Below are 219,103 nucleotides of genomic sequence, written 5' to 3' on the forward strand. Positions count from 1 at the left end.
GTGTTGATCGATGCTGCCCCAGCACCCGGCAGATCCGGCGTTCCGACACTTTCATCTCGCTGCGTATCAGCTCGATGCAGGCGCGCCGTCGGGCGGGGCTCAGAAGTTTCCCCGGGCCGCCTCCTTCAGGATGAGCTTGTCCAAGGTCAGGTCCGAAACGGCTTTTCGCAGCCGTTCGTTCTCCTTCTGAAGCCGTTTGAGTTCTTTCAGTTGGTCGGTTCCCATCCCGCCATACTGCTTGCGCCAGCGGTAGTAAGTCTGCTCAGTGATGCGCACTTCGCGGATCGCATCCACGCGCTGCATCCCCTGGCCGACAAGCACATCAACCTGCCGCAGCTTCTGAACTATTTCCTCAGGCTTGTGTCGCTTGTTCGCCATTCTCAGTCCTCCGTTTCCTAAACATAACGGTGGGCCAATTCAGATGGGGCACTCCACCTGACGGATCGGGCCGCCCCCGGCCCCGGTGAGTTCCCGGCGGTTGGTGTAGCTGCCGCCCATCTCCTTCGCCGCCTGCTCCAGCAGATCCTTGGCCAGCATCATGTTCCCCATGGTCTCGGCCCGATCCGCCATGCGCTGGAGAGTACGCAGACGCACGGCCCGGTGGCTGATCCCGATCTGGCTGGTATCCTCCAGGAAGGCCTTGCGGGTCTCTTCGAAAATGGCCCGCCACTTGTCCGCGAGTTTGCGCCCTGCCCGTTTGTTCGGGTCGTAGCCCTCGACTGCCTGCGGGGTGATTTCCACCCCGAACTCTACCCTGAGAGCCTTTGCGACGGTGCCCGGGCTGTCGAAACAGGCCAACGCCTGCACGGCATAGGTTTTCTGCTCATTGGTGAGGCTGCCTTTGGCCATGTTCCTATCAGGCTCCCATCAGGTAATTCGGGCCCGGGGGCCTCAGGCACAGTTGCCGCAGGCATGGGCGATCTCGGCAGCCGCGATTTCCGGGCCAGCATTGGCAGCGTCCACCAGCTCTTGCACCCGGGTTGCTTCTGCCCCGTAGCGGCGAACCACACCCACGAATTCCTCAACGTCGTGACCGCGCATCACATAGACAGGCAGCCCGGTGGACCTGCTGAACTTCGGCGCGCCGAAAGCGTCCTTGTCCTGGGTACAGTGATAAAGCTCGTGCTCGATCAGGGCGCAGCGCTCTGCATCTCCTGCCTGCAGCCACCATTCCGCATGGATCGTGATGATGAAGTCCGGCACCTGACCGAACCACTCGACCACTTGCAGCTCGGCTCGGGCCTTGGACCATTTGCCCATGGCGCCTTGCGGCTGGCCTTTCTCTGCGGTCCCGATGATCATGCGGCCCTTCTTGGTGTTCGCGACATTGGTCCAGAGATAGCCGATCTTGGCAAAACGCAGGTGGGCGTGATCCGGGTTCTCCAGCTCTCCACCCTCAACGAGGAACGTCTCATGCGCCCAAATGGCCAGATCCAGCGAGGGGCCGAACCAGTCGGACAGCCCCAGCGCATTTTCTTCATTGGGCCGTGGAATATTCACCGGCGCGCCGCCTTGCGTGCAGCGTAGCTCGGCTTGGCGATCTGCATGGCGCGCGGGTCATTTCTCCAACCCGCAGGCTGCTTGCCGCCGAAGTGCTCGATGTTCGCCGGATTGCATTCGATCATGCTGACCACTGCGAAAGCTCCTGTGTTGGTTTTACCCGTCGCCCACGGATGACGTGCTGCGAAATATGCGAGGCCTGAGCGCCCAATAAGTTATGAACTGAGCGCCCTCCGCCCAATTCCGTTGCACACACGCAACAAAAGCCGCGACTGCAACACTCCTTACGCGGTAGCAAGAAAGAAAAATATGGTGCAAAAACAACAGGCTTAAAAAAGTGCCCGAATTTTGGGCAAAGAGCATTACCACCTTTGAACGCAAGGCAAAAAAACCACCTATCGCCTTTATGCCCCCAGACATATCCACAACTTCAGTGGAAGCAATCTCTGTTGATCTGAAGCTCCCAGCGTGTAGAGGCTTTGATTCTGCGGCAGGCCGTCGCATTTGGAACCTGGACGCGGCTTTCAGAAAACGGCTAACGGGGATTCTCCAGTTTGTTACCCCCTGCCCACTTAGGCCAAAATCGGGATGCAATCCCGAAGTGCACTGAGGATGCAAGGAGAGCGTCAGTGGCAAAGCCCTTTAGCTCCGCCTGTTCCTGAGTATCCCGTCAGGTACGCCACGTGGCCGGCCCGAAGCCATGCGAAACACGCGCAATTCGGTAGTCGCGCAAACCATATCACATTTTACAGCTGTATCAAGCAGTTGTGGTCGGTGCAGTTCATGGCATCTATCACTGCCAGATTAGGGCAGGAACTCTGGTCGGCGCCAGCATCCTGCTTAGCATTCCGACTGAGCCCTTCCTGAAGAAAAAACCATGTTCTGCCTCCCAAAAGAAGGGAATCCTTGTCCTGCCCGCTCGCCATGCGGGCTCGACTTCCAACTTTTAAAAGGAGACAAAAATGGAGCGTGAGAACATTCATACACATATGGAGGCTATTGAAGAGCGTTTTAATGCTGAAGGCCTTACTCTTTACGTGTGTGAAAACCCGGAGGAACTGCCAACCCTTCTGCAGGAAGTGGGAAAGAAGAAAGTGCATCCCATGTCCGAGATCAGCGAAGATGAACTGACGTCAGGACGTGCGCTATGGCTTTTCTTAAAGAGGGAAGGCAGATGCATATTCTGCATTTCAGCCAAGCTCGTTGACCTAGGAGAGAAGGACTTCGGAAACTATTTCCGGAACCTCGCGTCGTCCAAGTATGCAGGCAGAGACGACGTCGTTACGAGTGTGTCACAGCCCCTGGTAGATGAATTAAGAGGCCGGCTGATCTACTTCGGCGGAATTGAGGTGGCGCCGGACGAACGTGGAGGCATACGGCGGCTAGGGGATTTCGCTCAATACGTGAAGCTGCTTGCCGCTATGCGCTGGGACTTCGATTGGATGTACACGATCATCGCCTACAAACACCGGCGCCTCGCAGACGACTATGGTTTCAACGGCAAGTACCGGAACGCGATCAGTTGGGCGGAACCAGTCCCAGAGGGTTTGGCAAACGACCAGATGATCTTAGGCCTCAACGCTGTCCATTTTTCTCACATCGTCAGCAGTGTCGAGCCAGGTAACCTTTGAGAAAACCGCTGTGACCGGCTCTCCTCGAGTGTCGGTCACTCGCATCGTCACCTTTCGATAGCCGCCTCTTATCCTTTGCCCCTTTACGACGACGTCAAGCTGTTCATCTGTCACGATGTAGGGAACTTTCTCGAGCATTCTGTGTGAGTGCATGGCTCGCTCAAGGATCCTATCCTCAAAACTGCCAACGATCCGATAAAAGTCGCGGTTTCCGGCCAGCATTAAGCGCTCTGCAGTCGCACTGCGTTTCCCGATCTGAATCGGATGCATTATCCTGTCTGTGGGTTCAATAGGTTCGTAGAGGTCGACTTGATCTTCGAACCACTCCCAGTTTTTCAGTTGCCCACCTTCCTGGTGAAACCAGTCCAAAATGTGGTCTGTGCTAACATTGAACCCGGCCCTGGAGCAGGCCGCATGTTCTGCGTTCGCCGTCTCCGCCGCCCGCCACCTGTTCAAGCTCACTGCGTTAGTGTGTGCTCCAGCAGGCAACTCGAAGAAAAATTGAATGGGTATACGCAAACCGACAGAAAGAAGAGCCAACGTGGAAGCAGGGATCTCGCGGTTGTTTCTCATCTGGCTTCTGAGAGTAGCGTAGTTCACCCCAGAAATCGTACAGGCTCTTTTCAACCGAACACCAGCGATCTGACAGGCGGCATCAATCCGATCTGCTATCATGAAAGCTCCAAAAAATTAACATATGTGACTTTCCACTCCAATTGATTGACATAAGCAACGCAAGTCAACAACAATCACATGAATTACTTAATTTGATAACAATCAGTACGTGCACCGAGTGTTGTGCAGAGAGTGAGTTCCAGTTGAAACAGACAGACACAAATCCACTTCATACCTTAGAGGAAAAAGGCGAACCGGACCTTCACGGCGCCGAGCTGGAACTTCTAAATACAGCTAGCAAGGCGTCCGGAAGAAGTCTCGCTTTTTGGGCGCGCTTAACAGAAGGACTTGATGAAAAGGCGCTTGCTCTGCTGGCTTCCAGGGCTCGCATGGTTTCACCCGAATTACCCGCTTCGGGCGACGGTCTACAGCAGGACCAAAAGGAAACAGTTGCCTTGCTGTCTCTAGTTGGCCAGCGCGACCGTCAAGTCTTTTTAAGGGCACTGCGAAGCCTAGTTGATCTGCGCACCGGGCAGCAAAACTAATATCGGAATCTGCCCATGGCGGATGCTGCTTGCAGCCTGTGCTGCGCGTGCACCCAAGGCGCACGAGACCCCGCATTAGTACGGTCATGCCACCCCTTTCACGTCCAGTGGGTCGATCTTCACTTTCACCGACGGCCCGAACATCTGTGCCCTAGCCTCGATCATGGGATGCAGATCGTGGGCAGCCCGGACCATGCGGGTGAAGCTCACCATGCGGTCAGCAAACGGCCCTGCAAGGACCTCCAGCGCGGTACCTGGCTCGAACTGGCACATGGCAGCCTTGTCCCGGCTCTCGATGATCCTCTGCGCCTCTGCGTTCTCTTCCACAACTTTCGCCAAGAAGGGCTGGACGTGCTTTCGAACCTCCTGACCGCTGACCATCATTAACGATGGGTTCAGGCCGCGGCACTGGATGGCTGCCGCATAAATTTCGGCCGGGATCTCCACGAAGATGTAGCCCGGCAGATAGGCGCTGGTGACCGGCTCGGCGTGGCGCTTCTTGCCCTGGCGTTTGAACTCGATCTTGCGCGGGGCGAAGGCCTGCAGGCCGAGGGCGCGCAGCTGACGCTCGACCGCGAACTCGCCGCGCTCCTGGGTGACGGTTTCTCTCTTTTCGCCCGCGTCCACCTCGAAATGCAGATGCCGCGGCAGGGTGACTTTCTTCGTGGTGGTGATGCCAAGATACCAGGTCATACGTGGTTCCTTTTCTGCCCGGTTGTTCGCTTGCGCCGAAGCGGGTGCCCTGCCCTAACCCGCGAAATCGCATTGGCCAGCTCATCGCGTGTCTTGGTCGCGTAGCGCTGGCGCTGCATGATGACCTCCAGGATGTACTCGGCGTCCCGTTCGTCCTGTGTTTCGATGGCGAAGCGGTCGGCTTCGTACTTGCTGTCGATCTTGCTCATTCCGCTGCACTCCTCTGCTGGGCGCCAGGCATCCGCTTGTGGAGCTGACCGCCGGCGGTTGGGTCAAAGCCCACTTCGCGCATGATGTTCTGGGCCTGCTCCGCCGTTACGCGCGGTTCGCTGGGCCTTTCCGGCTCGGGCTGGACCAGCTGCGGCTTTGGTCGCTTTCGCAGGATGATCGACCGGATTGCGCCGGCATCTGGTTTCGCCAAGCGGCCGCGGGCGGTTCGGTTGGCCGGGTCGGTCTGGTAATCGCGCCAGGCGTCGCGGATTTCGCTGTGGCTGCAGTTCTCCAGAACGTCCATCCAGCCCTCCAGCTCGATAGCTTGTACCGCATCGGGGGTTTCAGCGTCGTGCCAGAACTGGCCGAGAATGGCCTGAGCCCTAACCCCAATCTTGGCCCGATGTGCCTGCTGCTGCTGCGGTGACAACGCGCTGAAGCCGGTCGGGCTGGCGGGGAGATTTTGCATGTTGGCCTCCGGGGATGATCTTGGGAGTTTGGGAATTGCGCATCCAGTTGCGCCATGTGGCGAGCCAGTCGAGCTTGACGCCCTTCTGCCCGGCCACGCTGTGCCAGTAGTCTCGAAATTTGTCGGCCTCGGCCCGGATGACGGGTTCCGGCCAATGCTGAGAAAGCGCCCATTCGCCCCATTCCCGAGGCAGCTGCCAATCTTCGGGCAGGCGAGTGCCGCGCTTGTTTTTGGAAGAAGCTTTAGCTTCTTCTTTTAACTCTGGTTCTGGTTCTGGTTGGCATTCCCGCGGCACTGCCACGGCATCATACCCACCATTGTTTTTATTGGGTTTTTCCGTCTTTTTAGACCAACGCGCGGAAGCGTTTTCAGATTGTTTTTCGGATTTTTTCCGCGAAAATTCAGTTTCTGCAAGTGCGCGGGAGTTCTCTATCGCCCCACTTTCAATGCTGATCTTGCCCAAGTCAGCAAGTGCAGCGATCACCTTTTTAGCCTTCCCGGGAGTGCATCCGAAACGCCGCGCAAGCCGCGGGTAGTCGAGTGCCGGCGGCTGGCCGGTGGCAGCGATCAGGGCGACAATCGTCACCAGCGCTCCGCGTTCCTCCAGGCTCATTGCCTGAGTGCCGGACAGCCAGTCATCGCCAAAGAACCGGATGTAGGGAACGCCAGTCATGAGATTTCACCTCGGATCTCGACATAGACCGCCCCGCCCTTCTCAACCGGGCCGAACTCAAACGGCCAGAGGCAGCGAAATCCGTGGTCATCCACGCCCATTGCATCGGCGATGCCGTCAATCAGCGGCTTCATTTGGCTGGGCATGTTCTGGAGGTCGCGCCGCATCCTGTTCGGCGGGCAAAAGGTGAACTCCAGCACCGCGCCAGTGTCAGGCTTCACACCCGCCAGCTTGGCATGCCAGGTGCTGGTCTGCCGGTAGGCCTTGGTTGCAGCCGCCTTAGGGCGCCAGTGGCCCTTGGCGTGCGGCTGCAGGCCTTTGGGTGGCCAGGGGAACTTGATCACCGCACCCATCAGGCGGCCCTTCCGATAAATTCGATCGGGCCGGTGCCCCGCTGGTCAAACAGATACCAGGCGCAGTTGTCTTTGCCCGTCTGGTTGGTGCCCTCGATCCAGATCAGCCGCCCAACGGACACGATCTTGCGGAGGTGCGGCAAGTAGGGTGCCGCCTGCCTGGTGTGCATCCAGTCGGCGTCGAACAGCAGCCAGGTTGGGCGCATGGCAGAGAAATGCATGATCATGGCATGCAGCAGCGCGCGGGACCAAACCGGGTTGGTGATGATATCTGTGACGCCCGTGGCGTCCACGTCGGCGGCAGTCGCCGCCAAGGCGTCGAGCCGGTAGACGCCCTCGCACTCCGGGCTGATATCGGTCGCAACGACGCATTCGGCGCCGAAGGACTGAAGCCCGCGCACCAGATCCGCAGCGCCGGCACACGGCTCCCAGAACCGGCAGCCCCAACGAAGATGAGGGGCGAGCGCAGCTGCAGCCCGCATGTCGAACGTGCGGTATTTGTCCTGCGGCCTGCGCTTGAAGTTGCTGCGCTTTCCCATCAGTTTTTACCCGACGCCCGGCGCATCCGGCGGATGCAGCATTTCATGATTTTCTTCCGCTCGTTCACGTCCTCGGAGAGGATCAGCTTGCGGCGCTCGATCCGCACATGCAGCTTGGCCAGGCGCTCAACCTCTTCCGCGTTGGCGAACTGGAACCAAGGGGCGTCTATCCCGAATGGCTCGACCAGCGGCGGGCCGCCATTGTCGCCGATCATGGCTGCGAGACGTTCGGCCTCCCGGTCCTTGGCTGCCTCCTCGGCCCGCTGCTGCCGCTGAAGGAGGTCATGCAGAGCCATCAGAGGATCGCCGACAGCGGCGTCGTGTACACCTACAGTAGGTGCACAGAGGGCCGCCGGATCAGACGCCTGAAAGGATGTGGAACGGATCAAGGCAGTCATTTCCGCAGCCACCCCATCTGAGAGGCGCCGGCAAAGAAAGCGCCGTCTACTCGGTCCTTCGCCTGCTTGAATGCGCCGGCGTCGTCCGAGCGCGCCGGAGCCGACCGCTTCAGCAGACGCTCAAACAGCTCATAGCCCGCCCGATCCATCTGGAAGGTAAGCAGGCCGCTTTCGGCGCTGGGGATGGCTTTCAGATGTTCGCTGGCCATCAGTGCTTGCTCGCAAACTGGCCGCAGGCCCAGGCTGCGACCCCGTCGAACAACTTGCCCTTCTTCTTAGTGTGGACCTGCACCAAAGCGCAGAAACCGAAGCCCTGGTTCTTGCCCTTGGTCACCTCGCCATCGCAATAGTGAGCACAGGCGGTGCAGCGCTTGTTCAGATCCGGCCGCGCCCATGTGCACTGGCCCGCCTTCGTTGCGGCAATGCGCGCAGTAAGGTCACCACCATCAAGATTTTGGTGAGTTGGATCTTTCATAGGCATAGGCATTCCTCCTGTGCTTAAGGACAGTTTCACTCGTTGATGAGGTCTGGCGCCGCGCGCCGATCTGGCGAATGTCTCGCCGTCTTCAGTTCAAATTCAGGGGGTCAATCTGGGCCGGATACAATTCACGCCCGGCTCATTAACTACTGCTCGACTGACCACTGCCTCTGTTGGGGGTTCAGGGGTGCTGGAAGGGATCAGGGAGGGAAAAGATGCGCAACCGGGGCTTTACTACCGCCCCAGCTGCGCGCACCTTTCGCGGTATTCCACAACGCAACGAAAGGAAAAACTTTGCCTTTAGAAACAAACCTGGCAGACGACCCAAGTGCGGTTTTCGCGGAGATTGTCGGCCTCACGAACTCAAAATTGACGACCATGGTCATCAAAGACCTGATCGCGGCAGGAGTACTTCCAGACACAGTATTCGCGAAATATGCTGAAGAGTTCAGGGCAATGGCGGCAACCATTTCAGAAACCCCTCCCGACCTTCTTGAGGTCGCGATCAACAACCTCGCTACCCAGCTCGAGCGCGAAACTTACAGTTGAACTGCTTAACTCCCCGCCTTCAAACGCGGGGACGCCACCCAGAGCTCGGACCTCTTCCCGAAGCTTCTCGGCAGCCTCGCGCTGGTTGCGGAGTTCACGAATGATCCGTTCGGCATTCAAGCACTTGCAGCTCATACCCGGCCCTCCGCTTTGGGCTTGGCGCGCATTGCCGCCTTGAACGCCAGCAAGTGGCGAACAGCATCGTCAATCTCCCGATCAGCCGCATCGCAGTTGCCTGCGCAGGCATGTTCTGCCGCCCGAACCATAGCTGCCTGCGCTTCGCCGCATTCGATGATGGTCTTGCTGGCCTGCTGAAACAGGTTCGTGACGCCGGGCTGCGCTACCGGTTGAAACACCCCGTCGGCCAAACCTGCGAAATGCGCTGCAATTGGCTCAGCCGCGCCAGGCGTGATGCGCCCAAGGCGATGCAGGTGATTAACGCCCAGTCCGCCGGGACGGTCCTCATCATTGGAGGATGCACGGGAAAGGTTCGAGGCTGACATGCCGAGATCGTTGCCAGCCGCCTCAAGGCCACCGGCCGCTTTGATCGACGCCTGAACAGCCGCCTGAATGGAGCCGGGCTTTACTTGCCTCATGGCAAAATCCTCCAGTTGATTTGCCGTGCATTCGCACCCGCGAAGAACGAACCTGCCAACAGGTTCAGAAGCGGAGCGACAGGAGTTTGGATTGAACGGGAGGCCGGAAGCAGCGCAGAAACGAAAGCCGGGGCGCAGGTCATTGGCGGACCGCCTTTGGCTGCCGAAGTCGCGCCATCACTTTCCGCACTTTGATTACTGTGCTTACCCGGCACTCCGCGCCTTCGCGAAGCCGGAACACGAAACCTGGGTCATTGAGAGCCTTCCGGCCAAAGCCCGAAGGCTTCATCCCGGTTTCAGCGAGGAAGCTCTCTACCTCTTCTTTGAATTCAGCCATCATCATGCTCACAAATATGTAGGATTTATCCCTCACTGCAAAGAGGATTTATCCCATTTGCAGTGCGCTGTTGCCTGTAGGATATTCCCTACATGGATACCGGGCAGATGATTGCAGACACGATAGAGCGCCTAGTGGCAGAGCGTGGCACCAACCCGCGAGCCGTCGCACTAGCTGCGGGCATGAGTCCCACTGGCGTTCGAGACATTATCACGCGCAAAACTAAGAACCCGACATTTGCCAACTTGCAAAAAATAGCCGAGGTTCTTGGCGTTGAAGTTACCGAAATAATCGGAGGAACGTCGGCCGAGCGTCCACCCATCGCGATTGCAGGCAAGGTCGGCGCAGGCGCACAGGTTCCGGTGTTCGACGCATATGAGAAAGGCGACGGCCCGCAGGTGGAGTGTCCGCCCGGCATACCGCCGCATGGTGTGGTGGCGGTCGAGGTCGAGGGCGACAGCATGGAACCCGTCTATTCCGCCGGGGATCTGTTGTTCTACACCCGAAATGGGCACGACAGCGTACCATCCGACGTGATCGGCCACCGCTGCGTATGTGAAGACGCTGACGGCATGGGGTGGGTCAAGCAGGTCAAGGCAGGCGACGAGCCAGGGCTGTTCCACCTGATTTCCCTGAACCCCGGCGCCAACACCATGTGGAATGTGAAGCTCAACTGGGCGGCGCGGGTCAGGCTGCATTGGCCGGCGGATCTGGCGAGGAAAAAATGACCGCAGAAGAACGCATTGCAGAGCTGGAGCAGCAGCTCACAGAAGCCCGCCGAGCTGCTGTGGCTATCATTCTCGGGATAACTGACGCCATCGCGACCACTCCGGAGGGCCGAGAAGAACTCGCCCAGGGCTTTGACGAAGCTGCCGGGCAAGGCTCAAAGGAGATGCGGGCGCTGTCCAGGCTCGTGGCTACTGCGCTGAGGGATAAGGTCTGAGGTCAGGCGCCAGAGCAGAGCCGGAGCCGAAACCGTGAAGCCACCGCGATGCGGGTGCTAGATGTTGTAGAAACGTGTATGGTGTGGCTTCCTACCCTGAGATATTTGCACCAGTTTCAATCAATTTTAACACGATCACCCTATTCGATTACCAACGCTGCGCTGCCATGCTATCATTCTCCTCAGGCACCAGCCCAAATTGCAAGAATTCAGTTCTCCAAGATGTCCCCACCAGGCGGAAAAGACCTTACTTTCAAGATATTTGGCCTCGACGACATGGGTGGCGAGGTGCCCGTCGAGGTGTTCGCCAAGAAGATCTCGGAAATTTCCAAGACTCTAAAGAAGGTGGACAAGGTCAAGAACGGCGGCAAGTGCTTTGAGTACGTCGTAGCAGGGCTAAAGTACGGCTCTGCTAGAATCGACTTCCGCGAGAAAACCATGACTGACAAAACTATCCGCACATCTCCCGTGCGGAAGTTTATGTCAATTGGAACGGCTGTAGCCAGCGGACGCCTCATCAAGCCTGAAGATCAAGCCGACGAAATCATCATCGACCTTTACGACTCTCTCTCCAAAGATGCATCAAAAGGCTTTAGCTACGCCACACTTAGAAGCCCGCATGATGAACTGGTTCGAGTGGATGAATATCTAAACTCACAAGTAGCAAGAGTGCTGGCAGCCGCCGAACAAGCTGCTCAAGACGCTCCCCCTAAATTTTATGTTGGTGACGCAATCGGCTCCTTCACCGGCGTTATCCAGGCTGTCGACCTAAAGGGGGATGCTCCAGAAGTTCGCCTAGTACTGTCAGCGGGCGGAAAATCTATCAACTGCGTTCTATTTGGGATGGACCTTGATGAAGTCCGAGCTGCGCTAGGGAACAAAGTGTCAGTGACAGGAAGGGCGATATACGAAGGGCGGACCGGTCTGCCCTCTCGCATTGAAATCCGCCGAATTCAGCGTTTCTCAAAAAACTCCATTCTGGGGCTTTCAGGCTCCATCAAACCATTTCAAGTTCGTGATTGGGACGGCCTAACTTGACCGAGAAAAAGAGCGTGCTCTGGGACACCTGTGTTCTTTATAGGTGGCTAACTAGATCCCCGGCCGACTACGTAGACCATATCGAAGCCCATATTGCCGACGCTGAAGCGGGGAAAGCAGAGATTTTCATCTCCTCCATCTCGCTTGCTGAACTAAGACCTAGCCGAGTTGCAGATTCATCAGAAACACCGGCGGGACTGCTAACCAAGTTGGGCGCGTTCATTTCGGTGGTCGATACCATCCCGGACATTATGTCTATTGCTGGCTGTCTTCGAGATAACAGGTACGTGTGTTCGACAGACGGCCCGAAGGTAGCGGAGCGCAAACGTGAACTGACACTCGGTGACGCTATCCAGCTAGCAACTGCCATTTGGATGCGGGAATACGCCGGGGTTCAGGACTTGGAGCTCCATACATTTGACAATGGGAAAAGCAAGAACTCCGGGGAAAGTGGAGGGAAACGTGCGGTTCCAATGCTTGATTTTCACAACTGGTGCAAAGGGCTGGATGATGTTGAAGTTGTTCAGTTAGCCAGGGAAATCAAACGCAAGAAGCCTGACCATCCATTGCACCCAATTCCATAGCGCAAGGCTCAACTAGCCCCCTCTGCGCCCCTTCACAATTGCCCCGCTCCGGCGGGGTTTTTCTTTGCCCCGCCCCACAACCGCCACAGAACCGGCAGAATGTTCCCCTAGCCTCGGACTCGTCTTGTGGTGAGGATTAAGGGAAACTGCCGCCCTACTGCCGCCTTGCCGCAGAAAGACTGTGAAGCCCCGTGCTGCCATTCCAGCGCGGGGTTTTTCTTTACCCCCCCTGCAAGCCTTGCCTTTACGCCCCCGCGAAGCCTCGCGTTGCCGTTCCGACACGGGTTTTCCCATTGCAGGCATCTCCCTAGACGTGAATCTTAATTTCCGATTAACCTATTCCTCCAGCCTCCAGGGCCTTGAGGGGGAACCCTGTTGAGGCGGGCCGGGGGAAGAGGGTGTTCCAACCTCATGCCCCCGGCCATCTCACGCCCCTTTTCTTCACATTTTCTTGAATGTGTGCTATATTCGCCCCCCTTCCAAACAGTTGCGGGGTCGCCCCAGGCAGTCTCCCCAGATTCCGGGCGCCTCCGTCGGCCCCGCCAGCCCCCTCCTCACCACTGCTGGCGGGGCTTGCCTTTTGCCATCAAGGCTGACGCTACAAAGCCGCCACACCTTCCTCAAGCCAAGTTGCTTTGACAGCACCGTTTGGAAAACTTGGGCGTTCAGGTGACTTTGGCTCCTCAGTTTGCCCGGACCGTTCTTTTTTGGTCTGCGTTCCTGATGTTCATTCGGTACGCGCTAGGGTCAGGATTCATAACCAATAGATGACGATGGCTGCGAGAGCGATGGCCGAGAGGAATACCTTGGGACAGCGGTCATAGCGTGTTGCGACGCGCCTCCAGTCCTTGAGCCTGCCGAACATAATCTCGATCCGGTTTCGCCGCTTGTACCGGCGCTTGTCATATTTGACCGGGGTTTTGCGCTGCTTCCGACCGGGGATGCAGGCGCGTATCCCTTTGTCTTGCAACGCTTCTCGGAACCAGTCAGCGTCGTAGCCGCGATCCCCGAGCAGCCATTTGACGTTTGGCAGGCCGCAAAGCAACGCCCGCGCGCCGATGTAGTCGCTCACCTGACCGGCGGTAACGAACAGGTCGAGCGGGCGCCCCTGGCTGTCGCAGATGGCGTGCAGTTTGGTGTTCATGCCGCCCTTGGTTCGACCGATCAGGCGGCCGCCCCCCCTTTTTCGCGGCCATGCTGATCGCTGTGCGGTGGGCTTTGAGATAGGTAGCGTCAATCATCACGGTCTGTTCTTCGCCGTGCCCGGCGGCCAGACCCGCCATCATCCGCGCGAAGATGCCTTTCTCGCTCCAGCGCTTCCAGCGGCTGTAGAGAGTCTTGTGCGGGCCATAGGCTGCAGGGGCATCGCGCCACCTTCCGGACCGTTGCAGCAACCTCCATCGCGGAGTTCGACCCCGTACACGTTAACATCATCCGGGACGTGCTGGGGCACGCGACACTCGATATGGCCGAGAAGCACTACAACCGTGCCACCGGCATCTCCGCCTGCAACGAGTTGCAATCCCACTTGGAACACATTCGCAAATCGCGGCGATGATCGCAAAGGCCTGCCGGGTGTACCGGCGGGCCTCGCTGGCTACATCCCAAAGTTACGTCGCCTCAGAGCGGACGTTCAACGACCGCGCAGAGGTTGGCCGTTTCGAGCCCAAGTTTGCCATTTCTCGTGACACGCTTTGTCAAGTTCTCTGTTCGAGCCCAACGGTCAGGAAGCTTTCGAGTTCGCTCTGAAAAGTGCGGGATTGCTCAGTAATCCAACTGATGAAGTTTTCCCTGAATTCAGCCTCGGAACGCGACGATGTCCAGACAAGGCGATAAGCATATCGGGTTCCATGTCTGAGCGCGCCTCCAAAAGGCAGGACCAGTCTTCCATCACGTAGGGAGCCAAATGCCTCGACGATCCCACAAAGCGCCAAGCCTTGACCTGCTGCTGCGGCCTGAAGCCCCGAACCGGTCCGCGTAAACCTGATCCCGTGGCTCAAATGTTTCGGATCAAACCCAAATGCCTTGCCCCAACTTTCGAAGCCAACCCAGCCGGGGTCTTTCGTCCTGTGGGTGACATGGAGCAGAGGAATACCCGCCAACGACCTCAAACTCGGCTCTATCGAGTATCGGCGTGCAAACTTCGGTGAGCAAACGGGAACAATGAAGTCGCCGAACAGGACGCGTTCTTCAAACTGGCTTTCGCTGGCAGGGCCATAGCGGATCGCCAGATCAAAATCCTCCACCAGCAAGTCCAAATCCCGGTTGGTCGCACCAAGGTGCAGTTCCACCTCTGGATACTGGAGTTGGAAATGTGACAGCACAGGTGCCAACCAGTTCTCGGCAAATGATTCAGGCAAGGTGACACGAAGACTGTTCCGGGACTGACCAGAGGAAAGCTTCTCCAGCGCCAGGGCAATCTGTGAAAAACCAGAGGTCAGGAGCGACCCGATGCCTTGGGCCATGTCCGTCGGCTCGACGCCTGTGCTGGTTCGGGTGAACAATTCCCGTCCCAGGTATTCCTCGAGCGACCTCACCCTTTGGCCGACCGCCGCTGGAGTTATTCCAAGTTCATCAGCGGCCTCGGAGAAACTTCCGTGGCGCAACGTGGCTTCCAGAGCCCGAAGAGCGTTCAGATGAGAGAGCTTCATAGCGCAAGGCTAAAGGTTTGCTTTAGCGCCTCCAAACGAAAACAGGCGTGCAAGGCGTAACGCCTTGCCGATAACTAAAGAAGATGACGCCCAGGGCGGCTTGAACTGAATTGAACGGCGGAGGAGGCTCAAAATGCTCACACTGTACTGGGAATACCTCGCAGGCTCGATTGTTGTGCAGGCCATGCTTGAAGAGTTGGGCGCTCCGTATCAACTGCACTATGTAGATATGGCGTCAGGCGAACACCGCAGCCCCGAATTCCTGCGGCGAAATCCCACTGGGCGGGTTCCAGCCATGAGACTTGATGGTGGTCAAGCCATCGGGGAAACCGCCGCGATTGCCGTGTTGCTAGCAGAGATGTTTCCCAACAACAGCCTAGTCCCGGCCGCTGGTGACAAAGATCGGGCCATGTTTCTGTTCTGGCTGAACGTCATGGCCACTTGTGGCTACATGACGGCTGCACGCGTCGGGCATCCCGAGCGTTATGCACAAAGCTCGGATGCAGTCGCGCAAGTAGGGCAATTTGCCAGCGCTGACTATGACGAATTTTTCGACACGATGGAGAGGGCGATTACCGGGTCCCCCTACTTTCTGTCAAACGGGCTGACTGCTCTTGATTTCTACCTCACGATGTTGACCGAATGGCATACGGACAAAAAGGCGTTGTTTGCGTCCCGCCCCGCACTCGCGAAGCTGTGCCAGGCTGTGAACGAAACCACATCCTACAGAACGACCATGCTTACCCATGCACTACCGTCGACCTGACCACCTGGAGCAAACCCTCTCTGCGTTGCAGGGCGGCTTTGTCCGCTGAGCCGACCTTCGTGCCGGTTCCAGGTCGTCAATGCCTGATCAAAACCATCGGATGAAGGCTATGAGCCCAAATTGGCCAATGCTACATTGCAATCCTTTTGTCAGTAAGGTGCCAAAACCGGCCTTTGGCCTCACTCCAACTGGCAGCAAGTCGAGAGTTTTACACTTTTTCGTGCCGCTAGTTAGGTGTTTGATCCCAGGGTTTGATGGTGCGATCCATTCGATGGAATGGAAGGATGCTTTATGGGACAGATACGTCACGGCTGCGCCACGACAACGCACGCCATCCGAGCAACAATACAGCGATCGCAAGCTTCGAACGCGGAGCTGAGCCGCGAGCTTGGCATCAACGTCAAGACCGTAGCCAAGTGGCGAAAGCGTCAAACGGTCGAGGACAGAAAGACAGGCCCAAAGGAGCCGAACTCGACTGTTCTAAGCAAAGATGAAGAGGCAACGATCGTTGCCTTCCGGCGGCATACTTTGCTGCCGCTTGATGATTGCCTCTATGCTTTGCAGCCCTCTATTCCTCATCTGACACGATCTTCGTTGCACCGCTGCTTGCAGCGGCACGGCATTTCACGCCTGCCGGACATGGATGGGGACAAGCCGAAACGGCAGAAGTTCAAGCGGTATCCAATCGGCTATTTTCATATCGACATCGCCGAACTCCGGACTGCCGAAGGCAAGCTCTTTCTCTTCGTAGCCATTGACCGAACCAGCAAGTTCGCCGTGGCCCAACTGGTAGACAAGGCAAGCAGGAAAACCGCCTGGGAGTTTTTGGAGCACCTGCTTGAAGCGGTGCCCTACCGTATCCACACAATCTTGACTGACAACGGTATCCAGTTTGCCGAACAACCCCGGAACCGGAACACCATCTATTCCCGACCAATGCGGTTCGACATGATTTGCGAGGCCAACGGGATTGAGCACCGTCTCACCAAGCCGAACCATCCTTGGACCAACGGCCAGGTCGAGCGCATGAACCGCACCATCAAGGATGCGACCGTCAAGCGTTACCACTACGACAGCCACGATCAACTCCGCGCCCACTTGGCCGACTTCCTCGATGCCTACAATTACGCGCGTCGCCTGAAGACCCTCAGCGGCCTCACTCCTTACGAATACATCTGTAAAATCTGGACTTCAGAGCCAGACAGATTCATGGTGGACCCGATCCACCAGATGCCGGGACTGAACACCTAAGCAGCACTGCGACCCGGCGGTAGCCATAGCTGCCGTATTGCCTGGCCAGTTCAATCATGTCCGCCACGAGCCGGTCTTCATCTTCCCGGCCTCGCGGTTGATACCTTTGTGTTGATCGATGCTGCCCCAGCACCCGGCAGATCCGGCGTTCCGACACTTTCATCTCGCTGCGTATCAGCTCGATGCAGGCGCGCCGACGGGCGGGGCTCAGAAGTTTCCCCGGGCCGCCTCCTTCAGGATGAGTTTGTCCAAGGTCAGGTCCGAAACGGCTTTTCGCAGCCGTTCGTTCTCCTTCTGAAGCCGTTTGAGTTCTTTCAGTTGGTCGGTTCCCATCCCGCCATACTGCTTGCGCCAGCGGTAGTAAGTCTGCTCAGTGATGCGCACTTCGCGGATCGCATCCACGCGCTGCATCCCCTGGCCGACAAGCACATCAACCTGCCGCAGCTTCTGAACTATTTCCTCAGGCTTGCGTCGCTTGTTCGCCATTCTCAGTCCTCCGTTACCTAAACATAACGGTGGGCCAATTCAGATGGGGCACTCCAATCACGAGAGCCTCGGCAATCTGGCACCGGCCGATGTCTACTTCGGTCGCAGCGACGGCATTCTGAAGGAGAGGAGAACCATCAAGGAAAGAACACTGAAACAGCGACGCTTGCTCAATCTCGGGCGCGCCGCTTAAGATCAAAATCGATGAGCCAGGCCGTCCTAAACGCCGTCAGTTCAATCGGACCACTTCATTTGATGACGGACAATCTGCCGGATTCGTGTATGATACAGGCGAGCCGGACGCTCAATCAGTTTCGTTTAACGAGTAACATTGGAGAAGAAGAATGCAACATTTGCACCGCAAAACCCGCGCCACTCTTGTTGCCTTTCTCGGTACGGTGTGTTTGGCCGTACCTGCAGTTGCAACCGCGGCGAGTTTTCCAACAAACTGCAATCAAAAAGCCAGCCAAACCTTCAACGAAGGGCTGAGCTTGTTGCATAACATGATGTACATTCAAGCGGAGGCGGCCTTCAACCAGGCAGCTGAAGCCGATCCGTCTTGTGCCATGGCTCAATGGGGCATTGCCATGTCGAACTTCCATCCGCTTTGGCCCGGCACCCCAAGCGAGGCAGAAACGGAAAGGGGCTCGGCAGCGGCCAAGAAGCTCGCTTCAATGACGCAGCACAGCGCACTTGAGGAAGCGTTTGCCGCAGCGGCGGCGGCATTCTATGCATCCGATGTCGACGGTTACCGTGCTCAGATCAACGCCTGGGCTGACGCGCAGGTTACGGCAGCCGAACAGAATCCCGGCAACATCGATGCCGCCGCGCTTGCTGCACTGGCTCGTCTGGCAACCGCCCCGCGCGGGCCAGAAGGCATTGAGGTTAAGGCGCGGGTCGGGGATACGCTGGATGCCCTGCATCAGTCTGAACCAGACCATCCCGGTGTAATTCACTACGCCATTCACGCCTACGACAACCCACCACTCAAAGAGCGCGGAAGGCCTTATGCCGAGATTTATGACAAAACAGCTCCAAACGCGCCGCACGCGCTTCACATGCCAGCTCATATCTTTACACGCACTGGCGACTGGGAAAAGTTCTCTGATTGCGGCTATGTCAACGGAAGTTCGCATTGTCACTGTGGGGCATAGTTCTCTCCGAGGTCGATTGTCGATTGTTATCGCCTCACAATGGCTTCCGGGGGCTGACCGTCTCCATATGTCGAATGCGGGGTTCCTTGCTCCCCATGTTTTCGAACGAGATCGATCTGCCTTCCGTCCCACAGGGACTTTGCTTCCTACCGGCTCCGGCGGGATTTTAGCTCAAGTAGCGGCCTCCTTTGTCCAATGGAATTCTTCGCCAGTCTTCCAAAGTGTCAGCATGAGTACAGCCAGTTTGCGGGCTGTCGCGACAGCGGCCTTTTTGAAGCCTCGCCTCGCCGCTAGGCGGACAGCCCAAGACTTCAACGGTGAATATCGCTTCACACGATTGATCAATGTACTGGCCGCTTCGTACAGCAGGCGACGCATGGCGGCATCGCCTCTTTTGGATATTCGGCCAGAGTAGTCGACCTCACCGGACTGATATCGTCTCGGCGTTAGGCCCACGAACGCTCCGACATTTGCAGTCCTTGGAAACCGCTCGGTGTTCTCGATGAGTGCCAGAAAGCTCAACGCAACAACCGGTCCGATCCCAGGGATCGTCATCAAACGACGAGACAGATCATGGCGTTTGGCGATAGCAGTAATCTCAACCTCGAGCGCAGCCGCCGCTGCGCATATGGCTTCATGCGAGGGAAGAACATGATCAATGATTACGGCTAGCGCCGGGTCGGACTGCCGCGCAATTGATAGCTGATCTCTGAAGCGCTGTCTTTGCCGCCCATTTCCGATTGCTGTCAGGCGAATGCCGAATGTCTTAAGGATCCCCCGCGCATGCGCCTCAAGCTCCATTCTGAGACGCACAAAACGATCGCGGGCACCAATGATTGTCCGGAGGCGGTCAGCGTCTTCGCTGCGGACGTGAACGGCAGTAAACCAGCCGATCCGGGCCAATTGCGCCAATCCTTCCGCGTCGGAACGATCAGACTTGTTAAGCTTTGCTGATAGCACCTTGTGGGCCGACCGCGCATCGATACAGATGGCGGGTAGCCCCAAGTCTTCAAGTTGCCGCTGAAGCCAGATCGATATCTGGCCGCTTTCATGCACGATCCTCTCAGGCATCAACTTCTGCTCTTCCAAAGCATCCCGTACGGCTAGCGGACAAAAGGGCAAGCTCTTCCGAAAGACAACGCTGCCATCGTCATCGACAACACACATGGAAATCTCTTTCAAAGAAACATCCAAACCTGCAAAATACTTCATGGTCGTTCTCCTCACGGCTTATATCCATGAGGCCAGACTACTGGACCTCGCTCGCCACCGGAGAGCGGCCGCCGCAATCACATCATGTCGATTGATCTCAATCGCCGCTCAGCCGAGGCGGCACTCGAACAGTCCGGAGATTTTATCCAGACCCATTATGTCCACGCCATAGACTACATGGTCTATGGGCATCTGCAGCTCGGTGAGTTTAACGAGGCGGCACGGCTTATTGATGAGATGAATGCGATAAACAATCATCAGATCAGCTTTGGCAGTGCTTATGCGCTGGCGGCCGCGCCGGTGCGGTTATTGCTTGAAAGAGACAAATGGGCCGAAGCCGCAGCGTTGCCGCCCGACATGCATCCTGCCATTCCGTGGGAGAAATTTCCGCAGACGGTTGTCATGCGCTGGTTCGCAAAAGGGCTGGGGGTCGCGCGAAGTGGCGACGTAGCTGCCGCACGGGCCGCGGTTGCGGAGCTTGACGCTCTTCATGCTGCCATGGAGGGGCGCGGGCAAGGCTATTGGGCAAAGCTGACAGAAGGCCAGATACTGACCGTTGAAGCGTGGATTGAACTGGCAGAAGGCAACGAAGAACTTGCGCTTACCCGCCAACGCGCGGCGGCTGATCTTGAAGACGATATTGGCAAGAGCCCGGTGACGCCCGGCCACGTTTTACCGGCTCGCGAACTCTTGGGCGATATGCTTGCGCAATTAGGCCGGCATGATGAGGCGGCGGATGCATATCGGGCTACATTGCGTCTTTCTCCGAACCGCGCCCGAAGCGCAGCCGCGCTCGATTAATTGGAGAGTGTCCGGTCTTCTGTGTATGACTGATCCGGTCCATGCTTCACCGAAAGGAAGCATGAATGAGCATCTCGAAAGAAATCCTGGACGAATTGCTGAAGGGCGTGGAGCGCCCTGAAGACCTGCTCGGCGATGCCGGGCTGATGAAAGAGCTGAAGATCAAGCTCATGGAGCGGATGCAAATATCTGTTTTGTATGGGTATTTTTGGTTGCGGGAGCACGCAACCAGCGTTGCAGAATAGAATTACGGTGTCGCCTTACGCCTTAAAAACCCAGCGAATTGACGACGGCGGCCCTTAGAGCGCTCTAAAAGTTTTGAACCGAGCGATCATTGGCCCGACCCGTTGCAAGCGCGCAACAAATGCTGCAGTTGCAACACTCCTTACGCGGTAACCAGTAAGAAAAAAATGCTTCTAAAACAAGATGCTATAAAGCTGCCTATTTATTAGGCAAACGACACTACCACCTTTGTTTATAGGGCAAAAAACCGCCTATCTCCTTTTTAGCCCCAGACTTATCCACAACTTCAGTGGAAGCAATCTCTATTGATCTAAAGCCTCTGACATGTCGGGAATTGATTCCACGGAAGGCGGTCGCATTTGGCGCCTAGCAATGCCGAGATACAGAAGGCTCAGGACTTCGGTAAACCGGACCTGCAGCATCACCGCAAGGCGGATGATTTCAGGACTCGTCTTGAAGTACTTGAAGGGCGATCCTTTGGCCCTGATCAGACGCTGGGGCAGTTCCCTCCCCCCCTTCAACCCAAGTTCCTTTGACAGTACCGGATCAGTTGATCCGACGCGCAATTACAACACCAGATGGCTTGGCTGTCAGAGAGTGCCAGGGATGGGCCAAAGTGAGTGACGCTACCCTGGTTCCGGATCCTTTGAACTGCCTTCAACATGTACTGAAACAGTTTGCGCTTTCGATTTGAGCCATTCTACAAAGGTTTTGGCTTCAGGCCGTTGGTGGCCCGGGGGGGTCTTAATACAGTACAGGCCGAAAAGCTGATCCGAAAACAACTCGATGACCTTTCCGCTTTCCAGATCTTCTTGAAAGAACGCTCTTGCAGTGTAGGTAATTCCGTCACCTCTCCGGACTGCAGCCATGATCAGGTTTCCCGGCATGTGGTTCACTGCCAAAGGATTCTTTGGGATGAGACCATGATATGTGAACCAGTCCGCCGCTTCATTGGTCCCCAATTCCTGTAGCCAGGGCAGCTCAGCTAAAGATGCTGGATCGTTCAGGTCTCTGCCGCCGACGAGGGAAGGTGCACCAACAACAATCATATCTGAGACCAACACGGTTTCTTCACCTTTCCTCGGCTGGCGGCGGTCGTGATAGCGAATGGCAACGTCAATGCCGCCAGACCGTAGCTCCATCACTTCAGAAGTGGGGTTGAGCATCAGTGTTATCTCCGGATGTTCCCTTTGAAACTCGGCAATCCTCGGCAACAGCCATTCTACTGCAAAGGCGGGCGACATAGTGACTTGTACAGGGCGCCGGGCTGCGTCTTCAGACATCCGCTCGACGCCCCTGCCAATGATCTCGAAGCCAATTCCCAATTCGCGGGCCAGGCGGGCGCCCCCATCGGTCAACTCGATGCCCCTTCCAACTCTTGCAACTAGAGCGACACCGAGGTGCTTTTCGAGCGCCTTCACCTGCTGACTGACAGCAGCCTGCGTCACGTTCAACCGTGACGCTGCCAAGGTGTAGCTTCCTGCTTCGGCCACCGCCGAAAAGGCACGAAGACTATTCAGAGGGGGAAGCTTCATCCAATCCATAGGATAGAATTTCTAATGCGGCACTAGAATTAATGAGTCGCATGATTCGCACTGTATGACAATGATGGTGGGGTGATTGCCAATCAATGTGATGCAAACATCGCCTAAGGTGCAAAGGGGTTGTCCGGCACTGAGTGAATTGGAGATTTGAATGTGATGGAAAAATTTAATGGTGGTTGCTACTGCGGTGCGGTCCGGTATCAGATCACTGGAGCGCCCCTATGGTCCGGGCACTGCCATTGCCGTTCCTGCCAAAAGGCTCTCGGAGGCGCCTTTGTCACATGGGCCAAAGTGGCGAAAGAAGATTTCGCAGTGACCAAGGGTGGGATTAAGACGATTGAAAAATCGCCGGGAATTGTCCGCGGTTTCTGCGGGGATTGCGGCACCACTCTAACTTATGCTGCGATGAGCGAAGTCGATGGCCAAGATTGGAGTGCGGATGCATGGTTCTCAGCAACCACGCTTGACGACCCGTCCATCGCCCGGCCCAAAGCGCATGTCTTTGTTTCCCACCGGCAACCTTGGATCAAGCTGAACGACGGGCTTCCAGAATTTCAAGAGTTTTGAGCCGTTTCAGTCCGAAAACAGCAAAGGAGCGCACCATGAGTACCGCATATTCTTACGCCTGCAAGGATTGTGAAGGCATGGAGGCCTGCCCGGGCAAGGTTGTAGCTGCAACGGAGGACGAAGTTTGGAAGCTCATGGAACTGCATGCAGTTATCGCTCATGGCGAAAACCCCAGTTCATGGGACAACGAAACACGGGAGTACCTGAAAACGCTGATCAGATCGGAATAGCGCCCGGGGGGGCTGCCGATTTTGCCCAGCGATAGTGTCCTTGGCGGGGCGGTTACGAAACAGCGCCAGGAATTGTCGGCTTGAGGAAGCCGTTGGCCAGAGTTTCGAGGTACCAGTCATGTTTAAACCGGACCTTATCCGTAAGCTGCATGAAGGACGGCAGAGCAGGACTTAGTGACCACTTGAACTATCTGCCCTGTAGCAGCGACTGCTCACTTGACCAGAGGTTCCTTACCTAGGCTACCCCAAATTGCTGGCATCGAGTCTTGACCGTATTTGATGCCGAAAATGCGCTATCCCAGTTCTGCGGTCAGCCGCGCAGAGAGAAGCAGCTGCCGAAGAAAGGTGCAGCGGAACAAGCAAACTATGTAATGCAGCGAGGGCGTTCTCTATGAAGTGTCCGAACTCTATAACGGAAAGAATGCGGCCAATCCTGGGAACATGGCTGCGTGTCACTGTGCTCGCCTTCTTGGGTATTTGCGTTTCCCTGGTCATTTTTGTTTACGCGCACAACGCGGAACGGCAACGTTTAGTCGCTAAGTTTGAAGTGGCTGCGAACCAGCCGATTTTGCAAGTCAACAACCTGATACAGACAAATCTGGCAACGGTTCAGTCGCTTGCCGCCTTTTATGAAAGCTCTGAGTTTGTGACGAGGCAGGAGTTCAAAGTCTTCTCGTCGTCAATTCTGTCATGGCACAAAGGCGTGCAGGCCTTGGAGTGGCTTCCGAGGGTAGAAGACAAAGAACGCAGTATATTTGAGCTGGCAGGCCGCCAGGACGGCCAACCTAATTTTCAAATAACCGAGAAAAGAGGGGATGGAAAAATGGTGCCCGCGGCCTCCCGCTCAGAGTACTTTCCTGTCTACTACGTAGAGCCTCTTAGGGGTAATGAAGCTGCACTTGGCTTTGATGTGATGTCGGAAGAAACAAGGTCGCTCGCTTTAGCGCGTGCCCGGCAAGCTGGCCAGATGGCGGTTTCCGAACCTATCATTCTCGTGCAAAGCTCAAGCAATGAGTATGGGGTTCTGGTTGCAGCACCCGTTGTTCGGCATAGCCGGTACCCCTGGGTATCAGAATGGTCAGAAGACCGCCTTGAAGGATTTGTTCTTGCGGTTCTGCAGATCCCCAAACTGATCGGCGCCGCCATCCACCCGTGGATGGAGAGCTCTGAGTTCGGGGGGATCTATGTCTACGCAAATTTAGCAGGCAAAGGCAAACAACTCATATTTGCGCATCAGCCCTCTCACGAGTCTCCTCCCGTTTCTACCGACAAAGTATCCACATCATTCGTGTCTGAAATGATTCAGGTAGCGGACCAGCAATGGGAAGTAGTCATCATGGCTCCGCCAGGATGGCCCACCGCCTCTGATCTCTGGCTGCCAAGAGTCCTGCTGTTTTTTCTGCTCAGCTTGACTGCCGTTGCGTCCGTAGTCGACCGGATGCGCCTGCTCGGCAAACATGAACTGGAGCGGCTGGCGGGCTCTCTGAGGGCGAAAAACAGAAAACTGGAACTGGTTTCAAAGACGCTGGCAAGGTATCTACCCCGCCAGGTTTGGGATGCCGTTATGTCTGGGCACAACCGGCGCTCAATTGGCGCGAGGCGAAAACCGCTAACGATTTTCTTTGGAGACATCGTCGATTTCACTCGATTATCCAATGAAATGCATCCGGATGAACTTACCTTCATCCTCAACGATTTTTTTTCAGAAATGTCTGCCATTGGGCAGCGCTACGGCGCGACACTGGACAAGTATGTGGGCGACGCAGTCATTATGTTCTTCGGCGATCCAATAAGCAAAGGCGTGCGTCAGGACGCGGTTTCCTGTGTGCTGATGGCAATCGAGATGCAGCAGCGAATGAGTAGTCTGCGGAAAAAGTGGCGGAACATGGGGCATCCGCAGCCATTACACATGCGCATGGGCATCCACTCCGGCACGTGCAATGTCGGGAACTTCGGTTCCAAGGAGCGTATGGCCTACACAATCGTCGGTCTTGATGTGAATATAACTGCCTTTGTCGAGAAATTTGGTAAGCCGGACGAGGTGACAATAACGGGCGAAACGCACGCACTTGTGAAAGGTCGGTTTGAATGCACTGCCTTTGAACAGGTTCACGTAAAGGGCATAACGCGTGATGTTCAGCTGTTTTCAGTTAACGTTGAGTAGATGTACCAACTAGATCGGCGCCCCCAAACTGGTTTCTTCGATTTCACCTTGGCACATCGATGCCGTTGGGGGCGGTTACATCATCAGAGTTCAATATCCGCACATATTGACCTGGCAAAACCCGACACCGCGAAACACTTGGCTGGTTCTTACCCGAATGGCCTATCTTAGCCGGAAATTTCTCAAACAAACCGGTACAGTTTTCAGGGGCAGAACCATCTGCCTAGGGTCTGGACTTCGGTAACGAGGCCGTCCCAGTCAAGCGGTTTTAGGCAGGCAAATTGATCCGCCAAAGCGGTTCCGTCGGTTCTATTCTAGCCCTTCCTGCTTTTTGCTGCGGCTTTCGGTTGAGGTCTTTCGGGTACATGCTTCGGTCCGTGGTCAGCGCGCTGGCTGCCAACATGATGCTGGTTCGATGCAATTCCGATGTACCCATCTCATTGGCGTGCTTAACATGTGTCAGCGACAGTCCAGACCACGGCATCATCGGAACCACGTCCCTGCGGGACCTCGAAGGCCTGCGATCAAGCAGGCAGAGAGTGGAGGAGCATTCGGTCAGGCCATGTTCGGCGCGGTATCCGGCTGGAATTCTGTGCCATCGACCCAGATCCGATGGAGTATCACCGCAATACGGCGAGCCAAGGCAACCATCGCGCACTTGCGTCCACGGCGTTGTGCGAGCTGGGCTCCCCATGTTCTCAGCCATGTCGATCTGCCCCTGTTCATCATGACCGTTGCGGCCTGGCACAGCGCTCGCCTGAGATTGGCATCCCCCGCCTTGGTGATGCCGCCCGATACATCACGTTCGCCGGATTGGTTGCGCGAAGGAGTCAGACCGGCCCATGGACCAACTCTCTTCGAAGAGGAGAAGCGCGCCGGATCGTCCACTGCGGAGCAGAAGGTGAGCGCCACGACAGCCCCAATCCCAGGCATCGTCATCAGGCGGTGGCAGACAGGATCATCCTGGGCGAGCTGGCGAACTTGCTTTTCGAGGGTGGCGAGCTCCCTGCGCAGGGACGCTCTGGCGCGCAGCATCGGCCCTGCCGCGGTTTCCAGCATGGGGTTGCCGTCTGCCAGTTCCCGAACGCGGCTTTCAAACCTGCCGCGAGAAATTGCGCCGACCTTAAGGCCAAAGTTCCTCAGCAGCCCGCGCAACGACATTTCCAAGGCGATCATGCCATGTTGAATGGCTTTCCGGGCGCCGAGAACAGCGCGGACCTCCTGTGCCGAAACTGATTTGCAGTGGACCGGACGAAACCAGCCGAGGTGAAGCAGGCGCGCAATCCCCTCGGCATCCCGGCGGTCCGTCTTGATCGGCATGGCCGTCAGCGCGCCTTTCACCTGGCGCGTTTCCATGAGCACAGCGTCGAGGCCAGCGTCGGTAAGCCCTCGGTGCAGCCATTGCGACAGTGGCCCAGCCTCCAGGCCAATCGCAGCAATGCTGCCGTCCAGATCGTCCAGCCAGCGCGTCAGAACCTCGGGTTCGCTCTCAGCTTCTGCCTCTTTGATGATCTTGCCATGCTCGCTGATCACGCAGATTGCGGTCTTGGCCAATGACACGTCCAGTCCGACAAACAGTCTCATCCCGTAGTCCTCCATGTGGATCCTATACGGGAGCGTCGGCAGCTGACCTGTCAGCATGCAAGCGGTAACGGGCAGTGTGGAACGCAGGCCCCGTTACAGCATCTCATAACCAGTAGATGACAAGAGCGGCGAGAGCTACGGCTGAGAGGAAGACCTTTGGGCACCTGTCGTATCGAGTGGCGACACGTCGCCAATCCTTCAGCCTGCCAAACATGATCTCGATGCGGTTTCGGCGTTTGTAGCGCCGCTTGTCGTATCGCACGGTTATCTTGCGCTGCTTCCGGCCAGGGATACAGGCGCGTATCCCTTTGTCTTTCAACGCCTCTCTGAACCAGTCAGCGTCGTAGCCGCGGTCCCCGAGAAGCCACTCGACATCCGGAAGGGTGCTGAGCAGAGCCCGCGCGCCTATGTAGTCGCTGACCTGCCCGGCAGTGACGAACAAGCTGAGTGGTCGGCCATGGCTGTCGCAGATCGCGTGCAGCTTCGTGTTCATGCCACCCTTAGTCCGGCCAATCAGGCGACCGCGCCCCCCTTTTTCACGCCCATGCTGGTCGCTGTCCGGTGCGCCTTGAGGTAGGTCGCGTCGATCATCACGGTCTTCTCTTCGCCATGCCCGGCAGCCAATCCAGCCATCATCTGTGCGAAGATGCCTTTGTCGCTCCACCGCTTCCACCGATTATACAACGTCTTGTGGGGGCCGTATTCAGCAGGAGCGTCGCGCCATCGCAACCCATTACGATTGATGAAGATAATCCCACTCAACACGCGGCGGTCATCGACACGCGGCTTGCCGTGGGATTTCGGGAAATAGGGCTCTAAGCGCGCCATCTGCGCGTCCGTAAGCCAGAAGAGATCAGACATGCTCACCGCTCGTTTTTCGAACCCTGAATCACGCTGACAGAAGGAAATCAATGGGTCCTGAGCCTAGTGTTTCCTTGATTAGCTTCCGGTATCTCCGCATGATCCATTCATGACAATCGAGATAGACAAATGGTTGAACGATCTCGGGCTCGGTCAGTACGCTGATGCTTTCGCTGATAATGATATCGATGCGCGTGTCCTGCCGTTATTGACCAATGACGACCTCCAAGAGCTTGGGGTCAGCCTTGGCCATCGCAGAATAATTCTGACAGCCGTGCAGAAGCTGGCCAGAGAACAGCCTTTCTCTCGATCCGTCCAGACGACGGGTCAGCCGACCGATGAAAACGGTCGAGGGCCTGCCACCGAAGTTCCGCAAAGTGAGCTGCCAGCAACAAGAAGAACTGTCCCGGCGGGAATTGCTGAGCGGCGCCACTTAACAGTTTTGTTCGCTGATCTGGTCGGCTCAACAGAACTGACCAATCGACTTGATCCTGAAGATATGCGGGGGCTTCTGCAAGATTACCAGGATGCCGTCGCAGGGGCCGTGAGCAGGTATGGTGGATACGTTGCGAAGTACCTTGGCGATGGCCTCCTCGTATTTTTCGGCTGGCCGACCGCATATGAGGATCACGCGATCCGAGCTGTAAAAGCCGGCCTTGAATCTATCCGGCGTGTCAAGGAACTTAAAACCTCTGACGGTGAGCGTCTATCGGCAAGGTTGGGCATCGCGAGTGGTGACGTTGTGGTCGGTGACACGATTGGTAAAAACACCTACGAAGAGGGGGCCATGACTGGCCCGATCGTCAATCTTGCGGCCCGGATCCAAGAGCACGCCAAGCCCGGCACGGTTGTTTTGACAGCTGAAGAAACCGAAGCAGCTTTGCATCGGATATTTGAGTTTGCACCTCTTGGAAGAGTCAGCTTGAAAGGATTCGAAGACCCGCGAACCTTGCTTCAGGCGGTATCCGAACGCAGTGCCGAAAGCCGGTTTCGTGCGTCTCATGGAGACGGCAGCGGTAGTGCCATGATTGGCCGGGATTTCGAAAAGGGGATCCTGCTGCACTCATGGCAAAGAGCTCAGCAAGGCCATGGAGAGGTTGTTCTGCTGGCCGGTGAGGCGGGAATCGGAAAGTCGCGGCTAACCGAAGAATTTCTCGCCGAAACAACCGCATCAGGCCAAGCCGACGTCATAAGACTGAACTGCTCCCCGTATCTTTCCAGCAGCCCGTTCCATCCGGTCACCCACAGAATTTCTCAGGACGCGGGCGTAGAGCCCGGCTTTGATGATGACCAAATCCTGGAACACGTGAGGAAGATGCTGGAAGGCCGCAAAGGGCTGGATTGGGAACAGGTTCTGCCAGTTTTTGCAGCGCTGGTTGCGCCACGAAGCGCCCTCGCCCGGAAGGTGCTCGACATGTCGCCGCAGGAGCAGCGCGACATCACGATTCAAACTTTGATCCACACTGTGCAGGTGCGGTCAAGTGTGCGCCCGGTCATTCTGTGTGTCGAGGACGCGCATTGGATCGACCCTTCCACGCAAGCGCTTTTGGACCGCTTCAAAGCTATTTGCGCCGATCTGCCCTTGATGGTCTTGATCACCCACAGACCCGGCTGGGAACTGGCACGCGACGATGGCGATGCGCATGTTCAAACTCTGCAGCTGCGCCGCTTTGATTCCACCCATGTTTCAAACCTGGTTCGCAATATCACCGGGAAGACGCCCGACGGCGGGCTGATCGCCACGATCATTGAGAAGACGGACGGTATTCCTTTGTTCGTGGAGGAGCTTACGCGGGCGATTGTTGAGGCCGGTGAGCAAGGGCAAGTCCATATACCGTCTTCGTTGAAGGGGACGTTGATGGCGCGCCTTGACGCGGTTTCGGCTGACGCCAAACAGGTCGCGCTGACTGCTTCTGTCATCGGCCGTGAATTCGAGCCGAATGTACTTTGTGCGGCAATGGGCATTGCCAATGCCGACCTTCAGGCTCATTTGGAAGAGTTGTCCCGAACAGGGTTGATTTTTGAAAGCGGGCATAACCGCGGGCACTTTGTCTTCCGCCATGCTCTCATTCGCGATACGGCCTACCAGTCCATGCTGGGCTCTACCCGCAGACAACAGCATGCGGACGTGGCGCGTGCCCTGATGCAATTGCGGTCTGCGGAGATTGAACGCCGGCCTGAGCTGGCCGCCCGTCACCTGTCAGAAGCTGAAGACTGGCGGGCAGCGTTCGAGAAATGGCAGTCTGCGACTGAAATGGCGCTGGCCCGATCAGCAAGCCAGGAGGCAATGGCCAACGCCGGGGAAACGCTTAAAGCCGCAGAAAAACTTGGATCCGAGACCGGCATTGAGAAGATCAAGGGCAAGATCCTGGTGGGACGAAGCCACGATAGCCTGGGCCAGTTGCCAAAGGGGATCGCGATCCTGAAAGAAGCCTCCGACGCAGCCCGGGGTATCTGCAATGTGGAACTCGCTGCCGATGCAGCACATCACTTTGCGGACTCTTGCATGATGTCGGGCGAGCGGCACGGCGTGGCAATCGAGCTTTGCCGTGAAGCGCTGAAGGATCTGCCGCAAAAAGACGAAGTTCGCCGGTGCAGATTGATGAGCCAGCTTGCACGCGCGCACATGTTCGTCGGCCAGTTTGCTGAAGGCTCACGGTACGGCCGGCAGGCAATGGAACTGGCCGCCAAACTGGGTGACTACAAATCTCAGTTTTCCGTCATGATGATGCATTTCGGAGCCCCATTTGTCGCCAGAAAAGAAAGCGAGGCGCGCAATTGGCGTGAAAACCTGGATGCGATGCACCGGGTCGCAGAGAAGCTTGGCAGCATTGATCAGGGGCGGGACCGGACGCTCAGCTTGTTTGTCGGGGCTGAAATGGCAGACCGTCAATTGATGGATCACTCTCTCGACCTGCTGACCGAGATTTCAAAGAAAGACAACCATCTGCAACTGTATTGGGTCCAGAAACACGCGCGCGCCATGGTCGCGATTATGGATGGGGAATTCGAACAGGCTGAACAGCATGCCACCGAAGCGGTGAAAGTCGGCCGAAAGACCCATGGGCGGCATGTGGAGGGTGTCTTTGGCGTTCAGATGTTCACGATCCGGCGCGAGCAAAACCGTCTGCATGAGGTCGCCCCCGTGATCAAGGGGCTGATGACCGAAAGCCCCGAAGACGTGGCCTGGAAACCGGGGTTCGGCCTTATTGCTGCAGAGTTGGGATACAAGGAAGCGGCCGAGCGTATCCTGAATGAAGTCGCGGAAAACGGTTTCGATCTCCCGCCGGACGCAATGTACACAACGACATTGTCCTACCTTGCCGAAATCTGCGTCGCGGTTGAGCACCTGGAGCACGCCCGGTCACTCTACAACTTGCTCGCGCCTTACGAGGACCTGACGATTACCGCCGGAGCAACCACGGTTTGCGCAGGTGCGGCCGCACGGCGCCTTGGCAGTCTGGCAGCATTGCTGAGGGATTGGGACAAGGCCGAGAAGATGTTCCAAAAGTCCATTGATATCGATAGGCGCATGAAATCTCCGCCGTGGATTGCGCACAGCAAGGCCGCTTATGCATCCGCACTGAGGCGCAAGGGCGGCCCAAGCAGTGCCGAGCTGGCGTTTCAACTGGAAGCGGAAGCGTTGGCAACGGCACAGAACTTGAGTATGGTTTCCCTCAAGTCAAAGCTCGAAGGATTAACCAGTTAAAGTCTAAAAAGTGCTTAGGGGGAGCTTATGCCAAGGTACATTATCGAAAGAAATTTTGCCGAACAGCTGAATGTCAGCGACGATGACAGAATTCACATAAAAGAGATAAACGATGAAATCGGTATCGAGTGGATTTTTTCATTCCTCAGCGCAGATAAGCGCAAGACATACTGCCTGTACGAAGCCCCCGACGAGGAAAGCCTGCGAAGGGCGGCGGAGCGCCTGAACATTCCTGCCGATGTGATAACCCCCGTGGACCGGATCGATCCGGGAATATTTGCCTGACGACTGCATGGCCTATTGCTAGGGCAAAAGTCGGGTGAGGCCGGCGTCACCTGTGCGGCCGGGGCCAGGATGTTTCCCCCTGCGGATCTTGCTGGCCGTGATGCCACGGCACCATTCACACTCGCGCGCGTCCTTTCCCAGTGCCGGCTGCTTCGAGCTCCCGCGGCCTCGGACCATCTGAAGGCACAGGCCCCAATGAAGAGCGTCAATGGCTTTCAGTGAACGGGCGTAATTCGTCATTTGCCACGCCTGTGCTATCATTCAAGCTGATCAGAGAATCTTGAGCCGACCGGTGCTTTGGCTGCCTGCTGCTCATTTTCTTAGCCTGTGATGCCGCTGGTCGCCTCCGAAACTAGCCTGCGAACCCAAAACGCAGGTCATTCAGGGAGGGAACTATGTCTGCGAAAACTCCAAGCGAACTCGGTGACCTGATCCGCGGAGACGTGATCGTCGAAAGCGACGCCGACTATGAAGAGGCGCGCAAGGTTCACAACGGTATGATCGACAAGAGGCCCGCCGTTATCGTGCGGGCGATGAATGCCGGCGACGTTATGACGACCGTCAATTTCGCCCGCGACAACGGTCACGCCCTGTCGGTTCGCGGCGGTGGCCATAGCGGACCCGGTTTCGGCACAAATGATGGCGGAGTCGTTTTGGATCTGTCGAAGATGCGCGGTGTTCGCGTCGACCCTAACGCCAGGACCGCCAGGGCTGAGGGCGGCACGACCTGGGGCGATTTCAATACGGCTACACATGCCTTCGGCCTCGCGACCACTGGCGGTGTGATCTCCACCACCGGGATCGCCGGGCTGACGCTTGGCGGTGGCATCGGCTATCTGTCACGCGGGCACGGTCTGTCGCTCGACAACCTGATTTCAGCAGATATCGTGACCGCCGATGGCAACATGCTCATTGCGAACGAAAGCGAGAATGCCGATGTTTTCTGGGCGATCCGAGGGGGCGGCGGGAACTTCGGTGTCGTCACCTCGTTCGAGTATCAGCTTCAGCCAGTGGATACGGTTTACTGGGGCCCGATGTTCTACGAGATCGAAGAAACCGAAACGATCTTCAAATTCTACCGCGACTACATCAAGGACGCCCCCCGCGAGATGGGCGCCTTCCCGGCCTTTCAGATCGCGCCGCCGTTGCCCTTCATCCCCGAAGACCGGCACGGAGATATGTTCTGCGCTATCGTTGCCTGTTGGTCCGGTGACCCCGCCCAGGGCGAGCGGCAGTTCAAGGCTTTCCACGATGTCGCTGAGGTAAAGGCCGAGATGGTCGGACCCGTTCCTTACCCCGCCATCAACGCGGCCTTTGACGGGCTGTTCCCGCTGGGCATCCGGCAATACTGGAAGGGGAATTTCGTGAAGGAACTGACCGACGAGGCGATTGCCGCCCACGTTCAGCACGGCCCGAATGCGCCGACCGTCAGCTCGACGATGCATCTCTATCCGATCAACGGGGCCTGCCAGGAGGTCGATGCCGGCGCTACGGCTTTCGGACACCGGGATGCGAACTTCTCGATGGTTATTCTGGCAGCGTCGGAGGATCCGGCGCACGACGCGGCACATAAGAAGTGGGTGCGCGATTACTCCGACGAGGTGGCGCAATACTCGGAACCGGGCGGATACATCAACTTCATGGACAATGACGACAGCGACCGCGTGCGGGAAAACTTAGGCTGCAACTACGAACGCCTGCTGGAGATCAAACGCCGCTACGACCCGGACAACCTGTTCCGCAACAACCAGAACATTGCGCCGTAGAGGCGCGGCTGTTGGAGCGGGCAAGCGCCGCGGCCGGTGCCGGCAGACAAATGCGAACCCGTCTCACCAAGGGCAGGATGGCTGCCCCTTATTCGGCGCAGAGACCGCGCCACTCAGCGAGAGCAGCGGCGCGATTTTGCTTAAAGTTGGCCCGGGAAGTGAGGCTGCGCTCCGAATTGAAATGGTTGTAGATCGAGGCGTGGACGGCGGCGAATTTTTGCAAACTTCGCATCCTCCGGAAACGAAGCATCGCCCGTTCTCGTCGTCGGAAAGGAAGGTGCGAATTCTCAGCGCGGTTGTTCAACCAGCGGCCAGTTTCCTGACGATGGCCAGCACCGATTTCCTTTAGCGCGGCGCCGTAGGATCTGAGCCGGTCCGTCACGATTACTTCGGGACGACCGTGCTTCCTCATTGCTTTCCTTAAGAATTTCAAAGCCGCCTTCTTGTCTCTGGTCTTGGTGACAAAGCTCTCCAAGACCTCACCTTCGTGATCAATGGCCCGCCACAGATAGTGACGTTCCCCGTTGATCTTCACGAACATCTCGTCGAGATGCCAGCGCCACTGGCTCGACTTCATCCCCGCCACGCGCCGTTTTCGGATTTCAGACGCAAACGTTGCGCCGAACCGATGCCACCAAAATCGAACGGTTTCGTGGCTAACATCGATGCCGCGCTCGTTGAGAAGATCCTCGACGTTCCGCAACGAAAGCGGAAACCGGATTTACAACATCACCGCCAGGCGGATGATCTCTGGGCTGGTTTTGAAGTAGCGAAATAGCGATCGTTTTGTCATGGGCTGACGCTACAAAACCGCCATCCCCTCCTCAAGCCGGATTACTTTGACAGCACCACAGCGAGGCTCTGGAGATCTGTCTCTATGTCGAGCGATGGTGCCAGCAGGCCGAAAACTCTTGGGACAGCTCCTCTGCCATGCATTGGAAGAGCCCAAAACTTCAAGACTGCATTTCGCGCATCGCTAAGCTCGAAGCAAAATCCATTTAAGGAGCGAGCGGCCCGCGAGATGTGCGCTCAGATGGGGTGGGCGCTGCGGGCCGCTCTGTCCCGCCCTGGAAAGTTTGGGATGCGGAGGCATTAGCTCAATAAACGGAGCAGTCCAAGTAGGGAGATGAGCAACCCGCTGAACCCAACAAATGACACTGGTTAACCACGGGTTGCTCGCCCTGCATGAGGAAACGGCAGGGTGACCTACTGTAAGAAGAAAAACCCGAACGGCAGACTGCAGTATTCACGACTTGGAAAGTACAACCGATAGGCTAACATGCGCCCTGGGAAAATCTCTCAAAGAGGTAGGGATGTTTCAGTTTCTAGGCAGTGGCAGTGGGGCTTGGGCTAATTTCAATCCGCCCTACCGTGTGACGATCAATTTGTCGCGTTCAACCACCCTCTCTTTGCAGTCTGACAGAATGTGCTCAGTTGCCCATCCGCCACAGCGCGTTTTACGTCCTGCTGCTTCCACAGTGCTTCCAGTGCCGGTGGTAGAAACGCAAAAAGCCTCGCAAGAGCGAGGCGTAACATACTGATATTACGTTTATTTTTTGGTTGCGGGAGCAGGATTTGAACCTGCGACCTTCAGGTTATGAGCCTGATGCATACCCCCTACCGCCGCCTCTGCCGAACCCGGCTCCGTTCCCGGCGTTCCTGGTTGATCGGGTGCTCCCGTCCCAAAGTTCGATAGAAGCCATTGCCGGTCGACCAGTTCAAGAATTGGCTGAAGCTGTCGACCTGGTCGTCGTTGCGGCCACGTGGAAAGCCCTGCAACTCGCGCTTGAAAGCCGGGAGCCAGGAGGCCTCGCGAGGCAGAAGAACCTTGCGGGCCTCGACCGGAGAGCAAGCGGCGTTGAAGCGGATTTCCTTGTCCTTGTCCGGCTTGATGGACCGGTAGCGGCCGCGGTCGTCATTGTTCAGTGTCTGCAGGAGGGGTTTGCCACTTGCGGCATCTTCGATCAGGACACGTTCCGGATCCCACTTCTGGACAAGGCCCTTGGCCTTTGCTTCGAGATCAGGAAAGTCGAGCTGGCCGCGGTAGACATCCAACAAGTGCCATTTGTTGCCGTAAAAACCCCAGGTGGTGCACACCGAGAAGTCAGACCGCGGATCGGCCGACATACCGGTGTCCCAGCTCTGAACGATCATCTGGTAGGAGGTGCGCGGCAATACCTCATCATAGGTACCGAACCATTCCCAACGTAATACTGACCCATCCGGGGCAATCGGGTTCTGCTGGTACTGGCAGTTGAACGTGGCCGCACCCATCTCCTTGCGCATCCGGTCCAGGGTTTCCCGGTCAACATTCTCTGGAAACAGGACATCGCCTGTCCGGCGGTTATGAACCCGTCCCTGGCCGATTGGGATCCGGGCTTCCTCCTCGGCGATGGCAGGCAGGTTCAGATGGCGATAGGTGCCCTTGTCGAGCAGGTAGCCTGCAGGATCCACCTCATGCAAACGCTGGGCAATCATCACCACCCGGCCCTCGGACGGGTTGTCAAACCGGGACAAGAGGGAACCTTCGATAAACTCCTGCGCCCGTGTCAACTCGGCCTCGGAGTTGGCGTCCGCCGCCTTCATCAGGTCATCGATGATGATGTAGTCAGCCCCATGCCCGGTCACGGCACCACCGATGGAAACGGCCTTGCGGCCGCCCCCTTCGGTGGTCTTAATCTCGTCCTGGGTGTTGCCTTTCTTTGCCAGACGCGTTCGGGGAAACAGTCTCTGGTACCAGGCGGAGGTCATCACCTTGCGGGTTGCCTCGGAATGCAAGCGGGCGAGGTCCAGGCCATAGCTGGCCACGATGATCTTGGCGTTCGGGTAATGACCCAACAGATAGGCCACAAACGCCACCGCCACCGTGACCGACTTGAGATGGCGGGGCGGCACGTTGATGATCAGGCGCGTGTTCTCGCCGGAACGGATATTGTCCAGCTCGTGACACATCGCTTCGACATGCCAGGCGGGCACAAATGTACACTCCTTACCCGGATGCAGGGTGCCAAAGGTTTTCCAGACAAACGCAAAGAAGTTGGTGCGATAGAGGGCAGAAGTCGTCCGCAGCGCCAGTTGAGGATCGTGCAGGGTCATGGATCTACCTCCTCGTCACCGACGTGGCCCGGTTCGCTCTCGCCACCGGGATCAAAACCGCCTTCGCGGATTTGCATAGCAAAATGCGCCAGCACATCCTCGTCGGTCTGGTCAGGGGCAGTGACCTGCGCGGCCTGATCCGCCTCCTTCTCCACCTTTGCCTGCAGGTCCGCATCGAACTGCATCAGTGTTTTCAACGCTCCCATGTCGCCATTCAGGGCTTTGGCGAGAAAGCGCTTAGCGGCCGCCTCCGCCTTGGAGACCTTCACTTCGCGACCGCCCTCCCGGATGGTCACCTCTCTTTCCATTTCCCGTTTCAAGCTGGCGTTGAAGCCCTTGGCTCCCTTGGGGCGCCCTTTCGGATTGCCCGACTGGCCCTTTTTGAACTGCGTGCGTTTCGGCGGTTTGCCGTAGCCGACCTCGTATTCGCTCTCCAAATCAGACATGCTCCGCCTCCTTCTCCTCGGCAGCGGCCAAGGCCGCCGCTCGCTTGTCGAAGGCTTCTTCGGAAGCCGCATGCACCGCCTTCAGGCCGGTCATCTCTTGCCAGCGGCGGATGGAAACATCGACATAAAGGGGGTCCAATTCGATCAGACGCGCCTTGCGGCCGGTTTTCTCGGCGGCCAGCAAGGTGGCCCCGGAGCCGCCAAAGGCATCAAGCACGGTATCGCCGCGGTGAGTGATGTCCATGATGGCGTCTGCCACCAGAGCCGTCGGCTTGACGGTCGGGTGATCCGCGAGATCCGCATCACGGGTTTTACCGAAGCTGTTCACACCGGCATAGTCCCAGACATTGGTGCGGTTGCGGCCGTGCTTGCCCAGCTCGACATTGTTGATGTGCGCCGCACCGGGCTTCTTGAAGATGCAGATCAATTCGTGCTTGGAGCGGTAGAGGCTGCCCATCCCGCCATTGGTCTTGTTCCAGACGCAGAGGTTGTTAAGCTCGAGCCCGCAGGCCTTACCAACCGCGATCAACGCATCGATGTGGCGCCAGTCCATGCAGATCATGGCAATGCCGCCCATGGACAGGTTTGCCACAAGATGCGTCAGGGTCTTATCCAGAAAGGCCCGGAATTCAGCATCCGACATCTCGCCCGAGGCCATGGCGAACTCGCGGTGATCACCGCCGTTGCCGGAACGCACGTGGCCCTGCACCCGGACATTGTAGGGCGGATCGGTGAACACCATGCGCGCGGCCTCGCCGCCCAGCACTCGGGTGTAGCTGTCTGCGTCGAGGGAATTGCCACAAAGAATGCGGTGGTCTCCGAGGATCCAGAGATCACCGGACTGTGTCACAGGCAGCTTCGCCGGATCGGGGGACACGACGGTTTCCGGCGGGGCGGACTCGGACGCCCCTGCCCCGTCAATGATGATGTCGATCTCCGGCACCTCGAAACCGGTGATGTCGAGGCCGAACTCCAGCGCGCCATCGAGGCTCAAGTCCATCAGCTCAGCAAACTCAATCTGCAGGGCCGCTTCGTTCCACTCCGACAGTTCCGCCAGCTTGTTGTCGGCAATGCGCAGCGCCCGCAACTCGGCCTCGGACAGATGGTCGGCCACCACTGCAGGCACCGTTTTGAGGCCAAGCGACTTTGCCGCCTCATGGCGGCCATGGCCCGCAATGATGACACCCTGACCATCCACGAGAATCGGAGTGACAAAGCCGAACTGGGCGACAGAGGCTTTCAGCTTGCCAATGTTCTTGGCGGTATGTGTCCGGTTGTTGTTGGCGTAAGGCTTCAGATCAGCAACGGGCGTCTGGACTACCTTGTTGGCCATCCAGAGCGGTTTGCGCGACGCAGGCGCATCGGGCTTCAGCCCGCCGTCATCAAGCACCCTGGCTTTCACGATGGTTTTGGATTGTTCACCCATCTCGGTCTCCTAACTTTAAAGGCGTTTCAGCCTGCTGTGTTAAAGATCGGGAGAGTGGCGGAGCATCCAGCAACCACCGGATCTCCTGATCCAGCTCGTTGCCCTAGATGCTCGACTTGTTTAACGCCCAATGGCGCGAGACTTCAGGGTATGTCGTGACCGCCGTCGCCAGCGATCGCACCTTAGATACGTGAGCCATCGCGAAGTATCAAGAGATGATGTGGAAAAACACATTTAAAACAGATCGTTATCGACGAAGAATCGGTAACCTGGTACGCGATGAGACGCTGCAGAAAGAGCTGGACTGCTGTCCCGAATAGAGCGTCACTGGTCCTGCGCCCGCAATCGCCGGGCTCTCCTCGGTACCGGGGCTGGCATCCCGCCGGCCTGTAAGATCGAGGAGAAGATCCATGCCCAAACCGAAACAGACCAAGACAGAGAAGGTGCGCGCAATGCTTGCCCGCCCGCAAGGTGCGAGCGTCGAGGCGATCTGCAAGGCCACCGGCTGGCAGCCTCATTCGACCCGGTCGGCCCTGAGCGGATTGCGGAAGGCCGGTCATACAGTCGAGCGGCAGGCGGCCGCCGGGAACGGCGGCCAGTCCTTGTATCGGATCACTGCCGAACCCGAGGCGGCCGAATGATCCGGATCGCAGATCTCGAGACCATGGACCGGGCCGCGTTGATCGCGGCCTGGACCGGGATATTCTGCACGCCGGTTCCGAAAGGGCTGAGCCAGTCCTTCCTGCGCCGGTTCCTGGCCACCGAGATCCAGACCCGCAGCTCCGGTGGTCTGCCTGCCCGGGTCCGGAAGGTGCTGACGCAGGATGACGGCCGAGGACAACGGTCCAGGACAGCCGCCCTCGAGCCGGGCAGCCGCCTGCTGCGCGAGTGGAACGGCGTCACTCACGCGGTCGAAGTCAGAGAGAACGGGCTCCTCTGGAACGGCCGGACCTGGCGCTCTCTTTCGGCGATCGCCCGGGAGATCACCGGTGCCCATTGGTCGGGGCCGCGGTTCTTCGGCCTGACCGGAAAGGCAAGATCATGAGCAAGCCCCGGATCCGCTGCGCGATCTACACCCGCAAGTCCTCAGAAGAAGGGCTTGACCAGGACTTCAACTCGCTCGACGCCCAGCACGAGGCCTGTGCCGCCTATATCGCCAGCCAGCGCCACGAGGGCTGGAAAATGTCGCCCGGCCGCTACGATGACGGCGGCATCTCCGGCGGAACCCTCGATCGCCCTGGCTTGCAACAGCTTCTCGCAGACATTGATGCCAGCCGGGTCGATATGGTCGTGGTCTACAAGATCGACCGTCTGACCCGCTCGCTCGCCGACTTCGCCAAACTCGTCGAGCGGCTTGAAGCGAAAGACTGCTCCTTCGTCTCGGTCACCCAGGCGTTCAACACATCCTCATCCATGGGCAGACTTACCCTGAACGTGCTTCTGTCTTTTGCCCAGTTCGAGCGCGAGGTCACCGCAGAACGGATCCGTGACAAGATCGCCGCGTCGAAGAAGAAGGGGCTATGGATGGGCGGTGTCACGCCACTCGGCTATGACCCGCATCCCGACCCGGCGCGGCGGGAACTGGTCATGAACACGACAGAGGCCGACGTCGTCCGCCAGTTGTTCGGCCTTTATGCCGCCCATCGTTGCCTCAATGCCGTCACCCGCGAGGCCGAGACCCTCGGCCTGCGCTCGAAATTCCATGTCTTCTCGACCGGCAGGGAGCAGGGTGGCAACAGGCTGAGCCGGGGCCAGATCCACAAGATCCTCACCAACCCAATCTATCTCGGGCTGATCCGGCACAAAGAGAAGAGCTTTCCCGGCAAGCATCCAGCCATCATTGACCAGGCCCTGTGGGACGAGGTTCAGGATATGCTGCAAGCCGCCAGCGCGCGGCGGCGGGGCGCGGCGGCCGGCGCACCGATCACCGATGCTGCACCGCTGAAAGGCAGGTTCCGGGAAGAAACCGGGGACTTGCTCACTCCCACCCACACCCGGAAAAACGGCAAACGGCTGCGCTACTATATCTCCAACCGCCTGATCTCCGGCGGTGCCGATCCGACCGGCTGGCGCTTGCCTGCTCCGGCCTTCGAGGCCACCGTTGCGTCCCTCGTGGCCGATCACTTCGCGGAACATGCCGGCCGCCACACCGTTCTCAGCAGCAATGACGCTCTCCAGTCCGCCGGTGCATCGGAAACCGTGAGCATGCTCACCAGCCAGATACGGGCTGGCGGTGTCCGCAGTGCTGCAACACTGATCACCGGCGGAGTTCTTGGAAACGGCCGCATTGCGATCGACCTCGATGCCGGTGCCATTGCCCTTGCCACAAGCCTGCCTGCAGACGAACTGAACCCCTGCATTCTGAAGATCAACCGGCCGTTCACCTGCCGCCGCCGCGGTGCTGGGATGAAGATCGTTGCCGGCAGCTATGCCCCGGCGCCGGACGCCGCGATGATCCGGGCGCTGCGCAACGCCCACCGCTGGTCGGACGCCCTGAGATCCGGCACGCCTCTGAAACGGCTCGCCACCGACGTGAACGTTTCAGAACGCTACGCCGCCCGCATCATTGCACTCGCAGGCCTCTCGCCGAAAATCCAGACCGCAATCATAGACGGTTCCCAGCCAGTGCATCTGACCTTGAAGCGTCTCCTGCGCAGCGCCTTGCCATTGGAATGGCACGCTCAGGAACGGGCCCTCGGTTTCTGCTCCTGACCTGTTCCCTGCTCGCGCGGATGGCTTCCCTGTTCCGCACACGGGCATTCCCTGTTCTCCTCTGAAAGCTCCCTGTTCCGCCACCCAGGGAAATCGCCCCCAACTCACTGTTATTGCGCGCATAAACAGCCGGCGCGACGGACGAAATCGCTGCAAATGCTAAAAACACCCTGTAAATCGGGCCTGAACAGGGAAAACCACCTGAAAGCGGACCCGCGTTTCTGGCGAACTGAGACACCTGTGTTTTAGCTTGGGAAACCGTGGAGAACGGTACGTCTCTGCGGTCAGATACGCCGCATAACCGGCGGGAAGCACGCCGTAATTCGGCAGGAAATGGACATGGAAAAATGAGACGATTGTGGGTGGCGGAGAGACAGGGATTCGAACCCTGGAGACGGTTTCCCGCCTACACACTTTCCAGGCGTGCGCCTTCGACCACTCGGCCACCTCTCCGTTGAGGGGGCTTTTGAAGGATCAGCCGGGGAATTGCAAGGGCTGAAACTGCAAAAACTTCACTTACCCCCAAAACTTTTTCAGGCCTCCAGATGCAGGTAGACGCGGCGGTTCTGCTTGCCCTTTTTCTCAACCTTTCCAAGGCGGATGCGGCCGATTTCACCGGTGCGTTTCACATGGGTGCCACCGCAGGGCTGCAGGTCCACCTGCTCGTCTGCGGTGCCGATCCGAACCAGCCGCACCTGCCCTGCCCCGCGCGGCGGCGAGACAGACATTGTCTTCACCAGCTGCGGGTTGGCATCCAGTTCGGCGTCGGTGATCCAGTCCTCCGTCACCTCCAGGTCGCGGTCGATGAGCGCCTGAAGCTGGTCCTGCAGCGCCTGCTTGTCTTCCGGGGCCTCCGGCATGTTGAAATCAAGCCGCCCCTTGTCGGCGCCGATCGAGCCGCCGGTCACTTCCAGCGGAATCACCACGGACAGGAGATGCAGCGCCGTGTGGACGCGCATGTGGCCATAGCGGCGGTCCCAGTCGAGCGTCTGGGTCACTGTGGTGCCCACGGCAGGCAGCACCTCATCTTCATGCGGGACCAGGATGATCGCGCCATCCTCGCCCTTGACCGTGGTTGCGATGGAGCATTGGCCGCCCGCCCACAGGAGCTGGCCGCTGTCGCCGGGCTGGCCGCCGCCGGTGGCATAGAACAAGGTCCGGTCCAAAACGACCCCGCCCTGATCGGAATGGGCCAGCACCTTGGCATCAGTCATCCGCGCATAGGCGTCTTTGCGGAACAGCGGTTCACTTGTCGGCATCAGCGTCTCCATCGGAGTCAGCATCATCTCCTGCGTCTTGCTGCAGATCGTCCAGATCCGGCTTAGGCGGAGCGGAAGCGGAGGCCGCGGCAGGCTGAGCCGCAGCGGACGGCTTGGACGGCGTCAGCACCTCCGGATTGCGGATCCAGATGTCGCGCTGCATGAAGGGAATCTCGATTCCCTCCTCCTGGAACCGTTTGGCGATTTCATAGTTCATGTCGGATTTCACCGACAGCACCCAGTTCACATCGCGCAGGATCGCCCGGATCTCAAAGTCCAGGCTGTCGGCGCCAAAGCCCTGGAACACCACATAAGGCGCCGGGTTCAGCAGCACCATCGGATGCGCCTTGGCGATCTCGGTCAGGATGGCTTCGACCTTGCGCGGGTCGGTGCCATAGGCGACGCCCACCGGCACGATCACCCGGCCCACGGTGTTGCCTCGCGTGTAGTTGGTGACGGTGCCGCTGATCAGGTCGGAGTTCGGAACAATCACGTCGGTGCGGTCGAAGGTCTCGATCCGGGTCGAGCGCACTGAAATGTCCCGCACATAGCCCATCAGCCCGCCGACCTCGATCCAATCGCCCTTAGAGACCGGTCGTTCGATCAGCAGGATGATACCGGAGACGAAGTTCGACACGATGTTCTGCAGGCCAAAGCCGATACCGACCGACAGCGCACCGGCCACGATGGCGAGCGAGGACAAGTCGAGCCCCGCCATGGAAATGGCGATCACCGCTGACAGGAAGATGCCGACATACCCAAGACCCGAGGTGATGGCGTTCTGGCCGCCCGGGTCGATCTTGGTCTTGGGCAGGAGCGAGTTGCGCAAGGACCCCTGCACCAACCGGGTCAGCGCATAGCCTGCGGCAAAGACCACAGCAAAGGTCAGGAAGGCGGTTGGCGAAATCCGGGTATCGCCGATCTGGAAGCCTCCGAGGAAGCGCGACCACAGTTCGGTCATATCCGCCACCCGCGCGCCCCAGATCAGTGCCAGGAGCGGCAGCGCAAGGGCCGCCAGCAGGAAGCCGATCATCACCGCAAACAGCGAGTCGCGGGCGGCTGAGCCCTTGCCCGACAGCCAGCCGTAAACGTCGCCCAGGAAGCGCTGCACAACCAGCAGCGCAGCCAGCAGGGCAAGGGTCGAAACCGCCGGGTAGATCAGCGCCTCCGCCGCGTTGACATAGCCGAGCGCAGCCAGCAGCGGCGAAATGAAGCCCAGGAGATAGGAGGCGCGCCGCACAAGTGTTAAGACACGGTTGGCCCCGGCGGCGATGGCGCCATCATCCTCGGCGTCCGCGGTCTGCTTCTGGCGCCGTTTGGCGCCGATCCGGTGCAGCCGCAGCATCACCAGCGCCGCCGCGGTGATCAGCGGGAAACTGGCGACAGCATGAACGGAGGACGGGATGGTTTCGATGTTTTCCAGCTTTACCAGCGCGTCCTGCATCACCAGGATCACCGCCAGGATATCGACCATCAGCCGGGTTTCATTCAGCCGCCCTTCCTGTACCGGCACCAGATCGTTGTCGAGCCTGTTGGAGAACAGCTGGTTGCCAAGCCAGTGGAACGACAGGATCACCAGCGCCCATCCCGGCACATAGTCCAGCAAAAGCGAACCGCGGCTGCCCAGTATGCCCGACAGCTCCACCGCGGCGGCCAGGCAGATAATGCCGATAAAGGGCAGGATGACTTCGAGCAGGGAAACGACAAAGCCCCAGACGCCGCGGCCGCTGCTGCCGAACTGGCGCAGGTAGTCGCCCGCCGCATGGGCCCAAGGCCGCCCCCGCAACAGCAGAAACGCTGCGAACCCCAGGAGCAGAAGAAGCGCAGGAAGGCTGTTGCTCACCCGCTCGGCGGTAGTCGCGCTGCCGATCCTGGCGGCGGTTTCATTCCAGATGGAACTGACCGACCGCCCCAGCGTCCGCAGCGTACCGGGCCAATGTTCCGGGTTCAGCGGCGATGGTCCGCGCTCCAGCAGGGTGCGGGTGCGGCGCTCCCGGATGATCTTGTCGATTTCGGAAATCAGGCCGTTTGCACGGCTGTAGGCCTCTTCCGAGACGATGCGCGGCACCTTCAGGTCCCGCAGCTGCTCTTCCAGCGAGGCACGCAGCCGGGCGATGTCCTCGGGTTCGCTTTCGCCCTCCTCCGGCGCCTTGCCCAGGGCGCTGATCTGGCCTTCTAGTGTCTTGATACGGTCGCCGTTTTCCGTTCGCGCCTCCAGGAACCGCTGGCGGTAGCTGGTCAGCTCCTTGCGCAGGGTTTCCAATGCGGCGTTGGAAGCGCGGCTGGCGTCGATCACGTCTTCCGCGCGGTCTGCGGTCTTGAGCCAGTCCTGATAATAAGCGCGGGCTTCAGCAGAAAACTGAGCCAGCGCAGGCGCTGCGAGGCCGGTCACAAGGACCAGCCCCAGCAGCAGGTTCCGCAAAGCGGTTATAAAAGGTGTCATACGTCCTCAAAAACACCGGGGATCGAGGCCGGCGTATGGGTCATCCACTCCGGCACCGGCAGGTTCTTTTCACGCAGGAAGTCCGGGTTGAACAGCTTGGACTGGTAGCGGGTGCCGTAATCGCACAGCACGGTGACAATGGTCTTGCCCGGGCCCATGTCCTTGGCCAGGCGCACCGCGCCGGCAATGTTGATCGCGGTGGAGCCGCCCAGCACCAGGCCCTCGTTGTGCAAGAGGTTAAAGACGTAAGGCACCGCTTCTGCATCAGAAATCTGATAGCTGTAATCCGGGGTGAAGCCTTCGAGGTTTTTGGTGATGCGGCCCTGGCCGATGCCCTCGGTGATCGAGCTGCCCTCGGACGCCAGTTCGCCGGTGGTGTAATAGGAATAAAGCGCCGCCCCCATCGGATCGGCCAATGCGATCTTCACGCCCTTGGGCTGCAGCGCCTCGGCCACGCCCGCCAGGGTGCCGCCGGATCCGACGGCGCTGACGAAACCGTCCACCTTGCCGCCGGTCTGCTCCCAGATTTCCGGGCCGGTGGTTTCCACATGGGCCTGGCGGTTCGCCACGTTGTCGAACTGGTTGGCCCAGATCGCGCCGTTGGGTTCGGTCTTGGCCAGTTTCTCGGCCAGGCGCTGGGAATAGCGCACGTAGTTATTGGGGTTCTTGTAGGGCGCCGCAGGCACCTGGACCAGCTGGGCACCCGCCAGGCGCAGCATGTCCTTCTTTTCCTCGGACTGGGTTTCCGGGATCACGATCACCGTCTTGAAACCCATCGAGGCGCCGACCAGCGCCAGGCCGATGCCGGTGTTGCCGGCGGTGCCTTCAACAATTGTGCCGCCCGACTTCAGCTCGCCGCGGGCGATGGCATCACGGATGATGTAGAGCGCCGCGCGGTCCTTGACCGACTGGCCCGGGTTCATGAACTCCGCCTTGCCCAGGATCTCGCAGCCGGTCTCTTCGCTGACGCGGTTCAGGCGGATAAGAGGTGTGTGGCCGACGGCATCAGCCAGATCGCGTGCAATGCGCATAGTATCCCTTTCGATCGTTCCCCCAAGGTGTATCCAAGCGGTCCGGCGACCACAAGGCGGGAAGCGGGTCAGGAATGCTCTGCGCGCAGCCGCTCACGGTGCCGTGACAGCCACAGCGCGGCCGTTACCAGCGGCATGTCCTGATAGGTTTGCGCATCGATGCCTTCCATCATTTCCTCGTAGCTGAGGGTGCGGCTGCGGATATCCTCGCCCTCGCCAGCCACGCCGCCGCCGCCCGACACATCAGAAAGGTCGGCTATGCCAATGAAAATATGTATGAATTCCGCCAGCGCTCCGCTCGACGGGTAGCCCCGCGCCACGGGTTCCAGATGCAGGACCGTGACGCCGGCCTCCTCGACAGCTTCACGGCGGGCGGTTTCCTCGGCGGTTTCACCGGGGTCGATCACACCGGCAACCGGCTCCCACATCCAGGGGTGCGCGTCGCCCATCATGAACGGCGGTGCGCGAAATTGTTCCACCAGCAGCACCTGGTCGCGCACCGGATCGTACGGCAGCACCACCGCCGCATGGCCTGCCATGGAACAAGCCCGGTTCATCACCGGGCTCATGCTGCCGTCGTAGCGGCGGAATTGCAGGTCCATCTCCTCCATCGCGAAGAAATTCAGATAGGCGCGGTTGTGGTTGTGCACGATCACGTCGCGGGAGAGATCATGCACACCGTCTCCGGGCCGGGCCTGCCCGGCCAGCCAGGCGGCAGCGCGGCGGCGGATAGAGGGGAAACTGCGGGCGACCTCCTCCGCGCTCATCCGGCCGTGATAGGCCATCACCTCTTCTGCCGCGCGCAAGGACAGCGCGCCCCATTCATCCACCCAGGCCGCCAGGTCCCAGGGTTCCTCCGTCTGCCACAGGCCGGGTTCCGGGAAGTAGACCTCAGCCCCGGCAGAACCGCCGTCCGCCAATTGCACGGTGACAGGTTTCAAAGCATAGCCAAAGCCGCCCTCGTAGAAGTTCAGGGCGTCCAGGTCGGCCGGCGACAGGTCCTGCACCAGAACCCCCTCCGCCGTGGCCCCCTGGCGTTCCTCGATTGCCGGAAAGGGCTGGCCCGCAACCTGATACACACCGTGGCCGGGCAGTTTGGCGGATAGCGCATTCAGCGCATCCCCGCTTCGGCCCAGTACCAGTTCAAGCAAAGGGGTATGGCGCAGCGTGCCAAAGAAAAAGAGATCAGCCACGAGTGATAACCTGTTGTTAAAAGATGTTTTCAGCGCCAACGGCGGGAAGCATTCTCAGTTGCCAGCCCGGCAAGAACACCACCGATCACCAGCGGTATCAGCACCGACGGCACAGCGATAACAAAGAAATATTCCAGTGCAATGACAAAGATCTGCGACAGCGCTTCAAACGGGCCGCCGTAACGGTGCCTCATGGCAAGACGAAACATTTCCCAGGTGCCCTGGATGAACAGCGCCCACAGTACCATCACCGCCATGCCAGTGAGGCCGTTGTTGATGGCGGGCACCAGGCCGCCGCCTGCCCGCCGCCCCATGAAGACCCAGCCGCAGAGCAGCCCCAGCACCACATTCACATGCACAAAATATCCGAAATCAGTGCCCTCTGGCATCTGCGGCATCACCAGGAAAGACACGAGAAACGCCAGTAAAGCCAAGGACAATGCGGCAGTCAGGCGGGCTCCGGTGGGCATGTGGGGTCAGGTTCCGTGGCACGAGATCAGTCAGCGATGAGCAACTGTAATCTGCGTCACATCGCAATTTCCAGTCTTAAAGGCAGCGGCACAGGAAGTGAGGTAAAAGTTCCACATCTTGTGAAAGCGCTCATCGAACCCCAGGCCAGCGATCTGCTCCCAGCGGTTGTTGAAGGTTTCGTGCCAGCGTTTGAGTGTTTGTTCGTAGCTGCCGCCGAATTCGATCGACCTCACCACCCCTAGCCCCGCTTTTTCAACCTGATCACGCAGCACAGCCGGTGACGGCAGCATACCGCCCGGGAAGATGTGCTTCTGAATGAAATCGATGCCCTTGCGGTAAATCTCCCAGCGCCGGTCGGCGACGGTGATGATCTGCAGCGTCGCCTTGCCGCCGGGTTTCAGCCGGTCGTGGATGGCACCGAAGTAGGCGGGCCAGTACTTCTCGCCCACCGCCTCGAACATCTCGATGGAGGCGATGCCGTCGAACTGGCCCCGGCAGTCGCGGTAGTCCTGCAGGCGCAGCTCCACCCGGTCCGAGAGGCCCGCGTTTTCAATGCGCTGGCGGGCAAACCTTAACTGCTCCTTACTGATCGTCAGGCCGGTCACTTTCAGCCCGCGCTCCTTGGCGGCGTATTCGGCAAAGCCGCCCCAGCCGCAGCCGACCTCCAGCACATGATCGCCGGGCTGCACCCCCATCTGGTCCACCAAAGAGGCATACTTTGCGGTCTGCGCCGCCTCCAGGCTGTCCTGGCCGCTGCGGAACAGAGCGCTGGAATAGGTCATCGTGTCGTCCAGCCACAGCCGGTAGAAATCGTTGCCCAGGTCATAGTGATGGGCGATGTTCTTCTTTGCCTGCTTGCGATGGTTGCGGTGCAGCCAGAAGCGGAAGCGCTCATAGGCCCGTGCCAGCCCCTGGCCCGGGAACCCGTCATAGACGGTGTTTGCGCCCATATGCACCAGATCCATGAAAGCCTGCAGGTCGGAAGTGCTCCACCATCCCTCCAGATAGGCATCGGAGAAGCCCAAGTCGCCTTCCCGGATCAGCCGGGCAAAGCAATCGGGGTGGTGGATGATCAGATCGGCGGCAGGCCCCGGATTGCGCCCCTTGGCTGTGAAAATGCGCCCGTCCGGCAGCTGGATATCCAACTGGCCGACCTCCATGGCCTTCACCTTGGCAAACACTGCCGGGAAATAGCGCGGCAGATTTTTCTGGCCTTCAACGGACGTGAGCTTCATTCGCTTCCCCCATGCGAGATACGGACGTGCTGCAAAGAAAAAGCTAGGCCGCAGAGGGCTTTCTGGCAAGAAAACTGTGCGTTAGCCGGTTTCACGGCTTTCGTGATACGCCGTGAGCGCACGGTCCCGGCCCGCCTGCAGGCTGATGATGGGCTCTGCCCGGGCCATGTCTGGGGCGAGGTTCCACGACCGCGGTGCGGCATCGAAGAAGTCAAGCGCAGTCCGCGGCGGGCTGCCCTGGCCTTCGGCGATCCAGCGGTGTGTGTAGGCGCCTGATGGATCAAACTTTTCCAGCTGGCCCGACGGGTTGAAAACACGGAAGAACGGCGCCGCGTCGGGGCCGGAGCCTGCCACCCATTGCCAGCCCATCGCATTGGAGGCCGGGTCCCAGTCCACCAGCGTGTCCGCAAACCAGTTCATCCCGGTTTTCCAGTGCGTTATCAGATGCTTAGTGAGAAAACTTGCCACGATCATCCGGGCCCGGTTGTGCATCTTGCCGGACACATAGAGCTCGCGCATTGCGGCATCGACAAAGCCGTATCCGGTTTGCCCGCGCCGCCAGGCCTGCACCTGCGGAGTGATGTCCTGCGCCCAGGGGAAACCCTGCCATTCCTGGCGCCAGCTATCGGTCAGGATGTGCGGCGAGTGGTACATCAGATGATAGGCGAACTCGCGCCACACCACCTCCTTCAGAAAAGTCTCGCCGCCCTGACTGGCCTGTTCCATTGCGGCACGCCCCCGGTGCCACAGCCGTTGCGGGCTGATTTCACCCCAAGCGAGGTTTTCCGACAGGCCGGAGGTGGCGTCCTCTCCCGGGAAATCGCGGCGGTCCTTATAGGCGGCCACCTTGTCTTCCAGGAATTCCTCCAGCCGGTCTTGCGCTGCCGTCTCGCCCACACAGCAATACCGGGCCACCACATCCGCGCCGCGGCGCATGGCGGCGCCCATGTTCCAATCTTCCAGGTCCTCGCTGGAGGGCCATGTGTCCGGTGCGGGCAGTCTTGCGGGCGCAGGCAGCAGGCTGTCCACGTCCCGTACCCGCACGGACTTCCAGAACGGCGTGAAAACCTTGTACATGCCGCCGGTTTTGGTCTCGATGGTCCAGGGTTCGAACAGCAGCCGCCCGCCGTGGGATCTGGCCTCGACACCCTGCTCCTTGAGCTGCGTCTTGACGTCCGTATCGCGGGCAATCGCCTGCGGGTCATAGAGGCGGGACCAATGCACGGCCCCAGCCCCGGTTTCTCCGATCAGATCCTGCAGCACCTCCAGCGCTTTGCCGCGGCGCAGGAGCAGGCGTGACCCGGCACTCTCCAGCACCTTGGCAAAATGCTCCAGCCCCAGGCCGAGGCGGAACTTGGGCGCCGCGCCCAGCGTCTCCTCCTGATCATCCAGGATACAGACAGGCAGAACAGGGGCGCCGCTGTTCACGGCAGCCGTCAGCGCCGGATTGTCAGCCAGGCGGAGGTCCCGCCTGATCCACCAGATAACCGGGGCTTGACTGCTCATGTCTTTTCCTTGCGCGGTTCTTGTTACAGCACCCGGTCCAAGGCCTCGATCAGCTTGGCGACTTCCGCTTCGGACGTGTAGTGGGTGAAGCTGATACGCAGCACGCCCTCGGCTGGATCAATGCCCATCGCCTCCAGCGCGCGGACGGCATAGAAATCGCCGCCGCTGGTCATGATGCCAAATTCTGCCAGCTGCGCCGCCACCGGTTCCGCAGCACGGTTCAGGGCCAGGGCAACCGTCGGCGCGCGGGTCTCGGCCTGCGCCGGCCCCAGCAGGCGCACATCATTGCGGTCCTTCACCGCGTCCAGCAGCGGCTGCAGCAGCTTCACCTCATGCGCGCGCATCAGGTCATGGACAAAGGCGCCGGTTTCCGCGGCGGTGCCTGAATGGCCGTGGTGGGCCGCCAGCGCCTCGAAGTAGTCCGCCATGCCGGCCGAGGCAGCCACCTGGGCATGGTCGGGCCCGGCCGGGGTAAAGCGTTTGTAGAGGTCGCCTGCGTTGAAGTAATGCGCCTGGTTCGGCAGCAGCCCGCCCAGCGCCCGGCGGATCACCATGACGCCCTGATGCGGCCCGTAGGTCTTGTAGGAGGAGAACAAGTAGATGTCGGCGCCCAGTTCATCCACGTTGGGCAGGCCGTGCGGTGCATAAGAGACACCATCGACACAGACAAAGGCGCCTGCGGCATGGGCCATCGCGGTGATCTCAGCCACCGGGTTGATCTCTCCCACCACGTTGGAGCAATGCGGGAAGCAGACCAGCCGGACCTTTTCATCCAGAAGAGTTTCCAGATGCGCCACGTCCAGGTGGCCGGTCTGCGGGTCGAGCTGCCATTCGCGGATCTCGATCCCCTCCTCCGCCAGACGCCGCCAGGGGCCGGTGTTGGCCTCATGGTCCTGGTTGGTGACGACGATCGCCTCGCCCGGTTTCATGAACTTGCGGAAGGCCTGGGCCAGTACATAGGTGTTCTGGGTGGTCGAGGGGCCAAAGCTCAGCTCGTCTGTGGCAACCCCCATCAGCGCGGCCAAGCGGGCGCGGGCCTCATCCATCTCCTCTCCGCCCAGGCGCGAGGCCTCATAGGGCGCATACGGTTGCACCTTGCGCTGGGTGTAGAAGCGGGTCAGCCGGTCAATCACATGGCGGCAGGTGTAGGACCCGCCCGCGTTCTCGAAGAACGCCTGCCCTTCCAGGCTGGGTTCTGCAAAGGCGGGGAACTGTGCCCGGACGAAATCAATATCCAATACGCTCATCGCGTGTCTCCTCAATCGCTGCGGTTCAGGGGGCGACCGGCACATGCCAGGGATCACCCCGAACATGGCAGGTCTTCCAGCCGAGCCGCGCTCCCGCACAAGGATTGAGGGATCGCAGGCAGCCCTGCAAGGCGGAAAAGGCCAAGCAGGACGCCAAGGTGGTAGCGTACCGGCAGCGGTGCGGTCAAGCGGCAAGCCTGATGCCGGAAACTGTCAGGAGCGCATGGCAGTCTGCCTCCATCACATCAAGGAGAACAAGACATGGCTTTCACACCAAAGGATTTCCTGGTCTGGGGCGAACTTCCCGTCAGCGACCTGGACGCGGCAGTCACCTTTTACAGCAAGGTGACCGGTGCCGATCTGAGCATCGACGACAGAGGCCCGAACCCGATTGCGATGTTCAAGCCAGCCGATGAGGCGACTGGTGTTGCCCTGCATCTCTATCCCGGCAAGCCCGCTGGCGATGGCCGCGGCCCGACCCTGCATCTGACCGCCGAGGGTGAGCTGGAGGACGTGATGGAGCGCATCATCGACGCCGGCGGCAAGGTGATATCCGAGACCATCGAAATCCCGCCCGGGCGGTTCTTCTATGCCACCGATCCGGATGGCAACTCGCTTGGGTTCTTCAAATACAACAGCTGACAAGGAAAACGCCCCGGCCTCATAGCCGGGGCGTTTCTCCGTTTGCGGAAATTACCTCAGCGCGCCTCTGTCAGCAGCCCGCGGAAGATGGCCCAGCACATCAGCAGCAGCACCACGGTGAACGGCAGACCGGTGGAGATCACCATCGCCTGCAGTGCACCCAGGCCGCCGCCGAGCAGCAGCACGATGGCAACGGCGCCTTCGAAGATGCACCAGAACACCCGTTGCGGAACCGGTGCGTCGACCTTGCCGCCCGCGGTGATGGTGTCGATCACCAGCGAGCCGGAGTCCGATGAGGTCACGAAGAACACAACCACCAGCACGATCCCAACAAAGGACGTGATCCCGGCCAGCGGCAGCTCTCCCAGCATCTTGAACAGTTTGAGCTCAAGCGCCGCGTCCTGCGCGCCGGTGAAGCCGTCAGAAAGCACCTGATGAATGGCGGTGCCGCCAAACACGCTCATCCACAGCACGCAGACCAGGCTTGGGATCAGCAGCACGCAGATCACGAACTCGCGCACGGTGCGGCCGCGGCTGACGCGGGCGATGAACATGCCCACAAACGGCGACCAGCTGATCCACCACGCCCAGTAGAAGGCGGTCCAGCCCTGGCTGAAGTTCACATCCTCGCGCCCTACCGGGTTCGACAGGGCAGGCAGGTATTCGATGTAGGCCATCAGGCTGGAGGCAAAACCTGACAGGATTACTGCGGTCGGGCCTGCAATCAGCACGAAGATCAGCAGCAGGAAGGCCAGGCCCATATTGATTTCCGACAGCACCTTCACGCCGCCATCCAAGCCGCGCATCACCGAGATCAGCGCGATAACGGTAATGACGGAAATCAGGATAACCTCGGTTGTGGCGCCTGTCGGCACGCCGAACAGCTCATGCAGGCCGGCATTGGCCTGGGTGGCGCCAAAGCCCAGCGAAGTCGCAAGGCCGAACAGCGTGGCATAGACCGCCAAAATGTCGATGATATGGCCGACCCAGCCCCAGACACGCTCGCCGAAGATCGGGTAGAAGGCGGAGCGGATGGTGAGCGGCAGCCCCTTGTTATAAGTGAACAAGGCCAGCGCCAGCGCGACGATGGCATAGATCGCCCAAGGGTGGAGCCCCCAGTGGAAGATCGTTGCCGCCATGCCCAGACGCACCGCTTCGGCCTGATCGCCCGCGGCCGCGCCCAGCGGTGCCCAGTCGGTGCGGGCGCCTCCGCCCTCGGGCACGGCGGTGCCGCCGAAGGACGAGGAGAAGTGGCTCATCGGCTCGCTCACGCCGTAGAACATCAGGCCGATGCCCATGCCCGCCGCGAACAGCATCGCGAACCACCCGATGTAGCTGTAATCCGGAGTTGCCTCATTGCCGCCCAGGCGCACCTTGCCCCAGGGGGAAACGATCAGAAACAGGCAGAACAGCACAAACAGATCCGCGGCGCCGAAGAAGAACCAGTCAAAGGTGCTGGTCACTGCCGGACGCAGCCAGTTGAAGAATGTTGCTGCCTGGTCAGGCAGCGCCAGAGCGTAGAACACGAAGGCCACGATCACAAAGCCGGACACCGGGAACACCGGGTTGTGAATGTCGACCCCGATCGGGCCGATCTGTGTTTCGATATTGTCCTGGCCGATCTCATAATCTGTGTCGATGATATCCGCTTCGCCTTCCGGGGCGGGGATACCCTGATTTGTGGATTCGTCAGCCATTGCGGCCTCCTTCCAAGTACACTTCTCCTCTGCAAGCCGGTGCTCGCGTTTTCAGATGCGCCTCTGGTCAGGTCTCACGCACGACCAGCACCGAAACCGGCGCCTTTTCAGCCACCCGCCCGCCGTGGGCGTGGAACAGGTAGTCCCTGACACTGGGTACATGGCTGGCCATCACAATCAGCCCCGCCCCTATGTTGTTGCAGGCTTCAATCAGTGTTGCTTCCAGGTCCACCGCTGGGTCGTGGCTGACAACGGCATGGCCCGAAGCTGTAATCCGGCGCTTGTCCGCCTGTTCCGTTGCAAAACTGTCAAGTTTGGCTGCGAACTCCTGCGGATTATGCGCCACAGAGCTGGGCTGGGACGTGGTGACACCCACGAAGACCACTTCGGCCTGATAAAGATGCGCGAGATCCGATGCCATTTGCAGCGCCTTGTCCAGGCGGGCGGCGTGGGCCAGATCGACGGGCACCATGATTTTTGAAAACACGGTCTCCCTCCTTTGCTTCAAGTGTCGTGCGCCTCCAGCACAGGGGCATGGAGAACGCCGGGCGAGGCACCGATCCAGGCCGCACAATCGCGGCAACGCTCCCACCCTGGGACCGCGGAAGAGCCGCGGCGCGAATGAAAAACGCGCGGACATCGCCGCGCGTTCATCCGGTAGATGTAAGCTATTATAGGGATTTAGGCGTTGACGTCCACCACGACGCGGCCCTTGACCTGCCCCTTGAGGATATCCGCACCCAGCTGCGGCAAATCGCTGAGATTGGCGGGCTGGATCATCGCGTCCAGCTTGTCCATCGGCAGGCCCTTGGCAATCCGCTGCCAGGCCCGGACCCGGTTGTCATAGGGCTGCATCACCGAATCGATGCCCAGGAGGTTCACACCGCGCAGCAGGAACGGGATGACGGTGGCCGGAAGCCCGGCGCCGCCCGCCAGTCCGACAGCAGCGACCGAGGCGCCGTATTTCATCTGACCCAGCACCCGCGCCAGCATGGCGCCGCCAACGGCATCCACACAACCTGACCAGGTTTCGCTTTCCAGCGGCCGTTTGGTTGTCTCGTTGATTTCCTCCCGCGCCACGATCTGGGTAGCACCGAGTGACATGAGGTAGTCCGCGGTTTCCGGGCGGCCGGTCACACCGGCAACCTCATAGCCCAGATTGGCCAATATTGCGGTCGCCACCGACCCGACGCCGCCCGCGGCACCTGTCACCAGAACCGGCCCGTGGCCCGGTTCCAGCCCGTGGTCCTCCAGTGCCATCACCGCCAGCATAGCGGTGAAGCCCGCGGTGCCCACCGCCATCGCGTGGCGGGTGTCCAGCCCGTCGGGCAGCGGCACCAGCCAGTCGGCGCGCACGTTGGCCTTCTGGCTGTAGCCGCCCCAATGGGCCTCGCCCACGCGCCAGCCGGTCAGCACCACCTTGTCGCCGGGCTTGTATCGGCCGTCCGAGGACGCCTCGACTGTGCCGGCAAAGTCGATCCCAGGCACATGCGGATACTTGCGCACCAGCCCGCCGCCCGGCCCGATGCACAGCCCGTCCTTGTAGTTCACGGTGGAGTACTCCACCGCCACGGTCACCTCGCCCGCTGGCAGCTGATCCAAGCTGATCTGCTCCACCGCAGCAGAGGTCTTACCGCTGTCTTCGTCCTTGTTCACCACCAGTGCATTGAACATGCCGTCTCTCCCTTAGATCCAGAATTTCGACTTCACGACCGCCGGGCGCATCCCCAGAGGCGTTTCAACCTCCAGTGCGGAGCCTGCATCCCAATGCGACCGGTCGACCATGGCAATGGACACATTGACACCGAAATCCGGCGACCGGGTTGCAGTGGTCACCTGCCCCACCTTGCGGCCGTCAGCCAGCAGCGGCCAAGGCGCCGTGATTGGCGGAATTTCACCGCCGATCTCCACCGGTCGGATCTGCTGGACGGGTTCCGCCCGGGCCAGCAGCCCCGCCTTGCCGATGTAGTCGCGCGGCGAATTGACGAATTTGCCCAGCCCGCATTCAAACGGGGTGTTTTCGCGGGTCATATCATTGCCGTAGCTCAGCAGACCGCCTTCGACGCGCTCCTTGGTGGAGGGGCAGCCTGCCCGCACCTCGAGGTCTTCCCCCGCCTTCATCAGAGTGTCCCAGAGCGGCATGCCATATCCGCTGCCTTCGACATAGATCTCGAAACCGCCCTGCTTGGAATACCCGGAGCGCGCCACCACAAAAGTGGTATCCTGGAACGCAAGCCGCTTGTACCGGAAGAAGCGGATTTCCCGCGCTTCGTCGCCGAACACCCGCGCCATCAGGTCATCCGCTTTCGGGCCTTGAATGGCCAGCGGGCTCACATCCGGCTCCCAAACGCGCACATCCAGCGCCAGAGCATCGGCAATGCCCAGGACATAGTGCAGATAGTCACTGTCCGCGACCGAGATCCAGTAGTGATCCTCTGCAAGTTTCACCAGCACCGGGTCATTCAGCATCCCTCCGTCGCGGTCGATGGCCGGCATGTAGTAGCACTGGTCCGGCGCCATACGGTCCAGATCGCGCGGGCTGATCATGTCGAGCAAACGCCGCGCATCGGGACCCCGCACGGCAACCTGGCGCTCGCAAGACACATCCCAGACCTGCACATGGGATTTCAAGTGGCGGTAATCTTCGTCCTCGCTGGCGAACACGGAGGGCAGGATCATCCGGTTGTAAACGGTGCACACCGACATGCCTGCTGCATCAACCCCCGCAGAAAACGGCGTGCGCCGCACCCGGCGCGATGGAAAAATGGTTGCCATGCTCAGATCTCCAATTGAGCGTTACGTAGTTTGTTTTCACACAGCAGCACCAAGGACGCCCCGTTTGTTCGCTTGCTGACTTCTTTCGTGGCCGGGCACCCGGACAGCTTCGGCCTCCGCCTGGCAGCATGGCGCCCTAGCTGCAAAGCACTTCTCAGCGACAATCCCGCCATTGCCCTCTCCCGACTCACGTCTTACATTTTAAATGTCAGACTTTTAAATGTCAGACAAATGAAATCTTGCCGGATGGTCTTCCGGCGCAGCACAACGCCGAGGGCCATTGGCATGAAAATTGATCCCAACAGTTCCGCCGATCTTTCGGTTCAGATAGCCCAGGCAATCAAGGATGCCATCATCTCGGGCGAATTGATCGTGGATGAGCGGCTGCCGTCCGAGGCCGAGCTGTCGGATCATTTCCAGGTCTCCCGCCCGACGGTGCGCGAGGCGCTGAAGCGGCTGGCGGCGCAATCACTGATCCGAACCCAGCGCGGCGCCTCCGGCGGGGCCTTTGTAAACCGCTTGAGTTTTGAGGATGCCTATTCCCAGCAGGTCACCACCTCGACCCTGCTGCTCAGCATGAATGAAGTGAGCTTCGATACCGCATGCGAGGCCCGCTATGCGCTGGAGCGCGCCTGCGCGCCGCTGTCGGCGGAGCGGCGCAGCGCCGACCACCTGGCAACGATGCGGGCGGAGATTTTCCGGCAGGGGCAGCCGGGTCTGACCGATGTGGCTTTCTGCGACTCGGACGTGGCGTTTCACCGGGCGCTGGTGGACGGGGCCTGTAACCCGGTGCTGTCCTACCAACTGGCGGGCGCAGTGGAGGCGATGCAGCCCTTGATGAACATGATCACCTTCACCGCCCGCGACCGTGCGGTGATCACCGGCCTCCATACCCGGATTGCCGATGCCATCGAGGCTGGCGACCGCAGTGCCGCGGTCTGCGGACTGCAGGATCTGGAAAACGAGACCCGCAAACTGGCCGCCGATGTCTTTGCCGCCAGGGCAAAACGGTAAGAGCTGCTCAACGATGAACCGGGACTCTTCCGGCTTGGCCAACCCCGGCTCCGCTCGGCGCCCTGAAAACAGGCCGGAAACCTCACAGGATTCCGGTTCTCCCCTTTGCAACCGCGAAGAAGCCAATTATATGACTCCTGTTCCCTTGTGGAACTATGGACATAAACGCGCTCGAAATAAGCGGATCGGACCCGGGGGCGGTACCCGGCGGCTCCACCAAAATCCTTCGTTTGGGGATCATGGGGCCGAAACAGGATCGACGGACGTCTAAAGGGGTTTGCTTTGTCTCGGCGGGGTGCCACCGTACCGGCCCAAACAGTACAATTGCAAACGACAATCGTGCTCCGGTTGCTCTGGCTGCGTAAGCAGTTCGAGGAATCGAAATCTAAGTCCTTGCGCCTAGCCGCGTAAGGCGGGGTTCGCAGGTACCTGGCAACAGAAACCTGCACTTTACCTTTCCCCGGATATTATGATTGTTTGACGCAACCGGATGCAGCCGCGATTTTGGCCGGATACCGGCTCCCTAAGGGTGAACATGACCAAAACCGCCAGCACACTCCACGTTTCGCCGCGCCGGGCATCCCCGGCGGACGGCCCGGCTCAGCCTTCTGCAGAGGGATACCCGAACATGGCGGCACCGTTCGACCCGGATGGCTGCACAGACATGCCGCTGACAAGTCTTCTGCATTTCTGGTTTCAGGAAGTCTGGTGCAAGGGAAACCTGGATGCCGTGGACGAAGTGATGACCTCGGAAACGCTGATTTCCGGAGCCGTCTCGGCCCTTGCCGAACCGGAATGCGAGTATAGCGAGGTGGTCGCCACCCTGCGTAACCTGTTGGGCCCCATTTATGTGACCTTCAGCCATGCGATGGAAACCCGGGACTGGGTGTCGGTCCGGCTGCAGGTTGATACCAGCGATCCCAAAGACGGACACGGCTTTCAGATTACCGGGCAAGTGATGGCACGCGTGGAAGACGGCAAGATCGCCGAGCTGCATTCCAACATGGATTATTTCAAGATGTTCGAGCAGCTTGGCCAGCTCCCGCCTGAGGCAATGGCCATATGCATGACCGGGGAACGGCTGCGGTAGCCTCCGCCTGCACATACTTGACAATAAGGGGGCAAACGCGCTTGTAAGGGCTTATGGGGAGAGACGCGAACGCCCCGTGAGGCGACAGCCCAAGGTTCGCATGTTAACCTTGCTCGCGAGGAGACATGCTCATGGCTGCCCCGAATGAAATCACCCCCGCCCAGCTGTTGCGCCTGATTGGCACACCGAACGCGCCGGTTCTTGTGGACCTCTGCACCGATGAAGACTTTGCCGCGGATCCCTATTTGATCCCCGGCTCCTTCCGGCACCCGCATACCGCAATCGAAACCCTCAAGGCGCGCCTCGGCGGGCGGCGCTGCGTTGTGATCTGCCAGAAGGGCCTGAAGCTGTCGCAAGGCGCAGCCGCCTGGCTGCGCAGTGACGGGATCGAAGCGGAGTATCTGCAAGGCGGCATGTACGGCTGGCGCGATCTGCAAGGCGCGCCCCGGATCCCGGCCGGCGCCCTGCCTGCGCCTGTTGACGGCAGCACCCTGTGGGTGACCCGCCACCGCCCCAAAATCGATCGTATTGCCTGCCCCTGGCTGATCCGCCGCTTCGTGGACGCCCAGGCGCGCTTCCTGTTCGTGTCGCCATCCGAAGTTGCTGGGGTCGCCGAGCGTTTCGGCGCCACGCCCTTTGATGTCGAGGGGATGTTCTGGTCGCACCGCGGAGCGCTTTGCACCTTTGATACAATGCTGGATGAGTTCGGCCTCAGAACCCCGGCGCTTGACATCCTGGCCCGGGTTGTGAGAGGCGCCGACACCAACCGGCATGATCTGGCGCCCGAGGCAGCAGGGCTATTGGCCCTCTCGGTTGGTCTATCGCGCCAGTACAAGGACGACCATCAGCAGCTTGAGGCGGGCATGACACTATATGATGCGCTTTACCGCTGGGCCCGCGACGGGCGAGGCGAAGGCCACGACTGGCCCGCGGACCGCAAAGCATGATCCAGCCTTCCTGGACGGAGATGTTCCGTGTCTTCGGGCGCATCGGCGTGCTGAGCTTCGGCGGCCCCGCGGCGCAGATCGCCGTGATGCACAAGGAACTGGTGGAAGACCGTCCCTGGCTGAGCGAGGAGAGCTTTCTTCGCGGGCTCAGTTTCTGCATGCTGCTGCCGGGACCTGAGGCGATGCAGCTGGCGACCTATACAGGCTGGCGGATGCGGGGCACCGCAGGCGGGTTGCTGGCGGGCCTCTTGTTTGTGCTGCCGGGGGCGGCAGTGATTGCGGCGCTGGTCTGGCTCTATGCGCAATTCGGCACCCTGCCCGCGGTCCAGTCTGCCTTCCTTGGAGTGAAGGCAGCGGTGGTTGTCATCATCGTTCAGGCTTTGCGCCGGCTATCCGGCAAAGCGCTGAAACATCCGCTGGACTGGGGGCTGGCGGGGTTTGGCTTTGCCGCCCTGTTCCTGCTCAACCTGCCATTCCCGCTTGTGGTGCTGGCCGCCGCCTGCATCGGACTGATGCGCAAGGATGGGAGCATGACTGCAGCGGTCCACACCCCGCCTGCCCGAAATGGCAGCACCCTTCGAACCATCCTTGTCTGGGGCGCCTTGTGGCTGATGCCGCTGATCGCTTTGTCTCTGGCTGGGGCGGCGTTCCTAGCCGATATCGGCTGGTTCTTCTCAAAACTGGCGGTGGTGACTTTTGGCGGCGCCTATGCGGTGCTGGCCTACATCAGCCAGACCGTGGTCTCCCAATTCGGCTGGATCAGCGCGGGCCAGATGATCGACGCGCTGGGGCTGGCGGAAACCACCCCCGGCCCGCTGATCCTGGTCACCCAGTTTGTTGCCATGCTGTCGGGCCTGCAGGAGGGCGGTTTCGGGTTGTTCCTGGCGGCCGGGGCGGTGGCGCTTTGGGCCACCTTCATGCCCTGCTTCCTGTGGATCTTTGCCGCGGCGCCTTACGTGGAGCGCATCGCCGCGCACCCTCGCCTGGGGATGGCGCTGAAGGCGGTGACTGCCACAGTTGCCGGTGTCATTCTGAACCTGTCGGTGTGGTTCCTGATGCATGTGGCGTTTGCCGAAACCCGGGTCATTGAGACCGGTATCCTGCACGTTCCCGCACCCGTCTGGAGCAGCATGAACACCCCGGCAGTGCTGCTGGTTCTGCTTGCCCCGCTAGCGGCCTTGGCAGTGCGCGGCAATATGCTGCTCTTGCTGGCGGCGATGGCAGCAGCAGGTCTGGCCGTTGCCGAATTCCCGTTTGCAATCAGCTGACTGCGGCCTTTTGCCAACTTTCCCCTGCGGCAAAAATAATTGAGCAGCCCACAAGGCTACTCTTTTGTTTCCGGCAGAATCTCCTATGCTTAACGGCAAATGAACAAAGGGTGACTGCATGTCCCGTGAAATCGACTATGGCAACCTGATGCACTCTGCCATGCGCGGCCTGATCCGGACCGTGCTGCAGGACGTCTCTGAAAACGGATTGCCCGGCAACCATCACTTTTTCATCACCTTCGATACCGCCCATCCGGACGTCGAACTGGCGGACTGGCTGTCCGACCGCTACCCCGGCGAAATGACCGTGGTCATGCAGCATTGGTTCGACAATCTGACCGTCGACGAAGATGGTTTTGCGGTCACGCTGAACTTCGGCGACTCGCCTGAGCCGCTCTACATCCCCTATGACGCCATCCGCACTTTTGTGGACCCGTCGGTGGAGTTCGGGCTGCGGTTCGAAAGCGCTGATGAAGACGCAGAAGGGTATTCAGCAGAGCCGGACACAGAGGAGGAAACTCTCAGCGCCGAAGCCCAGCCGGAGCCCAAGAAAAAGGACGCGGACGTCGTGTCGCTCGACAGCTTCCGCAAATAGGCCGCCCCTGCCGGCCACCGGACGAGGCAGCCTGTCGGGCTGCCTTCTTTGTTGGGGAGGCCAGGATCAGGCTGCTAGTGCCGGGCTAGGAATGTTTCCAGCTGCCGCTGCGGCTCACCGTTCCGGCGCGAAGTAAAGACCAAACTTAAACCGCCCTCCGTGAGGGTACGGTCATACTGCTGCATCTCGTAGTCACCGTTCGGGTGAATGAACAGAGAGAAGACGGTCAGCGTGTCACCGGTGATACGCCCCCAGACAAAGGGCTCGCCTTCCATTGGATCCAGCGGCACCGAATGGCCAAAGACATTGCGCGTCATGGCAGCGGAGTAGACACCATTGCGCCCAGTCTTTTGAAATTCGATCTCGTAAGTCTTGGACTTCCTGCGGCCGTCGTCCTTTTCCGTGGTCGAAGTCCATTTGATGGTGAACCCTTTTTTCATCTCACGGATCACCACGCTCATGTCGCGCGGATCGGTGTCACCATCAGCCTTGACGATTTCGACACTGCCGGAATACTCGCCAACAAACTGGGAAATTCCAGCGGCAAGCCCCTGCCCGGCTGCAAGCAAAAGAAAACCGCAGGCGGCAATCAGCCCGGCAAATGCTTTCAGTGACAGTTCAGGACACAAGCGGATCAGCACATTCATTTCCTTTCCGGATACAGCATAACCTGTTCCCCGCACCTTAAGAATAGCATGATAACACGCATTGACACATGCGGGGTTGCGCCAATTCACCACTATACCTTGCGGCCCTTTTGGCTATGCTGCGCGCAACTGGCCAATTGCACCGCAGTCCGGCACAGGCTAAACGGCATACAATCGCATACTCAACGGAGAGACAGACGGATGTCCGCAACCCGCACCGAAACCGACAGCTTTGGCCCGCTTGAAGTCCCGGCAGAGAAGTACTGGGGCGCGCAGACCCAACGCTCGATCATGAATTTCCCGATCGGCTGGGAAAAGCAGCCGGTGGCCATCGTGCGCGCGCTTGGCGTGATCAAGAAAGCCTGCGCCATGGCCAACAAGGCCTCGGGCAAACTGGACGCGAAAATCGCCGATGCGGTTATCCAGGCAGCAGGCGAGGTGATTGAGGGCAAGTTCGACGACAACTTCCCGCTGGTGGTCTGGCAGACCGGCTCCGGCACCCAGTCCAACATGAACTCCAATGAGGTGATCGCCAACCGCGCGATCGAGATCCTGGGCGGCACCATCGGCTCCAAGGACCCGGTGCACCCGAACGATCACTGCAACATGGGCCAGTCCTCCAACGACACCTTCCCCACTGCCATGCATATCGCCACCGCGATGTCCGTGCGCGACGTGCTGCTGCCGGGCCTGACCAAGCTGGCCGAGGGACTGGAGAATAAGTCGGAAGAGTTCAAGGACATCATCAAGATCGGCCGCACCCATACCCAGGACGCGACCCCGCTGACCCTGGGCCAGGAATTCGGCGGCTACGCGCACCAGATCCGTCAGGGCTTGGCCCGGGTCGAAGCGGCAATGCCCGGTATTTATGAGCTGGCACAAGGCGGCACCGCCGTCGGCACCGGCCTCAACACCCAAAAAGGCTGGGGCGAGACCGTGGCCGCCAACATGGCGGAAATCACCGGCCTGCCCTTTGTCACCGCCCCGAACAAGTTCGAGGCGCTGGCTGCGCATGACGCCATGGTGTTCCTGTCCGGCGCCCTCGCGACCATTGCCGGCAGCTGCTACAAGATCGCCAACGACATCCGCTTCCTCGGCTCCGGCCCGCGCTCCGGCCTGGGGGAGCTGATCCTGCCGGAAAACGAGCCAGGTTCCTCGATCATGCCGGGCAAGGTGAACCCGACCCAGGCCGAGGCGCTCACCCAGGTGGCCGCCCATGTGATGGGCAACGACGCAGCGATCAAGTTCGCCGGCTCGCAAGGGCATTTTGAACTGAATGTCTACAACCCGATGATGTCCTACAACCTGCTGCAGTCGATCCAGCTCTTGGGCGACGCCGCGGACAGCTTCACCGAGCGGATGCTGAACGGCATCAAGGCCAATGAGCCGCGCATCGACAAGCTGATGAAGGAGTCGCTGATGCTGGTCACTGCGCTGGCGCCCACCATCGGTTATGACAACGCCACAAAGGTCGCCAAGACCGCCCACAAGAACGGAACCACACTGAAGGAAGAAGCGATTGCGCTTGGCTTTGTCGATGAGGCCACCTTTGACGCCGTGGTTCGGCCGGAGCAGATGATCGGGCCCAAGGACTGATGGGCAAGCCGGTCAATCTGAACCGGTACCGGAAAGAAAAAGCGCGGGCCGAGAAAAAGGCCCGCGCTGACCGGAACGCCGTGACCTTCGGGCGGACCAAGGCAGAGAAAGACCTGGACAAGGCGCGCAACACGCAAGACGCCCGCCGCCTGGACGATCACAAGCGCGACGAATGAACTCCCGCCCCAAGAAGCATTCCCTGACCTTGCGCGGGCACCGGACTTCGGTGTCTCTTGAGGATGACTTCTGGAACGCATTCCGCGAGATCGCAGCCCGGGAAGACAGGGCAATCAATGACTTGGCAGCAGAAATTGACGAGACCCGCGGCGAGGACTGCGGGCTGGCATCCGCCATCCGGCTGTTTGTGCTGCGTCGGTTAAGGGCGCGTTAACCACGATCCCGGAGACTTGCGGGATGGCAAATGTGTTTCGCACTGTCTCACCCGAATTGTGGATGCAGCAGATTTTCGATGTGAAGTCTGCCCGCCAAGGTGGTGTCGTCCGCCGCAAGCTGCGGGATGTTGAACGCAATGCCGGCCTGGCCCGGCTGCAAAACGAAGTGCGGCGGCGCGGATATCATGCGGTCTTGAACGGTGGCAGGTTGTCATCTTCTGCAATAATCAACCTGTTCGCTTGCTGTGCTGACGCCAAAGTTTTCTGAAAACTTTGGCCAGAACTTTTCAGAAAAGTTTTGGCTGCCGGGGCGATAGCCGCAGCCAGATGCCGTTCTTCGACCGCACCGTCAGATGCGCCACGGGAACCGGCATCCTGCCTGCAACCGGCTCTATCCGGAACCGGCGCAGGATCATCGACAGGATCAGCGGCCCCTCCACCATGGCAAAGCCCGCCCCGGTGCAGACCCGGGCGCCTGCCGAAAACGGGACATAGGCCTCCCGCTGGCATTGCTTGCCGTTCTCCGTCCCCCAGCGCGCGGGGTCGAACCCGTCCGGGTTCTCCCACAGCCGCTCGTGCCGGTGCAGGTGCCAGGGGCTCAGCACCATCTGCGCGCCCTTCGGCACCTCACGGTTCCGGAAGCGCTCCGGACAGGTGGCCTCGCGCACCATCATCGGCACCGGCGGGTACAGCCGCAGGGTTTCGCGGAACGCGTCGCGGCTGATCTTCAGCTTTGACACCGCGGCAAAACTGTCGTCCTCCAGCGCTGCCGCCTCTTCCGCCACTTTCTCCTGCCAGTCCGGGTATAGCGCCATCAGATACAGCGCCCAGGCTAGGGCTGAGGCGCTGGTTTCATGGCCGGCCAGAAAGAAGATCGCCACCTGGTCCACCATCTCGTCCGCATCAAAGGTGCTGCCGGTTTCCGGGTCACGGGTCGTCATAATCTTGGTCGCCAGATCATCCGGCGCTGAGCCTGCCTCGATTGCCGCCATGCGCTCGGACGTCAGCTGTGCAATCAGCGCCCGGATCTCAGCCGCGTTCTGCCGGGTCCCGCGCCGGAAGAACCGCGGCATCCAGCGCGGCAGCGGCACGAAGGCAGCCAGGTTCAGCAAAGGCTGGCTGCGCTGGTAATCGCGGAATCGGGTGAAGACTTTGCCTGCCACCTCATGCTCAATCGGGATGGAGAACAGGGTGCGGAAAATCACATCCGCTGCTACGTGTGAGGTCTCCTGCTCGATCTCCACCGGCCCCTGCCTGCCCTCCAGCCGCTTGACTGCCGCCTCTGCCGCGGCGCGCATCGCCGGGTAGGTATCCTTCAGCCGCCCGCCCTCAAAAGCCGGATCAATGATCCGGCGCTGCCGCTTCCAGGCTTCGCCATTGGTCAGGAACACGGAATTGCCCAGCAAGGGCTTCAGCCCCTCGGCAATACGGTCCGACTTGGGGAAATCGTCCGGCCGTTCCTTCAGCAACAGCTTCACAAGATCCGGTTGGTTGACCAGGAAGGAGCGGAAGAACGGCGTGCGGAACTCGGCCATCCAGGCGCGGTAGAGGCGCGCTGGCTGGGCTGACAGGATGTCCTGTCGGAACAGTTTTGCATAGTGCCACAGCGACACCCGGTCGGGGCGCGCCGGCGGTTTCGGCGGCATCACCTGCGTCATTCAGCGGCCACCGACGTGAATTTCGACACCGGCACGTCAATCCGCGACTGCGAGGGTTTGCGGTCTCTATAGCGCTGCGCCAACGTCAGCGGCCCCGCCGTAATGCGGAAATAATCATAGTCGCCCGGCCGGTCGAAGGCGCAGAGATACTGGAAATGCAGCCGGAAGAACCGCCAGCGCAGCTGCTGCCAGCGTTCCTGGCTGAGGGTCTGGGTAAAAGCGGCGGAGAACACCAGCGGCCAGCGCTTGCCCTCTGGCGCGACGCCGCTGACCACGACCGGGTCACACAGCGCAAAGGCGCAGCCATCGCCCGGGGCAGTGACATCCACCCAAGTCAGCTCTTCCCGCTGAGACAGGTATTTCAGGTCCGACCGCAGCCGTTTGGCCCGCGGCAGGAAGGAGACCATGGGCACCACCTGCCCCAGTGTGAGGAACCCCAGCCCAGGGCCGGTTTCCGGTACGCCCTCCCGGATCAGGTCCGCCAGCACCGACACACCCACATGCGCGCCGGAGGAGTGGCCGACGACCAGCACCTCATCCAGGCTTTGGTCCTGCAAGGCCTCGGCAATCGCAGCGCGGAATTCCCTCATCCGCACGTCCATCTCCGGCGCGATTGCACCGCGGGAGGCGGCCGAATGCGCGTAGTCATGCATCAGGTAATAAGCGAAGAACTTGCCGTCCCGTTTCTTGAACCAGCGCAGCAGCGCATAGCCGGCGCCAAAGCCCAAGGCCCAGCCGGGCAGCCAGGCAAATGTGCCGTTCATACCCACAGCGTCGGCGGCGAGACCAAAGGCATGGGCAACTCCCCATGCCAGCAGCAGTGCCAGCAGCGCCTGCAAGAGCAGCATCCCAACAGGGTAGAGCGCCGCAATTACCGGCCCCTTACGCAGCCGCATCAGCCGCCTGAGCGCACCGGTGGAGATGTAGATCCAGGCGGTGCGCAACATCTGCCAGTAGGTACCGGGGATCGTCGCCTCCATGCTGCCCCGAACGATGTCGGACCAGACCAGCACTTCGATATCGGCTTCTGTCCGCTGCCCGTCCATCTCCGCCACCGCATGCCAGCCGTAGGGGCCTTTGGTCCGCTTGGGGGACAGCGTCAGGCTGTAGCCTGAAATCTGCGCCTGCGCGGCCCCTTCCTTGCGGTAGAGCTCCCGGTAGCGGCGCGGGTGAATCGGGTCATAGCCGGGGATGTAGAACACCCGGCGTTTGCGCACCAGCTGGGGGTTGGAACCGATGTGAGCCACTCTGTCCTGCTTTGACCTTTCAAGGGCAGACTAGCAGCGCAATCCGGCAAGAGTAAGGCCTGGAAGGCGCAAGAAAAAGGGGCCCGAAGGCCCCTCGCATTCCACAGTCTCAGCCCAGTGCAGCCAGCGCCGGGAAGGTCTCCAGCAGCCACCAGGAGAAGGTGGTGAACAGGCCGGTGACCAGCATGATGCCGACAAACAGCAACAGGCCGCCCATCACCTTTTCGATCAGCCCCATGTGGCGCTTCATCTTATTCATCAGCGTCATCGAGCGGTTGAGGAACATCGCCGCCAGCAGGAACGGCACGCCCAGGCCCGCGGCATAAACGCCCAGCAGGATAGTGCCGCGGCTGACTGAGGCCTCGGACGCCGCCAGCGACAGGATCGCGCCCAGCTGCGGACCGATGCAGGGCGTCCAGCCAAAGGCGAAGGCCAGGCCCAGCACATAAGCGCCGAGCGCTGAACCGCCCGACTCGCCCGCCTCCATCCGCGCCTCGCGGTCAAGCAGCGGAATGCGGAACACCGACAGAAAGTGCAGGCCGAAGACGATCACCACAACCCCTGAGACTTGCGCGAAAAGCTCCTGATTTTTCAGCACAAAGGCACCGAAGGCTGAAGCCGTGAAGCCAAGCAGCAGAAACACCGTCGACAGCCCCAGCACAAAGAACAGCGCCGCAATGATGGCCTTGCGCCGTGCGGCAACCGTGCCCTGCATCTCGCCGATGGTGACGCCGCTCATATAGGCCAGATAAGGCGGCACAATCGGCAGCACGCAGGGCGACAGGAAACTGATCACGCCGCCCAGCAGCGCCACCAGCATGGCAGGGAGCAGCCCTGCGTCGATGATCTCGATTCCAAACATGTCCAACACTTATGTCAGCGGTGGACCAACGTCACGGGGACGGCTGGTCACATCCTTGTGGACAGCATGAAACATCCCGCTTATCTGCACACCATGACCGAGATCAAAGAGACAGTAGACGCAATCGGGCTGCTCTGCCCCCTGCCCGTCCTGAAAGCCCGCAAGCGGCTGAAATCGCTGCGGCCCGGCCAGGTTCTGGAACTGCTGGCGGATGATCCGGCGGCCGTAATTGACGTGCCGCATTTCTGCAATGAGGCAGGCCATGAATTTCTGGGCCACAGCACCAGTGCGGGCCATCAGATTTATTTGATCCGCAAGGGCAGCTAACTCCTGACAGTGCCCGTGCTTTGCCGCGAGGCAACCGGAATTCGGCGCGAATTCCGGCTCGGGTAATCCGTGCTTGCCGCGCCAGGACACGGATGCAGCCCGGCCACCGGCTGAGAAGATACTGGCGGCACGCAAAAAAGAAAGGCAGGCGAACCAGCCTGCCTTCCCTTCCATCATCTTTTCAGCCTCAGCTGCCCATCGACCACCAGCCACGGCGCTTAGGCTTGGACGGGGCCGCAGGTTCGGACTCAGCCTCAGCTCCGGCCATGGCAGGCTCCGGCTGCTTTTCCTCAGCCGCAGGTGCAGGCTCCTCGGCTACTTCGGTCTCTTCCTCAGCAACCGCTTCTGCAGCAGGCTCTTCAGCGGCGGGCTCCGCCTCCGCCTCTGCAACAGCAGTTTCTTCTGCAGCTTCCTCAGCGATCTCGGCGGGGGCAGCTTCAGCTTCCGCAACATCCTTTTGCGCTGGGGCCTCGTCGGCCTCTGCCGGAGCGTCCTCGGACTCTGCAGCATTTTCTGCCACCGGCTCCGCAGCCTCTGCCACCGGCGCTTCTGCTTCTGCCTCCTGCACGGGGGCTTCAGCCGCATCGGCAGTTTCCACAGCCTCGGCTGCTTCCTCAGCAGCTTCGGCAGTAGCCGTCTCTTCGGCTACAGCTTCTTCACCAGCAGCAGCCTCGGCCTCAGCCGGCTTGGCCTTCGGCTTGCGCGAACGGGTCCGGGTGCGGGTGCGTTTCTTTTCCTTCACCTCTTCCGCCGGGGCTTCCTCGCCTTCGGCAGCGGGTTCAGCCGCTTCAACGGCCTCTTCCTTGGGCTGCTCCTCAGCGTCGGACGCCTCGTCGCCGTTTTCGCCGCCCTCACCGTTCTGAGACTGCTCGCCACTGCCAGACTTGCGGCGGCGGCGGCGGCGGCGCTTGCGCTTGGGTTTATCCTCCTGCGACGCCTCATCCGCGGTCTCGGGCGCGGTCGGAACCTCATCCTCGTCCTGTTTGGCTTCGTCAGCGTCCACCTGATCCATGATCGAGGTATCCACGGACACCACCGGGGAGGTGGCCGCGGGCACGTTGCGCGACGCGGTCTTGAACTTTTCAAGCACAAAGTCCGGGCTGACCAGATGCGCGTCGCCTTCGATGCGCACGGACAGGCCATACCGCGCCTCGATCTGGGCGATGTGCTCGCGCTTCTGGTTCATCAGGAAGTTGGCAATAGACACCGGGCAGCGCACCAGCACCTCGCGGGACCGGCGGCGGGTGCCCTCTTCCTCGATCTGGCGCAGGATCGACAGCGCCATCGAATCGTCGGAGCGGATCAGGCCGGTGCCGTGGCAATGCGGGCACGGCGCAGTGGTCGCCTCGATCATGCCGGGGCGCAGGCGCTGGCGCGACATTTCCATCAGGCCGAAGCCGGAGATCCGGCCCACCTGGATGCGGGCGCGGTCGGTCTTCAGCTTGTCCTTCATGCGCTTTTCGACGGCGGCGTTGTTCTTGCGCTCGTCCATGTCGATGAAGTCGATGACGATCAGACCGGCAAGGTCGCGCAGACGCAGCTGGCGCGCCACCTCTTCAGCGGCCTCCAGGTTGGTCTTGAGCGCGGTCTCCTCGATCGAGCCTTCCTTGGTGGCACGGCCGGAGTTCACGTCGATCGCCACCAGCGCCTCAGTGACGCCGATCACGATATAGCCGCCGGATTTCAGCTGCACCGTCGGGTTGAACATGCCCGCCAGGTAGCTTTCCACCTGGAAGCGCGCAAACAGCGGCAGGCCGTCCTGGTAATGCTTCACGTTCTTGGCGTGGGACGGCATGATCATCTTCATGAAGTCCTTGGCGATGCGGTAGCCGCGGTCGCCTTCCACCAGAACCTCGTCGATCTCGCGGCTGTAAAGGTCACGAATCGAGCGTTTGATCAGGTCGCCCTCTTCATAGATCTTGGCCGGCGCGATGGATTTCAGCGTCAGCTCGCGGATCTGCTCCCACAGGCGCTGCAGGTATTCATAGTCGCGTTTGATCTCGGACTTGGTGCGCTTGGCACCGGCGGTGCGCACGATCAGGCCCGCGCCTGAGGGCACGTCCAGTTCGGTTGCGATGTCTTTCAGTTTCTTGCGGTCGGCTGCGTTGGTGATCTTGCGGGAGATGCCGCCGCCGCGGGCGGTGTTGGGCATCAGCACGCAGTAGCGGCCTGCCAGAGACAGGTAAGTGGTCAGCGCCGCACCCTTGTTGCCACGCTCTTCCTTGACGACCTGCACCAGCAGAACCTGGCGGACCTTGATCACTTCCTGGATCTTGTAGCGGCGCGGACGCGGCTTGCGCGGCGGACGGATGTCCTCGCTGTCGTCCTCGTCGGCAACCGACTCGATGCTCTCATCCTTGGTCGCGGCATCAGCGCGGCCCGGCTTGCCTTCGTCGTCGCCTTCGTCGTCGCTGTCTTCAGCGTCATCTTCGGCTTTTGATTCTTCAGCAGCAATCTCGGTTTCCGCCGAAGCGGTCTCCGCCTCTGCCTCGGCTTCACCTTCGCCGGATGTTTCCGCCACGGCTTCCTCAGCCGGAGCCTCTTCAGCCTCCGGGACCTCTGCAACGGCAGTCGTCTCTTCCGTCTCCGGTGCAGCTTCCGAAGCGTTGCCCTCTTCCGGCTCTTCCACCGGGGTCTCGGCGACACGTTCCATCGGCGAGGAGCCTTCCGGCACCTCGGCCAGCTCAGCCGGAACATCCGCAGCTTCAGAGCTGTCGGTCAGGTCGATCGTTTCCATACCGGCAATTTCGCCGGTGGCCGCGTCAGAGGCTTCGATCTCCTTGGTTTCCACGGCATCCTTTGACGATGCCTTGGCCGCCTTGGCAGACGACTTGGAGCGGCGCGAGCGCTTGGGCTTGGCCGGTTTCTCTTCCTCGTCCTCATCACGGGCGCGCATTGCCTCGGCATAGGCGCGCTCTTCCTCCATCAGGGCCTCACGGTCCGCAACGGGGATCTGGTAGTAATCCGGGTGGATTTCCGAAAACGCCAGGAATCCATGGCGGTTTCCGCCATAGTCCACAAATGCCGCCTGCAGGGACGGTTCGACGCGTGTTACTTTTGCGAGGTATATGTTGCCAGCAAGCTGGCGTTTGTTTTCGGATTCAAAGTCGAACTCCTCAACCTTGTTTCCATCGACCACCACAACGCGGGTCTCTTCCGCGTGGGTGGCGTCAATAAGCATCTTCTTTGCCATGGGTCCTTGGTGCACCTGCCCTGTGCGCCCGCAAGCCTTCTGCTTCCAGGCGGCCGCGCGCGTTTCGGGTGGTGTCTTGTCAGGGCGATCTTGGACGGCGCGGTGCAGCAGGTGGTCCCGGGTTCGATGCCCGGCCTTCCTGCCTCAGTGCTCTTCGCTCTCGCGCGCGTCATCGCGGTTCTTCTCCGGCAGACGGGGTGTGCCCGTGCCTGCCTTGTTATCCCTGCACCGGCTTGATTTCCGGCTTGGGCGCTAAACTGCCCCCTTGGTTCAAGAGGGCCAATCGGTCTGGCTGCAGCTTTCTCGGATCGTGCCGGACAAAAGCCGAAGCCAGCGAAACTCATCAGAACGGGCGGAACCATTTGCTGATCTCCAGCCCGTTGCGCCAGCATAAGGCCTGTGGATAGGTAATGACAATGGACATTCGTCACCACCGGGCCTGAAAATGCAAACGGCCTGCCCCTATCAGGCAAGCCGTTAATTTCAGGTTAGTTTTCCAATCCACTCCGGCTCCAGACGCGAACTCCGCCGCTGAAAGCCCTGTTTCCCGGGCGGCTTCCCGCCAAGGGTAAGGGCTTGGGCCAGACGTCAGGCGAGGTAGTCGGACCGTTGCAGGCCGTATTTCGCCATTTTCTCGTTCAACGTCCGGCGCGGCAGGCACAACTCGTCCATAACGCTGGCGATCGAACCCTTGTGGCGGCGCATTGTGTTGTCGATCAGCATCCGCTCAAACGCTTCCACGTATTCCTTCAGCGGCTTGCCTTCCGTCGTCATCACCGGCTGCATCTCCTCGTGATCGGACATCAGAAGCGACGCAATGGTGCCGGAACCGCGGCGCGACTGCAGCACCGCGCGTTCGGCAATGTTGATCAGCTGGCGCACGTTGCCCGGCCAGGGCGCCTGCAGCAGCTGTGCGGCCTCCTGGGCACTCACCTGCGGCGCGTCACAACCGTATTCCTCGGAGAACTGTTCGCTGAGGCGGGTAAACAGCGTCAGGATATCCTCGCCGCGCTGGCGCAGCGGCGGCACGGTGATGCGCAGCGCCGCCAGGCGGTAGAACAGGTCCGGGCGCAACGCATCTTCGCAGGTCTTGCCCGCTTCCTGCAGGTTCGAAATCGCGACAATCCGGGTTTCAGCCGGGGTGCCCTGCTCGTTGATCACGCTCAGCAGCTTGGCCTGCAGGGTCTCAGACAACGCGTCGATGTCTTCCAGCACCAGGGTGCCGCCGCGGGCTTCCTCAATCGCAGGCAGCATGCTGTCCTCCGGCAGCATCGGCCCGAACAAGCGCTTGGCCAGCGCTTCTTCTTCCAGAGCAGCACAGGAAATCAGCACGAACTTCTTGCCTGCCCGGCTGCCGACCGCGTGCAGCGCGTGCGCGACCAGCGTCTTGCCGGTGCCGGTCTCGCCGTCGATCAGCACATGGCCGTCTGCCTGGCCAAGGTCCAGGATATCCTCGCGCAGGCGCTCCATCACCGGGCTCTGGCCGATCAGCTTCTTCATGATCTGGCCACCGTCGGACAGTTCGCGGCGCAGCGCCCGGTTGTCCAGCGTCAGACGGCGGGCACCGGTGGCGCGCTTCGCCAGCTCCGACATGCGGTCCGGGTTGAAAGGTTTTTCCAGAAAGTCGAAAGCGCCCACGCGCATCGCCTCAACCGCCATCGGCACGTCGCCGTGGCCGGTAATCATGATCACCGGCAGCGCGCTGTCGCTGCCCATCAGCTTTTTCAGGAACTGCATCCCGTCCATGCCCGGCATCTTGATATCAGAGATCACGATACCCGGGTAATCCGGCCCCAGGACCTTCAGCGCCTCTTCCGCGCTGGAAAAGGTCTCCGTGTCATAGCCAGACAGCGCCAGCCACTGGCTGATCGACTGCCGCATATCCTGTTCGTCGTCCACGATCGCGATTTTCATAGCCTGGGCCATGCGCGTTCACTCCTAATCACTCCGGGCTGCCTATTCGGCAGCTTCGATGCCGTCCACCAGGACCGGCAATTGCATTTCAAAGACCGCACCGCCGTTCTGCCCGTTGCGGGCGGTCAGCCGTCCCCCGAGGTCGTTGACGATCCCCGAGGAGATGGCAAGCCCCAATCCGACCCCGTCACCGGGCTGCTTGGTGGTGTAAAAAGGCTCAAACAGGTTGTCGAAGTCCTTGATACCCATCCCATTGTCGCGCACCGACAGGGTTGCTGTCTCACCGGCCGCCAGCAGGATTTCCACCTCCGGGTCCGCCACCGATTTGGTGGCGTCCAGCGCGTTGCGCAAGAGGTTGACCATCACCTGCTCCAGCCGCATCCGGTCGCCCATCACCATAACAGGTTCTTCCGGCAGGATGCGGGTTATTTTCACATGCCGCTGGCGCAGCTGCGGCTCCATCATCGACAGGCTGGAAGCCAGTGCATCGCCCAAGTTTACAGGGCTGAACGCGTCGCCGCCCTTGCGCGCGTAGGACTTCAGCTGACGGGTGATCGCTCCCATCCGCTCGATCAGATCGTCGATGCGCCCGAAGGAGGCCAGCGCCTCATCCGGGCGGTTCCGGTTCAAGAGCAGCCGGGCGCCGGCAAGGTAAGTTTTCATCGCCGCCAGCGGCTGGTTCAGCTCATGGCTGACAGCCGCGGACATCTCGCCCAAGGCCGCCAGTTTGGAGCTTTGCGCCAGGCTCTGCTCGGCCACCGCCAGGGTCTTTTGCATGCGTTCACGCTCGGCGATTTCCCGCTGAAGGCGAGCATTCAATACGCGAAGCTCTGCCGACTCGCGCTGGAACAGCGCCATCCGCAGCGCCGTCTTGCGGCTGAGAAAGTAGAACGCCAGCGCCAGAAGGATGGCGAATCCCATGATCTCCAGCGCCAGCACCGCATTCACCCGCTCGCGGACCGAGGAATAGGTGGTGAATGTGGCCATCCGCCAGCCCTGGAACGGCACCCGGGTTTCCAGCCGCATCACCGCCTCGCCCTGCAGATAGGCGTCCGGCGGCAGCGCCGTCCAGTCGGTGGTGGCGCGAATCGCCCTCTGGATGGCGCCTTCGGGCGTTTGCAGCGTCATTGCATCGCCCTCCTTCAGCCCGCGCCAGCGTGCCTCGGTGGCCAGGATGATGGTGCCGGTGCTGTCGGTGACCAGCACCGCATCGGAAATCCCCGCCCAGGCGCGCTCGAACTTCTGGAGGTCGACCTCGACCACTATCGCACCCAGCACGCCGGTCGCATCAATGATGCGGCGCGAATAAGTAAAGCGGTAGCCGCCGACCTCGCGCGGGATCACCGAGAACACTGTCGACTTGGCCCGCACCGCATCAACGAAATAGGCGGCATTGCGGTGGCTCTCGCCCAGCCGGTTGCGGTCGGTCGCCGCCACCGTGCGCCCGTCCTGCGCCAGCAGCATGATCGACGCGGCGCCGATCTCATCCACAAAGGAGATCAGCCGCTGGGTGGACAGGGAAAAGTCGCTGGATTGCAACGCCGAGATCAGCGTCTGGTCGCGTGCCAGCAGCTGCGGCACGATGGCGTGCTGGCGCAGCTCGCTCAGCAGGTTGCCGGAATAAAGCGCCAGGCGCAGCTCGGCACGGTTGCGGGTGCTTTCGGTAAACCGGTGGGTCAGCGCCCGGTTGGTGGTCCAAACGGTGACCGCTGCCACCGCCATGAACAGCACCAGCGCCAGCCGCGCCCGCCAGGAAATCGTGCGGGAACGCGCCTTTGGCTCAGATTTGGTCAGATCGGTGCGCGGGGCGGTCATACAGATACACTATGGCCGCCGCCGCTTATCCTCAAGTCACGCAGCGGTGACCATACCCGCCAATGCGCGGAACACTGCCGCGCCGTCGGTGCCGCCGTGGCCCTCGTCCGCAGCCCGCTCCGGATGCGGCATCATCCCGAGAACGCGGCGGTTTTCCGAAAGGATGCCCGCGATGTCAGCCACCGAACCGTTGGGGTTTTCCTCGTATGTGAACGCCACCCGGTCCTGATCCTGCAGCGCCTTGATGGTCTCTGCATCGGCAAAGTAGTTGCCGTCGTGGTGGGCAATCGGCACCCCGATCACGTCACCTGAATTATAGCCCTGGGTAAAGACGCTTTCGGAAGTCGCGACTTTCAGGTTCACGGTGCGGCAGATGTACTTGAGGCCCGCATTGCGCAGCAGAGCGCCCGGCAGCACGCCGGTTTCGGTCAGGATCTGAAAGCCGTTGCAAACACCGATGGCGTAGCCGCCGCGGTCGGCATGCGCGACCACTGCCTTGCAGATCGGCGACTGGGCCGCGATGGCGCCGCAGCGCAGGTAATCGCCATAGGAAAATCCGCCCGGCACGCCAACGATGTCCACGCCTTCGGGCAGTGCGCTGTCCTTGTGCCAGACCATCGACACGTCGAAACCGGCCTGTTCAAACGCCACCGCCAGATCGCGGTCGCAGTTCGAACCCGGGAAAACAACAACCGCCGCCTTCATCAGGCCATCTCGATGCTGTAGGATTCGATCACGGTGTTGGCCAGCAGCTTCTCGCACATTGCGGTCACATCTGCCTCGGTTGCGCCTTCGGCCAGATCCAGGTCAATCACCTTGCCTTGCCGGACGCCTTCGACCTTGTCAAAGCCCAGAGCGCCGAGCGCGTGGCGCACAGCCTCGCCCTGCGGATCCAGAACCCCGTTCTTCAGCATCACATGCACCCGTGCCTTCATCGCATCATCCCTCAGGTTTTCGATGGCGAAGCCCTGCCGGGCTTCATCTTTCCAAAAATACTCAAGGACCCGCGGCGCGGCAGGCGCAGCGGGTCCCTATCTCAGTTCACCAGCGTCGGCTTGCCCGGCGCAGGCGGATTGTTCGGCATCACGCCCAGGCGGCGCGCCACTTCGCTGTAGGCGTCGGTCAGGCTGCCCAAGTCGCGGCGGAACACGTCCTTGTCCAGCTTCTGGCCGGTCTTGATATCCCACAGGCGGCAGCTGTCGGGGCTGATCTCATCAGCGATCACCAGGCGCTGGAAGTCGCCTTCGTAAATACGGCCGATCTCGATCTTGAAGTCGACCAAGCGGATGCCCACAGCCAGGAACACGCCGGAAAGGAAGTCATTCACGCGCAGGGCCAGGCTCAGGATATCATCCATGTCCTGCTGGCTGGCCCAGCCAAAGGCAGCGATGTGCTCTTCGGTGACCAGCGGATCACCCAGGGCGTCGTCCTTATAGCAGTATTCCACCACCGGGCGCGGCAGCTGGGTGCCCTCGTCGATGCCCAGGCGCTTGGAGATCGAGCCGGCCGCGTAGTTGCGCACGATAACTTCCAGCGGAATGATCTCGCAGCTGCGTACCAGCTGCTCGCGCATGTTCAGGCGCTTCAGGAAATGGGTCGGCACGCCGATCTGCGCCAGGCCCAGCATGAAAAACTCGCTCAGGATGTTGTTCAGAACCCCCTTGCCCTCGATCACGTCGTGTTTTTCGGCGTTGAAGGCGGTGGCGTCATCCTTGAAGTACTGCACGATGGTTCCGGGCTCGGGGCCCTCGTACAAAGTCTTGGCCTTGCCTTCGTAGATCTTCTTGCGACGCGCCATTGGGAACCTTTCGGGTCAATGCCGGGAATCCGGCCCTGCGATGTGCCGCTCTCATAGTGCAAGGGGGCCTCAGCCGCAAGCGTGCTGCATTGATCAGATGAACGCCGCTCCCGCCCTCAGCTGCAGCACCCTGCGCCTGCGGCCCGGACCAGATTCGCGCGCACCGCTTGCGCAGCAGCACAAGAGCCTTGCCGGGCACAGTTTTTTCTTGCCCTGAGCCGCTATCATGCTCCTATCATGTGAAGGGGCGCAATAGGTTAAATGAGGACGCGATATGACGACATTCGACGAGCGCGAACAGGCCTTTGAAGCGAAGTTCGCGCATGATGAGGAGATGCAGTTCAATGCGCAGGCGCGCTGCAACAAGCTTCTGGGCATGTGGGCTGCCAGCCTGCTGGGACTTGGCGGCAAGGACGCCGAGGCCTTTGCCGGAACGATTGTAACAGCTGATCTGGAAGAAGCAGGCCACGAGGACGTGGTGCGCAAGCTGGAAGGCGAGCTGCAGGGCAAGGCCTCTGCCGATGAGATCCGGGCGAAACGCGCGGAGCTGCTGCCGGAAGCCAAGGACCAGATACTGAGCGAAGCCGGCTGAAACCCTTTAGCCGTCTTCCACTAGCCGCATTAGCTTTTTGTTTGCCGGTATTGCCGGAAACTCCGCCGGTCGCGGCGGCAACCGCGCGGTATCATGACGCAATCCGCCGCATGCCGCCATCTTTGCGGCAGCCGCGCAGCGCTCTCATAATGAAGATGAAGAAAATGAAATTGCCCTTGCCAGCGTAGCGTGAGACAGGGGAGGCAGACCAATTTGCCGCCCTGCGCGCCGGGGCGGCCTGCTGACACGGAATCCAACTGATGACAAACACCTTCAAACAGCTGCTGGACACCAAGGACGTGCTGCTGGCGGATGGTGCGACCGGCACCAACCTGTTCGCCATGGGCCTGCAGTCCGGCGACGCGCCGGAGCTGTGGAACGTTGATGAGCCCAAGAAAATCCTGGCGCTGTACCAGGGGTCGGTCGATGCCGGCAGCGACCTGTTCCTGACCAACAGCTTTGGCGGCACCGCCGCGCGCCTGAAATTGCATGACGCGCAGGGCCGCGTGCGCGAGCTGAACCGCATCGCCGCCGAACTTGGCCGCGAGGTTGCCGACAAGGCAGAGCGCAAGATCGCCGTCGCCGGCTCCGTCGGCCCGACCGGCGAAATCTTTGAGCCGGTTGGAGAAATGTCCCATTCTCTGGCGGTGGAAATGTTCCATGAGCAGGCCGATGCCCTGAAGGAAGGCGGCGCCGACGTGCTGTGGCTGGAAACCATTTCCGCGCCGGAGGAATTCCGCGCCGCGGCCGAGGCCTTCAAGCTGGCAGACATGCCCTGGTGCGGCACCATGAGCTTTGACACCGCGGGCCGCACCATGATGGGCGTGACCTCCTCGGACCTGGCCCAGCTGGTGGAAGAGTTTGAAAACACGCCGCTGGCCTTTGGCGCCAACTGCGGCACCGGCGCCTCCGACATCCTGCGCACAGTGCTCGGCTTTGCGGCCCAAGGCACTGAGCGCCCGATTATCTCCAAGGGCAATGCCGGTATCCCGAAATATGTCGATGGCCACATCCACTACGACGGCACCCCGGAACTGATGGGCGAATATGCGGTGATGGCCCGCGATGCCGGCGCCAAGATCATCGGCGGCTGCTGCGGCACCATGCCCGATCACCTGCGCTCCATGCGCGATGCCCTGGACAGCCGACCGCGCGGCGATGCACCGGCGCTGGAGAAAATCGTTGAGGTGCTGGGCCCCTTCACCTCTGACAGCGACGGCACCGGCGAGGATGCCGGGGCTGGTGGCGAGCGCCGCGGCCGCCGCGGACGGCGCCGCGCCTGACCGCTGCAGCAGGCAGCGACAAAAAGAATGGCGCCGCGTCTTCACACGCGGCGCTTTTTTACTGTCGGCCCTGCCTATCCAGTGATGCTGAATCCGCTGATCCCCGGTTCGGGATCGGTTCTTTCCGTTAGCACGTCCTTCACCGAGGCCGCCCCGGGCCCGCGGCCCATTCTGCGCACCATATCCGCGACGCTGGCTGCAGGCCCTATCAGCAGGGCCCGGACCGAGCCGTCAGGTTCATTGCGGACCCAGCCCGACAGCCCGTGGCGCAGCGCTTCCGCCCGCGCCCAGGTGCGGAAGGCCACGCCTTGCACGCGTCCTGTGACACGCGCTTTCACAGCAACAGAAGCCATTGGACACCTTCCTTTCTGTCATGAAGGCCTCCAGCATAGCATAAAACGCGGCCCGGCTGGCCGGGAAACGTCAGAACAGTGCCAGCTGGTCGCCCGGCTGCGGCGGACGGGAAAACAGGTCGCAGCGCAGCGCCTCTGCCCGCTCCTGCAGGCCAAGCCTCTTGCAGGCCGCCTTGAACCGCTGCGCGATCATCTCAGCATAGCGACCCTCGCCTCGCATCCGGTGGCCCCAGCGCGGATCATAGTCACGCCCGCCATGCATCTCCCGCAGCCGCGCCATTACCTTGGCGGCGCGGCCAGGTTCATGTTCCGCCAGCCATTCCTGCCAGAGCTCCGACACCTCCCGCGGCAGCCGCAGCATGATCCAGCTGGCGGCATCCGCCCCGGCCTCCGCCCCGGCTGCCAGCAGCGCCTCCAGTTCGTGATCGGTCAGCCCAGGCACGATGGGCGATGTCATTACCCGCACCGACACGCCGGCCTCGGTCAGCCGCCGGACGGCGGCCAGCCGCCGCGCCGGCAACGGCGCCCGCGGCTCCATCCGGCGGGACAGGTCCGGGTCCAGCGTGGTGACGGAAATCCCCACCCTTACCAGCCCCTTGGCCGCCATCGGCGCCAGGATGTCCAGGTCCCGCTCCACCATGGCGCCCTTGGTCACGATTGCCACCGGGTGGTTGAAGTCGCGCAGCACCTCCAGGCAGGCGCGCGAAATGCGCAGATCCCGCTCGCACGGCTGATAGGGATCCGTGTTAGTGCCAAGCGCCAGAGCGGCCACCTTGTAGCGCGGCGCCGACAACTCCTTGCGCAGAACCTCGGCAGCATTTGGGCGTGCAATCAGCCGGGTTTCGAAATCCATCCCTGGCGACAGACCCAGGTAGGCATGGGTTGGCCGCGCAAAACAATAGATGCAGCCATGCTCGCAACCGCGGTAGGGATTGATCGACCGGTCGAACGGCAGATCGGGGGAGCGGTTGTAGGTGATCAGAGTGCGCGCCGTTTCCTGGCGCACCTCAGAGGGAATCACCGTCTCCGGCATCTCCTGGAACCAGCCGTCGTCCACGGCCTCCCGCGCCATGTCGAACCGGCCTGCCGCATTGCTGAGGCTGGCGCGTGTTTTGCGGCGCATGGTTTGTGGCGTGTTTTCCGGCGGCATGGACGCAAATTAGCCGCCGAAAGAGAACAAATAAAGAACAAATGGGCAAATTCGAAGATTTCCATGTGGAATCTTCATTATTCTTGCGCCGGAATTGTCTCTATACGTCGGTTAGAACAGCGGCGATGTCGCAAACAATGCAGTCCGCGGAGTGCATTCTGTCACAAAAGCTTCTGAAATAGGCCAACACCGGGGATTCCCCCGTCAGCAAGGATTAGGCGCATGTCGGACGAAGAAGACATCATCCTCTCGGAACTCGATGACGAGGAACTTGTTCAGCAGATGTTTGACGACCTCTATGATGGTCTCAAAGAGGAAATCGAAGAAGGCGTGAACATCCTTCTGGAGCGCGGCTGGGTTCCCTACGACATCCTGACCAAAGCGCTGGTTGGCGGCATGACCATCGTCGGCGCCGACTTCCGCGACGGCATCCTGTTCGTTCCGGAAGTGCTGCTGGCAGCAAATGCGATGAAGGGCGGCATGGCCATCCTGAAGCCGCTGCTGGCCGAAACCGGCGCACCGCGCGTGGGCTCCATGGTCATCGGCACCGTCAAGGGCGACATCCACGACATCGGCAAGAACCTGGTTTCCATGATGATGGAAGGCGCGGGCTTCGAAGTCGTCGACATCGGCATCAACAACCCGGTCGAGAACTACCTGGAATCGCTGGAAGAGCACAAGCCGGACATCCTCGGCATGTCCGCTCTGCTGACCACCACCATGCCCTACATGAAGGTGGTTATCGACACCATGGTCGAACAGGGCCTGCGCGACGACTACATCGTGCTGGTTGGCGGCGCGCCGCTGAACGAAGAGTTCGGCAAGGCAATCGGCGCCGACGGCTACTGCCGTGACGCAGCCGTGGCCGTGGAAATGGCCAAGGACTTCGTTGCGCGCAAGCACAACTCGATGAGCGCCTGATTTGGCACGCAAAGGACGCGCAGCCCGCTTGACAGAGCGGGCTGCCTTCCGCCCCCCGACCGGGCGGACGCTTGAGGAAAGTTCCCTCACCGAGCAGGGCCTGGCCGCGCCCGAAAAGAAGACCGGCCGCATCCTGTTGATCGCCTGCGGCGCGCTCGCGCGCGAAATCCTTGATATCAAGGAGAAAAACGGGCTGGATCACATCGACCTCACCTGCCTGCCCGCCAAGCTGCACCTGTATCCGGAGCAGATCACCGACGCCGTACACGGTGCCGTGGCCAAGCATTCAGCGGTCTATGACAAGATCTACGTGGTTTATGCCGACTGCGGCACCGGCGGCGCGCTGGAGCGCAAATGCACCGAGCTCGGCGTCGAGATGGTGGCGGGCCCGCATTGCTATTCCTTCTTCGAGGGCAATGACACCTTTGCCAAACATGCCGATGAGGGCGAAATCACAGCCTTCTACCTGACCGACTTCCTGGTCAAGCAGTTCGACGCCTTCGTCTGGCGGCCCATGGGGCTCGACAAGAACCCGGAGCTGCGGGACATGGTGTTCGGCAACTACACAAAGCTGGTCTACCAGTCGCAGATCAGCGATCCCAAGCTGGTGGAAAAAGCCCGCGAATGCGCAGACCGCATGGGGCTGGCGTTTGAGCACCGCCACACCGGCTACGGCGATCTGGAAACCGCCATTTCCGGCTGGGCCAAGTAAGCCCTTCATCTTTTCTAAAATACTCCGGGGAGCGCGAGGGGCCGGCCCCTCGCCCGCGCTGCTCAGGCCTGCGCCATTGCGGTTTCGCGGATCCGCTCGATCATCGCCCTCAGGCCGTTGGAGCGCTGCGAGGACAGGTGCTCATTCAGCTCCAGCCGCCCCAGCTCCGCCTTGGCGTCCACCGACGCAACCTGCTGCAGGGGCAGACCGTTGTACAGGCAGCGCAGCACCGCGATCAGCCCGCGCACGATCATCGCGTCGCTGTCGCCGTCGAACCGGAACACCCCGCCGTCGACCGTGGCGTGCAGCCAGACCTGGCTGGCGCAGCCGTCGACCTTGGTCGCAGGCACCTTCAGCGCCTCTTCCAGCGGCTCCATCGCCTTGCCCAGATCGATCACATGGCGGTAGCGGTCCTCCCAGTCCTCCATGAACTCGAAGTCCTCCACGATCTCTTCAAAGGCGGCTGTGGCCATCGTCCGTCTATCCTCAAAATCCGCATTCCGGGGCTGATCAGCACCTAAGCCCCTGCCCGCCCCTTTTCAACCGCTTTTCAAGCTGCAGCCAATCGGGTAATCCGTTGCAAAGACAATTTGAATGGGCGGGGACGGATGCAAAAACCATTGGCTCTTACATTGGCCTGCGCGCTTGTGCTTTCAGCGTGCGGCTGGCGGGATTCACGGCTGAACCCGAGCAACTGGTTTGGCAGCTCCGAACCGGCAGAGGTTGAGGTGGCCGCGAACGTCAACCCGCTGCTGCCGCAGGAGAGCAATGCGCGCGGCATCTTTGCCAAGAAACCGCCCGAAGACAAAAGCGTCCTGGTCAGCCGGATCGACGGCCTGGAAATCGAGCGGACCAGCACGGGAGCCATCATTCACGCAACCGGCATCGCTGCGCGCCAGGGTGCCTTCGACGTTGAGCTGCGCCGGGTCGAGGGCACTGAGGAGGGTGTTCTGACCTATGATTTCCGGATCGTGTACCCGGAGGAGCCGACGATCACCGGCAGCGAATTCAGCCGCACCCTGCACGCCGCCCGCACCCTGTCGAACCAGGACCTGCAGGAGGTGCGCCTCGTGCGGGTGAACGGCGAGACAAACGCCAGGGAAAGCCGCCGCCGTTAACTCAAACCTTCTAAAAAAGAAAGCGCCCGCGGATGCGGGCGTTTTTTGTGGTCACACGCTTAGGCAGGGCGATCAGAGTTCGACCACCATCACGTCCTGGCCTTTGGCAGCCAATCCGATCTTGCCCTCGCACAGCCGCAGCGCATCCGCTCCGAAGACTTCGCGGCGCCAGCCGCTGAGGGCCGGCACATCGCGCAGGCCGGCCGCAATTGCGTCCAGATCGGCGCTCGGTGCGATCAGCTTGGCAGCAACGCCTTCGGCTTCCGTCTTGGCCTTCAGCAGCACCCGCAGCAGGTCCGCCAGCGCCGGGTTCACCTGCAGCTTCTCCTTGCTGCGGTCCATCTTGGGATGCTTCTCAGCCGGGCAGGCAACGCCCTTGGCCACGGCCTCCAGGATCCCTTCGGCAATCGCCCCTTTGCGGGCCTCGCGCAGCAGCAGGCGGGAGCCGCCCAGATCCCCCGGATTGCGCGGCTTGGTTGAGGCAAGCTCGACCAGCGCATCATCCTTGAACACCCGGTTGCGCGGCACGTTGTTGCTCTGCGCATAGGTCTCGCGGAAGGCGGCCAGTTCGCGCACAACGGCAAGGAACTTACCGGAGTTGGTGCGGGTTTTCACCCGTTTCCAGGCGTCCTGGGGCTGAATGTCATAGGTCGCAGGATCGGTCAGTACCTGCAGCTCCTCGGTCACCCAATGGGCGCGGCCGCTTTTGTCCAATTCCGCAGCAAGGAATTCATAAATCTTGCGCAGATGGGTCACATCCGCCAGCGCATAGGTTTTCTGCGCCTCGCTTAAGGGACGGCGCGACCAGTCGGTAAAGCGCGAGGTCTTGTCCAGCCCCTGCTTGACGATCTTGCGCACCAGCGTCTCATAGCCCGCCTGCTCGCCGAAACCGCAGACCATCGCCGCAACCTGGGTGTCGAACAAGGGCTTCGGAAAGACCTGCGCGTCGACCCAGAAGATCTCCAGATCCTGCCGCGCGGCGTGGAACACCTTGACCACATTCTCATTGCGGAACAGTTCATACAGCGGCTCCAGCGAGATGCCATCGGCCAGCGGATCAACCAGAACCGCGTCATTCTCCCCATCCCCGGCATAGGCCAGCTGGATCAGGCAGAGCTTGGAATAATAGGTCCGTTCACGCAGAAACTCGGTATCCACCGTGACATAGGCGTGCTGCGCTGCAGCTTCACAGAAGGCCTGCAGTTCTTCGGTAGAGGTCAGAGTTTTCATCAATTACGGCTTTTTCATTATCAGTAAGACCGGGCCGTGATACGCGCTTGTCCCGGCCAATGCAAACAGGTGCGAGGCCGGGCAAAGATTTCTGCCAGCGGTGCTGTGGCCGCCAGCACACGGGCGCCACCAGAGTTCACATCTTGTGATGTGATCTGCTTCAAACATTCATTTTCATTATGAACGCCATGCTCCTAGATTGGGGATACACCCGTCACAGGAGGACAAACGATGACCATACTTGATCTTTCCCCCGCCAAAACCGGTGGTTTCACGCTGTCCCGAGGATTGATTCCGGTGCTTGCGGCAGCCTTGCTGCTGGTGCTGGTCGGCCTGCCCGCACTGATGGCGCCGGAACAGCAAGCCGAACAGTTGGACTGGCGCGGAAACAGCGCGGCCGTGCAGGAAACCCGTTAAGGCAGCCGCACCAGCGTCTTGTCGCCCGCGGCAAAGCGGCGCAGCACCGCCGGATAGAGCTTGTGCTCCTGCTCCAGCACCCGCGCAGCCAGAGCGTCCGGCGTGTCACCCGCCAGCACCGGCACCCGTGCCTGACCCAGAATAGGGCCATCATCCAGCAGCGGTGTTACCTCATGAACGGTGCAGCCATGCTCTGCGTCGCCCGCTTCCAGCGCGCGGGCGTGGGTGTGCAACCCCTTGTATTTCGGCAGCAAGGAGGGGTGGATGTTCAGCATCCGCCCCTCGAATTGCGAGACGAACCCGGCGGTCAGCACCCGCATGAAACCGGCCAGGCAGACGATGTCCGCACCGGCCTCAAAAATCGGCTTAACCAGCTCAGTCTCAAAGGCTTCCCGGTCGCCCTTAAACGGGCGGTGATCCACCACTGAGGTTGCGACACCAGCAGCAGCGGCCTTGACCAGCCCGCCGGCATCGGCGTTGTTGGACAGAACCAGGCAGGGCCGCGCCGGGTGATCGCCGGTCATGCTCTCCAGCAGCGACACCATGTTGGAGCCGCCGCCGGATATCAGGATCGCGACCTTCTTATGGCTCACAGCAGCTTGCCCGAATAGCGCATGCCGACGCCTGCGGTGACGGTGCCCAGGCGGGCGACGGTCTCGCCTTCCGCTTCCAGAACTTTAACCAGCTCGTCAGCGCGGTCCGCGGAAACGGACAGGATCATGCCAATGCCGCAGTTGAAGGTTTTCAGCATCTCCGCTTCGGCAATGCCGCCGGTTTCGGCCATCCATTTGAACACAGGCGGCAGGTCCCAGGCGTTCAGGTCGATATCGGCGCCCAGATTCTCGGGCAGCACCCGCGGCAGGTTCTCAGTCAACCCGCCGCCGGTGATATGGGCCAGCGCATGCACGCCCCCTGCCCGCACCGCGGCCAGGCACTGCTTGACGTAAAGGCGGGTCGGGGTCAGCAGCGCCTCGCCCAGGGCGCCGTCGCCGAACGGGCAGTCCGCGTCCCAGCCCAGGCCGGAAACTTCAACCAGCTTGCGCACCAGCGAATAGCCGTTGGAGTGCACGCCGTCGGACGCCAGCCCCAGCAGCACGTCGCCCTCAACCACGCCCTCAGGCAGCGCGGTGCCGCGCTCCATCGCGCCCACCGCAAAGCCCGCGAGGTCAAAATCTCCTTCCGGGTACATGCCCGGCATTTCCGCGGTCTCGCCACCGATCAGCGCGCAGCCGGAGCGCACGCAGCCCTCGGCGATGCCTTCGATGATGCGGGCAGCGACGTTGGTTTCCAGCTTGCCGGTTGCAAAATAGTCGAGGAAGAACAGCGGCTCAGCTCCCTGGCAGACCAGGTCATTGACGCACATCGCCACCAGGTCGATGCCAACGCCATCCACCACACCGGTGTCGATGGCGATCCGCAGCTTGGTGCCGACACCATCGGTCGCACCCACCAGGATCGGATCGCTGTAGCCCGCGGCTTTCAGATCGAACAGAGCGCCGAACCCGCCCAGCCCGCTGGCCACGCCGGGGCGGTTGGTGCGCTTGGCGGCCGGCTTGATCCGGTCAACCAGGGCGTTGCCCGCATCAATGTCCACACCTGCATCTGCATAGGTCAGGCCGTTCTTGCCGCTGGTCATCACATGGCTCCTTCAAATCGGTTGCGCAGCCTTTAGCGCAAGGCGCATCAGAAGGGAACTAGGGAATCTGCTGCGCCATCCCCGACAGCGCAGCAGAGCTGTTTTGACGGCAGGAATGCCGGTCTCAAATTCCGAATTGCCAGGGCGCCGCCTGATAAGCAAAGGCATCCCCCTGCCGCAGCACCCGGCCCAGCGCGGGGAAGTCCAGATGCGCGCCGGTAACCAGCAGATTGTCCGCCGCCGCCCGGTCCATCATCTTGCGCCGGGTCTGCGCAGTCTGCGCCGGATCGGTATCAAAGGCGATGGTCCAGTCCGGCAGCGCAAACTGCAACGCGGCGCTGTGGACCAGGTCGCCCCAGAACAGCAGCCCTTCGCCGCCCGTGTCCAGCATGAACCCGGTGTGGCCCGGCGTATGGCCCGGCAGCTCCAGCGCGGTGAAACCGGGCGCGGCCTCACCCTCTCCCTGAAGCAGTTGCAAACGGTCCGCATATGGCGCAACCGAGCTGCGGGCCATGTCGAAGAACCCGCGGCTGCTTTCCGGCACGCCTGCCAGGACGGCATCGTCGTGCCAGAAGTCCCATTCGCGCTGCGCCATAACCAGTTCGGCATTGGCAAAGGCCGCGGCGCCGTCCGCTGTGATCAGCCCGCCGGAATGGTCCGGATGGATATGCGTCAGAAGCACCCTATCGATGCTTTCCGGTGCAACGCCCGCCGCTGCCAGACCAGCGCCCAGCGCGCCAAGCCCCGGCCCCATCAGCTGCGCCGTGCCGGTGTCGATCAGCAGCTTCTGCCCGCCGCGCTCCACCAGGTAACCATTGACCGGAATTTGCAGCGCATCGTCCTGCAGCCGGTGCAGCCCCTGCGCCAGCACGGCTTCCGCCTTGGCCGGATCATAATCCTTGAACAGCTGCGTCCCCAGCGGCAGATGCCCGTCCAGCAGCACGGTGATCCTGGCATCTCCAAGGGTGAAGGAATGGATTACAGGAGAAGCCGCCGCAGCCCCCTCAGCCGCCCACGCCCAGCTGCCGCCTGCAAAACCGGTTGCCAGTGCCGCTGCCGGGGCCGCTGCCAGCCCGCCCAGAAATGCCCGGCGATTGATTGTCATAAGAAACTCCAATATCTGTTTCAGGAAATATTCCTGTGCACCGGACTTAAGGCTGCATTTTCCCGGCTCACAGCCCGGCAGCTCCGATAACAGTTATTAGCAATGCTTATAGGGATGCCATGGACAAGCTGACGCTACTGGAGACATTCACCATTGCCCTGGACGAGGGCAGCCTGAACCGGGCTGCCCAGCGTCGCGGCATCACCCAATCCGCCGTCAGCCAGCAGATCAAGCAGCTCGAGGCCGTGATGGGCCAGCAGTTGCTGCACCGCACCGCCAAGGGAATCCATGCCACCCGGGCGGGCGATCTGGTCTACAGCCACGCGCAGACGCTGCTGAGCAGCTACAACCGCATGACTGCCGAAGTGGACGCGCTGGAGGGCAGCGTCTCCGGCACCTTCCGCATCAGCGTGAACTCCTTTCTCGGGCGCAGTGTGATCGGGCCGATGCTTCTGGATCTGAACCGGGAGCACCCGGACCTGAACATCGTGATGCGGCTTGAGGACCGGCTGGTCGATGTGGTGCGCGAGGGATACGACCTGGCCATCCGCACAGGGCGGCTGGGGGACACTGACGGCTTCGGCCGCAAGATTTCCACCCTGGAAACGGTGCTGTTTGCCACCCCGGACTACCTGGACCGCGAAACCCGCCCGCAGACACCGGAGGAGTTGAAGCGGCTCAAGTTCATCCAGCACCACGAGGACCAGACCCGCGGGTTCTTCCCTTTGCGCCGTGGCGGCCAGGAATATCCGGCGCCCGTGCAGGTGGGGTTCACCGCCGATGATCCCGACCTGATCATGCACGCGGTCAGCAGCGGCTCCGGCTATACCCGCGCGCCCCGCTTCATGGTCGAGGACCAGCTGGCCAGCGGCGAATATGAGCAGGTGCTGCCCGGCTATGAGGCACCCTTGAAGGACGTGTTTGCCGTCTACCCGTCCCGCCGCACTCCGGACCGGCGCCGGGACCTGGCCATCGAGCACACGGTGGCCAGTCTGGAGGCCCTGCACCGGACCCGGACGGCGGAAACGCTTGCGGCTTCTGCAATCACCGCTTGACCTTGCCTGCCTCATTTCCTAACCACAAATCCATGGCGGGCCTGTAGCTCAACGGTTAGAGCAGAGCGCTCATAACGCTTTGGTTGCAGGTTCGAATCCTGCCGGGCCTACCAGAAACCCCGCCAGACTATTGATTTCAAACAGTAGAAATGCCCCAGAGCGGCGAAACCACCTCTAGTGAAATCAATAGCTTAGAATCTCGGTCACGCTGCGATTTCCTGAAATTCGGGCAAGTAAAGCCCCGGATTTCGAACCACACGCCACAACACAGGCCGAGGAACTCAGCTCTCTGACATCGCCTTGAACGCGCGCCATGCTGCCTCGAAATTACGGCTGAGCGGTGCGGTAAGCCTGGACTGCGCCGCGTAATAGGCGCCAGTGCGGCAGAGCTGCGCGGCAAACTGCGGATGCACGCCGGCATCATCGAACTTGCGCACCTTCTCCTGGGTCAGCCAGCCGCGGCTTTTCACTTCCTTCTGGATCAGCTCCAGCCGCTGCACGCAATGCAGGGCGGTATAAGCTGAGAGATACTCCAAGTATGCGCCAATCTCGTGGCCGCAGCCTGGATCGAAGGTCTCGATCATCACATCAGCCATCTTGTCCGGCGCAATTGGCCAGGTCTCGTCGCCGATCAGCCAGGCAAAATCCTCCGCCCCGTGGCGCAGGCCGGCATACTCAAAATCGAACCAGCGGACATAACCGTCGTCGCCGATCGCCGCGTTGCCTGAGCGGCAGTCCCACTTCAGGAACTGCACCCCGGGATGCTCCATGTATTCGGCAACCGCCGGGTAGTCGAACGCCTCGGGAATGCCCATGGAATAAGCTTCCAGCGCCTCAACCGAGCTGACGAAATTGCGGATCCAGCTGCGGTTGGCGCCCAGATGCGGCAGCACCGTGTGCAGCTCGGTTTTGCGGGCCGCCGCCTGGATGCGGAAGATCGCTGCACAGGCCTCAGCTGCCAGGTCGAGCTGGTCGGCTTCCTCGTGCTCAATGATCTCTTCACTCAGCCGCGTCTCGCCGGTATCGGACTGGAACAGCACGTCATTATGCATCCCCAGAACTTTTGGAATGTCATCGCAGTGGGGCGCCAGCTGTTCCAGTACGAAAGCTTCCAGATGGGTGCGGCGGAAATTGGCGCGCAGCGTGGCGATTGCGGTGCGGTCCTTGAAATGCAGCCGCAGTGAGGAGCGCGACTTTCCGCCCGGGGCGCTGATTTCCACCGGCTCTTCGCCGAGGACCTCCCAGGCCGCGCCCGCGATATAAGCGGTGCGATCGTCGAATCTTCCATCAGCCAAGACGTGCTCCCTTTCCCAACCCGCTGCGCACGACCGGCGCAGCGCACCCCAGACCCCTTAACCCTTTAGCGGCAAAAGAGGGCGGTTTTCGGGACAGATTGGGGCAATCCATCCCCCTCACGCGCTGATTCGAAGGCCCCTGGCAGAAGGCTGGCAATGCGATTGGATCAAGCCGGCGCACAATGCAGAGTCCGGCCTTCCGATTGTTTCCCTCATCCGCCGCACAATCTGGAATTTTGACTAAAAGGTGCCGAAAATTTGGCCGCTCCCGCCCGCTTTCCTACCCTCGTTCAATGTGCACTTACGGTCTGCCAAGGGCGCGCATCTGTGGTTCAGGATTTCTGTGGGGGGTAGATAATGGGTCGGGGACATCATTCATGGGGCTGGGGCGGCAAGCACGCTTGCGGTGGCAACAGCTATTACAACGGCGGGGTGCAGGGCGGTAATTTCAGCCGCTGGTATGACGGCCACCTGTCGGACCGCTATAGCTGGAAGGGTAAAGGCTACAAGGCCTGGCGAGAAGACAAAGTCGAAGAAGAGGACGGAACCGGAAGCACCAAGGGATCAGACGGCACCAAGGGATCCGGCGGCACCAAAGGATCCGGCGGCACCAAAGGATCCGGCGGCACAAAGGGCTGTGGAACCAAGGGGCATCACGGCAAGAAGCATTGGTGGTACCGCGAGGAAGATGACTGGAACGACGGCTCCGGCGGCGCCAGAGGTTCGGATGGCACCTGCGGCTCCGGTGGTTCTGGCGGCTCCGGTGGTTCTGGCGGCACCCACGGCTGCGGTTCGGGCACCAGGGGCTCGGGCGGCACCAAGGGATCCGGCAGTGGCGGCACCAAGGGGTCCGGTGGCACCAAAGGAAGCGGAGGCACCAAAGGAACCGGCGGCGGCAATGGCGGCGGCGACAAGACCTCGGTGTTCTTCGAGATCGGCGGCAACGGTGATCCGAGTGTCACTGTCGAGGTTCTGCAGACGCCGGAAAATCAGCTGTTCATCAAACTGGAACCCACTTCCTATGACGGCGAGGTCGCGGATATCGACGGCGTGTTCTTCAACCTCGCGGATGAGGCCAAGCTCGGCGGGCTGAACTTCTTCCCGGATAAGAACGCGCTGCCGGTGACAGGCCATGAGGCCAATGCCAACGCGGTCAGCCAGTTGGATGATGGCGCCGCCGTCCCGGAGAACTTCGACGCAATGGTGCAATTCGGCCAGGTGCCGGACAGCACCGATGGCACCGTCGCCACTGCCAACTTCACGCTGTGGTCCGACGCCGGGCTGTCGCTGGACGACATTGACCTCAGCAGCATGTCGCTGGTCATCAGCAACCCGGACGGCTCGCAAGAGGTGCTGGAAGGCGGCTATGATCCGGCAGCCGCGGCCAGCACCGGCAGCAGCTACGCCAACGGCGGAGTGACCAGAGACGGGCTCAGCAACTGGTATGACGCCCATATGGCGGGCCAGTACGGCGGCAGCTCTGAACCCGGCACCGGGGACATCCTGGCACTGATGAACCAGCCGGTGGGCGGCACCATGCCCGGCACCGGCGCCAGCGGCGGCACCGGCGGGGTCTACGACCTCGCCTGAACCCTTCCGGCTTTGCCAGGACATCTGAGAGGGCGCCTGCAAGCGCCCTCTTTTGTTCGTTGCGCAGCAGACCGGCGGTTGGCGAAAGCCCATGCTCTGCTCCTTGCTTGGATGGCCCATCCGCTCCACCCTCAAAAAAGTCCGGGCGCGCGGCAAAGGTTTCGATCAAATCAACGCACTTCGGACAGTGGATGGCTTGCAAGCCCAATCGCCTCTTGATCGCCTCCAGACTGCTTTAGTTGGCCTTTGCGCGCTCTCTTGCAGCTCCGCAAAGCTTCTTCCACTCCACTTCTCGCAGATGCAAACGGAGAAGGGCTGTTCCTTGCTGACCCCGCAGCCGCTTTTCCTTTAGGAAATCAATTTGGCAAACACAAAAGCCGGCCTTGGGTCTGATCAGCAGGAGTCCCGGCCGCGGTTCAAGCGCCCTCAGCGCGGCCTGGCGCGCCTATCCAATCCCCCAACCGTCCTTCAGATAGCTGACATTGCTGCCGGCCGCCCCTGCATCCAGGGTATCCGAATAGGCCAGCACCTCGCATACCGGCCCCCGCCACGCCCGGCTGGACCCGTTATTGCGCCCGCCGATTGCCGCCAGGGCAAAAGGCGTGGCGGATCTGATGTGGACCACCGACAACGGCATTGGCAGCAGTGTCGTGGTGGCGCCTCCGCCATTCAGGTGGATTGTCATCCCGGGCGGCAGCGAAGACGTGAAAACGCCTGCGTTACCCTCCTGGCCCATGACCCGGTTGACGCTGCTGGAATCAAGGCCCGCAAGGTCGGTGATCAGCGTGTTATAGGTGTCAAACGCCCCCCGCGCGCCATCAGCGTAGGCCATGACCGCAAACACCTCTCTGACAAGCGCATCCGCTGCGAGTGCCAAGCCGCTGGCATTGGCCGCATCCGGCCAGACCAGCGCCGGGCGCCCGCCTGCGAGCGGCTCCGACGCCGCATAGGCCGGCCCCCCGCCGGACAGCTTGCTGAGGCTGGCGCCGCCGGGAACCAGATTGGCGACAGCGGTGGCTTCCTCCCCTGCCCCGCGGGTGATGGTCCCTGTTGCCTTGGCACTGTACCATCCGATCAGGCCGGCGCCGGCAGGGCGGGATCCAGGCCCCTGCAGTGCCGCGCCGGTGGCGGAAAACCCCAGCCCCAGCATCAGTACCACCCTGCAACGGATGCGGTGGTGCCGGTTGCCTCGATGCCAACGGCCGAGAAGCCGATGGTTTCGCCAGCGGTGACCGCATAGGCAATCACGGTGCCCGCTTCATCACGCAGGGCCAGGTCGCCGGAGGCCAGCACCCGCAGGACCCTGGGCCGGACGGGCAGATCCACCCCGTCCTGCGGGGTAATGGCAATTTGGTGAGTGGCCGGGCTCTCGAGGCCGCGGCGGAAACTGGTGAACGGATCGATCTGAGGCATGTGAAAACTCCCAGGCAGGTTGCGCTACAGGACTGCTTCCCCTGAGCCTGAGTGATACCGGCAAAAGACGAAGATCCGGAAAACCGGGCGTGCGCTGTCCGGGCGCCCTGCGCAACACCCTGCGGTCGGCAGCCGCCCGCCCGAGCCGTGCCAGGCCAAAGCAGCGGCTGCACCGCATGCTGTGGCAACGCGCAAACGATGCGGTTCTCCCCTGCCGCCTTCATCCGGCCGTAAGCTTTTTGCTTTCATAATCCCCACCGTCCGGTAGGGTGGCCTCAGAACAGGGCAAATTACTTGTTCCGTAGCGATTTCGAGACTGTTTTCAGGCGCCGCCCCCGCCGCAAGATCACTTGAGAGGCACCAGATTTATGGCGACAGAAAAGCTCACCATCATCAAAGCTGACGTGAAAAACGAGGTCACCAAGAAGGTGAAACCGAAGTTCGTGCAGCTCGGCAACATGAACTTTGCGGCCACCGTCGAGGTGGACAAGAGCGCCGCCAAGGAGCTCGACACCGACGCGCGCTTTGTCGCCAAGCTCTATGACGATGCCACCAAGGAATACAAAAAACTGGTGAACGAGTGCAGCCTGCGGGTCAGCCAGGCCAATGATCTCGGCTCGGTGATGCCGCTCACCGACAAGGAATGCAAAGAGCTGGACGCCGACATCCAGAAGATCTTTGCCAAGTACCAGAAGTCGATCGAACAGGTGACGAACAAGCATTTCGACAAGTGGAAGCAGGCCAACAAGGACCGCAAGAAATACCGCATCAAGGTGGTGGGCGCGATTGTGCTCGGCAGCGCCTGCGCCATCGGCTCCACCGCTTCGCTGGCGGCCGGCGCGGTGACCGGCGGCGTGTCCATTGCTGCCAGCATTTATGGCATCGCGCAAAGCATCGTCTCGGTGGCGCGCGCCGTGCAGAAGGTGACATCCGACATCGTCAAGATCCACGGCGAGCTTGAGAAAGCGCTGAAGCAGCTGGTCTCGGCCTATGAAAAACAGTCCAGGGCCAAGGTGAAGGCGAAGGAGATCGGCAAGGAGTTCCTGGCGGACTTCCTGATGATTGAAACCGCCGGCTTCAACCGCGTCGACAAGCACCTGGAGACCTACAAGGCAAAGCTCAAGAATATCGATCTGGAAATCGCCGCCCTCGGCAAGGAGCTGAACAAGCTGCTGGACAAGCAGACCAAGCTCGACAAGGAAATCGAGAAGAAGCTGGGCAAGATGGCCAAGGACCGCGGCTACAAGAGCAAGAAGCTGGACGGCTTGTTTGCCGCCATGGAGGCGACCCGCAAGGAAACAGCCAAGCTGATCAAGAGCATCGAGGCCTATCACGTCAGCATCAAGCCGGCCGAGAAGTTCCGCGACAACTCGCAAAAAGCAGTCGACGCCCTGCGCCACAAGGATCCGGTCTGGGCCAAATGGGTGATCTGGGTCGGCAGCCTGGGCCTCAGCACCACGGTTACCAGCATTGCCTCTGGCGGCGAAAACCTGGTCAAGGCCGCTTCGGCCATCGAAACCGGCTTCAATACCCTGTCCAAAGAGTTTGCGTGACGGCCGGCTGGCCTGCAGGCGCAGATCATTGGAAATTCAAGCTGGCAGCCTCTGCAGGGCTGCCGGTTTGCTTTGGCCGGGGCGGTATCAGCGGGCGATGACAATATCCGCCTTCAGCCCGCCCAGATCAGCGCTTTCACCCAGCCGCAGGGTGCCGCCATGGGCGCGCGCGGTATCGGCCACAATTGCCAGCCCCAGCCCCACGCCAGAGCCCAGGTTCTGATTGCGGGCCGGGTCCAAGCGGGTGAAGGGGCGCACCGCGTCGCCGCGCTGCTCTGCCGGGATGCCCGGCCCGTCATCCTCGACCCGGATCCGCATGGACTTGTCGGTCACTGCAACCGAAACCCGCGCCCGGGTGCCATAACGCACTGCATTGGAAATCAGGTTCGACACCGCCCGTTGCATCGGCTGGCGGCGCAGCATCACCTCCCCCTCGCCGGTCATCTCGCCCATTGTCACCTGCTGCTCCTGGCGCTGCCAGTCGCTTATGATATCCCGGACCAGCTCCTGCGGGTCCACCGGCTCCGGCTCGCTGACCGCCGCGCCGCGGGAGAAATCCAGAAACGCGTCCAGCAGCGCCTGCATCTCGTCGACGTCGCGCAGCATCGGGGCCGCGTCCTCCTCGTCCAGCATTGCCAGTTCCAGCTTCATCCGCGTCAGCGGGGTGCGCAGATCGTGGCTCACCCCGGACAGCATCAGCGTGCGCTGCTCGATCTGCCGTTCGATCCGGGCGCGCATGTCCAGAAAGGCGCTGCCCGCGGCCCGCACCTCGGTTGCGCCGGATGGCGAATACGGCACCGCCCGCCCGCGCCCGAACGCCTCTGCCGCGTTGGCCAGCCGCTTGATCGGACGCAGCTGGTTGCGCATGTACAGGAAGGAGATCATCATCATGAAAAAGCCGAACAGCAGCATGGTGACGATCAGCTGATGCGGCGCCGCCGCAGTCAGCCTGCGGCGGTCAAAGCTCAACTCCAACAGCCCGTGCGCGGTGCCGAAATAGATCTGCACCACCCGGTTCGGCAGGAACCGCGCCGCCAGGAAGCCCGGGAAAGTCTTCTCCATCTCCTCCCGCACCACCCGCCCGGAAAACTCGATCAGGCTGAATTCATCCTCCGGCAGCGGTGCCCCCGGCGGCAGAAACCGCGCCTGCATCTGCAGCGGCTGCAGCACCGGCGCGATCTGCACCAGAGCCGCATCCTGGTCCGGCGCCGCATCCGCGATCTGGCGCAGCAGTTCCATCTCGCGCTGGATGGTCGCCGTCATCTGCACCGTCACATCCTCCAGGTCGCGCTTGATGAACACAACAGAGATCACGATCTGCAGCGCCACGATGGGCACCACCAGGATGAGGGCCGCCCGGGCATAAAGGCTGCGCGGCATATATCGTTTGAGCCATTGGAAGAACATGGGCTAAGCCTATAGGGCGCCGGGGAAAGAGGGAAGATTGCCCGGGCCAGGAAACAGCAATGGGGCAGGACAATGCAGGCACCGGATGACTTCAACCCGCAACCCGGACTGGCGGAGGAGCTGGAGCCGGGGCTGCGCCGTATCCTGGCGCCGAATCCTTCGCCGATGACCTACCGCGGCACCAATACCTATGTGCTGGGCACCGGCGGGCTGGCGGTGATTGACCCAGGGCCGGATTCGGACGCGCATCTGAAGGCAATCCTTGCCGCGGTGCAGCCCGGCCAGCAAATCACCCACATCATCGTCACCCACAGCCATCTGGACCATTCGCCGCTGGCCCGCGGCCTGAGCCAGGCCACCGGCGCACCTGTATATGCCTTTGGCGGGCCGCAAGCGGGGCGCAGCGAAGTGATGTCCGGCCTCGCCGCTGACGGGCTGGCCGGCGGCGGCGAGGGCATCGACAGAGAGTTCTCTCCCGATGTCACCGTTGCCGATGGCGAGGTCATCAGCGGGAACGGCTGGGAACTGGAGGTGATCCACACGCCCGGGCACCTGGGCAACCACATTGCACTGGCTTGGAAGGATGCCTGCTTCACCGCCGATCACGTTATGGGCTGGGCCAGCTCGCTGGTATCGCCGCCGGACGGAGACCTGACCGACTTCATGGCCTCCTGCCGCCGCCTGCGGCAACGCGATTGGCGGGTCTTTCACGCAGGCCACGGCGCGCCCATCTCCGACCCGGCCGGGCGGCTCGACTGGCTGATTGCGCACCGGGAATCCCGCGAGGCCGCGATTCTGGCGGCCTTGGCACAAGCCCCCGCCACCGCCCGCAGCCTGGCAGAGCAGATCTATACCGACACCCCGCCCGCTTTGCTGAAAGCCGCGGAACGCAATGTTTTTGCTCATCTCGTGGACCTCACAGGCCGCGGCCGGACAGCACCGCAAAGCCCCCTGTCAGCATCGTCGGTCTTTGCGCTGAGCAGCGGTTGAATTTTTCAAAAAATTGCCTGCTGCCCTCTGGACGCCCAATCCCGGGAACGCTATACGGCACGGACCGTTCCGGCGTAGCTCAGCGGTAGAGCAGTTGACTGTTAATCAATTGGTCGTAGGTTCGATCCCTACCGCCGGAGCCATGATAAGCCCTCAAGCCTCAGCCGCTTGAGGGCTTTTTTGCATTTACAGACTCCTGCTGCTGCCCTTCGGCGGTTGCACGCTTTCCAAGCTCATTATGTCTATATATATAAGCAATAAGAAAATTTATTGGAGGCAGCATGGCCGCACCCCGTGCAAACATGAGCTACCGTGATATCAAGCAGGTTGTGCTGGACCGGATTCACAACAAGATCTGGGCGCCGGACAGCCTGCTGCCCAGTGAAACCGACCTTGCGGAAGAATTTTCCAGCACCCGCACCACCGTCAACCGGGCGCTGCGGGAACTGGCGGAAGAAGGCTACCTGGAGCGGAAACGCAAAGCCGGCACCAGGGTTCTGAATGCGCCGGTCCGAAAGGCCCAGTTTTCGATTCCGCTGGTCCGCGATGAGATCTCGGAAACAGGGGCAGAATACCGGTATGCTCTTGTCGAGCGCGCGGTCATGCCCGCACCGGGCTGGCTGTCGGCCAGGATGAACATCCCGCAAGGCCGGGACGTGCTGCACCTGCGGTGCATGCATTACGCGGACAATGCGCCTTTTCAGTATGAGGTCCGCTGGATTGTTCCGGACAGCATTCCGGAGGTTCTGACGGCGGATTTTTCCCGCTCCGGCCCCAACGACTGGCTGGTGCAGAAGGTGCCGTTCACCAATCTGGAGCTGAGCTTTCTGGCGACTAAGGCGGACCAGGCCGTGGCCGAATTTCTGGACACCCAGGCGGGCGATCCGATCTTCACCGCCGAACGCATCACCTGGCTGCGCGGCCAGCCCGTAACGCTGGCCAAACTGTTCTTTGCACCTGGTTACAGGATGACAACCCACCTTTGATAAGGTTGCGACGAGGGGTCTCATCGCAGCCTTCCGGCCGCCGTCGGCACACCGTCATGCGCATCGAAAAAAATTCGCTTTGCGTGAGAATTTCCTCTGGACGCCGCAGGCCGGAAACCCTATACGACGCCACATGTTCCGGCGTAGCTCAGCGGTAGAGCAGTTGACTGTTAATCAATTGGTCGTAGGTTCGATCCCTACCGCCGGAGCCAAAAAATTCAGGGGCTTAGCGATCTCTCGCTAAGCCCTTTTCTTTTACGGCATTGGCCCGGTAAGGGCTGTTGAGGGCCGGTCTTACAGTTCGGGAACCCTCCTCAAATGCGCACCGCCAAACAGCCCTGTCCATGGCGGTGCGCCTTCCAGGCTCAGCTGTTGGGACGCACCCGGGCGGCGGTCTTGTTGGCAAAGGCCTCCAGCCGTTCCCGCGCCGCGGGCTGGGTGTTCACCACACCGGCCACAACCGCCTCCGCATAGGCGGCATCCATGCCGGACATGTTGTTCAGATGGCTGATTGCCGAACAGATCGCATAGTTGGTCAGCGGCAGGTTCTCGGCAATCTTGTCCGCCAGTTCCAGCGCCTTGTCGAAACTGGAGCCTTCGGTGATGTATTGCGCCAGACCCAGTTCAACCGCTTCCTGGCCCTGATAGACGCGGCCGGTCAGAATCATGTCGATCATCCGGTATTTCCCGATCATGTCAGAGACCCGGATGGTGGCGCCGCCGCCGGTGAAGATACCGCGCTGGCCTTCGGGAAGCGCAAAATAGGTGCTCTGGTCGATCACCCGGATATGGGCCGCACTGGCCAGTTCCAGCCCGCCGCCGACAACCGCGCCCTGCAGCGCTGCGATAACCGGAACGCCGCCGTATTCCATCTTGTTGAAGGCCTCATGCCAGCGCAGGCACACATGCATGAAATCGTCGGGGCTGCGGTCTGCCTTCCAATGCTCGACTAGGTCGAGCCCGGCGCAGAAGTGGTCGCCCTTCCCGGCCAGCACCACCGCCTTCACACCGTTGCGATGGGCGCTGCTGAAAAAGCTGACCAGTTCCTCGATGGTGGCGGTATCCAGCGCGTTGCGCTTGGTCGGCCGGTTCAGCCGGACGATGCTGACACCGTTGTCCCGCTGTTCGATTTCAAGGTTTTCATAAGTTTGCGCATTTGCCGCTTGGGTCATGGGTCCAACCCTTTCTTTGTTTTCCAGCACAGAGCCGTGCCACTGTTGTTCAATGTTCAGAGGTTAACCGCGGCATCGCCCAAGCTGGCGCTGCCTTCTGTGATACGCAGGCTTTCGGCGCCGCATTCCACAAGGATGTGCTGGGCGTAGAAGACTGCCGTGGCGATCTTCTGCGTCATGAAGGCCGTGTCTTCGCCCTGCTCCAGCTTGGCGCTGGCCGCCAGTACGGAACGGCCCAACTGCCAAGCCGCAGCGAGGTTGCCGGTCAGCATCAGGAACGGGACACTGCCGCCATAGGCCGCATTCGGGTCCGCCGCTGCATTGTCCAGCAGCCAGGCAAGGTTGGCCTCAAACATCCGGCGCGCTTCGCCCAGGCGTTTTGCCACGGCCTGCGCTTGTTCAGATCCCTGCTGCAGGGCCTGTTCGGTTTCCTGCACCAGCCCGGCAAACCGGCGTGCGGTTGCGCCGCCGTCCCGCAGCACCTTGCGGCCCAGCAGGTCGTTTGCCTGGATCGCAGTGGTGCCCTCATAGATCGGCAGAATCCGCGCATCGCGGTAGAACTGCGCGACACCGGTCTCCTCGATGAAGCCCATGCCGCCATGCACCTGCACCCCCAGCGAGGTGACTTCCAGCGACCGCTCGGTGCAGAAGGCCTTGACCAGCGGCACCAGGAATTCGGCCATATCCACTGCGTCAGAGGCGCCCTGCGTCTCAGCCTGCTTAGCCAAATCCAGCCAGCCCGCAGTGGCAATCGCCAGCGCCCGGCCGCCTTCGGTCAGCGCCCGCATCCGCAGCAGCATCCGCTGCACATCCGGGTGCCGGATGATCGGCGCCGCGTCTTTGGTGCTGCCATCCACCGGACGGCTTTGCACCCGCTCCTGTGCATACTGCAAAGCGTGCTGGCAGGCCCGCTCCGACACCGCCACGCCCTGCACGCCAACGGCAAAGCGCGCGGCGCGCATCATCACGAACATGTACTCCAGCCCGCGGTTCTCCTCTCCCACCAGGAAACCGGTCGCGCCATCGTATTCCAGCACCGCGGTCGGGCTGGCCCGGACGCCCAGCTTGTGCTCTAGGCTGACACAGGTCACCGCGTTGCGGCGGCCGAGCGTACCGTCCTCCTCCACCAGGTACTTGGGCACAATGAACAGGCTCAGCCCCTTGGGACCCGTCGACGCACCCGGGGTGCGGGCCAGCACCAGGTGGATGATGTTCTCCGTCAGCCCATGCTCGCCATAGGTGATGAAGATCTTGGTGCCGGAAACCGCATAGGTCCCGTCCGCTGCCGGTTCCGCCTTGCAGCGCACCCGCCCCAAGTCGCTGCCGGCCTGCGGTTCGGTCAGGTTCATGGTGCCGGACCACTGGCCGGAAATCATCGGCTCCAGGTACTTCTGTTTCTGGGCATCCGACCCGGTCAGCAGCAGCGCCTCCACCGCGCCGTCGGTCAGCAGCGGGCACAGGCCGAAACTCAGATCAGAGGCATTCAAAATCTCGGTCGCTGCCGCCGCTGCCGCCCGCGGGAGCCCCATGCCGCCGAACTCTTCCGGGTGCGGCAGACTTTGCCAGCCCATCTCGGCAAACTGCGCATATGCCTGCGCGTAAGGTTCGGGCAGTACAGCCTCTGCCCCCTCCAGCCGCGCGCCGGCCTCATCCCCCGTCCGGGACAGCGGCGCAATAACGTCCGAGCAGAAGCGCCCCAGCCCTTCCAGCGCTGCCTCGATATCCGACAGCTCAATCCCGCCGCCTGCTGCCGCCGTTTTGGCCGGCAGGTGTTCAATGTTGAACATGATATCGCGAATAGGCGCCTGATAGGTCATTTCCGTCGCTCCGGATTATTGTTCCTTCATGCCAGATACGCGTTGCAAGGAGGCTGTTCCACGTTCATTACAGACATTATCCTATCCAAAAGTGACAAACCGCCCTGACGCCCATGCAGTTCTCCACACCAGACTCTTCCAGCCTTGCAACGGTTTCGCCGCAGTTGGCCGGGGATTGGATACTGGCGTTGCGGCACTGCTGCACGGATGCCCAGCTGGCGTCCTTTCTGCAGCGGGCGGGATTGCACCTGTCAGAGGGGCAGCTGACCCACCGGGTCACCCTGGATCAGATCGTCCGCCTGTACCAGGTAGCCGCCGTCGAGACCCAGGACGAAATGACGGGTCTTTGGAGCCGGCCGGTCAGGCCAAGAGCCCTGCAGCACCTTTTGACCACGGTCCGCGAAGCCGGCACACTGCCCGCCGCCCTGCACCGGTTCTCCACTTTCTGGAACCTGCTGCTGGACGACTACAGGATCGATCTGACAGAGGACAGCACCAGTACCGGCCTGCAGCTGGTGCCGCAGGGCGGGCAGCCCGTGCAGCGGTTCGGCCACATGCTGATCCTGAAGCTGGCGCATGGGCTGCTCTCGTGGCTGGCAGGTTATGAGGTGCCGGTCCGGGCGGTGCACTTTGCCTTTGAACGGCCCGATTTTTCGCAGGATTACTCAGTCATTTTCCCAGCCCCGGTGAGTTTCAAGGCGCCCTGTTCGGCAATTGTCTTCGAGACCGGCAAGTTGGGCCTGCCCGGCCACCGCACCAATGCAGAGCTGAACGAGTTCCTGGCCCGTGCCCCCCGCGACTGGATCTTCACCGGGTTCCGCGAGCATACCCAGTCGCTGAAAGTTCGGGAATTCCTGTACCGGTCCAGCTGGGAGAACTGCCATCTGGCGGATGCGGCGCAGGCATTGAGCGTCACCCCGCGAACGCTGATGCGGCGGCTGGATGCGGAGGACACCTCGTTTCAAGCCATCAAGGACGGGCTGCGCCGTGACCTTGCAATCCGCGACCTGCAATCCGGCATGAAAAGTATCGAAGAAATATCGCAGGATACCGGGTTTTCTTCTGCGGCGAACTTTCACCGGGCGTTCCGCCGCTGGACCGGCGCACCGCCAAGCGCCTACAGATCACCCGGAGCCTGAACGCAGGCGCCGCGTCACCCCGGTTCCGCCGGCAAGGCCGCATAGCCGCGGAACCGGATCCGCCCGCCAGGCACCCGCCCGGGCAAAATGCGGTAGTCCGGGAACCGGCACAGCAGGCGCTCAATGGCAATCTTCCCCTCCAGCCGCGCCAGCGTCAGGCCGACACAGACATGCGGCCCGCCAGCAAAGGCCAAGTGCCGGTTCGGTGCACGAGTGATGTCAAATTCCCCGGGGTTCTCGAACACGTCCGGATCGCGGTTCGCCGCCCCGATCACCAGATGCAGGTTGGTTCCGGCGGGCGCCCGGATGCCGCCGATCTCCGCCTCTGCGGTGGTTTCGCGGTTGCCCAACTGGTTCGGGGAGCGGAACCGCAGCATCTCCTCCACCGCGGGCTTGATCAGCTCCGGCTCCTCCCGCAGTTTCTGCTTTTGGTCCGGATAGTCGTCAAGCAGCGCCAGCCCGTTGCCGATCAGGTTGGTGGTGGTCTCATGACCCGCATTCAGGATGAAGATGCAGTTCTGGATCAGCTCGATCTCGCTCAGGGTCCCGTCCGCGCCCTCGCCCCGGATCAGCCGGGTCAGCACGTCAGTCTCGATGTCGCCGGGTTTGGCCCGCCGCCGGGCGATCAGGTCCTGCAGATAGGCCTTGAACTCCTCCACCGCACGGTGTCCGGCCGCCAACTGCGCCTCGCTCAGCGCTGGTTCCAGCGCCCCTAGGATCGCCAGCGACCAGTCGCGCAAGGGCGCCCGTTCCTCCATCGGCACATCCAGCAGGTTGCCGATGATCTGGATCGGGATGGAGGCGGCAAAATCGCCGATCAGATCCACATTGTCCCGGCCCGTCATGGCGTCCAGCAGACAGTCGACAGTCTCAACCAGGCCCGGTTCCATTTTTGCAATTGCCCGCGGTGTCAGCGCCGACGTCATGATCTTGCGCACACGCGTGTGCAGAGGCGGGTCCGAGAACACCAGCGAGGTGGTGTGATGCTCAAACAGCGGCGACCCCTCGCCGTATTTGGGGGCAAAGGCGCGCTTCTTGTCCGAGGAAAACAACGTGGTGTCACGGTAGATCCGGTCCAGGTCCGCATGGCGGCAGACCAGCAAAGAGCCGTCCGGCTGCGGCAGAACCGGTGCCTCGCGCAGCAGGGCATCGTAGTAGGGAAAGGGATCCTCCACAAAGCCCTCAGGAGGATTTGCAAGATCAAATCCCTCAATATTCACAGCCACATGCGCCCCATCACTCATCCGTCGTCCTCCCCTCGGCCCTGGTGCCAGCGTTTCCGGCGCAAATGCGACTGTCAATCACCCAATCCGGTGCGGAACCCAGCGTCAGTGCACCGGAGCGCGATTTACGACGATACCGGATTTCCGCGTGACAACGGACCAAGGCAGGGATAGAAACAAACCATGAACACAGCCGTTTCCTCCATTCGAAACCTTGGCCCCGCCTATGAGGAAGCCTGCCACCGCGCCGGGATCACCTCAGCTGAGGAGCTGCGCGCGATCGGCGCCGATGCGGCCTATGCCAAGCTTCTGCAAACCGGCACCCGGCCGCATTTTATCGGCTATTACGTGCTGGTGATGGCGCTGCAGGGACGGCCCTGGAATGACTGCAAGGGCAAGGAGAAGGAAGAGCTGCGCAAACGCTTTGATGCGATTAAGGCAGAGACCCGCCCGCAGCACAGCACGAAGCTGCTGGCGGAACTGGACGCCATTGGTGTGCGGGCTACGCCCGCGGATTTGAAAGTCACCTAGGCATCCCGGCGCTGACGCTCTCACATGAGAAAAGAAAAGGCCGCCCCTGAACGGGACGGCCCAAAAACTTTCGGTAAGCCCTGAAGCTTAGCCGACCAGCTCGATGCCGGAGAAGAAGTAAGCGATTTCCACGGCAGCGGTTTCCGGCGCGTCGGAGCCGTGCACGGAGTTTTCGCCAACCGATTCAGCGAATTCGGCGCGGATGGTGCCGGCGGCTGCGTCTGCCGGGTTGGTGGCGCCCATCACTTCGCGGTTCTTGGCGATGGCGTTCTCGCCTTCCAGAACCTGCACAACCACCGGAGCGGAGGACATGAATTCGCACAGTTCGTCGTAGAACGGGCGCTCGGCGTGCACTTCGTAGAACTTGCCTGCCTGCTCTTTGGTCATGTGGATGCGCTTCTGCGCCACGATGCGCAGACCGGCTTCTTCAAACTTGGCGTTGATCTTGCCGGTCAGGTTGCGGCGGGTTGCATCGGGCTTGATGATCGAGAAAGTGCGTTCCAGTGCCATGGGGCAGACTCCTGTGCTGAAAAGCCGGACGTCATGCCCGGCCCGTTACGAATTGCCGCCCCGATAGCATGGCTCTGTGACAGGATAAAGAGGCGATTGCGCAGCTTTGACGCAGCTGCAGATTCGGGGTTGCAATTACTTGATTATTTCAGTCAGGTACCGCGGCGCGAACAGGGTTGAAACTTGAAACAAGGTTGAACAATGAAACCTGCATTTGCTCTGATCGCCTGCCTCGCAGCCGCACCTGCCTTTGCCGCTGAAACTGCAATGCCAATGGCCTACGGGTTGTTTGAAACAGCTGTTGCCCACGCCGATCTGGACAGCTGCCCGTCGGCACTCGCCAAAGAGGGCAGTTTCTGCCGTGCGACCCTGCGCCACGACGAAATCCACGTCTTTGCCTTCAGCCGCGAGGGTGACAATCCGCTGGTCGGCTTTGCTTCCTATTCCTTCGATGAATTCGCCGAACATTTGAACTAGCCGGGGCCGCCAGCCGCCGCCAGCGCCCTCCCCCATTGACAACACCGCAGCACTGCCGCAGTGCTCCGTCCATGTTACGCATTCAGGACATTACCTATTCGGTCGAAGGCCGCCCGCTGATCGAGGGCGCATCCGCCACCATTCCCACCGGCCACAAAGTCGGCCTTGTCGGGCGCAACGGCACCGGCAAGACGACGCTGTTCCGGCTGATCCGGGGCGAGCTGGCGCTGGAGACCGGCAGCATCTCCCTGCCCTCCAAGGCCCGCATCGGCGGTGTCGCGCAGGAGGTGCCCTCGTCAAATGTCTCTCTGACCGACACCGTGCTGGCTGCCGATACCGAACGCGCCGCTCTGCTGGCCGAGGCCGACAGCGCCACTGATCCTGCGCGGATTGCTGAGATCCAAACCCGGCTTTCCGACATTGACGCCTGGTCGGCTGAGGCACGTGCCGCCTCCATCCTCAAGGGTCTGGGTTTCGACGACGACGATCAGAAACGCCCCTGTTCCGATTTCTCCGGCGGCTGGCGCATGCGTGTGGCGCTGGCCGCTGTGCTGTTTGCCCAGCCGGATCTGCTGCTCTTGGACGAGCCAACCAACTATCTCGACCTCGAAGGCGCACTGTGGCTGGAGAGCTACCTGGCGAAATACCCGCACACCGTCGTGATCGTCAGCCACGACCGCGGCCTTCTGAACCGGGCGGTGGGGGCGATCCTGCATCTGGAAGACAAGAGGCTCACCCTCTACCAGGGCAACTACGACACCTTTGCCGAGACCCGCGCCGCCCGCATTCTGGCGGCCCAGTCCGAGGCCAAAAAGCAGGAGGCCCGCCGCGCCCATCTGCAAAGCTTCGTCGACCGCTTCCGCGCCAAGGCGACCAAGGCGAAACAGGCTCAGGCCCGCCTCAAGATGATCGCCAAGATGAAGCCGATCACCACCCCGCAAGAAGCCGCCCTGCGTGCCTTCACCTTCCCGGAGCCGGAGGAAATGTCGCCGCCGATCATCCATATCGAGGGCGGCATCACGGGCTATGGCGACACCGAGATCCTGAAACGGCTCAACCTGCGGATCGATCAGGACGACCGCATCGCGCTGTTGGGCAAGAACGGCCAGGGCAAGTCGACCCTGTCAAAATTGCTGGCCGACCGGCTGCCGCTGATGGCGGGCAAGATGACCCGGTCCTCCAAACTGCGCATCGGCTACTTCGCCCAGCATCAAGTGGATGAACTGTATGTCGATGAAACTCCGCTCGACCACCTGCGCCGCCTGCGCCCGGACGAGGCACCGGCAAAGTGGCGCGCGCGGCTGGCAGGCTTCGGCCTAGGCGCCGCACAGGCAGAAACCGAGGTCGGGCGGCTGTCCGGCGGCCAGAAGGCGCGTTTGTCGCTCCTGATCGCCACCATCGACGCGCCGCATATGCTGATCCTGGACGAGCCGACCAACCACCTCGACATCGAAAGCCGCGAGGCGCTGGTGGAAGCGCTCACCGCCTATTCCGGCGCGGTGATCCTGGTCAGCCACGACATGCATCTGCTGAGCCTGGTGGCGGACCGGCTGTGGCTGGTCTCGGACGGCATCGTCAAACCCTATGACGGCGATCTGGAAAGCTACCGCGCCCTGCTGCTGGCCCGTGAAAAACCCGCCGCCAAAGCCGACGCGCCCAAGCCCGCCAAGCCCAAGCGCGCCTCCCGCGATGTGCTGATCGCCCTGCGCTCCGAGGTCCGCAAGTCCGAGGCGCGGGTGGAGAAGCTCAGCGAAATGCGTGAAAAGCTTGACGAAAAGCTCGCCGACCCTAGCCTGTACGAACCGGGCAAGGCGGCGGATATGGCGGTCTGGCAGAAAAAGCACGCTGAGTGCATCGAGGCGCTGGAACGGGCCGAGGGCCTGTGGATCGACGCGCTGGAAAAACTGGAGCAGGCAGAGGCACAATGATCGACACCGCATTCCTGATCACCTCCTTTGTGACGCTGTTCGTGATCGTCGACCCGATCGGCCTGACGCCAGTTTTCATTGCCCTGACTCAGGGCATGCCCTCAGCCCGCCGCCGCTCCATCGCACTGCGGGCGACGATCACTGCCGCGGTCCTGCTGGCGATCTTCGCCGCCCTGGGTGAAGCGGTGCTGGGCTTCATCGGCATTTCCATGCCCGCTTTCCGGGTGGCCGGCGGCGCGCTGCTGTTCCTGACGGCGCTCGACATGCTGTTCGAACGCCGCAACAAACGGCGCGAAGACCGCAGCGAGGAAGATGACTTCGACGACCCCTCTGTCTTTCCGCTGGCAATCCCGCTGATGGCAGGCCCAGGCTCCATCGCGACCGTGATCCTGCTGACCGGCCAGCAGCCGGGGTTCGCAGGTTTTGCCATGGTCATGGGCGTGGTCATTGCGGTGCTGGCGATTCTCCTGGTGATGTGCCTGTTTTCCGGTCTGTTCGAGCGGATGCTGGGCAAGACCGGCATCACCGTTGTCACCCGGCTTCTGGGCATGCTGCTGGCAGCGCTTTCGGTGCAGTTCGTGCTGGACGGCCTGCGCGACTTCGGTTTCGCAGGCTAGTATAACGCCCCGGCCCGCCTACATCATAATCAGGAGGTGAGCGCATGGGCGAATATGAAATCGGGCGGTTTATCTATCTGATCATCCTGCTGGTTGCGGTCGGGTCCTGGGTCTTTGTCCAGAACCGCCAGAGCATCGGCAAGACGCTGCAGATGTTTGCGGTCTGGGGCTTCATCTTCCTTGGCGTCATCGCCTCATACGGGTTGTGGGAAGACATCCGCCAGACCGTCCGCCCGCAGCAAAGCGTCGCCATTGACGCAGGCCGGGTCGAGGTGCCGCGCGCACCGGACGGCCATTATTACCTGACACTGGACGTGAACGGCGCCCCGGTGGAGTTTCTGGTCGATACCGGCGCCAGCCAGGTTGTCCTGAATGAGCGCGACGCCCGAAGCGCGGGCATCGACACCGGCAGCCTCGCCTATCTCGGCCGCGCCAGCACCGCCAATGGCGAGGTGCGCACCGCATCGGTCTGGATCGATGAGATTTCGCTTGGCGGCATCACCGACACGGACGTGCGCGTCTGGGTCAATCAGGGGGAGCTGGAACAGTCTCTGCTGGGCATGGGGTATCTGCAGCGCTGGTCCAGCATCGAGATCCGCAACGGTGCGCTGGTGCTGACGCGATAAGGTCACCCCCATTCATCCTGCGCACCCTGAAACCATGATGTGCAACGTATTGAGGCGGATCAAGGAAAGACACCTGTTTGGCCCCTAGATTGGTCGTGATCAATCCAATCAAACAGGAGGAAAACAAGCCAGTGAACGAAGCAGAACTGAAACAGCTGCAGGACAGCTACAGCAAGCTGAAAGATGCAGCCGACAAGGCGCCTACGTATTTCTATGACGCGCTGTTCCGCCGTGCGCCCGAACTGCGCCAGATGTTCCGGGAAGACCTGGAAGGCCAGGGCATGAAATTCATGACCACGCTTGGCGTCATTCTGGCCAAACTGAATGACGAGAGTGCCGTGAGCACGCAATTTCAGGAGCTCGGCAAGACGCATGCGTCTCTTGGCGTCCTAACCCCTCACTTTGCCCCGATGGAAGAAGCGCTGATCGACACTCTGCGCAATGCCCTCGGCAAGGAGATGACACCTGAGCTCGAAGGTCTCTGGCGCGCTGCCTTCAAGGAAATTGCCGGCAAGATGATCCAGCGCGGCAAAATTCCAGGCAAATGACCCAAGCCGGGGCAGCGGTTCTATCCGTTGCCAGGCTCCGCTGCAATGAACCCCTTGACGGGATAGACCCGCCCGAACGCGCCCGGATAGCTCTCCAAGCGGACCGCAGACCAGTCGTTCTTTTCAGACACATCAATCACCGCCATGCCCAGCGAGATCTTGTTGCGGTGCCAATTGGCGTGGTTGACCCGGATTCTGCGCGCATCCTCTACCTTGGACACAACAGCAACATGACCCAGCGGGTTGGAGCGGGTGGCGCTGAACGCCATCACGGCGCCGGGCTGCGGCTCCTTGCTGCGGACAAACTGGTCCTTGGCCTGCGCCCACCAAGTCTTGGCATTGCCGAAGATCTCGATCCCGCTGGCATTGCGGGCAAAGGGTACACACCAGACGCGGCGGCCCTTGGATTGCAGGTACTGAACTTCCTGAACCGCATACTCCAGCCGCGCGGCCTCAGCCTCTGCCCGGCTTACTGATCCGTTCTGTATGTCGCCGCAATTGGCCAGAAAAAGAAGGCCGGCGCCGGCAATAGGAAGCAGCCGCAGCCGCTTGACCGCACGTCCAAATTTCATCTGTCCCCCCAGTGTCCTGGTCGTTTTTCCGGTGGTCCGGATATTGTGCTGGCAGGGATAAAGGCCGAGTGACAAAAAATCGAGCATTTGTTGCCCTTGTGAAACAATCGACACAGGCCGTCGGCGATTTTTCGCCAACACCAGACATCGCCACCGGATTTCCGCCTATTTCTCGGCCTTCTTTTCCCAGCGGCCGCTTTCCTCGGACCAGTACTGGGCGGAACAGCCCGCATCAGTCAGGAACTTCCACTGGGTGCGGGCGAGTTGGACGGCCTCGGGATCAGTGCCGTCAAACAGGATGCAGACACGGCTCAGCGCCTGCACTTCCTCCGCGCTGACGGCGGCGCCATCGACCGCCATCACGCATTCAGGACTATTGGCCGCTTCCAGCCCTGCTGTCAGCAGGACCGGCTGCAGCGCGTCATGGGGGCCGCCCGCCAGGCCGTGGGGGAGAAAACTCTCCTCCGGCCCCAGCCACAGGCGGTCATCCAGCCAGGCCATGCGCTCAGGATCGCGCCCGCGCACCGCGATGCGCCAGCCCGCTCCGCGCGCCTTTTCCAGCAGCACCGGCAGGGTCTCCTCCAGCGGCCTGCGCGTCAGATGATAGAAATAGGCGGCCCCCATTGGTGCTTATTCCGCCTCGAACTTGTCCGCGACCAGCCGGTTCAGCGCCATCACGCCCCAGCCCGTGGCGCCTTTGGGCGCATAGTCCGTGTCTTTGCTGACCGAAGCCACACCGGCGATATCCAAGTGGATCCACGGCATATCGTCCTTGATGAACCGCTGCAGAAACTGCGCCGCAGTGATCGAGCCCGCAGGACGTCCGCCCACGTTCTTCATGTCGGCGATGCGCGATTTCAGCTGCTCGTCATAGGCTTTGCCCAAGGGCATCCGCCAGGCGCCCTCATCCTCCGCCTTGGCGGCCTTCAGGAACGCATTGCAAAGATCATCGTCGTTGGAGAACACCCCGGCGTTTTCATGCCCCAGCCCGATAATGATCGCGCCGGTCAGGGTTGCCAGATCAATCACACCGACCGGCTTGAACCGCTCCTGCGCGTACCAAAGGACGTCGCACAGCACCAAACGGCCCTCGGCATCGGTGTTGATGACCTCGACGGTGTCGCCCTTCATCGATTTCACCACGTCGCCAGGGCGGGTGGCATTGCCCGACGGCATGTTTTCCACGAGACCAACCAGGCCAACCACATTTGCCTTGGCCTTGCGCAGCGCGAGAGCCCGCATAGTACCGGCCACGACGCCTGCGCCGCCCATATCCATGGTCATCTCTTCCATGCCGGCGGCGGGCTTCAGGGAAATGCCGCCGGTGTCGAACACCACGCCCTTGCCGACCAATGCCAGCGGCGCGGAATCCTTGGCGCCGCCCTTCCACTGCATTACCGCCACCTTGGAGGGGCTGTCGGAGCCCTGCCCGACGCTCAGCAGCGTGCGCATGCCCAGTTTATCAAGGTCTGCCTCCTCCAGGATCTCGACCTCCAGGCCGATCTCTTTCATTTCCTCAATGCGGCGGGCAAATTCCGTGGTGGTCAGTACGTTTGCGGGCTCATTGACCAGATCCCGGGTCATGTGCACCCCCTCGGCCACCGCCAGCAGCGGCGCGCAGGCGGCCTCCAGTTCCGCGGGCGACTTGGAAGCAATCACCACTTCCCCCTCCGGCTTGTCGTCCTTTGGCGATTTGTGGTTGTCAAAGGTATACCCCCGCAAGGCCATTCCCATGGTCAGATCCGCGGCCTTGTTCATGCTACCGGCCATGACGGTCAGCCGCTTGCCAGAGGCCCCCTTCACCAGCTTGGCGCCCGCCTGCCGCGCTTCCACCGGCGTCAGCTTGCGCGGCAGCACCAGCACGTCCAGCGCCTCGGCCTTCATGCCCGCGGGCCAGCTCAGCGAAATCACATCGCCTGCCTTTGCCTTCTTGAAGCCTTCCGAGTCGATCAGCCGGGCAATCGCCCCCTTGGCCAGACGGTTGGCACTGCGTGCAGCCTGATCCATGCTGCCTTCTGGCGTCACCAGAACCGCAACACGGCCGGTCAACTCCGCCAGCGCCTTGGGGTCGTATTCGGCAAAACGGATCGGGGTAAGGCTGCTCATTCTTGCGCGCTCCTGCTGAATTCGTTTGGTTCTTGGCACCAGAGGTATCCTGCGCGGCAGCGCTTGGAAAGACCCCGGCGGTACAGTCCGGCACCTGCGGTCCGCCGCCGATCGAAGGCTTGCTCGAGAATGCAGTTTTCCCCGCCATTCAAATCCACTAAGGTCCGGCAAAATAACAATGGCAAGATCTGGGGGGATCGGGTGTCACGCTACGACAGATATGTGCTGTCACAGTATCTGCTCTTCTTTGGCTTCTTTGCCCTGATTCTGGTGGCCGTGTTCTGGGTCAACCGGGCGGTTGTCCTGTTCGACACGCTGATCGGCAACGGGCAGTCCGCGCTGGTGTTCCTGGAGTTCACCGCGCTCACCCTGCCGAACCTGATCCGCATGGTGCTGCCGATCGCCGCCTTTGGCGCCGCGGTCTGGGTCACCAACCGGCTCAACGGCGAAAGCGAACTGACCGTGCTGCGCGCCACAGGCACCAGCCCTTGGCAGATGGCCCGCCCCGCGCTGGCTTTCGGCATCATCACCGCGCTGATGATGTCGGCGCTGACCCATTACCTCCTGCCTGCCTCGATCAGCCAGTTGGAAGTGCGCGAAAGCGAGGTCTCCCGTAACATCACCGCCAAGCTGCTGAGCGAGGGCGACTTCCTGCACCCTGCAGACGGGGTCACCTTCTACATCCGCCAGATCGACCCGGACGGCACCCTGAACGATGTCTTCCTGTCGGACCGCCGCGACCCTGCGCTGACAGTAACCTATACAGGCGCGCGTGCCTTCCTGGTGCGTGATGGCGCCAGCGCGCATCTGATCATGGTCGAAGGCATGGCGCAGCGGCTGGACCACGAAACACAGCGGCTTTCGACCACCTTCTTCTCGGATTTTTCCTATGATATCAGCTCACTGGCCCGCAAAGCTGAGAACCCCGCCCGCAATATCCGCGCCATTCCCAGCCTCGAGCTGATGAATAGCACCGCAGCCATTACCAAAAGCGATGGCTATTCCGCGGGCGCCCAGGCCGAAGAGCTGCACCTGCGCTTTGCCCGGGCACTTGTCTGTGTCGCGGTGGCGCTGATCGGCTTCTCCGCGCTGATGCTGGGCACCTTCTCCCGCTTCGGGGTCTGGCGCCAGGCCTTCCTCGCCTTCGTCGTGCTGATCTTCATCGAGGGCCTGCGCGGTGTTGTCACTGAACCGGTCTTGCAAAATCCCACCCTGTGGCCGCTGATCTACGTGCCTGCGCTGCTGGGCCTGGTTGTAGCGCTGATCTTTCTGATCCTGTCTGCCCGTCCGAAACGGATCCGGGCCCGGACGCCGGAGGCCGCGGCATGAAGCTGGATATCTACTACGCCCGCCGCTTCCTGCAGTGGTTCCTGGTGATCGTTGCGGTACTGATGACGCTGGTGGTGCTGATCGACCTGAACGAGCAGGTCCGCCGCTTCGAGGCGGTCGACCTCAGCCTGGCACAGCTGGTTGGCCTGACGCTGCTGAACATCCCTGCAGCGCTCAGCGAGTTCCTGCCGCTGATCATGATCCTGTCGACCATCGTGCTGTTTGTCGGCCTTGCCCGCAGCAGCGAACTGGTGGTTACCCGTGCCATCGGCCGGTCCGGTATCCGGGCCCTCGCGGCGCCGGTGCTGATGGCCACCGTTATCGGCGGGCTCGCTGTCACCATGCTCAACCCTATCGCAGCCGCCACTGCCAACCGCTATCAGGATCTGGCCGAGACTTACCACAACGGCGGCCCCTCGGCGCTGTCGCTCAGCGGTGAAGGGCTGTGGCTGCGCCAGGGCGGTCTCCGCGGCCAGTCGGTCATTCACGCCAAGGGCTACAGTGGCGATAGCGCCGACATCACCCTGTTTGACGTCTCAATCCATGCCTACTCCAATGCGGGCGGGCCGGTGCGCCGCATCAATGCCGACAGCGCCCGGCTGGACGGCAGCAATTGGATCCTGACCAATGCCAAGGTCTGGCCGCTGACGGCCGGCATCAACCCGGAAACCGGCGCTGCGCAGCATGATGAGCTGCAGCTGCCCACAACCCTGACAACGGACCGCATTCGCGATACGCTGGGCTCGGCCAGCGGCATCTCGATCTATGATCTGCCCTCCACCATCCGCGAGCTGTCCGCCGCGGGCTTCACCACCAAACGGTATGAAGTGCAGTTCCAGGCACAACTGGCCCGGCCGCTGTTTCTGATAGCCATGGTTCTGGTCGGTGCCTCCTTCACCATGCGGCACGCCCGCTTCGGCGGCACCGGCCTGGCGGTGCTGATGGCGGTTCTGTTGGGTTTTGGGCTTTATTTCATCCGCAATTTCGCGCAAATCCTTGGCGAGAACGGGCAAATTCCGGTGGCACTTGCCGCTTGGGCGCCGCCTGCTGCCGCAATATTATTGACCTTGGGACTGCTTCTCCATGCCGAAGACGGGTAATCTGCGCCGCGCCCTGCTGCTTTCCGCCGTGCTGCCCTGGCTGGCGCTGTCCGCCCCTGCCCTGCAAGCACAGACCGCCGCGCCGCCGGATCCGGCCCAGCCCGCGATGCTGGTTGCCGACCAGGTGTTCATCACCCCGGACCGCACCCTGGTGGCAGAAGGCAATGTCGAAGCCTTCCAGGGCAATATCCGGCTGCGCGCGCAAAAGATCACCTTTGACCAGACCACCGGCACCCTGCAGATCGAAGGCCCGATCCGCATTGACCAGAACGGCGATATCACCATTCTGGCCAATGCCGCGGAGCTGGACCAGGATCTGCGCAACGGCCTGCTGACCGGGGCCCGCATGGTGTTCCAGCAGCAGCTGCAGCTGGCCTCGCTGCAGATGACCCGGGTCAGCGGCCGCTACACGCAGCTTTACAAGACCGCCGTCACCTCCTGCCATGTCTGCGATGACGGCCGCCCGCCGCTCTGGCAGATCCGCGCCGAACGAGTGACCCACGACCAGCAGGAACGGCAGCTCTATTTTGAGAGCGCCCAGCTGCGGGTGCTGGATGTGCCGGTCTTCTACTTCCCGGCAATCCGCCTGCCGGACCCCTCGCTGGAACGGGCCAATGGCTTTCTGGTTCCCTCGGTCCGCTCGACTTCGAACCTCGGCACCGGGCTGAAGATCCCCTATTTCTTCACGCTCGGCCCTCACAGGGATCTGACCCTGGCACCTTATATCTCGTCCAGCACAAAAACCCTGGACCTGCGCTACCGCCAGGCGTTCCGGCGCGGTCGGATCGAGTTCAACGGCGCCTATACCCGGGACGATCTGTACCCGGATCAGGACCGCGGCTACATCTTCGGCGAAGGCCAGTTCGACCTGCCGCGCGATTTCCGCTTCACGTTTGACGTCAAGGCGGTCTCGGATGATGCCTATCTCGAAGATTACGGCCTGCCGGATCTCGACCGCCTGCGCTCGCGGGCGGAGCTGGACCGGATCCGCCGCGACAGCCTGTTCCGCCTATCGCTGACCCATTACAAGACCCTGCGCGACAGCGAGGTCCAAAGCGACATTCCTTCCGGCATTGCAGAGGCCTTCTATCAGAAGCGCTATTTCCCTGCCCTGACCGGCGGTGAAATGCGCTTCACGCTTCAGGGCCACGGCCACCACCGCAGCTCCAGCATCGAAGCCACCGAAACAGACAGCAACGGCCGCGACCTGGCCCGGCTGACGGCAGATCTCAGCTGGAACCGCACTTGGAAGCTTGGCTACGGCCTCCTGGCAGAGGCCGAGCTTGGCGCCGCTGCCGATGCCTTCCGGGCTTACGATGACGCCTTTTTCACCGAAGACGTCACCCGACTGACACCGCGCGGCGGGCTGACGTTCCGATTGCCGATGACCCGGCGCGAGGCCAGCGGCGCCACCCAGTACCTGGAGCCGATCCTGCAATTGGGCTGGCGCGACGAGGGCGGCGGCGAAGTGGTCAGCGAGGAGAGCCGGTTTGTCGAGTTCGACCAGGGCAATCTGCTGTCGCTGTCCCGCTTCCCATCGACCGATGCGCGCGAAGATGGCTTTACCCTGGTCTATGGCACCAACTGGGCACGCTATTCCCCCAATGGCTGGCAGGCCTATGCCACCATCGGTCAGGTCCTGCGCAGCGAAGACGACGCACGCTTCACCAAGAGCTCGGGCCTCAGCGGCACGTCTTCGGACCTGCTGCTGGCGGGTCAGATCAAATTCGGCGACGGTCTGGCGATCTCCAGCCGCGGTCTGCTGAACGGCTCGCTGAACTTCTCCAAGGCCGAAGTCCGCGGCGATTGGCACACTGAACGGTACAGCCTTTCCGGCACCTACCTGTGGCTTGGCACCGATCCGGACGAGGACCGGACAGAGGAAAGCTCGGAAATCTGGGTCGACGGGCGCTACGATATCAACCCCAGCTGGTCCGCCAGCGCCCGGCTGCGATATGACATTGCCGGCGCCCAAGCAACACGCGCAGGCCTAGGGCTGGCTTACCAGAACGAATGCGTTACGGTCGACCTTTCGGTCAACCGCCGCTATACCTCAACAACAAGTGTTGAGCCGACAACGGATTTCGGCTTTACCATTTCCCTCAGCGGTTTCTCCGTGAAGAGCGGCAACAAACAGTACAGGCGGTCATGCAGCAAGACGTGAATACCCGGTTCCCGGCTCCCTTCCTTTCCCGTGCTCTCAAATCCGCAGCCGCACTGGTGCTGGCCGCGGGTCTTTCGCTGACCGGCCTGCCGGCAGCGGCACAGAACCTTTTTGCTCCCGCTATCACCGTGAATGACGAGGTCATCACCCGCTACGAGCTGGAACAGCGCGCCCGCTTCCAGTCGGCGCTGCGGGTTCCGGGCGACCCGCTGGAAACCGCCCGCGATGAGCTGATCAACGACCGCCTCAAACTGGCAGTGCTGGAACAGGCGGGGATTGAACTCTCCGACGAGGACGTCACCGTTGGCATGGAAGAACTGGCGGGCCGCGCCAACCTGTCGCTGAACGAGTTCCTGACCGCGCTTCAGCAGCAGGGCGTCGCCCCGCAGACCGTGCGCGATTTCACCAAGATCGGCCTGGGCTGGCGCGAATACTCCCGCGCCCGCTTCCTGTCTCAGGCCCGCCCCACGCCCGAGGAAATCGACCGCGCGATGGGCAGCGCCGGCACCGGCAGCGTTCAGGTTCTGCTGAGCGAATTCATCGTGCCGATCAATGAGCAGAACGCCGCCCAGGTCGAAGAGCTGATCGAGCAGGTTTCGCGGCTCAAAGGCTACGACAGTTTTGCCGCCGCAGCCACTCAGTACTCCGCCGCAGCCAGCCGCAACGAGGGCGGCCGCCTGCCGTGGATGCCGCTGACCAAACTGCCGCCCCAACTGCAGGAGATCGTGCTGGCGCTGAAGCCGGGTGAGATTTCCGAACCGCTGCCGCTGCAAAACGCCGTGGCACTGTTCCAGATGCGCGGCGTGCGAGAGGTCGAGGGCGCCGCTCCGCGCTATACCGCAATCGAATATGCCACCTACTACCTGCCCGGCGGGCGAACACCGGAAAGCCTGGCGGCAGCGCAGGACGTCGTGAACAGCGTCGACACCTGCGAGGACTTTTACGGCCTGGCGCAGGGACAGGACCCTTCGGTGCTGGACATCCAAAGCCTACCCCCCGCGGACATCCCCCGCGACATCGCGCTGGAACTGGCCAAGCTCGACCCCAGCGAAACCTCCACCGCGCTAACCCGCAACAACGGCCAGACGCTGATGGTTCTGATGCTTTGCGGCCGCACCGCCGACCTCGGTGAAGGCGCCAACCGCGAAACCGTGGCCAATGCGCTTACCGGGCAGCGGCTGACTTCGCTGACTGACAGCTTCCTGGAACAGCTGCGCGCAGACGCCCGGATCGACATCAAATGACCTCCTCCGGGCCTATTGCTCTCAGCTGCGGTGAACCCGCAGGCATCGGCCCGGAGATCGCCGTCAAGGCCTGGGAAGCCCTGCGCGCCGCCTGCCCGTTCTTCTGGATCGGCGATCCGCGCCACCTGCCCGCCGGCACCCCGGTCAAGGAAGTCGCCGCCCCGGTAGAGGCCGCGGCAGCCTGCGCGGACCACTTCCCCGTGATGCCGCTCGCCTTGGGCGGCAGCGCCGCGAAGGGAACCGCGGACCCGGCCAATGCCGCCGGAGTCATCCAATCCATCGAAACCGCCGTGCGTCTGGTCCAGCAGGGTAAAGCCTCTGCCGTTTGCACCGCCCCCATCCACAAGAAAGCGCTGATTGACGGCGCAGGATTTGCTTACCCCGGCCATACCGAGTTCCTCGCGTCTCTTGCGGGCCGGGACCGCGTGGTGATGATGCTGGCCAGCGAGCAACTGCGGGTGGTGCCTGCTACCATCCACATTGCCCTGTCGGACGTGCCAACGGTTCTGACCCCGGGCCTCCTGCGCGAAACCATTGAAATTACCGCCGCAGGCCTGCGCGGCCAGTTCGGCATTGCCGCGCCGCGCATCGCGGTTGCGGGCCTCAACCCGCACGCAGGCGAAGGCGGCGCCATGGGCCGCGAAGAACTCGACTGGATCAACGCGCTGGTCGTTGAAATGCAGAATGAAGGGTTGAACATCACCGGCCCGCACCCCGCCGACACCATGTTCCATGCGGCCGCCCGTGCGCGCTACGACGCGGCCGTCTGCATGTACCACGACCAGGCGCTGATCCCGATTAAGACGCTGGACTTCGACAGCGGCGTCAACGTGACCCTGGGGCTGCCCTTCATCCGCACCTCCCCCGATCACGGCACCGCCTTCGACATCGCAGGCACCGGTCAGGCCAACCCCTCCAGCCTGATCGAGGCGCTGAAGCTGGCACAAGCCATGGCCGCCAGCACTTGATTCTTCTACTGGCGGCAAATATCCCCGCCGGAGGCATGAAAATTCCGGCGCGCGCCCCCGCGCCCTGTCCCAAGGTCCAGATGACATGAGCGCCATCGACTCTCTCCCTCCCCTGCGTGAGGTGATCGCCACCCATCAGCTGTCGGCGCGCAAATCGCTGGGCCAGAACTTCCTTCTGGACCTCAACCTCACCGCCAAGATCGCTCGCCAGGCAGGCGACCTCACCGGCTGCGACGTTCTGGAGATCGGCCCCGGCCCCGGCGGCCTGACCCGCGGCCTGCTGGCCGAAGGTGCCCGCCGCGTTCTGGCGGTGGAGAAGGACCAGCGCTGCCTGCCCGCACTGCAAGAGATCGCGGATGCCTATCCGGGCCGCTTCGACGTCATCAACGGCGACGCGCTGGAAATCGACCCGCTGGAGCATCTCACTCCGCCGATCCGCATCGCTGCTAACCTGCCCTACAACGTCGGCACCGAACTTCTGGTGCGCTGGCTGACGCCCAAGGCATGGCCGCCGTTCTGGCAGAGCCTCACCCTGATGTTCCAGCGCGAGGTGGCCGAGCGCATCGTGGCGCAACCAGGCACCAAGGCCTATGGCCGCCTGGCGATCCTGGCGCAGTGGCGCGCGGATGCAAGGATCGTGCTGTCGCTGCCCCCAGGCGCCTTCACCCCGCCGCCCAAGGTCTCCAGCGCCGTGGTGCATCTGGACGCCCTGCCGGAACCGCGTTTCCCGGCCGATGCCGCGATCCTGTCCCGCGTTGTGGCCGCCGCCTTCAACCAGCGCCGCAAGATGCTGCGTGCCTCGCTCAAGGGCATCTCGCCCGATATCGAGGCGCATCTGACGGCGGCCGGCATCCCGCCGACTGAGCGTGCCGAGCAGGTGAGCCTCGAGGCCTTCTGCGCCCTGGCCCGCGAAGTGGCCAAGGCCTGATCCTCATTCCCCAAAGAACTTGCCGGAGCATGATTCCCCGATGACCCAGCCCGTCGCCCCGCGCCCGACCCTTCTGTCCGTGAACGTCAACGCGGTCGCCTATTTACGCAACCGGCGCGAGGTGCCCTGGCCCGACCTGATCGACATCTCCCGCGCCATCCTGCAGGCCGGCGCCCACGGCATCACAGTGCATCCGCGCCCGGATGAGCGCCACATCCGCTTTTCCGACCTGCCCGCCCTGGCGCGGCTGATCGCCGAGGAATTCCCGCAAGCCGAGTTCAACATCGAGGGCTACCCGACCCGCCATTTCATCGACCTGGTGCTGGAAAACAAGCCGCATCAGGTGACACTGGTTCCTGACACCCCGGAACAGTCCACCTCCGACCACGGCTGGGACTTTGCCGCCGACGGTGAAATGCTCCTGCCCATCGCCGAGGAGTTCAAGGCGGCCGGCATCCGGGTTTCCTACTTCGTGGACGCCAGCCCGGCTGACCCCGCACTGGCGCGGCAGGCGGGTGCCGACCGGATCGAGTTCTACACCGGCCCCTACGCAGAACAAACCACGTCCGGCGCCGTTGCGCAGGAGCTTGGCAAGATCAAGGACACCGCCGACGCCGCTCGCGCGTTGGCCGCGGACGGCAACGGCGCACTGATGATGAACGCAGGCCATGACCTGACCGTGGAAAATCTCCCCGGCCTGCGCCAGGCCATCCCCGATCTGGCCGAAGTCTCCATCGGCCATGGCCTGACTGCCGACGCCCTGATGCTGGGCTTCCCCGAAGCTGTCCGCCGCTACTTACGGGTGCTTGGCTACGAGGCCTGAACGGCGCCACAGCAGACCACCTTCACGAAAAACCCCCGGGGCCAGCGGCTCCGGGGGTTTGCATATCTGACTGAAACCGGCTTACTCGGCAGCTTCTGCCGGGCCATCCTCTGCCTTCGGCTTCGGTTTGGCGCGCGGCCGGCTTGGCTTCTTCGGCGCCGGGGCGTCGCCGCCCCCGCCTGCCGCTTCAGGTCCCTCAGCCTTGGCTGCGGGCTTGCGGGCGCGGGGCTTGCGGGCCGGGGCTTTCTTCGGGGCCGCTTCCTCGCCGCCTTCTGCCGGAGCCGCGCTCTGGCTCTCCGGAGTTTCGACGAGGCCGCTGTCCTGGCCGTTGCCGTTGTCGCCGCGCGGATCAATCACCTCCGGCTGCGGCGCGCTGGCCGGGTCGCTGTCTGCCGCGGCAGTGGCTGCCGCCTCGCGCTCCTGGCGCTCCAGCCGTTCCGCGCGCTCGCGGTCGCGCTCGGCCTGGCGCTCGCGGTTCTGGCGCTCCTGCTCCTCGCGGCGCGCCTCGATCTCGCGTTGCGCTTCGTTCAGCATCCGCAGGTAATGCTCTGCGTGCTGCTGGAAGTTCTCGGCCGCAACCCGGTCATTGCCCAGCTGCGCATCGCGGGCCAGCTGGTTGTACTTGTCGATGATCTGCTGCGGGGTTCCGCGCACCTTGCCTTCGGGGCCGGAGCTGTCGAACACCCGGTTGACCACATTGGCGCCGTTCGGGCGGTTCCGGTTCGACTTGGAGCGTGAACGTGATTTGGACGATCTCATATGCCTATCATAAGCCTTGAGTTAATGCGCCGTTGACCCTGTGCAGCGCGCCTCAGCGCCGGATCGTTAGCTTTTTTGGGCTTGATGCCGCGGGAATGCTTGAGAAGCGTTCACCTCTATACGGCTCATCTTGAGTAACCATGTTCCGGAGCCCCAGACAAGGGGGCCAAGCGGATTTTCTGTGTTTTTTCGGTCGAATCTGCGGATTTTCGCGCTAAAATCCGCGATTTGAGGAATAATGCGCCCGCACCACCCGGTCGCGCCCGTCCAGGTCCGGCAGCACCGCGATGCCACTGAAACCTGCAGCCTCCAGCAATGCGCTGACCGCCTGGCCCTGGGCCGGGCCGATTTCCAGCAGCACCCGCCCGCCCGGCGCCAGATGCGCGGCTGCCTGCGCGGCAATCTTCCGGTAGGCCCCCAGCCCGTCGCCGCCATCGGTCAGGGCGATGCCTGGCTCATGCCCGCGCACTTCGGCTGACAGCCCCTCCATCTCATCCAATGCGATATAGGGCGGGTTCGACACGATCAGGTCAAACTGCCCCTCAACGTTTTCAAACCAATCCGATTGCTGGATATCGGCGCGCGCCTCCACCCGGTGCAGCACCGCGTTGGCGCTGGCCTGCAGGCAGGCCGCCTCGCTGATGTCGACCCCCAGCGCGGTGGCCTCCTGCCGTTCCGCCAGCAGCGTCACCAGAATGCAGCCGGAGCCGACGCCCAGATCCAGCACCCGCGCGTAAGGTTCCGCCAGCGCTGCCTCGATCAGGATCTCGGTCTCCGGCCGCGGGTCCAGCACATCGCGCGAGACCTTGAACCGGCGGCCGTAGAACTCCCGCTCGCCGATCAGATGCGACACCGGCACCCGTACGGCACGCAGCGAGATCAGCTGCTCATAGCGTTCCGCCACTTCCGCCGCCAGTTCCTCCGGCGCGATCAGCGTCACCCGGCTGGCCTCGATCCTGGCCGCATGCGCCAGCAGCACCCGCGCATCGCGTGCCGGGTCCGGCACCCCGGCTGCGCGGAGCTTGGCCGTTGCTGCCGCCATTGCCTGTGCCGCGGTCTCAGCCATGCTCACTGCCCATCTCGGCCAGCAGCCGTGCCTGATTGTCCGCGGTCAGCGCGTCGATAATCTCGTCCAGGTCGCCGCCCATCACCTGATCCAGCTTGTAAAGCGTCAGGTTGATGCGGTGATCGGTCATGCGGCCTTGCGGAAAGTTGTAGGTGCGGATGCGCTCGGACCGGTCGCCTGAACCAACCTGGCTGGCCCGATCCGCCGAGCGTTCGCTGTCGATCCGCTGGCGTTCCAGGTCATAAAGACGTGTCTTCAGAACCTGCATGGCGATCTCGCGGTTGCGGTGCTGGGACTTTTCAGACGAGGTCACCACCAGCCCGGTCGGCAAGTGGGTGATCCGCACCGCCGAGTCGGTGGTGTTCACATGCTGCCCGCCTGCGCCGGACGCGCGCATGGTGTCTATGCGAATGTCGTTGGCGTCGACATGTATATCCACATCCTCCGCCTCCGGCAGCACCGCCACGGTGGCGGCCGATGTATGGATGCGCCCGCCGCTTTCGGTCGTTGGCACCCGCTGCACCCGGTGCACGCCGGATTCGTACTTCAAGCGGGCAAAGACGTTTTCGCCCTTGATATGGGCAACCACTTCCTTGATGCCGCCCAGCTCGGTTGCCTGCTCCTCGATGATGTCGAACTTCCAGCCCTGCCCCTCGGCATAACGCTGGTACATGCGCAGCAGGTCGCCCGCGAACAAAGCCGCCTCATCGCCGCCAGTGCCGGGGCGGATTTCCAGCATCGCCGGGCGGCTGTCCGCCGCGTCCTTGGGCAGCAGTGCCAGCTGCAGCGCGTGCTCAGCTTCAGGAATGGCCGCCTTCAAGGCCGGGATCTCCTCCGCGGCCAAATCCTTCATGTCCGGATCGGCCAGCATCAGCTCGGCTTCTTCCAGATCGCCCAGAAGCTTGCGGTAGGCCGTCACCTGCTCCGCCACCGGCCGCAGGTCGGAATATTCCTTGGCCAAAGCAGCAATATCCCCGCCCCCGGCGCCATCCGCCATTGCGGCTTCAAGATACTGAAACCGCTGCAGGATCTGTTCCAGCCGTTCTTCGGGGACCATGGGTGCGCCTATTGTTGTTCATGTTTTGGCCAAGTGACCCCCATGTGATATGCTAGACCCATGCGACATGCCAGAGCCCTTATTGCCACAATCCTCCTCACCCTGCCCGGCGCAGGGCTGGCGGATGTGAAGGGACCGGGCGGCAGGACCATCGACTGCTACTGCACCGACAAATCCGGCGCCCGGGTGGAACTGGGCGAACTGCGCTGCCTGCAGGTAGACGGGCGGATGTTCATGGCGCAATGCCAGATGTCGCTGAACGTGCCGATGTGGCGCGAGGTGCAAAGCAGTTGCCTGTCGGCCTCGCTGGCCCCGCTGCCCGGCATTTCAGGCGCCCCGTCAGAGCTGCCGCGGCTCTGATTCACTGCGTCCCAGCTGCATTACGGTTCATCCACAGAAAAAACAGGAACCCTGGGACACTCCCTATTTTGACTTCACCCATTTTTCCAGCTCTCCATCATAGCGATAGGTCACCACAACACCGCCAAGACTGATCGGATAGAAAACGTCGATGGTAGCGTCATCAATGCGGGAATAGTGCTGGGCCCACTTGGATTTTGCCGCATCAACACCCCTGCAGTGGATCCGCCTTCCATCACCAAGGTCGAGCACTGCAACATAATCCAACCGGCTTTCCCTCCCTAGCTGGGCTCATTCCAAATGCCGCCAGGCCTCTTGGCGCCTGAAGTGCACTTAGGATGCACCACCATCATGCAGACCGGTAAAGTTTTGGCCCAGCCTCGCCTCATCGAATGGGCGGATACATTTTTCGCCATTGCCGCTCTTGGGCTTTTGGCATTCTTGGAGTGTTTTCTCAGAGCGTGTCCGGGTCAAGGGGGCAGCCACCGCACACACGCTCGGCTTCCCCTTGACCCGGCATGAACAAACACAATCTAAAGTGCGTCTTCAGGGACAGCCCGCACCTGAAGCAATTCTCAGCAGCGACGCTTTCGTCCCAGGCGGAAGCAGCCGGGCCGCGCCAGCGCGGCGCCCGGCCCAATTGCGAGTGGCTTTTCCAAAAGCCCGCGAGCAGGCGGGAGCCCCGCCTTATTCCCCCGCAGAAACAGCCTGCGCACCCTCTTCCATCTCCGCCAGCCAGGTGTTGATCCGCTCCTTGTTGGCACCCAGATCGGACCGGCCGAACCGCAGGCGGGCGTAGACTTTCAGCAGATCGCCGTCCTGCGCCGCGGTGGTGTAGTCGGGAAAGCCGAGCACCTGGGTGCGGGTGATATAGGTCACCATCCCGTCATCCGGCCCGCCCGCCAGCACGCTGGTGCGCGGCGCGTGGCTGGCGATGCGGTGGAACCGCTCCAGCCCGTCCGGGCCGGTGCGCACCACCCGGAACACGCCGCCGCGGAATTCCTTGTCCTCGCTCAGCTCCGGCTGGGTGTTCCAGTCCAGCGGATCGCTCGGCGCCAGCCGGATGAACCCCAGTCCGGCGACAATCGCGGCCAGCAGCAGCCAGCCCAGCAGCATCAGCCGCCTCAATGCGGTTTCAAGGTCACCCCTTGCCTCCTCCTCACGCGCGGCCCTCCCCCGGCCTCACGTTCAGGCCGGATCGCTTATTTTGTTTGCACGCCCGGCAGCACGCACAACAGCTCATAGAGCAGGTTGGCGCCCACCAGTGCGGTGTTGCCGGAGGGGTCATAAGGCGGCGACACCTCCACCAGGTCGCAGCCCACGATGTTGACCCCCTTCAGCGCCCGGATCAGCTCCAGCGCCTGCGGCGTTGTCAGCCCGCCGATTTCCGGCGTGCCGGTGCCCGGCGCATAGGCCGGATCAAGACTATCGATATCATAGGTCACATAGACCGGCCTATTGCCGATATCGCGGCGAATTTCCGCACCCATCTGGTGCAGCGAGCGGTTCCACAGCTCCTGCGCCGGGAAGTGCTGAAAGCCCCAGCCCTGCGCTTCGGAAAAATCGGTGGCGGCATAGCCGGTGCCGCGGATGCCGATCTGATAGGTTTTGTCCGGGACGATCAGCCCTTCCTCATAGGCGCGGCGGAACACCGTGCCATGGGTTTCGCGCTCGCCGAACATTTCGTCGTTCACATCGGCATGTGCATCCACATGCACCAGCGCAACGGGGCCGTATTTCTTGGCAATCGCGCGCAGGATCGGCAGGGTGATCGAATGATCGCCGCCCATCGCCACCGGGATCACCCCGCCGGACAGGATCGCGTCGTAGCTGTCCTCGATGATGCGCAGCGAATCCTTCAGCGAAAACGTGTTGATCGCCAGATCGCCAATATCGGCGATGTTCAGGCTGTCGAACGGCGCCGCCCCGGTCGCCATGTTGTAGGGCCGCAGCATTGCGCTCTCGGCCCGGATCTGCTTGGGGCCGAACCGCGTGCCCGACCGCCAGGAAGTGCCGATGTCCATCGGAACCCCCAGCACTGCCACATCCAATCCCTCCAGCGAGGTTGCCTGCGGCAGCCGCATATAGGTGTTCGGCCCGGAAAACCGCGCCAGGTCGTTTCCGCTGATCGGTTGATTGAAGTCAGTCATTGTCTCTCACGTTTCCGCCAAGGCGGCGGATGCATCCCGCCGCTGCCTGTTCCGGCAATAACACCTGCGCCGCGGCTGTCAAAGGGCGGAGACCGCCGCCGCGGCTCCGCCCCTAGGAGTGGTGCAGAGGCGCCGCGCCTTATCCGTTCAGCGGCTGCGCCCGCTCTACCAGCCGGGCAAAAAAGGACGCCCCCACCGGCGCAATCGCATCATTGAAATCGTACTTCGGGTGATGCAGCCCGGCGCTTTCGCCCTGTCCCAGGAACAGGTAGGAGCCGGGCCGCGCCTGCAGCATATAGGCAAAATCCTCTGCCCCCATCTCGCGCCCGCCATCCGCTTCCACATTGGCCTCGCCGGAAATCTCCCGCGCGACGTCCACCGCAAAACCGGTCTTTTCCGCGTCGTTGAAGGTGGCCGGATAGCCGACCTCATAGTCCAGCTCCGCCTCGACCCCGTAGCTGGCCGCCTGCCCTGCGACGATCTCCTTCATCCGCCGCATCACCATTTTCTGAACTTCGGGGTTAAAGGTGCGCACGGTGCCGTTGATATAGGCGGTGTCCGGGATCACGTTGTCGACGGTGCCGGTGTGAATCTGGGTGACCGAAACCACCAGGTCCTCCAGCGTGTGGTGATTGCGGCTGACGATGGTCTGGATCGCCTGCGCCATGCCGCAGGCCGCCATCACGGGGTCACGGGTCTCATGCGGCATCGCCCCGTGGCCGCCCTTCCCCTGAATATGGATGTGAAACGTATCCACCGCCGCCATCAGCGCCCCTGGCGTGGTCAGGAAATGCCCCTCCGGCAGGCCGGGCGCGTTGTGCAGCGCATAAACCTCGCCGATATCAAACCGCTCCATGATGCCTTCCTCGACCATGATGCGGGCGCCGCCGATGGCCTCCTCCGCGGGCTGGAAGATCAGCGCCGCCCGGCCCCGGAAATTGCGCGTCTCCGCCAGGTATTTCGCCGCCCCCAGCAGCATCGCGGTATGGCCGTCATGGCCGCAGGCATGCATGTTGCCCGCGTGGCCTGAGGCGTAAGCCACCCCGGTTTCCTCCGGGATCGGCAGCGCATCCATGTCCGCGCGCAAGCCGATGGTCGGCCCCTCTCGCTGCCCGTTGATGATCGCCACCATGCCGGTCTGCGCGATGCCTTCATGCAGCTCATCAACCCCGAACTCCCGCAGCCGCTCCGCCACAAAACCCGCCGTCTTGGGCAGATCCAGCGCCAGCTCCGGGATCTGGTGCAGATGCCTCCGCCAGGCCTTCATCTCCTCGGCATAATCGGCAATACGGTTCACAACGGGCATCGGGGTGGACTCCTGCTCCAGACTCGGGATGATGCATCTGACACCGGAAAAAGAGCAGCCGCAATGCAAGAAACAGACCTGATCCACGACCAGACCGCAGGCATCGAGCGCCTGCTGGAAATCATGGCACGCCTGCGCGACCCGCAAACCGGCTGCCCCTGGGACATCGAACAGGATTTCGCCACCATCGCCCCCTATACCATTGAAGAAGCGTATGAAGTTGCTGACGCGATCGAACGTGAAGCCTGGGATGAGCTGAAGGGCGAGTTGGGCGATCTGCTGTTCCAATCCGTCTTCCACGCCCAGATGGCACAGGAAGCCGGGCATTTCTCCTTCCAGGACGTGGTCAGGACGATGTCGGACAAGATGGTCTCGCGCCACCCGCATGTGTTCGGGGACGAAAGCCGCGAGAAATCAGCCGAACAGCAGACCCGCGACTGGGAGGCGATCAAGGCCGCCGAGCGCGCTGGAAAAGCGCAAAAGGGCACGCTGGACGGCGTTGCGGTCGGCCTGCCCGCCCTGCTGCGCGCCTACAAGCTGCAAAAACGCGCCGCCCGCGTCGGCTTCGACTGGCCCTCCGCCGACAATGTCATCGCCAAGATCACCGAAGAATGCGCTGAGCTGGTCGAGGCTCGCGACAGCCTCTCCCATGCGGAAGTTGAAGAGGAATTCGGCGACCTGCTGTTTGTGATGGCCAACCTAGGCCGCCATCTGGGGGTTGAGCCCGAAGCCGCCCTGCGTGCCGCCAACGCCAAATTCACCCGCCGGTTCGAAGGCGTCGAAGCCAAGCTCGCCGCCCGCGGCAAACGCCCCGAGGACAGCGATTTGGCGGAAATGGACGCGCTCTGGGATCAGGTCAAAGCCGACGAGCGCGCCTGAGCGCACCCCTCTCCTTCATCTTTCCCGAGGTACTCAAATCCCGGCGGCCCAGCCGCCGGGTCCCGCCGGCTCCGGAATCAGACCAGGCTTGCCTTTTTCAGCGCCGAGGACATCGCCTTGTAATCCTCGATGATCTTTTCCTTCTTCATCAGCTCTTTCCAAAGCTTTTCGGCGGTCTTCTTGTCGTCCACCGCGACGTTGACCATTACGTCTTTCAGCTTTTTCACATCAGTGATGCCCAGCAGCTTGGCCGCCTTCTTGGGGTCGCCCATGCCGTTTTCGGCGACGTATTTCTTGTACTCGTCGCTGCCGGTGAACCCCATCACGTCCTTGTTCAGCATCTTCACGACCTCATCCTTGCCGGTCGCGATGATCTTCTTCCAGTCGCCGTTTTTGAAGTCGCCCTTGTCGGCCAGCGCCTTAGCGGCGAGATGGGTCTTGGAGGTGATGTTGACCGGCTCCTTGCCCTTCTTCTGGTCCATGTAGCGGGTCCAGAGCGATTCCGGATTACCCTTATTCTGGGTGAACATAAACTCGTTCAGGCAGTAGCGCCGCTTGCAATAATCCATGTAGGCGGCGGTCATCTTCTTATCTTTCAGGATGTCGCCAACAACTTTGGGTTCTTTGGGCATGTCTTGTTTTCCCCATACAAATCAATGTGTTTCCGGCCAAACAATGCCGTACCAATAAGGCCCTTGATCCGGGCCGGCAGTCACTGCCCCACCCGCGGGCCATCCCGCCCGTGACGCGGCGTAAGGCAACTATAGGAAGCAAACGCGGGGGCGGCAAACTTCCGTCGCAGAAAATCTCCGGAAATTTGCAAAGGTTTGCGCGGCAGCGGTTCAATCCCGGCTGAACTGCGCGTAGTCTCGTGGCTCACGACCAGCGGAGGCCGACATGAGCGCCAGGAAAATCATCATCGACACCGATCCGGGCCAGGATGATGCCGTCGCCATCCTGCTGGCGCTGGCCAGCCCTGAGGAACTGGACCTGCTCGGCATCACCTGTGTTGCCGGCAATGTGCCGCTGGAGCTGACCGGCAAGAACGCCCGCATTGTCTGCGAGGCCGCAGGCCGCACGGATGTACCCGTCTTTGCGGGCAGCAAGGCACCGCTGTCCCGCCATCTGATCACCGCCGAACATGTGCACGGCCAGACCGGACTCGACGGCCCCGAGCTGTGGGAACCGCAGATGCCGCTGGCCGAGGGCCATGGCGTCGATTTCATCATCGAAACGTTGCGGGCGCATGATCCGGGCACCATCACCCTCTGTACCCTGGGCCCGCTCACCAATATCGCCGCCGCCTTCAACACCGCCCCGGACATCATCGAACGGGTGCAGGAAATCGTGATGATGGGCGGCGCCTATTTCGAAGTGGGCAACATCACCCCGGCGGCTGAATTCAACATCTACGTCGACCCGGAGGCCGCTGAAATCGTGTTCAGATCCGGCGCACCGATCACGGTGATGCCGCTGGATGTGACGCATAAGGTGCTGGCCACTAAACCGCGCGTCGAGGCGATCCGCGACCTCGATACCCGGGTCGGCCACTTCACCGCCGAAATGCTCGATTTCTTCGAACGCTTCGATGTGGAGAAATACGGCTCCGAAGGCGGCCCGCTGCATGATCCCTGCGTGATTGCCTGGCTCTTGAAGCCGGAGCTGTTCTCCGGCCGCAATGTGAATGTCGAGATCGAAACCGCCTCCGACCTCACCCTCGGCATGACTGTCGCCGACTGGTGGGGGGTCACGGACCGCAAGCCAAATGCCCTGTTCATCGGCGATGCGGACGCCGACGGCTTATTCAATCTTCTGACCGAAAGGCTCGCCCGCCTATGAGCGCCGCCCTGCATCTCGCCAAACCCGAACACCTGGACACGGTGCTGGCGCTGGTCGCCGCATTTCACGCCGAATCCGGGCTGGACAGCAGCGACGAGCACCGCCGCGCCGGGATCGAGCCGCTGCTGAACGGCCACCCTTACGGCGCCGTCTACCTGATCGGCCCGACCCGGGCGCCGATCGGTTACATCGTGATAACCTTCGGCTGGTCGGTGGAGTTCGGCGGCATGGACGGCTTTGTCGATGAGCTTTACATCCGCCCCGCCGTGCGCGGCCGCGGCATCGCCACCGAAGTGCTGACCGAATTGCCGAAATCACTGGCCAGTGCCGGCATGCGCGCGCTGCACCTTGAGGTCGACCGCGGCAACGAGACCGCCCAACGGCTCTATTTGCGCACCCGATTCCAGCCGCGGAAAAACTACATCCTGATGAGCAAGGAACTCTGAAACTCCGCTACAAAGGCGCCCCTCTGCAGGGAAGGCCCGGAAACCACCGGAACTCCGGGCCGCAGCCCGCCGCGGATCCCGGAATCTCGCGACGGGCCTTCCACCCCTCCCCGGCAAAAGCCCGCCGCTGAACGCCCGCCTCCGGCAGAATTGCGCTGCTGTCCCCGCCGCGCGCATTTATGCGGAACCATCCCCCAAGGCTCGGCGTTATAGTCCCGTCTGCGGCCCGCAATAGGGCTGCCTTCGACCTGAAAATGGAGATACCAAATGACTTTCCGCTGGATCCCTGCACTTGCAAGTTCCGCCGTACTGGGCTTGGGCGCCTGTACCAACCTGACCCCGGAACAGCGCACCGTTGCCGGTGTGGCAGGCGGTGCCGCAGCCGGCCTGATCGCAGCCGACGCGCTCAAGGCTGACGACGACTGGCGCCTGATCGCGGCCCTTGGCGGCGCCGCCGCAGGCACCCTGGTTGCGCAAAACAACCAGAGCCGGCAGTGCGCCTATTCCCGCGGCGACGGCACCTATTACACCGCCCCGTGCTAAAAATTTCCCGATCTGGCGCCCGCCCCCCGGCCGGGGCGCCAGATCTCCGGATGCAGCCTGTCAGGCCGCCTCCCTGGCATCAGCGTATTTCACCACCAAGATTCAACCGCTGGACCGGATCATCCGGCGACGCGGTCTGGCCGCTGAACGGATAGGTTCCCGGCTCGCTGCATCCCAGAAGGGTCGAAAGAACTGCACAGATTGCCACTGTGCGAAAAGCCCGCATCGTCATGGCCTGTTCCCCTTTCCCGCAGCGCCTGCTGCGCCGCGCAAGAACACGTTACCATGACGCCAGCGTGAGCGTCTGTGATCCCGGCCACATATGCGGGATCGGGTATTTCTTAAATTTCAGCGATTTCCATGGCCAGGGTGCGGCTCAGCTTCTGGGCATCGAATCCCGGACCGCACAGCACAGAAATCAGACGTCCTGCCTGCAGCGGGAAACCCGTCTCCAGCTCCCGCATCCACCCCAGAACATCAGCCCGATTTTGCAGGCTGTCCGGATCATCAAGACGCCTCTCCCTCGCGCAGAACCTCTCCGCGGCAACCTCCACGCTGCAATCGCAATGCACCTCCACCAAGGTGTCAAACTGTTGCAGCCAGTCAGAAGGCGTCCCGCGTCCAGCCGCAGCCGTGCGCGGCTGCCACTGCGCCACCAGCACGCAATGGCTCAGCGCCCCGGCAGCGGTCTGAAACAGACGGTCGCATTCCCGGCCCAGCTGAATGCGCTGTTCAGGCGAGGCAGCCCCGGCACGGACAGACAGCGCGTCCAGGAAATCATCCCGCTCCAGACAGGGCCAGTTCAACTGCCGCGCCAAAGCTTGCCCCAGCGCTGCTTTGCCGCTGGCGGGCAGGCCCGTCAGGTAAATTGCCGTTTTCATGTGTACTGCCCGGTTTTGCCTGTTTCCAAACCTAGCATCCGCAGCGCCGCACCTGCACAGGCTTTCTCATAGAAAGGAAAACTCGCGGAAACTTGCCGCCTCGCCCAGTTTCTTACCGTCAAGGCCAAGCAGCGGCCAGATCACCGCCCCCTGGATCTCGAACCGCCGCCCTGAGGCGCTGATCCGAACACCTGCATAGTTGCCTATGAACCCCTTGGCCCGCATCTCCGCAAACATCGCATCGCGCTGCTCCCGGTGTGCAGGTTCCGCCGTCAGCCGCGACGGCATCGATGTCAGCTGTTCCCAGCCCATCTCCCACAGCGCCTGCGCCGCCAGATTGCCATAGGTCAGCACCGGATCAGCAGCCGTGTTGTGCGACAGCACCGGGAACGGAGCGCGGTACAGCGCCTCGGCATCCGCGTTGTCCAGCAGCGCGCGGCCTGTCGCTTGTTCAAAGGACCGCAGCAGCAGCTCTGCGTGCGCGGATTGATAGCTGTTTTCCGGTCCGGGTGTCTGCATCTCTGCCGCCTCTGAAGAACAATCCCGCTGGAGCAATAAACTGCCTCCGCTTTTTCTTCCAGCCGCTCTGCATGCGAACCAGCTGGCGCACAGAGCAAAAGCCCCGCCAGACAGACGGGGCTTTCAGGCGGGTTATCCCGCCAATCTCTTGGCCTGCCGGCTTACTTCAGGATCGAGCGGCCCGCGTATTCTGCCACTTCGCCCAGCGCTTCCTCGATGCGGATCAGCTGGTTGTACTTGGCGAGCCGGTCGGAGCGCGCCAGCGAACCGGTCTTGATCTGGCCGCAGTTGGTAGCCACCGCCAGATCGGCGATGGTGGCGTCCTCGGTCTCGCCGGAGCGGTGCGACATCACGTTGGTGTAGCGGGCGCGGTGGGCCATATCGACCGCCTTCAGGGTCTCGGTCAGGGAGCCGATCTGGTTCACCTTCACCAGCATCGAGTTCGCGACGCCGCGCTCAATGCCATCGGCCAGGCGGGCCGGGTTGGTCACGAACAGATCGTCGCCCACCAGCTGCACAGAGTTGCCGATCTTGTCGGTCAGCAGCTTCCAGCCGTCCCAGTCATCCTCGGACATGCCGTCTTCGATGGAGATGATCGGATAGTCATTGACCAGCGCCGCCAGGTAGTCGGCGTTTTCCTCGGAAGTCAGGCTCTTGCCTTCGCCGGACAGAACGTATTTGCCGTCCTTGTAGTACTCGGTCGCCGCGCAATCCAGCGCCAGGTAGATTTCCTCGCCCGGCTTGTAGCCCGCTTTCTCGATGGATTTCAGGATGAAGTCCAGCGCTTCGCGGGAGGAGCCGATGTTCGGGGCAAAGCCGCCCTCGTCGCCGATTCCGGTGCTGAGGCCCGCCGCCGACAGTTCTTTCTTCAGGGTATGGAACACTTCGGAGCCCATGCGCACAGCTTCGCGGATGTTGTCCGCAGCCACTGGCATGATCATGAATTCCTGGATGTCGATCGGGTTGTCAGCGTGCTCGCCGCCGTTGATGATGTTCATCATCGGCACCGGCAGGACGCGGGCCGAGGTGCCGCCGATGTAGCGGTAGAGCGGCTGGGTGGTGAAATCCGCCGCAGCCTTGGCCACTGCCATCGACACGCCCAGGATCGCGTTGGCGCCCAGGCGGCCCTTGTTCTCGGTGCCGTCCAGCTCGATCATCGCCTGGTCAACCGCGACCTGCTCGGTGGCGTCAAAGCCGACCAGCTCCTCGGCGATCTCGCCGTTCACCGCGGCGACCGCTTCCAGCACGCCCTTGCCCATGTAGCGGGACTTGTCGCCGTCGCGCTTCTCCACCGCCTCATAGGCACCGGTCGAGGCGCCCGAGGGCACGGCGGCACGGCCCATGGTGCCGTCTTCCAGGATCACGTCGACCTCAACCGTCGGGTTGCCCCGGCTGTCGAGGATCTCACGGGCGTGAATGTCGATAATGGTGCTCATCTGTCCATCCTTGGTTGGGCCTGAAAGCGGCGCGTTTTGCTGCCAGCGTCATACCAGCCGCGGCAGAAATGTAAACCGTGAACGTTATCGCTAACACACCTAAATCCGGCAGGTTAGGGCTAACAAGGCGCTGTTTGCGCCAACAGGCCTGCGGAAAGCTGCGCGCCGGAACCCGGCCTGGGGCGTCAAGCCGCAGCCGCTGCCGCCCGGCGTGCCCGCCGCGCCAGCCGCTGCTCGCGCACAAAGGTATAAAGGCCGGAGCCGATGATCAGCGCCGCCCCGGTCAGGGTTAGCGCATCTGGCCGCTCGCCAAAGACCAGCACGCCCGCCAGGATCGAAAACAGAAGGCGCGTGTAACGGAACGGCGTCACCGCCGAGGCATCCCCCACCCGCATTGCGGTGACAATGCCGTAGTAGCCCAGAACGCCGAACAGCACCCCGCCTGCCATCATCAGGTACTCATTCTGCTCCATCACCTGCGCCTCGCCGGGGGTGAAGGCCAGCAGCAGCAGACCCGCAGGAATGACCGCCAGGAACGCCTGGAAGCTGACAACGGTGGAGGGCACCGCGCTGTCCATCACCCGCGTCATCAGGTCCCGTGCGGCAACCCCCAGCACGGCAATCAATACCAGCAATACAGCAGGCTCAAAACTGTCGAGCCCCGGCCGGATGATCAGCAGCACCCCGGCAAAGCCTGTGCAGATCGCCAGCCAGCGCCGCCAGCCGACCTGTTCGCCCAGAAACAGCGCTGCCCCCATGGTGATCACCAGCGGCGTCGCCTGAAACACCGCCGCAACCGTAGAAATGTCGACCAGCGCCAGCGCCGAGGCGAACCCCAGCGCCGATACGGCCTCCATTGCAGCCCGCAGAACCGGCCTGATCCGCCAGGACCGCGGCGCAAACAGCCGGTGCCCCTGCAACTTCGCCATCACCGCAAAGACCAGGCCGCTGCCGATACCAAGACAGATCAGGATCTGCCCCACCGGCAATGTGCCCGACAACTGCTTGATGAACATGTCCTCAAGCGTGAAGGCCGCCATCGAGGCGATGACCAGCAGAATGCCGTGCAGGTTGTTCATGTGCGCGCGTCCCGTATCTCGTCCCGGCAGCATGCCGGGCCATCCGGGCAAAAAACACCAGCGCCCAGGCACCGGCAACTCCGTTTCCGACCCCGCTCCATGACAAGTCGTTACGGCAATCATCAAGAGTTATGATATATGTTAAGGAACGGCGGCTCCCGTTGTCAGGCGCGCGGCGCTCCAGCCGCGCCCCGGTTTCCTGACGAAAACGTATCACGGATTGCGCCGCCTGCCGTTTCCATACCCAGCCGGAGACATCCTGATGCCAGACTTCGACCCGCTGAATTCGCTGATCAAAACCGCCAAGAACGCCGAAAAAGCGATCGACGAACTGGGCAAATCCGCGGTGGATGAAGTCAAGGCGGCAATGCACAACGCCAACAAATCAGCGAACAAGAATTACCCCATCGCCTACGAACACATGAAGCGCTCCATCGATGGCAAGGGAAACATCAGCCACGGGGTGAAGTCGAAGATCTCGCAGGCCGTTCTGCACAGCGCGGAACTGCGCAAGATCGCCGCCAAGCACAAGAAGCCCGCCAAGCTGAAGAACACCACGATCTTCTTCGTCAAGAACCGCGACCTGGCCAGAACGCTGTATCAGGCCTCCCTCTCCGGCAGCTTGACCCCCAAAGGCAAGACATTCGAGTTCGATGGCGCAGTGAATGATGTCTATGACTTCCGCTGGGACTGGCTGCCCAAGAAGACAACCGTCAAAGGGTTCAAGCTGCGGTACGCAGGCAATGCCGCCTACCTGGCGCAGAAGATGAAACTGATGAAGTCCTACAAGATCACGGTCCTGATCAAAGGCGAAGCCAAACTGTAGAACAGGCTGCTCCGGCGGGCTCAGGCCTTCTTGGCCGGCACCCCGTACAGTTCCAGCCTATGCCCGCGCAGCTCATAGCCCAGCTTGCGCGCGATCCGCTCCTGCAGTTCCTCGATCTCCGGGTCGCAGAACTCGATCACCTCGCCGGTGTTCATGTCGATGAGGTGGTCGTGATGCTCGCGCTCCGCATCCTCATAGCGCGCGCGTCCGTCGCCGAACTCCAGCCGCTCCAGAATGCCCGCTTCCTCGAAAAGCTTCACGGTGCGATAGACGGTGGCGATCGAAATCCCGGCATCCTTCGCGCTGGCGCGGGCATACAGCTCCTCGACATCCGGGTGATCATCGCTGTCCTGCAGCACCTGGGCAATCACCCGGCGCTGGCCGGTCATGCGCAGCCCCTTGGCTTCGCAGCGGGCGATAATCGGCTTTGGCATCGATGGTCCTCGCGGTTTTCTGGGCTTCCTCTTTAACGGATGCATTCTACGGCGAAAACAGCCTTTTCACCCGTATCAAAGGTTGACAAACGGCTTATCCACAGCCATTTGACGCTCAGGCATCCCTCCCTGCCGCGTGAGCAGAGGCCGAAGACCGGACGCGCATCCTGCGCAGAACCAATGTTCCGGGGTCTAGTGATATGCCGCCATTCCCAAGATCACGCGTGGGGATTGCAGAGGCCAGCGGCCTGGCATCCGGCCAGCGCGCGCCCGAGGTCCCTGCCCCGCATGAACCCGCTGCAGCGCAGCGGACCCGGCCCGTGCAGAGAGCAGGGCCGTGAAAGGACGATACGTGACTGAATTTTCGACCATGGGGCTGCCCGAGAAGCTCCTCGCCCGCCTCAAGGACATGGGTCTGAACGACCCCACCCCGATCCAGGCCCGCGCCATCCCCCATGCCCTCAACGGCAAGGACGTGCTGGGCCTGGCGCAGACCGGCACCGGCAAAACCGCCGCCTTCGGCGTGCCGCTGGTGGCGCGGATGCTGGAATACGGCCGCAAGCCCGCCGCGATGACCGTGCGCGGCCTGGTGCTAGCGCCGACCCGCGAGCTGGCAAACCAGATCGCCGACACGCTGAAGGGCCTGACCGAAGGCACCCCGATGAAGGTGGGCCTGGTGGTCGGCGGCGTCTCCATCAACCCGCAGATCGCCCGCATCGCCAAAGGCACCGACATCCTGGTTGCCACCCCGGGCCGCCTGATCGACATCCTCGACCGCGGCGCGCTGGACCTCGGCTCCTGCGACTTCCTGGTGCTCGACGAGGCCGACCAGATGCTGGACCTAGGCTTCATCCACACCCTGCGAAAGATCGCGGCGCTGATCCCCGCGGAACGTCAGACCATGCTGTTCTCGGCCACCATGCCGAAACAGATGAACGAGATCGCCAACTCCTACCTGCAAAGCCCGGTCCGGATTGAGGTCTCGCCCCCGGGCAAGGCCGCCGACAAGATCACCCAGTCGGTGCATTTCATCGCCAAGGCCGCCAAGCTGGACCTGCTCAAGGAACTGCTGAACGAGCACAAGGATGAGCGCACCCTGGTGTTCGGGCGCACCAAATGGGGCATGGAAAAGCTGATGAAAACCCTCGATAAAGCGGGTTTTGCAGCGGCATCCATCCACGGCAACAAGAGCCAGGGCCAGCGAGAGCGCGCTCTGGCGGCCTTCAAGGCAGGCGAAATCAAGGTGCTGGTCGCCACCGATGTGGCGGCCCGCGGCCTCGACATTCCGGACGTGAAATACGTCTACAACTACGAACTGCCGAATGTGCCGGACGCCTATGTCCACCGCATCGGCCGCACCGCGCGTGCGGGCAAGGACGGCCAGGCAATTGCGCTGTGCGCCCCGGACGAGATGGAAGAGCTGAAGGCGATCCAGAAGGTGATGAAGATCACCATCCCCACGGCCTCCGGACGCGCTTGGGAAGCCATGCCCGATCCGGCAGCCCCCGCAGGCAAACCGGGCGGCCGTCCCGGCGGGCGCCGCGGCGGCGGCAAACCCGGCGGCCAGCGCCGCCGTGGCGGCGGCAACAGCGGCCAAGGAAAGCCCCAAGGCAGCAAACCCGGCAACGCCCAGCGCCGCGGCCAGAAACAGCGCGCGCGTTAAGCCTTCCCCGCCAGCGCCGGGTCAAGGGTCCCGCAGGGACCGCGCGGCACGCGCGGCTTGCCCTTGACGCGGCGCTGGCGGAACACACACTTGAAATGGCGCTTAAGGGCACACCTGCCCTTAAGCGCCTCTCAGCAGAAAATATTCCGCGCTGCGCAGCAGCGCCACGCCCAAGCCTGACGGCAACTTGCCGGAAAAGGCGCGGGAGCGCTCCCGGCTCAAACCGCCCGCAAATCCGCCCAGACCGGCAAATGGTCAGAGGCGATATGCGCCGGCCGCGCGCCATGCACCCCATGCCCAACTGCCTTCAGCCGCTTGCAATGGGCAATCCGGTCCAGCGCCCCCAGCGGCCGCACCGCCGGAAAGCTCGGTTTCGGCGGCAGAAAATTCAACCCGGGGGCAATATGCTCCAGCACCGGGGTGCGCGACCATTCGTTGAAATCCCCCGCCAGCACCACTGCGGCGTCCTCCCGCTTTGCGGCCCGCGCCAGCGCATGCATCTGCTCGCGCCGCGCCCGGCCGGTCAGCCCCAGATGGGCGCCGATCACCCGCACCGGCCCCACCGCCGTCTCCAGCTCCACCCAGACCGCGCCACGCGGCTCCAGCCCCGGCAGCGCGATATGGCCCTTGCCCCGCAGCTGCACGCCGTTCCTGTAGAGCACTGCATTGCCATGCCAGCCCAGCGACCCGGCGCCGCCCAGATCCGCCGCCTGCCAGCCGGTTTCCTCGACCAGGAAATGCGGCAGCGCTGCGGGCCGCGGCGGCAGCCGCTTGTCGGCCTCCTGCAGCACCGCCACATCCGCGCCCAGCCCCGACAGCACCTGAAGGGTGCGCTCCGGCCGCCGGCGCAGATCCAGGCCAACGCATTTCTGAATGTTGTAGGTGGCAATCCGCAGGGTATCCGGCGGGGGGGTCTTTGGCATCTGCTCTCTCCAGGGCCTGCCGGAAGTGTGGCGCAGAATGCGGCCCAAGCACAACCGGCTTCAGGCCGCAACCGGCACAGGGGGCTGCCTGCTCCCAATTGAGCTTTCAGCTCAATTCATCCCCGAGGATGTTTTCAGCCGGATGAACAGGGGATCAGGTGCCGCAGAAAGTCGCCTGCACCACTTCCTCCGGCAGCGGCGGGCGCTGCAAATCGCTGTGCTCTGGCTGATCCGCATAAGGAGTCGCAAGCACAGTGCTCAGCCTGTGGAACAGCGCATAGTCGCCTGCCACGGCGCCGGCGATCATTTCCTCGATCCGGTGGTTGCGCGGGATAAAGGCCGGGTTGGCCGCGCGCATGACGCTTTCCGGCTCCGGCTCATCCTCCAGCCGCGCCTGCCAGTCCTCCGCCCAAGCGTCAAAGGCAGCCGGATCGGTGAACTGGTCCCGTGCCTTACCCTCTGCCAGGGCGCGGAAGGTATTGGTGAAGTCGCTCTGGTTCTCTGCCATCCGCCCCAGCAGCGCGGTGATCAGCTCCAGATCGCCGTCCCGTCCTGTGGTGATTCCCAGCTTGGCGCGGAAGCGCCGCAGCCAGGCCGCCTCGGTCAGCGCGGGCATCGCATGCACGATCTCCGTCGCCTCCTCCACACCCGCCTCCGGGTCGTCCAGCTGCTGGATCAGCGCCGTGGCCAGCTGCGCCAGGTTCCAGACCGCGATTGTGGGCTGATTGGCATAGCAGTAGCGCCGCCCCCGGTCGATCGAGGAAAACACCGTGTGCGGGTGATAGACATCCATGTAGGCGCAAGGCCCGTAGTCGATGGTCTCGCCCGAGATCGAGAAGTTGTCGGTGTTCATCACCCCGTGGATGAAGCCTACCGCCATCCAGGCCGCAATCAGCTCTGACTGCGCATCGCGCACCGCGCGCAGCAGCCCCATCGGCCCTTCGGCCTCAGGGTAGTGGCGTGCAATGGCATATTCTGTAAGCCGCTGCAGGCTAACCTTGTCGCCCCGCGCGGCAAACACTTGGAAGGTCCCAACCCGCAGATGGCTCGCCGCCACCCGGGTCAGCACCGCACCGGGCAGGCCGCCCTCGCGCCAGACGGTCTCGCCGGTCTCCACGGCCGCCAGCGCCCGCGTGGTCGGGATGCCAAGCGCATGCATCGCCTCGCTCACCACATATTCGCGCAGCACCGGCCCCAGCCAGGCGCGCCCGTCCCCGTTGCGGGAGTACGGCGTTCGCCCCGAGCCCTTCAGCTGAATGTCCCGGCGCTGGCCGTCCGTCCCTACCGTCTCACCCAGCAGGATCGCACGCCCGTCGCCCAGCTGCGGATTATAGGTGCCGAACTGATGCCCGGAATAAAGCTGCGCCAGCGGATCGGCCCCCTCCGGCACCTGATTGCCGCTGAACACCTCTGCCATCTCCACCGCCTCACCGGGCGTGATCGCCATGACCCGTGCCAGTTCCTCGTTAAACGCCACCAGCCTGGGCGCCTTCACCGCCTGCGGCGGCAGTTTGGAGTAGAACTGCCCCGGCAGGGCAGCATAGGTGTTGTCAAAGGGGATCATGAGTGTCATGGCCCAAACATATGACTGGAATAGAGATTTACCAGCACCAAAGCGTGGAGAGCAGCAATGGACGCAGACCGGATCATCCAGCACCTGGGCCTGCAGCAGCACCCGGAGGGCGGCTGGTACAAGGAAACCTGGCGCGCTGAGAATGAAGACCGCCCCACAGGCACCTGTATTTAGTTCCTTTTGAAGGCTGGCGAGAGCAGCCACTGGCACCGTGTCGACGCGGTCGAGATCTGGCTCTACCACGCCGGTGCACCGCTGGTGCTGTCGATGGCGGCAACGGATGCAGGCCCGGCGCGGGACCACCTGCTGACCCCGGACCTGACCAAAGGCGCACCGCAGCTGATCGTGCCGCAGGGCCACTGGCAGGCCGCCCGCACCACCGGGGACTACACACTGGTCAGCTGCGCGGTGTCACCGGGGTTCCAGTTCGAGGGATTCGAACTCGCCGCCCCCGGCTTCGGCATCCCGCGCGGCTGACCCGCCCCTTGCAGCGAATCGCCGGGCTGGACAAGACTGTCCATATGCCTGCGCATTTGGATCACACCGCCCTGATCAAGGCGCTGCCGCCGGACACAAAGGCAGCGCTGACCGCCCGCTCCGACGCGGCGGGCCTGCGGCATCTGGCACTGTATCTGGCGGTTCTTGGCGCCTGCACCACGGGCATCGCGCTGCAGGTCCCGCTCTGGCCGCTGCTGATGCTGCCGCAGGGGATCTTGCTGGTCTTCCTCTTTACGCTGTCACACGAATGCACCCACCAGACACCATTCCGCAGCAAATGGCTGAACGAGGCCGCGGGCCATTTCTGCGCCCTCGCCATCGCCTTGCCGTTTGTCTGGTTCCGCTACTTCCACCTGGCGCATCACAAATACACCAATGACCCGGAGCGCGACCCGGAGCTGGAACACGGCCCCCGCCCCGCAACCCTGCCGCAATGGCTCAGATACCTCAGCGGCTGGGGCTACTGGCGCGGCATGGGTGGCACCATCTGGCGCAACGCCTTCGGCACCATCGACGCCCCCTACCTGCCGGAACGCCGTCACACGGACATGCGGCTGGAGGCGCGTGTGCTGCTGACCCTCTATGCCGCCGCACTGCTGAGCCTGCTGGCGTCGCCGCTGATCCTCTGGCTGTGGATCGTACCGCTGCTGATCGGCCAGCCGTTCCTGCGCGCCTACCTGCTGGCGGAACACGGCCTTTGCCCGCCGGTCGCCAACATGCTGGAAAACTCCCGCACCACTTTCACCAACCGGCTGGTGCGTTTTCTGGCCTGGAACATGCCGTACCACGCCGAGCATCATTTCTTCCCGAGCGTGCCGTTCCACCAATTGCCCGCCTTCCACGCGATCACGCAGGCGCATCTGAAGTCGACGTCGAATGGATATGGCGAGTTCACCGCAGACTATGTGAAGCAGCTTGCTCGCTGAAAACCAGTGGGGGAGTGCCCAAGCCTAGCCCTACACAGCCCATTCCAGCGGCTCCGGAAGCGGGCAATTGGCATAGTCCACCCTGATTACCCGCCGGGGCTGCTGCGACTGCGCCGGCAAAGACCTGTGCACCAGCAGCATGTTCATCACCAGGATGTCGCCGCGCCGGGCCTGCTCCGTGTCATGAACACAGTCAGCTGCCAGCGCCTCCGCCTCATCCTTTGGCAAAATGCCTTTCCTGTGGCTGCTAAGCGCCAACTGCATGCCGCCGCTCTGTTCAGTGACATCGTCAAGATACAGGCGGACAAATAGCATTCTGTTCAGAACCGTTTCCTGCGGCTCGCAATGCCAGACCCCGCTCTTGCGGGACCAATTTTTCGCCATGGGGGTTTCCAGTTGCTCCTTGACCGCGACAACCCGGTCCTGGTGCCAGGGCAGTGACCAGTTGCGGCCCTCAGCCTTGTTAAAAGCCACCGCACGGGTGGCAAAGGCACCCGGCAGCAACCCATGCAGGACCGACCGGATCTCTGGCACGTTGAATGGAGTGAGTGCCGTGATCCGCTCCCCAGCCTGACCGAACCCGTCATACAGCGCATCAAGCCGGGCAAGGGTTTCCGGTTGCAAAACCTGCCGCAGCCAGCAGCGGCCATGAGTGTCAAGATCGCTCTGAGCGTTCATGGCGTTACGCCCCCGGCACGCTGACCACGCCGCCGCCAACACAGGCGCTCACCCCTGTTGTCCCAGGCGCCGAAGTCGGCATCCCCCTCGCCACCCGCACCGCCAGATGGGCAAAGGCCTGCGCCTCCAGCATGTCGCCATCCAGCCCCACGTCTTCAATGGGCTTCACCGGGCAATCGAGCGACACCCGCAGCATCTGCATCAGCACCGGGTTGTGCCGACCGCCGCCGGTGACCAGCACCGCCTCAGGCGGCTCCGGGCAATGCTCCATGCCTTGCGCCACCGCGGCCGCGCACATCGCGATCAGGGTTGCTGCCGCATCCGAGTCACTCAGCTCGTTGACCAGCCCGACCATCTCGGCAAAATCGTTCCTGTCCAGCGACTTGGGCGGCATTCTTGCAAAATACGGCTCGGCCAAAAACAGCTCCAGCGCGCCGGTCTCCACGGTGCCTGAACGCGCCACTTTGCCATCCTCGTCCCAGGGGATACCCAGCCGCTCCTGCACCAAATCATTGACCGGCGCATTGGCAGGCCCGGTGTCGAACGCCAGAAGCGCCCCCGGCTCCTCCGGCCGCTCAAACCGCGGGTCCACATAGGTGAGGTTGCCGACCCCGCCCAGGTTCAGGAAGCACAAGGGCCGTTCGGCGCCGATGTATTTGGCGCAGGCAAAGTGAAAGAACGGCGCCAGCGGCGCGCCCTCGCCGCCCATCGCCACATCGTCAGAGCGGAAGTCCCAGACCACCGGCTTGCCCAGGTTTTCGGCCAGCGCCGCGCCGTCGCCCACCTGCAGCGTGCCTTGCAGCCGCGGCGCATGGGCCAGGGTCTGGCCGTGAAAGCCGATAATCTCCACATCCCCGAACTCCGCCAGCGCCGCCGCATGGGCCGCATCGCAGACCGCTGCCGCGGCGTCCACCTCCGGCCCGGTCCACTTGCCAAGGCCCGCGCGCAGCACGCTGCGCTCTGCCGCCGAATACTCGCGGTAGCTGCTCTCGCCGAACCCGTGAATACGCGCGCCGTCGGTCACCACCACCGCCGCGTCCACCCCGTCCAGCGAGGTGCCGCTCATCGCGCCCAGCGCTCTGACCGCACCCGTTTTTGCAATGGCCTTGCTCATCGCCCCTGCCCCTTCAACAGAACCGGGCCGTCCCGCCCGTTTGCGCGCCACAATACAGCGCATATTTTGCCGGGAAAACAGGTTCCAACCGGCGCCAATGCGATTTATAGGGCATGGTGCAAAACCATAGACCGAGGCATGTTATGACCTACACACCGAAATCGGATTTCGTCGCAGTCATGATGGAACGCGGGTTCCTCGCGGACTGCACCGATTATCAGGGCCTGGACGACGCCCTGCTGCAAGGTGTGCGCCCGGCCTATATCGGCTTTGACGCCACAGCGAAATCGCTGCACGTCGGCTCGCTGATCCAGATCATGATGCTGCGCTGGTTCCAGAAGACCGGCCACCAGCCGATCACCCTGATGGGCGGCGGCACCACCAAGGTGGGCGACCCCTCTTTCCGCGCCGATGAGCGCCCCCTGCTGGATGAGGCTGCGATCAACGACAATATCGCCGGCATCAAGAAGGTGTTCTCCGCCTACATCGACTACGACAGCGACGCGCCGAACAAGGCGCTGATGCTGAACAACGCCGAATGGCTGGACGGGCTGAACTACCTGGAATTCCTGCGCGACATCGGCCGCCACTTCTCGGTGAACCGGATGCTGTCGTTCGAAAGCGTGAAATCGCGCCTCGACCGCGAACAGTCGCTCAGCTTCCTCGAATTCAACTACATGATCCTGCAGGCCTATGACTTCATGGAGCTGAACCGCCGCTACGGCTGCATCCTGCAGATGGGCGGCTCGGACCAGTGGGGCAATATCGTCAACGGCATCGACCTCACCCGCCGGGTGATCGACAATGAGGTCTACGGCCTCACCTCGCCGCTGCTGACCACCTCTGACGGCAAGAAAATGGGCAAAACCGCCGAGGGCGCGATCTGGCTCAATGCCGACATGCGTTCCCCGTATGAATTCTGGCAGTTCTGGCGCAACACCACCGACGCCGACGTGGGCCGCTTCCTGAAGCTCTACACCGAGCTGCCGGTGGAGGAATGCGAGCGCCTGGGCGCGCTGGCAGGGTCTGAGGTGAACGCCGCCAAGGTGATCCTCGCCAATGAGGTCACCACCCTCTGCCACGGCGCCGAAGCGGCCGCCGCAGCGGAAGCCACCGCGCGCGAAGTGTTCGAGAAAGGCGGCGTCGGGGACGACCTGCCCACTCTCTCGCTGTCGCCCGCCGACCTGGGCGATGGCATCTCGATCGTGCAGCTGATCGTGAAATCGGGCCTCGCCAAATCCGGCAAGGACGCCAAACGCCTGATCGCCGAAAACGGCGCCAAGCTGGACGATCAGCCGCTCACGGACGCAGGGCTGATGATCGACGCAGGCGCGCTCTCGTCGCCGATCAAGCTGAGCGCGGGCAAGAAACGCCACGCCCTGGTGCGGTTGGACGGTTGATCCATTTTACATGAACCGGAAAAAGGGAGCCTTTGCGCTCCCTTTTTTGCTGCCCGCATGCTCTCCCGCCCATTCCAGCCCCGTCAAAGACGGGTCCTCAAGGTTGGGCCGGGCGCCGCTGCGCGGCGCGCCAGCGGTTTCACGCAACTGCTCTTCAGGCCAGGCCCGGGTCAAGGGCCGCTCATGCGGCCGTGCGCAGCACGGTTTGCCCTTGAGGCGGGGATGGCCGGGATACACTGGACCAAGCGTTTAAGGGCAGACCTGCCCTTAAACGCCTCTCAGCAATCCATCTGCAGCGCCGCGCAGCGGCGCCCGGCCCAAGGCCGCCAAGGTTCAATTGGCAAAGCCAATGCACCTGCGGGCGCGGGAGCTTTCCCGCGTGTCAAAACACCACCGCTTCCACCAGCGTCAGCACCAGAAACACCGGCACCGACAGGCCGATGGCAATCAGCAGCGCCGCCGCCTTGGTCATCCGCGGGGCCGCTGCCGCCTGCCCCATGATCCGTTTTGCTTTCCTCATGCTGGAAATTAACCATGATTTAGGTTTCCAGCGCGTTAATGGAGCCATGTTCGACAGCGCCCCCGGTCCCGATCTGCCCGCAGCAGCAACCGCCCGCCCTCTGCCCCGCGCCCTCCAGCAATCGACGGAGTTCGCCCGTGCGCTGATGGCCTGCGGCCAGGAGCCCTTGATGCTGGACGGCACCCTGGTGCTGCAGCGGCGCCTGCCCGGCGGGCTGCGGCTGGCGATGGTGAACAGGGCGGATCTGACGGATCCCGCCCCTCTGCTGGCCGCCTTGCGCACCAGCGGTCTGCACCGCGCCCCGCTGATCCTGTCGCCGGAGGCCCCCGCGCCGCATCTCTCCCGTATCGGTGCGGTGCCGCTGGTCACCCCGGCGCATACCGCTCTTTGGGACCTGACCCGCGATCCCGACCAGCGCCGCGGCGCGCTGCATCAGAAATGGCGCAACCGCCTGAAACACGGTGAAGCGCAGAAGCTCCGCCTCACCCGCCAGAACCTGCCGCATGACGTGCGCCACTGGCTGTTCCAGGCCGATACCAAACAGCAATCCGCCCGCGGCTACCGCAGCTGGCCCATCGGCCTCACCCTCGCCTACGCGCGCGAGAACCGGGGCCAGGCCAAACTTTTTCAAGCCTTCGAAGGCAAGGAACCCGTCGCCGCCATCCTGATCCTGACCCACGGCATCGCCGCCACCTACCACATCGCCCACACCACTGCCCGCGGCAAACAGCTAAGCGCCCACCCCCTGCTGCTGTGGGAGGCCGCCAATTGGCTCGCCTCCAAGGGCATCTGCCGCCTCGACCTTGGCCTCATCAATACCGAGGACGCCCCCGGCCTTGCCCGTTTCAAGCTCGGCACCGGCGCCCATCTGCACCGCCTGGGCGGCACCTGGGGCTTCTGGCCGCCGCTCGGCCGCATCTTAAGCCCGCTGGCACGGCTCGACCGCGGCCTGATGGGCGACTGAACATCCGCGACGTCCCGTCCCGCTGGACAGGCGCTCGGCCTCTCCATTATATGAACACATGTTCAGATAACCGGGAGGAGCCCCGCTCATGAAACTTGCAGACACCGCAGCCGTCGTCACCGGCGGCGCCTCCGGCCTGGGTGAGGCCACCGCGCGCTATTTCGCCGAACAGGGCGCCCAGGTCACCATCCTGGACCGCGACGCCGAACGCGGCACCCAGGTGGCGCAGGAGATCGGCGGGCATTTCGCCCAGACCGATGTGACCAGCGAGGAGTCGGTTTCCGCCGCCATCGCCCATGCGGCAGAGAAAATGGGCAAGATCACCGCCTGCGTGAACTGCGCGGGCATCGCCATCGGCGCCAAGACCGTGGGCAAGGAGGGCGCGCACCCCTTGGATGCCTACAAGCGCACCATCGACATCAACCTGGTCGGCACCTTCAACGTCGCCCGCCTGGCCGCTGTCGAAATCGCCAAGAACACGCCCGATGCGGACAACGCCCGCGGCGTGATCATCAACACAGCCTCAATTGCTGCCTTTGACGGGCAAAAGGGCCAGGCCGCCTATGCCGCCTCCAAGGGCGGGGTGGCCGGCATGTGCCTGCCGATGGCGCGCGATCTCGCGTCTTCCGGCATCCGGGTGATGACCATCGCGCCCGGCATCTTCATGACCCCGATGCTGGCCGGCCTGCCGGAGGAAGTGCAGCAGCAGCTCGCCGCAGACGTCCCCAACCCCGCCCGCCTGGGCGACCCGCGCGAATACGGCCGCCTGGCCGGCTTCATCGTCGAGATGGGTTACCTCAACGGCGAGGTCATCCGCATCGACGGCGCCCTGCGCATGCGCTGACCCCCTGCCGCTGAGACCGGGTCAAGGGCCGCATGAGCGGCGGCGCCTGCGCCGTTTACCCTTGAGGCGGTCTCAGCGGTTCACACACTGGAAAACGCGCCTTCAGGGCAGACCTGCCCCTGAAGCGCTTCTCAGCAAATCCTTCGACGCTGCGCAAGCAGCGCCCGGCCCAAGGCCGCACAAAGATGCCTTGGCGCAGCCAAGGCACCTGCGGGCGCGGGAGCCCTCCGCCATTTGACAAGCCGCCGCGCCCGGTGTCCTCTCCCCGGCAAGGAGACACCGATGACCAAAACCGAACGGCAGAAGATGCAGGCGGGCGAGTGGTACTGTTGCCTGGACAGCGAACTGGCGGCGTTGCGCCACCAGGCCCGCGTTTCAGTGCATCAGCACAATGTGGCGGCCCCTGATCCGGCTGAGGTCTTAAGCCCGCCGCTCGCCGCACTCTTTGGCGGCTACGGCAAAAACTGCCTGATCGAGACGCCGTTCCACTGCGCCTATGGCATCAACATCAGCCTCGGCAACAACGTCTATTTGAATGCGGGCTGCACCATTCTGGACACTGCACCCGTGACCATCGGCGACGGCACCATGCTGGGGCCGAATGTGCAGATCTACTGCACCCAGCACCACAAAGACAGAGACTTACGGGCGAAGGGCCTCGAAATCGCATACCCCGTCACCCTGGGCGCCGATGTCTGGATCGGCGGCGGCGCCATCATTCTGCCGGGCGTCACCATCGGCGATGGCGCCATTGTCGGCGCCGGGGCCGTAGTCACCCGCAGCGTGGCCGCCGGTCAAACAGTGGCGGGCAATCCGGCCCGCCCCCGGAGCGGGTGATCCGGCCAGTGATCAAACCGTAAAGCCTGCGCCCGCACCCTTTACACTTCGTTCACATTTCCTGATGAATTCCAAAGTTTTACGGCAGCATCTTTGACTAAATGTTTCGCGCGCGAAACATTTGATCAGCCTCTCTGTCCTGATTGAAAAGAGCCGCTTCAGCCTTCGGCCTTTTCCTCCAGCAGCAGCCATTCTTCCTCGGCGGCCGCCAGCTTTTCCTGCCGCTCCACCAGCGCCTCTGTGGCCTTCTTGAACTTGACAGGCTCTCGGGTGAACAGCTCCGGATCCGCCATCAGCTCCTGCAGCTTGCCGATCTCCGCCTCCAGCCGCTCGATCTCACCCGGCAGCGCCTCCAGCCGGTGCTTTTCCTTGAAGCTCAGGCCGTCCTTGGGCTGGCTCTCCTGCTTCGGCTTGGGCTTCGCAGGCTTCACTTTCTCAGGCCGTTCCGCCGCCTCCAGCGGCCCGCGCTGCGCGATGTAGTCGCTCCAGCCGCCGGCATAGGCGGTGGCCTTGCCGTCGCCTTCCATTGCAATGGTGGTGGTCGCCACCCGGTCCAGGAAATCCCGGTCGTGGCTCACCAGCAGCACGGTGCCGTCGTAATTGTCCAGCAGCTCCTGCAGCAGGTCCAGCGTCTCGACGTCCAGGTCGTTGGTCGGTTCGTCCAAGACCAGCAGATTCGAGGACCGCGCCATCAGCCGCGCCAGCAGCAGCCGCGCTTTCTCGCCGCCCGAGAGCGACCGCACCGGTGCCCGTGCCTGGCGTTCGTCGAACAGGAATTCCTTGAGATATCCCACCACATGTTTCGGCTGGCCGCGCACCATAACCTGGTCCGCCTTGCCGGAAATCCCCAGCAAGGGGTCGGCGGTCAGGTTCTCCCACAGGGTCGAATCGCCGTCCAGCTGGTCACGGGTCTGGTCGAACAGGGCGATCTCCAGATTGGTGCCCAGCTGCACCTTGCCGACATCCGGCTCTTCCATGCCCAAGAGCATCTTCAAGAGCGTGGTCTTGCCCGCCCCGTTGGGTCCGACAAAGGCCACCCGGTCGCCGCGCTGCACCTTCAGCGAGAAGTCCTTGACGATCTGCTTGCCGCCAAACGCCTTGCTCAGCCCCTCGGCTTCGATCACCTTGCGGCCCGACTTGGGGCCTGCCTCCAGCGCCATCTCGGCGGCGCCCTGGCGCTTGATCTGGGCAGAGCGTTCCGCCTTCAGATCCTGCAGCGCCCGCACCCGGCCCATGTTGCGCTTGCGGCGGGCAGAGATGCCTTCCACCGCCCAGCGGCTTTCCGACTTGATAAGCCGGTTCAGCTTGTGGCGCTGCATGTCCTCGTCTTCCCAGACCTTGTCGCGCCAGGCCTCGAAATGCTCAAACCCCTTTTCCTGACGGCGCACCTCGCCGCGGTCTACCCACAGGGTGGCGCGGGTCAGCGCCCGCAGGAACGCCCGGTCGTGGGAGATCAGCACAAACGCCGCGCGGGTCGCCTTCAGCTCGTTCTCCAGCCAGGTGATCGCTTCGATATCCAGATGGTTGGTGGGTTCGTCCAGCAGCATCAGGTCCGGCGCCTCGGCCATCAGCTTGGCCAGCGCGGCGCGGCGGCGTTCGCCGCCCGATGCGGTCTCAACGGGACGCGCAGGGTCGAACTTCAGCCCCTCGCCCGCGCGTTCCACCTTGTACATCTCGCCGGGGTCCAGCTCGCTGGCGGCAAAATCGCCCAGCGTCGCGAACCCCTCCATCTTAGGGTCCTGCTCCATATAGCCGACGGATTTGCCCGGCGGCACCACGATGTCGCCCTGGTCGGCCTCAACAATCCCCGCCATCACCTTCATCAGGGTGGATTTTCCCGACCCGTTGCGGCCCACCAGCGCCACCCGGTCGCCCGGCTGAACCACCAGATCGAGATTCGAAAAAACCGGATCGCCCCCGAAGGTGAGGGAAATGCCGGACATCTGCAAAAGAGGAATTCGTGCCATGCCAGCCAGCTACCCCGGCGGCAAAATCGCGTCAACGCTCCGCATTCATCTTTCCCGAAATACTCAAGCCCCGCCGGCCACCGCCCGCAGCAGCCGTTTGCGGGCCTCCGGGATCGCGCCGGTCTCCAGCCCGGTGAACACATGCAGCGTGTTCATCTGCCGGTCCACCACCGCGTGATCGCTGACCCAGCCGCCCATCGCCAGGTACGTCCGCAACAAGGGCGGCATCCCCTGCAGCGCCTTCTTCGCGTCCGGCTCCTGCGGCAGCGCCGCGGCATAGCGGACCACCTCAGGCGCCTTCACACCCGGCCGCCACTCTACCGGTGCCAGGTGCCGCTGCCGCAACAGCGCAAAGACATCCTGGTATGGCGCGGCAGATATGCCTGCAAAGGAGGAGCAGCCAAACAGCATCTGCACCCCCTGACCATCGACCAGCCCCGTCATTGCGCCCCAGGCGATGCGCAGGATGTCGGGGTCCTGACATTCCGGGCGGATGCAGAAGCGGCCCAGCTCCGCCATCCGTCCCTCGAACGCCCGCAGCGGCGACAGGTCATAGAATTGCGCCGCATAGCTCTGCGCCAGCTGACCGCCGCTTTCCAGCAGCAGCAGCCGGAAGCAGCAAACCAGCGTGCCGCCGGCTTTCTCCTCCACCAGGACATGGGAACACAGGCTGTCATAGGGATCGCTGTCCATGCCGCCGGTCCGGAAGCACAGCGTCCGCAGGGATTGCGCCGCCGCCACATCCGCTTCCCCGGCGGCCAGCCGGGCGCGGTAGCGCCCCCTGCTCAGCAAAATCTCAGGTTCCGCCACATCGGCCTCCAGCTTTCCGGCTAAGCCCATAAAGCCCTGCCCCTAGCATAGGCGATGCGGCAAACCCGTGAAGCCGTCTTATTCGTCGTTCAGCAGCTGGCCGGGGGCGAAATTGCCCAGGTTGCCCAGCAGCTGGCGCAGGAAGGTGTTGTCCTGCACCCCGGAGCTGGTCACGCGGCGCTCCAGCGGCACCACCTTGCCGTCTTCCAGGCTGTAGCGCTCGATCGCCTGCACCACGCCCGAAGTGTCGAAGCTGATCGCCACCAGATCGCGCGCCACCGGCTCGGGCGCCTTGGCCCCGTAGTGGCGGAAGCGGGTGGCGACATAGTAATAGCCGCTGTCGTCCAGCACGCCAGTCGAGGACGGAATGCCGATGGTTTCCGCCACCGAATCCCTTGTGTCGATGCCCGGCACCACTTCGGCCAGCTGATGCGGCGACGGCACATAGCCGTGCTTGCGGTAGACCGCGGTGCAGGCCGCCAGCGCCAGCCCTGCCGCCGCAAATACCGCGCCGCGCAGAACGGCCTTGAAGTGAAATGCCTTTGCAACCATGACTGCCCCCCAGCCTGCCGCCATCAGGGGCGGCTTGAATACGTCTTTCAACCCGATTACCTAATGACCGCCTCCGGTTCAAGAAACGAAAGTCCCCGAAAATGTCTGACAGCACCGCTTTGCGGGTGGCGGACCTGCCGCAAAACGCCCCGACCGCCTTTGAAATCACCCCGGACAAGGACGCCCTGGCGGCGCTGGCAACGGAAATGGGGGTGAATGCCCTGCGCAAACTGCGCTTCACCGGCGAGATCAGGGCCATGGGCAAGAAAGACTGGAAACTGACCGGCCGCCTGGGCGCCACCGTGGTGCAGGACTGCGTGGTGACGCTGGAGCCGGTGACCACCCGGATCGAGGAGCCGGTGGAGATCACCTATCTGTCCCGGTTCGAAACCCCGGAAGGCGCTGAGATCGAAATGCCGGAGGACGACAGCATCGAGCCGCTGGGCAGCCACATCGACCCGGCCGCGGTGATGGCCGAGGCGCTGGCGCTGCACATCCCCGCCTACCCGCGCAAGGACGGCGCCGAACTGGGCGAGGCAGTCTATGCCGAAGACGGCGTGCAGCCGATGCGCGACGAGGACACCAAGCCCTTTGCCGGCCTCGCTGCCCTGCGCGGCCAGCTGAAAGATGAGGACTGAAGGCAGAATTTTTGCGGCGCAGAAAATCGCCTCTGGCGCCGCCGCCCTGCCTGACTTAAAAAACAGCTTGCGCCAGCGGAGATTCGCAGTATTTTCGCGCGCTCATCGGAATTTTTGGTTGGACAATGCTTGGGCAGACGCCTAAACGCACGTCAGACTGATCGAACAGAATGCAATCGCGCCGCGGGGATGGCCCCAAGGCCCAAACAGACAAAGGTTGAGACATGGCCGTCCAACAGAACAAAGTATCCAAATCGCGCCGCAACAACCGCCGCGCGCACGATGCACTGGTTGCTGCGAACCCGAACGAATGCGGCAACTGCGGCGAGCTGAAGCGCCCGCACCACGTATGCCCCTCCTGCGGCCATTACGACGACAAGGAAATCGTCGCAGCGGCTGACGAGATCGAGATCGACGAGGACGCGGCGTAAGCCACGGACAGGATCCTGATGCCAGGCAGGCTTTCGCATGACGGGTAAACCCGATCAAAATCAGGCAAAAGCCGGCCGCATCACTATTTCTGTTGACGCCATGGGCGGAGACGCCGGCCCCGCAGTTGTGGTGGCCGGCATTGCCATGTCCGCACAGAAGAACCCGGACATCGGGTTCATCCTGCACGGGCCTGCCGAACAGCTGACACCCCTGGTTGCCAAGAAACGCGCGCTGAAGGGCCGCGTCGAGATCCGCGATGTCCGCGATGTGGTCACCATGGAGGACAAACCCTCCCAGGTGATGCGCAACGGCAAGGGCACTTCGATGTGGTCGGCGCTGGACGCGGTCAAGAACGGCGAGGCCGACGGCGCGGTGTCCTGCGGCAACACCGGCGCGCTGATGGCGCTGTCGATGCTGCGGCTGCGCAAGCTGCCGGGCGTCAACCGCCCTGCCATTGCGATCCTGTGGCCGTCGCTGAACCCGCAAGGCTTCAACGTGATGCTGGATGTCGGCGCCGACGTGAAGGCGGATGCCGAGGATCTCTTGCAGTTCGCACTGATGGGCACCTCCTATGTGCGCAACTCGATGGACATCGCCCGCCCCCGCGTGGGACTGCTGAATGTCGGCACCGAAGAGCACAAGGGCCGCGCCGAACTGAAGGAGGCCTACGGGCTGATCGCGGACCAGGCGGAGCAGGCGAATTACGAATTTGTCGGCTTTGTCGAAGGCAGCGATATTCCCGGCGACGCCGTGGATGTGATCGTCACCGACGGGTTCACCGGCAATGTGGCGATCAAGACCGGCGAAGGCACCGCGCGGGTGATGCGCGCGGCCCTGCGCGAGGCGTTCCAGTACTCCTTCCTGTCGAAGATTGCCGCGGTCCTGGCGATGACCTCGCTCAAGCGGCTGTCCAAGCGGATGGACCCGCGCCGGGTCAACGGCGGCGTGTTCCTGGGCCTCAACGGCACCGTGGTGAAATCCCACGGCGGCGCCGATGCCATGGGCGTCTCGGCCGCGGTCAAGCTGGCTTTCCGGCTGGCACAGCACGGTTTCGCCGAAAAGCTGGCGGCACGGGTTGCATCTGCAGGCGTGCATACCCAAGATAATACTGCGGTCCGCAGCATGCGGACGGCCACCGAAAAAGACTAATATAGGCAGGCAGACGAATGACGCGACGCGCGGTAGTTGCTGGCACAGGACACTATCTCCCCGAGCGGGTGGTGGAAAACGCGGAATTCGAAGCCACGCTGGACACAACGGACGAATGGATCCGCAGCCGCTCCGGCATCGAACGCCGCCACTTCGCCGCCGAGGGAGAGACCACATCGGATATGGCTGCCAAGGCTGCTGAACGCGCTTTGGCGGATGCAGGCCTGACGGCGGCTGATATCGACGCCATCGTGGTGGCAACCTCCACTCCGGATCTCACCTTCCCCTCTGCGGCCACCATGGTGCAGTCCAAACTGGGCATGACCAAAGGCTTTGCCTTTGACGTCCAGGCGGTCTGCGCGGGTTTTGTCTATGCGCTGTCAAACGCCAGCGCGCTGATCGCTTCTGGCCAGGCAGACCGCGTGATGGTGATCGGGGCGGAAACCTTCAGCCGGATCATGGACTGGACCGACCGCTCCACCTGCGTGCTGTTCGGCGACGGCGCCGGCGCGCTGCTGCTGGAAGCGCAGGAACAGCCCGGCACCAACAAGGACCGCGGCATCCTGGCGACCGACCTCAACTCCGACGGCCGCTACAAGGACCTGCTCTACGTCGACGGCGGTGTGTCCACCCAGTCCACCGGCCACCTGCGGATGCAGGGCAACCAGGTGTTCCGCCACGCGGTCGAAAAACTCGCCTCCACCGCCAATACCGCACTGGACCGCGCCGGCCTCTCGGCCGCGGATGTCGACTGGATCGTGCCGCATCAGGCCAATATCCGCATCATCCAAGGAACGGCCAAGAAAATGGGCCTCAGCATGGACAATGTGGTGGTTACCGTGCAGGATCACGGCAACACCTCCGCCGCCTCCATTCCGCTGGCCCTGTCGGTCGGCAAGGAACGCGGCCAGATCAACGAAGGCGATCTGATCGTGACCGAGGCCATCGGCGGCGGCCTGGCCTGGGGAGCAGTTGTGCTGCGCTGGTAACCGCGCAGCTCTAATTTCCGCCCGAATACCCCGGTGCAATTCATTGATATTGACAGGGAAATTCCCTCCGCCCTATGCTTTGGCAAACAACGGGGATTGGTATGGGCGAAAAAACACTGACAAGAATGGATTTGAGTGAAGCAGTTTTCCGGGAAGTCGGCCTGTCGCGCAACGAAAGCGCACAGCTGGTGGAAAGCATGCTGCAGCATATGTCGGATGCCCTGGTGCGCGGTGAACAGGTTAAGATTTCCTCGTTCGGCACCTTCAGCGTAAGGGACAAGTCGGCCCGGGTCGGGCGCAACCCGAAAACGGGCGAAGAAGTGCCGATCCAGCCGCGCCGCGTGCTGACCTTCCGGCCCTCCCACCTGATGAAAGACCGCGTGGCAGACGGCAACCGTAAGTAACGGGACCAATAGGCCATGTCGAAATCACCGGACGCCTTCCGCACCATCAGCGAAGTTGCGGAATGGCTGGACGTGCAGGCGCATGTTCTGCGCTTCTGGGAGAGCAAATTCACCCAGGTCAAACCTGTCAAGCGCGCCGGCGGGCGGCGCTATTACCGGCCTGCGGACATGCAGCTGCTGGGCGGGATCAGGAAACTGCTGCACGACGACGGCCTGCCGATCAAGGAAGTGCAGGCGCTGTTGCGCGAGAAGGGCGTGGCCCATATCGCCAGCCTGTCGCACCCGCTGGAGGGCGAGGAGGAGCCCGCCGCCGAAGCGCCGCCTGCGGATAAGCTGGGCGAGGACTGGCAGCAGTCGCTGGAGCTGAGCGCAGAGGCCCCGTCCGAAGCCCCTCCCGAAGACAGCAATGTTGTTGGCTTCCCGCAGGCAGCCGGTGCAGACGCTGCCCCGCCCGCCTCCGCAGCCCCGGCGACAACCAGTGCCCCTGCCTCTGCCGCGCCGCGGCCCGAAGCCGCCGCCGCCCCGCAAATGCAGATGGATCTTGCGCCCCCCGCGGCGGAAGGCGGCGCAGACGCCGCTGCAGAGGAACCGGCCGGCACCTGGTCACAGCCGCCCGCGGCCCCTGCAGCAGAGACGGGCAACCTGCAGGATGCCCCGGCTGCTTCCGAGGCTCCCGCAGATTCAGACGATATTCCTGTACAAACCCAAGAGGCAGACCCTCAGGAGGCGGCACCTTCCGAGGGCTTGCCGGAGGCAGACCAGCCGGCACACGGCGCCGGGCAGGACCCGCAACCCGCCGCAGAAGCGCCTGCCGGAACCGCTCCCTTGGATCAGGCAGCGGACTCTGCCGGGGCGGCCCTTCCGCAGGAAAGCGGAACGGCACCTGAACAGCCCGCCGGTCCTGCTGCCGAAGCGCCGCAGGATCCTTTGGCCGATGCCCCCGCCATCGGCGCACCCCCTGCTGCAGACCTCCAGCCCACCGCACCGCAGGCGGAGGAGGAGCCGGATGCCGCACAGATGCCGGAGGCTGCGCCGGAAGCGGATGCGCCGCAGCCGGCTTTGGCTGATGAACCCGCCGCCGCTGAGGATGCCCCCTCGGCCATGCTGCAACCGGCTGAGGATGCAGGGGTTTCCCTGGAAACCGGTTCGGAGCCGGCAGCAGAGCCAGCCCCGGAAACACCGCCCGCGCCGCTGCAGGAAATTGCCCCGCTGACCGGCCAGGAGCATCTGCCCGAACCGGAGCCGGAAGCCGCTGCCTCAGAGGAACCGGCCCCTGCCGCCGCAGCGGCGCCCCTGCCGGAGGCGCTGCAGCCGACAGAGGACGCAGGGGACGCACAGGAAACCGCTCCGGAACCGGCAGCGGACCCGGCCCTTGAGACACCGCCCGCCCCGCTGCAGGAAATTGCCCCGCTGACCGGCCAGGAGCATCTGCCGGAACCGGAACCAGAGCCCGCAGCCGGCCCTGCAGAGGAGCCTGCTGCCGCAATTGCGGAATTCCCGGAGGAAGCCAGCTCTGCTGCGCCGGAAGTCCCGGCAGAGGATCTGGAGCCGCTGACGGCGGACGCCGCCCCGGCCGAACCGGACCCCGTACCGCTGGCAGACGCGGACCCTGCAGAAGACACGCTGATTGCCGCCGCAGGGATGCAGCCCGAGGAGCCGCTGGACTTCACCTTTTCCGCTGAAGAACCCGCCCAGGATATTGCATCCGAACCGGACACGCCCCCTGACACCGCCGCGGCCTTTCCGCCGCATGACCTCGATCAGGCCGCCCGCCAGGTCGACGCGCTGGAATTTGCCAGCGGTTTCAACGGCGGCGATGACGAGGACGAAGAAGAGGACGCCCTGCCGGAGGCAGAGCCGGACCTGCAGCCGGATGCCATGGCGGAAGCAGCAGCCGGTCCGGAAGACCTGCTGGAGGAAACGGCAGAGGAACCCGCGGAAGAGCCGCCAGCTGCCCCTGCCCCGCCGCAGCCCGGCATCCTGGCGCTTCTGGCTGAAACCCGCAGCCTGCCGCCGCAGTCGCTGGCGGGAATTGCCGCCTGCGCCGACGAACTGCGGGCGCTGGCCGGGAACCGGCCCTGACGCCAGAAGTCCGGAATCCGGAACGCAGTCCGGCCCGCAAATCTCTTGATTTCCGGTCTGTTTTCCGCGCCGGAAAACGGCTTGCTGATCAGCGGGCGCAGGCAAGGGGCTCAGCCGGCAGGATTTTTACAGAGGTCCGCAAAAAATCTTGCCGCCCCCTCTTGCTCCTGCTGCGAAAACGGTTAGAAGGCTTTGCAACGGGCTATGGCGCAGCCTGGTAGCGCGTCCGTCTGGGGGACGGAAGGTCGCAGGTTCGAGTCCTGCTAGCCCGACCATATGAAAAACGCCCGGGTGTTCATGCACCCGGGCGTTTTCGTATCCTGCGCAAGGCTTTGGCGATTGCGCACAGGAGCCGTTTGGGCCAGCATCGCCGCAAAGCCGGCGCGGAGGGGGACAGGACATGACAGGCGTATTGCCCAGCCAGACCATTGAAATGATGCTGGAGCGCGGGGAGATCACCGTCAGCACGCCGCTGGTGGAGGGCCAGGTGCAGCCCGCCAGCCTCGATCTGCGGCTGGGCCATGTCGCCTACCGGGTGCGGGCGTCATTTCTGGCCGGCCAGGGCCGCAGCGTCTCCGACCGCCTGACTGAATTCGAGATGCACCGCATCGACCTGAGCAATGGCGCGGTGCTGGAAAAGGGCTGCGTCTATGTGGTGCCGCTGATGGAAGGCCTGGCGCTGCCGGAGGATGTCTCGGCCGTCGCCAACGCCAAAAGCTCCACCGGACGGCTCGACCTTTTGACCCGCACCATCACCGACGGCGGCGAGGAATTCGACCGCATCAAGCCCGGCTACACCGGCCCGCTCTACGCCGAAATCTGCCCGCGCTCCTTCTCGGTGCTGGTGCGCCCCGGCATGCGGCTGAACCAGATCCGCTTCCGCACCGGCCAGGCGGTGCTGTCGGATGCGGAACTCAAGATGCTGCACGCCGGCTCCCCGCTTGTTGATGGCGAGGCGGTGATCGAGGACGGCCTGGGCTTTTCCGTCGACCTCAAGCTGCCGGGCACCGATCTGGTCGGCTACCACGCCAAGCCGCACACCGGCGTCATCGACCTGGACCGGATCGGCGAATACGACCCGCAGGAATACTGGGAGGAAGTGCGCACCAAGGACGGCCGCATCATCCTGGACCCCGGCGCGTTTTACATTCTGGTCAGCCGCGAAGCGGTGCATATCCCGCCTGCCTATGCGGCTGAAATGGCCCCCTATCTTGCGATGGTCGGCGAATTCCGGGTGCATTACGCGGGCTTCTTCGACCCCGGCTTCGGCCATGACGCGGCCGGCGGCACCGGCTCGCGCGGGGTGCTGGAGGTGCGCTGCCACGAGGCGCCCTTTGTGCTGGAGCACGGCCAGGTGGTGGGCCGCCTGGTCTATGAGAAGATGGCAGAGGTGCCGGAACAGCTTTATGGCGCCGGCATTGCTTCCAACTACCAGGGCCAGGGGCTGAAGCTGTCGAAGCATTTCAAAACGCCGGAGTAACCCTTCCGGCGCCGCCTCAGCGCTTGATGTACAGCTCTTCTTCCAGCTCATCGCTGACACCGGCCTGCACGGTCCGTTCCAGATGGGTGGACAGCGTCATATAGGTGCGGGTGCCGCGCACCCCTTCGACGTCGTAGATGCGGGCCAGGAGCCCCTCCAGCGCATGCGGTGAAGCCACCCGCACCTTGAGGATCAGACAGGTGTCGCCGGTGGCGGTGTGGATCTCCTCCACCTCCGGCCAGGCCTCCAGCGACAAAAGCTCTGCCGTCTTGCCCCAGCCCACCGTGTCGACATGGATGAAGGCCAGCATCGGCTTGCCCACCGCAGGCCCGTCCAGCTGCGCCACCGTCGCCCGGATCGCGCCGGAGGCCCGCAAGCGCTTCACCCGCTCATGCACCGCCGGAGCAGACAGCCCGGCCACCTGCCCGATAGCCGCATAAGACAGCGTCGCATCGACGCTCAGCGCGCCTAATATTTTTCGGTCCAACGCGTCCAGAACACGGGCAGCCCCGCCGTTCCTCCGAACCTCATCTGTTTTTTCCCTGACCATATCCGCCCGCCCTTCACAGAACTTCATTCAGCACATAGCAAAGATACCTGAACATTCTTCAAGGTAAACCCATGCGAACCCCGATTCTGATCCTGATGAGCGCCATTGGCGTGATTGGCGCAAACTCCCTGCTGCTGTCGCCGGTGGTGACGGCGGTCAGCCAGAGCCTGAATGCCACCACGGCAGAGGTGATGCGGGCCGCCAGCGCCTATGGGCTGGGGGTGGCCGCCGCGGCGCTGCTGCTGGCGCCGCTGGGGGACCGGCTCGGCGCCGGGCGTCTGCTGCGCGCGGCGCTGCTGCTGCTGGGGGCCGGGCTGGGCGCCAGCGCAGCGGCGCCGGATGTCTGGACGCTGATGGCGGCGCAAGCCCTCTGCGGGCTGGCGGCGGGGGCCGCCCTGCCCTCGATTTACACGCTGGCGATGGTGATTGCCCCCAAGGGGCGCGAAGCACAGGTACTGGGCTATGTGCTGGCGGGCTGGACCGTGTCGATGGTGCTAGGCGTCAGCGTCAGCGCCTGGGCCACTGATCTCGCGGGCTGGCGCTCGGTCTACGGCACGCTTTCGGGCGTGGCGCTGCTCTTGTGGGCCGCCTCCGCCTCCCTGCGCGCCGCGGGCAGCCCCAGCGGCCAGGCCACCTCGCCGCTGACGGCGCTGCGGGTGCCGGGGATCTTCCGCGGCCTCCTGGCAACCGCCCTGCTGATGCTGGGCTTCTACGGCAGCTATTTCTTCACCGGCGCCCATATCACGCAGGAATTGGGGCACAGCACCACCCAGGCGGGCCTGCTGCCGCTGTTCTACGGTATCGGCTTCGGGCTCGCCGTGCTGCTGGATCCGCTGCTGGACCGGCTGGGGCTGGCGCGCGCCACCGCCCCGGTGCTGCTGGCCGTCACCGCCAGCTACCTGCTGATGGCGGCCGTGGCACCGGAGTACCTGCTGCTGCTGGGAGCTGCCCTGGTGTGGGGTGTGTTCCAGCATCTCGCCCTCAACCTGCTGGTGGCGCGGCTCACCGCGCTGGACCCGTCGCAGCGCGGCGCCATCATGGGGCTGTACAGCACCGTCACCTATCTCTGCGTGTTTGCGGCGCCCTTCGGCGGCGGGCTGCTGTATGCCGCCTGGGGGCTGGCGGGCTGCCTGGCGCTGTCGGCGCTCTTGGCGCTCAGCGGCGCGGCAGAGGCGCTTGGCCTCAGGCGCCGGTCCGGTGCGCTGCCTACCAGCGCCCCGGTTTGACCTTGGGAATGCGCGAGGTCGCGTTGCGCAGCTTGCGCTGCGGGCTGGGACCTGCCCCCATTCCAGGTGCCGGTCCCTGTTGCTTGCCCAAACGCTGCGCCCCGCGTCCGGCGGCGCGGCGCAGCCCGGCATTGACGGCGCGCCCGATCAGGCGGCGCAGCACCATGCGGAAGATCCAGTTCGCATTCATGGCCTCAGTCCTCTGCCTTCGCTTGCCTGCCACCGTAGCAGCGTAATGCGGCAATTTCCGGGCGTGCTGAGCCGCGGAGGCGTCACTCCTCGAACAGTTCCGCCTGTTCTTCGGCCTCGTCGTCCTCGTCGCCGCCCTGGCCCAGCGGCAGGCTGCCCGGCGGCGGCCGGTTCTCCAACAGGCCCGCGGCGCGCAGCTCCTTCAGGCCCGGCAGATCGCGGGCGCTTTCCAGGCCGAAGTGGTCCAGGAACACCGGCGTCACCACGAAGGTCACCGGGCGGCCCGGCGTCATCCGGCGGCGGCCCAGGCGGATCCAGTCCATCTCCATCAGCTGGTCGATGGTGCCTCGCGAGACCGACACGCCGCGGATTTCCTCGATCTCCGCCCGGGTCACCGGCTGGTGATAGGCCACGATGGCCAGGGTTTCGATGGCGGCGCGGCTCAGCTTGCGCAGCTCGGTGGTTTCCTTCTGCATCAGGAAGCCGAGGTCCGGCGCGGTGCGGATTGCCCAGGCATCGCCCAGCCGCACCACCCGCACGCCGCGCCCCTCATAGCGTTTGCGCAAATGCTCCAGCGCCTCGCGCGGGTTGCAGCCATGCGGCATCCGGCCCTCAAGGTCGCGCAGGGTCACCGGCTCGGCACTGGCAAACAGCACCGCTTCCACCATCCGCTCCTGCTCCGCCATCGGCGGCGCATCGAACAGCGTGTCATTGTCGTCGCGCACCGGGGCGCCCTGGCCGTGGCCGTCCATGATCTGGTCTTCCATCAGCTATCCTCGTTCAGGCTGCGCAGCTGGATCGGCGCAAATGTTTCGCTCTGGCGCAGCTCGGCCTTGCCCTCCTTGACCAGCTGCAGCGAGGCGGCAAAGGTCGCCGCGGTGGCCGACCGCCGCTTCACCGGATCGCTGTGCCAGCCGTCCGGCAGATAGCTGATCAGGTCGGTCCAGTCGCCGGTAAAGCCCAGCAGGTGGCGCATCCGGTCCAGCGCCTCCTCCATGGTGAAAACCGAATCCCGGTCCATCACGAAGGGGCGGAAATCCTCCTTGGTGCGGATGCGGGCATAGGCCTGCATCAGATCCAGCAGGTTGGCGGTATAGGTGACGGTCTTGATCCGGGCGACACTCTCTTCCTCGCCGCGGGCAAAGAAGTCACGGCCCAGCCGGTCGCGCCCCATCAGCCGCGCAGCGGCGTCGCGCATCGCCTGCAGGCGCTCCAGCTGGAACGCCAAGTGGGCGGCCAGCTCCTCGCCCGACGGCCCTTCTTCCTCCGGGTCAGGGGGCAGCAGCAGGCGGGATTTCAGGAACGCCAGCCAGGCCGCCATCACCAGGTAGTCGGCGGCCAGCTCGATCCGCAGTTCCTTGGCCTTCTCGACAAAGGCCAGGTACTGTTTTGCCAGCTCCAGCACAGAGATCTTGCGCAGGTCCACCTTCTGGGTGCGCGACAGCGTCAGCAGCAGGTCGAGCGGGCCTTCGAACCCGTCCACATCGACGATCAGGGCCTCGGCCGCCAGCCGCTCCTCTACGCTTGTGTCCGCTTCTGAAAAAAGTGACTGCTCAGCCATACACCTGCCCGCCCATGAGGGCGGCAAGTTCGTCTTCGGCAGCCTGAATGTCAAGGTCTGCAGGCGGGCGCCGGGCCGCCAATGCGGCCTCTGCGCGGGTCTGTGCCGCCGCTGTCATGGCACCGGCAGCCTCCGCCACCGCAATGCGGTCTGCCAGCGGCGCGTTGCACAGCAGGACCACGTCGCAGCCCGCCGCCAGCGAGTCCCGAGTGATGTCCGTCAGCGGTCCCTGCAGCGCCTTCATCGAGATGTCGTCGGTCATCACCAGCCCGTCAAAGCCGATTTGCTCGCGGATCAGCTGCATCATCACCGGCGAGGTGGTGGCGGGCCGGTTGTCATAAGCGTCATAGACCAGATGCGCAGTCATCCCCAGCGGCAAGTCGTTGAGCGCCTTGAAGGCCGCGAAATCAGTCTGTTCCAGCAGCTCGGGCCGGCTGGTCACATGCGGCAAGTCCAGATGGCTGTCGGCAGTGGCGCGGCCATGGCCGGGGATGTGCTTCAGCACCGGCAGCACGCCGCCGTCCAGATGCCCCTGCGCCACGGCGCGGCCGATGGCGGCCACCGCCTGGGTGTCCTCGCCATAGCAGCGGTTCTTCAGGAATTCATGGGTGTCCGCGCAGGCCACATCGGCAATCGGGGCGCAGTTGCTGTCGATGCCCAGGGTGTGCAGCTCATGCGCGATCAGCCGGTAGCGCAGGTACATGGCGCGTTCGGCGCCCGCGCCGGCCCGTTGCACATGCTCCAGCGGCGGCAGCCAGTTGCGCGCCAGCGGCTGCCGCAGCCGCTGTACCCGGCCGCCCTCCTGGTCGATGGTGATGGGACACTCGCGCCCCACTGCCTCGCGGAAATCGCCGCACAGGGCACGCACCTGCTCCGCGTCTTCGATGTTGCGGGCAAACAGGATGAAGCCGAAGGGATCGGCGTCGCGGAAAAACGCCTTTTCATCCGCGCTCAGGCGCAGGCCGCCGGCGTCAAGGATGGTCGCTCCGTAGGTCATGATGGCCCTCTGCAATGCCCCAGTGCTGTGTCCCGGAAAGGGTTGCGCCCGCCCCGTGGGGGGCGGGGCGGGCGCTGCCCGGGCTTGCGGCCGGGCGGTACATTAATCTGCTGTCCGTACTGTTACCGGGTGGTCACCGGAATGCAATCGGCATTGCCCGCGACCAGTGCCGAACAGAACCGGCGCGCGTCCGACAACCCGTCAAAGCCCATTGCCCGCAGGCGGTAGAAGGTGCGGCCGCCGCTTTCGGCGCGCTGGATCACCCGCTGCTTGGTTTCCAGATACTCCGGGAAACGGGCGCTGATGCGGTCCCATTCGGCGCGCGCCACTTCGGGGCTTTCATAGGCGCCCAGCTGCGCAAGGCGGGTGCCGGCTGCCAGGGTGGCCGGGTCCACATCGACCGGTGCGGCCAGCGCTGCCGGTGCGGCTGCGGCCGGAGCCGGGCTGAACCGTGCGGGACGGGCCGAAGGCCGCAGCGAAATCTTGACGCCGGGCGCATTCAGCAGCGCCGGAGACGCAGTGGCAGCGGCCAGCGCCGGCTGCAGCGGTTCCGGCTGCACGATCGCAGGCGCTGCCGCAGCGGCGGGCACCGGGGCCGAGACGTTCTCGGCCTCGCGGGCCAGTTCCGCCACCAGCGCGTCGATATCGCCGTTCCGGAAGGAGGCCACCGCCTCCCCGCTGACGCCCGCTTCCGCGCCAGGGGCCGCCGGGGCATCAGGCTCCGCCGGGGCGGCAGGCAGCTCCGCAACAGGTGCGGCCTCTGCGGCCAGTTCCGGCAGCGGCTTGTCATCTTCGGTGAGTTCAATGGCAGAGGGCGCCAGGGTCAGCCGGTCGGCAGGCGCCTCGGCGCTGCCGCTGGCCGCCACCGCGTTCACCGCCAGCCCCTGGTGATCCGCCTGGCTGCCGCCCGGGTTCTCAGGCTGCTCGCGCATCGGCCCCTCGGCGGCACGCACCACCGGCACGCCGCTGACGTCGCGCATCACCAGCTTGTAGCCCCAGAAGCCGACGCCCGCGACCAGCGCGATGGAGGCCACCGCCCCCAGGATGCTCAAGCTTTTGGAGAACCGCGCCCGCAGGCCCGCCGGAGCCGCAGCATAGGCGGCGTAATCATCAGCGCCATAGCCCTGCCCCTCCGGCTGGTAGCCGTAGGCCGGGTCTTCATAGCCATAGTCCGGCTCGGCGCCCGGCCCGGTGTACTGCTGGCCGGTGTACTGCTGGCCGGTGTACGGCTGCCCTGCATAGCTCTGATCGGAGTACTGCTGCCCGTAAGGACCGCCAGTTGCGGTGTCCTGCTGCTGCCGGTCACCGCCCTGTGAATAGGCGCGCCCCTGGCCCGCCTGCGCAAAATACGCCATTGTCCGCCTCACTGCCCGGTTCGGCAGCGCCTGATCCGGCGCTGCACCCCAAGTCTCTTGAACTGCCTCAGTCCGGCGGATGTGCAATTTTCACCGCAAGGGCTTGCGCCCCTTTGGCTATCGCATCTCTTCTGCCGGTTTCACGCCAAGAATACCAAGACCAGCGGAAATGACAACGGAAACGGCCCGCGCCAGCGCCAAATTTGCATGTGTTGCCAATTGGCTGCTTTCATTAACAAAGCGTAAACCTTCGTTCGATTTGCCGAGGTGATACAGCCCGTGCAGCTCGGAGGCGAGGTCGTAGAGGTAGAAGGCCACCCGGTGCGGCTCATGGGTGCGGGCGGCGATTTCCACCTGGCGCGGCCATTCTGCCAGCTTCTTGGCCACCGCCAGCTGCGCCGGATCGGCGATCAGGCTCAGGTCCGCAGCGTTCAGAGCGGCATCATCGGCAGCAATGCCCTGTTCCTCCGCCTTGCGCAGGGTCGAGCAGATCCGCGCGTTGGCGTATTGCACGTAGAACACCGGGTTGTCCTTGGACTGCTCCAGCGCCTTGTCGAGGTCGAAGTCGAAGCCCTGGTCGTTCTTGCGCGTCAGCAGCATGAAGCGGGTGACGTCCGGGCCGACCGAATCCACCACATCGCGCAGGGTGACAAAGGTCCCTGCCCGCTTGGACATCTTGAACTCCTGGCCGTCCTTGAACAGCTTCACCAGCTGGCACAGCTTGATGTCCAGCGGCACCTTGCCGTCGGACAGCGCCGAAACCGCCGCCTTCATCCGCTTGACATAGCCGCCGTGGTCAGCGCCAAAGATGTCGATCAGCTCGTCAAAGCCGCGCTCCACCTTGTCGTAGTGATAGGCGATATCAGGCGCGAAATAGGTCCAGGAGCCATCGGATTTCTTCACCGCCCGGTCAACGTCGTCGCCATGGTCGGTGGACTTGAACAAAGTCTGCTCGCGCGGCTCCCAGTCGTCGGGCTTCTTGCCCTTCGGCGGCTCCAGCACGCCCTGGTAGATCAGACCCTTGGCTTCCAGGCTGGCCAGTGCCGCCTCGATCTTGCCGGTGCCGTAAAGCGACTTCTCGGAATAGAACTTGTCCATTCTAATGCCGAGCTGGGCCAGATCCTCGCGGATCAGTTCCATCATCGCATCGGTTGCGAACTCGCGCACCTCCGCCAGCCAGACGTCCTCGCCCTTACCGACGTAGGCATCGCCCACCTTGTCCTTCAGAGCCTGGCCCACGGGAACCAGGTAGTCGCCGGGATAGGTGCCGTCGGCAAAGGCCACCTCCTGCCCGTGCGCCTCCAGGTAGCGCAGGTAGACCGAGCGCGCCAGCACGTCGACCTGGCCGCCGCCATCGTTGATGTAGTATTCGCGGGTGACGTCATAGCCGGCATAGGCCAGCAGTGCCGCCAGCGCATCGCCGAACACCGCGCCGCGGGTATGACCCACATGCAGCGGGCCAGTCGGGTTGGCGGAGACATATTCCACGTTCACGCGCTTGTCCGCACCCAAGTCCGAGCGGCCGAAATCCGTGCCTGCGTCCAGGACCGTTTTCAAAACCCCCTGCCAGACGCCCGGCGCCAGCCGCAGGTTCAGGAAGCCGGGGCCTGCAACCTCAGCCGAGGTGATCCGCTCATCCGCGGCCAGCTTGGCCGCCAGCGCCTCGGCAATATCGCGCGGCTTCATCTTCGCGGGCTTGGCCAGCACCATCGCCGCATTGGTCGCCATGTCGCCATGGGCCGCATCGCGCGGCGGCTCCACCGCCACATTGGCAAAATCGAGCCCCTCGGGCAGCGCGCCTTCGCCGGTCATGGCGGTCAGGCTGTCAATCACAAGCGTGCGGATATCGGTAAAGAGGTTCATGTCTGGCGTCCCAACTGTTCAGAACTGCGGATACCGGGGGCTGCAGGAAGGGTCAACAGGATTGCAGGGGCAGCCCGGGGCCTTGAGAGGGCCGTGCCGGAAAATCCGGATTATCCGGCCGGTATTCTTACTCAGGAAAATTGCGCCGCTGCCGCGGCGCCGGCCTCACAAAACCGCGGTGCGGTCCTCCAGGATCTTGCCCCAGGTGAAGATCTCGTATGAGCGGAAGGCGGGCACGTAAAACGGATCGCCATGGATCAGATGCTCCACCTCGATGCGGTCCTCGGCCTCGACAATCCACAAGGCGCCGCAGAAATCGCCATCGGTGTCCGGCTTCAGCCCGCCGCCGATGCGCAGCTCCGGGTGATCCTCGACATAGGCCACATGGGCATCGCGCCGGACCTTGTCGGCGCGGATATCCATCATTGCCGGCGCATCGCGGAACAGCACCGCCCAGCGGGTCAGCGCCGGCGCGGATTTGCGGGCTTCACCGGCCGCGGTCACGAGAACATCCCCTGAATGGCTGAGGCGGTGCCCCATTCGGTGATCTTGTAGGTGCGCAGGGAGGCCACGTAATAGGGGTCCTGCAGGATCAGCCGCTCCACGTCCTGGCGGGTCTCGGCCTCCACGTTCCAGATCGCGCCGGGAAAGTCCTGCATCGGCCGCATCGCCAGCGCGCCGCCGATCTGCAGCTCGGGCCGCGACCGCACAAAGGCGATATGCGCCTCGCGCCGCTTCTTGTCGCCGCGCACCCGGTCCATGTCCGGCTTGTCCGTGAATGTGACGGTCCAGCGTGCCATGGCTTTCCCCTCGTAATGCCTCCCCCTGCGGATACCGCCGATGCCCCGCGGCATCATAGGGCCAGATCATAGCACGGCTTACGGCCAATTTGCAGCGCAGCGCGGGAACCGGGGTGCGGACAGCACCCCGGCTCACTAATATCCCGGATCAGGCCGGATGCCCCTGCGACTGCTTTGCCCCGTCGCAAATTTCATACCAGCCGGGCTTCTCACCCACGAACTCATGGAAGGTGTTCACCGCCTCCAGCACCCCGTCCAGCGCATTTGCGGCAATCGGGAAGCTCTCCTCCTCCGAGAGGATCTCCCCCAGCGAGCTGCCGCAGATCCGGCAGAAGCAGCGGCCGTATTTGTAGGGCGGCGCGGGCTGGTACAGCGCCACGTCCTCCTTGCCCGCAATCCAGCGCAGGTCGTCCTTTTTCACAAAGACAATGGTGCTGGCCCCGGCCTTGCGGCAGCGGGAGCAATGGCAGGTGCCCATCAAAGCGGGCTGCGCCAGCAGTTCAAACTTCACCGCTCCGCAGCAGCAGCTTCCCTCAATCATTCCGGCAATCCTCTCTATCATGAATTCAAATGAGAACATTACAGGAACATTTGCAGAGAAACAAGCCGCACAGGGCGTTGCGCAAAGGCCCGCCGCAGCGCACGCCCCGCTTGCGCGGCCTTAACCGGACTATGCCACGATCACTTCCGCTGCAGCACATGGCGCGGGTCTGGCACCCCGCGCGCACAGGAGACCAGGACCCCAAAGACCACCTCCACAAAAGGTGCAGGGACGTCTGACTGATGAAGCTTTTGACCGGACCCGGGGCGCGCTGGCGCTCCGGCCCTATCCTCCGCCCCCGTGGCGGCGCCGCCATCCCTATCCCGCCCCTTTGAAAGGCACGCAGGCAGAACAACAGCAAAACGGCAGCAGCCGGAAGCCTTTAGACCTCGACCTTCACCCCGATCAGCCGCTCATGCAGCTGCAGGGCAAAACGGTCGGTCATGCCGGCGATATAATCCGACACGATCCGCGCCAGCGCGGTGCGGTCTGCTGCGGCCGCAATCTCGGCGTGCCAGCGTTCCGGCATGTCCTGCGGGTTGTCCAGAAAATAGGGAAACAGCGCCTCAACCACCTTGGCGACCTTGGCGCGTTTCTCCATCACCGAGGGCGCCCGGTACATGCGGGTGAACAGGAAGGCGCGGATGTCCTTCAGGTCGCGCCACAGCGGATCAGAGAATTTCACCACCGGATGGCCCAGGCCGCGCACGTCCTCGACGCTCTGCACGCCGGTGTCCGCCAGCAGGCTGCGGGCGGTGCTGATCACATCCTCGACCATGAAGCCAAAGAACCGCCGCAGCGCCTCGTGCCGCCGCCGGTTCGCATCCAGCCCGGGATACTTCCGGTCCACCTCGCCATAGGCCCTGTCCAACAGCGGCAATTGCGCCAGATCCGCGTCGGTGAACAGCCCGGCGCGCAGCGCATCATGCAGATCGTGATTGTTGTACGCGATGTCATCCGACAGCGCCGCCACCTGCGCCTCGGCGCTGGCGTGGGTGTGCAGCTCCAGGTCCACCGCCGCGTTGCACTCGGCCAGCGCCCAGGGCAGTTCCCCAACCACCGGGCCATTGTGTTTGGCAATGGCTTCAAGGGTTTCCCAGGTGAGGTTCAAGCCGTCGAACTCGGCATAGTGGCGCTCCAGGCAGGTCACGATGCGGATCGCCTGGGCATTGTGGTCAAAGCCGCCGTAGGGCGCCATCAGCGCATGCAGCGCGTCCTCGCCGGTGTGGCCGAACGGCGTGTGGCCCAGGTCATGCGCCAGCGCGACCGCCTCGGTCAGCTCCTGGTTCAGCCCCAGCGCGCCGGCAATGGTGCGGCCCACCTGCCCGACCTCGATCGAATGGGTCAGCCGGGTGCGGTAATTGTCGCCCTCATGCTCCACGAACACCTGGGTCTTGTGCTTCAGCCTGCGGAAGGCGCTGGCGTGGATGATCCGGTCGCGGTCGCGCTGATAGGGCGAGCGGAAGGAGCTCTCCTCCTCCGGCACCTGCCGCCCGCGGCTGCGGTCCGGCATCGTGGCATAAGGTGCGTGCAATTCAAATCTTTTGACCAAAGCTGGGGCTCCACATCTTGCCGCTTGAATTGCACCTTTCTATATAAAGCTTTGCGCTGCAACCTACGCCCGTGGAGAAACCTGATGCACCTGCCCCCGAAAGTCACCGACCGCGCCTTTGCCCGGCTGGCCGAGATCGGCGCCGCGGATCAGGGCCAGGCGCTGCGGGTCGCTGTGGAAGGCGGCGGCTGCTCCGGCTTCCAGTACGAGATCGCGCTGGATGAGGCCAAGGAGGATGATCTGGTGCTCGAGGGTCAGGGTGAAAAGGTGGTGGTCGACAGCGTCTCCCTGCCGTTCCTGGAAAACGCGGTGATCGATTTCACCGAGGAGCTGATCGGCGCCCGCTTCACCATCGAGAACCCCAACGCCACCTCCAGCTGCGGCTGCGGCACCTCGTTCTCGATCTGAGAATACGTTTGCGAATTCCCCGGCCTTGCCCAAGCAAGGCCGCGCCCGCCCCCGGCTGAAGGGGCGGGAGCTTCGCCCCTGCGGGGCTCAACAGCCATTTCTCAGGCGTTACGGATCGGTCTGCAGCCGCCCGGCACTGCGCAGCCTCGGCATAGCCGGGGCAAACTGGTCCCACACCAGAAAAAGCCCTGAAGCAATGACAATGGCGCCGCCCGCATAGGTGGAGGCCGGCGGGAACTCCCCGAAGAACACCGCTCCGATGACCGCCATCCAGATGAACTGCAGGTTCATAAGCGGGGTGACGGCGTAGGAGGCCAAGAGCCGCAGCGCCACCACCAAGAGCCAGCGCGCCCCGAACAGGAGGAACGCATAGGCGGCCGCCCAACCCGCATCCGCCAGCGGCATCGGCACCCAGACAAAGGGCAGCGCCAAAAGCATCGCGCCGCACAGCGTCAGGTTCGGATAGAACACCTGCGCCAGCGCGTTGCTTTCATGACGGCCGATAAACCGCGCCATGGTCATCGAAAACGTGCCGGACACCACCGCGCCGAAAGCAATCAGATGCCCCCAAGCGGCATGCGCTCCGCCATCGTTGTGGGGCAGCAGGAACAGCACCCCTGCAAAGCCTGCCATCAAGGCGATCCAGGCCGCCGGGCGCACCGGCTCCTTCAGCACCAGCCCGGACATCGCGCCCGCCAGCAGCGGCATCATGCCGATGAAGACGAACACTTCGGCAAAGGGCAGCAGCCGGAAGGCATAAAAGAAACAAACCGCGGCGATAAGCGTCGCCACCGAGCGCAGCGCCATCGCCCGCGGGCACCGGGTGCGGAAGCCGCCGCGCTGCGCGGGCAGCCGGTCCGCCAGCAGGCAGAAGCCCGCCACCATGGCGCCCGACAGCGCATAAAGCTGCGCCGCCGCATACTGGCCCGCCAGCAGTTTGGTGATCCCGTCAGCTGAGGCGATCAGGCCGGTATAGGCCACCACCAGCAGCGCCCCGCCCAGGGCCTGGTTGCGTGAACAGCCCATCATGCAGCCCCCGCGCTGCCCGCGCGGGCAAATCCTTCAAAGAAGCCGGCAAACCCGGCGCAGCTGCGCTCAGCCGCGCAAAGCAGCCCGTGCTCCTCCTCGTTCAGCATGGCCTCGGCCCGCGCTTTGACCGCGCCCCAGCCGGACCGGCCTGTTCCAGCCTCAAAAACGGCTTCCGAAAGACTTTTCAATATACTTCCTCCCCGCAGCGCCGACACATGCACGCCCCCTGCGGGTACCGCCTGCCGGAACGCCTTGCGGCCGGACAGGATCATGAGCCAGTTAACAACAAAATACTCGTGATAGGAATCGTGAAGTCCAGAAAATTCCCGTTTTGATAGAGTAAACCCGGAAACCTGTCTGTCAAGCCAGCTCTCCCAGGCGGCGGGCGGCTGCTGCCCGGCATAGCGCAGCGCGATGCAGATCTCGGCCAGCAGATCAGCGTTCTGGTCGAGGAAGGCCACCAGGCCCGCAAACTCCAGGCTGGTCAGCGCCGCCTGCGGCAGCTGCGGGTCGCGGCGGCCGTATTCCGACAGGTAAAAGACGATGTGCGTCAGCTCGTAAGCCGCTTTTTTGTTCGGGATCGCAAAGGTTTGCGGGCGCGAGATGAAGGCGCGCAGCCGGTCGTCCAGCCCGTCGTCGCGCAGGACCGCACCGCGCCGTGCCAGCAGGCGGCGGGCCTCGGCCCGCTGCAGGTCCGACAGCTCCGCCTGCGCCAGCCCCTCCCGTTCGATCCATGCGGCCAGCTGCGCCCCGGTGCCCCCGGGCAGGCCCAGATCCTCCAGATCCAGGCAGATCGACAGGATGAATCGGTAATACTGGCGGAAGAAACTGATATGCCGCGCCGCGCCCTCGTAAAACCCCTGCAGCGGCGCCAGGGCCTCAGCGGCAACATCCGCCCCGGTGCATTCCAGAATGTTCAGAAGCTCGGCGTTTTCCTTGAGCCAGAACACGTCGTCCTGCGTGCGCCGGTGCGCGGCGAAACCGCCGATCAGCGCTGCATGCGCAGCCGCCCGGGACTGGCGGGCGGCGGAAGAGAAGAACGGGATGATCTGGGCCATGGGAACCTCCTGCGGATAGATGCGGCGCGGCAAGGGCGGCCCCGCAGCCGGGACCGCCAAAGGTCAGGGGCCGGGAAGGAGGCCGGCCCGCTCCCGGTCAGCTGCCCGAGGAGAACAGCCGGGTTGCGTCGCCGCCGCTGGTGCGCGCTTCTGCCGCCGGAGCGGAGCCGGAGGAGAACAGATGCGTGCCCTCGCCCGCGCCGGTCTCAGCCGCGGCTGCCGGGGCCGAGCCGGAAGAGAACATTTCCGTCAGACCGCCGGACGCGGTTTCGCATTCCGCCGCCGGCGCGGAGCCGGAGGAAAACATTTCCGTCAATTCCCCGGAAGCAACCTCAGATTGAGCTGCAGGCGCAGAGCCTGAAGAGAACATCTGCACCAGATCGCCCCCGGACGTCTCTGCCCGTGCCGCCGGAGCAGAGCCGGACGAGAACATTTCCACCAGGTCGCCAGCCGCCGTTTCGCTGCGGGCCGCCGGGGCCGAGCCGCTGGAGAACAGCCCGGTTTCACCGCCTGCCCAACTGTCCGCCATCTGCGGCATGGAGCCGGAAGAGAACAGCGAAACGCCTTCCCCTGCTGACAGATCCGCGGTGCATTCAGGCGCGGAGCCGGAAGAGAACATCTCCGTCGCATCGCCTTCGAACAGGCTGGCGCCTGCGGCCGGGCGGGTGGCGCGGATGGTCTGGATTTTACGCTGAGCAGTCATGTTGGAACCCCATTCGTTAAGGACAAAAGGCTCCTTGACGCTGGCACGGGCGCCGCGCAGCGCAAACAAAAAATGCAATTTCACATTGTATTTTGCATTCGCAATTACTTTAACTTCAACCCGCTATTTTTTGCGCAATTTCAATTATTTCAATTCATCCACAGGATATTCACCGTGTTATTCACACGCATATTATTGCAAAATAATTAAAATCAACCTGAGGGTTACTTTTCACCCATGCAAAACGCCAGCGGGCCGCAGCGGCACAAGTGATTCGCGATTCGCGCTCCGGGCTTGCCCCGGGGCGCTGATTCAGCGATAGATCGGCCCCGAATAAAGCAATCTGGGCCGGAGGCAAGCCATGAAAATCGCCACTTTTAACATCAATGGCATCAAGGCCCGCGCCCAGGCGCTGCCGGACTGGCTGGATGAGGCGCAGCCCGACGTGGTTCTGCTGCAGGAAATCAAGTCGGTGGACGAAGCGTTTCCCCGCGAGATCTTCGAGGAGCGCGGCTACAACGTCGAAACCCACGGGCAGAAAAGCTTCAACGGCGTGGCGATCCTGTCCAAGCTGCCGCTGGAAGACGTGTCGCGCGGGCTGCCCGGCGATGACAGCGACGAACAGGCGCGCTGGATCGAGGCGACGGTGGTGGGCAAGCAGGCGATCCGGATCTGCGGCCTTTACCTGCCCAACGGCAACCCGGTGGAGCTGGAGGCGGACGGCAGCCCGGTGGCGGGCGGCAAATACGCTTATAAACTGGCCTGGATGGAGCGGCTGAAGGCCCGGGCCGAGGCGCTGCTGGCCGGCGAAATGCCCGCGCTGATGGCCGGTGACTACAACATCATCCCGCAAGCCGAGGACGCCAAGCGCCCGGAGGCCTGGGTGGAGGACGCGCTGCACCGCCCGGAAAGCCGCGCCGCGTTTCAGCGGATCGTCAACCTGGGCTTCACCGAGGCCTTCCGCGCCCGCCACCAGGGGCCGGGGCATTATTCCTTCTGGGACTACCAGGCCGGCGCCTGGAACCGCGATGACGGCATCCGCATCGACCATTTCCTGCTGACGCCGCAGGCGGCGGACCTGCTGCGCGACTGCCAGATCGACAAGGACGTGCGCGGCCGCGAGAAGCCTTCGGACCACGTCCCGGTCTGGATCGAACTGGATAACTGAACGCCATCAGCGCGGCGCCACGCCCAACCTGTGCCGGTTCATCTTTGATGATCCGGAACGGGGCGGGAGCCTCCCCTGCCCGCCTCAGGCGGTGACGTCGTGGCGGTAGATCCAGTCGAACTGGCTGACCATGCGGTCCGGGGCGAAACGGCCGCCCAGTTTCAGCACCTGGTGCGCAGGCCAGCTGAGCGGCGCCCGCAGATGGTATTTCCAGGCATTGTTGCTGGCCGCCCGCACCACTTTCTCCGCCCGGTCGCGGCGGCGCGACTGGTACATTGCCAGCCCGGCCTTGAGCCCCGTCGCCTCCTGCAGCGAACGGGCCAGCACCCAGGCATCCTCCAGCGCCAGATTGGCGCCCTGGGCCATGAACGGCAGCGTCGGATGCGCGGCGTCGCCCAGGATGGCGGTGTTTTCGCCGTGCCAGCGCTCTGCCACCGGATGGCGGAACAACCCCCAGAGCAGCACTTCCTCCACCGCGTCCAGCAGCGCCGCGGCGTTGCCGCCGAAGCCCGCAAAGGCGGCGCGCAGGTTGGCCGGGTCGTCCTTGAGGTTCCAGCCCTCCTCGGCCCAGGCGCGGCGCTCCTGCACCGCGACCAGGTTCATCAGGCTGCCGTCGCGCAGCGGATAGGCCACCAGATGCCGCCCCGGCCCCATGAACACCTGCGCCTCCGGCGGCATGTTCAGATGGTTGGGCACGGTGGCGCGCCAGGCCACCTGGCCGGTGAAGAAGGGCTTGCGCTCGCCGTTCAGGGCCACCCGCGTTTTCGAATGCAGCCCGTCGGCGCCCACCAGCAGGTCGCCGCCGCATTGGGCGCCGTTCACCAGGTGCACAAGCGGCTGCGGGCCGGGTTCGATCCGCTCCGCCTTTTGCAGAAGCCGCACCTGCACGCCTTCGCGCCGGGCGGCGCCGGCCAGGATGCCGACGAGGTCGGAGCGGTGCACGAAGTAATAGGGCAGCCCGGCGGCGTATTCATCCAGGTCCAGCCGCAGCACTTGATTGCCGCGGCGGTGGCCGCGCAGCACCACCGCGCGGGCGCGCTGCGAGCACCAGGCCAGATCATCCGCCAGCCCCAGCGCCTTCAGCACCTGAACGCCGTTGGGGGTGATCTGCAGTCCCGCGCCGACCTCCGAGATCGCCTCGGCCTGCTCCAGCACGGTGACGGATGCCCCGAAGCGGCGCAGCGCCAGCGCTGCGGCCAGGCCGCCGATGCCGGCGCCGATGACGGTTATTTTCAGGCCTTTGAGGTCCATGGGGCTCCTGCAGATTCTCCGCCTGCCCCCAATGAAACAAAAAACGCCGGAGCAAAAGGCCCCGGCGTTAATGTTTCTTGCGTTTTTACCGCCAAAATCAGCGGTTAATCGTCACGGTGGACTTTTTCGCGGCGCTCGTGGCGTTCCTGCGCTTCCAGGCTCATGGTCGCGATCGGACGCGCATCCAGGCGCTTCAGCGAGATCGGGTCGCCGGTCACTTCGCAGTAGCCGTATTCACCCTCGTCGATGCGGCGCAGCGCCGAGTCGATCTTGGCGACCAGCTTGCGCTGGCGGTCGCGGGTGCGCAGCTCCAGCGCGCGGTCGGTCTCTTCGCTGGCACGGTCGGCGACATCGGGAATATTGCGGGTGCTGTCCTGCAGCCCCTCAATCGTGTCGCGGCTGTCTGCCAGCAGGTCCTGCTTCCATTCCAATAGTTTGCGTCGGAAATACTCAAGCTGCCGTTCGTTCATGAACGGCTCATCTTCGGCCGGTCGGTAGTCGTCCGGCAGAAACACTTCTTGCTTCATTTCGGCTCCTTCGGTCTGGCCCATCATGCTGGTCATAAACAATACCTCAACACTTTGGATCCCCCTCTGCCGCAGCGTTTATCCCTATCGGACAGGAATGTCACTACACAATAGTGGCGCTGTTTGGTTAAAAGCGTGATAACAAGACGGCAACCACGGCTGAAACGGGAAAGATATGCGATTTCAGGGCACTAAGGAATATGTTGCAACCGATGACCTGAAGGTTGCGGTGAACGCGGCGGTGACGCTGGAGCGTCCGCTGCTGGTCAAGGGCGAGCCCGGCACCGGCAAGACCGAGCTGGCCAAGCAGGTTGCCAGCGCGCTGGGGCTGCGGATGATCGAGTGGAACGTGAAATCCACCACCCGCGCCCAGCAGGGCCTTTATGAATATGACGCCGTGAGCCGCCTGCGCGACAGCCAGCTGGGCGAGGAGCGCGTGCATGACGTGAAGAACTACATCCGCAAGGGCAAGCTGTGGGAGGCGTTCGAGGCGGACGAGAAGGTCGTGCTGCTGATCGACGAGATCGACAAGGCCGACATCGAGTTCCCCAACGACCTCTTGCAGGAGCTCGACAAGATGGAGTTCCACGTCTACGAGACCGGCGAGACCATCAAGGCGAAGCACCGCCCGGTGATGATCATCACCTCCAACAACGAAAAGGAGCTGCCGGACGCTTTCCTGCGCCGCTGCTTCTTCCACTACATCCGCTTCCCGGACGCGGAGACGATGAAGAAGATCGTCGAGGTGCATCACCCGGGAATCAAGGAGGCGCTGCTGACCGCCGCGCTGACCCAGTTCTACGAGATCCGCGACACGCAAGGGCTGAAGAAGAAACCTTCGACCTCGGAGGTGATCGACTGGCTGAAACTGCTGCTGGCCGAGGATCTGAGCCCGGAGGATCTCGCCCGCGACGGTGCCAATGCGCTGCCCAAGCTGCACGGGGCGCTGCTGAAGAACGAGCAGGACGTGCATCTGTTCGAACGCCTGGCCTTCATGGCGCGCGGGCGGCGCTGACCGCGCGGGCAGAGGACACAGGCGGCAGGCGCTTTCCCCGCCGCCTGACTGTTTCGCTTCAAATCGCTGCCGCATTCCCCTATCAGAGGAAACAGGGCCGGGCTGAGGCAGCCGGGCCGCTAGGGAGACACCTGAGTGCCCGCGGACGCAGCAATCGACCCGGAAATGACCCCCCGCCGCAGCGGGAAGCGCCTGCTGAAGGCCGCCGCCGGCGTTCTGGCGGCGCTGGCGCTGGCCGCCTGCGCGGCCCCGGCGGCCCGCGTCGAAGCACCGACCCGCGCCGCCGCCGCGCCGCTGGCGCTGCCGCCGGTCAAGGTGTTCACCACGCCCCGGCCGCAAGCCCCCCAGCGCTCCAACGCCGATATTGCCCGCGACTTCCTGGATTTGCATTTCCAGCTTGAGGGCGGCAGCACCCTGCCCCAGTTCACCCGCTTTGAGACGCCGATCACCCTGCGGGTCACCGGCGACCCCGCCCCCGGCTTCAGCCGCGAGCTGAACGCGCTGCTGGCACGGCTGCGCGCGGAGGCCGGGATTTCCATCCGCCGGGTCACCGGCGGCGAGGCCAGCATCACCGTCCAGATGGTCTCCCGCAACGAGATCCGCCGGGCGCTGCCCAAGGCGGCCTGTTTCGTGGTGCCCAATGTCTCCTCGCTGGCGGAATACCGGCGCAACCGGCGCAGCCCGCGCACCAACTGGGCGCTGCTGCGCGAGCGGGACCGGCTGGCGGTCTTCCTGCCCAACGACACCAGCCCGCAGGAGGTGCGCGACTGCCTGCACGAAGAGCTGGCGCAGGCGATCGGACCGCTGAACGATCTCTACCGGCTGCCGGATTCGGTCTTCAACGACGACAACATGCACGCGGTGCTGACCGGGTTCGACATGCTGATCCTGCGCGCGACCTACGCGCCGGAGCTGAGAACCGGCATGAACCGCGATCAGGTTGCCGCCCGCCTGCCCGCCATCCTCGCCCGGCTGAACCCGCGCGGCGCAGGCGCCGCGGCCCCGGGGTTGCCGGACACGCCGCGGGCCTGGGCGGCGGCCTACGAACAGGCGCTGGGGCCGCAGGCCTCGCTGCGGGAGCGGCTGCGCGCCGCCAACAGGGCGGCAGAGATTGCCCGCGACCTGGGCTGGATCGACCACCGCCGGGCGCTGAGCCACTATACGCTGGGGCGGATGCTGCACATCCGCGAGCCGGAGCTGGCACTGCAGCATTTCCTGACCGCGCAAGACTTCCTGCAGGGGCTGCCCGGCACCGGCATCCATCAGGCCAAGGTCGCGGTGCAGCTGGCCGCCTATGACATTGCCACCGGCAACGGCGCGTCGGCCCTGGCCCGGCTGAAGCCGGCGGCTGACGCTGCCGCGGCCCACGAGAATGCCGCCCTGCTGTCCACCCTGCTGATGCTGCAAGCGGAGGCGCTGGAGCTGGAGGGCCGCATGGTGGAGGCGCGCCGCGTCAGGCTGGACAGCCTGGGATGGGCGCGTTACGGCTTTGGCCCGGATTGGGTGGTGGAGGCCCGGCTGGAGGAAGTCGCCGCGCTGCGCCCCTCCGGCTCCTGATACGGCCCGCAAGAGACAAATCCTGAAAGACAAGAGACGGATAGAACCATGATCGTAATCATCGGCGTTCTGCTGGGCGGCCTGATCGGCGCCCTGAAGGCCCGCAAACGTGGCGGCAACACCCTGGACATGCTGCAATACGGGGCTGTCTATGCCATCATCTTTGGTATTGTCGGACTGCTGGCAACCATCCTGACCCACCGGGTGCTGGCATAACAGCTGACAGAGGCCCGCGATGTTCCAGCCCTTCTTTGAAAACCTGCGCAAGGCGGCGGTTCCGGTCTCGCTGCGCGAGTACCTCACCTTCCTTGAAGGGATGAAGGCGGGGCTGGCGACCTATGACATCGAGGCGTTCTATTTCCTCGCCCGCGCCGCGATGGTGAAGGATGAGCGCAACATCGACAAGTTCGACCGCGCCTTTGCCGCCACCTTTGAAGGCTTGGAGGCGATCCCTGCTGATGCCGTGATGGAGGCGGTGGACATTCCCGAGGAATGGCTGCGCAAGATGGCCGAGAAGCATCTGAGCGCGGAGGAAAAGGCCGAGATCGAGGCGCTTGGCGGCTTCGACAAGCTGATGGAAACCCTGAAGGAGCGGCTGAAGGAACAGCAGGGCCGCCACCAGGGCGGCAATAAATGGATCGGGACAGCGGGCACCTCTCCCTTTGGCGCCTATGGCTACAACCCCGAGGGCGTGCGCATCGGCCAGGACAAGAGCCGTCATCAGCGCGCGGTCAAAGTCTGGGACAAGCGCGAGTTCAAGAACTTCGACGGCGATGTCGAGCTCGGCACCCGCAACATCAAGGTGGCGCTGAAGCGCCTGCGCCGCTGGGTCCGCGAGGGCGCGCAGGAGGAGCTGGATCTGGACGGCACCATCCGCTCCACCGCCGAGCACGGCTATCTGGACGTGAAAACACGCCCCGAACGGCACAATGCGGTGAAGGTGCTGCTGTTCCTGGATGTGGGCGGCTCGATGGATCCGCATATCCAAGTGGTGGAGGAATTGTTCTCTGCCGCCCGCGCCGAGTTCAAGCATCTGGAATATTACTATTTCCACAATTGCCTCTATGAGGGCGTGTGGCGCGACAACCGGCGGCGCTGGAACGAGAAGACCCCGACCCATGAGGTGCTGCGCACCTACGGGCCGGATTACAAGTGCATCTTTGTCGGCGATGCCTCGATGTCGCCTTACGAGATCGCTTATCCCGGCGGCGCCAATGAGCACTGGAACGAGGAAGCGGGCCAGGTCTGGCTGCAGCGCGCGCGCGAAGCCTGGGCCTCGAACCTGTGGATCAACCCGGTGCCGGAGAAATACTGGGACTATACCCATTCAATCGGCATGATCCGGGAGATCTTCGAGGGCCGGATGGTGCCGATGACGCTGGACGGGCTGGAACGCGGCATGCGGGAGCTGAGCCGGTAATCCGCTGTAAATTCAGGAAATTCACCTCATGACTATGATCCATGTGGTCGATGCTTTCACCCGAACGCCCGGGCAGGGCAACCGCGCCGGTGTCGTGCTGGAGGCGGAAGGCCTCAGCAGCGGCGACATGCAGGCGATTGCGGCCTTTGCGGGATTTTCCGAGACCGCCTTTGTGCTGCCTGCGCAGGCCGCGGATCACGACCTGCAGGTCCGCTACTTCACCCCCAGCGCCGAGGTTCCGATCTGCGGCCATGCAACCGTGGCCACCCATTTTCTGCGGGCGCAGATGCTGGGCCAGGCGGACTATCGCGTGCGCGCGCTGACCGGTGCCGGGGTGCTGCCTGTGCGGACCTGCGGCAGCGGCGCGGAAGCGCGGGTGGAGATGACCCAGGGCGAAGTGGCCCATGGCCATGTTCTGGATGCCGAAGAGCGCGCGGAGCTGCTGGCGGCGCTGGAGATATCTGAGGCGGATCTGGCAGAGGGGCTGCCGGTGCAGGTGGTCTCCACCGGCCATTCCAAGGTGATGGTGCCGCTGCGGAGCCGGGAAACGGTGGACGGGCTGCAGCCGTCCCTGCCCCGGCTGGCGGCACTGAGCAAGCGGATCGGCTGCAACGGTTATTTTCCCTTTGCCGCGGAACCGGCGGACGGCGGGCTGGAAACCCACGGCCGCATGTTCGCCCCGGCCATCGGCATTGCCGAGGACCCGGTGACCGGCAACGCCAACGGCCCGGCCGGCGCCTATCTGCTGGCCCAGGGGCTGCTGCCGGATGTGCCGCTGCAGACCTACGCCGGGCACCAGGGCCGCGCCCTGGGCGGGCCTGGCACGGTCTTTGTGACGCTGGACCAGACCGGCAGCGGCCTGACGGTCAGGATTTCGGGCCACGCGGTGGAGGCCGGCACGCTGACCTTCACGCCGGGCCGGCCGGACAGCCGTTAGCCCCGGCCGGCGGTGCGCGTCCGGACGGGCGGCATTTGCAATGCGGGCCGGACGGGCGGGAGGTCTGCCGCCGGCGCTTTGCCCCGGCTTCAGCCGCCCCACAGCCCCCACGCGCCCAGGGCCGCCACGGGCACGAACAGCCAGCCCTGCGGCAGCAACCCGTACCCCGCCCGGCGCAGCAGCGGCAGCAGCAGGCCCACCGCCGCCGTCACCGCGGCCATTGCGGTCCCCGCCAGCGCCATCCCTTCCGTTCCGCGGGCGCCGAGAAACAGGAACAGTGCCATCAGCCCCAGAAAGCCGGTCACCATATGCCAGCACAACAGCGTGGTTTCGCGCACCGCATCCGGCAGCTGCCGGTCGCGCGCCAGGGGCCGGGCGCACTCGCGGCCTCCCGCCAAGGCGTGCACCAGCATCCACAGGGCCGCCAGCGCCGCAGCGGCCAGAAAACTCCATTGCATGTCAAATCTCCTGAACTGTGAAATCCGCCCCTGCGGGCAAACCGGAGGCGGCAAAGGCAATATGCGGGCGCAGTCTGACCACGCCCGCCGCCGCGGCGCCACCGGTAATTCTGCCGCAGCACCGCAGACGCTGCGCAGCACCGCTGCCAGCGGTTGATTGCGCCGCTGCCCGCACCTAGGTGATGTGGCGGTATGAGCAGCAGCACCCGGACAACAGGCCCCGTCAGCGGACCAGCCGCAGACCCCGTCACCGGCCCCATCCTGATCCTTGATGATCTGCGGGATGGCCGGATGCATCTGGCTGCCCTGTTCATTGCACCGAAGGGCACCGCGGTGCCGCCGGTGCGGCTGGAGAGCGGCACGATGCAGCCCGAACTGCTGGCGGAGTATGAAACCCGCCAGGTGCTGCGGGCGCGGTTCGCGCTGCCCGCGGACCGTCCCTCCGCCTACCAATGGAACGGCACGCGCTATGACCTGGCGGGCGGCTTCGGCGGCGACATGCGGATCGCCTATGCCTCCTGCAACGGCGAGGAGCACGGCGACCTGGACCGCGACGGCGGCGAGCGCAACGCGATGTGGGCACGGATGGGCGCGGAGCACCGCGCGCAGCCGTTCTCGCTGCTTTTGCATGGCGGCGACCAGGTCTATGCGGATGAGGTGACGGACGGCCATCGCTTGAGCCAGGACTGGCCGGACCGCATCCCCCGCGATCCCGCGCGCGAGGATCTGGCCGGTCTGCGCCGTCATCTGCGCGAGCGGTTCCTGCAGCGCTACCTGGCGGTCTACAGCGCGCCGGAGCTTGCCTGGATCGCCGCCCGGGTGCCCTCGCTGATGCAATGGGACGATCATGATATCTGCGACGGCTGGGGCAGTTTGCGCCGCTCGCGCACCTATTCCCCGGTCGGCCAGACCCTGTTTGCCGCCGCGCGGGAGGCGGCGCTGCTGTTCCAGCACGGCTGCCGCGACGGTGGCCTGCCTGCGCGGTTCACCGATCCCGAAGGCACCCATCTGGGCTGGCGCATCGAGGCGCCGGGGCTGCGGCTGCTGGCACCTGATCTGCGGTCCGAGCGCAGCCGGCGGCGGGTGATGGCGCGGGGCGGCTGGCGGATGATGAAGGCCGCGGCGGAGCAGCGCTTTGCCGGGCGCAGCCTGATCCTGTCCAGCGTGCCCCTGCTGGGACCGCGGCTGTCGCTGCTGGAAGCCCTGATGGTGCTGACGCCCCGGATGCAGAAATACGAGGATGACCTGCGCGACCAGTGGCAGAGCCGGGCGCACCGGGCCTCCTGGCGGCGGATGCTGCGGCTGCTGCGGGACATGGCGGCGCAGGACGGCCAGCAGGTCACCGCGATCTCCGGCGAGATCCACCTGGCCGCGCGCGGCGAGATGGCGCTTGGCGGCGGCAAGGTGCTGCACCAGCTGGTCGCCTCCGGCATTTCCCACCGGGCGCCGCCCCGGGCCTGGGCCAAGGTGCTGGGGATGCTGTCCTGGCTGGGGGACGCGCCCCTGCCCGGCCACCCGATCCGCATCCGCCGGATCCCCGGCCAGGCCGGGCGCTACGCGGCGGAGCGGAATTATCTGGTCCTGGAGCGGCAAGGCGCGGACTGGTCCGCCAGCTGGGAGCTGGAAACCTCGGGCCGGTCGGCGCCGCTGGCACTGTAGCCGCGGGCGGGCGGCGGAAACGGCAACCTTTTTCTGCTCAACCGCAGGCGGATCATCTGCGGAAATCCGCCGCCGGGCAAAGCCGCCGGCGCTTGTCCGCCGAAGCCCTGCCAGCGCGGTTGAACCGTCGCCCTTCAGACGGCTACGCAAGGGGAAAAGACGCGGCGGAACAAACCCGCCACCCCCGAGCAGGAGCATCGCGTGAGCGTGCCGCATCAAGACATAAAACCCCGTGGCAGTGCGCCTGCCGCCAGCGTGAAGCCGTTCCAGATCCGCGGGCGCTACTTCACCGCAGTTGCCCTGCGGCCCGAGGACGGTCCGCTGGACCAGGCGTTTTACGCCGCCCTGGACGCGCAGCTGCGCTGGAGCCCGCAGTTCTTTGACGGCGCGCCGCTGATTCTGGATCTGGCGCAGGCGCCGGGACTGAACCGGCCTGCCGAGATCCGCGCCCTGACGGACAGCCTGCGCAGCCGGGACCTGGCGGTCTTCGGGGTGCAGAACGCCACCCCCGAACAGGCCGCCGCGGCAGAGGACGCCGGTCTGATCGCCCTGTCCAGCGGCAAGGACGCGCCGCTGAACACGGGCCCCGGCACCCGCCGGGAAATCCCCAAGAAACTGCGCCCGCCGGAGAATGTGCTGATCACCCGGCCGGTGCGCTCCGGCCAGACGGTGGTGGCCGAGGGCGGCGACCTGGTGGTGGTCGGGCCGGTCAGCTCCGGCGCCGAGCTGATCGCGCGGGGCAGCATCCATGTCTACGGGCGCCTGCGCGGCCGGGCGATGGCCGGGGCCGAGGGTGACGAAAGCGCCCGCATCTTCTGCCGCAGCCTGGATGCGGAGCTGCTGGCAGTGGCGGGCCTCTACCGGACAAGCGAGAATTTGGAGCCGGAGCTTTTGAACCGCCCGGTGCAGGTGTTCCTGCAGGACGGGCGGCTGTGTGTGGAAGCGCTGGGGTAAGGAAGGCAGGACAATGAGCAAGGACCTGAAACTGGAAGAGCCGCTGGGCCGGGTGATCGTGGTCACCTCGGGCAAGGGCGGCGTCGGCAAGACCACAACCTCTGCCGCCGTCGGCGCCGAACTGGCGCGGCGCGGCCACAAGACGGTGGTGATCGATTTCGACGTGGGCCTGCGCAACCTGGACATGATCATGGGCTGCGAGCGCCGGGTGGTGTTCGACTTCATCAACGTCATTCAGGGCGATGCCAAGCTGAAGCAGGCGCTGATCCGCGACCGGCGGCTGGAGAATCTGGCAGTGCTGCCGACCTCGCAGACCCGCGACAAGGATGCACTGACCAAGGACGGCGTCGAGAAGGTGCTGGACGAGCTGCGCCAGGAGTTCGACTACATCATCTGCGACAGCCCTGCAGGGATCGAGCGCGGTGCCCAGATGGCGATGCACTTTGCCGATGAGGCCATCGTTGTGACCAATCCCGAGGTGTCCTCGGTGCGTGACAGCGACCGGGTGCTGGGATTGCTGAACAGCATCACCGAACGGGCCAGCAAGGCCGGTGCGGAGCCGGTCAAGGCGCAGGTGCTGATCACCCGCCACGACAAGGCCCGCATCGACAGCGGCGAGATGATGACGGTGGAGGACGTGCTGGAGGTTCTGGCGGTGCCGCTGCTGGGCATCATTCCGGAAAGCGCCGCGGTGCTGCGCGCCTCCAACCTCGGCGTGCCGGTGGTGCTGGATGACCCGTCGGCAGCCGCGGCGGCCTATGAGGACGCGGTGGGCCGGCTGATCGGCGAGCAGATCGAGATGCGGATTGCCGCGGATCCCCGCCGCGGCCTGCTGCAGCGGCTGTTCCGGCGGGCGGTGTAAGGGATGTTCGGCTTTTCCCTCCGCCCCCGCAAGGCCTCGGCCAGCACCGCCAAGGAGCGGCTGCAGATCCTGCTGGCGCATGAGCGCAGCGGCAGTGGCAGCGCCCGTCCCGACTGCCTGCCGCAGCTGCAGCGCGAGATCCTGGACGTGATCCGCCGCCATATGCAGATCGGCGACGAGGCGATCGACATCCGCATGGAGCGCGGCGACGAGCTGTCGAGCCTGGAGATCAATATAGAGTTCCCGGAAAAACTGGGTGTGAACTAGGGCCGGGGCCCGCGGGGCGGCCCTGCCGCCCCGGAAGTTTTGGCATGGGGCGGCTTTGCCGGCCCCGAACATATTAAGAAAACCCGGCGCGGAATCCCCACCCCTACCCTGCGCCGGGTCAGGGCAGGTTCATCCTGCCCGTGTTGTCATGGGCCTTCCGCACTTGCCCTGCAGAAGGCCCATGACACATTCCGGTTCCCCTTCAATCCCGGACAGCCCGGCGGCGGCGCGCCGCAGGACACCCTGCGGACGGGCGGCCTGCCGGGCGCGCTCAGCCGTGCGCTGGACCTGACGGAGGGCCGGCCCGAGGGACACAGTGTGCGCTGCTGCCGGAGCGGCATGCAGGCAGCGATGCGCCTAGCTGGCGAGGTTGCGGTTCTTCTGCGAATAGAGCGCCAGCGCCGTCACCTGCCCCGCCACGATGGCCGAGAACATCAGGAGCGCCGACAGGCCGATGCTGGCATCCGCCATCAGGGTCTCGTTGAACAGCGACTGGGTTGCGCTCATCAGCACCCGGCTGCCGGGGACCAGAATGAGGATGCCCTGCACGATATAGATGGCACCGGTCAGGTTCAGCGTCTTGGCGAGCCAGGTGCCGTAAAGGGTGATGCACATGGCGGTGACCCAGGTGCCGACGATCCAGCCGCCGCCGAAGCCGAGATAAAGCGGCCCCCACATGCCCAGCACGGTGACCGGCAGCGCCCGCAGGATGTCGACCATGCGGGCGTTGAAGATCACCCCGATCGAGAATGACAGCGCCGGCAGCGCCAGATAGGGCATCCACCACAAGACGCCGTTCACGTTCTCCACCTGCGGCGCTGCCCCCCACAGCGCGGCGCCGATGCTGACGCCGATGTAGATGCCGATGAACAGTTTCATCAGCACAAAGATCGACTGGGCAAACAGGCTGGAGCCGGAAATCACGTCGTTGAAGGCAAGGCATTCCAAGGAGTTGGCAATCGACAGCCCCGGCACGAACAGCACGATGGCGGCGATGCAGGTGCCCCAGACCGGCACCTCTACCCCCATGCTGCTGACCAGCGAAACCGCCAGCCCCGCGACCAGCGCCGACAGGAACTCAACCAGGATCACCCGGTCGCCGCGGCAGAACAGCTGGCAGAGCCAGACCAGGAACCCCAGCACCGCCGACAGCGCGATGGTGGTCAGGGCGCTGCCGATCAGAGTCAGGAAGGCGGGCGGGATGGCGATATTGGCCAGCATGATCAGCCAGCCGGGATAGCGGCCCGGCTCCTCGATCCCCGGGTCCTCCACCGCGTTGATGCGGATGATGGTGCGGGCCAGCAGGCTGAGGTTGATCTGCGCGGGCTCCAGCCTGCGGATGATGAACTGGTTGTCCTCGTCCGGGAACTGGCAGGAAATCGACGTGGGCGTGGCCTGCACGATCACGTTGATGCCCTGCTTGCGGGCATAGAACTGCAGGTATTTCTCGATCTTGTAGGGCGCACAGCCGCTGCGGTGCAGGGTCTCGCCGGTGTCGGCGATATTGCGGAGCTGTGAAAGCGGTGCCATGTGCCGGAAGCCGTTGTTATCTGGTGCCTTTGGGAACGCTCCCCATACTGGATGCAGGGCAGTGCGGCGAGTGCGGTTTTTGCATGGCCGCTATCACTGGCCGTCAGGGCTGGCGGCGGGGTCTGCCTCCCGTATGTTCAGGCCGAAGCCGCGCGCCACATCCAGCAGCGCGGCGCTGACAAAGGCGGTGCCGGTCTGGCTCTCCTCCCCGGCCCGCTGCAGCAGCGCGATGTCGCGGCTGGCGCCCTCGGCCGCAAGCGGGCGGAAGATCACCTCGCTGTGGCCCTGCGGCTGGCGCAGGGTATAGAGCTCCGGCAAGACCGCGACTCCCGCACCGGAGGCCGCCATGAGGCGGATCGAATCGAGGCTGGTACCCTCATAATCGTCCGCCACCACGCCGCCGAAGCCGGAAGCCAGCGCATAGACGATGCGCGACAGCCGGTGGCCGCTGTCGAGGGTCAGAAAAATGCGGCCGCGCAAGGAGTTGCCATCGACAGGCCCGCTTTCTGCCGCCAGCGGATCGTCCAGCGCAGCGGCGATCCACAGCCGTTCGCTGAACAGCCGCACCTGGTGGGTGTTGGGGTGGTCCTCAGGCGTGGAGATGATCATGTCGAACCGCCCGGCCTTCAGTCCCTGCTCCAGGTCGCGGGTGTTTTCCTCGCGCACGATGACGCGCAGGCTGGGCTGGGTGCGGTGGATGGCGCTGACCGCCTTGGGCAGCAAATAGGGCCCGATCGAGGGCAAGACCCCCAGACGCAGCCGCCCGCCGAACGGCACGCCGCCGGTGACGGCAGCGCGCAGGTCATCGACCTCCCCCAGAATCCGCTGGGCGCGGCGGATCACCTCTGCCCCCATGGCGGTGGGCTGGGCGCCGGCGCGGCCGCGTTTGAACAGGCGGGTGCCAAGATCCTCCTCCACCGCGGATATCTGCGCCGACAGGCTGGGCTGACTGACATTCAGCGCTTCGGCTGCCAGGCCGAACTGGCCCAGCCGGGCCACGGCGACGATGTATTCGAGCTGACGCAGGGTTGGACGCATTTCATAACCTGAAACTATGTGAAGATTAGATACAATATATTGGAACTATGCTGCAGTGCAATTCATGAGGGCAAAAACCGGAATGGAGAGACAGATGCCTACCGCCCTCGAAACCCTGGCCAGCAGTTTGCTGGTGCCCACGATCCTGTTCTTTGCCCTTGGCCTGATTGCCGCCTTTGCCCGCAGCGACCTGTCGATCCCGGAAGGCGCGGCCAAGTTCATGTCGCTGTATCTGCTGCTGGCGATCGGCTTCAAGGGCGGCGCCAGCCTGGCCGAGCACGGGCTGAGCCCGGATCTGTTTGCCACCATCCTGGCGGGGGTGGCGCTGTCGTTCCTGCTGCCCTTCATCGCCTTTACGCTGCTTAAGGTTTTGACGCGGCTTGATCCCCTGAACGCGGCGGCGGTGGCCGGGCATTACGGCTCGATCTCCATCGTGACCTTTGTCACCGCAACCAGCCTCTTGGAGCTGACCGGGGTGGTCTATGACGGCTACATGGTGGCGGTGGCCGCGGCGATGGAGGTGCCTGCGATCCTGTCGGCGCTGTGGCTGGCGCACAGCACGGGCAGCAACGGCGAGCGGCCGGAAGGCTTCTGGCGCGAGCTGCTGGCCAATGGCTCGGTGGTGCTGCTCTTGGGTGCCTTTGCCATCGGCGCCATTACCGGCGGCAAGGGGATGGAGCTGATTGCCCCCTTCATCGTCACCCCCTTTACCGGCATCCTGTGCCTGTTCCTGCTGGACATGGGCCTGTCGGCGGGCCGCAGCCTGATCAAGAACCGGGAGATGCTGTCGCCGGGGCTGTTTGTCTTCGGCGCCGCGATGCCGGTGATCGGCGCGCTGCTGGCCTATGGCGCGGGCTGGGCCGTCGGGCTGGGCAGCGGCAGCCTGTTCCTGTTGATGGTGCTGGCGGCCTCGGCCTCCTACATCGCGGTGCCCGCGGCGATGAAGATCGCCCTGCCCAAGGCGGAATCGGGCATTTACCTGACGCTGTCGCTGGGGGTGACCTTCCCGTTCAACATCACCGTCGGGCTGCCGCTTTACTACTGGCTGGCATCCTGAAGCTTCGGGCGGGCGGCACGCCTTGCGCTGCCGCCCGTTCCGGCCCATATCTGAGGCATGCTGCGCCTCTTGCCCATTCTGCTGGCCGTTGCCTATGGCCTTGTGATGTACCGGATTTCGATCTGGCGCACCCACCGGGAGCTTGACCAGCGCTCGACCGAGCTGGCCGACCCCAGGCTGAAGCAGTTGACCGACCGGCTGGCGGCAGCGCTGAATGTGGCCCGCATACCGGTGCATATCTACGAGGTCGACCCGGTGAACGGGCTGGCAGCACCGGACGGGCGGATCTTCATCACCCGCGGGTTCTACCGCAAGTACCAGAACGGCGAGGTGAGCGCCGAGGAGATGGCCTCCGTCATCGCCCATGAGCTGGGCCATGTGGCGCTGGGGCACGCGCGGAAACGGATGATCGACTTTTCCGGCCAGAATGCGCTGCGCACCGCGCTGATGATGATCCTGGGCCGCTATATCCCCTTTATCGGGCCGTGGATCGCCGGGGTTCTGACCTCGCTGCTGGCGGCACGGCTGTCGCGCGGCGATGAGTATGAGGCCGATGAATATGCCGCCGCGCTGCTGACCAAGGCTGGCATTGGCCTGGCACCGCAGAAAAGCCTGTTTGCCAAGCTGGAGGAGCTGACACAGGCGCGCGCGGGCATGGCGCCGGCCTGGCTGATGAGCCACCCCAAAACCGAAGAGCGCATCGCCGCGCTGGAGCGGCTGGAAGACAAATGGGCCAAGGGCTGAGACCGCAGCGGCGTTGAGGGGGCGGCCCCTCAAACTCCCCGGAGTATTTTCACAAAGAAGAAGAGAGGGCCTTGGCGAGCCGCGGCAGCCGGGCTTTCTTCAGCAGCGGGCGGATTTCCCAGCTGCCGCCCGACAGGCGGTTGGCTTCGGCCAGAACCTGGGTTCCCAGCGCCTCCATGCCGGTGCTGTCCTGCAGCCAGATCCCGTAAAGCAGCTCATCCGGGCCCATACGGTCCAGACCTTCCTCGGCCAGGGTGTGGCGCGGAAAGTCCTTGTTGTTGACGGTGACGATGGCATCGGCGTGGCCTGCGATTGCGGCGGCCAGCACATGGGTGTCGGCGCTGTCGGGCAGCCAGAGGCGGGATTCGATGCCCGGTGCCGGGGGAACCTCCGCCTTGGGCCAATGGGCGCGGATCAGGGCGATCTCTGCCGCTGCCTGCGCCGCGCCCTCGGGGCCGAGCTTCAGCGCCGCGCGCTCCCATTCGCCGAGAATCCGCGCGGACCAGAGCGGGGTGAAATGGCCGAGGCGCGCCGCGCCCAGCAGCATCTCCCGCATCACCGTCGGGTAGAGAACGCAAGTGTCGAGAAGCAGCTTCACCCGCGTCAGTCCAGCCGGAAGAACACGGCCTTGAGATAGCCGCTTTCGGCCAGCTGCGGCAGTTGCGGGTGGTCGGGGCCGGCATATCCGGTGTGGATCAGCGCGCCGCGGCGGCCCGCTTTGCCGATGCCGCGGGCCGAAGCGTTGCGGAACCTGGCGAGGTCGGCAGCGTGCGAGCAGGAGCAGAGGCCGAGGTAGCCGCCGGGTTTCACCAGCGGGGCGGCCAGTTTGGCAACGCGTTCATAGGCGCGCAGGCCGGCCTCCAGCGCCTGTTTCGAGGGCGCAAAGGCGGGCGGGTCGCAGATGACGACGTCGAAGCTTTCGCCCTCTTCCCCCAGCGCCGCCAGCACGTCGAAGGCGTCGCCCTGGCGGGCGGTGAATTTGTCCTTGAAACCGCCGGCCTCGGCGCCTTGCGCGGCCAGGTCCAGCGCCGCGGCGGAACCGTCGACGCAGGTGGCGTGCCCTGCCCCGCCTGCCAGCATCGCCAGGCCAAAGCCGCCGACGTGGGAGAACACGTCCAGCACCTTGGCGCCGGGCGCGGTCAGGCGCGCGGCAAAGGCGTGGTTTTCGCGCTGGTCGAAGAACAACCCGGTCTTCTGGCCGCCGGTGAGGTCGGCCATATAAATGGCGCCGTTCATCACCACCGGCACCGGCGCTGCAGGCGCCTCGCCCCGCAGGGTCTGGTTCACGTCATCCAGCCCTTCCAGCCCGCGGGTGCGGCCGGAGGCGTTTTTCAGGATCACCTCGGCACCGGTCACCTCGGCCAAAGCTGCCGCGAGAATGTCCAGATGCGCCTCGGCCCAGGCGGCGTTGGGCTGCACCACGCAAGTACCGCCGAAGCGGTCGATCACCACGCCGGGCAGACCGTCGGATTCGGCATGCACCAGCCGGTAGAAGGGCGCGTCATACAAGCGTTCGCGCATTTCCAGCGCGCGCGAAAGGCGGGCCGCGAACCAGGTCTGATCGATCTGTGCCTCCGGGTCGCGGTCGAGCATCCGGGCGATGATCTTGCTTTCGGGATTGACCGACACCAGCCCCAGCGGGCGCTGTGCCTCGTCCTCCAGCACCGCCAGGGTGCCGGGCGCCAGCTTGCGGGTGCGGCGGTCGGTCACCAGTTCGTTGGCATAGACCCAGGGGAACCCGTGCCGGATGGCGCGGGCGTTGGACTTGGGTTTCATTTTCACGCGGGGGCGCTGGAGCGCATCTGGGGAGGCTGTCATGGGGTTTCTCTTATCCTTAAGCCCGGAACAGGAAAAGGGGCCGCGTGGCCCCGCATCCCGGAACTTTCGCGCCTGGCTGCGCCAATACTGCTGCCCCGTTCGGCCGCTGCCGCGGATGCGACACCGGCCAAGGCCTGTGGTAGCCTTGGCGCCGGAGGACAGCCATGACCGTATCCGCAAGACTTCTTCTCGGCACCACCAAAGGCGCCTTTGTTCTGACCCCGGACGGCAGCGACTGGTCGGTCTCAGGCCCGCACTGCGGCGGCTGGTGCATCAATCATGTGATCGGCGATCCGGACAGCGGCATGATGTGGGCCGGCGGCGGCGGCGACTGGCCTGGCGCCGGGGTCTGGCGTTCTGCCGATGGCGAGACCTGGGAGCTTTGCAAGCTGTCAAACGGGCAGATCGATGAATGGGCGGCCGCGGACCCGGAAACGGCGGCGTTCTTCGATTGGGAACCCACCGAGGTCCCGTTTGAGGATCTCAAGGCCGTGTGGTCGCTGCACAGCGCCCATGGTGTTCTTTTTGCGGGCACCAATCCGGCGGCGCTTTTGTCCAGCAAGGATGGCGGCAGGACGTGGGAGAGGAATGCCGCGCTCGACAGCCATCCATCGCGCGAAAGCTGGAACCCCGGCGCGGCCGGGCTGGTTCTGCACACGATGCTGAGCGACCCGGAGAACGCGGACAAACTGTGGCTGGGCATATCCGCGGCGGGGGTTTTTGCCTCGGAGGATGGCGGGAAAAGCTGGGAGCGCCGCAACCGCCTATCCAATGACACGGTCTGCACCGAGCTCCATCACCCCGCGGCACCGCGCAACGGCGAAACCGGCCACTGCGTGCACAACATGCAGCGCGGCCCCGGTGATCTGCTCTATCAGCAGAACCACCACGGCACCTACCGCAGCACCGACGGCGGGCGCACTTGGAGCGATATCACCGCCGGGCTGCCCTCCACCTTCGGCTTTCCGATTGCCGTGCATCCCCGGGATCCGGATACGATCTGGGTGCTGCCGCTGAACGGCGATGCGGCCGGGCGGTTTCCGCCGGAGGCCTCGGCGGCGGTCTGGAAGTCCGCCGATGGCGGCGGGACCTGGCAGGCCAAACGCGACGGGCTACCGCAGGGCGCGTGTTTCTTCACCGTGCTGCGCCAGGCCATGGCCACAGATGCTGCGGCGGGTGTCTATTTCGGCACCAACTCGGGCTCAGTCTTTGCAAGCTTCGACGAAGGCGCAAGCTGGAGCGAAATCGCCCGGCACCTGCCGACGATCCTGTCTGTTGAGACCCTGAGCCGCTGAAATCCGAAAGGGCGCCCGGGACCGGCCCCGGTGCGGCTTTAGCGCTCGCGCGAGCGCCAGCCGCCTCGGCGGCGGGGTTTTTCCGCGCCCTGCAGCCCATCACGCAGCACCGTGGTCATCGGATGCTCCGGCTGGCCGTTGCCGTACAGTTCCAGCAGCGTCTGGATATCGGTGCGGCTGTCGCGGGCCGCATCCATGCCCAGGGCCCAGTCAAAAAAGATGCTGCGGCACTGGGCATCGGTGATGCCTTCGATCCGGTAGGCCTCGTAGATCAGACCGCGCGGGTCCTGTTCAGTGCTGCCCTTCTTCATCCGCCGCTTCCCTTTCCAAGGTTTCGCCAATCAGCGCTGCGCAGCGGCTGTAGCGGTCCTGCAGCTCCTGCTCCAGCGTCTCCAGCCGGGCATAGCCGGTGGTGCGGCAGAGGAACTGCGCCCCGCCCTCGCCCATGGTTTCGGCCTCGATGGCCTTGGCGGAGAGCAGCCGTGCTGCGCATTGCACGGACCAGAATAGCCGGTATCCGGCGGCGAGGTATTCTGCATCCGCGTCATTCAGCCACCCGGCAGCGACAGCGCCCGCAAGTCCGGAGGCCACATCGCGGGAAGCTGAACCGGAGGTGAGCGCGCCGGCCTGCGACAGCAGCTCGATGTCCATCATCCGCCCCGCGCCGTTCTTGGCATCCCAGACGCCCGCCGGCGTCTTGGCAGCGGCCAGCCGCTCGCGCATCTGGGCCACCTCGCGCAGAACCTTGCCGCGCTCGCGCGGCTCCGACAGGAAGCCTGCGCGGAAATCCTCGATCTCGGCGGTCAGGCTGGCATCGCCTGCAATGGTGCGGGCGCGGGTCAGGGCCAGGTGCTCCCACACCCAGGCCTCATTCTGCTGGTAGAGCGTGAAGCCGGCCAGGCTGACCGCCACCGGGCCCTGTGTGCCCGACGGGCGCAGCCGCATGTCGACCTCATAAAGGCGGCCCTGCGCCATCGGTGCCGACAGCGCGGTGACAAAGGCCTGGGTCAGGCGCGCGAAGTAGGGGCGTGTGGCCAGCGGGCGCTTGCCCTCCGACATTTCCACCCCTTCGGGATCGTAGATCACGATCAGGTCGAGGTCGGACTGCGAGTTGATCTGCCCCGCCCCCATCGAGCCCATTGCCAGCACCGCGGCGCCGCGGCCCGGCGGGGGCCCGTGTTTCCCGGAGAAATGCGCCACCACCTCCGGCGCGATGCCGGCGATCACCACCTCTGCAAGCTCGGCATACTGGGCGCCGGCCTGGTGGCCGTCGATCAGCCCGCGCAGATGGTGCACGCCGATGCGGAAATGCCATTCCTTGCACCAGCGGCGGGTGGCGTCGAGCCGGGTTTCATAGTCGTCCTCCTGCTGCAGCCGCGCCTTCAGCTCAGCCCGCAGCTTTGCCGCGCCCGGCCAGGGGTCGAAGAAGGAGCCGCCGATCACCGCATCAAAGACGCCGGAGTTGCGTGACAGAAAGGCGGCCAGGTCGCTGGAGGTGCCGGCGATGTCGATCAGCAGGTCGATCAGCTGCGGGTTGGCGCCGAACAGCGAGAACAGCTGCACCCCCGCGGGCAGCCCGGCCAGGAAGCCATCCAGCGCCAGCAGGGTTTCCGCCGGCTTGGCGGTTTTGGCAACGCGGGACAGCAGCTCCGGCTTCAGCCCTTCGAAGATCCGCGCCCCGCGCGACGAGCGCAGCGCCGGATAGGTGGGCCAGCGGGCGATGATGGCGCCGTCCAGCTCCGCGGTCTCCTCCGGCAGGTCAGCCGGGGGCGGCGACGCGCCGGGAGAGAAAAATCCCTCGGTCAGCTCATGCACCTCTTCCAGGCGGGTTCTGATTTCGGCCTGCAGCTCTGCCGGGCCGCGGTCCATCAGGCAGGCGATACGGGCGATGCCATCCTCGGACTTGGGCATCTTGTGGGTCTGGGCGTCATGCACCATCTGGATGCGGTGCTCGACCTCGCGGTGGGCACGGTAATGGGCGCTGAGCGTACCGGCGACCTCCGCCGGCACCCAACCCTTGCCGGCCAGCGCCGCCAGCCCTTCCACTGTGCCGCGCAGGCGCAAGTCCTCGTCGCGCCCGCCGGCGATCAGCTGGCGGGTCTGGGTGAAGAACTCGATCTCGCGGATGCCGCCGCGGCCCAGTTTCATGTCGTGGCCCGGCACGTTGAGCGCGCCGCCGGTGCCCTTGTTCTCGCGGATGCGCAGGCGGATGTCGTGGGCGTCCTGGATCGCGGCAAAGTCCAGATGCCGCCGCCAGACGAAGGGGCGCAGGGTGTTGAGGAACCGCTCCCCCGCGGCAATGTCGCCGGCGCAGGCGCGCGCCTTGATATAGGCGGCGCGTTCCCAGGTGCGGCCCAGGCTTTCGTAATACCGCTCCGCCGCTTCCATCGCCAGGCAGACGGGGGTCACCGCCGGATCCGGGCGCAGCCGCAGGTCGGTACGGAACACATAGCCGTCGCCGGTGCGGTCGCTGAGCGCGGCGCACATGTTCTTGGTCGCGCGCACCATGCCCTGACGCGCCTCGTAGAAGTCATCCGGGTCGAAGCGGGTTTCGTCGAACAGGCAGATGAGGTCGATGTCGGAGCTGTAGTTGAGCTCATGCGCGCCCATCTTGCCCATCGCCAGAATGGTCAGGCCGCCCGCGGTCACCACGTCGTCCTCTGTCAGGCCGGGCAGTTTTTTGCGGCGGATCAGGCTGGCGATTTCCGCCTTGGCCGCAACATCCGCGCAAAGCGCCCCGAAATCCGTCAGCGCCCCGGTCACCTGCTCCAGGCTCCAGCCGCCGCTGAGGTCGCACAGCGCGGTCAGGAGCGCCAGCCTCCGCTTGGCCTGGCGCAACCCGGGCTTCAGCTGCGCCGCCTCCAGCGCGCGGCACTCCGCAAAAACCTGCCGCAGCGCGCCATCCGGATCGTGCAGCGCCTCCGGCAGCCAGTCCGCCTCGCGGTCTGTCAGCTCTTTCAGGTAGGGGCTGGACCCGCAGGCCCCCGCCACCAGTTCCGCCAGATCGCCGGACAAGGCCGGCACCAGCGCACGCGCCTCGGCGCCAAGCTCCGGGTCGTAGGGGCGGGGAATGCGGGAAATCGTCAGTCCAGATGTCATGCCCCGAGACTGTGCCGCAGGCCGGGGCGCGTCAATGGCAGAATTGCCGCGCTGCCGCATAGGTTTACCCCGGGTCAGGAATACCCGAATAGGTAAAGATCCAATTTTAAAGTATCTTTAACGTTACGGTTATGCTCCCGTTTCGGAGCCGTTTCGAAGTAAAGAGTGTTTTTTGTTGCCAGGGCCTGCCTGGGCCGGCCTGTGTTTTGTTGGCCGGGTTCAAGCAACGGCGGTGTTGCTGCCACAGCCCCTCATCCGGCTACGCAACCGGAGCATAACCGACCATCCTCTCCCGCTGATTTTCCGGCGCAATACAGCGTGAAGACCGTTGTTTTCTGCCGGTTTCCGCGCCTTTCCTCCTCAGCCGCCGCAAAAATGTGAAAAAGATTTACATGAGGGCTTGAAAGCCCCCGGGCGGCTTCCGATATGCAGTCATGTGAAAGAGATTTACATTCACCCGCAACCTGGAGGACCCCGATGACGAGTTTCACCCCGACCGCCCCTGCTGCCCCGGTGCAGGGCTGGTTTTCCCGCAGCGAAGCCTGGCTGGACAGCAAGGGCAAGGGCGCCTGGATCGCCGTCATGGTGCTGGGCTTCGTGTTTTTCTGGCCGGTTGGCTTCGCCCTTCTCTTCTACATGATCTGGAGCAAACGCATGTTCAGCAAATCCTCCTGCCGCCACCGCAAGTCCTGGGCCCGGCATGGCTACTCGGCGATGAAACCCTCCGGCAACAGCGCCTTTGACGCCTACAAGGCCGACACCCTGCGCCGCCTGGAACAGGAACAGAACGATTTCGAGGCCTTCCTGAACCGCCTGCGCGAAGCCAAGGACAAGGCCGAGTTCGACCAGTTCATGGATGAGCGCGCCCATGCGGCCGCCAGCGAAGACCTGGAGGGCGAAGACGGGGACCAGGACGAACCCAAGCGCCACTGACCCCTGCCCCTCCGGCTGCCCCGCCTGCCCGTCCGGGCGGGGCTTCCTCATGCCTCTCGCAGCAAAGGACCCCTTGATGACTGCCCTGCCCGATCCCGACTACCAGGCAGAATTCTATGCGTCTGTCCCCGCCAAGCGGCTGATCGCCTGGATCATCGACAGCATCCTGATCTTCGGCCTCAGCGCCGGCGCGGTGGTGCTGACCGCCTTCACCGGCCTGTTGATCTGGCCGCTGCTGTATCTGGCAGTCGGCTTTGCCTACCGCACCGTGACCATCGCCAACGGCTCCGCCACCTGGGGCATGCGCTTTGCGGGTATCGAGCTGCGCGACGGATCCGGCCAGCGGCTCGACAGCGGCATGGCTGCGCTGCACACCGCAGGCTACACCCTGTCGCTGGCGCTGCCGGTCTTGCAGGTGATCTCGGTGATCCTGATGCTGACCTCCTCGCGCGGACAGGGGCTGACCGACCATTTCCTGGGCACGGTGATGCTGAACCGTCGGGTTTGAATGAAACCGGCAAGACAGCGTTAAACCATTTTCCACAAGACCGCTTGGCGCACCGGAACCGCGTTGCTATCATCCTCAGGACCGCAGGCGATCTGTTCCGCCTGTTCCGCGAAACTGCCGACGGGTTCCGATGCGCCATACCCTTCCCATTGCCCCGCAGTTTTATGTGACTGCGCCGCAGCCCTGCCCCTATCTGGAGGGCCGGATGGAGCGCAAGCTGTTCACCGCGCTGCAGGGCGACGGAGTCGATCAGCTCAACAACAGCCTCAGCCAGCAGGGGTTCCGCCGGTCGCAGAATGTGCTCTACCGGCCGTCCTGCTCGGAATGTTCCGCCTGCCTGTCGGCGCGGATCGACGTGGAGGCCTTCCGCCCCAGCCGCAGCCAGAAACGCACCCTGAAGCGCAACGCGCATCTGGAGCGGCGCGCCACCTCGCCCTGGGCGACCGAGGACCAGTTTGCCCTGTTCCGCAGCTATCTGGACAGCCGCCACGCCGATGGCGGCATGGCCGATATGGACGTGTTCGAATACGCCGCGATGATCGAGGAAACCCCGGTGCGCAGCCGGGTGGTGGAATATGCGGTGCCGGGCAGCAGCGAGCTGACCGCGGTGTCGCTGACCGATGTGCTGGAGGACGGCCTGAGCATGGTCTATTCCTTCTACGCCCCGGACCGGCCGCAGGACTCGCTCGGCACCTTCATGATCCTCGACCACATCCAGATCGCGCGGGAGGCTGGCCTGCCTTACGTCTACCTCGGCTATTGGGTGCCCGGCAGCCAGAAGATGGGCTACAAGGCGAAGTTTTCCGGCCTGGAGATCTATCACCAGAGCGAATGGAAGAAGATGACCGACCCGTCGCAGTTCGAGACCGCCAGCCACCCGCTGTCGACCGATCCGATTGCCGAGCAGGTCGCCAATATCCAGCTGCCCGAGCAGCCGATTCACAAGAAACGCTGATGCAATTCCTCCATGCCGTCTCGCTGGTGGTGCCGGACTACGACGCCGCCATCGCCTTTTACTGCGGCCGGCTGGGTTGGCAGCTGGCCGAGGACGTGGACCAGGGCCGCAAGCGCTGGGTCCGCATCCTGCCGCCCGGCGCGCAACAGGGCAGCCTGATTCTGGCCCGCGCTGAAGGGGCCGAGCAGGAGGCCGTGATCGGCAACCAGTTCGGCGGCCGTGTCGGCCTGTTCCTGGCGACCGATGATTTTGCCCGCGACCATGCCGCGATGCTGGCCAAGGGGGTAATCTTCGAGGAAGAGCCGCGGCATGAGCCCTATGGCACCGTCGCCGTGTGGCGCGATCCCTTCGGCAACCGCTGGGACCTGCTGCAGTTCGCCTGAGGCCTGCGCCCACCCTTTTCATCTTTCTGAAAATACTCCGGGGTGAATGCGCGCGCCGCGCGCAGAGGGGCAGCGCCCCTCCTTCATCCCTGCCTGCGGGGCAGAACCCCTGCCCGGTTCAGACATGCAAAGGGGCCCGCTTGGGGCCCCTCTTCGTTTCTTATCCTGCTGTCCGGATCAGTTCGGGATCAGCGACGGCACGATGGTCACGATCGACGGGAACGCCCAGAGGATGCCGATGCCCACCACCTGGATCAGCACGAAGGGCACGATCCCGCGGTAGATATGGGCCGTCGTGACCTCCTTCGGCGCCACCCCGCGCAGGTAGAACAGCGCGAAGCCGAAGGGCGGCGTCAGGAACGAGGTCTGCAGGTTCACCGCCACCATGATGGTCACCCACTTGGGGTCGAACGACCCGCCATAGATCACCGGGCCGACAATCGGGATCACGATGTAGATGATCTCCAGGAAGTCGAGGACAAAGCCCAGGAAGAACAGCACCAGCATAACGATCAGGAAGACCGTCATCTCATTGTCGAAGCTCTTCAGGAACTGCTGGATGTAGTGCTCGCCGCCGAAGGAGATCACCACCAGATTGAGCAGCTGCGAGCCGATCAGGATGGTGAAGACCATCGAGGTCACCTTGGCGGTTTCCCGCACCACAGGTGTCAGCACGCCGGAGCGGAACAGCACCCAGCAGCCATAGAGCAGCCCGAACAGCGCATAGAGGTACATCGTATAGGCGGCAAAGAAGGCGATCCAGCTTTCCACCGACACGCCGCCCTGGTTCACCCGCAGGTCGAAGTTCATGCCGATCAGGATGCAGATCATCACCGCGAAGGTGGACCAGATGATGATCCTGCCCGATTTGCCTTCGTCCTGCAGCTTGCGGTAGGCCGCCAGCATGATGGCGCCGCCTGCCCCCAGCGCCGCAGCCGGCGTCGGGTTGGTGATGCCGCCCAGGATCGAGCCGAGCACCGCAACGATCAGCACCAGCGGCGGGAACACCACCCGGATCAGATCGTTTTTGGCGCAGCGGGCCGCGGCCTCGCGGCAGCCCCAGAGCGCCAGCAGGAGCGGCAAGGCAATCCACAGCACGGTGACACCTGCGGAGGTGGTCGGCGCAATCGCCACCAGATCCACCAGCGCGATCAGCAGGATGCCGATGGCGCCAAGGATCAGCGGCTTGGCATCGCGCGAAGGCGCCACGCCGCGGCCGAAGGCCAGCACCAGGCCCAGCAGCACCATGATCACGGTGATGCCGGTGCCGATCGGCGCGGCCGAGGCGATCTTGGCTTCGCGGGCGGCGGCGATTTCCTCATCGCTCAGCCGCTTGGCCAAGGACACGCCGCCCGCATCGCTAATGGCCTTCTGCTCTTCGACCGCGGCATCCCAGGCTTCCTGCCCGTGCAGCTCGATCATCGAGGCCTTGCATTCTGCGCCGACATTGGTGCGCAGGGATGCGGTCTCACCGGCGTCCGAGAAAGTGGAGACAGTGATGTTCTGGCTGCCGGTCACGTTGAAGCTGTTCAGCAGGATCGCGCCGCCGATAATCGCGGCAGGCACGCCCAGGAACCAGATCAGGCCCTCATTGCGGGTGATGACCTCGCCGGTGCCCGGCTCCATCGCCACGGCCGGTGCTTTGTGCGGGTTCAGCAGCGCATAGCCGAAGGCATAAAGCGCATAGAGCAGCGCCAGCAGGATGCCCGGCAGAAGCGCCGCCTGGAACAGGGTGCCGACCGAGACCACCGCCGGTTCGCCCAGGTAGGTGAGCGCATCGGAGCAGCCGGCCTCCATCGCGCGGGTTTCCTGCGCGGTGGAGTAAAGGTCGCCTGCCAGGGTCCCGAGAAGAACGATCACGATGGAGGGCGGGATGATCTGGCCCAGGGTGCCCGAGGCCGCGATCACGCCGGTCGCCAGCTCCGGCGAGTAGTTGTTGCGCAGCATGGTGGGCAGGGCCAAGAGGCCCATGGTCACCACGGTGGCGCCGACGATGCCGGTGGAGGCCGCCAGGAACGCGCCCACCACAACAATCGACACCGCCAGGCCGCCCGGCAGCGGGCCGAACACGCGCGCCATGGTGGTCAGCAGGTCGTTGGCGATCTTGGAGCGCTCCAGGGTGATGCCCATCAGCACGAACATCAGCACCGCCAGCAGGGTCTCGATCGACGCCCCTGCCAGCACCCGCTCGTTCATCCGGTTGACGATGAAGGAGACGTTGCGGTCCAGCGCAACTTCCCAGCCCTGTGCAAACACCGGTTCGGCTAGTCTTGGCAAATCCGGATACCGGAATACTGAGACCTTGTCCGGCCGCACGCCTGAGTTCAGCAGATCGCGGTAGGCCTGCGACGAGGTGTCGATGGCCTGGTGGATCAGGATGCCGGCGCTGTCCAGCGCGGCGATGATCCCGAAGGAGATGATCCCGGCGCCGCCGATGGCAAAGGCCACCGGGAAGCCGGAGAGAATGCCCCCGAAGAGGCAGAAGAATACGATGAGCAGGCCGATCTCGACGCCATCAAGTCCAAATAGCATTTTCCGACGTCCCCTTAGTGCGTGCCTTCGTAGGCTTCTTCACCCTCTCCAAGGCTGTCCTTGTCGAGGTATTTGTTTTCACTGCCCTGGCCTTCGACGAACTCCAGGAAGGAGCGGTAGAAGAAGGCGATGGCGTGCAGGAACACCAGGCCAGCAAAGGCAATCAGCAGGATCTTGAACAGGAAATAGGCGTTGAACCCGTTGGGGCTGAAGCCGATGGTTTCCACGTTCCAGCGCAGGGCGCGGGATTTCATCACCAGCCGGTCGAGCGTGTCCGAGGCCGAGGGTTTCGGAACGATCAGGTGCCGCCACAGGAAGAACCAGCCGTACATCCAGGTCAGCACCGCGGCGGGCATCATGAACAGCAAGGAACCGAGCATGTCGACGACCTTCTTGGCCCGGAAGCTGATGCCGGAATAGATCAGGTCCACCCGCACATGGCCGCCCTGCACAAAGGTGTAGGTCACGCAAAGGCAAACCACCAAGGCATTGTAGAACTTCAGTTCTTCGGCAAACCAGCTGATGTCCTGGCTAAACGGAATGCCAAAGCCGAAACTGATGTCGGGCCGCGCGAACACCCGCTGCATGAAGACGATGATGATCTGCTGCAAAACCATCAGCAGGCCCGCCCAGGCAAAGAAGCGGCCGACGGTGTTGGCCATCCCCTCCAGCCCGCGGACCATGCCCCACATGAAGCCGCGGAAGTAAATTCCGATGGCGGTCAGCACCAGGAAGGCGGTGAAGACGACAAAGAAGAACTCGACCGAGCCGCCGTAATAGACGAAGCGCATGATCGAGGCCTTGTCGGACCAGTCGAGCCAGAGCTGCGGGTGGGTGACGGCATAGCCGAAGTTATAGAAGGCGCCGGCGATGTTCTGGACCAGCCAGAGCAATCCGCCCGCTATGGCGCCGAAGAAGGTGAGGCCACTCTCTTCCTGCATGTTTCCCCCGGGGGTCTTTGCTGCGGCGGGTCCGGAACGCGGCCCGGTGGCCGTCCGTTGCCCGCGTCATGCAACTGGAAAAGGATCCCCCGCCCGCTGGCGGAGGATCCGGTTGATGCCGGTCAGGCGGATCAGCCCAGGACGCGGTCGCGCTGAACGCGGTAGGCGCCTTCGGATTTGGTGATCCAGCCGGAGGAGGCTTTCATCGAGGATTCGACGCTGTTGCGGATTTTCGCGAACAGCTCGTCGCCCATGAACTCGTCCAGGGTTTCCTTGGTGGCCTGGCCGAAGGCGCTCCAGACGCTTTCCGGGAATTCCAGGGTCTTCACGCCGCCGGACTGCAAGCGCTGCAGCGCTGCACCGTTGTTGTTCATGAACTGCGCCAAGCTCCACTGGTGGCCGGCGGCCGATGCCATCTCAATGATCTTCTGATGCGCAGGCGACAGGCCTTCGAAGACCTCGCGGTTGGTGGCAACCGACAGCGCCGCGCCCGGCTCGTGGAAGCCCGCAGTGTAGTAGGTCTTGGTGATTTCCTGGAAGCCGGCCTTCTCGTCCGCCCAGGGGCCGATCCACTCGGTGCCGTCGATCGCGCCGGAGGACAGCGCCTGATACACTTCGGAGCCCGGGATGTTCTGCACCGAGGCGCCCAGCTTGCCCAGCGCCTTGCCGCCCAGGCCCGGCATCCGGAACTTGAGGCCGTTGAAGTCCTCGGGGCCTTTGATTTCCTTGTTGAACCAGCCGCCGGCCTGCGGGCCGGTGTTGCCGCCGATGAAGGATTTCAGGCCGAAGATCTGGCCCAGCTCGTCATGCAGCGCGTGGCCTTCGCCGTGGTAGTACCAGTTCACCAGTTCCTGCGGCGTCATGCCGAAGGGCACGGCGGTGAAATAGGCATAGCCCGGGTGCTGGCTGACGAAATAATAGTCAGCGGCGTGGTACATGTCGGCCTGGCCTGCGGTCACGGCGTCGAACACTTCGAACGCGCCGACCAGCTCGCCTGCGGCCTTGACGTCGATGGTCAGGGTGCCGTCGGACATGGCGGTGATGGCATCGGCGACATACTGTGCGGAGTCATGCACGCCAGCCAGACCGCGGCCCCAGGTGGTGACCATGGTCAGGGTGCGGTTGCCCTGGGCATAGGCCGGCGCCGCCAGGGTGCTGGCTGCTGCTGCGGACCCGCCCAGCGCGGATGTTTTCAAGAAAGAACGGCGATCCATTAATTATTCCTCCCATTATCAATTGGATTGCCCCAGGTACCCCCAAGGCGGATCGGTTCGAGTGCGGTCAGCCTAGCGGCAGCGCAATTTATGTGAATACCTACTACTGCGTAGAACGGAACGTTTTTGCCGGGTTTGACGGGAAATGTTGCGCATTTCAGACGGGTGACGGAATCAGGAAACACCCGCCACAGGTGCAATCCATTCCTGCCCCTTTGATTCCGCTGGGCGGCTGGGCAATGATTCGGTACACGATTCTGACCAATTCCGACGGAGTGCCGATGCGCCTGTTCCGCTCCCTGCTGCGCCCTGACTACGCGCAGAAATTGTCGCTCTTGATGACCCTGCCGCTGATCGTGGCGGGCACCGCGATTGCGCTGGTGGTGGGCTACCAGTCGCGCGCCCTGGCCGAACGCGAGATCCAGGCGCTGGAGATGCAGCTTTTGGAGGCCAAGAAGGCCGAGCTGCGCAACTACGTGACCCAGGCGCGCAACGGCTTTGCCCATATCTATGGCTTGGCGGCGCCTGATGATGCGGCGGCCAAGGAGCAGGTCACCCAGATCCTCAGCGCGATGATCTACGGCAAGGACGGGTTCTTCTTTGTCTATGACTATGATGGCACCAACCTGGTGAGCCCGCGGCAGACCGAGTTCATCAACCGCAACTGGGCGGGGCTGACCGACAGCGCCGGGGTGCCGGTGGTGGATGAGTTCATCCGCCTCGCCCGTGATGGGGCCGGCTGGCACAGTTTCACCTGGGAAAAGCCCTCCACCGGCGAGGAGGCGCAGATGATCGCCTATGTGCTGGGGCTGCAGGACTGGCAATGGGCGATCGGCACCGGCGTCTTCATCGACGATGTGCTGGCCACAGTGGCCGCCTCGCGGGCGGAGGTGGAGGCGCGGGTGCGGCGCACGTTCCTGTACATCGGGGCAATCACGCTGATTTCGCTGGCGCTGGTCTTTGCCTCCGGCATGTTTCTCAACATCCGCGAGCGGCGGCTGGCGGATGCCAAGCTGAAGGAGCTGACCCAGCGGGTGTTCGACGCCCAGGAAGAAGAGCGCGGCCGGGTGGCGCGGGAGCTGCATGACGGCATCAGCCAGCTGTTGGTGGGGGTGCGCTACGCGCTGGACAACACCCGCCGCCGCCTGTCGCGCGGCGATGGCGAAGGCGCGGCGGCACCGCTTGAGAAAGGCACCGAGAACCTGCTGACCGCGATAACCGAGGTGCGCCGGATCAGCCGCGACCTGCGCCCCGGCGTGCTGGATGACCTCGGGCTCGGGCCGGCGCTGAAGGCGCTGACCGATGATTTCGCCGCCCGCACCGGCATAGAGACCGAGTTTTCCACCGTGGTGTTCCGCAACCGGCTGGACCAGGATTCCAAGATCGCGCTTTACCGCATTGCGCAGGAGGCGCTGACCAATATCGAACGCCACGCGGAGGCCACCAAGGTGAGCATCGATCTGCGCGGCCACACCCGCGGTGCCACCATGCGGATCTCCGACAACGGCCGCGGGCTGCCGCCGCGCGACGCCCGCACCGGGCCGGGGATCGGCCTGCGCAACATGCAGGAGCGGATCGAGCAGCTTGACGGCACCTTGCGCATTCTGTCATCACGGGGCACCCAGAGCGGCACCGTGATCGAGGCCAGCCTGCCGCTGAGCCACCTGCTGCCGCCGGGAGAGGAAGGCGCATCTGCGCAATTGCCGTAGATCCCGGGGAGGATGCGGCTGAGACGCCTCTTGCATTGTCGACAACTGCCGTTGGGGGGATGATGGCGGATCCGGTGAAAGTTCTGATCGTGGATGACCACCCGATGGTGGCCGAAGGCATCCAGTCGATCCTGGAAAGCTATGACGATATCGAAGTTGTCGGCTCCCTGACCGACGGGCGCGACGCGGTCGACCAGATGGGCCGTCTGGCGCCGGACGTGGTGCTGATGGACCTCAACATGCCCAAGCTCGGCGGCCTCAGCGCCACCGAGATCATCCTGGAACAGCACCCGGGCACCCGCATCCTGATCCTGTCGATGCATGACAGCGCCGAATATATCTCCACCGCGCTCAGCCACGGCGCTATGGGGTATGTGCTGAAGGACGTGCCGACGGACGAGATCAAACAGGCCATAGACGCGGTGATGCAGGGCAAGACCTATCTGTGCACCGGCGCGGCCGGCTCGCTGAAGCCCAAGGACGGCGATATCCGCGAGGCGCTCACGGGGCGCGAGCAGACGATCCTGCTGGAGCTGGCGCAGGGCAAATCCAACAAGGAAGTCGCGCAAACGCTTGATATCTCCGTCAGGACCGTCGAGACCCACCGCAAGAACATCAAGCGCAAGCTGGGCATTTCCTCCACCGCAGGCCTCACCCGCTATGCGCTGGAGCATGGCGTGCTGCAGGGCACCGGCGCCGGTTTCTGACACCCCCTTCAGAATTGTCTTTGTGATCCCTGGCCCCTGCCCTAGCCTTGCGCGTCAAGGAGCTGCGCCATGACCACAGACAAGCCGCCGATCCCGCCACAGACCCAGGCCAAATGGCAGCGGGTCGTGGACCTGGTGGCGGAGCTGACCGATGTGCCGGCCGCGCTGATCATGGCGACGGTGGATCTGGACCACCGGGTCAAGGTTTCCAACACTTCAGAGAACAACCCCTATTTCCCGGGCCGCAAATACCACCTGAACGAAAAGCTCTATTGCTTTGGCGTCTTTGAGAACGACGGGGAGCTGATAGTCGAGGACGCCCAGTGCGAACCGCGGTGGCAGGACAACGAGGACATGGAGCACGCCATGTCTTTCTACATCGGCTATCCGATCAAATGGCCCGACGGAGAGGTTTACGGCACCATCTGCGTGCTGGATACCCGGCGCAACAAACGCGCGCTGATGTTCCGCAAAGGGCTGCAGGAGTTCTGCCGGGTGGTCGAGGCCGACCTGGCGCTGCTCCTGGAAGTGGCCCAGCGCAAGCAGGCCCAGGCAGAGCTGCGCGAGACGGTGCGGGCGCGGGAAGACACCATCAAGCGCCGCACCAAGGCGCTGGAGGAGGCCAACACCGCGCTGCGGGTGCTGATCGACAACGTGGAGGCGTCACGCCACGAGAGCGAGCAGCAGATCGTGCAGCAGATCAAGGGGATGGTGCTGCCCTATGTCACCAAGCTCCGGCATCTGGATGCCGGCCGGGAACTGCAGAGCGCCTATCTGATGATGATCGAGGACAACCTCAAGAACATCACCTCAACCCTGTCCTCCAAGCTGGCGCAGACGCTGGAACGGCTGACGCCCGCGGAGACCGAGATCATGCAGCTGATCATGATGGGCCGCACCACCAAGGAGATCGCCGCCACCCTGGGCCGCGAGACCAGCACCATCGACTTTCACCGCAACAACATCCGCCAGAAACTTGGCCTGAGCCGGCGCGAGAACCTGCGCCAGCATCTGATTGCGCTGAGCTCGGCGGAGTAGCTGCTAGTTCAGACTGCTGAGCAGTGCCTGCGACGGATCGCCGGTTGCGGGCAGGCCGCGGCTGGACTGGTAGGCGCTGATCGCCGCGCGGCTCTTCGGCCCCAGCACCCCGTCGGCACCGCCGGTGTCAAAACCGCGCGCGGTCAGGCGTTTCTGCAGCAGGATACGGTCGTCCTTGGTCAGCCCGTATTTGTCCGGCGGGAAACTAGCGCGCAGCGGGGCGCCGCCGGCAATGCGGTCAGCCAGATGGCCCACCCCGATCGCATAGGCATCCGAATTGTTGTAGCGCTTGATCGCATTGAAGTTGCTGGTGACGGTGAACACCGGGCCGCCCTGCTGCGGCTGCAGGCTGCGCCCCGAAGGAGTGCCCGGCGCACCGGCCTCGCCACCCCACTTCAGGCCGCGGGTCCAGCCGTTCCGTTGCAGGTAAGCAGCGGTTGAGGCCAGCGCATCGGTCGGATCCTCCGACCAGATGTCGCGGCGGCCGTCGCCGGTGAAATCCACCGCAAAGGCCTGGTAGGAGGTCGGGATGAACTGGGTATGCCCCATGGCGCCTGCCCAGCTGCCGGTCATGCGGGCAGGCGTGATGTCGCCGTTCTGCAGGATCTTCAGCGCCGCCAGCAGCTGCTTTTCGAAAAACGCCCCGCGGCGCCCGTCATAGGCCAGGGTCGAGGTGGCGGAAATCACCGGCACGTTGCCGCGGCGCTCGCCAAAGAAGCTCTCCAGCCCCCAGATCGCGCAGATGATTTCCGCATCGACTCCATAGCTGCGCTCCAGCGTGCGCAGGGTGGACTGATGGCGGGCAAAGGCGGCGCGGCCCTTGCTGAGACGTTCGTCCGAGACGGCGATGGAGAGATAATCCTCAAGCGAGCGTTTGAATTCAGTCTGATTGCGGTCGCGCTTGACGACGCCGGGCAGATAGCCCGCACCGCGGAATGCCCCACGCAGGGTGGATGGGGAGATGCCCCGGGCTTCTGCCCGGCTGCGGAAGGAGGCAAGCCAGGCGTCATAGCCCGCGTTGGGCACTGGCCGCAGGTCCGCAGGCAGGCCGGAGGCGCCGCTGGGACCGCTGCCGGATGGCACCGTGCTGCTACAGGCGGTCAGCCCCAGGGCTGCCAGGCCAAATCCGAAATGACGCCGTGTGATGCTCATGCTCTCTGCCCGCTCCAATGGGTGTTTTGCTGCCCGGCTTCGGCCGGATCCTTTGCCGGACAGGCTGCCAGAATCCGGCCATGCCGCCAAGGCCCGGAATTCCTCCGCAGCAAAGACCCGCCGCCCGCCTTCGCGCTCTGATTATGGGGGCTGCCCCCATAATTACCCCATAATCTTCCGGGGCACCCCTTGGAGCATTACCTGCCTAGCCTGTTTGCATCGCTGCACCAAAGCGGCGGCCAGACAACAACAGGGAGACGGAACCAATGGATGGGCAGAAGAAGGACTTGAAACCGGCCAGGCTCGATGGGCGCAAGGATGATCTGGCCCCCGGCCTGTCGCGGCGCAGCTTCTTTGCGGCAGCAGGCGCCGCGGGCGTTGGAACTGCCGCCAGCCTGCTGGGCAGCAGCAGTGCGCAAGCACAATCCACCGATTGGCTGCAGCCGGGCAACAACAAACATGTGATTGATCTGCAGAACATGTCCGCCTTTGCCGATGGCGAAGTGAAGATTGATTTCTACGGCCATTGCGCGCTCAAGATCACCTCGCCCGGCGGCGCCTCGATCCTGTTCGACCCGTGGCGGGACGATCCCTCCGGCGCCTGGGGGCTGTGGTTCAAGCAGAAGTTCCCGGAAACGCTGGTGGATATCACCATGTCCACCCACACCCATTTCGATCATGACGCCATCGACCGCCCCCAATCGACCATGGTGCTGGACCGGATGGTCGGCACGTTCGAGTTCGCCGATCTCAAGATCACTGGCTATGCCGACAAGCACGCCTGCGTCGCGCCGGGCTGGTATCCCTGGACCGACGCGCTGGCCGAATTCGGGGTCGAGGCCTGCCCGCCCAACAACCCCGGCCACATGGATATGGTGACCTATGTGGTGGAGACCGGCGGCATCCGCACCCTGATCTGGGGCGACAACCGGCCCGACCCCGCGGACGGGTTCTGGGAGGCCATCGGGCGCATCGACGTTCTGACCCTGCCGGTCGACGGCTCCGAGCACATCCTGTCCTATGAGCAGGCCAACGCGCTGGTGGAGCGGATCCAGCCCAAGGTGGTGATCCCCACCCATTACCTGTCGGAAACCACCACCTACACGCTGTCGACGCTGCAGCCTGCCGACACATGGGTGAAGGAGCAGAAAAGCTTCAGGATGCTGGAGGGCGCATCGCTGTCACTGGCGGCAGCGGATGTGCAGGGGATGAACAAGGAGTTCCTGTACTTCGGGCATAACGCGCTGACGGAGTAACCGTCGGTATTGCCGCAACACTGTTGTGCCCGACCGGGCGCCCTCTCCCCCGGGGCGCCCGGTATTGCGGCCGCGAGCCGGCTACCCGGCAGCAAACTTCGCGCGCGGGAAGCCAGCTTCGGCGAAAATCTCCCAGATCTTCTTCTCCAGGCCGGGCGCGCCTATCTCCAGGCAGTTTTTGCGGAAATACCAGGTCATAAATTGCGCATACCCGCCGGTGCGGGCCTGTGCGCGTTCCAGCGCGCCGGCAAACTGCCCCGGCCCGGTGATGGTTTCCGCCATGTGGTGCAGATCCGACGCGCCATAAAAGATTGCAGGCGTGCGGTGCAGGAACCCTTCTGCAGCCACCCCGGAATTCACCGAGACACAGGCACAGCAAGCCGCCAGAAGATCATGAACATTGGCCTGTGTCGGGATGACCCGGGGATCATTCCGGGCAATCTCAAGCAAGGCCGAAAGGCTGTCGATGTCGGCAGTCAGGGGATGCGGCTTGACCAGAACCGGCCGGTTTCCGGCCCCGTCCAGCACGTCTTTCAGAACGGCGATATCGCTGAAGGACGTTGCTCCGGCATCAAGGGGGTAACTTCCCTGAAAGAAGACTGCGATGGCGCCTTCCGGCACCTCGGTCCTGTCCTTCATCTGGCCATAGCGGGAGCGCCGCTTGTCCCTGAATTGCTGTTGCAGACGCCCGTAGAACCGTTTGGCATATTTGAAGGGCACCATGTCCGGGCTGAACGGGCGGTCAGCGATGGAGCTGTAGCTGCGGACGCCCTTCGGATCCAGATGCCAGAAGCCGGGCAGATAGGCCGGTGCCGCATTCAGGACATTGGGCATCTTCAGGTGGTGGTCGCTGAAAATGTGCAGGTTTCCATCTGCAAACCGGCCGTCCGCCACCTGCTGCGTGCCTATCCGGATATCCGGGTCTTTGACACGCCAGTCCGCTTCGCTGCCGGTCTCCGCCAGCATCCGTTCTATTATCCGGAACAGGTCAAGCCCCTGCCCCGCCGACCGCGTTTCCATCTGCCGTTTCTTCAGGTGGAATATGACCTTGGGCAATTGGCGTGTCCTCTGACCGGCGGCGGTGTCTGCGTTCCGCATATCTGCGGGCAGGCCCGCTGCGCGGTCAAGCGGATTTCAGTCCCGCAGCGCGTCGGCGCGCAGGCCCTCGCGCTCGTAGTGGCGGGGCAGCACCCGGCCATAAAGCTGTCTGGTACGCTCCACCCCGCCGCACATGCCCTCCGTCTCGACAAAGGAGAAGATGCCGACATACCGCCTGCGCAGGCCCTCGACAGGGGCCACCCGGTGCAGGGAATACCGGCCGCGGAAAATCTGCAGGTCGCCCGGCTGCAGCACCAGCTTGCGCACCAGCGGCGAGCCGCCCGCCAGCACCCGCGCCACGCCATCGTAATTCTCATCCGTGGGAGTGCGCAGCATCGGCGCGTATTCAAACTCGCCGCCCGCCTCGCCGTTCTGGATCGCCAGCGTCACCGTGTAGTTGTTGGTGTCGAAATGCCAGGGGAAGCCGTCGCCCTCCTCCACCATATTGATGATCACGTCCGCCAGCGGATCGTCATAGCGGAAGAAACGGCCCTCCGGCTCGCCCAATGCCTCGCGGATGAAGGGCATGAAACCGGGAAATTCGTAGATCGTCCGCAGCGGGCTGCCGGCGCCGAAATTGTCCGCCGGGATGAATGCGTTGGAACGGTCGTAGAACTGGCGCACCGGATGGCTTTCCGGCAGCGACGGATCATCCTTGGAGAAATAGGCATTGGTGCGGCTGAACGACTTATGCCCCTGATCCGCCACGGAATCGGCCTCTGCCGCCAGCCTGGCAATGCCGTCCGCATGCACGAAGCCGGGCAGCACCGCACAGCCGTCGGTTTCCAGCTCACTTTGCAGGTCCGCCATCATCCGCGCATAGGCGGGAGAACCGGGCCTGTCGATCGGATAGCGCCCCAGATCCACCAGTTCTGCAAGTTCAGCCATGTTAATGTCCTTCCCTGTCGCCTCTTTTAGGATCAGCTTGCCCGCTGGCTCAGGGGCGATCTGGCACAATCGGGACATGGGAATGCCGGTTTTGAACGAATCCGCGCCGGCACGCGCCGTCACTTTCGCGGAAATTTCGCCACACCCCCGGGCGGGAGCAAGAAAATGTCCCTGAACAGGTCTTTTTTGACAGCTTTGGCGGTTGACGCCCCTGTCCGGCAGACATAATGTCGCCCGCAACGCAAAAAGGAGCCTGTGGCAGTGACCACCCTAGTCGTAATCGTAGGAACCAAGCGCATGGGCCGGTAACGGTAGACCATAATCGAACCCATGCGCCTCCGACCTGAAATCGGGGGCTTTTTTTATGCGTAACGGACGATGCCGCCAATTGGAGCAAAAAGCAGATGACACGTGAAATGACCGGCGCAAAGATGGTTGTCCAAGCCCTGAAGGATCAGGGTGTGGACGTAGTCTTCGGATACCCAGGCGGCGCCGTGCTGCCGATCTATGACGAGATCTTTCTGCAGAATGACATTCGTCACGTGCTGGTCCGCCATGAGCAAGGCGCGGTCCACGCCGCCGAAGGCTATGCCCGCTCCACCGGCAAGCCCGGCGTTGTACTGGTGACCTCAGGTCCCGGTGCCACCAATGCGGTCACCGGCCTCACCGACGCGCTCCTGGACTCGATCCCGATCGTGGTTCTGACCGGCCAGGTGCCGACCTTCATGATCGGCTCCGACGCCTTCCAGGAGGCCGACACCGTCGGCATCACCCGCCCCTGCACCAAGCACAACTGGCTGGTCAAGGACACAGATGCGCTGGCCGGCACGCTGCACGAGGCCTTCCACGTCGCCAAATCCGGCCGCCCCGGCCCGGTTCTGGTCGACATTCCCAAGGACGTGCAGTTCGCCAACGGCAAGTATCAGGGCCCGAAACCGTCGGCCTCGCATTACCAGCCGCAGCTCAAGGGCGACATGGAGGAGATCACCGAGCTGGTCGAGGCCATCGAGAAGGCCAAGCGCCCGGTGTTCTATACCGGCGGCGGCGTCATCAACTCCGGCACCGCAGCCAGCCAGCTGCTGCGTGAGCTGGTGGACGCCACCGGCATTCCGGTCACCTCGACCCTGATGGGGCTTGGCGCCTATCCGGCCTCCGGCAAGAACTGGCTGGGGATGCTGGGCATGCACGGGCTTTACGAGGCCAACATGGCGATGCACGGCTGCGACCTGATGATCAACATCGGCGCCCGCTTCGATGACCGGATCACCGGCCGCATCGACGCCTTCAGCCCGAAGTCGAAGAAGGCCCATATCGACATCGACCCCTCCTCGATCAACAAGGTGATCCGGGTCGATATCCCGATTGTCGGCGATGTGGCCCATGTGCTGGAGGACCTGCTGAAGGTCTGGAAAGCGCGCGGCCGCAAGGTGAACCGCGAGGCGCTGGAGAAGTGGAACAAGCAGATCAACGAATGGCGCGCGGTGAATTGCCTGTCGTTCAAGAACTCGGAAAAGACCATCAAGCCGCAGTACGCGCTGCAGCGCCTGGAGGAGCTGACCAAGGGCCGCGACCGCTATGTCACCACCGAGGTCGGCCAGCACCAGATGTGGGCGGCGCAGTACCTGGGCTTTGAGGATCCGAACCGCTGGATGACCTCCGGGGGCCTCGGCACCATGGGCTATGGTTTCCCGGCCTCGATCGGCGCCCAGATGGCGCATCCGGACGCGCTGGTGATCAACGTCGCGGGCGAGGCGTCATGGCTGATGAACATGCAGGAAATGGGCACCGCGGTGCAGTTCCGCCTGCCGGTGAAGCAGTTCATCCTCAACAACGAGCGCCTGGGCATGGTGCGCCAGTGGCAGGAGCTGCTGCACGGCGAGCGCTACAGCCACAGCTGGTCCGAGGCGCTGCCTGATTTTGTGAAGCTCGCCGAGGCCTTCGGCTGCAAGGGCATCTGCGTCAGCGATCCGGCCGACCTGGACGATGCGATCATGGAAATGATCGACTACGACGGGCCGGTGATCTTCGACTGCCTGGTCGAGAAGCACGAGAACTGCTTCCCGATGATCCCGTCGGGCAAGGCGCACAACGAGATGCTGCTGGGCGAGGCCGAGACGCAGGGCGTCATCCAGGCCGGCGGCGCAGTGCTGGTCTAAGCCGGAACAGGAACAGGATTTTGCAGGGCGGCACCGCCCTGCCCCGATTTCAGGAAAGGGACTTGAATGTCTGCCCTACACATCAAAAAAGGCTCTACCCGCCATTCCGCCTACAACCTGCGCCCGACCTTTTCGGACGTGCAGGAAAAACACACCATTGCGGTGCTGGTGGAAAACGAACCCGGTGTTCTGGCCCGTGTCATCGGCCTGTTCTCCGGCCGCGGCTACAACATCGAAAGCCTGACCGTGGCGGAGGTGGACCACACCGGCCACCTGAGCCGCATCACCATCGTCACCACCGGCACCCCGCAGGTGATCGAGCAGATCAAGGCGCAGCTGGGCCGCATCGTTTCGGTCCGCGACGTGCATGACCTGACCGTCGAGGGCGCCGCGGTGGAGCGCGAGCTGGGTATTCTCAAGGTGGTGGGCGAAGGCGAAAAGCGCGTCGAGGCGCTGCGGCTGGCGGATATCTTCCGCGCCAACGTGGTCGACAGCACCCTGAACAGCTTTGTCTTTGAAATCACCGGTGCGCCGGAAAAGATCGATGCCTTTGCCGATCTGATGCGCCCGCTCGGCCTGGCCGAAATCGCGCGTACCGGAGTTGCCGCCCTTCTGCGCGGCAACTGACCCTGCTGCCAGCCCCGACCGGGCTGGCGCTACCCTTGAACGATCCGAAGCGGCGCGGAAACGCGCCGCTTTTCTGCTACCTGGAGCGGGAACGGAATAACCTTCGGCTCCGGGCTTTTGACTTCGGCCTCACCGCGGTTGCCCGCAGTGGCGCACAGCCGGTCTGCCAGACCCGGGCTGCCCTGCTCCATCAGAACAGCCAGGTTCTCTGCAATCCGGATATTACCACTCAAGGTTATATCAAACTCAACCCAGTCACCCGGATGCAGATCCTGAAAATCCGCGCCAGTCTTGTGTGTGAAGAAAGCAAGGTCCCCCTGGTCATCGCACCAGATCACGGCTTTGGTCAGGGGGGCGTCACTCCATAAAATGACTCCAATCATACCAGTCCTCGTATTGCCGCATTTCAATTCTGAAGCAATTGAGCTGACGCTAACACGACAAAAAACGGGTCGTGCTATTGCATTTTGTGTCAGTTCGACTAGCCTTCTGACGTGAATTAGCGACACCCTTGACGCAAGACAGCCGCACAGCCTGCTGCTCTGATGCAGAGAATGGCGTAAACCGCGGGCAAAAGGGGCAAATTTTAAGTTAAAGCCGAACCATCGGGACCCGGAATGCACAGCCAGAACCGCTCTCCAGCTGACTTGAGGAACATGTTTGGCGCGAACTTGCGTCAACTGGCGCGGCAATATCCGTCCATTTCGGAACTGTCGCGCCAGTTGGGCATCAACCGCACCCAATTCAACCGCTACCTGTCCGGCGAGAGTTTCCCGCGCCCGGACGTTCTGGACCGTATCTGCCGTTTCTTTGAAGTCGACGCCCGAATTCTGCTGGACCCTGTCGAAAACCTTTCAAAGGCGGGCCAGGTTGTAAACGGCGCCTTTCTGGCTGATTTTCTGGGCCACGGCGTGCAGCAGCTGACAGAGGAGTTTTTCCCCTCCGGATTTTACCGCTTCACCCGCCGCAGTTTCATCAATGAAGAGAAGTTCGTGATCGGCCTCGTCTATGTGTTCCGCGCGGCAGGTGTCACCTATATCAAGGGTTTCGAGGCCAAGGAGGCAATGCTGAGCCAGGGCCTGCCGGCCAGCCCCGGGGTGCGGGAATTCCGCGGCTACATCAGCGGCCACGAGGATGGCGTCGCCTTCGTGATCGCCCGGCGCAAGGCAATGACCTACTCGTTCAACTACCTGGCCCGGGTGGCGTCGCTGCAAAACAACTTCTGGTCAGGCTACGTCGCCCGCACTGTCCGCGAAAGCAGCACCGGCGAACGGGTGACGCGGATGGTCTATGAGCATCTGGGCCGCGACACCGGGCAGGTTCTGGCGGCTGCCCGCAGCGCCGGTTTTGCCGATGAGGCCGACCTGCTGCCCTTCCACCGGCGCCTGCTGAACACCAGCCAGCCGTTTCGCTGACGCTAACTAGCGTCAGCCAGCCGGTAGATGTGCCAGGTGGCGTGGCCCAACAGCGGCAGCACCAGGAACAGCCCCAGGAACCACGGCACAAGCGCCGCAAAGGTCAGCGCCGCGATCATTCCGGCCCAGATCATCATCACCACGAAGTTCTGCTGCACATACTGGAAACTGGTGATCATCGCGGTGACGAAATCCACTTCGCGGTCCAGCAGCAGCGGCAGCGCAATCACCGTGATCATGTACAGCAGCAGCGCAAACAGCGCCCCGACAACCGTGCCGACCGCCAGCATGGCCAGCCCGTTGGCGGTCAGGAAGACCTCGGCAGAAGTGGAGATATTGGTCATGGTGGCGTGGCCCATGAACAGGGCAAAGATCATGTGGCCCAGGAAGAACCAGAACAGGAAAACCACAACGATGATGGCGCAGATCGACGGCAGCTGGCGGCGGCTTTGCTGCGCCACCACCCCCAGGATGCGGCCGATGGCAATCCCCCTGCCCTGTTCCAGACGGTGCGAGACCTCGTAGAGGCCGACCGCGGCAAAGGGGCCGATCAGCGGAAACCCTATGGCCGCCAGCACCAGCCAGTAGGTGGTGCCGGTGCGGACGGTGATCCAGGCCATCATCCAGCCCGCCAGCACATAAACCGCAGCAAAGAACAGCCCGTAGAGCGGCTTCTTGCGGAAGTCCTCCCAGCCCCGGCGCAGCGCCTCGAACAGCATCTGCGTCGTGACCGGCTTCAGCGGCGGCACGCCAAAGGGCTTTTCAGGTGTCATTGCGGTACTCCTCCCCTCCGGCAGGCCCTGTTTTCTGTCCGGTTGCGGATGGCCTGCGTCCTTATCAAAAGCAGCATCAAATATGCTTCATTTGAGCCTAGCCGCGAATTCCGCAGAATAAAACGCCTTGCAGATGCATGATTTAACCGCCGAGCCGCCTGCAGCGCCGCGCCGAAAGAAAAAGGGCGGCCCGCGCAGGCCGCCCCTAAAGAAACCATCCGTTGCCCTGCCCGGAAACCGGCCGGATCAGTCCTCGGCCTGCGCGTCGGCGCGGCTCTTGCCGGAGACATTGAGCGCCAGCGTGGCGGCCATGAAGCCGTCCAGATCGCCATCCAGCACCCCCTTGGTGTCCGAGGTTTCATGCTGGGTGCGCAGGTCCTTCACCATCTGGTAGGGCTGCAGCACATAGGAGCGGATCTGGTTGCCCCAGCCGGCATCGCCCTTGGCCTCATGCGCCTCGTTGATGGCGGCGTTGCGGCGGTCCAGCTCCTGCTGGTACAGGCGCGATTTCAGCGCCTTCATGGCAATGTCGCGGTTCTGGTGCTGCGATTTCTCCGACGACGTCACCACGATGCCGGTCGGGATGTGGGTGATCCGCACCGCCGAGTCGGTGGTGTTGACGTGCTGGCCGCCCGCGCCCGAGGAGCGGTAGGTGTCGACGCGGATATCGGCCGGGTTCACTTCGATCTCGATATTGTCGTCGACCACCGGGTAGACCCAGACCGAGCTGAACGACGTGTGCCGCTTGGCCGCCGAATCATAGGGCGAGATCCGCACCAGCCGGTGCACGCCGCTTTCGGACTTCAGCCAGCCATAGGCGTTATGGCCGGAAATCTTGTAGGCCGCGGATTTGATGCCCGCCTCGTCGCCCGCGCTTTCGGACTGCAGCTCGACCTTGTAACCCTTCTTCTCGGCCCAGCGCACATACATCCGCGCCAGCATCGAGGCCCAGTCGCAGCTTTCGGTGCCGCCGGCGCCTGCGTTGATCTCCAGGAAGGTGTCATTGGCATCGGCCTCGCCGTCCAGCAGGGCTTCCAGCTCCTTCTCGGCCGCTTTCTCTTTCAGCGCCGCCAGTGACGCCTCGGCATCTTTGATAACCTCGGCGTCGTCTTCCATCTCGCCCAGCTCGATCAGCTCGATGTTGTCGGACAGGTCCTGCTGGATGCCCTTGTAGGTGTCGATGGAATCCACCAGCGCCTGGCGCTCGCGCATCAGCTTCTGCGCCGCCTCCGGGTCGTCCCACAGGTTCGGATCCTCGACCCGCGCGTTGAACTCCTCCAGCCGGTATTCGGCGGTTTCCCAGTTCATCCGCTGGGCCAGCAGCTCCAGCGATTTCTCGATGTCTGCGACGATATTCTGGGTTTCCGCGCGCATTTCAGTTCCTTGAAATCTCTTGTCCGGCTTGCGTGATAAACCACCCGCGCGCCGCGGGCAAGCGGCGCTCGGGTGCCTTGGCAGCGGCGGATCAGTAAAGCCCGCCGGAACTGACCGTGCCGAAAGTGGCCTTGGGCCCCAGCACTGCAGTGCCGCCGCTGGAGGTGGTGACCTGGCGGCCCGACTGCTGCACTTCCTCGACCAGAGGCAGGTTCGAACCCATCGCGAAGCCGCCGTCATAGGTCAGGCCGAAGATCGGTTCAGCCCCGTCGCGGAAATACTCCGCCACCACATAAGCGCCCGAGGCACCGTCAGGCAGCCGCGCGCCGGTGTAGCGGTCGATCTTGATGAAATGGCCGCCTTCCGGCACCTCGAACGGGCCGCCGCCGAACTTCTCGGTCGCCTTCTTCATGAACTGCTGGAACACCGGACCGCACATGGTGCCGCCATAGGCGCCGCGGCCCATCGGACGGGGCTGGTCAAAGCCCATGTAGCAGCCCGCCACGATGTTGGAGGTGAAGCCGACAAACCAGACATCGCGGGAATCGTTGGTGGTGCCGGTCTTGCCCGCGGTGGGCACCGGCAGGTTGATCACGCTCGACGCGGTGCCGCGGTCGACCACGCCCTTCATCATCGAGGTCAGCTGATAGGCGGTGATCGGGTCCATCACCTGCTCGCGGTCGGTGACGATGCGCGGCGCCTGGCCGGGCGCCAGCGTCGGGTCCGAGCAATCGACGCAATCGCGGTCGTCGTGACGGTAGATGGTCTTTCCGAAACGGTCCTGCACCCGGTCCACCAGGGTCGGCTGCACCCGCTCGCCGCCGTTGGCGAACATCGCATAGGCCGCCACCATCTTGTAGAGCGTGGTTTCCTCCGATCCCAGCGAGTTGGCCAGGAACGGCCCCATGTTGTCATAAACGCCAAAGCGCTCGGCGTAGCCCGCCACCACCGGCATCCCGACCTCCTGCGCCAGGCGGATGGTCATCAGGTTCCGGCTCATCTCGATGCCGGTGCGCAAGGGCGTCGGACCGTAGAACTTGTTGGTGGAGTTCTTCGGCCGCCACAGGCCCTGCGGCGTGTTGATCTCGATCGGGGCGTCGACGACGATGGTCGCCGGGCTGTAGCCGCTGTCCAGTGCCGCGGCATAGACAAACGGCTTGAAGCTGGAACCCGGCTGCCGCATCGCCTGGGTGGCACGGTTGAACACCGAATGCTGGTAAGAGAAGCCGCCCTGCATCGCCAGAACCCGGCCGGAGTTCACGTCCATCGCGACAAAGCCGCCCTGCACTTCCGGCACCTGCCGCAGCGACCAGTGGCTGAAGGCATCGTCCTTTGTCTCGGCCCGGACCAGCACCACGTCGCCGCGGGTGAAGTTGTCGGCAAAGCTGCCCTTCATCCATTTGATGTCGGATCGCGGCACCGAGCCGGTGCCCTCGCTCTGCTCGACGCCGACGGTCAGGCTCTCGCTGCCGACCTCCAGCACCACTGCCGGATACCAGCGGCCGCCCAGCACGATATCGCGGGACACCTCGGCGTTTGCCAGCGCTGCCCGCCAGGTGGGCTCATCCTTCAGCTGTTCTTCTTCCAGCTTGACGCCAGTACCGCGCCAGATGCCGCGGGAGCGGTCGTATTTCTCCAGCCCGCCGCGCATCGCCAGCGCCGCCTCGGCCTGCATGTCATGGTCAATGGTCGCGCGCACGGTAAAGCCGCCGGTGAAGAATTCGCCCTCGCCGAAATCTTCGGTCAGCTGGCGGCGGATTTCATCGGTGAAATAGTCGCGCGGCGGCAGCGTGGTGCGGAAGCCCTCGAAGTCGCCGTTCTGGACCGAGCGCAGCGGCTGCGCCACCTCGACCTCATAAACGTCCTTGGAGATATAACCGTTCTCGCGCATCTCCCGCAGCACATAGTTGCGGCGTGCCAGCAGGCGCTCCTTCTGGCGCACCGGGTGGTAATCCGACGGCGCCTTGGGCATCGAGGCCAGCGTCGCCGCCTCATGCGGCTCCAGCTCGCCCAGGGTCTTGTTGAAATAGGTCTGCGCCGCCGCGGTCACGCCGTAGGAGTTCTGGCCCAGGAAGATCTCGTTCAGATACAGCTCCAGGATCCGTTCCTTATCGAGCGTTTCCTCCAGCCGGGTGGCGAGGATGATCTCCTTGATCTTGCGCTCGGCCCGGCGGTCGCCGGACAAGAGGAAGTTTTTCATTACCTGCTGGGTGATGGTGGAGGCGCCGCGCACGTTCTGCCCGCGCGAGCGCACCGCCTCGATCGCCGCCGCCGCAATGCCGCGGGCGTCATAGCCTGAATGGCTGTAGAAATTCTTGTCCTCAGCCGAGATGAAGGCCTGCTTCACCAGGTCCGGAATCTCATGCGACGGGGTGAACAGGCGGCGTTCCTTGGCGAATTCGTCGATCAGATGCCCCTCGCCCGAATAGATCCGGCTGATCGTCGGCGGCTGGTATTGGGCCAGCGATTCATGGCTCGGCAGGTCGCGCCCGTAGATCCAGAACACCGCCCCGATGGTCAGCGCCACCATCGCCACGCCAAGGGTGATGGTGCTGAAGATGGAGCCGAAGAAAGAGAATATGAACCTGAGCACGGATGTGGGCCTTTCACGCGGGGTGCCGCCTATATAGGCGCGGCGGCTGCCGGGGTCAAAGCATGCAGCGGCGAATTAGCGCTGCCGTGAATCCTGCTGCCTGGAGAATTGGTTTTGAGCCGCCTCTGATGTATCCTGTTCGGGCAATACTAACAGCGGCTGCCCCATTTTCCCAATGCTTGCCGCGGTTCGGCGCAAGCGGCGGGCAGGCTGAACGCATGTGCACGCATTCGCCGTCTTGGCCTGCCTCCCGATACCCCGCCCGCCAGCCGCGGCGCGTACCCGAAACATGTTTCACCCGGCAGTCCGAAAGGTGGAGGAGACTGCTATGGCCAAGCTCGGAGCCCCGGTAGGCGGCGGCAAATCAGCCGTGAACGACCCCAAGGATGTGGTTCTGGTCCAGAAGATGCTCAACGAACACGCGAAGACCGTCGGCTACAAGCGGGTGCCCACCAACGGCAAGGTGGGCCAGCCGACGATTCTCGCCATCGGCCAGTTCCAGCAGCAGGTGGTGAAGACCAAGGTGACCAGCCTGGTCGAGCCCGGCTCCAAGACTTTCAAGATGCTGGACAGCTCTCCGGTCAAGGTCGCCGAAAAATTCGCCAAGGCGCAGGGCGGCAGGCCGCTGCCCGCCAAGGGCAAGGTCTATGAGGTGAAATGGCGGGGCAAGACCCACTGGTTCACCGAGGACGACATGGGCACCGCGATGGAGGCGATCCAAGGCCGCCTGCATGTCGAGACCATG

Annotated in this window: 220 protein-coding genes, 5 tRNA genes, 1 other RNA gene and 6 pseudogenes (1 of these 232 cut by a window edge); 109 read left to right on the plus strand and 123 right to left on the minus strand. The window is 63.1% G+C overall.

All coding sequences use genetic code 11. The features are described 5' to 3' along the window. The 4 genes and pseudogenes from AB1A62_RS01720 to AB1A62_RS01735 all read right to left on the minus strand — a co-directional run. Positions 1-378, minus strand: a pseudogene (locus AB1A62_RS01720) (transposase); the annotation flags it as partial. Positions 379-417: 39 nt separating this feature from the next. Continuing rightward, a complete protein-coding gene (locus AB1A62_RS01725; RefSeq protein WP_366659479.1) occupies positions 418-849 on the minus strand; it encodes a DUF2280 domain-containing protein in 432 nt (143 codons plus the stop codon). 42 nt (positions 850-891) lie between these two features. Beyond that, positions 892-1,500, minus strand: a complete 609-nt coding sequence (locus AB1A62_RS01730) for a putative metallopeptidase (RefSeq protein WP_366659481.1) — start codon at positions 1,498-1,500, stop codon at positions 892-894. Continuing rightward, a complete protein-coding gene (locus AB1A62_RS01735; protein WP_366659483.1) occupies positions 1,497-1,634 on the minus strand; it encodes a hypothetical protein in 138 nt (45 codons plus the stop codon). Before AB1A62_RS01735 ends, AB1A62_RS01730 begins: the two co-directional genes overlap by 4 nt. An 828-nt stretch (positions 1,635-2,462) precedes the next feature. Between AB1A62_RS01735 and AB1A62_RS01740 the strand changes: the two genes are divergently transcribed. Continuing rightward, positions 2,463-3,131, plus strand: coding sequence for a hypothetical protein (locus AB1A62_RS01740; protein ID WP_366659484.1), 669 nt, complete (start codon positions 2,463-2,465; stop codon positions 3,129-3,131). Here AB1A62_RS01740 and AB1A62_RS01745 read toward each other — a convergent pair. After that, entirely contained in the window at positions 3,069-3,731 is a 663-nt protein-coding gene (locus AB1A62_RS01745) for a hypothetical protein (protein WP_366659486.1), read from the minus strand. The two genes, AB1A62_RS01740 and AB1A62_RS01745, sit on opposite strands and share 63 nt — an antisense overlap. A 218-nt stretch (positions 3,732-3,949) precedes the next feature. On the opposite strand from AB1A62_RS01745, the gene AB1A62_RS01750 reads away from it, so the two are divergent. Next, on the plus strand, positions 3,950-4,291 hold the full coding sequence (locus tag AB1A62_RS01750) for a hypothetical protein (protein WP_366659487.1): 342 nt from the start codon (positions 3,950-3,952) through the stop codon (positions 4,289-4,291). A gap of 84 nt (positions 4,292-4,375) precedes the next feature. Here AB1A62_RS01750 and AB1A62_RS01755 read toward each other — a convergent pair whose 3' ends face one another. From AB1A62_RS01755 to AB1A62_RS01795, 9 genes are all read right to left on the minus strand, one after another. Then, on the minus strand, positions 4,376-4,984 hold the full coding sequence (locus tag AB1A62_RS01755) for a hypothetical protein (protein ID WP_366659488.1): 609 nt from the start codon (positions 4,982-4,984) through the stop codon (positions 4,376-4,378). Further along, complete coding sequence (locus AB1A62_RS01760; protein ID WP_366659489.1) at positions 4,981-5,193, minus strand: hypothetical protein; 213 nt, start codon at positions 5,191-5,193, stop codon at positions 4,981-4,983. The genes AB1A62_RS01755 and AB1A62_RS01760 overlap by 4 nt, the downstream gene beginning before the upstream one ends. Continuing rightward, positions 5,190-5,663 (minus strand): hypothetical protein, encoded by a 474-nt coding sequence (locus AB1A62_RS01765; protein WP_366660016.1) that lies wholly within the window; start codon positions 5,661-5,663, stop codon positions 5,190-5,192. The genes AB1A62_RS01760 and AB1A62_RS01765 overlap by 4 nt, the downstream gene beginning before the upstream one ends. Continuing rightward, a complete protein-coding gene (locus AB1A62_RS01770) occupies positions 5,578-6,336 on the minus strand; it encodes a DUF1376 domain-containing protein (protein ID WP_366659491.1) in 759 nt (252 codons plus the stop codon). The genes AB1A62_RS01765 and AB1A62_RS01770 overlap by 86 nt, the downstream gene beginning before the upstream one ends. Beyond that, a complete protein-coding gene (locus AB1A62_RS01775) occupies positions 6,333-6,689 on the minus strand; it encodes a hypothetical protein (RefSeq protein ID WP_366659493.1) in 357 nt (118 codons plus the stop codon). Before AB1A62_RS01775 ends, AB1A62_RS01770 begins: the two co-directional genes overlap by 4 nt. Further along, complete coding sequence (locus AB1A62_RS01780; RefSeq protein ID WP_366659495.1) at positions 6,689-7,228, minus strand: class I SAM-dependent methyltransferase; 540 nt, start codon at positions 7,226-7,228, stop codon at positions 6,689-6,691. Before AB1A62_RS01780 ends, AB1A62_RS01775 begins: the two co-directional genes overlap by 1 nt. After that, positions 7,228-7,524 (minus strand): hypothetical protein, encoded by a 297-nt coding sequence (locus tag AB1A62_RS01785; RefSeq protein ID WP_366659496.1) that lies wholly within the window; start codon positions 7,522-7,524, stop codon positions 7,228-7,230. Before AB1A62_RS01785 ends, AB1A62_RS01780 begins: the two co-directional genes overlap by 1 nt. Positions 7,525-7,622: 98 nt before the next feature. Beyond that, entirely contained in the window at positions 7,623-7,835 is a 213-nt protein-coding gene (locus AB1A62_RS01790; protein WP_366659497.1) for a hypothetical protein, read from the minus strand. Then, positions 7,835-8,107 carry a hypothetical protein gene (locus tag AB1A62_RS01795; RefSeq protein WP_366659499.1) on the minus strand — a complete coding sequence of 91 codons (273 nt, stop codon included), beginning with the start codon at positions 8,105-8,107 and terminating at the stop codon, positions 7,835-7,837. The genes AB1A62_RS01790 and AB1A62_RS01795 overlap by 1 nt, the downstream gene beginning before the upstream one ends. 375 nt (positions 8,108-8,482) lie before the next feature. On the opposite strand from AB1A62_RS01795, the gene AB1A62_RS01800 reads away from it, so the two are divergent. Then, on the plus strand, positions 8,483-8,653 hold the full coding sequence (locus AB1A62_RS01800) for a hypothetical protein (RefSeq protein ID WP_366659500.1): 171 nt from the start codon (positions 8,483-8,485) through the stop codon (positions 8,651-8,653). A 131-nt stretch (positions 8,654-8,784) separates the two neighbouring features. Here AB1A62_RS01800 and AB1A62_RS01805 read toward each other — a convergent pair whose 3' ends face one another. Both AB1A62_RS01805 and AB1A62_RS01810 read right to left on the minus strand, forming a co-directional pair. Then, entirely contained in the window at positions 8,785-9,249 is a 465-nt protein-coding gene (locus tag AB1A62_RS01805; RefSeq protein WP_366659501.1) for a hypothetical protein, read from the minus strand. 139 nt (positions 9,250-9,388) lie between these two features. Further along, the gene (locus AB1A62_RS01810; RefSeq protein WP_366659503.1) at positions 9,389-9,592 is read right to left on the minus strand and encodes a hypothetical protein; all 204 of its coding nucleotides are present in this window, start codon (positions 9,590-9,592) and stop codon (positions 9,389-9,391) included. An 86-nt stretch (positions 9,593-9,678) separates the two neighbouring features. On the opposite strand from AB1A62_RS01810, the gene AB1A62_RS01815 reads away from it, so the two are divergent. From AB1A62_RS01815 to AB1A62_RS01830, 4 genes are all read left to right on the plus strand, one after another. Beyond that, positions 9,679-10,314, plus strand: a complete 636-nt coding sequence (locus tag AB1A62_RS01815; protein ID WP_366659504.1) for a S24 family peptidase — start codon at positions 9,679-9,681, stop codon at positions 10,312-10,314. Next, positions 10,311-10,529 (plus strand): hypothetical protein, encoded by a 219-nt coding sequence (locus AB1A62_RS01820; RefSeq protein WP_366659505.1) that lies wholly within the window; start codon positions 10,311-10,313, stop codon positions 10,527-10,529. The genes AB1A62_RS01815 and AB1A62_RS01820 overlap by 4 nt, the downstream gene beginning before the upstream one ends. Before the next feature lie 222 nt (positions 10,530-10,751). Continuing rightward, entirely contained in the window at positions 10,752-11,567 is an 816-nt protein-coding gene (locus tag AB1A62_RS01825) for a hypothetical protein (protein ID WP_366659507.1), read from the plus strand. Then, the gene (locus tag AB1A62_RS01830) at positions 11,564-12,151 is read left to right on the plus strand and encodes a hypothetical protein (protein ID WP_366659508.1); all 588 of its coding nucleotides are present in this window, start codon (positions 11,564-11,566) and stop codon (positions 12,149-12,151) included. The genes AB1A62_RS01825 and AB1A62_RS01830 overlap by 4 nt, the downstream gene beginning before the upstream one ends. Before the next feature lie 754 nt (positions 12,152-12,905). Here the strand turns inward: AB1A62_RS01830 and AB1A62_RS01835 are convergent. After that, positions 12,906-13,542, minus strand: a pseudogene (locus AB1A62_RS01835) (IS5 family transposase); the annotation flags it as partial. A 306-nt stretch (positions 13,543-13,848) separates the two neighbouring features. Then, complete coding sequence (locus AB1A62_RS01840) at positions 13,849-14,802, minus strand: LysR substrate-binding domain-containing protein (protein ID WP_366659510.1); 954 nt, start codon at positions 14,800-14,802, stop codon at positions 13,849-13,851. Between the two features lie 133 nt (positions 14,803-14,935). Between AB1A62_RS01840 and AB1A62_RS01845 the strand changes: the two genes are divergently transcribed. Together AB1A62_RS01845 and AB1A62_RS01850 are read left to right on the plus strand one after the other, a co-directional pair. Continuing rightward, the gene (locus tag AB1A62_RS01845) at positions 14,936-15,568 is read left to right on the plus strand and encodes a glutathione S-transferase family protein (protein ID WP_366659512.1); all 633 of its coding nucleotides are present in this window, start codon (positions 14,936-14,938) and stop codon (positions 15,566-15,568) included. 291 nt (positions 15,569-15,859) lie between these two features. Next, complete coding sequence (locus AB1A62_RS01850) at positions 15,860-16,819, plus strand: IS481 family transposase (RefSeq protein ID WP_366659513.1); 960 nt, start codon at positions 15,860-15,862, stop codon at positions 16,817-16,819. Here AB1A62_RS01850 and AB1A62_RS01855 read toward each other — a convergent pair. Next, a pseudogene (locus tag AB1A62_RS01855) lies at positions 16,815-17,305 on the minus strand (transposase); the annotation flags it as partial. The gene AB1A62_RS01850 and the pseudogene AB1A62_RS01855 overlap by 5 nt on opposite strands. Positions 17,306-17,649: 344 nt before the next feature. On the opposite strand from AB1A62_RS01855, the gene AB1A62_RS01860 reads away from it, so the two are divergent. Beyond that, positions 17,650-18,459, plus strand: coding sequence for a hypothetical protein (locus AB1A62_RS01860; RefSeq protein ID WP_366659515.1), 810 nt, complete (start codon positions 17,650-17,652; stop codon positions 18,457-18,459). 171 nt (positions 18,460-18,630) lie between these two features. Here the strand turns inward: AB1A62_RS01860 and AB1A62_RS01865 are convergent, their stop codons facing one another. Then, positions 18,631-19,671 (minus strand): IS110 family transposase, encoded by a 1,041-nt coding sequence (locus AB1A62_RS01865; RefSeq protein WP_366659516.1) that lies wholly within the window; start codon positions 19,669-19,671, stop codon positions 18,631-18,633. An 84-nt stretch (positions 19,672-19,755) separates the two neighbouring features. On the opposite strand from AB1A62_RS01865, the gene AB1A62_RS01870 reads away from it, so the two are divergent. Both AB1A62_RS01870 and AB1A62_RS01875 read left to right on the plus strand, forming a co-directional pair. After that, positions 19,756-20,472 (plus strand): hypothetical protein, encoded by a 717-nt coding sequence (locus tag AB1A62_RS01870; RefSeq protein WP_366659517.1) that lies wholly within the window; start codon positions 19,756-19,758, stop codon positions 20,470-20,472. Positions 20,473-20,537: 65 nt separating this feature from the next. Continuing rightward, positions 20,538-20,717: a hypothetical protein gene (locus tag AB1A62_RS01875; protein ID WP_366659519.1), complete on the plus strand. Its 180-nt coding sequence runs from the start codon at positions 20,538-20,540 to the stop codon at positions 20,715-20,717. 402 nt (positions 20,718-21,119) lie between these two features. Here the strand turns inward: AB1A62_RS01875 and AB1A62_RS01880 are convergent. Both AB1A62_RS01880 and AB1A62_RS01885 read right to left on the minus strand, forming a co-directional pair. Beyond that, a pseudogene (locus AB1A62_RS01880) lies at positions 21,120-21,203 on the minus strand (IS6 family transposase); the annotation flags it as partial. 138 nt (positions 21,204-21,341) lie between these two features. Next, the gene (locus AB1A62_RS01885) at positions 21,342-22,259 is read right to left on the minus strand and encodes a LysR family transcriptional regulator (protein WP_366659520.1); all 918 of its coding nucleotides are present in this window, start codon (positions 22,257-22,259) and stop codon (positions 21,342-21,344) included. Between the two features lie 156 nt (positions 22,260-22,415). Between AB1A62_RS01885 and AB1A62_RS01890 the strand changes: the two genes are divergently transcribed. The 3 genes from AB1A62_RS01890 to AB1A62_RS01900 all read left to right on the plus strand — a co-directional run bounded on the left by AB1A62_RS01890 (position 22,416) and on the right by AB1A62_RS01900 (position 25,220). Beyond that, complete coding sequence (locus AB1A62_RS01890) at positions 22,416-22,826, plus strand: GFA family protein (protein ID WP_366659990.1); 411 nt, start codon at positions 22,416-22,418, stop codon at positions 22,824-22,826. A 35-nt stretch (positions 22,827-22,861) separates the two neighbouring features. After that, positions 22,862-23,056, plus strand: coding sequence for a DUF1059 domain-containing protein (locus AB1A62_RS01895; RefSeq protein WP_366659521.1), 195 nt, complete (start codon positions 22,862-22,864; stop codon positions 23,054-23,056). A gap of 421 nt (positions 23,057-23,477) precedes the next feature. After that, positions 23,478-25,220 (plus strand): CHASE domain-containing protein, encoded by a 1,743-nt coding sequence (locus tag AB1A62_RS01900; protein ID WP_366659523.1) that lies wholly within the window; start codon positions 23,478-23,480, stop codon positions 25,218-25,220. 555 nt (positions 25,221-25,775) lie between these two features. Here the strand turns inward: AB1A62_RS01900 and AB1A62_RS01905 are convergent. Next, on the minus strand, positions 25,776-26,804 hold the full coding sequence (locus AB1A62_RS01905) for an IS110 family transposase (protein ID WP_366659991.1): 1,029 nt from the start codon (positions 26,802-26,804) through the stop codon (positions 25,776-25,778). Between the two features lie 103 nt (positions 26,805-26,907). After that, positions 26,908-27,665, minus strand: a protein-coding gene (locus tag AB1A62_RS01910) for an IS5 family transposase (protein ID WP_366659525.1) whose coding sequence is annotated in 2 segments (ribosomal slippage) — positions 26,908-27,344 and positions 27,344-27,665 — 759 coding nt in all. Because the reading frame shifts where the segments join, the coding sequence is not laid out codon by codon here. A 109-nt stretch (positions 27,666-27,774) separates the two neighbouring features. On the opposite strand from AB1A62_RS01910, the gene AB1A62_RS01915 reads away from it, so the two are divergent. The 3 genes from AB1A62_RS01915 to AB1A62_RS01925 all read left to right on the plus strand — a co-directional run bounded on the left by AB1A62_RS01915 (position 27,775) and on the right by AB1A62_RS01925 (position 33,425). Next, complete coding sequence (locus tag AB1A62_RS01915; RefSeq protein WP_366659527.1) at positions 27,775-31,374, plus strand: adenylate/guanylate cyclase domain-containing protein; 3,600 nt, start codon at positions 27,775-27,777, stop codon at positions 31,372-31,374. Between the two features lie 27 nt (positions 31,375-31,401). After that, complete coding sequence (locus AB1A62_RS01920; protein ID WP_366659528.1) at positions 31,402-31,659, plus strand: DUF4242 domain-containing protein; 258 nt, start codon at positions 31,402-31,404, stop codon at positions 31,657-31,659. Between the two features lie 395 nt (positions 31,660-32,054). Beyond that, positions 32,055-33,425 carry an FAD-binding oxidoreductase gene (locus AB1A62_RS01925; protein ID WP_366659530.1) on the plus strand — a complete coding sequence of 457 codons (1,371 nt, stop codon included), beginning with the start codon at positions 32,055-32,057 and terminating at the stop codon, positions 33,423-33,425. An 88-nt stretch (positions 33,426-33,513) separates the two neighbouring features. On the opposite strand, the pseudogene AB1A62_RS01930 reads toward AB1A62_RS01925, so the two are convergent. The 4 genes and pseudogenes from AB1A62_RS01930 to AB1A62_RS01945 all read right to left on the minus strand — a co-directional run bounded on the left by AB1A62_RS01930 (position 33,514) and on the right by AB1A62_RS01945 (position 38,393). Next, positions 33,514-34,218 (minus strand): annotated as a pseudogene (locus AB1A62_RS01930) (IS6 family transposase). An 824-nt stretch (positions 34,219-35,042) separates the two neighbouring features. Continuing rightward, positions 35,043-36,521: a phage terminase large subunit gene (gene terL, locus AB1A62_RS01935; RefSeq protein ID WP_366659532.1), complete on the minus strand. Its 1,479-nt coding sequence runs from the start codon at positions 36,519-36,521 to the stop codon at positions 35,043-35,045. Further along, on the minus strand, positions 36,518-36,967 hold the full coding sequence (locus AB1A62_RS01940; RefSeq protein WP_366659534.1) for a DUF5681 domain-containing protein: 450 nt from the start codon (positions 36,965-36,967) through the stop codon (positions 36,518-36,520). Before AB1A62_RS01940 ends, terL begins: the two co-directional genes overlap by 4 nt. Continuing rightward, positions 36,960-38,393, minus strand: a complete 1,434-nt coding sequence (locus AB1A62_RS01945; RefSeq protein ID WP_366659536.1) for a DNA methyltransferase — start codon at positions 38,391-38,393, stop codon at positions 36,960-36,962. The genes AB1A62_RS01940 and AB1A62_RS01945 overlap by 8 nt, the downstream gene beginning before the upstream one ends. Before the next feature lie 410 nt (positions 38,394-38,803). Between AB1A62_RS01945 and AB1A62_RS01950 the strand changes: the two genes are divergently transcribed. From AB1A62_RS01950 to AB1A62_RS01960, 3 genes are read left to right on the plus strand one after another with little or no spacing between them, the layout of a single operon-like run. Beyond that, a complete protein-coding gene (locus AB1A62_RS01950) occupies positions 38,804-39,034 on the plus strand; it encodes a DUF3489 domain-containing protein (protein ID WP_366659537.1) in 231 nt (76 codons plus the stop codon). Continuing rightward, entirely contained in the window at positions 39,031-39,438 is a 408-nt protein-coding gene (locus tag AB1A62_RS01955) for a DUF2924 domain-containing protein (protein ID WP_366659539.1), read from the plus strand. Before AB1A62_RS01950 ends, AB1A62_RS01955 begins: the two co-directional genes overlap by 4 nt. After that, complete coding sequence (locus tag AB1A62_RS01960; protein ID WP_366659541.1) at positions 39,435-41,105, plus strand: recombinase family protein; 1,671 nt, start codon at positions 39,435-39,437, stop codon at positions 41,103-41,105. The genes AB1A62_RS01955 and AB1A62_RS01960 overlap by 4 nt, the downstream gene beginning before the upstream one ends. A 363-nt stretch (positions 41,106-41,468) precedes the next feature. Here AB1A62_RS01960 and AB1A62_RS01965 read toward each other — a convergent pair. The 9 genes from AB1A62_RS01965 to AB1A62_RS02005 all read right to left on the minus strand — a co-directional run bounded on the left by AB1A62_RS01965 (position 41,469) and on the right by AB1A62_RS02005 (position 51,490). Next, positions 41,469-41,558: transfer RNA gene (locus AB1A62_RS01965), tRNA-Ser, on the minus strand. A gap of 80 nt (positions 41,559-41,638) precedes the next feature. Further along, the gene (locus tag AB1A62_RS01970; RefSeq protein ID WP_366659543.1) at positions 41,639-42,391 is read right to left on the minus strand and encodes an alanyl-tRNA editing protein; all 753 of its coding nucleotides are present in this window, start codon (positions 42,389-42,391) and stop codon (positions 41,639-41,641) included. Continuing rightward, positions 42,351-44,807 (minus strand): DUF3772 domain-containing protein, encoded by a 2,457-nt coding sequence (locus AB1A62_RS01975; RefSeq protein WP_366659545.1) that lies wholly within the window; start codon positions 44,805-44,807, stop codon positions 42,351-42,353. The genes AB1A62_RS01970 and AB1A62_RS01975 overlap by 41 nt, the downstream gene beginning before the upstream one ends. Continuing rightward, positions 44,804-45,838 carry a cysteine synthase A gene (locus AB1A62_RS01980; protein ID WP_366659546.1) on the minus strand — a complete coding sequence of 345 codons (1,035 nt, stop codon included), beginning with the start codon at positions 45,836-45,838 and terminating at the stop codon, positions 44,804-44,806. The genes AB1A62_RS01975 and AB1A62_RS01980 overlap by 4 nt, the downstream gene beginning before the upstream one ends. 68 nt (positions 45,839-45,906) lie before the next feature. Continuing rightward, complete coding sequence (locus tag AB1A62_RS01985) at positions 45,907-47,031, minus strand: NUDIX domain-containing protein (RefSeq protein WP_366659547.1); 1,125 nt, start codon at positions 47,029-47,031, stop codon at positions 45,907-45,909. 29 nt (positions 47,032-47,060) lie between these two features. After that, positions 47,061-47,501, minus strand: a complete 441-nt coding sequence (locus AB1A62_RS01990) for a TrgA family protein (RefSeq protein ID WP_366659548.1) — start codon at positions 47,499-47,501, stop codon at positions 47,061-47,063. 30 nt (positions 47,502-47,531) lie between these two features. Beyond that, the gene (locus tag AB1A62_RS01995) at positions 47,532-48,737 is read right to left on the minus strand and encodes a cyclopropane-fatty-acyl-phospholipid synthase family protein (protein ID WP_366659550.1); all 1,206 of its coding nucleotides are present in this window, start codon (positions 48,735-48,737) and stop codon (positions 47,532-47,534) included. Between the two features lie 81 nt (positions 48,738-48,818). Beyond that, entirely contained in the window at positions 48,819-50,243 is a 1,425-nt protein-coding gene (locus tag AB1A62_RS02000) for a deoxyribodipyrimidine photo-lyase (RefSeq protein WP_366659552.1), read from the minus strand. Between the two features lie 23 nt (positions 50,244-50,266). Beyond that, the gene (locus AB1A62_RS02005) at positions 50,267-51,490 is read right to left on the minus strand and encodes an aminotransferase class V-fold PLP-dependent enzyme (RefSeq protein ID WP_366659554.1); all 1,224 of its coding nucleotides are present in this window, start codon (positions 51,488-51,490) and stop codon (positions 50,267-50,269) included. A gap of 261 nt (positions 51,491-51,751) precedes the next feature. Here AB1A62_RS02005 and AB1A62_RS02010 point away from each other — a divergent pair, with 261 nt between their 5' ends. After that, positions 51,752-52,132, plus strand: a complete 381-nt coding sequence (locus AB1A62_RS02010; protein ID WP_366659556.1) for a VOC family protein — start codon at positions 51,752-51,754, stop codon at positions 52,130-52,132. Positions 52,133-52,188: 56 nt separating this feature from the next. Here the strand turns inward: AB1A62_RS02010 and AB1A62_RS02015 are convergent, their stop codons facing one another. The 4 genes from AB1A62_RS02015 to AB1A62_RS02030 all read right to left on the minus strand — a co-directional run bounded on the left by AB1A62_RS02015 (position 52,189) and on the right by AB1A62_RS02030 (position 56,604). Beyond that, complete coding sequence (locus AB1A62_RS02015; RefSeq protein WP_366659557.1) at positions 52,189-53,829, minus strand: BCCT family transporter; 1,641 nt, start codon at positions 53,827-53,829, stop codon at positions 52,189-52,191. A 67-nt stretch (positions 53,830-53,896) separates the two neighbouring features. Then, positions 53,897-54,316, minus strand: a complete 420-nt coding sequence (locus AB1A62_RS02020) for a universal stress protein (RefSeq protein WP_366659559.1) — start codon at positions 54,314-54,316, stop codon at positions 53,897-53,899. Positions 54,317-54,510: 194 nt separating this feature from the next. Continuing rightward, complete coding sequence (acuI, locus tag AB1A62_RS02025) at positions 54,511-55,503, minus strand: acryloyl-CoA reductase (RefSeq protein ID WP_366659560.1); 993 nt, start codon at positions 55,501-55,503, stop codon at positions 54,511-54,513. Positions 55,504-55,515: 12 nt separating this feature from the next. Beyond that, positions 55,516-56,604 carry a dimethylsulfoniopropionate demethylase gene (locus AB1A62_RS02030; RefSeq protein ID WP_366659562.1) on the minus strand — a complete coding sequence of 363 codons (1,089 nt, stop codon included), beginning with the start codon at positions 56,602-56,604 and terminating at the stop codon, positions 55,516-55,518. 285 nt (positions 56,605-56,889) lie between these two features. On the opposite strand from AB1A62_RS02030, the gene AB1A62_RS02035 reads away from it, so the two are divergent. From AB1A62_RS02035 to AB1A62_RS02060, 6 genes are all read left to right on the plus strand, one after another. Next, positions 56,890-57,618, plus strand: a complete 729-nt coding sequence (locus AB1A62_RS02035) for a GntR family transcriptional regulator (protein ID WP_366659563.1) — start codon at positions 56,890-56,892, stop codon at positions 57,616-57,618. Between the two features lie 100 nt (positions 57,619-57,718). Beyond that, positions 57,719-58,068: a transfer-messenger RNA gene (gene ssrA / locus AB1A62_RS02040) on the plus strand. A gap of 85 nt (positions 58,069-58,153) precedes the next feature. Continuing rightward, a complete protein-coding gene (locus tag AB1A62_RS02045; protein WP_366659564.1) occupies positions 58,154-58,708 on the plus strand; it encodes a nuclear transport factor 2 family protein in 555 nt (184 codons plus the stop codon). 131 nt (positions 58,709-58,839) lie between these two features. Further along, positions 58,840-59,655, plus strand: coding sequence for a sulfurtransferase/chromate resistance protein (locus AB1A62_RS02050; protein ID WP_366659565.1), 816 nt, complete (start codon positions 58,840-58,842; stop codon positions 59,653-59,655). Next, the gene (gene chrA / locus AB1A62_RS02055; protein ID WP_366659567.1) at positions 59,652-60,923 is read left to right on the plus strand and encodes a chromate efflux transporter; all 1,272 of its coding nucleotides are present in this window, start codon (positions 59,652-59,654) and stop codon (positions 60,921-60,923) included. The genes AB1A62_RS02050 and chrA overlap by 4 nt, the downstream gene beginning before the upstream one ends. A 118-nt stretch (positions 60,924-61,041) precedes the next feature. Beyond that, the gene (locus tag AB1A62_RS02060) at positions 61,042-61,518 is read left to right on the plus strand and encodes a ClpXP protease specificity-enhancing factor SspB (RefSeq protein WP_366659568.1); all 477 of its coding nucleotides are present in this window, start codon (positions 61,042-61,044) and stop codon (positions 61,516-61,518) included. Between the two features lie 74 nt (positions 61,519-61,592). On the opposite strand, the gene AB1A62_RS02065 is transcribed toward AB1A62_RS02060, so the two are convergent. Then, on the minus strand, positions 61,593-62,165 hold the full coding sequence (locus tag AB1A62_RS02065; protein WP_366659569.1) for a hypothetical protein: 573 nt from the start codon (positions 62,163-62,165) through the stop codon (positions 61,593-61,595). A gap of 201 nt (positions 62,166-62,366) precedes the next feature. On the opposite strand from AB1A62_RS02065, the gene fumC reads away from it, so the two are divergent. The 4 genes from fumC to AB1A62_RS02085 are packed head-to-tail and all read left to right on the plus strand — an operon-like array spanning position 62,367 to position 64,421. Then, complete coding sequence (gene fumC, locus AB1A62_RS02070; protein ID WP_366659571.1) at positions 62,367-63,761, plus strand: class II fumarate hydratase; 1,395 nt, start codon at positions 62,367-62,369, stop codon at positions 63,759-63,761. Next, positions 63,761-63,937: a DUF4169 family protein gene (locus AB1A62_RS02075; protein WP_366659572.1), complete on the plus strand. Its 177-nt coding sequence runs from the start codon at positions 63,761-63,763 to the stop codon at positions 63,935-63,937. The genes fumC and AB1A62_RS02075 overlap by 1 nt, the downstream gene beginning before the upstream one ends. Next, on the plus strand, positions 63,934-64,152 hold the full coding sequence (locus AB1A62_RS02080) for a ribbon-helix-helix domain-containing protein (RefSeq protein WP_366659573.1): 219 nt from the start codon (positions 63,934-63,936) through the stop codon (positions 64,150-64,152). The genes AB1A62_RS02075 and AB1A62_RS02080 overlap by 4 nt, the downstream gene beginning before the upstream one ends. A 23-nt stretch (positions 64,153-64,175) precedes the next feature. After that, positions 64,176-64,421: an N-(5'-phosphoribosyl)anthranilate isomerase gene (locus tag AB1A62_RS02085; protein ID WP_366659575.1), complete on the plus strand. Its 246-nt coding sequence runs from the start codon at positions 64,176-64,178 to the stop codon at positions 64,419-64,421. Positions 64,422-64,440: 19 nt separating this feature from the next. On the opposite strand, the gene AB1A62_RS02090 is transcribed toward AB1A62_RS02085, so the two are convergent. From AB1A62_RS02090 to AB1A62_RS02100, 3 genes are all read right to left on the minus strand, one after another. Then, the gene (locus tag AB1A62_RS02090; protein ID WP_366659577.1) at positions 64,441-65,811 is read right to left on the minus strand and encodes a cytochrome P450; all 1,371 of its coding nucleotides are present in this window, start codon (positions 65,809-65,811) and stop codon (positions 64,441-64,443) included. After that, positions 65,808-67,049, minus strand: a complete 1,242-nt coding sequence (locus AB1A62_RS02095; protein WP_366659993.1) for a hypothetical protein — start codon at positions 67,047-67,049, stop codon at positions 65,808-65,810. Before AB1A62_RS02095 ends, AB1A62_RS02090 begins: the two co-directional genes overlap by 4 nt. Positions 67,050-67,167: 118 nt before the next feature. Further along, the gene (locus AB1A62_RS02100; protein ID WP_019297466.1) at positions 67,168-67,920 is read right to left on the minus strand and encodes a cytochrome c biogenesis protein CcdA; all 753 of its coding nucleotides are present in this window, start codon (positions 67,918-67,920) and stop codon (positions 67,168-67,170) included. Between the two features lie 93 nt (positions 67,921-68,013). Here AB1A62_RS02100 and AB1A62_RS02105 point away from each other — a divergent pair, with 93 nt between their 5' ends. Continuing rightward, positions 68,014-68,247 (plus strand): sulfurtransferase TusA family protein, encoded by a 234-nt coding sequence (locus tag AB1A62_RS02105; RefSeq protein WP_366659995.1) that lies wholly within the window; start codon positions 68,014-68,016, stop codon positions 68,245-68,247. Between the two features lie 187 nt (positions 68,248-68,434). On the opposite strand, the gene AB1A62_RS02110 is transcribed toward AB1A62_RS02105, so the two are convergent. The 6 genes from AB1A62_RS02110 to purC form a co-directional block, all read right to left on the minus strand. Further along, positions 68,435-71,440, minus strand: a complete 3,006-nt coding sequence (locus AB1A62_RS02110) for an Rne/Rng family ribonuclease (protein WP_366659578.1) — start codon at positions 71,438-71,440, stop codon at positions 68,435-68,437. A gap of 588 nt (positions 71,441-72,028) precedes the next feature. Continuing rightward, positions 72,029-73,366, minus strand: coding sequence for a sigma-54 dependent transcriptional regulator (locus AB1A62_RS02115; RefSeq protein ID WP_291728906.1), 1,338 nt, complete (start codon positions 73,364-73,366; stop codon positions 72,029-72,031). Positions 73,367-73,396: 30 nt separating this feature from the next. Beyond that, the gene (locus AB1A62_RS02120; RefSeq protein WP_366659580.1) at positions 73,397-75,169 is read right to left on the minus strand and encodes an ATP-binding protein; all 1,773 of its coding nucleotides are present in this window, start codon (positions 75,167-75,169) and stop codon (positions 73,397-73,399) included. A gap of 36 nt (positions 75,170-75,205) precedes the next feature. After that, positions 75,206-75,874: a phosphoribosylformylglycinamidine synthase subunit PurQ gene (purQ, locus tag AB1A62_RS02125; protein ID WP_366659582.1), complete on the minus strand. Its 669-nt coding sequence runs from the start codon at positions 75,872-75,874 to the stop codon at positions 75,206-75,208. Then, positions 75,874-76,104, minus strand: coding sequence for a phosphoribosylformylglycinamidine synthase subunit PurS (gene purS / locus AB1A62_RS02130; protein ID WP_019297460.1), 231 nt, complete (start codon positions 76,102-76,104; stop codon positions 75,874-75,876). The genes purQ and purS overlap by 1 nt, the downstream gene beginning before the upstream one ends. 101 nt (positions 76,105-76,205) lie before the next feature. Beyond that, positions 76,206-76,967, minus strand: a complete 762-nt coding sequence (purC, locus tag AB1A62_RS02135; protein ID WP_019297459.1) for a phosphoribosylaminoimidazolesuccinocarboxamide synthase — start codon at positions 76,965-76,967, stop codon at positions 76,206-76,208. Positions 76,968-77,241: 274 nt separating this feature from the next. On the opposite strand from purC, the gene AB1A62_RS02140 reads away from it, so the two are divergent. Further along, a complete protein-coding gene (locus AB1A62_RS02140) occupies positions 77,242-77,559 on the plus strand; it encodes a DUF1476 domain-containing protein (RefSeq protein WP_366659584.1) in 318 nt (105 codons plus the stop codon). A gap of 260 nt (positions 77,560-77,819) precedes the next feature. Beyond that, positions 77,820-78,842, plus strand: coding sequence for a betaine--homocysteine S-methyltransferase (gene bmt, locus AB1A62_RS02145; protein WP_366659586.1), 1,023 nt, complete (start codon positions 77,820-77,822; stop codon positions 78,840-78,842). A 74-nt stretch (positions 78,843-78,916) separates the two neighbouring features. Here bmt and AB1A62_RS02150 read toward each other — a convergent pair whose 3' ends face one another. Together AB1A62_RS02150 and AB1A62_RS02155 are read right to left on the minus strand one after the other, a co-directional pair. Further along, positions 78,917-79,195, minus strand: a complete 279-nt coding sequence (locus tag AB1A62_RS02150) for an acylphosphatase (protein WP_366659587.1) — start codon at positions 79,193-79,195, stop codon at positions 78,917-78,919. 70 nt (positions 79,196-79,265) lie between these two features. After that, positions 79,266-80,318, minus strand: a complete 1,053-nt coding sequence (locus AB1A62_RS02155) for a PA0069 family radical SAM protein (protein ID WP_366659588.1) — start codon at positions 80,316-80,318, stop codon at positions 79,266-79,268. A gap of 249 nt (positions 80,319-80,567) precedes the next feature. Here AB1A62_RS02155 and AB1A62_RS02160 point away from each other — a divergent pair, with 249 nt between their 5' ends. Next, a complete protein-coding gene (locus AB1A62_RS02160; protein WP_039178412.1) occupies positions 80,568-81,266 on the plus strand; it encodes a B12-binding domain-containing protein in 699 nt (232 codons plus the stop codon). Between the two features lies 1 nt (position 81,267). After that, the gene (locus AB1A62_RS02165) at positions 81,268-81,978 is read left to right on the plus strand and encodes a DUF1638 domain-containing protein (protein WP_366659590.1); all 711 of its coding nucleotides are present in this window, start codon (positions 81,268-81,270) and stop codon (positions 81,976-81,978) included. A 62-nt stretch (positions 81,979-82,040) separates the two neighbouring features. Here the strand turns inward: AB1A62_RS02165 and AB1A62_RS02170 are convergent, their stop codons facing one another. Further along, entirely contained in the window at positions 82,041-82,451 is a 411-nt protein-coding gene (locus AB1A62_RS02170) for a SufE family protein (protein ID WP_366659591.1), read from the minus strand. Positions 82,452-82,706: 255 nt separating this feature from the next. Between AB1A62_RS02170 and AB1A62_RS02175 the strand changes: the two genes are divergently transcribed. After that, positions 82,707-83,096, plus strand: coding sequence for a hypothetical protein (locus AB1A62_RS02175; protein ID WP_366659592.1), 390 nt, complete (start codon positions 82,707-82,709; stop codon positions 83,094-83,096). 72 nt (positions 83,097-83,168) lie between these two features. On the opposite strand, the gene rnd is transcribed toward AB1A62_RS02175, so the two are convergent. Continuing rightward, on the minus strand, positions 83,169-84,326 hold the full coding sequence (gene rnd, locus AB1A62_RS02180; protein WP_366659594.1) for a ribonuclease D: 1,158 nt from the start codon (positions 84,324-84,326) through the stop codon (positions 83,169-83,171). A gap of 231 nt (positions 84,327-84,557) precedes the next feature. Here rnd and AB1A62_RS02185 point away from each other — a divergent pair, with 231 nt between their 5' ends. Further along, entirely contained in the window at positions 84,558-84,743 is a 186-nt protein-coding gene (locus tag AB1A62_RS02185; RefSeq protein ID WP_366659596.1) for a hypothetical protein, read from the plus strand. Here the strand turns inward: AB1A62_RS02185 and purN are convergent. From purN to AB1A62_RS02200, 3 genes are all read right to left on the minus strand, one after another. Beyond that, positions 84,740-85,336 carry a phosphoribosylglycinamide formyltransferase gene (purN, locus tag AB1A62_RS02190; RefSeq protein ID WP_366659597.1) on the minus strand — a complete coding sequence of 199 codons (597 nt, stop codon included), beginning with the start codon at positions 85,334-85,336 and terminating at the stop codon, positions 84,740-84,742. The two genes, AB1A62_RS02185 and purN, sit on opposite strands and share 4 nt — an antisense overlap. Next, the gene (purM, locus tag AB1A62_RS02195; RefSeq protein WP_366659598.1) at positions 85,333-86,379 is read right to left on the minus strand and encodes a phosphoribosylformylglycinamidine cyclo-ligase; all 1,047 of its coding nucleotides are present in this window, start codon (positions 86,377-86,379) and stop codon (positions 85,333-85,335) included. The genes purN and purM overlap by 4 nt, the downstream gene beginning before the upstream one ends. A 124-nt stretch (positions 86,380-86,503) precedes the next feature. Continuing rightward, on the minus strand, positions 86,504-87,484 hold the full coding sequence (locus AB1A62_RS02200) for an MBL fold metallo-hydrolase (protein WP_366659599.1): 981 nt from the start codon (positions 87,482-87,484) through the stop codon (positions 86,504-86,506). A 119-nt stretch (positions 87,485-87,603) separates the two neighbouring features. On the opposite strand from AB1A62_RS02200, the gene AB1A62_RS02205 reads away from it, so the two are divergent. Both AB1A62_RS02205 and AB1A62_RS02210 read left to right on the plus strand, forming a co-directional pair. Continuing rightward, positions 87,604-88,539 (plus strand): LysR family transcriptional regulator, encoded by a 936-nt coding sequence (locus AB1A62_RS02205; RefSeq protein WP_366659600.1) that lies wholly within the window; start codon positions 87,604-87,606, stop codon positions 88,537-88,539. Between the two features lie 37 nt (positions 88,540-88,576). Beyond that, positions 88,577-88,652, plus strand: a tRNA-Ile gene (locus tag AB1A62_RS02210). A gap of 168 nt (positions 88,653-88,820) precedes the next feature. Here AB1A62_RS02210 and AB1A62_RS02215 read toward each other — a convergent pair. Further along, positions 88,821-89,834 carry a hypothetical protein gene (locus AB1A62_RS02215; RefSeq protein WP_366659602.1) on the minus strand — a complete coding sequence of 338 codons (1,014 nt, stop codon included), beginning with the start codon at positions 89,832-89,834 and terminating at the stop codon, positions 88,821-88,823. Positions 89,835-90,191: 357 nt separating this feature from the next. Here AB1A62_RS02215 and AB1A62_RS02220 point away from each other — a divergent pair, with 357 nt between their 5' ends. Next, positions 90,192-91,424, plus strand: a complete 1,233-nt coding sequence (locus tag AB1A62_RS02220) for a hypothetical protein (protein WP_366659603.1) — start codon at positions 90,192-90,194, stop codon at positions 91,422-91,424. A gap of 445 nt (positions 91,425-91,869) precedes the next feature. On the opposite strand, the gene AB1A62_RS02225 is transcribed toward AB1A62_RS02220, so the two are convergent. After that, positions 91,870-92,574 carry a hypothetical protein gene (locus AB1A62_RS02225; RefSeq protein WP_366659996.1) on the minus strand — a complete coding sequence of 235 codons (705 nt, stop codon included), beginning with the start codon at positions 92,572-92,574 and terminating at the stop codon, positions 91,870-91,872. Then, on the minus strand, positions 92,574-92,837 hold the full coding sequence (locus AB1A62_RS02230) for a hypothetical protein (protein ID WP_366659604.1): 264 nt from the start codon (positions 92,835-92,837) through the stop codon (positions 92,574-92,576). Before AB1A62_RS02230 ends, AB1A62_RS02225 begins: the two co-directional genes overlap by 1 nt. A 368-nt stretch (positions 92,838-93,205) precedes the next feature. Between AB1A62_RS02230 and AB1A62_RS02235 the strand changes: the two genes are divergently transcribed. Then, positions 93,206-94,390, plus strand: coding sequence for a hypothetical protein (locus AB1A62_RS02235; RefSeq protein WP_366659606.1), 1,185 nt, complete (start codon positions 93,206-93,208; stop codon positions 94,388-94,390). Positions 94,391-94,477: 87 nt separating this feature from the next. Here AB1A62_RS02235 and AB1A62_RS02240 read toward each other — a convergent pair whose 3' ends face one another. Then, positions 94,478-95,797 carry an ATP-binding protein gene (locus AB1A62_RS02240; RefSeq protein ID WP_366659607.1) on the minus strand — a complete coding sequence of 440 codons (1,320 nt, stop codon included), beginning with the start codon at positions 95,795-95,797 and terminating at the stop codon, positions 94,478-94,480. A gap of 72 nt (positions 95,798-95,869) precedes the next feature. On the opposite strand from AB1A62_RS02240, the gene AB1A62_RS02245 reads away from it, so the two are divergent. The 4 genes from AB1A62_RS02245 to AB1A62_RS02260 all read left to right on the plus strand — a co-directional run bounded on the left by AB1A62_RS02245 (position 95,870) and on the right by AB1A62_RS02260 (position 97,985). Further along, positions 95,870-96,787, plus strand: coding sequence for an MBL fold metallo-hydrolase (locus AB1A62_RS02245; protein WP_366659609.1), 918 nt, complete (start codon positions 95,870-95,872; stop codon positions 96,785-96,787). Positions 96,788-96,855: 68 nt separating this feature from the next. Beyond that, a tRNA-Asn gene (locus AB1A62_RS02250) sits at positions 96,856-96,930 on the plus strand. 159 nt (positions 96,931-97,089) lie between these two features. Continuing rightward, positions 97,090-97,773 carry a GntR family transcriptional regulator gene (locus tag AB1A62_RS02255; RefSeq protein WP_366659611.1) on the plus strand — a complete coding sequence of 228 codons (684 nt, stop codon included), beginning with the start codon at positions 97,090-97,092 and terminating at the stop codon, positions 97,771-97,773. Between the two features lie 137 nt (positions 97,774-97,910). Further along, positions 97,911-97,985, plus strand: a tRNA-Asn gene (locus AB1A62_RS02260). A 153-nt stretch (positions 97,986-98,138) separates the two neighbouring features. Here AB1A62_RS02260 and dmdD read toward each other — a convergent pair. Further along, positions 98,139-98,945 (minus strand): methylthioacryloyl-CoA hydratase, encoded by an 807-nt coding sequence (gene dmdD / locus AB1A62_RS02265; RefSeq protein WP_366659612.1) that lies wholly within the window; start codon positions 98,943-98,945, stop codon positions 98,139-98,141. A gap of 56 nt (positions 98,946-99,001) precedes the next feature. Continuing rightward, positions 99,002-100,762, minus strand: a complete 1,761-nt coding sequence (locus AB1A62_RS02270) for an acyl-CoA dehydrogenase (RefSeq protein ID WP_366659614.1) — start codon at positions 100,760-100,762, stop codon at positions 99,002-99,004. Positions 100,763-100,875: 113 nt separating this feature from the next. On the opposite strand from AB1A62_RS02270, the gene AB1A62_RS02275 reads away from it, so the two are divergent. Beyond that, positions 100,876-101,901, plus strand: a complete 1,026-nt coding sequence (locus tag AB1A62_RS02275) for an AraC family transcriptional regulator ligand-binding domain-containing protein (protein WP_366659616.1) — start codon at positions 100,876-100,878, stop codon at positions 101,899-101,901. A 14-nt stretch (positions 101,902-101,915) separates the two neighbouring features. Here AB1A62_RS02275 and AB1A62_RS02280 read toward each other — a convergent pair whose 3' ends face one another. After that, positions 101,916-103,145: a cytochrome P450 gene (locus AB1A62_RS02280; RefSeq protein ID WP_366659618.1), complete on the minus strand. Its 1,230-nt coding sequence runs from the start codon at positions 103,143-103,145 to the stop codon at positions 101,916-101,918. Positions 103,146-103,307: 162 nt separating this feature from the next. On the opposite strand from AB1A62_RS02280, the gene AB1A62_RS02285 reads away from it, so the two are divergent. After that, entirely contained in the window at positions 103,308-103,655 is a 348-nt protein-coding gene (locus AB1A62_RS02285) for a TfoX/Sxy family protein (RefSeq protein ID WP_366659620.1), read from the plus strand. A gap of 87 nt (positions 103,656-103,742) precedes the next feature. On the opposite strand, the gene ndk is transcribed toward AB1A62_RS02285, so the two are convergent. Next, positions 103,743-104,165 (minus strand): nucleoside-diphosphate kinase, encoded by a 423-nt coding sequence (gene ndk / locus AB1A62_RS02290; RefSeq protein WP_008556653.1) that lies wholly within the window; start codon positions 104,163-104,165, stop codon positions 103,743-103,745. Between the two features lie 201 nt (positions 104,166-104,366). Between ndk and AB1A62_RS02295 the strand changes: the two genes are divergently transcribed. The 5 genes from AB1A62_RS02295 to AB1A62_RS02315 all read left to right on the plus strand — a co-directional run bounded on the left by AB1A62_RS02295 (position 104,367) and on the right by AB1A62_RS02315 (position 108,361). Continuing rightward, positions 104,367-104,642 carry a hypothetical protein gene (locus tag AB1A62_RS02295; RefSeq protein WP_366659622.1) on the plus strand — a complete coding sequence of 92 codons (276 nt, stop codon included), beginning with the start codon at positions 104,367-104,369 and terminating at the stop codon, positions 104,640-104,642. Positions 104,643-104,713: 71 nt separating this feature from the next. Then, a complete protein-coding gene (locus AB1A62_RS02300) occupies positions 104,714-106,570 on the plus strand; it encodes an ABC-F family ATP-binding cassette domain-containing protein (RefSeq protein WP_366659624.1) in 1,857 nt (618 codons plus the stop codon). Further along, positions 106,567-107,187 (plus strand): MarC family protein, encoded by a 621-nt coding sequence (locus tag AB1A62_RS02305; protein ID WP_366659626.1) that lies wholly within the window; start codon positions 106,567-106,569, stop codon positions 107,185-107,187. The genes AB1A62_RS02300 and AB1A62_RS02305 overlap by 4 nt, the downstream gene beginning before the upstream one ends. A gap of 44 nt (positions 107,188-107,231) precedes the next feature. Beyond that, positions 107,232-107,813 carry a TIGR02281 family clan AA aspartic protease gene (locus AB1A62_RS02310; protein ID WP_366659627.1) on the plus strand — a complete coding sequence of 194 codons (582 nt, stop codon included), beginning with the start codon at positions 107,232-107,234 and terminating at the stop codon, positions 107,811-107,813. Between the two features lie 95 nt (positions 107,814-107,908). Continuing rightward, positions 107,909-108,361, plus strand: coding sequence for a globin domain-containing protein (locus tag AB1A62_RS02315; protein WP_366659999.1), 453 nt, complete (start codon positions 107,909-107,911; stop codon positions 108,359-108,361). Positions 108,362-108,381: 20 nt separating this feature from the next. Here the strand turns inward: AB1A62_RS02315 and AB1A62_RS02320 are convergent, their stop codons facing one another. From AB1A62_RS02320 to AB1A62_RS02330, 3 genes are all read right to left on the minus strand, one after another. Continuing rightward, a complete protein-coding gene (locus tag AB1A62_RS02320) occupies positions 108,382-108,933 on the minus strand; it encodes a CHAP domain-containing protein (protein WP_366659629.1) in 552 nt (183 codons plus the stop codon). Positions 108,934-109,098: 165 nt separating this feature from the next. Further along, positions 109,099-109,557 (minus strand): DNA polymerase III subunit chi, encoded by a 459-nt coding sequence (locus tag AB1A62_RS02325; RefSeq protein WP_366659630.1) that lies wholly within the window; start codon positions 109,555-109,557, stop codon positions 109,099-109,101. A gap of 6 nt (positions 109,558-109,563) precedes the next feature. Next, positions 109,564-111,039: a leucyl aminopeptidase gene (locus tag AB1A62_RS02330; protein WP_366659631.1), complete on the minus strand. Its 1,476-nt coding sequence runs from the start codon at positions 111,037-111,039 to the stop codon at positions 109,564-109,566. Positions 111,040-111,240: 201 nt separating this feature from the next. On the opposite strand from AB1A62_RS02330, the gene lptF reads away from it, so the two are divergent. The 7 genes from lptF to AB1A62_RS02365 all read left to right on the plus strand — a co-directional run bounded on the left by lptF (position 111,241) and on the right by AB1A62_RS02365 (position 119,595). Beyond that, the gene (gene lptF / locus AB1A62_RS02335) at positions 111,241-112,368 is read left to right on the plus strand and encodes an LPS export ABC transporter permease LptF (protein WP_366659632.1); all 1,128 of its coding nucleotides are present in this window, start codon (positions 111,241-111,243) and stop codon (positions 112,366-112,368) included. After that, positions 112,365-113,468, plus strand: a complete 1,104-nt coding sequence (gene lptG, locus AB1A62_RS02340) for an LPS export ABC transporter permease LptG (RefSeq protein ID WP_366659634.1) — start codon at positions 112,365-112,367, stop codon at positions 113,466-113,468. The genes lptF and lptG overlap by 4 nt, the downstream gene beginning before the upstream one ends. Continuing rightward, positions 113,452-115,632 carry an LPS assembly protein LptD gene (lptD, locus tag AB1A62_RS02345; RefSeq protein WP_366659635.1) on the plus strand — a complete coding sequence of 727 codons (2,181 nt, stop codon included), beginning with the start codon at positions 113,452-113,454 and terminating at the stop codon, positions 115,630-115,632. Before lptG ends, lptD begins: the two co-directional genes overlap by 17 nt. Continuing rightward, positions 115,617-116,876, plus strand: a complete 1,260-nt coding sequence (locus tag AB1A62_RS02350; protein ID WP_366659637.1) for a peptidylprolyl isomerase — start codon at positions 115,617-115,619, stop codon at positions 116,874-116,876. Before lptD ends, AB1A62_RS02350 begins: the two co-directional genes overlap by 16 nt. Further along, on the plus strand, positions 116,873-117,844 hold the full coding sequence (gene pdxA, locus AB1A62_RS02355) for a 4-hydroxythreonine-4-phosphate dehydrogenase PdxA (RefSeq protein WP_366659639.1): 972 nt from the start codon (positions 116,873-116,875) through the stop codon (positions 117,842-117,844). Before AB1A62_RS02350 ends, pdxA begins: the two co-directional genes overlap by 4 nt. Before the next feature lie 85 nt (positions 117,845-117,929). Continuing rightward, complete coding sequence (gene rsmA, locus AB1A62_RS02360; protein WP_366659641.1) at positions 117,930-118,772, plus strand: 16S rRNA (adenine(1518)-N(6)/adenine(1519)-N(6))-dimethyltransferase RsmA; 843 nt, start codon at positions 117,930-117,932, stop codon at positions 118,770-118,772. A 40-nt stretch (positions 118,773-118,812) separates the two neighbouring features. Beyond that, entirely contained in the window at positions 118,813-119,595 is a 783-nt protein-coding gene (locus tag AB1A62_RS02365; protein ID WP_366659642.1) for a pyridoxine 5'-phosphate synthase, read from the plus strand. A gap of 81 nt (positions 119,596-119,676) precedes the next feature. Here AB1A62_RS02365 and AB1A62_RS02370 read toward each other — a convergent pair whose 3' ends face one another. From AB1A62_RS02370 to prfA, 3 genes are all read right to left on the minus strand, one after another. Then, on the minus strand, positions 119,677-120,354 hold the full coding sequence (locus AB1A62_RS02370; RefSeq protein WP_366659644.1) for a DUF4167 domain-containing protein: 678 nt from the start codon (positions 120,352-120,354) through the stop codon (positions 119,677-119,679). A 214-nt stretch (positions 120,355-120,568) separates the two neighbouring features. Further along, positions 120,569-121,420 carry a peptide chain release factor N(5)-glutamine methyltransferase gene (prmC, locus tag AB1A62_RS02375; RefSeq protein ID WP_366659646.1) on the minus strand — a complete coding sequence of 284 codons (852 nt, stop codon included), beginning with the start codon at positions 121,418-121,420 and terminating at the stop codon, positions 120,569-120,571. After that, positions 121,413-122,477 carry a peptide chain release factor 1 gene (gene prfA, locus AB1A62_RS02380; RefSeq protein WP_366659648.1) on the minus strand — a complete coding sequence of 355 codons (1,065 nt, stop codon included), beginning with the start codon at positions 122,475-122,477 and terminating at the stop codon, positions 121,413-121,415. The genes prmC and prfA overlap by 8 nt, the downstream gene beginning before the upstream one ends. 60 nt (positions 122,478-122,537) lie before the next feature. Here prfA and AB1A62_RS02385 point away from each other — a divergent pair, with 60 nt between their 5' ends. After that, a complete protein-coding gene (locus AB1A62_RS02385) occupies positions 122,538-122,837 on the plus strand; it encodes a hypothetical protein (RefSeq protein ID WP_366659650.1) in 300 nt (99 codons plus the stop codon). Between the two features lie 63 nt (positions 122,838-122,900). Here AB1A62_RS02385 and AB1A62_RS02390 read toward each other — a convergent pair whose 3' ends face one another. The 4 genes from AB1A62_RS02390 to AB1A62_RS02405 form a co-directional block, all read right to left on the minus strand. Continuing rightward, positions 122,901-123,104 (minus strand): hypothetical protein, encoded by a 204-nt coding sequence (locus tag AB1A62_RS02390; protein ID WP_366659651.1) that lies wholly within the window; start codon positions 123,102-123,104, stop codon positions 122,901-122,903. A gap of 420 nt (positions 123,105-123,524) precedes the next feature. Then, positions 123,525-123,965, minus strand: a complete 441-nt coding sequence (locus tag AB1A62_RS02395; RefSeq protein WP_366659652.1) for a DUF1499 domain-containing protein — start codon at positions 123,963-123,965, stop codon at positions 123,525-123,527. 74 nt (positions 123,966-124,039) lie between these two features. Continuing rightward, entirely contained in the window at positions 124,040-124,987 is a 948-nt protein-coding gene (gene speB, locus AB1A62_RS02400) for an agmatinase (protein ID WP_366659654.1), read from the minus strand. A 139-nt stretch (positions 124,988-125,126) separates the two neighbouring features. After that, complete coding sequence (locus AB1A62_RS02405; RefSeq protein WP_366659656.1) at positions 125,127-126,293, minus strand: M20 aminoacylase family protein; 1,167 nt, start codon at positions 126,291-126,293, stop codon at positions 125,127-125,129. Between the two features lie 63 nt (positions 126,294-126,356). On the opposite strand from AB1A62_RS02405, the gene mazG reads away from it, so the two are divergent. After that, positions 126,357-127,172, plus strand: coding sequence for a nucleoside triphosphate pyrophosphohydrolase (gene mazG / locus AB1A62_RS02410; RefSeq protein WP_366659658.1), 816 nt, complete (start codon positions 126,357-126,359; stop codon positions 127,170-127,172). 77 nt (positions 127,173-127,249) lie between these two features. Here the strand turns inward: mazG and AB1A62_RS02415 are convergent, their stop codons facing one another. Continuing rightward, entirely contained in the window at positions 127,250-127,804 is a 555-nt protein-coding gene (locus tag AB1A62_RS02415) for a hypothetical protein (protein WP_366659660.1), read from the minus strand. Positions 127,805-128,069: 265 nt separating this feature from the next. Here AB1A62_RS02415 and AB1A62_RS02420 point away from each other — a divergent pair, with 265 nt between their 5' ends. The 3 genes from AB1A62_RS02420 to AB1A62_RS02430 all read left to right on the plus strand — a co-directional run bounded on the left by AB1A62_RS02420 (position 128,070) and on the right by AB1A62_RS02430 (position 130,000). Beyond that, on the plus strand, positions 128,070-129,011 hold the full coding sequence (locus tag AB1A62_RS02420; RefSeq protein ID WP_366659662.1) for a nucleoside hydrolase: 942 nt from the start codon (positions 128,070-128,072) through the stop codon (positions 129,009-129,011). Beyond that, on the plus strand, positions 129,008-129,457 hold the full coding sequence (locus AB1A62_RS02425) for a GNAT family N-acetyltransferase (protein ID WP_366659664.1): 450 nt from the start codon (positions 129,008-129,010) through the stop codon (positions 129,455-129,457). The genes AB1A62_RS02420 and AB1A62_RS02425 overlap by 4 nt, the downstream gene beginning before the upstream one ends. 267 nt (positions 129,458-129,724) lie before the next feature. Further along, positions 129,725-130,000: a glycine zipper 2TM domain-containing protein gene (locus tag AB1A62_RS02430; RefSeq protein WP_366659666.1), complete on the plus strand. Its 276-nt coding sequence runs from the start codon at positions 129,725-129,727 to the stop codon at positions 129,998-130,000. Positions 130,001-130,341: 341 nt separating this feature from the next. Here AB1A62_RS02430 and AB1A62_RS02435 read toward each other — a convergent pair whose 3' ends face one another. The 4 genes from AB1A62_RS02435 to AB1A62_RS02450 all read right to left on the minus strand — a co-directional run bounded on the left by AB1A62_RS02435 (position 130,342) and on the right by AB1A62_RS02450 (position 133,915). Next, positions 130,342-130,881, minus strand: a complete 540-nt coding sequence (locus tag AB1A62_RS02435; protein ID WP_366659667.1) for an AAA family ATPase — start codon at positions 130,879-130,881, stop codon at positions 130,342-130,344. Positions 130,882-130,947: 66 nt separating this feature from the next. After that, positions 130,948-131,400 (minus strand): MEKHLA domain-containing protein, encoded by a 453-nt coding sequence (locus tag AB1A62_RS02440; protein WP_366659669.1) that lies wholly within the window; start codon positions 131,398-131,400, stop codon positions 130,948-130,950. Between the two features lie 161 nt (positions 131,401-131,561). Beyond that, positions 131,562-132,836, minus strand: coding sequence for a phosphopyruvate hydratase (gene eno / locus AB1A62_RS02445; protein ID WP_366659671.1), 1,275 nt, complete (start codon positions 132,834-132,836; stop codon positions 131,562-131,564). Between the two features lie 185 nt (positions 132,837-133,021). After that, complete coding sequence (locus tag AB1A62_RS02450) at positions 133,022-133,915, minus strand: DMT family transporter (RefSeq protein WP_366659672.1); 894 nt, start codon at positions 133,913-133,915, stop codon at positions 133,022-133,024. Between the two features lie 262 nt (positions 133,916-134,177). Here AB1A62_RS02450 and AB1A62_RS02455 point away from each other — a divergent pair, with 262 nt between their 5' ends. Then, on the plus strand, positions 134,178-134,741 hold the full coding sequence (locus AB1A62_RS02455; RefSeq protein ID WP_366659673.1) for a hypothetical protein: 564 nt from the start codon (positions 134,178-134,180) through the stop codon (positions 134,739-134,741). Positions 134,742-134,761: 20 nt separating this feature from the next. Here the strand turns inward: AB1A62_RS02455 and AB1A62_RS02460 are convergent, their stop codons facing one another. Next, entirely contained in the window at positions 134,762-135,175 is a 414-nt protein-coding gene (locus AB1A62_RS02460; protein WP_366659674.1) for a Fur family transcriptional regulator, read from the minus strand. A 352-nt stretch (positions 135,176-135,527) separates the two neighbouring features. On the opposite strand from AB1A62_RS02460, the gene AB1A62_RS02465 reads away from it, so the two are divergent. After that, the gene (locus AB1A62_RS02465; RefSeq protein WP_366659676.1) at positions 135,528-136,838 is read left to right on the plus strand and encodes a DEAD/DEAH box helicase; all 1,311 of its coding nucleotides are present in this window, start codon (positions 135,528-135,530) and stop codon (positions 136,836-136,838) included. Positions 136,839-137,056: 218 nt separating this feature from the next. On the opposite strand, the gene AB1A62_RS02470 is transcribed toward AB1A62_RS02465, so the two are convergent. After that, positions 137,057-137,761, minus strand: a complete 705-nt coding sequence (locus tag AB1A62_RS02470; RefSeq protein WP_366659677.1) for an endonuclease/exonuclease/phosphatase family protein — start codon at positions 137,759-137,761, stop codon at positions 137,057-137,059. Positions 137,762-137,915: 154 nt separating this feature from the next. Next, positions 137,916-139,334, minus strand: a complete 1,419-nt coding sequence (locus AB1A62_RS02475; protein WP_366659679.1) for a protein adenylyltransferase SelO — start codon at positions 139,332-139,334, stop codon at positions 137,916-137,918. A gap of 57 nt (positions 139,335-139,391) precedes the next feature. Here AB1A62_RS02475 and AB1A62_RS02480 point away from each other — a divergent pair. Together AB1A62_RS02480 and AB1A62_RS02485 are read left to right on the plus strand one after the other, a co-directional pair. Next, positions 139,392-139,811 (plus strand): annotated as a pseudogene (locus tag AB1A62_RS02480) (cupin domain-containing protein). A 44-nt stretch (positions 139,812-139,855) separates the two neighbouring features. Then, positions 139,856-140,758, plus strand: coding sequence for a fatty acid desaturase (locus AB1A62_RS02485; RefSeq protein WP_366659681.1), 903 nt, complete (start codon positions 139,856-139,858; stop codon positions 140,756-140,758). Between the two features lie 30 nt (positions 140,759-140,788). Here AB1A62_RS02485 and AB1A62_RS02490 read toward each other — a convergent pair whose 3' ends face one another. Both AB1A62_RS02490 and AB1A62_RS02495 read right to left on the minus strand, forming a co-directional pair. Then, complete coding sequence (locus AB1A62_RS02490) at positions 140,789-141,436, minus strand: phytanoyl-CoA dioxygenase family protein (protein ID WP_366659682.1); 648 nt, start codon at positions 141,434-141,436, stop codon at positions 140,789-140,791. 4 nt (positions 141,437-141,440) lie between these two features. Then, complete coding sequence (locus AB1A62_RS02495; protein WP_366659684.1) at positions 141,441-142,550, minus strand: anhydro-N-acetylmuramic acid kinase; 1,110 nt, start codon at positions 142,548-142,550, stop codon at positions 141,441-141,443. A 143-nt stretch (positions 142,551-142,693) separates the two neighbouring features. On the opposite strand from AB1A62_RS02495, the gene tyrS reads away from it, so the two are divergent. Continuing rightward, a complete protein-coding gene (tyrS, locus tag AB1A62_RS02500; RefSeq protein WP_366659686.1) occupies positions 142,694-143,950 on the plus strand; it encodes a tyrosine--tRNA ligase in 1,257 nt (418 codons plus the stop codon). 382 nt (positions 143,951-144,332) lie between these two features. On the opposite strand, the gene AB1A62_RS02505 is transcribed toward tyrS, so the two are convergent. Beyond that, complete coding sequence (locus AB1A62_RS02505; RefSeq protein WP_366659687.1) at positions 144,333-144,470, minus strand: hypothetical protein; 138 nt, start codon at positions 144,468-144,470, stop codon at positions 144,333-144,335. A gap of 46 nt (positions 144,471-144,516) precedes the next feature. Here AB1A62_RS02505 and AB1A62_RS02510 point away from each other — a divergent pair, with 46 nt between their 5' ends. The 3 genes from AB1A62_RS02510 to AB1A62_RS02520 all read left to right on the plus strand — a co-directional run bounded on the left by AB1A62_RS02510 (position 144,517) and on the right by AB1A62_RS02520 (position 147,115). Beyond that, complete coding sequence (locus AB1A62_RS02510) at positions 144,517-145,434, plus strand: GNAT family N-acetyltransferase (protein WP_366659688.1); 918 nt, start codon at positions 144,517-144,519, stop codon at positions 145,432-145,434. A gap of 88 nt (positions 145,435-145,522) precedes the next feature. Then, a complete protein-coding gene (locus AB1A62_RS02515) occupies positions 145,523-146,278 on the plus strand; it encodes an SDR family NAD(P)-dependent oxidoreductase (RefSeq protein ID WP_366659689.1) in 756 nt (251 codons plus the stop codon). Between the two features lie 282 nt (positions 146,279-146,560). Next, on the plus strand, positions 146,561-147,115 hold the full coding sequence (locus AB1A62_RS02520) for a sugar O-acetyltransferase (protein WP_366659691.1): 555 nt from the start codon (positions 146,561-146,563) through the stop codon (positions 147,113-147,115). Between the two features lie 158 nt (positions 147,116-147,273). Here the strand turns inward: AB1A62_RS02520 and AB1A62_RS02525 are convergent, their stop codons facing one another. The 3 genes from AB1A62_RS02525 to bamE form a co-directional block, all read right to left on the minus strand. After that, a complete protein-coding gene (locus AB1A62_RS02525) occupies positions 147,274-149,082 on the minus strand; it encodes an ATP-binding cassette domain-containing protein (protein WP_366659692.1) in 1,809 nt (602 codons plus the stop codon). A 63-nt stretch (positions 149,083-149,145) separates the two neighbouring features. Further along, a complete protein-coding gene (locus tag AB1A62_RS02530; RefSeq protein ID WP_366659693.1) occupies positions 149,146-149,922 on the minus strand; it encodes a GNAT family N-acyltransferase in 777 nt (258 codons plus the stop codon). A 48-nt stretch (positions 149,923-149,970) separates the two neighbouring features. Further along, positions 149,971-150,444: an outer membrane protein assembly factor BamE gene (bamE, locus tag AB1A62_RS02535; protein ID WP_366659695.1), complete on the minus strand. Its 474-nt coding sequence runs from the start codon at positions 150,442-150,444 to the stop codon at positions 149,971-149,973. A gap of 101 nt (positions 150,445-150,545) precedes the next feature. Between bamE and AB1A62_RS02540 the strand changes: the two genes are divergently transcribed. The 8 genes from AB1A62_RS02540 (at position 150,546) to AB1A62_RS02575 (ending at position 157,618) form a co-directional block, all read left to right on the plus strand. Next, positions 150,546-151,082, plus strand: a complete 537-nt coding sequence (locus AB1A62_RS02540) for a DUF177 domain-containing protein (RefSeq protein WP_366659696.1) — start codon at positions 150,546-150,548, stop codon at positions 151,080-151,082. A gap of 224 nt (positions 151,083-151,306) precedes the next feature. After that, positions 151,307-151,513 (plus strand): 50S ribosomal protein L32, encoded by a 207-nt coding sequence (gene rpmF / locus AB1A62_RS02545; protein WP_008558107.1) that lies wholly within the window; start codon positions 151,307-151,309, stop codon positions 151,511-151,513. A gap of 37 nt (positions 151,514-151,550) precedes the next feature. Continuing rightward, positions 151,551-152,663 (plus strand): phosphate acyltransferase PlsX, encoded by a 1,113-nt coding sequence (gene plsX, locus AB1A62_RS02550; protein ID WP_366659697.1) that lies wholly within the window; start codon positions 151,551-151,553, stop codon positions 152,661-152,663. Positions 152,664-152,680: 17 nt separating this feature from the next. Then, positions 152,681-153,652 (plus strand): beta-ketoacyl-ACP synthase III, encoded by a 972-nt coding sequence (locus AB1A62_RS02555; RefSeq protein WP_366659699.1) that lies wholly within the window; start codon positions 152,681-152,683, stop codon positions 153,650-153,652. 101 nt (positions 153,653-153,753) lie between these two features. Next, a complete protein-coding gene (ihfA, locus tag AB1A62_RS02560; protein ID WP_008207184.1) occupies positions 153,754-154,056 on the plus strand; it encodes an integration host factor subunit alpha in 303 nt (100 codons plus the stop codon). Between the two features lie 15 nt (positions 154,057-154,071). Further along, the gene (locus AB1A62_RS02565; protein ID WP_366659701.1) at positions 154,072-156,138 is read left to right on the plus strand and encodes a MerR family transcriptional regulator; all 2,067 of its coding nucleotides are present in this window, start codon (positions 154,072-154,074) and stop codon (positions 156,136-156,138) included. 198 nt (positions 156,139-156,336) lie between these two features. Next, positions 156,337-156,413, plus strand: a tRNA-Pro gene (locus AB1A62_RS02570). Positions 156,414-156,538: 125 nt separating this feature from the next. Further along, positions 156,539-157,618 (plus strand): 2'-deoxycytidine 5'-triphosphate deaminase, encoded by a 1,080-nt coding sequence (locus AB1A62_RS02575; protein ID WP_366659703.1) that lies wholly within the window; start codon positions 156,539-156,541, stop codon positions 157,616-157,618. Between the two features lie 16 nt (positions 157,619-157,634). Here AB1A62_RS02575 and AB1A62_RS02580 read toward each other — a convergent pair whose 3' ends face one another. Then, positions 157,635-158,195 carry an Lrp/AsnC family transcriptional regulator gene (locus AB1A62_RS02580; RefSeq protein ID WP_366659704.1) on the minus strand — a complete coding sequence of 187 codons (561 nt, stop codon included), beginning with the start codon at positions 158,193-158,195 and terminating at the stop codon, positions 157,635-157,637. 44 nt (positions 158,196-158,239) lie between these two features. On the opposite strand from AB1A62_RS02580, the gene AB1A62_RS02585 reads away from it, so the two are divergent. After that, positions 158,240-159,394: an MFS transporter gene (locus AB1A62_RS02585; RefSeq protein WP_366659706.1), complete on the plus strand. Its 1,155-nt coding sequence runs from the start codon at positions 158,240-158,242 to the stop codon at positions 159,392-159,394. On the opposite strand, the gene AB1A62_RS02590 is transcribed toward AB1A62_RS02585, so the two are convergent. The 10 genes from AB1A62_RS02590 to AB1A62_RS02635 form a co-directional block, all read right to left on the minus strand. Next, positions 159,375-159,584, minus strand: a complete 210-nt coding sequence (locus AB1A62_RS02590) for a hypothetical protein (protein WP_366659708.1) — start codon at positions 159,582-159,584, stop codon at positions 159,375-159,377. The two genes, AB1A62_RS02585 and AB1A62_RS02590, sit on opposite strands and share 20 nt — an antisense overlap. A gap of 82 nt (positions 159,585-159,666) precedes the next feature. Then, the gene (scpB, locus tag AB1A62_RS02595; protein ID WP_366659710.1) at positions 159,667-160,350 is read right to left on the minus strand and encodes an SMC-Scp complex subunit ScpB; all 684 of its coding nucleotides are present in this window, start codon (positions 160,348-160,350) and stop codon (positions 159,667-159,669) included. Then, positions 160,350-161,144 carry a ScpA family protein gene (locus AB1A62_RS02600; protein WP_366659712.1) on the minus strand — a complete coding sequence of 265 codons (795 nt, stop codon included), beginning with the start codon at positions 161,142-161,144 and terminating at the stop codon, positions 160,350-160,352. The genes scpB and AB1A62_RS02600 overlap by 1 nt, the downstream gene beginning before the upstream one ends. Continuing rightward, entirely contained in the window at positions 161,137-162,141 is a 1,005-nt protein-coding gene (nagZ, locus tag AB1A62_RS02605; RefSeq protein WP_366659713.1) for a beta-N-acetylhexosaminidase, read from the minus strand. Before nagZ ends, AB1A62_RS02600 begins: the two co-directional genes overlap by 8 nt. A gap of 122 nt (positions 162,142-162,263) precedes the next feature. Beyond that, positions 162,264-163,496, minus strand: coding sequence for an SPOR domain-containing protein (locus AB1A62_RS02610; protein WP_366659716.1), 1,233 nt, complete (start codon positions 163,494-163,496; stop codon positions 162,264-162,266). A 117-nt stretch (positions 163,497-163,613) separates the two neighbouring features. Next, positions 163,614-165,359 (minus strand): arginine--tRNA ligase, encoded by a 1,746-nt coding sequence (gene argS, locus AB1A62_RS02615; RefSeq protein WP_366659717.1) that lies wholly within the window; start codon positions 165,357-165,359, stop codon positions 163,614-163,616. A 165-nt stretch (positions 165,360-165,524) separates the two neighbouring features. Continuing rightward, entirely contained in the window at positions 165,525-165,863 is a 339-nt protein-coding gene (locus tag AB1A62_RS02620; RefSeq protein ID WP_366659718.1) for a YciI family protein, read from the minus strand. Next, positions 165,860-166,159, minus strand: a complete 300-nt coding sequence (locus AB1A62_RS02625; RefSeq protein ID WP_366659719.1) for a hypothetical protein — start codon at positions 166,157-166,159, stop codon at positions 165,860-165,862. Before AB1A62_RS02625 ends, AB1A62_RS02620 begins: the two co-directional genes overlap by 4 nt. A gap of 148 nt (positions 166,160-166,307) precedes the next feature. Next, complete coding sequence (locus AB1A62_RS02630) at positions 166,308-166,700, minus strand: GFA family protein (protein WP_366659721.1); 393 nt, start codon at positions 166,698-166,700, stop codon at positions 166,308-166,310. A gap of 382 nt (positions 166,701-167,082) precedes the next feature. Then, positions 167,083-168,234: a deoxyguanosinetriphosphate triphosphohydrolase gene (locus AB1A62_RS02635; RefSeq protein ID WP_366660000.1), complete on the minus strand. Its 1,152-nt coding sequence runs from the start codon at positions 168,232-168,234 to the stop codon at positions 167,083-167,085. 102 nt (positions 168,235-168,336) lie between these two features. On the opposite strand from AB1A62_RS02635, the gene AB1A62_RS02640 reads away from it, so the two are divergent. Continuing rightward, positions 168,337-168,660, plus strand: coding sequence for an iron-sulfur cluster assembly accessory protein (locus AB1A62_RS02640; protein WP_366659722.1), 324 nt, complete (start codon positions 168,337-168,339; stop codon positions 168,658-168,660). A gap of 108 nt (positions 168,661-168,768) precedes the next feature. On the opposite strand, the gene AB1A62_RS02645 is transcribed toward AB1A62_RS02640, so the two are convergent. The 3 genes from AB1A62_RS02645 to AB1A62_RS02655 form a co-directional block, all read right to left on the minus strand. After that, a complete protein-coding gene (locus AB1A62_RS02645; RefSeq protein WP_366660002.1) occupies positions 168,769-169,686 on the minus strand; it encodes a DMT family transporter in 918 nt (305 codons plus the stop codon). Further along, positions 169,686-170,747 carry a hypothetical protein gene (locus AB1A62_RS02650; protein ID WP_366659724.1) on the minus strand — a complete coding sequence of 354 codons (1,062 nt, stop codon included), beginning with the start codon at positions 170,745-170,747 and terminating at the stop codon, positions 169,686-169,688. The genes AB1A62_RS02645 and AB1A62_RS02650 overlap by 1 nt, the downstream gene beginning before the upstream one ends. Before the next feature lie 97 nt (positions 170,748-170,844). Next, positions 170,845-171,534, minus strand: a complete 690-nt coding sequence (locus AB1A62_RS02655; RefSeq protein WP_366659725.1) for a hypothetical protein — start codon at positions 171,532-171,534, stop codon at positions 170,845-170,847. A 277-nt stretch (positions 171,535-171,811) separates the two neighbouring features. Here AB1A62_RS02655 and xth point away from each other — a divergent pair, with 277 nt between their 5' ends. Next, the gene (xth, locus tag AB1A62_RS02660; RefSeq protein WP_366659726.1) at positions 171,812-172,618 is read left to right on the plus strand and encodes an exodeoxyribonuclease III; all 807 of its coding nucleotides are present in this window, start codon (positions 171,812-171,814) and stop codon (positions 172,616-172,618) included. Between the two features lie 84 nt (positions 172,619-172,702). Here the strand turns inward: xth and AB1A62_RS02665 are convergent, their stop codons facing one another. Further along, a complete protein-coding gene (locus AB1A62_RS02665; RefSeq protein ID WP_366659727.1) occupies positions 172,703-173,869 on the minus strand; it encodes an FAD-dependent monooxygenase in 1,167 nt (388 codons plus the stop codon). A gap of 104 nt (positions 173,870-173,973) precedes the next feature. Next, a complete protein-coding gene (dksA, locus tag AB1A62_RS02670; RefSeq protein WP_036762180.1) occupies positions 173,974-174,396 on the minus strand; it encodes an RNA polymerase-binding protein DksA in 423 nt (140 codons plus the stop codon). Positions 174,397-174,571: 175 nt separating this feature from the next. On the opposite strand from dksA, the gene AB1A62_RS02675 reads away from it, so the two are divergent. The 5 genes from AB1A62_RS02675 to AB1A62_RS02695 all read left to right on the plus strand — a co-directional run bounded on the left by AB1A62_RS02675 (position 174,572) and on the right by AB1A62_RS02695 (position 179,325). Continuing rightward, a complete protein-coding gene (locus AB1A62_RS02675) occupies positions 174,572-175,411 on the plus strand; it encodes a MoxR family ATPase (protein ID WP_366659728.1) in 840 nt (279 codons plus the stop codon). 135 nt (positions 175,412-175,546) lie between these two features. Beyond that, positions 175,547-176,968 (plus strand): DUF2927 domain-containing protein, encoded by a 1,422-nt coding sequence (locus AB1A62_RS02680; protein WP_366659729.1) that lies wholly within the window; start codon positions 175,547-175,549, stop codon positions 176,966-176,968. A 48-nt stretch (positions 176,969-177,016) separates the two neighbouring features. Continuing rightward, entirely contained in the window at positions 177,017-177,184 is a 168-nt protein-coding gene (locus tag AB1A62_RS02685) for a hypothetical protein (RefSeq protein ID WP_366659731.1), read from the plus strand. A 19-nt stretch (positions 177,185-177,203) separates the two neighbouring features. After that, complete coding sequence (locus AB1A62_RS02690; RefSeq protein WP_366659733.1) at positions 177,204-178,388, plus strand: VWA domain-containing protein; 1,185 nt, start codon at positions 177,204-177,206, stop codon at positions 178,386-178,388. A gap of 28 nt (positions 178,389-178,416) precedes the next feature. Further along, positions 178,417-179,325 (plus strand): PhzF family phenazine biosynthesis isomerase, encoded by a 909-nt coding sequence (locus tag AB1A62_RS02695; RefSeq protein ID WP_366659734.1) that lies wholly within the window; start codon positions 178,417-178,419, stop codon positions 179,323-179,325. A gap of 89 nt (positions 179,326-179,414) precedes the next feature. On the opposite strand, the gene AB1A62_RS02700 is transcribed toward AB1A62_RS02695, so the two are convergent. Next, complete coding sequence (locus tag AB1A62_RS02700) at positions 179,415-179,783, minus strand: hypothetical protein (RefSeq protein WP_366659735.1); 369 nt, start codon at positions 179,781-179,783, stop codon at positions 179,415-179,417. A gap of 192 nt (positions 179,784-179,975) precedes the next feature. Between AB1A62_RS02700 and AB1A62_RS02705 the strand changes: the two genes are divergently transcribed. The 4 genes from AB1A62_RS02705 (at position 179,976) to minE (ending at position 183,525) form a co-directional block, all read left to right on the plus strand. Then, positions 179,976-181,442: an alkaline phosphatase D family protein gene (locus AB1A62_RS02705; protein WP_366659737.1), complete on the plus strand. Its 1,467-nt coding sequence runs from the start codon at positions 179,976-179,978 to the stop codon at positions 181,440-181,442. A 201-nt stretch (positions 181,443-181,643) separates the two neighbouring features. After that, entirely contained in the window at positions 181,644-182,396 is a 753-nt protein-coding gene (gene minC, locus AB1A62_RS02710) for a septum site-determining protein MinC (protein WP_366659739.1), read from the plus strand. A 43-nt stretch (positions 182,397-182,439) separates the two neighbouring features. Next, positions 182,440-183,258: a septum site-determining protein MinD gene (minD, locus tag AB1A62_RS02715; protein ID WP_366660005.1), complete on the plus strand. Its 819-nt coding sequence runs from the start codon at positions 182,440-182,442 to the stop codon at positions 183,256-183,258. A 3-nt stretch (positions 183,259-183,261) separates the two neighbouring features. Further along, positions 183,262-183,525 (plus strand): cell division topological specificity factor MinE, encoded by a 264-nt coding sequence (gene minE, locus AB1A62_RS02720; protein ID WP_366659741.1) that lies wholly within the window; start codon positions 183,262-183,264, stop codon positions 183,523-183,525. Between the two features lie 357 nt (positions 183,526-183,882). Here the strand turns inward: minE and AB1A62_RS02725 are convergent, their stop codons facing one another. Continuing rightward, the gene (locus AB1A62_RS02725; protein ID WP_366659743.1) at positions 183,883-185,055 is read right to left on the minus strand and encodes a threonine/serine exporter family protein; all 1,173 of its coding nucleotides are present in this window, start codon (positions 185,053-185,055) and stop codon (positions 183,883-183,885) included. Positions 185,056-185,148: 93 nt separating this feature from the next. Next, positions 185,149-186,093: a LysR substrate-binding domain-containing protein gene (locus AB1A62_RS02730; protein ID WP_366659745.1), complete on the minus strand. Its 945-nt coding sequence runs from the start codon at positions 186,091-186,093 to the stop codon at positions 185,149-185,151. Between the two features lie 94 nt (positions 186,094-186,187). On the opposite strand from AB1A62_RS02730, the gene AB1A62_RS02735 reads away from it, so the two are divergent. Then, positions 186,188-187,150, plus strand: a complete 963-nt coding sequence (locus AB1A62_RS02735) for a sodium-dependent bicarbonate transport family permease (protein ID WP_366659747.1) — start codon at positions 186,188-186,190, stop codon at positions 187,148-187,150. Positions 187,151-187,207: 57 nt separating this feature from the next. Next, complete coding sequence (locus tag AB1A62_RS02740) at positions 187,208-187,894, plus strand: M48 family metallopeptidase (RefSeq protein ID WP_366659748.1); 687 nt, start codon at positions 187,208-187,210, stop codon at positions 187,892-187,894. A 49-nt stretch (positions 187,895-187,943) separates the two neighbouring features. On the opposite strand, the gene AB1A62_RS02745 is transcribed toward AB1A62_RS02740, so the two are convergent. Both AB1A62_RS02745 and AB1A62_RS02750 read right to left on the minus strand, forming a co-directional pair. Then, positions 187,944-188,492 carry an RSP_2648 family PIN domain-containing protein gene (locus AB1A62_RS02745; RefSeq protein WP_366659750.1) on the minus strand — a complete coding sequence of 183 codons (549 nt, stop codon included), beginning with the start codon at positions 188,490-188,492 and terminating at the stop codon, positions 187,944-187,946. A gap of 5 nt (positions 188,493-188,497) precedes the next feature. Further along, complete coding sequence (locus AB1A62_RS02750) at positions 188,498-189,712, minus strand: RSP_2647 family RNA methyltransferase (protein WP_366659751.1); 1,215 nt, start codon at positions 189,710-189,712, stop codon at positions 188,498-188,500. A gap of 164 nt (positions 189,713-189,876) precedes the next feature. Between AB1A62_RS02750 and AB1A62_RS02755 the strand changes: the two genes are divergently transcribed. Further along, complete coding sequence (locus AB1A62_RS02755; RefSeq protein WP_366659752.1) at positions 189,877-191,007, plus strand: exo-alpha-sialidase; 1,131 nt, start codon at positions 189,877-189,879, stop codon at positions 191,005-191,007. A gap of 38 nt (positions 191,008-191,045) precedes the next feature. On the opposite strand, the gene AB1A62_RS02760 is transcribed toward AB1A62_RS02755, so the two are convergent. Beyond that, on the minus strand, positions 191,046-191,318 hold the full coding sequence (locus AB1A62_RS02760) for a hypothetical protein (RefSeq protein WP_366659753.1): 273 nt from the start codon (positions 191,316-191,318) through the stop codon (positions 191,046-191,048). Continuing rightward, on the minus strand, positions 191,299-194,106 hold the full coding sequence (locus AB1A62_RS02765) for a glutamine-synthetase adenylyltransferase (protein ID WP_366659754.1): 2,808 nt from the start codon (positions 194,104-194,106) through the stop codon (positions 191,299-191,301). The genes AB1A62_RS02760 and AB1A62_RS02765 overlap by 20 nt, the downstream gene beginning before the upstream one ends. Before the next feature lie 477 nt (positions 194,107-194,583). Between AB1A62_RS02765 and AB1A62_RS02770 the strand changes: the two genes are divergently transcribed. The 4 genes from AB1A62_RS02770 (at position 194,584) to AB1A62_RS02785 (ending at position 196,885) form a co-directional block, all read left to right on the plus strand. After that, complete coding sequence (locus tag AB1A62_RS02770) at positions 194,584-195,039, plus strand: DUF2852 domain-containing protein (protein WP_366659755.1); 456 nt, start codon at positions 194,584-194,586, stop codon at positions 195,037-195,039. 76 nt (positions 195,040-195,115) lie between these two features. Further along, positions 195,116-195,547 (plus strand): RDD family protein, encoded by a 432-nt coding sequence (locus AB1A62_RS02775; RefSeq protein WP_366659757.1) that lies wholly within the window; start codon positions 195,116-195,118, stop codon positions 195,545-195,547. Positions 195,548-195,677: 130 nt separating this feature from the next. Next, entirely contained in the window at positions 195,678-196,502 is an 825-nt protein-coding gene (locus tag AB1A62_RS02780; RefSeq protein WP_366659758.1) for an arginyltransferase, read from the plus strand. Further along, complete coding sequence (locus AB1A62_RS02785) at positions 196,502-196,885, plus strand: VOC family protein (RefSeq protein ID WP_366659759.1); 384 nt, start codon at positions 196,502-196,504, stop codon at positions 196,883-196,885. The genes AB1A62_RS02780 and AB1A62_RS02785 overlap by 1 nt, the downstream gene beginning before the upstream one ends. A gap of 177 nt (positions 196,886-197,062) precedes the next feature. Here AB1A62_RS02785 and AB1A62_RS02790 read toward each other — a convergent pair whose 3' ends face one another. The 3 genes from AB1A62_RS02790 to AB1A62_RS02800 form a co-directional block, all read right to left on the minus strand. Beyond that, on the minus strand, positions 197,063-199,417 hold the full coding sequence (locus AB1A62_RS02790) for a TRAP transporter large permease subunit (RefSeq protein WP_366659760.1): 2,355 nt from the start codon (positions 199,415-199,417) through the stop codon (positions 197,063-197,065). A 14-nt stretch (positions 199,418-199,431) separates the two neighbouring features. Further along, entirely contained in the window at positions 199,432-200,358 is a 927-nt protein-coding gene (locus AB1A62_RS02795; protein WP_366659761.1) for a C4-dicarboxylate ABC transporter permease, read from the minus strand. A 131-nt stretch (positions 200,359-200,489) separates the two neighbouring features. After that, entirely contained in the window at positions 200,490-201,572 is a 1,083-nt protein-coding gene (locus AB1A62_RS02800) for a TRAP transporter substrate-binding protein (RefSeq protein ID WP_366659762.1), read from the minus strand. Between the two features lie 281 nt (positions 201,573-201,853). Here AB1A62_RS02800 and AB1A62_RS02805 point away from each other — a divergent pair, with 281 nt between their 5' ends. The 3 genes from AB1A62_RS02805 to AB1A62_RS02815 all read left to right on the plus strand — a co-directional run bounded on the left by AB1A62_RS02805 (position 201,854) and on the right by AB1A62_RS02815 (position 205,026). Next, complete coding sequence (locus AB1A62_RS02805) at positions 201,854-203,281, plus strand: cache domain-containing protein (protein ID WP_366660007.1); 1,428 nt, start codon at positions 201,854-201,856, stop codon at positions 203,279-203,281. 62 nt (positions 203,282-203,343) lie between these two features. Continuing rightward, positions 203,344-203,988, plus strand: coding sequence for a response regulator transcription factor (locus AB1A62_RS02810; RefSeq protein ID WP_366659763.1), 645 nt, complete (start codon positions 203,344-203,346; stop codon positions 203,986-203,988). Between the two features lie 69 nt (positions 203,989-204,057). Then, positions 204,058-205,026 carry a LuxR C-terminal-related transcriptional regulator gene (locus AB1A62_RS02815; RefSeq protein WP_366659765.1) on the plus strand — a complete coding sequence of 323 codons (969 nt, stop codon included), beginning with the start codon at positions 204,058-204,060 and terminating at the stop codon, positions 205,024-205,026. Between the two features lie 3 nt (positions 205,027-205,029). Here AB1A62_RS02815 and AB1A62_RS02820 read toward each other — a convergent pair whose 3' ends face one another. Next, positions 205,030-206,178, minus strand: coding sequence for a lytic murein transglycosylase (locus AB1A62_RS02820; RefSeq protein ID WP_366659767.1), 1,149 nt, complete (start codon positions 206,176-206,178; stop codon positions 205,030-205,032). Between the two features lie 266 nt (positions 206,179-206,444). On the opposite strand from AB1A62_RS02820, the gene AB1A62_RS02825 reads away from it, so the two are divergent. After that, positions 206,445-207,434 (plus strand): MBL fold metallo-hydrolase, encoded by a 990-nt coding sequence (locus tag AB1A62_RS02825; protein WP_366659769.1) that lies wholly within the window; start codon positions 206,445-206,447, stop codon positions 207,432-207,434. An 81-nt stretch (positions 207,435-207,515) separates the two neighbouring features. Here the strand turns inward: AB1A62_RS02825 and AB1A62_RS02830 are convergent, their stop codons facing one another. After that, entirely contained in the window at positions 207,516-208,454 is a 939-nt protein-coding gene (locus AB1A62_RS02830) for a hypothetical protein (protein ID WP_366659770.1), read from the minus strand. A gap of 114 nt (positions 208,455-208,568) precedes the next feature. Next, complete coding sequence (locus tag AB1A62_RS02835) at positions 208,569-209,420, minus strand: hypothetical protein (RefSeq protein WP_366659772.1); 852 nt, start codon at positions 209,418-209,420, stop codon at positions 208,569-208,571. A gap of 404 nt (positions 209,421-209,824) precedes the next feature. Here AB1A62_RS02835 and AB1A62_RS02840 point away from each other — a divergent pair, with 404 nt between their 5' ends. Both AB1A62_RS02840 and ilvN read left to right on the plus strand, forming a co-directional pair. Next, positions 209,825-211,576, plus strand: coding sequence for an acetolactate synthase 3 large subunit (locus AB1A62_RS02840; protein WP_366659773.1), 1,752 nt, complete (start codon positions 209,825-209,827; stop codon positions 211,574-211,576). Positions 211,577-211,642: 66 nt separating this feature from the next. Then, positions 211,643-212,203: an acetolactate synthase small subunit gene (ilvN, locus tag AB1A62_RS02845; protein ID WP_366659774.1), complete on the plus strand. Its 561-nt coding sequence runs from the start codon at positions 211,643-211,645 to the stop codon at positions 212,201-212,203. 29 nt (positions 212,204-212,232) lie between these two features. Here the strand turns inward: ilvN and AB1A62_RS02850 are convergent, their stop codons facing one another. Continuing rightward, the gene (locus AB1A62_RS02850; protein ID WP_366659775.1) at positions 212,233-212,586 is read right to left on the minus strand and encodes a hypothetical protein; all 354 of its coding nucleotides are present in this window, start codon (positions 212,584-212,586) and stop codon (positions 212,233-212,235) included. A 273-nt stretch (positions 212,587-212,859) separates the two neighbouring features. Here AB1A62_RS02850 and AB1A62_RS02855 point away from each other — a divergent pair, with 273 nt between their 5' ends. Next, on the plus strand, positions 212,860-213,618 hold the full coding sequence (locus AB1A62_RS02855; protein WP_366659776.1) for a helix-turn-helix transcriptional regulator: 759 nt from the start codon (positions 212,860-212,862) through the stop codon (positions 213,616-213,618). A gap of 2 nt (positions 213,619-213,620) precedes the next feature. Here the strand turns inward: AB1A62_RS02855 and AB1A62_RS02860 are convergent, their stop codons facing one another. From AB1A62_RS02860 to AB1A62_RS02870, 3 genes are all read right to left on the minus strand, one after another. Then, positions 213,621-214,391, minus strand: a complete 771-nt coding sequence (locus tag AB1A62_RS02860) for a DUF2189 domain-containing protein (RefSeq protein ID WP_366659778.1) — start codon at positions 214,389-214,391, stop codon at positions 213,621-213,623. A gap of 246 nt (positions 214,392-214,637) precedes the next feature. Next, entirely contained in the window at positions 214,638-215,765 is a 1,128-nt protein-coding gene (prfB, locus tag AB1A62_RS02865) for a peptide chain release factor 2 (protein ID WP_174144908.1), read from the minus strand. A 91-nt stretch (positions 215,766-215,856) separates the two neighbouring features. Continuing rightward, positions 215,857-218,358, minus strand: coding sequence for a PBP1A family penicillin-binding protein (locus AB1A62_RS02870; protein ID WP_366659780.1), 2,502 nt, complete (start codon positions 218,356-218,358; stop codon positions 215,857-215,859). 328 nt (positions 218,359-218,686) lie between these two features. Here AB1A62_RS02870 and AB1A62_RS02875 point away from each other — a divergent pair, with 328 nt between their 5' ends. After that, a protein-coding gene (locus AB1A62_RS02875) for a hypothetical protein (protein WP_366659781.1) crosses the window boundary here: on the plus strand, positions 218,687-219,103 show its beginning. 987 nt of this gene lie beyond the right edge of the window; 417 of the gene's 1,404 nt are visible here — the first part of the coding sequence; it begins with the start codon at positions 218,687-218,689; its stop codon lies off the right edge, out of view.

The sequence above is a fragment of the Leisingera sp. JC11 genome (assembly GCF_040704725.1).
GTDB lineage: Bacteria > Pseudomonadota > Alphaproteobacteria > Rhodobacterales > Rhodobacteraceae > Leisingera.

Excerpts from the sequence above, each read along its gene's own strand:
- AB1A62_RS01725 (WP_366659479.1), bottom strand. The coding sequence starts at position 849 with ATGGCCAAAGGCAGCCTCACCAATGAGCAGAAAACCTATGCCGTGCAG.
- AB1A62_RS01740 (WP_366659484.1), top strand. The coding sequence starts at position 2,463 with ATGGAGCGTGAGAACATTCATACACATATGGAGGCTATTGAAGAGCGT.
- AB1A62_RS01755 (WP_366659488.1), bottom strand. The coding sequence starts at position 4,984 with ATGACCTGGTATCTTGGCATCACCACCACGAAGAAAGTCACCCTGCCG.
- AB1A62_RS01760 (WP_366659489.1), bottom strand. The coding sequence starts at position 5,193 with ATGAGCAAGATCGACAGCAAGTACGAAGCCGACCGCTTCGCCATCGAA.
- AB1A62_RS01765 (WP_366660016.1), bottom strand. The coding sequence starts at position 5,663 with ATGCAAAATCTCCCCGCCAGCCCGACCGGCTTCAGCGCGTTGTCACCG.
- AB1A62_RS01770 (WP_366659491.1), bottom strand. The coding sequence starts at position 6,336 with ATGACTGGCGTTCCCTACATCCGGTTCTTTGGCGATGACTGGCTGTCC.
- AB1A62_RS01775 (WP_366659493.1), bottom strand. The coding sequence starts at position 6,689 with ATGGGTGCGGTGATCAAGTTCCCCTGGCCACCCAAAGGCCTGCAGCCG.
- AB1A62_RS01780 (WP_366659495.1), bottom strand. The coding sequence starts at position 7,228 with ATGGGAAAGCGCAGCAACTTCAAGCGCAGGCCGCAGGACAAATACCGC.
- AB1A62_RS01785 (WP_366659496.1), bottom strand. The coding sequence starts at position 7,524 with ATGGCTCTGCATGACCTCCTTCAGCGGCAGCAGCGGGCCGAGGAGGCA.
- AB1A62_RS01790 (WP_366659497.1), bottom strand. The coding sequence starts at position 7,835 with ATGGCCAGCGAACATCTGAAAGCCATCCCCAGCGCCGAAAGCGGCCTG.
- AB1A62_RS01795 (WP_366659499.1), bottom strand. The coding sequence starts at position 8,107 with ATGCCTATGAAAGATCCAACTCACCAAAATCTTGATGGTGGTGACCTT.
- AB1A62_RS01800 (WP_366659500.1), top strand. The coding sequence starts at position 8,483 with ATGGTCATCAAAGACCTGATCGCGGCAGGAGTACTTCCAGACACAGTA.
- AB1A62_RS01805 (WP_366659501.1), bottom strand. The coding sequence starts at position 9,249 with ATGAGGCAAGTAAAGCCCGGCTCCATTCAGGCGGCTGTTCAGGCGTCG.
- AB1A62_RS01810 (WP_366659503.1), bottom strand. The coding sequence starts at position 9,592 with ATGATGATGGCTGAATTCAAAGAAGAGGTAGAGAGCTTCCTCGCTGAA.
- AB1A62_RS01815 (WP_366659504.1), top strand. The coding sequence starts at position 9,679 with ATGGATACCGGGCAGATGATTGCAGACACGATAGAGCGCCTAGTGGCA.
- AB1A62_RS01820 (WP_366659505.1), top strand. The coding sequence starts at position 10,311 with ATGACCGCAGAAGAACGCATTGCAGAGCTGGAGCAGCAGCTCACAGAA.
- AB1A62_RS01825 (WP_366659507.1), top strand. The coding sequence starts at position 10,752 with ATGTCCCCACCAGGCGGAAAAGACCTTACTTTCAAGATATTTGGCCTC.
- AB1A62_RS01840 (WP_366659510.1), bottom strand. The coding sequence starts at position 14,802 with ATGAAGCTCTCTCATCTGAACGCTCTTCGGGCTCTGGAAGCCACGTTG.
- AB1A62_RS01845 (WP_366659512.1), top strand. The coding sequence starts at position 14,936 with ATGCTCACACTGTACTGGGAATACCTCGCAGGCTCGATTGTTGTGCAG.
- AB1A62_RS01850 (WP_366659513.1), top strand. The coding sequence starts at position 15,860 with ATGGGACAGATACGTCACGGCTGCGCCACGACAACGCACGCCATCCGA.
- AB1A62_RS01860 (WP_366659515.1), top strand. The coding sequence starts at position 17,650 with ATGCAACATTTGCACCGCAAAACCCGCGCCACTCTTGTTGCCTTTCTC.
- AB1A62_RS01865 (WP_366659516.1), bottom strand. The coding sequence starts at position 19,671 with ATGAAGTATTTTGCAGGTTTGGATGTTTCTTTGAAAGAGATTTCCATG.
- AB1A62_RS01870 (WP_366659517.1), top strand. The coding sequence starts at position 19,756 with ATGTCGATTGATCTCAATCGCCGCTCAGCCGAGGCGGCACTCGAACAG.
- AB1A62_RS01875 (WP_366659519.1), top strand. The coding sequence starts at position 20,538 with ATGAGCATCTCGAAAGAAATCCTGGACGAATTGCTGAAGGGCGTGGAG.
- AB1A62_RS01885 (WP_366659520.1), bottom strand. The coding sequence starts at position 22,259 with ATGGATTGGATGAAGCTTCCCCCTCTGAATAGTCTTCGTGCCTTTTCG.
- AB1A62_RS01890 (WP_366659990.1), top strand. The coding sequence starts at position 22,416 with ATGGAAAAATTTAATGGTGGTTGCTACTGCGGTGCGGTCCGGTATCAG.
- AB1A62_RS01895 (WP_366659521.1), top strand. The coding sequence starts at position 22,862 with ATGAGTACCGCATATTCTTACGCCTGCAAGGATTGTGAAGGCATGGAG.
- AB1A62_RS01900 (WP_366659523.1), top strand. The coding sequence starts at position 23,478 with ATGCGGCCAATCCTGGGAACATGGCTGCGTGTCACTGTGCTCGCCTTC.
- AB1A62_RS01905 (WP_366659991.1), bottom strand. The coding sequence starts at position 26,804 with ATGAGACTGTTTGTCGGACTGGACGTGTCATTGGCCAAGACCGCAATC.
- AB1A62_RS01915 (WP_366659527.1), top strand. The coding sequence starts at position 27,775 with ATGACAATCGAGATAGACAAATGGTTGAACGATCTCGGGCTCGGTCAG.
- AB1A62_RS01920 (WP_366659528.1), top strand. The coding sequence starts at position 31,402 with ATGCCAAGGTACATTATCGAAAGAAATTTTGCCGAACAGCTGAATGTC.
- AB1A62_RS01925 (WP_366659530.1), top strand. The coding sequence starts at position 32,055 with ATGTCTGCGAAAACTCCAAGCGAACTCGGTGACCTGATCCGCGGAGAC.
- terL (WP_366659532.1), bottom strand. The coding sequence starts at position 36,521 with ATGACCCTGCACGATCCTCAACTGGCGCTGCGGACGACTTCTGCCCTC.
- AB1A62_RS01940 (WP_366659534.1), bottom strand. The coding sequence starts at position 36,967 with ATGTCTGATTTGGAGAGCGAATACGAGGTCGGCTACGGCAAACCGCCG.
- AB1A62_RS01945 (WP_366659536.1), bottom strand. The coding sequence starts at position 38,393 with ATGGGTGAACAATCCAAAACCATCGTGAAAGCCAGGGTGCTTGATGAC.
- AB1A62_RS01950 (WP_366659537.1), top strand. The coding sequence starts at position 38,804 with ATGCCCAAACCGAAACAGACCAAGACAGAGAAGGTGCGCGCAATGCTT.
- AB1A62_RS01955 (WP_366659539.1), top strand. The coding sequence starts at position 39,031 with ATGATCCGGATCGCAGATCTCGAGACCATGGACCGGGCCGCGTTGATC.
- AB1A62_RS01960 (WP_366659541.1), top strand. The coding sequence starts at position 39,435 with ATGAGCAAGCCCCGGATCCGCTGCGCGATCTACACCCGCAAGTCCTCA.
- AB1A62_RS01970 (WP_366659543.1), bottom strand. The coding sequence starts at position 42,391 with ATGATGCTGACTCCGATGGAGACGCTGATGCCGACAAGTGAACCGCTG.
- AB1A62_RS01975 (WP_366659545.1), bottom strand. The coding sequence starts at position 44,807 with ATGACACCTTTTATAACCGCTTTGCGGAACCTGCTGCTGGGGCTGGTC.
- AB1A62_RS01980 (WP_366659546.1), bottom strand. The coding sequence starts at position 45,838 with ATGCGCATTGCACGCGATCTGGCTGATGCCGTCGGCCACACACCTCTT.
- AB1A62_RS01990 (WP_366659548.1), bottom strand. The coding sequence starts at position 47,501 with ATGCCCACCGGAGCCCGCCTGACTGCCGCATTGTCCTTGGCTTTACTG.
- AB1A62_RS01995 (WP_366659550.1), bottom strand. The coding sequence starts at position 48,737 with ATGAAGCTCACGTCCGTTGAAGGCCAGAAAAATCTGCCGCGCTATTTC.
- AB1A62_RS02000 (WP_366659552.1), bottom strand. The coding sequence starts at position 50,243 with ATGAGCAGTCAAGCCCCGGTTATCTGGTGGATCAGGCGGGACCTCCGC.
- AB1A62_RS02005 (WP_366659554.1), bottom strand. The coding sequence starts at position 51,490 with ATGAGCGTATTGGATATTGATTTCGTCCGGGCACAGTTCCCCGCCTTT.
- AB1A62_RS02010 (WP_366659556.1), top strand. The coding sequence starts at position 51,752 with ATGGCTTTCACACCAAAGGATTTCCTGGTCTGGGGCGAACTTCCCGTC.
- AB1A62_RS02015 (WP_366659557.1), bottom strand. The coding sequence starts at position 53,829 with ATGGCTGACGAATCCACAAATCAGGGTATCCCCGCCCCGGAAGGCGAA.
- acuI (WP_366659560.1), bottom strand. The coding sequence starts at position 55,503 with ATGTTCAATGCACTGGTGGTGAACAAGGACGAAGACAGCGGTAAGACC.
- AB1A62_RS02030 (WP_366659562.1), bottom strand. The coding sequence starts at position 56,604 with ATGGCAACCATTTTTCCATCGCGCCGGGTGCGGCGCACGCCGTTTTCT.
- AB1A62_RS02035 (WP_366659563.1), top strand. The coding sequence starts at position 56,890 with ATGAAAATTGATCCCAACAGTTCCGCCGATCTTTCGGTTCAGATAGCC.
- AB1A62_RS02045 (WP_366659564.1), top strand. The coding sequence starts at position 58,154 with ATGACCAAAACCGCCAGCACACTCCACGTTTCGCCGCGCCGGGCATCC.
- AB1A62_RS02050 (WP_366659565.1), top strand. The coding sequence starts at position 58,840 with ATGGCTGCCCCGAATGAAATCACCCCCGCCCAGCTGTTGCGCCTGATT.
- chrA (WP_366659567.1), top strand. The coding sequence starts at position 59,652 with ATGATCCAGCCTTCCTGGACGGAGATGTTCCGTGTCTTCGGGCGCATC.
- AB1A62_RS02060 (WP_366659568.1), top strand. The coding sequence starts at position 61,042 with ATGTCCCGTGAAATCGACTATGGCAACCTGATGCACTCTGCCATGCGC.
- AB1A62_RS02065 (WP_366659569.1), bottom strand. The coding sequence starts at position 62,165 with ATGAATGTGCTGATCCGCTTGTGTCCTGAACTGTCACTGAAAGCATTT.
- fumC (WP_366659571.1), top strand. The coding sequence starts at position 62,367 with ATGTCCGCAACCCGCACCGAAACCGACAGCTTTGGCCCGCTTGAAGTC.
- AB1A62_RS02075 (WP_366659572.1), top strand. The coding sequence starts at position 63,761 with ATGGGCAAGCCGGTCAATCTGAACCGGTACCGGAAAGAAAAAGCGCGG.
- AB1A62_RS02080 (WP_366659573.1), top strand. The coding sequence starts at position 63,934 with ATGAACTCCCGCCCCAAGAAGCATTCCCTGACCTTGCGCGGGCACCGG.
- AB1A62_RS02085 (WP_366659575.1), top strand. The coding sequence starts at position 64,176 with ATGGCAAATGTGTTTCGCACTGTCTCACCCGAATTGTGGATGCAGCAG.
- AB1A62_RS02090 (WP_366659577.1), bottom strand. The coding sequence starts at position 65,811 with ATGACGCAGGTGATGCCGCCGAAACCGCCGGCGCGCCCCGACCGGGTG.
- AB1A62_RS02100 (WP_019297466.1), bottom strand. The coding sequence starts at position 67,920 with ATGTTTGGAATCGAGATCATCGACGCAGGGCTGCTCCCTGCCATGCTG.
- AB1A62_RS02105 (WP_366659995.1), top strand. The coding sequence starts at position 68,014 with ATGACCGAGATCAAAGAGACAGTAGACGCAATCGGGCTGCTCTGCCCC.
- AB1A62_RS02110 (WP_366659578.1), bottom strand. The coding sequence starts at position 71,440 with ATGGCAAAGAAGATGCTTATTGACGCCACCCACGCGGAAGAGACCCGC.
- AB1A62_RS02115 (WP_291728906.1), bottom strand. The coding sequence starts at position 73,366 with ATGGCCCAGGCTATGAAAATCGCGATCGTGGACGACGAACAGGATATG.
- AB1A62_RS02120 (WP_366659580.1), bottom strand. The coding sequence starts at position 75,169 with ATGACCGCCCCGCGCACCGATCTGACCAAATCTGAGCCAAAGGCGCGT.
- purQ (WP_366659582.1), bottom strand. The coding sequence starts at position 75,874 with ATGAAGGCGGCGGTTGTTGTTTTCCCGGGTTCGAACTGCGACCGCGAT.
- purS (WP_019297460.1), bottom strand. The coding sequence starts at position 76,104 with ATGAAGGCACGGGTGCATGTGATGCTGAAGAACGGGGTTCTGGATCCG.
- purC (WP_019297459.1), bottom strand. The coding sequence starts at position 76,967 with ATGGCGCGTCGCAAGAAGATCTACGAAGGCAAGGCCAAGACTTTGTAC.
- AB1A62_RS02140 (WP_366659584.1), top strand. The coding sequence starts at position 77,242 with ATGACGACATTCGACGAGCGCGAACAGGCCTTTGAAGCGAAGTTCGCG.
- bmt (WP_366659586.1), top strand. The coding sequence starts at position 77,820 with ATGACAAACACCTTCAAACAGCTGCTGGACACCAAGGACGTGCTGCTG.
- AB1A62_RS02150 (WP_366659587.1), bottom strand. The coding sequence starts at position 79,195 with ATGGCTTCTGTTGCTGTGAAAGCGCGTGTCACAGGACGCGTGCAAGGC.
- AB1A62_RS02155 (WP_366659588.1), bottom strand. The coding sequence starts at position 80,318 with ATGCGCCGCAAAACACGCGCCAGCCTCAGCAATGCGGCAGGCCGGTTC.
- AB1A62_RS02160 (WP_039178412.1), top strand. The coding sequence starts at position 80,568 with ATGTCGGACGAAGAAGACATCATCCTCTCGGAACTCGATGACGAGGAA.
- AB1A62_RS02170 (WP_366659591.1), bottom strand. The coding sequence starts at position 82,451 with ATGGCCACAGCCGCCTTTGAAGAGATCGTGGAGGACTTCGAGTTCATG.
- rnd (WP_366659594.1), bottom strand. The coding sequence starts at position 84,326 with ATGAAAACTCTGACCTCTACCGAAGAACTGCAGGCCTTCTGTGAAGCT.
- AB1A62_RS02185 (WP_366659596.1), top strand. The coding sequence starts at position 84,558 with ATGACCATACTTGATCTTTCCCCCGCCAAAACCGGTGGTTTCACGCTG.
- purM (WP_366659598.1), bottom strand. The coding sequence starts at position 86,379 with ATGACCAGCGGCAAGAACGGCCTGACCTATGCAGATGCAGGTGTGGAC.
- AB1A62_RS02200 (WP_366659599.1), bottom strand. The coding sequence starts at position 87,484 with ATGACAATCAATCGCCGGGCATTTCTGGGCGGGCTGGCAGCGGCCCCG.
- AB1A62_RS02205 (WP_366659600.1), top strand. The coding sequence starts at position 87,604 with ATGGACAAGCTGACGCTACTGGAGACATTCACCATTGCCCTGGACGAG.
- AB1A62_RS02220 (WP_366659603.1), top strand. The coding sequence starts at position 90,192 with ATGGGTCGGGGACATCATTCATGGGGCTGGGGCGGCAAGCACGCTTGC.
- AB1A62_RS02225 (WP_366659996.1), bottom strand. The coding sequence starts at position 92,574 with ATGCTGGGGCTGGGGTTTTCCGCCACCGGCGCGGCACTGCAGGGGCCT.
- AB1A62_RS02230 (WP_366659604.1), bottom strand. The coding sequence starts at position 92,837 with ATGCCTCAGATCGATCCGTTCACCAGTTTCCGCCGCGGCCTCGAGAGC.
- AB1A62_RS02235 (WP_366659606.1), top strand. The coding sequence starts at position 93,206 with ATGGCGACAGAAAAGCTCACCATCATCAAAGCTGACGTGAAAAACGAG.
- AB1A62_RS02240 (WP_366659607.1), bottom strand. The coding sequence starts at position 95,797 with ATGTTCTTCCAATGGCTCAAACGATATATGCCGCGCAGCCTTTATGCC.
- AB1A62_RS02245 (WP_366659609.1), top strand. The coding sequence starts at position 95,870 with ATGCAGGCACCGGATGACTTCAACCCGCAACCCGGACTGGCGGAGGAG.
- AB1A62_RS02255 (WP_366659611.1), top strand. The coding sequence starts at position 97,090 with ATGAGCTACCGTGATATCAAGCAGGTTGTGCTGGACCGGATTCACAAC.
- dmdD (WP_366659612.1), bottom strand. The coding sequence starts at position 98,945 with ATGACCCAAGCGGCAAATGCGCAAACTTATGAAAACCTTGAAATCGAA.
- AB1A62_RS02270 (WP_366659614.1), bottom strand. The coding sequence starts at position 100,762 with ATGACCTATCAGGCGCCTATTCGCGATATCATGTTCAACATTGAACAC.
- AB1A62_RS02275 (WP_366659616.1), top strand. The coding sequence starts at position 100,876 with ATGCAGTTCTCCACACCAGACTCTTCCAGCCTTGCAACGGTTTCGCCG.
- AB1A62_RS02280 (WP_366659618.1), bottom strand. The coding sequence starts at position 103,145 with ATGAGTGATGGGGCGCATGTGGCTGTGAATATTGAGGGATTTGATCTT.
- AB1A62_RS02285 (WP_366659620.1), top strand. The coding sequence starts at position 103,308 with ATGAACACAGCCGTTTCCTCCATTCGAAACCTTGGCCCCGCCTATGAG.
- ndk (WP_008556653.1), bottom strand. The coding sequence starts at position 104,165 with ATGGCACTGGAACGCACTTTCTCGATCATCAAGCCCGATGCAACCCGC.
- AB1A62_RS02295 (WP_366659622.1), top strand. The coding sequence starts at position 104,367 with ATGAAACCTGCATTTGCTCTGATCGCCTGCCTCGCAGCCGCACCTGCC.
- AB1A62_RS02300 (WP_366659624.1), top strand. The coding sequence starts at position 104,714 with ATGTTACGCATTCAGGACATTACCTATTCGGTCGAAGGCCGCCCGCTG.
- AB1A62_RS02305 (WP_366659626.1), top strand. The coding sequence starts at position 106,567 with ATGATCGACACCGCATTCCTGATCACCTCCTTTGTGACGCTGTTCGTG.
- AB1A62_RS02310 (WP_366659627.1), top strand. The coding sequence starts at position 107,232 with ATGGGCGAATATGAAATCGGGCGGTTTATCTATCTGATCATCCTGCTG.
- AB1A62_RS02320 (WP_366659629.1), bottom strand. The coding sequence starts at position 108,933 with ATGAAATTTGGACGTGCGGTCAAGCGGCTGCGGCTGCTTCCTATTGCC.
- AB1A62_RS02325 (WP_366659630.1), bottom strand. The coding sequence starts at position 109,557 with ATGGGGGCCGCCTATTTCTATCATCTGACGCGCAGGCCGCTGGAGGAG.
- AB1A62_RS02330 (WP_366659631.1), bottom strand. The coding sequence starts at position 111,039 with ATGAGCAGCCTTACCCCGATCCGTTTTGCCGAATACGACCCCAAGGCG.
- lptG (WP_366659634.1), top strand. The coding sequence starts at position 112,365 with ATGAAGCTGGATATCTACTACGCCCGCCGCTTCCTGCAGTGGTTCCTG.
- lptD (WP_366659635.1), top strand. The coding sequence starts at position 113,452 with ATGCCGAAGACGGGTAATCTGCGCCGCGCCCTGCTGCTTTCCGCCGTG.
- AB1A62_RS02350 (WP_366659637.1), top strand. The coding sequence starts at position 115,617 with ATGCAGCAAGACGTGAATACCCGGTTCCCGGCTCCCTTCCTTTCCCGT.
- pdxA (WP_366659639.1), top strand. The coding sequence starts at position 116,873 with ATGACCTCCTCCGGGCCTATTGCTCTCAGCTGCGGTGAACCCGCAGGC.
- rsmA (WP_366659641.1), top strand. The coding sequence starts at position 117,930 with ATGAGCGCCATCGACTCTCTCCCTCCCCTGCGTGAGGTGATCGCCACC.
- AB1A62_RS02365 (WP_366659642.1), top strand. The coding sequence starts at position 118,813 with ATGACCCAGCCCGTCGCCCCGCGCCCGACCCTTCTGTCCGTGAACGTC.
- AB1A62_RS02370 (WP_366659644.1), bottom strand. The coding sequence starts at position 120,354 with ATGAGATCGTCCAAATCACGTTCACGCTCCAAGTCGAACCGGAACCGC.
- prmC (WP_366659646.1), bottom strand. The coding sequence starts at position 121,420 with ATGGCTGAGACCGCGGCACAGGCAATGGCGGCAGCAACGGCCAAGCTC.
- prfA (WP_366659648.1), bottom strand. The coding sequence starts at position 122,477 with ATGGTCCCCGAAGAACGGCTGGAACAGATCCTGCAGCGGTTTCAGTAT.
- AB1A62_RS02385 (WP_366659650.1), top strand. The coding sequence starts at position 122,538 with ATGCGACATGCCAGAGCCCTTATTGCCACAATCCTCCTCACCCTGCCC.
- speB (WP_366659654.1), bottom strand. The coding sequence starts at position 124,987 with ATGACTGACTTCAATCAACCGATCAGCGGAAACGACCTGGCGCGGTTT.
- AB1A62_RS02405 (WP_366659656.1), bottom strand. The coding sequence starts at position 126,293 with ATGCCCGTTGTGAACCGTATTGCCGATTATGCCGAGGAGATGAAGGCC.
- mazG (WP_366659658.1), top strand. The coding sequence starts at position 126,357 with ATGCAAGAAACAGACCTGATCCACGACCAGACCGCAGGCATCGAGCGC.
- AB1A62_RS02415 (WP_366659660.1), bottom strand. The coding sequence starts at position 127,804 with ATGCCCAAAGAACCCAAAGTTGTTGGCGACATCCTGAAAGATAAGAAG.
- AB1A62_RS02420 (WP_366659662.1), top strand. The coding sequence starts at position 128,070 with ATGAGCGCCAGGAAAATCATCATCGACACCGATCCGGGCCAGGATGAT.
- AB1A62_RS02425 (WP_366659664.1), top strand. The coding sequence starts at position 129,008 with ATGAGCGCCGCCCTGCATCTCGCCAAACCCGAACACCTGGACACGGTG.
- AB1A62_RS02430 (WP_366659666.1), top strand. The coding sequence starts at position 129,725 with ATGACTTTCCGCTGGATCCCTGCACTTGCAAGTTCCGCCGTACTGGGC.
- AB1A62_RS02435 (WP_366659667.1), bottom strand. The coding sequence starts at position 130,881 with ATGAAAACGGCAATTTACCTGACGGGCCTGCCCGCCAGCGGCAAAGCA.
- AB1A62_RS02440 (WP_366659669.1), bottom strand. The coding sequence starts at position 131,400 with ATGCAGACACCCGGACCGGAAAACAGCTATCAATCCGCGCACGCAGAG.
- eno (WP_366659671.1), bottom strand. The coding sequence starts at position 132,836 with ATGAGCACCATTATCGACATTCACGCCCGTGAGATCCTCGACAGCCGG.
- AB1A62_RS02450 (WP_366659672.1), bottom strand. The coding sequence starts at position 133,915 with ATGAACAACCTGCACGGCATTCTGCTGGTCATCGCCTCGATGGCGGCC.
- AB1A62_RS02455 (WP_366659673.1), top strand. The coding sequence starts at position 134,178 with ATGCCAGACTTCGACCCGCTGAATTCGCTGATCAAAACCGCCAAGAAC.
- AB1A62_RS02460 (WP_366659674.1), bottom strand. The coding sequence starts at position 135,175 with ATGCCAAAGCCGATTATCGCCCGCTGCGAAGCCAAGGGGCTGCGCATG.
- AB1A62_RS02470 (WP_366659677.1), bottom strand. The coding sequence starts at position 137,761 with ATGCCAAAGACCCCCCCGCCGGATACCCTGCGGATTGCCACCTACAAC.
- AB1A62_RS02475 (WP_366659679.1), bottom strand. The coding sequence starts at position 139,334 with ATGACACTCATGATCCCCTTTGACAACACCTATGCTGCCCTGCCGGGG.
- AB1A62_RS02485 (WP_366659681.1), top strand. The coding sequence starts at position 139,856 with ATGCCTGCGCATTTGGATCACACCGCCCTGATCAAGGCGCTGCCGCCG.
- AB1A62_RS02490 (WP_366659682.1), bottom strand. The coding sequence starts at position 141,436 with ATGAACGCTCAGAGCGATCTTGACACTCATGGCCGCTGCTGGCTGCGG.
- AB1A62_RS02495 (WP_366659684.1), bottom strand. The coding sequence starts at position 142,550 with ATGAGCAAGGCCATTGCAAAAACGGGTGCGGTCAGAGCGCTGGGCGCG.
- tyrS (WP_366659686.1), top strand. The coding sequence starts at position 142,694 with ATGACCTACACACCGAAATCGGATTTCGTCGCAGTCATGATGGAACGC.
- AB1A62_RS02505 (WP_366659687.1), bottom strand. The coding sequence starts at position 144,470 with ATGAGGAAAGCAAAACGGATCATGGGGCAGGCGGCAGCGGCCCCGCGG.
- AB1A62_RS02510 (WP_366659688.1), top strand. The coding sequence starts at position 144,517 with ATGTTCGACAGCGCCCCCGGTCCCGATCTGCCCGCAGCAGCAACCGCC.
- AB1A62_RS02515 (WP_366659689.1), top strand. The coding sequence starts at position 145,523 with ATGAAACTTGCAGACACCGCAGCCGTCGTCACCGGCGGCGCCTCCGGC.
- AB1A62_RS02520 (WP_366659691.1), top strand. The coding sequence starts at position 146,561 with ATGACCAAAACCGAACGGCAGAAGATGCAGGCGGGCGAGTGGTACTGT.
- AB1A62_RS02525 (WP_366659692.1), bottom strand. The coding sequence starts at position 149,082 with ATGGCACGAATTCCTCTTTTGCAGATGTCCGGCATTTCCCTCACCTTC.
- AB1A62_RS02530 (WP_366659693.1), bottom strand. The coding sequence starts at position 149,922 with ATGGGCTTAGCCGGAAAGCTGGAGGCCGATGTGGCGGAACCTGAGATT.
- bamE (WP_366659695.1), bottom strand. The coding sequence starts at position 150,444 with ATGGTTGCAAAGGCATTTCACTTCAAGGCCGTTCTGCGCGGCGCGGTA.
- AB1A62_RS02540 (WP_366659696.1), top strand. The coding sequence starts at position 150,546 with ATGTCTGACAGCACCGCTTTGCGGGTGGCGGACCTGCCGCAAAACGCC.
- rpmF (WP_008558107.1), top strand. The coding sequence starts at position 151,307 with ATGGCCGTCCAACAGAACAAAGTATCCAAATCGCGCCGCAACAACCGC.
- plsX (WP_366659697.1), top strand. The coding sequence starts at position 151,551 with ATGACGGGTAAACCCGATCAAAATCAGGCAAAAGCCGGCCGCATCACT.
- AB1A62_RS02555 (WP_366659699.1), top strand. The coding sequence starts at position 152,681 with ATGACGCGACGCGCGGTAGTTGCTGGCACAGGACACTATCTCCCCGAG.
- ihfA (WP_008207184.1), top strand. The coding sequence starts at position 153,754 with ATGGGCGAAAAAACACTGACAAGAATGGATTTGAGTGAAGCAGTTTTC.
- AB1A62_RS02565 (WP_366659701.1), top strand. The coding sequence starts at position 154,072 with ATGTCGAAATCACCGGACGCCTTCCGCACCATCAGCGAAGTTGCGGAA.
- AB1A62_RS02575 (WP_366659703.1), top strand. The coding sequence starts at position 156,539 with ATGACAGGCGTATTGCCCAGCCAGACCATTGAAATGATGCTGGAGCGC.
- AB1A62_RS02580 (WP_366659704.1), bottom strand. The coding sequence starts at position 158,195 with ATGAAGTTCTGTGAAGGGCGGGCGGATATGGTCAGGGAAAAAACAGAT.
- AB1A62_RS02585 (WP_366659706.1), top strand. The coding sequence starts at position 158,240 with ATGCGAACCCCGATTCTGATCCTGATGAGCGCCATTGGCGTGATTGGC.
- AB1A62_RS02590 (WP_366659708.1), bottom strand. The coding sequence starts at position 159,584 with ATGAATGCGAACTGGATCTTCCGCATGGTGCTGCGCCGCCTGATCGGG.
- scpB (WP_366659710.1), bottom strand. The coding sequence starts at position 160,350 with ATGGAAGACCAGATCATGGACGGCCACGGCCAGGGCGCCCCGGTGCGC.
- AB1A62_RS02600 (WP_366659712.1), bottom strand. The coding sequence starts at position 161,144 with ATGGCTGAGCAGTCACTTTTTTCAGAAGCGGACACAAGCGTAGAGGAG.
- nagZ (WP_366659713.1), bottom strand. The coding sequence starts at position 162,141 with ATGACCTACGGAGCGACCATCCTTGACGCCGGCGGCCTGCGCCTGAGC.
- AB1A62_RS02610 (WP_366659716.1), bottom strand. The coding sequence starts at position 163,496 with ATGGCGTATTTTGCGCAGGCGGGCCAGGGGCGCGCCTATTCACAGGGC.
- argS (WP_366659717.1), bottom strand. The coding sequence starts at position 165,359 with ATGAACCTCTTTACCGATATCCGCACGCTTGTGATTGACAGCCTGACC.
- AB1A62_RS02625 (WP_366659719.1), bottom strand. The coding sequence starts at position 166,159 with ATGGCACGCTGGACCGTCACATTCACGGACAAGCCGGACATGGACCGG.
- AB1A62_RS02630 (WP_366659721.1), bottom strand. The coding sequence starts at position 166,700 with ATGATTGAGGGAAGCTGCTGCTGCGGAGCGGTGAAGTTTGAACTGCTG.
- AB1A62_RS02640 (WP_366659722.1), top strand. The coding sequence starts at position 168,337 with ATGCACCTGCCCCCGAAAGTCACCGACCGCGCCTTTGCCCGGCTGGCC.
- AB1A62_RS02645 (WP_366660002.1), bottom strand. The coding sequence starts at position 169,686 with ATGGGCTGTTCACGCAACCAGGCCCTGGGCGGGGCGCTGCTGGTGGTG.
- AB1A62_RS02650 (WP_366659724.1), bottom strand. The coding sequence starts at position 170,747 with ATGGCCCAGATCATCCCGTTCTTCTCTTCCGCCGCCCGCCAGTCCCGG.
- xth (WP_366659726.1), top strand. The coding sequence starts at position 171,812 with ATGAAAATCGCCACTTTTAACATCAATGGCATCAAGGCCCGCGCCCAG.
- AB1A62_RS02665 (WP_366659727.1), bottom strand. The coding sequence starts at position 173,869 with ATGGACCTCAAAGGCCTGAAAATAACCGTCATCGGCGCCGGCATCGGC.
- dksA (WP_036762180.1), bottom strand. The coding sequence starts at position 174,396 with ATGAAGCAAGAAGTGTTTCTGCCGGACGACTACCGACCGGCCGAAGAT.
- AB1A62_RS02675 (WP_366659728.1), top strand. The coding sequence starts at position 174,572 with ATGCGATTTCAGGGCACTAAGGAATATGTTGCAACCGATGACCTGAAG.
- AB1A62_RS02685 (WP_366659731.1), top strand. The coding sequence starts at position 177,017 with ATGATCGTAATCATCGGCGTTCTGCTGGGCGGCCTGATCGGCGCCCTG.
- AB1A62_RS02690 (WP_366659733.1), top strand. The coding sequence starts at position 177,204 with ATGTTCCAGCCCTTCTTTGAAAACCTGCGCAAGGCGGCGGTTCCGGTC.
- AB1A62_RS02695 (WP_366659734.1), top strand. The coding sequence starts at position 178,417 with ATGACTATGATCCATGTGGTCGATGCTTTCACCCGAACGCCCGGGCAG.
- AB1A62_RS02700 (WP_366659735.1), bottom strand. The coding sequence starts at position 179,783 with ATGCAATGGAGTTTTCTGGCCGCTGCGGCGCTGGCGGCCCTGTGGATG.
- AB1A62_RS02705 (WP_366659737.1), top strand. The coding sequence starts at position 179,976 with ATGAGCAGCAGCACCCGGACAACAGGCCCCGTCAGCGGACCAGCCGCA.
- minE (WP_366659741.1), top strand. The coding sequence starts at position 183,262 with ATGTTCGGCTTTTCCCTCCGCCCCCGCAAGGCCTCGGCCAGCACCGCC.
- AB1A62_RS02725 (WP_366659743.1), bottom strand. The coding sequence starts at position 185,055 with ATGGCACCGCTTTCACAGCTCCGCAATATCGCCGACACCGGCGAGACC.
- AB1A62_RS02730 (WP_366659745.1), bottom strand. The coding sequence starts at position 186,093 with ATGCGTCCAACCCTGCGTCAGCTCGAATACATCGTCGCCGTGGCCCGG.
- AB1A62_RS02735 (WP_366659747.1), top strand. The coding sequence starts at position 186,188 with ATGCCTACCGCCCTCGAAACCCTGGCCAGCAGTTTGCTGGTGCCCACG.
- AB1A62_RS02740 (WP_366659748.1), top strand. The coding sequence starts at position 187,208 with ATGCTGCGCCTCTTGCCCATTCTGCTGGCCGTTGCCTATGGCCTTGTG.
- AB1A62_RS02750 (WP_366659751.1), bottom strand. The coding sequence starts at position 189,712 with ATGACAGCCTCCCCAGATGCGCTCCAGCGCCCCCGCGTGAAAATGAAA.
- AB1A62_RS02755 (WP_366659752.1), top strand. The coding sequence starts at position 189,877 with ATGACCGTATCCGCAAGACTTCTTCTCGGCACCACCAAAGGCGCCTTT.
- AB1A62_RS02760 (WP_366659753.1), bottom strand. The coding sequence starts at position 191,318 with ATGAAGAAGGGCAGCACTGAACAGGACCCGCGCGGTCTGATCTACGAG.
- AB1A62_RS02765 (WP_366659754.1), bottom strand. The coding sequence starts at position 194,106 with ATGACATCTGGACTGACGATTTCCCGCATTCCCCGCCCCTACGACCCG.
- AB1A62_RS02770 (WP_366659755.1), top strand. The coding sequence starts at position 194,584 with ATGACGAGTTTCACCCCGACCGCCCCTGCTGCCCCGGTGCAGGGCTGG.
- AB1A62_RS02775 (WP_366659757.1), top strand. The coding sequence starts at position 195,116 with ATGACTGCCCTGCCCGATCCCGACTACCAGGCAGAATTCTATGCGTCT.
- AB1A62_RS02780 (WP_366659758.1), top strand. The coding sequence starts at position 195,678 with ATGCGCCATACCCTTCCCATTGCCCCGCAGTTTTATGTGACTGCGCCG.
- AB1A62_RS02785 (WP_366659759.1), top strand. The coding sequence starts at position 196,502 with ATGCAATTCCTCCATGCCGTCTCGCTGGTGGTGCCGGACTACGACGCC.
- AB1A62_RS02790 (WP_366659760.1), bottom strand. The coding sequence starts at position 199,417 with ATGCTATTTGGACTTGATGGCGTCGAGATCGGCCTGCTCATCGTATTC.
- AB1A62_RS02795 (WP_366659761.1), bottom strand. The coding sequence starts at position 200,358 with ATGCAGGAAGAGAGTGGCCTCACCTTCTTCGGCGCCATAGCGGGCGGA.
- AB1A62_RS02800 (WP_366659762.1), bottom strand. The coding sequence starts at position 201,572 with ATGGATCGCCGTTCTTTCTTGAAAACATCCGCGCTGGGCGGGTCCGCA.
- AB1A62_RS02805 (WP_366660007.1), top strand. The coding sequence starts at position 201,854 with ATGCGCCTGTTCCGCTCCCTGCTGCGCCCTGACTACGCGCAGAAATTG.
- AB1A62_RS02810 (WP_366659763.1), top strand. The coding sequence starts at position 203,344 with ATGGCGGATCCGGTGAAAGTTCTGATCGTGGATGACCACCCGATGGTG.
- AB1A62_RS02815 (WP_366659765.1), top strand. The coding sequence starts at position 204,058 with ATGACCACAGACAAGCCGCCGATCCCGCCACAGACCCAGGCCAAATGG.
- AB1A62_RS02820 (WP_366659767.1), bottom strand. The coding sequence starts at position 206,178 with ATGAGCATCACACGGCGTCATTTCGGATTTGGCCTGGCAGCCCTGGGG.
- AB1A62_RS02825 (WP_366659769.1), top strand. The coding sequence starts at position 206,445 with ATGGATGGGCAGAAGAAGGACTTGAAACCGGCCAGGCTCGATGGGCGC.
- AB1A62_RS02830 (WP_366659770.1), bottom strand. The coding sequence starts at position 208,454 with ATGGAAACGCGGTCGGCGGGGCAGGGGCTTGACCTGTTCCGGATAATA.
- AB1A62_RS02835 (WP_366659772.1), bottom strand. The coding sequence starts at position 209,420 with ATGGCTGAACTTGCAGAACTGGTGGATCTGGGGCGCTATCCGATCGAC.
- AB1A62_RS02840 (WP_366659773.1), top strand. The coding sequence starts at position 209,825 with ATGACACGTGAAATGACCGGCGCAAAGATGGTTGTCCAAGCCCTGAAG.
- ilvN (WP_366659774.1), top strand. The coding sequence starts at position 211,643 with ATGTCTGCCCTACACATCAAAAAAGGCTCTACCCGCCATTCCGCCTAC.
- AB1A62_RS02850 (WP_366659775.1), bottom strand. The coding sequence starts at position 212,586 with ATGATTGGAGTCATTTTATGGAGTGACGCCCCCCTGACCAAAGCCGTG.
- AB1A62_RS02855 (WP_366659776.1), top strand. The coding sequence starts at position 212,860 with ATGTTTGGCGCGAACTTGCGTCAACTGGCGCGGCAATATCCGTCCATT.
- AB1A62_RS02860 (WP_366659778.1), bottom strand. The coding sequence starts at position 214,391 with ATGACACCTGAAAAGCCCTTTGGCGTGCCGCCGCTGAAGCCGGTCACG.
- prfB (WP_174144908.1), bottom strand. The coding sequence starts at position 215,765 with ATGCGCGCGGAAACCCAGAATATCGTCGCAGACATCGAGAAATCGCTG.